Here is a 192,145-nt window from a genome sequence, read left to right as displayed (position 1 = left end):
CCGGGCCGTCGTGTCCGTAGGCCTTCCATTCGAAGGCGAGGCCGCGCCCGGTGAAGTACCGGATCTGTTCGGCGATGGCCGCGTCGGCGTCGAGGGCGCCGAGGCCTGACCAGAGGATCCCGTTCCAGGCGTGGGCGGGGCCCGTCTGCCGTACGACCGGACCGTCGCGTTCGACGCGGACTCCGGGGCCATCGGGCCGGGCGCCCTGCCGCATCTGCCGGTCGTACCGCGCGAGCACCGCTGCATGATCCATAACTCCCACTCCAGCACCGCCGCGCGCCGGATCGCAATCGGTTTTCGGCCCGGGAGATCTTGGGGAAATCAGCCCCCGCCTCTTGCCACCGCCCGCGCCTGACCGAATGATCGGTAGGGACGTGTCGGACGGACGGGAGAGCGGCGCATGACGGATCGAGCGGATCGGGCTGATGGCGCGGGGCTGCTGGACGACGGGGAGCGGCTCGACCGCGCGGAGCTGGAGGCCCTCCAGCTGGAGCGGCTGCGGGCGACCCTGCGCCACGCGTACGAGAACGTCGGCTTCTACCGCGCGTCGTTCGACGCGGCCGGACTCAAGCCCGACGACTGCCGTACGCTCGCCGATCTGGCCCGCTTCCCCTTCACGGCCAAGACGGACCTGCGGGACCACTACCCCTTCGGGATGTTCGCCGTGGACCAGTCGCGGGTGCGCCGCATCCACGCCTCCAGCGGGACGACCGGCCGCCCCACGGTGGTCGGCTACACCGAGCGCGACATCGAGACCTGGGCCGACGTGGTGGCCCGCTCGATCCGCGCGGCGGGCGGCCGGCCGGGGCACAAGGTGCATGTGGCGTACGGCTACGGCCTGTTCACCGGCGGGCTGGGCGCGCACTACGGGGCCGAGCGGCTCGGCTGCACGGTCATCCCCGCCTCCGGTGGCATGACGGCACGTCAGGTGCAGCTGATCCAGGACTTCCGGCCCGAGATCATCATGGTGACGCCGTCGTACATGCTGACGCTCCTTGACGAGTTCGAGCGCCAGGGTGTCGATCCCCGGTCCACCTCTCTGAAGGTGGGCATCTTCGGCGCCGAGCCGTGGACCGAGGAGATGCGCCGCGAGATCGAGGAGCGGTTCGCGATCGACGCGGTGGACATCTACGGGCTGTCGGAGGTGATGGGCCCCGGTGTCGCGCAGGAGTGTGTCGAGACCAAGGACGGTCTGCACATCTGGGAGGACCACTTCTACCCCGAGGTCGTCGACCCGTTCACCGGCGAGGTACTGCCCGACGGGGAGCAGGGGGAGCTGGTGTTCACCTCGCTGACCAAGGAGGCGATGCCGGTGATCCGCTACCGCACCCGGGACCTGACCCGGCTGCTGCCGGGCACGGCGCGGGTCTTCCGGCGGATGGAGAAGGTGACCGGCCGCAGTGACGACATGGTGATCGTGCGCGGCGTGAACCTCTTCCCCACGCAGATCGAGGAGATCGTGCTGCGGACCCCGTCGCTGGCCCCGCACTTCCAGCTGCGGCTGACCCGGGAGGGCCGGCTGGACGTGCTGACCGTACGTGCCGAGGCGCGGGCGGAGGCGACGCCCGGGCAGCGGGCGGAGGCGGCCCGGGCGGTCGCGGCGGCGGTCAAGGACGGCATCGGGGTGTCGGCCCTGGTCGAGGTGGTGGATCCGGAGACGCTGGAGCGGTCGGTCGGCAAGATCAGGCGGATCGTGGACCTCAGGAACCGCTAGCCGGGCCGGGGCCGGGGTGTGTCGGGGCGGCCTTCCACCCCGCGCCCCGGGCACCCGGCGCGTTGTCGGCCCGGCGGCTACGCGCCGCGGCGGTGGAGGGCGTCCAGAGTGGCCAGTTCGTCCGCGGAGAGGCGCAGCGCGCCCGCCGCCACGTTGGCCGCCAGGTGCTCCGGGTCGCCGGTGCCGGGGATGGCCAGTACGTGCGGGCCGCGGTGGAGGGTCCAGGCCAGCCGCACCTGCGCGGGGGTGGCGCCGTGGGCCCGGGCGACGGCGAGCAGTTCGTCGCTCTCGCCGCCCGTCGCGCCGGCCTCCCGGCCGGTGCCGGCGATGGAGTAGAACGGCACGAACGCGATGCCCTGCGCGCCGCAGTCCCGTACGAAGTCGTCGTGTTCGGGCCGGATGCCGATGCCGTACTGGTTCTGCACACAGACCACCGGCGCGATGGCCTGGGCCTCGGCCACGTGGTGCGGCTGGACGTTGGAGAGGCCGAGGTGGCGGATGAGCCCGGCGTCCCGCAGCTCGGCCAGGGCGCCGAACCGCTCGGCGATCGAATCGCTGCCGACGATCCGCAGGTTCACCACGTCGAGATGGTCGCGGCCGAGCTGACGGAGGTTCTCCTCGACCTGGCCGCGCAGCTGGCGTGCGGTGGCGTGAGGCAGCCACTCGCCGGAGGAGTCACGGCCCGGACCGACCTTGGTGGTGATGACCAGGTCGTCCTGGTAGGGGGCGACGGCCCGGTTGATGAGTTCGTTGGCGGAGCGTGTCGAGGAGAAGTAGAACGCGGCGGTGTCAAGGTGGTTCACACCGAGCTCCACCGCGCGGCGCAGTACGCGGATCGCCTGGTCGCGGTCGCGTGGCACGGCGTCCGGTATCAGCGCCTCCCCGGTCTGGGGCAGGCGCATCGCGCCGAAGCCGATCCGGTTGACCGTCAGGTCTCCGAGTTTCCAGGTACCGGAGTCCGCCGCGGTGATCGTCTGTGAGGTCATGTGGATCATGGTGCCTTCAACAGCGGGCCGACCGCCATCGATTCGGGCATCCGCGGATCAGGGGCTGAAGGAGAGGAAGACGAAGGCGGCGAAGATCGCGAGATGGACGCCGCCCTGGAGGAGTGTGGCCCGGCCGGGGACGACGGTCAGGGCGCTCACCGCGGCCGTGAGGACGAGCAGCACCATGTGGACGGGGCCGAGGCCCAGGACCAGGGGTCCGGAGAGCCAGACGGTGGCGAGCGCGATGGCCGGGATCGTCAGTCCGATGCTGGCGATCGCCGAGCCGTAGGCGAGGTTGAGGCTGGTCTGCATCCGGTCGCGGCGCGCGGCGCGGACCGCCGCGAGGGTTTCGGGCAGCAGCACCATCAGGGCGATGACGACACCGACGACCGCGTTGGGCAGGCCCGCCGACTCGACACCGTCCTCGATGGTCGGTGAGACCAGTTTGGCGTTGCCGACGACCGCGACGAGCGCCAGGAGGAGGAGTCCGACGCTCCACCAGGTCTGGGGGACGGTCGGCGGGGCGGCGTGCTCGTCCTCGGAGTCGTGTCCGTCGCGGGGCACGGGCAGGAAGTAGTCGCGGTGCCGCACGGTCTGTACGGCGACGAAGACCCCGTACAGGCAGAGCGAGGCGACGGCGGCGAAGGCGAGCTGCGCGGTGGAGAACTCAGGGCCGGGCCGGCTGGTGGTGAACGTCGGCAGGACCAGCGTCATGGTGGCGAGCGTGCAGACGGTGGCGAGGGCGCCGCCCGAGCCTTCGGCGTTGAAGACGGCGACCCGGTTGCGCACCGCGGCGACGAGGACGGACAGCCCGACGATGCCGTTGCAGGTGATCATCACGGCGGCGAAGACGGTGTCCCGGGCGTAGGTGGAGACCTTGTCCCCGCCGCCCGCCATCAGGGTGACGATGAGTCCGACCTCGATGACGGTGACGGCGACGGCGAGGACGAGGGAGCCGAAGGGTTCGCCGACCCGGTGGGCGACGACCTCGGCGTGGTGCACGGCGGACAGGACGGCGCCCAGCAGGCACAGCCCCACGACGGCGGCGGCGAATCCTGGCAGGTCGCGGCCCCAGGCGAGCGCGAGGGCGAGCGCCGCGACCACCGGGACCCAGGTGGTCCATCGCCGTGCCAGCCCTGCCGCGCTCGAACCCATGATCACGATAGTGCCATATGTCCGGTATGCAGCCCTCGTTGGAGCGGTGCGGCGCTACAGCGGGCGGGTGCGCCCTTCCCAGTACGGGTCGCGCAGCCGTCGCTTGTACAGCTTGCCGTTGGGGTCGCGGGGCATGGTGTCGATGAACTCGACCGACCTGGGGCGTTTGTAGCCGGCGAGCTGTCCGGCGACGTGGTCGAGGATCTCGGCGGCGAGGGTCCGGCTCGGGATGTGGCCGTCGGCGGGTTCGACGACGGCCTTGACCTCCTCGCCCCAGTCGGCGTGCGGGACACCGAAGGCGGCGGCGTCCGCGACGGCGGGGTGGCTGAGGAGCGCGGCCTCGATCTCGGCCGGGTAGATGTTGACCCCGCCCGAGATGATCATGTCGATCTTGCGGTCGCGGAGGAAGAGATAGCCGTCCTCGTCGAGGACGCCGAGGTCTCCGACGGTGAAGTAGTCGCCGATGCGGTTCTTCGCGGTCTTGGTCTCGTCCTTGTGGTACGAGAATCCGCCGGTGGACATCTTCATGTAGACGGTGCCGAGCTCACCGGGCGGCAGCCGGCGGCCGTCGTCGTCGAAGACGGCGAGTTCACTGATGGGCCAGGCCTTGCCGACCGTGCCGGGCTTCTTCAGCCAGTCCTCGGCGGTGGCGAAGGCCCCGCCGCCCTCGCTGGCCGCGTAGTACTCCTCGACGCACCGCCCCCACCAGTCGATCATGGCGCGTTTGACGTGGTCGGGGCAGGGGGCGGCGCCGTGGATGGCGTGACGCAGGGAGGAGACGTCGTAGCGGTCCTTGACGGCTTGCGGCAGGGCGAGCAGCCGGTGGAACTGCGTCGGAACCATGTGGGTGTGGGTGCAGGCGTGGGCATCGATGAGCCGCAGCATCTCCTCGGGCGCCCATTTGTCCATGAGGACGAGCGGATGGCCGATGTGCAGGGCTGCGGCCGCGAACTGGAGCACGGCGGTGTGGTAGAGCGGCGAGCAGACCAGATGGACGTTGTCGTCGAACGGCCTGATGCCGAAGATGCCGAGGAATCCGCCGAGGTGGGTCTCTTCCGGGAGTCTGCCGGGCAGGGGGCGGCGGATGCCGCGCGGCCTGCCGGTGGTACCCGAGGTGTAGTTCATGACCCAGCCGAGGGTCCGGTCGGCGGGCGGCGTCGGGGGCTGTCCGTCGAGCAGCGCGGCGTACGGGCGGAAGCCCTCGACGACGCCGACGGCGAAGCGGTGGGTGGCGGGCAGGCCGGCCTCGTCGGCCGCGGCGGTGGCGGCCTGGGCGAAGCGTTCGTGGGCGATGAGGACCTTGGCGCCGGAGTCGGAGACGATCCAGGCGATCTCGGGTCCTACGAGGTGGTGGTTGACGGGGACGAGGTAGAAGCCGGCCTGGGTGGCGGCGAGATGGGCGGTGAAGAACTCGGCGCCGTTGGGCAGGACGACCGCGAAGGCGTCGCCGCGGCGCAGGCCGGCGGCGCGCAGACCGTGCACGAGCTGGTTGGCGGCGGCGTGCAGACGGCCGGCCGTCCACTCCTCGCCGTCGGGCGCCGTGAGGACCGTACGGTCGGGGTCGGCGCCCGCCTGGGTCCAGAAGCCGCTGGGCGCGGGCCGCACGCCCTGCCCGCCCTCGACCCGCTCGCTCATGTCCCGGTCGTTCTTCTCCCGCTCGCTCATGTCCCGGTCGCCCCCGACCCGCTCGCTCATGTCCCGGTCGTTCTTCTCCCGCTCGCTCATGTCCCGGTCGCCCCCGACCCGCTCGCTCATGTCCCGGTCGTTCTTCTCCCGCTCGCTCATGTCCCGCTCCTTCCGGCGATGCGCTGGATGCGGCCGACGGCCCGTTCGAAACCGCGGGTGAGGTCGTCGAAGACCTCGCGCACGCTGCGTTCGGCGTTCATCCGGCCGACGATCTGCCCGACGGGGGTGCCGAGCAGCGGTTCCACCTCGTACTTCTGGATCCGGGAGACGGCCTCGGCGACCAGCAGCCCCTGGAGCGGCATGGGGAGCGGTCCGGGCCCGGCCGGGTCGTCCCACGCGTCGGTCCATTCGGTGCGCAGCTGGCGGGCGGGCTTGCCCGTCAGGGCGCGGGAGCGGACGGTGTCGCCGGAGCCCGCGGCGAGGAGCTTGGCGGTCAGGGCCCGGGAGTGGAGCTCGGCCTCGGTGGTGGTGAGCCAGAGGGAGCCGAGCCAGACGCCCTGGGCGCCGAGGGCGAGTCCGGCGGCGATCTGTTCGCCGCTGCCGATGCCGCCGGCGGCGAGGACGGGCAGCGGGCCGACGGCGTCGACGACTTCGGGGGTGAGGACCATGGAGGCGATCTCGCCGGTGTGGCCGCCCGCCTCGTAGCCCTGGGCGACGACGATGTCGATGCCGGCGTCGGCGTGGTGGCGGGCGTGGCGGGCGCTGCCCGCGAGCGCGGCGACGAGGACTCCGTGGTCGTGTGCGCGGCGTACGACGTCCGGGGGCGGGGAGCCGAGGGCGTTGGCGAGGAGTTTGATGGGGTAGTCGAAGGCGACGTCGAGCTGGCTGCGGGCGACCTGCTCCATCCAGCCGGTGATGCGCCAGCCGGAGGCCTCACCCTCGGCGAGTTCGGGTACGCCGTGCTTGGCGAGGGTGGCACGGACGAACTCCCGGTGCCCTTCGGGGATCATCGCCTCGACATCGGACTCGGTCACACCCTCGACCTTCTTGGCGGGCATGACGACGTCGAGTCCGTAGGGCAGCCCGTCGGTGTGCTCCTGCATCCAGTCGAGGTCGCGGGCGAGGTCGTCCGGGGCGGTGTAGCGCACCGCCCCGAGGACCCCGAAGCCGCCGGCGCGGGTGATGGCGGCGGCCACCGCGGGGAAGGGCGTGAAGCCGAAGATGGCGTGCTCGATGCCCAGTCTCTTGCTCAGCTCCGTCTCCATGGGGCGCAGGATGCCGCAGCGGGCGGGACGAGGGAAGAGATTTTCTGATGCGGTGTCAGATTTCTTGAGGGGCGGTCCGACGGCCCTTCGGAACGCCCGGGGGCCCGGCGCGCGGGCCCCTTGGCCCTTCGGCGTCCTTGACGGCAGGTCACCTCGGTAAGAAAGTTTCCTCTGTTGCGGACGTGACCGAAGGCATCTTTCAGCTGGGCTGGGACCGGGAGGCACGATGGCAGAGGGCTCCGCGCCCGGATCTTCGGGCAAGGCCATCAGCAGGCGACGACTTGGCGGCGGGGTCCTGGCCCTGGGAGGTTCCTTGGTGATCGGCCCGATGCCACCGGCGGCGGCCTGGGCGGCGGACGACCGCGACGGCGCGGCCGGGGGTACGCCCGTACTGCGGCGCGGCTCCGCCGAACGCGCCGGGCTGCTGCCGGAGCACCTGGACCGGCTGGTCGCCGACGCCGAGCGGTATCTCGGCCCCTCCCACAAGCACCCGTGGTACGCGGGCGCGGTCCTGCTCGCGGGGCGCGGCTCGACGGTGGCGCTGCACCGGCCGATCGGGCAGGCGCTGCGGTACGCGGCCTACGACGAGACCACCGACACCGGCGTCGAGCTGCCGGTGGAGCGGCAGATCCCGATGGCCGAGGACACCGTCTTCGACCTGGCGTCGGTGTCGAAGCTGTTCACCGCGATCCTTGCCGTGCAGCAGATCGAGCGGGGCGCGCTGGAGCTGGAGGGCAAGGTCACCGCGTATCTTCCGGAGTTCGGGGGCGGGGGCAAGCGGGAGGTGACGGTACGCCAGCTGCTCACCCACACCTCGGGGCTGCGGGCCTGGCTGCCGCTCTACAAGGAGCCCACGCGGGAGGGGAAGCTGCGGCTGCTGTGGAACGAGATGCCGGTGAGCCCACCCGGCTCCCGCTATCTCTACTCCGACCTCAACCTGATCACGCTTCAGCTGATCCTGGAGGAGATCACCGGTCGCCCTCTGGATGCACTGCTCCACGACGAGATCACCGCTCCGCTCGGCATGCGCCGCACACGTTTCAATCCCCCGCCCTCCTGGCGGCCGAAGATCGCCGCCACCGAGGACGCCCGGCTGCCGTGGTCGGGCCTGGAGCGGGGGCTGGTGTGGGGCGAGGTCCACGACGAGAACGCGTACAGCCTGGGCGGGGTCGCGGGCCACGCCGGGGTCTTCTCCTGCGCCTGGGACCTGGCGGTCCTCGCCCGTACGCTCCTCAACGGCGGCGCGTACGGCCAGGCCCGCATCCTGCGCCGCGACTCGGTCGCCCTGCTGTTCACCGACTTCAACACCGCTTTCCCCGGCGACGAGCACGGGCTCGGCTTCGAGCTCTACCAGCACTGGTACATGGGAGCGATGGCCACCCCGAGCAGCGCCGGGCACACCGGCTTCACCGGCACCAGTCTCGTGCTCGACCCGAGCACCGACACGTTCCTGATCCTGCTCGGCAACTCCGTCCATCCCGTACGCGGCTGGCGCTCCGGCTCGGCGCCCCGCGTGGCCGCCGCCACCCACCTCGCCCGCGCGGTCCCGGTGCGCCCGAGGCGGGGACGTACCGCCTGGTTCTCCGGCACGGCAGGCAGCACCACCGCCACCCTCACCCTCCCCGAGCTGACCCCCGGCGCGGGCCCCCTGCGCCTCGACTGCGCCCTGTGGTGGGACACGGAGCCCGGCTCGGACGCCGTCCACCTGGAGGCGTCGGGCGACGCGGGCGCCACCTGGCAGCCGGTGCCGTTCACCACCGTCCGGCCGGGCGAAGAGCCCCAAGCCCACCCGAGCGGATCGGCGACCGGCTGGTCGGGCCGCCGCTGGCACGACCTGGAGGCCGATCTGACGGCCTGGCACACGGCGCCGTTCCGGCTGCGCTGGCGCTACACCACCGACCAGCTGTACGTGGGACGCGGGGTGTACGTCGACGGGCTGCGGGTCCGCAGCGGGCGCCGCACCCTCTTCGACGAGACCCGGCCGTCCGACGCGGCCCGGATCGAGGCCCGGGGCTGGACACCGTCGGCGGACTGAACCCGGCCGCTCGTCAGGGGCTGGGGGCCGCCGCCGTCTCCAGCGCCTTCAGGACGGGCCGGATCAGGGGGTGCTCCTCCGCGCCGCGGCGGACCGCCGCGAAGACGCGGCGGGTGGGGGCCACCCCGTCGACGGGACGGATCACCACATCGGTGAGATCCATGCCGCGCAGCGCCGAGCGCGGCACGAGGGCGACGCCCGCCGCGGCGGAGGCCAGCGACACCACGGCCCGGAAGTCGTCGGACGAATGCTCCAGGCGGGGTTCGAATCCGGCGTACTCGCAGGCCAGGACGACCACGTCATGGCAGGGGTTGCCGGGGTAGGGGCCGATCCACGGGTCCTTGGCGAGGGCTCCGAGCGCGACCTGCTCGTGGCCCGCGAGGGGGTGGCCGACCGGCAGGACCGCGTCGAACGGCTCGGCGTACAGCGCCACCCTGGTCAGCCGGGCGTCGTCCTCGCCAGGGGCGCCGCGGTACTCGACGGCCACCGCCACGTCGACCTGCCGGTCCAGGACCATGAGGAGGCTCGCGTCGCCCTCGGCGTCCCGGACCCGGACTCGTATGCCGGGCGAGGAGCGGGCGAGCTCGGTGATGGCGGGGCCCACGACGAGGCCGATGCCGGTGGCGAAGGCCGCCACGGTGACCGTGCCGGCCTCGCCGGAGCCGTAGGCCGCGAGCTCCGACTCGGCCCGCTCCAGCTGGGCCAGGACCGCGTTGGCGTGGCTGAGCAGGATCTCGCCCGCCGGGGTCAGCCGGACGCCGCGGGCGCTGCGGTCGACGAGCCGGTGCCCGGTCTCCTGCTCCAGGGCGGCCAGCTGCTGGCTGACCGCGGAGGGCGTGAGATAGAGCGCGGCGGCAGCCGCGGTGACCGTACGGTGGTCGGCCACCGCTCGGAGGATGTGCAGCCGCCGCGCTTCGATCATGCCCCTAGTCTCGCAGGGCGGCCCTGGCATCGACGAACGCGTCCACCGCGCGGTTGACGTCATCGGGCGAGTGCGCCGCGGACAGCTGGACGCGGATCCGGGCCTGGCCCTGGGGGACGACCGGGTACGAGAAGCCGATCACGTACACGCCGCGCTCCAGGAGCAGGTCGGCCATGCGGGCCGCCTCCGCCGCGTCGCCGATCATCACCGGCGCGATGGCGTGGTCGCCGGGGAGGATGTCGAAGCCCTCCTCGGTCATGCGGGTGCGGAAGAGCTTGGTGTTCTCGTTCAGCCGCTCGCGCAGGTCACCGGCCGACTCCAGCAGGTCGAGGACCTTCAGCGAGGCGGCGGCGATGACCGGGGCGAGGGTATTGGAGAAGAGGTACGGACGGGAGCGCTGGCGCAGCAGGGCGACGATCTCGGCGCGGGCGGCGACATAGCCGCCGGAGGCGCCGCCGAGGGCCTTGCCGAGGGTGCCGGTGATGATGTCGACGCGGTCCATGACGCCGTGCAGCTCGGGGGTGCCGCGGCCGCCGGGGCCGACGAAGCCGACGGCGTGCGAGTCGTCGACCATGACCATCGCGCCGTGGCGCTCGGCCAGGTCGCAGATCTCGTCGAGCGGGGCGACGTAGCCGTCCATGGAGAACACACCGTCGGTGACGATCAGCGTGCGCCGCGCGCCTCCCTCGGTGGCCTCCTTGAGCTGCTGCTCCAGGTCGGCCATGTCGCGGTTGGCGTAGCGGAAGCGGCGGGCCTTGGAGAGGCGGATGCCGTCGATGATCGAGGCGTGGTTGAGGGCGTCGGAGATGACGGCGTCCTCGGCGCCGAGGAGGGTCTCGAAGACGCCTCCGTTGGCGTCGAAGCAGGAGGAGTAGAGGATCGTGTCCTCCTGCCCGAGGAAGGCGGAGAGCCGCTGCTCCAGCTCCTTGTGCACCTCCTGGGTGCCGCAGATGAAGCGGACGGAGGCCATGCCGTAGCCCCAGCGGTCCAGCGCGCTGTGCGCGGCGCCGATCACCGCGGGGTGGTCGGCGAGGCCGAGGTAGTTGTTGGCGCAGAAGTTGAGCACGTCACCGGGGCGGCCGCCGGCGGTGACGGCGACGGTGGCGGACTGGGGGGTGCCGATGACGCGCTCGGGCTTGTGCAGCCCGGCGGCGCGGATCTCGTCGAGGGTGGTGCGCAGCTCGTCGCGTACGGAGTCGAACATCAGTGATTCTCCAGAAGGGAAAGCTCAGGCGGTCCAGTCGAGGATGATCTTGCCGCCCTGGCCGCTCGCGGCGTCGTCGAAGGCGGTTTCGTACTCCTGATAGGAGTAGCGGCCGGTGATCACGGGGCCGAGGTCGAGGCCCGCTTCCAGCAGGACGGACATGGCGTACCAGGTCTCGAACATCTCGCGGCCGTAGATGCCCTTGATCGTGATCATGGAGGTGACGATCCGGGACCAGTCGACCGGGAACTCCTGCGCGGGCAGGCCCAGCATGGCGATCCGGCCGCCGTTGGTCATGTTGGCGATCATGTCGCGCATGGCCTCGGGGCGGCCGGACATCTCCAGGCCGATGTCGAAGCCCTCGCGCATGCCCATCTGGCGCTGGCCGTCCGCGATGGTGGTCTCGGCGACGTTGAGGGCCAGGCTGACGCCGACCTTGCGGGCGAGCGCGAGGCGGGCCTCGCTGACGTCGGTGATCACGACGTTGCGGGCGCCGGCGTGCTTGGCGACGGCCGCGGCCATGATGCCGATCGGTCCGGCGCCGGTGATGAGGACGTCCTCGCCGACCAGCGGGAACGACAGCGCGGTGTGCACGGCGTTGCCGAACGGGTCGAAGATGGCGGCGATGTCGAGGTCCACGGGGACGCGGTGCACCCACACGTTGGACGCGGGCAGGGCGACGTACTCGGCGAAGGCGCCATCGCGGCCGACGCCGAGGCCGACGGTGGCGCGGCACAGGTGGCGCCGGCCGGCGAGGCAGTTGCGGCACTTTCCGCAGACCAGGTGGCCTTCGCCGCTCACGAGGTCGCCGCTCTTGACGTCGGCCACGTCGCGGCCGACCTCGACGACCTCGCCGACGAACTCATGGCCGAGGGTCAGCGGGGTGGCGATGGTCTTCTGTGCCCAGCCGTCCCAGGAGCGGATGTGCAGATCCGTGCCGCAGATGCCGGTGCGGAGCACCTTGATCAGTACGTCTCCGGGGCCGATCTCCGGCTCGGGCACATCCGTGAGCCAGAGTCCGGGCTCAGCCTTCAGCTTGACCAGCGCCTTCAATGCAACGGCTCCTGACGTACGAATCCTGCGAGGGGAAGAGCGAGGGCCGGTTTTCCGGCCATGATCCCTGGCAGAAATCTCCCTTACGTCGGCGGTGCGGTCCATCGAGGTTTTCTTAACCGCGGCCACAGCTGGGCTTCACGCCGCAGGCGGGGGCCTGCTGCCGGTCAACGTCCGAGCACCGCCATCGCCGCATTGTGGCCGGGGATCCCGCTGACCCCGCCGCCGCGGACGGCGCCCGCTCCGCACAGCAGGACGTTGGCGTGCGCGGTCTCCACGCCCCAGCGGCCGGTCGAGTCGTCGGCGTAGGGGAAGGAGAGGTCGCGGTGGAAGATGTGGCCGCCGGGCATCCGTAGTTCGCGTTCCAGGTCGAGCGGGGTCTTCGCCTCGATGCAGGGGCGGCCGTCGGCGTCCACGGCCAGGCAGTCGGCGAGCGGCTCGGCGAGGTGGGTGTCGAGCTCGGCGAGGGTCGCCTTGAGGAGGGCGGCGCGGGCCGCGTCGTTGTCGTCGATGAAGAGCCGTGCGGGGGTGTGGAGCCCGAAGAGGGTGAGGGTCTGGTAGCCCTGGGCGGCGAGTTCGGGGCCGAGGATCGACCGGTCGGTGAGCGAGTGGCAGTAGATCTCGCTGGGCGGGGTGGTCGGCAGCCGGCCGGCGGCCGCCTCCCGGTGGGCGGCGCCCAACTGCCCGTACCCCTCGGCGATGTGGAAGGTGCCGGAGAACGCCTCGCGGGGGTCGACGGTGGTGTCCCGGAGCCTGGGGAGCCGGGTCAGCAGCATGTTGACCTTGAGCTGGGCGCCCTCGGCGGGAGGCGGCGAGCTCTCGCCGAGCAGGCCGGCGAGGGCCTGGGGTGAGGCGTTCACCAGGACGTGGCGGGCGGCGACGGTTCCGTTGCTGCCGGCCGAGCGGTAGGTGATCTCGGCGGCGCGGCCGTCGGTCTCGATCCGGGTGACGTCGTGTTCGGTGGCGATCTCGGCCCCGGCGCGGCGGGCGGCGTCCGCGAGGGCGTCGGTGAGGGCGCCCATGCCGCCGACGGGGACGTCCCAGTCGCCCGTACCGCCGCCGATGACGTGGTAGAGGAAGCAGCGGTTCTGGAGCAGGGAGGGGTCGTGCGCGTCGGCGAAGGTGCCGATCAGGGCGTCGGTGAGGACGACGCCGCGGACCAGGTCGTCGGTGAAGTGCTCCTCGATCGCGACGCCGATGGGTTCTTCGAAGAGCATCCGCCAGGTCGTCTCGTCGTCGACGCGGGCGCGCAGCTCCTCGCGGGTGGGGAGCGGGTCGGTGAGGGTGGGGAAGATGCGCTCGGCGGCGCGGCGGGTGCGCTCGTAGAAGCGCAGCCAGCTCTCGTAGGCGTCGTCGGAGCCGGTGAGCGCGGCGAAGGACGCACGGGTGCGGTCGGCGCCGCCGCCGACGAGGAGGCCGGTGGCGCGGCCGTCACGCTCGACCGGGGTGTAGGAGGAGACCGTGCGCTTGCGGACGGCGAAGACGAGGTCGAGATCGTTGACGATCTTCGCCGGGAGGAGGGACACCAGGTACGAGTAGCGGGAGAGGCGGGCGTCGATCCCGGCGAAGGGGCGGGTGGAGACCGCCGCGCCGCCGGTGGTCTCGAGCCGTTCGAGGAGGAGGACGGAGCGGCCTGCGCGGGCGAGGTAGGCGGCGGCGACGAGTCCGTTGTGGCCGCCGCCGACGATGACGGCGTCGTACGAGCGCTGTGCTGGCATGGCTCTTGGTAGCACGTGCGCGGCGGCGCCGGAACCCTGTCTCCGGCCACGTCCCGATCAGCTGGTCGGGCAGGTCCCGGCCGGTCGGCCGGGTCACGCGCGGGTGCCGGTGCGCAGGCGGAGGGTGGCGACCCGCCGGTAGAGCTCGACGGCCTCGGCGTGGTGGCCGAGCTGTTCGAGGCAGTGGGCCTCGTCGTTGCGGCTGGCGAGGGCGTCGGGGTGATCGGCGCCCAGGACCCGTTCGCGGGCGCCGGCGACCTCGCGGTAGACGGCAAGGGCTTCGCTCCAGCGGCCCAGCCAGCCCAGGGAGACGGCGACCTCCCGTCGGCTGACCAGGGTGTCGGGATGGTCCGGGCCGAGGACCCGTTCCCTGAGCGCGCAGACCTCGCGGGCCTCGGCGAGCGCCTCCTCCCAGCGGGCGAGCCGGCCGAGGTTGACGCCGAGGCCGTGACGGGCACGCAGGGTTTCGGGGTCGTCGGGGCCGTGCACGCGCGTACGGGTGGTGACGAGGTCCCGGTAGAGCTCCAGGGCTTCGGCGCTGCGGCCGAGTCGGCCGAGGCTGATGCCGATCTCGTAGCGGGCGGCGAGGGTGTCGGGGTGGTCGGCGCCGAGGACGCCCGCGCGGGCGGCGGCGACCTCGCGGTAGGCGGCGAGCGCGGCCGACCAGCGGCCCAACTGGCCAAGGGTGTAGGCGACTTCGTACCGGGTGACCAGGGTGTCGGGATGTTCGCGTCCGAGCAGCCGGGCGCGGGCCTCGGCCACCTCGTGCGCCATCCGGTGCGACTCCTCCAGTCGGCCGAGCCGGCTCAGGTTGAAGGCGAGGTTGTGGCGGCAGCGCAGGGTGTCGGGGTGGTCGGGGCCCGTGGTGCGCTCCCGGGAGGCGAGCACCGCCGCGTAGACCTGGTGGGCCTCGGCATGGCGGCCGAGCTGGCCGAGGACGTACGCCATCTCCTGGCGGGCGGCGAGGGTATCGGGGTGGTCGGGTCCCAGGGCGCGGGCGCGGCCCTCGGCGACGGCGCCGAACTCGCGCAGGGCGTCGGTGGCGCGGCCGGTGCGGCCGAGGGTGAAGCCGAGCTCGTAGCGGCTGGCGAGGGTGTCGGGGTGGTCGGGGCCGAGCAGCTCGGCGCGTTCGGCGGCGACGGCGCGGTGCACCTCACCGGCCTCCGCCCAGCGGCCGAGCCGGCCGAGGCTGAGTCCGGCGTCGTGGCGGCTGAGCAGGACGGCGACCTGCTCGGGCGACGGCGTGGGCCGTCCGTGGCCGCCGGATCCGGCGGGGCCGGTGGTTCCGGTGTTTCCGGTGTTTCCGGCGGGGCGCTGGTGCGCGGGGCGGGAGAGGTCCGGGGCGGGCCCGAAGGGGATGGCGGGGTCGGTGGGGACACCGGGCACGATGGGGCCGATCGGGGCGGGGGAGGTCCACTCCCCCGTCAGCCCGGCGGACGGATCGTGCGGTGTCGTACGGAGTGCGGCGGCGCCGGCCGCCTTGTGGCCCGTGGTCATGCCCCGGGTCCAGGACGGCAGCCGCGCCGGGCGGGTGGGCGGAGGGCCGGGGCGTACGGGCCGGGTGAGGGCGACCGGGCCCGTACGGGCGGACACGATCCGGCGCCGCAGATCGGCCGCGTCGTCCGGGCGGCCCTCGGGTGTCTTGGCGAGCAGGTCGAGGACGATCCGCTCGAAGGCGGCGGGCAGTTCCGAGCGGTGGGTGCGCAGCGGCGCGGGCGGGGTGTCGCGATGGCCGACGAGGACGGCCCAGGCGTCGTCGAGGTCGAACGGCGGGGCTCCGGTGGCGATCTCGTAGAGCACACAGCCCAGCGAGTACAGATCGCTGCGGTGGTCGACGTGCCCGCCGCTGATCTGCTCCGGACTCATGTAGTGCGGGGTGCCCATGGCGACCCCGGTGCCGGTGAGGCGGGAGGTGAAACCGATGTCGGCGCCGAGGCGGGCGATCCCGAAGTCGCAGATCTTCACGGCGCCGTCGACCAGACGCATGATGTTGGCCGGCTTGAGGTCGCGGTGCACGATCCCCTGGCGGTGGGTGTACGCGAGGGCGTCGGCGACCTGTTCGGCGATGTCGACGACGTCGTCGACGGGCAGCGGATGCTGCCGGTTCTCCTCCAGGAGCTGGCTGAGGTTGCGTCCGTCGAGCAGCTCCATCACCAGGAAGAGCACACCGTCGTCCTCCCCGAAGTCATGGACGACGGTGACACCACGGTGCTGGAGGGAGGCGGCGACGCGCGCCTCGCGGCGGAAGCGCTCGCGCAGGACTCGGATGAAGTGCTTGTCCTGCTGCGGTCCCAGCGGTTTGAGGCATTTGACCGCGACGCGGCGGCCGAGGGATTCGTCGGTGGCGCTCCACACCTCACCCATGCCCCCGCGCCCGATCTGTTCGAGCAGCCGGTACCGCCCCTGGATCAGCCTGCTGTCCCCCATCGCGTGCTGCCGCCCCCGTCGATTCGCTGCGCCCTCCCCGGCCCGTCCAGTATGGCCGCCTGTCTGTGGAGTTTGTACGGTGCGGGACGGGTGTCGAGTCCGAGTCGTGCCATGGCCGTCACGATGTGTTTGGGCAGGAGTCGCCGGCGGAGACGTGCGGGAACGCAGCGCAACGCGTTGCCTGCCGCGGTGAGCCGGGAGTCGACGGCCTGTGGTGACGGGGCGGGCGCCCGTAGAGCTGATGGGCGTAAGGGGGCAGGGAGTAGCAGGCGCGTGCGGCCATGCGCCGCCGGATCAGTTCGCGCGCCGGGACACGCAGGGCATGGACGGGAGGCCGGCGCCGTCACATTGGCGTGGCGCGCCGTCGACGCGGGCCGGTGCCGGCGGTCAGCGCGTTGTGCGGAAGGTGCGGCGGTAGGTGTCCGGGGGCACGCCGATGGTGCGGTTGAAGTGCCTGCGCAGTGTCGTTGCGGTGCCCATGCCGGTGGCCTCCGCGATGGCGTCGACGCTGTCGCCGGTGGTCTCGAGGAGCTCCTGGGCGCGCCGGATCCGCTGGGTCAGCAGCCATCGCAGGGGGGTGGTGCCGGTCACGGACCTGAAGTGGCGGGCGAGGTTGCGCGAGCTCATGTTCGCCCGGCGGGCCAGGTCCTCCACGGTCAGCGGCCGGTCGAGCCGCTCGATCGTCCAGGGCAGCAGCTCGCCGAGCGGGTGGTCGTCCTGGGCGGGTACCGGGGCGGTGACGAACTGGGCCTGTCCGCCCGCCCGGTGCGGGGGTACGACCAGGCGGCGGGCGATCGTGTTGGCGACGGCCGAGCCGTGGTCGAGGCGGACCAGATGGAGGCACAGGTCCATCGCGGCGGCCTTGCCCGCGGAGGTGAGGACGCTGCCGTTGTCCACGTAGAGCACGTCCGGGTCGACCTCCACCAGTGGGTGGCGGGCGGCCAGGTCGTCGGTGTGGGCCCAGTGGGTGGTCGCGCGCCGGCCGTCCAGCAGACCGGCGGCGGCCAGCACGAACGCGCCGGTGCACAGGGAAGCCACCCGCGCTCCCGCTTCGTGGGCGGCGCGTACCGCGTCGACCAGGTCGGCGGGCGGGTCCACGTCGACGTCGGCCCAGCCGGGGACGATCACCGTGTCGGCGTGACGAAGCTGGTCGAGCCCCTGGTCGGGCTCCAGCCGGAACCTGCCGAACCGCACCGCGTCCGGCCCGCAGACGGTGAGGCGGTACCAGGGGTCGGTCACGCCGGACAGGTCGGTGCCGAAGACCTCGTAGGCCACGGAGAGTTCGAAGTGCAGCATTCCGTCGGTGACGGCGAGCGCGACAGTACCCATGTCCGAAAGTGTACGGGCGACGTCGTTCCAGACACTCGTGTGAGGCCCACAACCACCGCCAGAATGTTCACTGTTGAACCTTCGAGCACGGGAGATGTCATGGAATCGGGTCAGACGGTGGCGGTGTTCGGCGCCTACGGGCACACCGGGCGCTTCGTGGTGGCGGAGTTGCTGGGCCGGGGGTTCGTCCCGCTGCTCTCCGGACGCGACCCGGAGAAGCTGCGAGCGCTGGCGGCCTCCCACCCCGGGCTCGAGGCACGGCCGGCCACGGTCGACGACCCGGCCTCGCTCGACCGTGCGCTGGCCGGCGCGGCCGCCGTGATCAACTGCGCCGGGCCGTTCGCCACGACGGCGGCGCCGGTGATCGAGGCGGCGCTGCGCGCCGGGATCCCGTACGTGGACGTGGCGGCCGAGATCGAGGCCAACGCCGACACGTTCGCGCACTTCGCGGAGCGGGCCCGCGCCGCGGGCACCCTGGTCGTCCCGGCGATGGCCTTCTTCGGCGGGCTCGGCGATCTGCTGGTGTCGGCGGCGATGGGCGACTGGACGGCGGCCGACGAGGCGCATGTCGCCTACGGGTTGGACAGCTGGCACCCCACGGCCGGAACCCGCGAGGCGGGCGCGGTGTCCGGACGCCGCAGGGAGGGCCGCCGCGCCCGCCACCGCCAGGGGCGGCTTGAGTACCACGACGACGCCCTGCCGACCCTGAAGTGGTCCTTCCCCGACCCGATGGGCGCCCGGGAGGTGATCGGCGAGTTCACCATGGCCGACGTCGTCACCGTCCCCAGCCACCTCGACGTGCCGGAGGTGCGCACCTACATGACGGTCGAGGCGGCCGGAGACCTGGCCGCCCCGGACACCCCGGCGCCGACCGCGGCCGACGAACACGGGCGGTCCGCGCAGACCTTCCTGGTGGACGCCGTCGCGCGCGCGGGCGGTACGGAGCGGCGCGCCGTGGCGAGCGGCCGGGACATCTACGCCGTCAGCGCGCCGCTGGCGGTGGAGGCGGTCCACCGGATCCTCACGGGACGGACCCGAACCACAGGTGTCGCCTCCGCCGGCGCGGCCTTCGACGCACCGGACTTCCTGCGGTCCCTGTCCGCGCACATGTCCTTCGAGCTGCGCCGGTGAGGCCGCGGGCCGGCGTCAACTCTCAGGACGGCACTCCATAGCGGGCGGCGATCGAGGCGGCGCGGTCGCTCAGGGAGGTACGCAGCCACTGCGGGGCGAGGGCTTCGGCGTCCGTGGCGAGCCGCCACAGCGCCCATTCGGCGTGCCGCGCATCCTGGAAGATCACGTCCATGCGCAGCCAGCCGTCCGCGTCGGGTTCTTCGGCGCGGACGGCCAGCACGGTGCCCACCAGGTACTCCCGCCGCGCCGGGTCCACCCGTACGAGGACGGCGACCTGGTCGCCGCCGGTCCGGAACCGCGTGTTGCGTTCCTGCCAGGCCCGGTCCAGATCGACCCGGTCCGGTCGCTGCGCGGGTTCGTCGAGCTCCTCGGCGGCCAGCACCCGGGACAGCCGGTAGGTGCGGTCCGCGCCGGCCTTCGTGGCCAGCAAGTAGGCCTGGTCCCGTACGGTGACCAGGCCGATCGGGTCCACCGTGCGCCACTTCGCGGTCTGGTTCACCGCCGCGTAGTGGATGCGCAGTTTGTGTCCGGCGAGCACCGCGCGCCGGACCTCGGCCACCACGGTGTCGGGCAGCTCCTCGGCGGCCACGCGGCGCGAGAGGAGGTCGGTCTCCGGGTCGATGAGCAATCGCTGCGCCGCGCCGGCCGCGGTGTCCCGCAGGCCTTCGGGCAGGGCGTCGACCACCTTGAGCATGGCCGAGGCGAGCGCCGAGCCGAGGCCGAACAGCTGCGCGCCGCGCCGCGATCCGGCGACCAGCAGGGCGAGCGCCTCGTCGTGGTTCAGTCCGGTGAGCGCCGTCTGGAAGCCGGGTAACAGCGAGAAACCGCCGTGCCGGCCGCGTTCGGCGTAGACCGGGACGCCGGCGGCGGAGAGCGCCTCTATGTCGCGCAGCACCGTACGGGTGGAGACCCCCAGCTCGCGGGCGAGCGTGTCCGCGGTCAACTGACCTCGCTGGCGCAGCAGTAGGACCAGGGAGACCAGCCGGTCGGCGCGCATACAAGAACTTTATCAAAAATACATGACTGAGGATGTCGTGTTTTGTTGGCAGGCTCGTCCCCACGACCTCGAAGCTTGGCGGTTGCCGAGCCGATGGACGTACGTACTGTCGGTGAATCGAATGGAGCTATTGCGGCAATGGAACGTAATGCGGTCAACCCGGTGTCGTGGTCGGTGGAGATGGGCTTCAACCAGGGCGAGGTTGTCTCCGGGCACTCGCGGACCCTGTACATCTCGGGGCAGACCGCGATGAGCAGCGAAGGCAAGCCCGAGCACGACGGTGACATGGCGGCGCAGCTGGCTCTGAGCATCGACAACATCGAGGCGGTGCTCGCCGAGGCGGGCATGTCCCTCTCGAACCTCGTCCGGCTCAACGTCTACACGACCGACGTCGACCTGCTCTTCCAGCACTACGGCGTGCTGGCGGGGCGGCTGGGCGCCGCCGGCGTCGCGCCGACCACCACGATGCTCGGTGTGACGCGTCTGGCGATCCCGGGCCAGATGGTCGAGCTCGAGGGCACCGCCGTCGCGTGATGTGAGCCCGTCTCCTCCGCTGCTCGTGCCCCTCGGACCGGCACGAGCAGCGGGCAGGCGGGTCGGCTCCTCGCCGCGGTGAACTACTCGCCGCGGACGGCACGGCGGAGCTTAGTGAGGCGCTCGTGCAGGATGCGTTCCCCGCCGTGCTGGGTGGGGCGGTAGTAGTCCTTCCCCACGAGTTCGTCCGGCGGGTACTGCTGTTCCAGGACTCCGTCGGCGGCTGCGTGCGGGTAGCGGTAGCCGATGGCGTTGCCCAGCTCCCTGGCGCCCGTGTAGCGGCCGTACCGCAGGTGTGCGGGGATCTCACCGACGGCACCCGCCCGGACGTCGGCCATGGCCTCGTCGATGCCGGTGATCACCGTGTTCGACTTCGGCGCCATGGCCAGATGCACGGTGGCCTGCGCCAGGGCGAGGCGGGCCTCGGGCATTCCGATCAACTGGACCGTCTGCGCCGCCGCGACGGCGGCCTGCAGCGCTGTGGGGTCGGCGAGACCGACGTCCTCGCTGGCGTGCACCACCAGCCGCCGCGCGACGAACCGCGGGTCCTCCCCGGCCACGAGCATGCGGGCCAGGTAGTGCAGCGCGGCGTCGGGGTCCGAGCCGCGGATCGACTTGATGAACGCGCTGATGACGTCGTAGTGCTGGTCGCCCTGCCGGTCGTAGCGCACGGTGGTCTCGGCGACGGCCCGCTCCACGGCCGGCACGTCGATCACCGTGCCGCCGGTGTCGGTCACCCCGTCGGCGCTCGCCTCCAGCGCGGTCAGCGCGCTACGGGCGTCGCCGGCCGCGAGGCGTACGAGAGCGTCCTCGGCCTCGGGGGACAGCGAGACCGAACCGTCGAGGCCGCGCTCGTCCTTCACGGCTCGCCGCAGCAGTTCGCGGACCTCGTCCTCGGTCAGGGACTGGAGCTGGAGCACCAGCAGCCGGGAGAGCAGCGGTGACACGACCGAGAACGACGGGTTCTCCGTGGTGGCGGCGACCAGCAGCACCAGCCGGTCCTCGACCGCCCCGAGCAAGGCGTCCTGCTGGGTCTTGGAGAAGCGGTGCACCTCGTCGATGAACAGCACCGTCTGCCGGTTCTGGCGGTCGTGGCGACGGCGTGCGTCGTTCATGACGTCGCGCAGTTCCTTGACTCCGCTGGTCAGCGCCGAGAGGGCGACGAAGTGCCGGGTGGCGACGGGGGCGAGCAGGCGCGCGAGCGTGGTCTTGCCGGTGCCGGGCGGACCGTAGAGCAGCACCGACGCCGCCTCCCCGCCCTCCGCCAGCCGACGCAGCGGCGCGCCGGGGCGCAGCAGGTGCGACTGGCCGACGACTTCGGCGAGCGTACGCGGCCGCATCCGCACCGCCAGCGGCGCGGTGGCCCGTACGGCCTGCGGCTCGGTGGCCCGTACGGGATCTGCGGGCGGAATGTCGTCCGGTGTCGGTAACTCGAACAGCCCGTCGTCCTCGGCAGCCATCACTCCACCCACCCCTCGGCACAGAGCCTGGTCACTCGTACCTTCTCGGCGACTACGCGTACAGCGTTCCCCGGGCGATGACCACGGCCGACCCCGCCACCTGGACCGAATCGATCCGTTCCGGCGTCCCCATGGCGCGAGCGCGCATCGTCGAAGGACGGCCGATCTCCACCCCCTGGCGGATCTCGATCCACTCTCCGAAGGGGATCAGACCGTGCCGGGCCAAGTGTACCGCCAGCGACCCGGCGGCCGAGCCGGTCGCCGCGTCCTCCACCACGCCGTACGCGGGCGAGAACATCCGCAGTCTCCATCGAGTGCCCGAGCCCGCGAAGCAGTTGGCGGCCATGTCGGGCAGCCTCGCGAGGATCCGCTGGTCCGGCTCCACGTCGGAGAGCGCGGCCACGCTGTCCAGGCCGACGAACACGTGCCGCGGCCCGTTGCGATAGACCTCGACCGGCAGGGTGCTGCCGCGGGCCACCAGGTCGAGACCGGCGAGCAGCTCGTCCGCACGGTCGTAGGGCTCCCACGTCGGGACGGGCTGCCACATGCCGGCCGCGTCGGCCCGGCCGTCGCCGTCACGTTCGAGTTCGAACGCCACGGTGCCCATGGCGGTCTCCATCCGGAGCTCCTTCGCGGAGTTCAACTCGCCGAGCACGACGGCCGTACCGAGGGTGGGATGTCCGGCGAACGGCAGCTCGTTCACCGGCGTGAAGATGCGGACCCGGACATCGCCGTCGTGTTCCGCGGGGAGGACGAAGACGGTCTCCGACAGGTGCATCTCCTGCGCGATCTGCTGCATGCGCTCGGCGGAAAGGCCGGAGGAATCCAGGAAGACCGCGGTCGGGTTTCCCTCCAGCGGGACGTCGGTGAAGACGTCGGCCACCACGTACTCGTACGTATCCATGGGTTCCGTTCTCGGCTCAGTGGGTGTCGAACAGGGCCTGGTACCGAGCGACCGCCTGTTCCGTGGCCGCGCGCTCGTCGGGGGTCGGGTTGAAGGGATCCGCGGCCGGGGGCAGGGCACCGAGTTTGAGCAGCGAGGCCATGAGGAGCATGCGCGCCTTGGTGGCCGTGAGGTTGTTGCCCGAGATGAACGTCGGGTCGGTCCGGTACGCCATGCCACCGGTGTTGCCGCGGCCCGTGCGGACCACCGGCATGCCGGCGAAGATGGCGACACTCAGCGCCGCGTTCCTCGTCGGGTCGGCCATCCCGAACGGCGACATGCCTTCACAGACGAAACCGGCCAGCGGCGCGCCCGCGAGGTTGGCGTTGATCCGGGCGAGGATCTCGACCTCTTCGTCGGCGAGGGGCGGACCGTCGGCGCCGGCGCCCGTCGCCGCGTACCGGCTGTACTTGGTGATCGAGACGTGCGGCATGGCGGCGGGTACGAGTCCGTCGGCGTCCTTCGTCGCGACATCGGCCACGGACACGCCCGTGTCCAGAGCCCCTGCGACGCCAGGCACCCGGTCGGGGAGCACGGTCAGGCGCAGCTCCGAGCCATGGGTGTGCCTGCGGGCGGGGAGGTAGGTGAGCTGAGGGGGGCCGTAGCCACCCAGGTCGGCGACGACTCCCCCGTGCCCGCCGGTGACTTCGTATCCTCCGGGCCGGGCGTCGACCTTGGTCACGTCCCGGGCGGAGTAGACGAGTTCGTCGACGATCACGCAGGCGCCGACGCGGTCCTCGCCCCGTTCGTCCAGGGCGACACCGGAGGCGATGAACTTCACGCCGTCCACCACGTTGCGGTCGCCGTCCGCGCTCAGGGACTGGTGGCGGCGCTGAGCCGCGTGTCCGACGAGTGGCACCGTCGTGTCCACCACCAGTCCGAGCCAGTACAGGGTCTCGTCGACGGTCGGGCTGCCCTCCAGCCATTGGACGCCGGCGTACTGTCCGGTGGCGAGGACGGCCTGGACCTGGTTGGTCGCCTGGGCGAGGTTGGCCAGGCCGGGCTCGCTCTGGAGGTGGTAGGGGTAGTAGACGAAGAAGTCCTGCCCGAGGCGCTCGGAGTCCGGACCTGAGGTGTACCCGCCCGACGGAGCGGCGCGGAAGAAGTCGAAGTCGGCGATCGACCCCAGCTCGACGGGGGTGCCGTGGTCGGCGAGGCCGAACCGCTCGATCTCCTCGTAGAGGCGGCGGGCGTCGGGGTAGAACGTCTGCCGGGCGTCTCCCGGCGGTGCGAACGGCGCCGTCGAGGTCTCCTCCCAGGCGGATCCGTCCGCCTGCCTGCCCATGTAAGGCAGGGGGTAGAGACCGTCGGCCGGGTCGAGCTCGACGACGTACACCGCTGTGGCGTCGTCGAAGGGCTGCTCCTCGTGGAAGGTCCCCTCCTTGTCGAGCCAGCCGTCCGGCGGCGCGTACAAGCCGGCCGCGTCCCGTTCGAGCGGGTGCGCGCTGTACGCCTCGACGTACAGCGTCGCGGGCGCCGCGAGCCGCTGAGGACGCAGGACGTCGAAATGGCAGGGGCGTAGCGGCAGACCGTGGCGTACGCGTGCCTTGTTCGACGTGACCAGGTCCGGTGTGTTCAGAATCGTCGCCGTCGGTCCGGCGAACACCGCTATTCGCGGTCGCGGCGCGCCGCCCGGGAGAATGTCACCCATCACAACGGCCGCAGGTGTTCGATCGTGATGTCGTACTTCTCGGCCAGCCGCTGGGCGACCAATGACCGGTGGCAGGCCTCGGGGTCGCGCTCGACGCAGAACAGCGCCGCGGTCCCGCTGCTCGGCAGCGCCGCCACGATCGGTTCGAGGTCGGCGGGGTCGAGGATCTCGGCGGTGTAGCGGCGGGTGTACTCGGCGGCGAGCTCGCGGCGGGAGCGCTTGCCTACCCCCTGGCGGTCGTCCTCGGCGTACTGGAGGTGACGCAGCTCGGTGGTCGGGGCGAGTTCGCGGTGGTGCTCGTAGGCGATCCCGGCCTCGGCGAGGGCCGCCTGGAGCCGGAGTGAGTTCGCCCAGGCGTAGTCCGGGCCGCGGACACCGCGGCGTTGACGTACGTCGATCACCAGGCGTACGTCCGCCTGTCGCAGTCGTTGCAGGTAGGAATCGCCGTCGAAGCCGTAGACGCCGATCGTGGCCAGCTTGAGCACCGGAGGTCTCCTGTTCGCGCTGTTGCTCCCGGTCGAATTCACGCGTACCCCTCAATCGTCCAAGGGGGTACGCGGCGCGGCGATCAGGGCGGTCGTCTCCATGGGGAGCTCCGCGGTCCCTGCGATGTCCAGGCCGGCCCGGTTCAGCAGCCGCGTGATCCTGTCGAGGGTGCGGTGTTCGCCACCGGTCGTCACCAGGAGGTGCAGATCCCACAGGGCGGGCAGCACGGTGGAGTTCGCGTCCTCGACGAACCGGTCGAGGATCAGCAGTCGCGACGAGGAGTCCGCCATGGCGCGGCGGCAGTTCTCGAAGACGCCGACGACGGCTTCGTCGTCCCAGCCGGCCAGCACACGGCAGAGGATGTAGACGTCGCCGCCCTCGGGGACGTCCTTGAACATGTCGCCGCCGACCAGCTCGGCGCGGTCCAGGCCGACGGTGGCGGAGAGGTGCTCACGCGCCTTCGGCATCATGTGCTCGCGGTCGAAGAGCGTGCCCCTGGCGTCCGGTGTGGCACCGAGGATCGTGGCGAGCAGGTGCCCGCCTCCTCCGCCCACGTCCACGACCTTCTTGCCGCCGGAGAAGTCGAAGATCTCGGGCACCTGGTGGAAGAACATGCTCGCGGCGTTCATGGTGTGCTGGAATCGCCTGGCGGTGGCCGCGTCCTGGCCGAGGTATTCGTAGAACGACTGGCCGTAGGCGACCTCGAATCCCGAGCTTTCCGTGCTGATGGCGTGGTGGGCGTGGCCCCACGCGGAGTAGAACTCCTCGCCGTACAGCAGGCACATGTCGCGCAGGGATTGCGGGCCGTCGAGCAGTGCCGCGCTCACCTGGGTACCGCGGTAGCCGGTGGACTCGTTGCCCTCGAACACTCCCATGGCCACCAGAAGGCGCATCAGGCGGTGAATGCCCTGTTCATTCGCGCCGGTTGCCTTGGCGAGTTCGGCGCCGGTGTCGCGGCCGGCCTCTATGTGGTCGGGCAGTCCGAGTTTGACCGCGGTGTAGAGCGCCTGCGCCCTCCATCCACCGGTGATTATGTCGACCACGTCTCGTGTGGCCTGCACGTCGACTGTCATTGAGCCCTCACCATCCCACCCTCGCAAGCGATACGTAGAAGCCGTGCCTCCCGGTGTGAGGCGGAGCCGTCGGGCAGCTCCGCCTCACACCGGGGGGTTCTTTACTGCCGCTGGGTGATGTTGAACATCCAGGTGATCCCGAACTTGTCGACGAGCGTGCCGGCCTCGTCGCCCCAGATCTGCTTCTTGAGGGGCATCACCACGGTGCCGCCGGCGGACAGCTTCTCGAAGTAGTCGCGGAGAGTGGGGTCGTCGCCGCCGAGGTAGAGCGCGACGTTGGTGCCCGGGTTGAAGGGAACCCGCTCCGGGACGTCCCACGCCATCACCGTGAAGCCGTCTGCGGTGGTGAGGGTGGCGTGCATGATCTTGCTGGCGTCGGGCGACTCGGGCGAGCCGAAGTCGCCGAAGGTGCCCAGCTCCAGCTTGCCGCCGAGGATTTCGTGGTAGAACTCCAGCGCCTGCCGGGCGTCTCCGTCGAAGGCGATGTACGGGTTGAGCTGAGATCCCACGTGATGCTCCTTGCTGTACGTACGGACAACTCGAACGGGCGGAACCGATTTCCTGCGTGGGGATTCCCTACGTGGGGATTCCGCCGCGATTGATCTTCGGAACGTCGATACCCAGCGCTCGCAGCTGCTGGAACGGGTTCATGAACTCGCGCTGCTGCTTGATCTTGCCGTTTTCGAGCAGGAACGAGTGGATGAAGTGGTTCTTGTAGTGGCCGGGCGGATAGGCCGGGTAGAGAATCTTGCCTTCTCCGTCACACTCGACCCAGAACCGGTTGGGGTCTTGTGTGTCGAAGATCTCCACGTTCTTCCATTCCCAGTCGGGGAACATCCGCAGCGACCACTCGCCGTGCGCCTTGAGCGTCTCGTGCCCCTGGGAGGCGATCGGTTCGCCGGTGTCGCTGGTCCACAGGCCGGCGCTGCCGTCCTCGGTGAAGAGCTGGTAGCGCGTCAGCCGGTTCTCGCCCTTGCGGCTCATGTAGTCCGCGACGACGGCGCGATGCCGGGCGCGCAGGTCGAGGTCGCCTCCGAGCCCCTCGGGCTGAGCGTTGTCCGTTCCCATCTCGAATCCCTCAATCCATGGTGTGGGTGTGGGCGTTGACGCTGTGGGTGGTGTCGGCTGCCGCCGCTGCGCGTCAGAGCCGGAGCTCGGGGCGGTAGATGTCCAGCCAGGTGCTCAGATCGAGCACTCGCTCCATGCCGTTGCGGACGTCGATCGGCATGGTGGCGGAGTCCTGCCGCGTGATGTTCTCCAGCCAGCCGCGGTCGACCAGGTCGAACACCGGGTCGTCGGTCGTGAGGAGTTCCTTGGACTGCTGCAGCAGCGCGCCCGTGTAGTGCGGGTCCACGGTGGCGGGGTAGGGCGCCTTCACGCGGGTCAGCACCGACTTGGGCAGCAGGTCGGCGGTCGCGGCGCGGAGCAGGCTCTTCTCCCGGCCGTCGAAGGTCTTCATCGACCACGGGGTGTTGTAGACGTACTCCACGAGTCGGTGGTCGCAGAAGGGGACCCGGACCTCCAGCCCGACGGCCATGCTGATCCGGTCCTTGCGCTCCAGGAGCATCCGGACGAAGCGCGTCAGGTGCAGGTAGCACATCACCCGCATCCGCATCTCGTGGTCGCTCTCGCCCTCGGCCCGCTCGACCTCGCCGACCGCGTCGGAGTAGCGGTCACGGATGTAGGTGGGCAGGTCGAGGGCGGCGGTGATGTCGGCGTTGAACCGGTCGGAGACCTGGGCGCGCGCACCGCTGACGAAGACCGCCATCCAGGGGAACGTCTCCGCCGCCTGGACCTCCGGCTGGTGGAACCACCGGTACCCGCCGAAGACCTCGTCGGCGGACTCCCCCGACAGGGCGACCGTGGACTGCTCCCGGATGGCCTTGAACAGCAGGTAGAGCGAGGCGTCCATGTCGCCGAGGCTGAGCAGGCTGTCCCGCGCGGTGATGACGGCTCGGCGCACCGCCGGATCGGCGATGGCGGCATGGTCGAGCACGATGGACTCGTGCCGCGAGCCGACGTGTGCGGCCACCTCACGGGCGTACGGGGCGTCGGTCGTGCCGCGCAGCTCGTCGGCGATGAAGTCGTCCTCCCGGCCGACGAAGTCGACCGCGAAGCTGCGCACCTTCTCGCCGGGCTCGCCGTGCTCCCCGGGCCGGCCGAGCTTGGCGGCGGCCAGTGCGGTGATCACGCTGGAGTCCAGACCGCCTGAGAGCAGGGTGCAGCGCGGCACGTCGGAGACCAGCTGCCGGCCCACGATGTCTTCGAGCAGTTCGCGCACGGTGGCGACGGTGGTCTTCTGGTCGTCGGTGTGCGGACGGGTGGGCAGCGTCCAGTAGCGGCGCTCCCGCAGGCCGGAACGGTCGACGGTGACCACGCCGCCCGGGACCACCTCGCGCATCCCGCACCACGCCGCGCTCCCCGGCGTCTGGGTGAAGCTGACCAGCTCCCGCAGCCCGTCGAGGTCGACCGCGCGGTCCGCCAGCGGGTTGGCCAGGATCGCCTTCGGCTCGGAGCCGAACAGCACCCCGTCGTCGGTGCTGGAGAAGTAAAGCGGTTTGACGCCCATCCGGTCGCGGATCATCACGAGCTTCTCGACCCGGGAGTCCCAGACGGCGAAGGCGAACATGCCGTTGAGCCGTTCGGCGACCGCCTCGCCCCACTCCAGGTAGCCGTGGAGCACCACCTCGGTGTCGCTGCGGGTCTGGAACCGATGCCCCTGGCGGAGCAACTCGCCCCGCAGCTCGGTGTAGTTGTAGACCTCACCGCTGTAGGTGATCGTCACCGGGCCGTCGTCGGTAGGCACCACCATGGGCTGGGTGCCGCCTTCGAGGTCGATGACCGCCAGCCTGCGGTGACCGAGCGCCGCGTGCCGGTCGAGCCAGGCGCCTCCCGCGTCCGGTCCCCGGCAGGCCATGGTCTGCGTCATCGCGTCCAGCTGCGTGCGCTGCTGAGTCAGATCCCGGTCGAACGAGACCCAGCCCGTAATTCCACACATCGACTTGCCCTTCTTCCTCTTGAGTCCACGGGTCCGGAGTACGGTCAGGGTTGGAGCCGGCCCGCACGCCGGCCGGAACCGTCGCGCTCGTAGCGCAGCCTCCGGTGCAAGCGGTCCTCCTGGTCGGCCTGCCAGAACTCCACCGACGCCGGCTCCGGCAGATGGCCGAGCCAGTGCGCGCCGGCCGGGCGGGCGGCCCACAGGGCGTCGGACTCCTCGCCGGGCAACGGACCGGTCCGGCCGCTCACGACGCCTTCCTGATCGGTTCGAAGGCCAGGCCGCGACCGGCCGGTCGGCCGGAGTGGGCGCCTTCGACGATGGCCTCGACGTCGGTCGCCATCCGGTCGGTGGGCGGGTATCCGATGAGCTCGGTGGCCCGGTTCGGCGGCATCGGTGCCTTCAGGTCGGCCGCGGAATCCCACAGCATCACCGCGCCCCAGCGGTTGGTCTCCCGGTCGGAGATCCAGAACTTCAGCCGCAGCCCCTGAACCTCCGCCCACGGCTCCACGCCCTCGGCACGCAGGTGGTCACGTAAGGAGTCGATGGTCTGTTCGGACCCGGAGAGGTCCCACCAGGAGATGGTCGCCTTCATACGTTCAGCACCTCCGCGGTCTCCATCAGCGGTACGAGCAGCTCGGCCAGGACACGCTCGCTGTCCTGGGTGAGGACGGATTCGAGGTGGAACTGCACCGAGCCGAAGTGCGGCCCCCGCAGGGCGTGCACCTCGCCCGTGGCGGCGTCGCGGCTGACGTTCACCTCGCCGACGCCGGGGCACTCCAGCCGCTCGGCTCGCGCGCGGGCCACGTAGGAGTTGTAGAAGCCGACCCGCTCCCGGGAGCCGAACAGGTCGATCTCGCGCTGGGTTCCTTGGTTCGGGACCTCCCGGCGCCTCAGCTCGAGCCCGAGGTGCCGGCACAGCAACTGATGGCTCAGGCAGACGGCCAGGAAGGGGGTGCGCCGGGCCAGCAACTGCTCGATCGCCGAGGTGAGCCGGGCCATCCGTGGGTCGTCGATCTCCCGCGGGTCGCCAGGTCCGGGGCCCATGACGACAAGATCGTGGTCGTCGAAACGGTGGGTCGCGTCGAAGCTGCTGAGCTCCACCGTCAGCCCGATGGCGCGCAGTTGGTGGGCCAGCATCGAGCTGAAGGTGTCCTCGGCATCGATGATCAGCGCCCGGCGGCCGTCCAGCACCGGATGCGGCTGTGCTCGCGATTCGGCGTCGTCGAGCCAGAAGCGGGCGATCGTCTCGTTCCGCCGCCCCAGGGCCTCCTGGATCTGCGGGTGCTCGTCGAGCCGTTCGCCGGCGCCCAGCGCCGAGAGCACGCCCGCGGCCTTGGTGCGGGTCTCGGCGACCTCGGCGTCGGGGTCGGAGTGCCGGACCAGGGTCGCGCCCACCCCCACCTCGACCCGGCCGCTGCCGTCGGCGTCCGAGGCGTGGATGTCGGCGGTACGGATGAGGATGGCCGAGTCCAGGGTGCGCTCGCCGGCGGCGTCGCGGCCGATGAGGGCCGCGACGCCCCCGTAGTATCCGCGGCCGCGTGGCTCGTAGCGGGCGATCACGCGGCAGGCGTTCTCGAGCGGGCTGCCGGTCACGGTGGGGGCGAACATCGTTTCCCGCAGGATGTCCCGGGGATCGAGGTCGCTGCGCCCCTCGATGGTGTACTCGGTGTGCGCGAGCCAGGCCATCTGCCGCAGGAAGGGGCCCGTCACGCGGCCGCCGCCCCTGCAGACCCGGGCCATCATCTTCAGTTCCTCGTCCAGGACCATGTACAGCTCGTCGGTCTCCTTGCCGTCGGTGAGGAACTCCATGACCTCCGACACGACCGGTCCTGTGGGCGGGTAGCGGTAGGTGCCGCTGATCGGCGTCATGGCCGCGACACCGTCCCGCAGGCTGACGTGGCGCTCCGGTGTGGCGCCGACGAAGGTCCGTGTGCCGGTGTGCACGATGAAGGTCCAGTAGGCGCCGCTCTCCCGGGTGAGCAGCCGGCGGAACAGGCTCAGTGCGCTGTGCGTCGAGTACCCGGTGATGGTGGTGACGAACGAGCGCTTGATGACGAAGTTCGAGCCCTCGCCGGTGCCTATCTCGTTGTCGAGCACGGCGCGGACCGTGTCGGCGTAGGTGTCGTCGTCGGTGTCGAAGCGCCCACCGGTCAGGGCGATCGGCTCGTCCGGCAGGGATTTCAGCGCCTCGGACGTGGTGATCTGCCCGTGGTCGGTCACGGACATCGCGAGCAGTGGTGAGCCGTCCGCGGCGGCGGCGAAGCCGCGTTCGGTGATCTGCTGGTGGGGCACCAGGACCAGCGTCTCGTGCCGGGCCTCGCCGGGCCGCCCGCTCCGGTCGGTGAGCGGGATGTCGGCGAGCCGGGCCGGGGTGCTGACCTGGCCCAGCAGGATCTCCACGCGGTCCGCGCCAAGGGTCTCGGGGCGGTGAAGCAGGGCGAAGGCTCCCGGGTTGGGGCCCAGCACGTGCTCCAGCAACTGCGTCGGGTTCATCGGAAGACCTCCTCGGTGGTGGTGACCACCGAGCAGCGGGCGGCCGCGTAGTCGAGGGCCAGCCGGTGGTACTCGGCGGAGAAGTCGCCGAGGGCGTCGGCGACGAGGAACGGCTGGATGTCGTTGGTGAACGCCTCGAGGGCCGTCGCCAGTACGCCGACGTGTGCGTACACCCCGCAGACGATCAGCTGATCGCGGCCCTGGGCGCGCAGACGTGCCAGCAGGTCCGAGCGGAAGAACGCGCTGTAGCGCCACTTGGTGAGCACGTGGTCCGCCGGCCGGGGTGCGAGTTCGGTGACGATCTGGCGGTCGGCGGGGTCCACCCTCATGCCCGGGCCCCAGAAGTCCTTGAGCAGGCCGCGTTCCTCGTCCGTCATGCCGCCGGGTTGCGCGGTGTAGAACACCGGGACCCCGAGCGCGGCACAGCGCTCCCGCAGCAGCGCGCAGTGGCGCACCAGCGGGTCGCGCACCGCCGGGGGAAACGGCGCGAGGAAGTATCGCTGCATGTCGTGTACGAGCAGGGCCGCACGGTCTGCGTCGGGTTTCCACTGGGCCGTGCTGATGGGCAGGTCAGCCGCCGTCGGCAGTGGGTAGGCGGAGATCGGGGCTATGCCCGGCACGGTTCTCCCTCGGCTCGGTCCGTCATCGTCTGCGTGTGCGGCTGCCAGGCCGAGACCACCGCCACCGCCTGGCGGGGGTTGAGTCTCGGGTCGCACAAGGTCGTGTACTTCTCGCCGATCCGGTCGGTGCCGTCCGGGGTGTCGGCGCATTCGGTCACCGCGTCGGGGGTGGTCTCCAGATGGATCCCGCCCGGTGTTCCGCCGGCTGTGCGCACGGCGGCCTGGAAGGCGGTGACCTCCCGGACGATCGTCTCCACGACTCGGGTCTTGCGTCCCTCGGCGGTGGTCACGGTGTTGCCGTGCATGGGGTCGACCAGCCAGATCACCGGGTGTCCCGCGGCGCGTACGGCCCGGACCAGCGGTGGCAGCAGGTCCATGGTCGCGTCCGCGCCCATCCGGGCGATGAGGGTGAGTCGGCCCGGTTCCTTCCCGGGGTCGAGCCGCTCGCACAGCCCGAGCAGCTCGGCGACGGTCATACGTGGCCCTACCTTGCACGCGACCGGGTTCACCACATCGGCCAGCAGCGCGACATGGGCCCCTTCGAGCTGGCGGGTCCGTTCGCCGATCCACGGCCAGTGCGTGGAGGTCAGCGCGGTCCGGCCATTCCGGTCCTGGCGCAGCATCGGGGTCTCGTAGTCGAGCAGCAGAGCCTCGTGGCTGGTCCATACGGCCGGGTCGAGGCGGGCCTGCGGCGTCGGGCAGAGGCCGGCCATGAGCCGGCTCGCCGCCTCGTAGCCCGCCAGCAGGCGCCGGGGATCGGGGCGTCGTGCTTCCGGGTCCGGCTCCGGGCCGTTCACCATGTGTCCTCGGTACACCGGGACTTCGACGCCGCCGGCCAGCTCGGTCTGCGCGGACCGGGGCTTGGCGTACTGGCCTGCGATCCGGCCCACCCGGACCACCGGCTGACGAGTGGTGGCGTTCATGACGGCGGCGAGGACGTCGAGGAGTTCTGCCTTCCGCTCCAGGTCACCCGCGGTGCATTCGGCGGGATCCTCCGCGCAGTCCCCGGCCTGCACCACCTGCGCCTGCCCGGCGGCGACTTCGGCGAGCAGACCGCGGAGTCTGGCCAGGGATTCGGTCTCCACGAGCGGAGGGAGGGTCGCCAGCACGTCGCGGACCTGCTCGACCTCCGCCGGGTCTCCCCACTGAGGCTGCTGCTGCGCGACCGGAGCTTGTAAGACTTCGAGCGAGGTGACGTTCAAATTTGCTCCAAACCTCCGACGTGTCGGCTCATCGCTGTCCGCGGTGAATTGACCGATGGCCTGCCACCCATGGCCGATGGTGAAATGCCATGGGTGGCAGAACTTCCTCGGAATGCTTGATTTTCGGCACGGCGGATGAAACGTCCGTTTGCCCGGCTAATTCGCCGACCGGCCGGCTGAGCAGAATGAAACCGATACCACCGAGGCGGTCGGATCAGTGGTGGGCGGCCGCCGGTCCCCCACGGCGGGCCGCCGGGGCCGCGCCACCGTGCGGCGGGTACGGGTTGTCCTGGACGTACAGCCACGTACCGTTCGGCTGCTCCTGCACGGTGTCGCAGAAATTCCCGGTGAAGCTCTCGCGGGTGCCGTCCGCCGCGTTCTGCTCCAGGGAGTAGTCGCCCATGATGGCGGCTGTGCGGTTACGCACCTTGCCGTCCCCGGTGCGCTTCCCTCCTGCCAGCACGGTCTGGCGAGGGTTGACGACGAGCACCGGATCCAAATTGAACCACTCGACGTAGAACGCCCGTATTTCCTTGTGGCCCCTGATGATCGATCCGTCGTAATTGACGATCGCCGCTTCGCGCTCATGCAGGGCGATGATCCCCTCGACATCCTTGGCCTTGATCCGCTCGCCCAGGAGCTTCAGCAACTCGTCGGGGGTCTTCGCGCCCGTACGCGCCGCCGTGGCCTCCGCCGGCGTCTCGGTGTCGCCCGGAGTCTCGGCGGTAGGCGAGGTGCTCGCGGCCGCCGACTCGGTCTTGATGAAGCTGGGTCCGGCGATGCTCCCGGCCGTCAGAACAATGGCCGCGGCAGCGATCGGCAGCGTGTGCTTGATTTTGCTCATAACATCTCCCCGAACCTGGAGATGGCAACAGGTAAATGCAGCGCGTCTGCGGCGTTGGACCCTCGGACTGGCCCCCCGTTTGCCATCCCGCCCCCTTGATGGCAGTCATACAACAGTCCGGAACGAGCCCCTGTCAACGCTTATATGAATACCGAGGGCGTCGGTGTGTTATTTCGTCCGGGCAGACCTTGAAGCGGAATATTGACCGCGCCGGGATGACCTGCGGCTTTCACCGTTCCTGGAACGCCGTCCAGCAATGATCAAATCGGCGAGCCGGGCGCCCGGTGGCCGGGAAGCTCCCATTCCGGCGATCCATGCCCCCATTTTCGCCCGATTTGACGCGGTATCTCCAGGCGGGATAAGCATCCACCGACCGGCGCCACGCCAGATGTCGCGTACATATAATTACTGTCAGTGAAATGATCAAGCAGCGCAGATCACCCCTGAGTAAAGGAAAGGGAAAGCAGCGTTCCGGCCACGGGGTGAGCGGCCCTGTAGGCGGCTCGTTCAATATCCACTTCCCCGACGCGACCTGCCCGAATAGACCTGTGATCGGATCCCTCAGCGGCGGACGCGCGGCATCCCCAGGCCGATCCAGGAGATGATCTCGCGCTGGATCTCGTTGTTGCCGCCGCCGAAGGTGAAGATGACGGCCGAGCGGTAGCCGCGTTCCAGTTCGCCGTGGACCGCGCCCGCCGAGCCCTCCTTGAGCGCGCCGGCCGCCCCGGCGATCTCCATCAGCCAGGCGTAGGCGTCGCGCCGGGCCTCGGAGCCGTACACCTTGACGGCGGAGGCGTCCTGTGGGGTGAGCGTGCCGGTCTGGACGGCGTTCACCATCTGCCAGTTGAGGAGCTTCATGGCGTCGAGCCGGGTGTGGGTCTGCGCGAGGCGCCGCCTGACCCAGGCCAGGTCGACGACGCGGCGGCCGTCGGCGAGTTTGGTGTCCACGGCCCAGCGCTGGACGTCATGGAGGGCGCGGATGGCCATGGTGCCGTGGGCGGCGAGGGTGACGCGCTCGTGGTTGAGCTGGTTGGTGATCAGCCGCCAGCCCTGGTTCTCCTCGCCGACCCGGCGGCTGACGGGGACGCGGATGTTCTCGTAGTAGCTGGCGGTGGTGTCGTGCGAGGCGAGGGTGTTGATGAGGGTGCAGGAGTAGCCGGGGTCGGACGTCGGCACCAGCAGCATCGTGATGCCCTTGTGGGACGGGGCGTCCGGGTCGGTGCGGACGGCGAGCCAGACCCAGTCGGCGGTGTCGCCGTTGGTGGTCCAGATCTTCTGGCCGTCGACGACGTACTCGTCGCCGTCCCGGACGGCCCGGGTCTTGAGCGCGGCGAGGTCCGTGCCCGCGTCGGGTTCGCTGTAGCCGATCGCGAAGTCGATCTCACCGGAGAGGATCTTCGGCAGGAAGTACGCCTTCTGCTCGGCCGTGCCGAACCGCATGAGCGTGGGGCCGACGGTGTTGAGCGCCATCAGCGGCAGGGGGACGCCGGCCTGGGCGGCCTCGTCGAAGAAGATGAACTGTTCCATCGGGGTCAGTCCGCGTCCGCCGTACTCCGTCGGCCAGCCGACCCCGAGCCAGCCGTCCGCGCCGAGACGGCGGATGGTCTCGCGGTAGAAGCGCTTCTGGGCGGCGGGGTCGGCGTAGCGGGCGTAGACGTTGTCGGGGACCAGCGCGTCGAAGTAGGCGCGCAGTTCGGTGCGCAACCGCTGCTGTTCAGGCGTGTATTCGAGGTGCACGGCCCCTCCAGGCGTCGTCTCGCGCTCATGTCCGCCGTCCGCGCCGGTTCACCGCGGCGGGCGCAAGAGTAGAACCTGTTACAACAATCCGGAAGGGGTGCGCGGGGGCCTGCCGGCGGGGCTGAGAGGATTGCCGTCATGGGAGATCAGCTGATGCGGACGGCGTTCGCGGACCCGGACGCGACGGAATCCGAACGAGCTGCGGCACGCTGGTAGTTGAGCGGGAGGACGGCGCTGCACGCGGCGTGGATCCTGGGGCTCGCCGTGAACGAGGCGGCCCCCGAGTCCGTCGCGCGGCGGGTCTTCACGGTGAACCCCCTGCCCAAGGAGGGGCGCTGGCTCAGCTGGAGCAGGCTGACGCCAGCGGCGGCCCGGGCCGCCGCGGCCCACCCCGACCCGAAGACGCGTCGGATGCTCGCCGAGAACCCGGACCCGGCGGTGCTGACGCTGCTGGCCGACGACCCGGAGACCCGGGTCCGGGCCACCGTCGTGTTCACGGCGGAGCACCACGGCGTGGAGCTGGGCCTCGACACCGTACGGAGACTCGCCCACGATCCGGAGCCGAGGGTGCGCCACTGGGCCGGGGCGCTCCCGGGGCTGCCCGACGACGAGACCCTGGCCCTGGCCGAGGATCCCGATCCGCGGGTACGGGCCGCCGCGCTCTCCGCCTGGAGCTGGCCCCGGCTGCGGCCCGAGGTGCGCGCCGCCGCCGAGGCCGACCCCGACCCGGAGATACGTAAGGCGGTCGAGCGGGCCACGCGGGTCGAGGCGCCGCTGCCGACGACGGTCGATGCCTTCCGGGTCGAGACGGACGAGCGGCGCCGACGGGACGCCGCGTACGAGGCCGCCGTCGACGAGGGCCTCGCCCGGCTGCTCGTGACGCACGAGGACGCCGGTATACGCGCCGGGGCCGCCCGCAATCCGCACCTGCCCACCGGCCTCGCCCTCTCGCTCGCCGCCGACGCCGACGACTGGGTCCGGCTGAGCCTCTCGCTCCGTGCCGATCTGACCGAGGAGCAGCGCGCCGCGATCGACTACACCGCGCCGGAGGGGTCGCGTCCCGTGCCGGACTGGATCAAGGAGCGGTACGGGGACCCGGACGCGCTGCGGGAGCTCGCCGCCTCCTCGCACGTACTGCTGCGGCGCGCCGTCGCCGTGGCGCCCGAACTCCCGGACGATGTCGTTGAGTTGCTGGCCTTCGACGAGGACTACTTCGTCCGGCTGACGCTGTGCGGGGGGAAGCAGGCTCCGCACGAGCTGCTGGTGGAGATGCTCAGGAGCTGGGACGGGCTGAGCAAGGGCACCCTCCTCCACCGCCCCCACTTCGCCCGGCCGGGCCTCGCGCGGTTCGCGGACGACCCGGACGACTGGCTGCGGCACGCGGCGCTCTTCGACCCGGAACGGAGCCCTGAGCTGGTCGAGCGCCTCTCGCGCGACCCGTCACGCCTGGTCCGCGACCATGCCGCGCGCGATCCGCGGCTGCCGTACGGGCGGCTGGTCGAGCTGCTCGACGAGGACGGGGAGCCGCAGGCGGCAGCGTTCAATCCCGCCCTGCCGGTGGAGCTGATGCACGGGCTGCTGGATCTGGCGGGGGTGGCCCCGGCCCCGTCCTGATCAGGAGCGCGGGAAGGTCTGGACAGAGGTGTGCGCCGCCGCGCGGGGCGGCGGCGCCCTGCGGATCGATCAGGGGTACAGCGGCGGGGCCGCTGTCAGGGCAACAGCTCGTCGAGGGATGCCCGGCCTCGTTCGGCCATACGCCGCTCGGCCCAGGCGAGGTTTTCGGGTGTGATGTCCCGGCCCGACGCCAGCACCAGATCCTCGGCGGCGAATTCGCCCTCCGAGCCGGTGTGCAGGATGCTGTCGGGGGTCGGGCCCTGCCGCTTCGAGGTCGAATCGGACTCAGCGTTCATGCCGCCTCCTCGTTCGTCCGGATGTGGTCATTCTCGTTTCCTGCCACCGGTCCCGCATCCGGGCGCGGCGGTGGCGCCTCCACCACGCGCCCGGTCCCGCATCCGGGCGCGGCGGTGGCGCCTCCACCACGCGCGCGATGCGGCGGCTGCGGCCCGATCCGGTGCCCGAGGAGCTCCTGAACCGGCTGATCCAGGGAGCGCGGCCGGCTTTCGGCCCGGTGGGCCACAAGCCCGTACGGAGCGTGGCGCACCGCGACGGTCGGTGACTCCCCGCGCGACCCGAGTCTCACACCAGGGCGGCCGCCTCCCGGATCCCTAGGGCGCGGCCCTCCTCGTAGGCGTGCGTGTAGCCCGTCGCGGGGAGCGCGGCGCGCACGGCGGATTCGGCGCGCGCGGATGGCCCGCTCGGTCGCCTCGCCGAAGGGGCGGAAGCCGGGCCCCCTGGCATGCCGCTGTGCCGGTCGTACGCGCCGAGGAGGCGGGCGCCGTCCTCCGCCGGGCCGACGGCCGCCTTGGCCCAGGCGGCCGCGGGGAACTGGCCGACGACGACGTACGGCGCGACGAGGTAGGCGAGCGGCTCCAGGGCGTGGACGGCGCGGGTGAGGCGGGCGGCGGCCCGCTCGCAGGCGCCGTCGAGGCAGTCCAGCCAGCCGTGCAGACTGAGGGCCATGCCGCGGAACAGGCCGGGGGTGTGGTCGCCGAACCGGTCCTCGATGCGGCGTAGTTGCTCACGGGCAGGGCCGTGGCGGTCCGTGCGGGCGTAGTGGTGCAGGAGCAGCAGCCGCGCCGTGGAGACGCCCTCCGTACCGAACTCGTCTGCCTCGTCGGCAGCTTCGACGAGCATCCGCTCGGCCCGCTCGCGTTCCTGGGTGTCGCTCGCCGTGGTGAGGCGCAGGCCGGCGAGGCGGGCCTTGAAGACGGGCACCTGCGTGCGGGCGCCGATGTCCGCGGCGGCGCGCATGGCCGCGGCGAAGTCCGCGGCCGCCTCCCGGTCGCGGCCGGCCCGTTCGTTGGCCTCGCCGCGCGCGCAGAGCGACTCGGCGATGCCCCACGCGTCCTGGGCGGCCTCGAAAATGGCCAGCGCCTCGTCGGCGTCGCCGGAGGCGTCGTGGAGGAGTTTGGCCCGCATGAGGAGGAGAAAACCGAGCTCCCAGTCGAGTTTCTCGGCGCGGCAGGCCGCGACGTGGGTCTCGCGGGCGCCGAGTGCGGTGAGGACGGCCTCCGGGACACTGTCGGCGTCGCGGACGGGGGCGAGTTCGGCGACGTACGGGCCGTCCTGCCAGATGTCGGGGCGGGCGGCGAGGGCGGCCTCCAGGGAGAGCCGGGTCTTGCCCACACCGCCCGCGCCCAGCAGGGTGATCAGGCGGTGGGTGGTCAACTCCTCGGTCAGATCCGCGAGTTCGGTGTCCCGGCCGACAAAGGAGGTGAGCCGGGCGGGCGGGGCGGGAGCGCGCCTCGGCTGTGCGGTGAGCAGCTCGGCGTGGAGGGTGCGCAGCTCGGGGCCGGGTCGGTGCTGAGCCGGTCGGCGAGGGCGGTGCGGACGTCCTCGTACGCCTGCAGTGCCTCGGCCTGCCGTCCGGCCGCGCGCAGGGCGCGGATCCGCAGGGCCTGGAGGGGTTCGTCCAGGGGATGCTCGGCGGTGAGGGCGGCGAGCGGTACGAGGGTGTGGGTGGCGCGGCCGAGCACCACGTCGGCGGCGAGGCGGTCGCGGCGGGCTTCGGTGTGGCGGCGTTCGGCGCGGACGACGAGCGGGTCGCCGGCGCGGCCGGGCAGGTCGGCGAGGACGGGGGGCCGCGCCACAGGGCGAGGGCGTCGTCGAGGAGCCGGGCGGCCGTGGCCGGGTCGCCCGCGGCGAGGGCGTCGGAGCCTTCGGCGGCGAGGCGTTCGAAGCGGAAGAGGTCGACGGCGTCCGGATCGGCGGCGAGCCGGTAGCCCCCGGCCGCCGAGACGACGGCGTCCCGCCCCAGTGCCCGCCGCAATCGTCCGACCAGAGCCTGGAGCGCCGCGTGCGCGTCGCCGGGTGGCTCCTCGTCCTCGCCCCAGACCTGCTCCGCCAGCGCACCTGCCCCGACCACACGCCCGCCGACGGCGGCCAGCGCGGCCAGCAACGCCCGCAGCCGTGCCCCGCCGACCGGCACCTCGCCCCCGTCCGGCCGAAGGGCCCGGGTGGCCCCCAGTACGCGGTAGTCCGTGATCACCGGCCCATTCTCCCCTGTCGTAACGGCAGCCCTTGGCCGGTGACCGGCCCTGCTCCCCGCCCCCGTGGGCGCCTGCGTATGCAGGGGCGCCGCAGACGGCACGCCGTCGGCGAGGCCGGACCACCATGGCCGCCGCGCCGCCCGGGCGGCGGCGCCGCACCCGCGCGTGGCCCCGTCCGGCCCACCGGCCCCGCCGTCAGGCTCGGCCGTACGGGCGGCTCCTGGGGTGGAAACAGCCTTTCGTGTCGATGGTTCGCCGTGTCGTCGCCATGGCATTCCGGGTCACCGGGTTCGACAATGGGGGGGATGACCGACGACGACCGGCGACAGCGCATCGGCTCGCCGCCGCGCCCGGCACCGGACGGGCAGCATGGCGGCGAGATCGGGCCCATGGAGCGGCTCGCCATGAACCGCACCGGCAGTTTCGACTGGGACCTGGACTCCGCGACCATCGATGTCGACGAGGCGGGTCTGCTGGTCTTCGGGCTGGACCCGGAGACGTTCGACTCCCGCCCGGCCTCGCTGGTGCACCGGCTCGAGCCGGACGAGCGTGCCCGGCTGGACGCGGTCATCCGCGAGGCGCTCTCCAGCGGCCGGTCCTCGTACACCGCGCATTTCCGCATTCCCCGCGAGGACGGCGGCGAGCAGTGGACCCATGTGCAGGCCCGCATCCTTCGGGACGCCACGGGCCAGGCGCACCGCATCGTCGGCATCGTGCGGGACACGACGGCCGAGGTCACCCATTCGGCCTTCGTCCTGGAGCTGGAAAAGCGGCGGCAGGTGCAGACCAGCATCGTCGAGCGCACCACCCACGCCCTCTCACGCGCGGTGACCGTGGACGACGTCACGGCGGCGCTGACCGGACCGGGCGGGCTGGCCCGGCTCGGTGCGGACGGTCTGGCGCTCGGCCTGGTCGAGAACGGTTCGGTGAACGTCATCGCGCTGAGCGGTGAGTCGCTGGAGGTCCTGGACGACTTCGGCACGCGGCGGCTGGAGCACGGGACGCCGCTGGCCGAGACGGTCCTCGGCGGGCGGCCGTTGTTCATCAGCAACTTCGCCAACCTCGGCCGGGACTATCCGGCGCTCGCGCCGTACGTGGGGCGGTTGAAGTTCCGGGCCGCCGCGTACCTGCCGCTGGTCGCGCAGGCCCGTTCGCTCGGCGGCATGGCACTGTTCTACCGGGGCCGTACGGCCTTCACCGCCGACGAACGCAATCTCTGCCTCGGCCTGGCCGCGATCGTCGCGCAGTCCCTCCAGCGGGCGATCCTCTTCGACGAGGAGCGGGAGCTGGCGACGGGGCTCCAGTCGACGATGCTGCCGCGCCGGATCCCGGAGATCGCCGGCGGGGAGATCGCGGTCCGCTACCACGCGGCGTGGAGCGGCCGTCAGGTCGGCGGGGACTGGTACGACGTCGTCTCCCTGCCGCGCGGCCGGGTCGGGATCGTCGTGGGCGACGTCCAGGGCCATGACACGCACGCCGCCGCGATCATGGGGCAGTTGCGGATCGCGCTCCGGGCGTACGCGGGCGAGGGGCACGCGCCGTCGACGGTGCTGGCGCGGGCCTCGCGCTTCCTCGCCGAGCTGGACACGGCCCGGTTCGCGACCTGCACGTACGCGCAGGTGGATCTGTCGACCGGGACGGTACGGGCGGTGCGGGCCGGGCATCTGGGCCCGCTGATCCGGCACACGGACGGCCGGGTGGGCATTCCGAAGCTGCGGGGCGGGCTGCCGCTCGGCGTGGCGTCGGTCTTCGGCGACGAGGAGTTCCCCGAGACACGGCTCGACCTGGTGCCCGGCGAGACGCTGGTGCTGTGCACGGACGGTCTGGTCGAGCAGCCGGGGTCCGACATCGACACCGGTCTCCAGGCCCTGTCGGACGCCGTGAGCAGCGGGCCGCCGCAGGCGGAGGCGCTCGCGGACCATCTCTCCGAACAGCTGTGGGAGCGCTGGGGTTCCGGCGACGACGTGGCGCTGCTGGTGCTGCGGCGCAGCCCCGACCCGGGGACGCCGCGCGCCCCCCGCATCCACCAGTACATCCACCAGGCCGATCCGCAGGGCCTGTCGGACGCCCGGGCGGCCGTCTCGCAGGCGCTGCGGGACTGGGACATGGGCGCGCTCGCCGACGACGCGGAGCTGATCACGGGCGAGCTGCTGGTGAACGTCCTGCTGCACACCGAGGGCGGTGCGGTGCTGACGCTGGAGGTGCTGCCGGAGCCGGTGCGGCGGGTGCGTCTGTCGGTGCAGGACCGCTCCAGCGCCTGGCCCCGGCGGCGTACGCCCGGCGAGGCGGCGACCTCCGGGCGCGGGCTGCTGCTCCTGGACGCGCTGGCCACCCGCTGGGGCGTGGAGCCGCGCGGCGAGGGCAAGGCGGTGTGGTGCGAGATCGGGCCGGAGCGGGGCGGCCGGGGCAACGGCACCGGGCACGGCGGGTCCGGCCACGGCGGCTTCCGCTGACGTAAGGAGGTCGGCGATGGACCCGGTGGCGGCGCTGGACCGGATCGCGTTCCTGCTGGAGCGGTCCCAGGAACCGACGTACCGCGTCCGCGCGTTCCGCGGCGCGGCGGAGGCGGTCGCGGCGATGGCGCCGGGTGAGGCCGAGCGCCGCGCCGCGGCCGGGACGCTGGAGGACGTCAAGGGCATCGGACCGAAGACGGCGAAGGTCGTACGGGAGGCGCTCGCCGGTGAAGTGCCCTCCTATCTGGTCCGGTTGGAGGAGGAGGCCCCGCTGCCCCGGACGGAGAGCGGTGAGCGGCTACGGGCCGCGCTGCGCGGGGACTGCCATCTGCACTCCGACTGGTCGGACGGCGGCTCGTCGATCGAGGCGATGGGGCGGGCGGCGGCGGCGCTCGGCCACGAGTGGGCGGTGCTGACCGACCACTCGCCGCGGCTGACCGTCGCCCGTGGTCTGTCGCCCGAGCGGCTGCGTGAACAGCTGGAGGTGGTGGCGGAGCTCAACGAACGGTGGGCGCCGTTCCGGCTGTTGACGGGCATCGAGTGCGACATCCTGCTGGACGGCTCCCTGGACCAGGAGCCGGAGCTCCTCGAACAGCTCGATCTCGTGGTGGCGTCGGTCCACTCGAAACTGCGGATGGACGCGCCCGCGATGACCCGGCGGATGGTGAAGGCCGTCCGCAATCCGCTGATGGACGTGCTCGGCCACTGCACGGGCCGGCTGATCACCGGCCGGGGCCGGCCGGAGTCCACCTTCGACGCGGACCGCGTGTTCGAGGCGTGCGCGGAGTCCGGCACGGCGGTCGAGATCAACAGCCGTCCGGAGCGCCTGGATCCGCCGCGCCGCCTGATCCACCGCGCCCTCGACGCGGGCACCCTTTTCGCCGTCGACACGGACGCCCACGCCCCGGGTCAGCTGGACTGGCAGATCTTCGGCTGTGCCCGGGCGGAGGAGTGCGGGGTCCCACCCGAGCGGGTGATCAACACCTGGTCGGCGGACCGGCTGGTGGAGTGGGCGGGCTCGGCGGACGACTCCTGACCGTTACGGCTACTCGGCTCCGTGCCACACGGTCGTGACGTTGCAGAACTCACGGATGCCGTGGCCCGACAGCTCGCGGCCGTAGCCGGAGCGTTTGACGCCGCCGAAGGGGAAGGCCGGGTGGGAGGCGGTCATGCCGTTGAAGAAGATGCCACCGGCCTGGAGGTCGCGCACGAAGCGGGCGATCTCGGTGTCGTCGCGGGTCCAGACGTTGGAACTGAGGCCGAAGGGGGTGTGGTTGGCCCGGTCGACGGCCTCGTCGAGGCTCGCGACCCGGTAGAGCGTGGCGACCGGCCCGAAGGCCTCCTCCTGGTCGATGCGCATCGCCGGGCCGACGTCGGTGAGGACCGTGGGCTCGTAGAACCAGCCGCGCGGCTGCTCGGGCGGGCGCCGGCCGCCGCACAGCACCGTGGCGCCCTTGCGGAGGGCGTCGTCGACGAGGGCCTCCACGTCGCCGCGGCCCTGCTCGGTGGCGAGGGGCCCGACGTCGGTGGAGGAGAGCAGCGGGTCGCCCACGGCGAGCCCGGCCATGCCCGCGGTGAACCGTTCGGCGAACTCGTCGTACACGTCGGTGTGGACGATGAAGCGCTTGGCGGCGATGCAGGACTGGCCGTTGTTCTGCACGCGCGCGGTGACGGCGGTCTTGGCGGCCTTGGGGATGTCGGCCGACGGCATCACCACGTACGGGTCGCTGCCGCCCAGTTCCAGGACCGTCTTCTTCACCTCGTCGCCGGCGACGGAGGCGACCGCGCGCCCGGCCGGTTCGCTGCCCGTGAGGGTGGCCGCGGCCACCCTGGGGTCGCGCAGAACGGTCTCGACGTCTCCGGAGCCGATCAGCAGGGTCTGGAAGCAGCCGCGGGGGTAGCCGGCGCGGTGGAAGAGTTCGCCGAGGTAGAGCGCGGTCTGCGGGACGTTGGAGGCGTGTTTGAGGAGACCGACGTTGCCGGCCATGAGGGCGGGGGCGGCGAACCGTACGACCTGCCAGAGCGGGAAGTTCCAGGGCATGACGGCGAGGATCACGCCCATGGGCCGGTAGTGGGCGCGAGCCTTGGAGGCGCCCGAGTCGCGGACGTCCGAGTCGGCCGGGTACTCGTCGGCGAGGAGGGACTCGGCGTTGGCGGCGTACCACCGCATGGCCTTGGCGCACTTGGCCGCCTCGGCGCGGGCGGCGACGAGGGGTTTGCCCATCTCGGTGGTCATGGTGCGCGCGATGTCCTCCTGGTCCTCCTCCAGGAGAGCGGCGGCGCGGTTGAGCAGCTCGGCGCGCTCGGCGAATCCGGTGGTGCGGTACGCCCGGAAGGCGGCCTCGGCGTCGGCGAGGCACCGTTCGACGGCTTCGGGGCCGAGGGCCTCGTACGTGCGCAGGGTCTCGCCGGTCGCGGGATTCACCGTGGCGATGGGCATGGGTCCTCCTCGTCGCTGGGACCTGTCGCCGGGCAGGGGGCCTCGTCGTGGGTCGGTCGCCTCTTCGACCCTGCCGCCTGGGGCGCCCGCCCGCAACGCGGGTCAGGCGCGGCCCGTCCCCGTCACCCAGCGCAGCGCGCCGGACAGGTGGGCGCGGAAGTCGGGGTGGGCGTAGGCCTCCGTGGCGTGGCCGAGGGCGGTGAACAGGGCGCGTCCGCGGCCGACCGGGTGGCACCAGGCGAGCGGATGGTCGGGGCCGAGGGTGCCCCCGCGGTACGTGGACTCGTCCACCCGGGCCAGTACGTGGACGCCGGCGTCGCGGGGGTGCGCGGTGAAGTTGTACCACTCGTCGGTCCAGCGCCAGCGGGCCGGGAGATGGGCGGTGGCGGGGTGGTGCGGATCGGCCACGCTGATCTCGGCGGGCTGGATCTCCGGGTGCCCGTCGAAGCGGGTGCCGAGCAGGGTGCGGTAGAAGGGCCAGTCCGGTTCGGCGTTGGCGGCGGCGTGGACGGCGAGGAAGCCGCCGCCCGCGTCTCGCACGTACGGTTCCAGGGCGGCGCGCCCGGTGTCGTCGAGGACCGGCCCGGTGGTGGAGAGGAACGCGACGGCGGCGCAGCGCGCGAGCCGGGCTGCGGTGAAGACCCCCGGCTCCTCGGTCACTTCCGCGCGCAGGCCCAGCTCGGCGGCGAGTTCGGCGAGCGCCTGGGCCCCGGCCGGGATGGAGTCGTGGCGGTAGCCGAGTGTGCGGGTGTAGACGATCAGTTCGGTGCGCGGCAACGCCGGCCTCCAGGCGGGGCGGGGAGAGCGCTTTCTACAGGCTCCGAACCTAGTGGGACCGATGGCCGAGGGACAAGGGACAACAAGGGCCGAGGCGATGGGTCCCTGTCAGGGGCTGTCGGGGAAATACGATTCGAGCGTCCCCCGGCGGCGGATGTCGAGGGTCGCGCAGTGGAACGATCCGCCGAACGGCGCGTAGTGCAGCAGGTCGCAGGGGATCGGCTCGAACCCCCAGCTCTCCAGTGCGCGCAGCATGTTCGTGTGGTGCCGCTCGGCGATGACCCGCCTGTCGTCGATCATGAGGACGTTCATGCTGAGCCACTTGCCGCAGATCGAGGTGAGCTTCAGCAGGCGCTCGTCGATGGGGTTGGGCTCGGGGGCGATCAGGATGTCCCACGAGTTCAGCATGGGCGGGAGACGGTCGATGTCGACGTATTCGGGGTTGACCAGGACCTTGCCGGGGGCGAGCGGCAGGAACGTCGTGTCGATGTGCATGGGCATCCGGCAGCGGCTCTCGATCTCGTGGATGCGGTAGCCCGGTCCCAGATGGCGGCGCAGCCAGTCGATGCCCATCCGGTTGGTGACGTTGCTTCGGGTGACGAACAGGTCGCGTCCCGCGCGTACGAAGTCCGCGGCGTCGAACACCGGCTCGAACTCGGTGAGGATGTAGCGCATGGGCTCGTCGCCCCGGGGGACGCGGAAGTCCGGGTCGAAGAGCTCGTCGGTCAACTGCGGCTTCGGGGCGGACGTCCAGCGCGCGCCGCGCCGGAAGTAGTCCTTGACGATCCCGCGATAGGCGTGGGTCTCGAAGTACCGGCAGGGCCAGGCCATCGGTGTCTCGATGATCTCGTCGCCGATGACGAGCATGCTGTCGCGGGGGCAGCTGTTGGCGAAGCCGCGCGACGACCAGTCGGGGGTGCGGAAGCGCTGCTTGTGATCCAAGGGGTCCGGGCGGGTGACCGTGATGCCGAGGGACCGCAGGAGGGCGACGAACTGGTCGAGCTCCTCCCGCGCCGGATCGGTGAGCCGGCGCGGATACCCGAAGCCGGCGGCCAGCCCCTGCAACCGCGCCGCCCAGGGGGGAATGTTGCAGGTCACGACCGGGTGGTCGGAGGGAATCGTGGCGCCTTCGAGGTGTCCGACGAGGACCTCCTCCAGCGGATCCCATTCGTTGTGCGAATTGACCGGGGAGACGAGGGCTTCCGCGTCCGTGCCGGTCCTGGCCGATGAGCCGTACGGCACACCGTCCACCGCCCCAGTCGTCGTCGAAGTGCCGGGCCTCTCCTCCACCGCCATGGTCAACCGCTTTCGATCAAGGACGTCGGGAACACACTCTCTCCCATGCTTACCCGGATCGGTGGAATGAGACCTGAACCGGGGCGAATGGCCGTGCCGCCGCTTCCGGCGCTCCTCCCAGGGCGCATTTGTGGACGAAAAGCTAAAATTTTCGGCATGGGAGAGCGTCCCGTCGTGCCCCCCGCACCGGAGTTGGTCCTCGACATCGACGGGGACTCCACCGTGATGAGCCCGAGCCGGGTCTACCGCATCGGGCGCGACCCCTTGAGCGACATCGTGCTGGCCGATGCCCGGATTTCCTGGCATCACGCCGTGCTGCGGGCGGAGGGCGACCACTGGACGCTGACGGACGAGGACAGCACCAACGGCACCTTCACCGAGGGCCACCGGATCCACGACTGGGGGGTGGGCCCCGGCAGCGTCATCCGGTTCGGCCACCCCGACGACGGCCCCCGCGCGGTCCTCACCGGTCATGTGCCCCCGCCACCCGAGCCTCCCCCGGCCCCTCCGCCACCCGAGGCCGAGGTCTCCGCGGAACCCGCGCCCGAATACGAGGCTCCGCCCGATTTCGCGGTGCCGCCCGTATCCGAGGCTCCGCCCGAATTCACAGCCCCGCCCGAATCCGAGTCCCCGCCCGAGTACGACGCCGGTCTCCGGTCGGCGCCCCTCGCCGCGCCGCCCCGCCCCTCGTCCGTCTCGCACCCGGACGCCACCGGCACCTTCCGGCAGCCGACCTCCGTCCGGCCCCTGCCCACGCGGACCGTACGGATCGGGCGTGGCGCCGACAACGACCTCGTCATCGACGATCTCGTCGTCTCCCGCCACCACGCCGAGCTGCGCGCCCATCCGGACGGCACGTACTGGATCGACGACCTCGGCAGCCACAACGGCACCTTCCTCAACGGAGCCCGGGTCACCCACGCCCGCGTCACCCCCCACGACATCGTGGGCATCGGCCACCGCGCGCTCTGCCTCATCGGCGACAACCTGGTCGAGTTCACGGACACCGGCGAGGTCTGTCTCGACGTCGAGGACCTGGCGGTCACCGTCGACCGGGGGCGTAGGACCCTCCTCGACCAGGTGTCGTTCCCGGTCGGGCAGAAGTGCCTGCTGGCCGTCGTCGGGCCGAGCGGCGCCGGCAAGTCCACCCTGCTCAACGCCCTGACCGGGCTGCGGCCCGCCGACCACGGCTCGGTGCTGTACGACGGCCGCGACCTGTACCGCGACTACGCCGAACTGCGCCAGCGCATCGGGCTCGTCCCGCAGGACGACATCCTGCATCTCCAGCTCAGCGTCCGGCGCGCCCTCGGATACGCCGCCGAGCTGCGCTTCCCCGAGGACACCGCGAAGGCGGAACGCCGGGCCCGGGTCGACGAGGTCATCCGCGAGCTCGGCCTGGAGCAGCGCGCGGACCAGCCGATCCACTCCCTCTCCGGCGGCCAGCGCAAACGGGTGAGCGTGGCGCTCGAACTGCTCACCAAGCCGTCGCTGCTCTTCCTGGACGAACCGACCTCCGGGCTCGACCCGGGCATGGACCGCTCCGTGATGCACATGCTGCGCGGGCTCGCCGACGACGGCCGTACGGTCGTGGTCGTCACCCACAGCGTGCTCAGCCTGGACGTCTGCGACCGGCTTCTCGTCCTCGCGCCGGGCGGCCGGATCGCCTTCTACGGTCCGCCGGAGGAAAGTCTCGCCTTCTTCGGCTACACGCAGTGGCCCGAGGCGTTCGAGGCGTTCGAGAACGACCGGGAGCGGGACTGGGCGGGGCAGTACCGCCACTCCCCCTTCCACCAGCAGTACATCGCGGGCGCCCTGCGGCGTCCGCCGCCGGCGGGCGCCGCCCGGCCGGACGTCTCCCCGCCCGCCCCGCCGCCGAAGGCGCAGAGCTGGGGCGCGCAGCTGCGTACGCTCGTACGGCGGTACGCGGCCGCGCTCGGCGCCGACCGGACCTTCCTGGCGATCATGATCGCGCTGCCGTTCGTGATGGGCGCGATGGCCCGCGCCCTGTCCGAAGGCTCGTTCGGCCCCGAGTCGACGATGAACGTGCTGCTCATCCTCTGTGTGGGCGGGGTGCTTACCGGCGCCGCCAACGCGGTGCGGGAGCTGGTGAAGGAGCGGACGATCTACCGCCGGGAGAGAGCCGTCGGCCTGTCCAGATCCGCGTATCTGATGTCCAAGATCGTCGTGCTCGGTACGGTCACGGTCGTCCAGGCCGTCGTGCTGACGCTGGTCGGCCTCATCGGCGTCCCCCTCAACGTCCCGGACGGCAAGGGTGTGCTGATGCCGCCGCTGGTGGAGCTGACGCTCGCGGTGGCGATGCTGTCGTTCACGGCGATGATGCTGGGCCTGTTCGTCTCCGCGCTGGTGCGCAAGGAGGAGGTCACGATGCCCCTCCTCGTACTGCTCGCCATCGTCCAGGTGGTGTTCTGCGGTGGACTGCTCACCGTCCAGGGCTCGCCGGTCATCGAGCAGCTGGCGTGGCTGGTGCCGTCCCGGTGGGCGTTCGGCGCGATGGGCGCCACCATCGACATCGGGAAGATCGCCCCCAACGAGAAGACCGGCGATCCGCTGTTCGAGCACACCCTGGGGGCGTGGCTGCTCGACATGGGGATGCTGGTGGTGCTGTCCGTGGTGCTCGGCTTCGTGGTGGCGAGGCTGCTGCGCCGGCACGAGCCCGTGATCATGCGTAAGTAGCGAAGGTAGCGAAAGTAGGCGCTGCTCATGGCGTTTCCCGTCAGCTCCGTCGGTCCTGTGGTGCCGGACTTCCGGCCGACCCATGTCGTACCGCGTGACGGCCTGCCCGCCTGGGAGGCTCCCGACCCCGCCCTGCCGACCGAGCCGCTCGACCCGTTCCTGCCGGTGCAGTTGGTGGACCGGGTGGGTGACTGGGGGCGGATCGTGTGCGCCAACGGCTGGTCCGCCTGGGTCGACGGGCGGCTCCTGATCCCCGTGCCGACGGAGCCGCCGGCCGCCGGGCAGCCGCTGGGCAGGACCGCCGACCCGCGGCCGCTGATCGGCCGCGCGGAGGAGTCGATCGGCCGCTTCCGGCGGGCCGCCGAGGACCTGGTCGCGGGGAAGGCGGACCGGGAGGCGTTCCGGCGGCGGACGCGGGGGCTGCGCGTGGGGATGGTCGTCGACGGCGAGGCGGTGTGGCTGTACGACGCCGAACACGAGCGCTGGGTCTACTGCGACGGCACCCATCTGACCACGTACGCGGCCTCGTCGGGACCGTCCGCCGCCGCTCCCCCGCCCCCCTCGGAGCCCGCGCCCGCCTCCGTGGCCTTCGATGCGCCGCCACGGCCCGACACGGCCCCCGCGGGGGTGGTGGGGCACGAGCCGACGCGGGTGGTCACCCAGATGCCCGACATCCCGGAGGCCGGGGGCGAGCCGCGGCCGACCCAGGAGGTGGACCCGGGGGAACGGGACGGGCGCGCCGGGGCGGGTGAGGGCTGATGGCGGAGCCGGGTACGACCGACCCCGATCTGCCCGCCGGGCGGCCGTCCGGGCTGCTGGGGAAGCAGATCGCGGGCTACCGCGTGGAGGGCGAGATCGGCCGCGGCGGCATGGCGGTGGTCTATCGGGCGCGGGACCTGCGGCTGGACCGGACGGTCGCGCTGAAGCTGCTCGCGCCGGAGCTCGCCCGCAACGACACCTTCCGCAAGCGGTTCGCCCACGAGTCCCGGGTGGCCGCCGCCATCGACCATCCGCACATCGTGCCGGTCTTCGAGGCCGGTGAGACGGAGGGGCTGCTGTACATCGCCATGCGGTACGTCGCCGGGCAGGACCTGCGGGCGCTGCTGGACCGGGAGGGGCCGCTGCCGCCCGACAAGGCGGCCCGGATCGCCCTGCAGGTGGCCTCGGCGCTGGACGCGGCGCACGCGCACGATCTGGTGCACCGCGATGTGAAGCCGGGCAACATCCTGATCGCCGCGGGGATCGACAGCGACCGTCCGGAGCACGCGTACCTCACCGACTTCGGGCTGACGAAGAAGTCGCTGTCGCTGACCGGGTTCACAAGCGTGGGCCAGTTCGTGGGGACCCTCGACTACGTGGCTCCGGAGCAGATCTCCGGCAAGCCGGTGGACGGGCGCTGCGATGTGTACAGCCTCGCGTGTGTCGTCTACGAGACCTTGGCGGGGGTGCCGCCGTTCCGCCGCGACGACGACATGGCGCTGCTCTGGGCGCATCAGTACGATCCGCCGCCGCCGCTGACCGGGGAGCGTCCGGGCCTGCCCGCCGGGCTCGACGACGTCCTGGCGAAGGCGCTGGCCAAGTCCCCGGAGGAGCGGTACGGCACCTGCCTGGAGTTCGTCTCCGAGGTGCGGGCGGCGGTACGGGACGCGGAGACGGGCCGGGACCGGGGGCGTGACCGGCGTCGCCGGTCCGTCCCGGGGACCCCGCCTCCGCCGCCGGGGCCGCCGCCGGAGCCGCCGAGGTGGGCGATGCCGGTGTTCCGCGGGCGGCTGTGAGGGCGACCGTCCCTGGCTGTGCGGGGGGGGCCGGACGGGTCAGTGGGAGGCGCCGTCCGTGGCTGTCCGTGGGCCGGAGGGGTCAGTCCTGGACCTCGCCGCGGCGGCGCACGCGCCAGGCGAGCAGGCCGCCGAGGAACCCGGCGACCAGGCCCCACAGAAGGGCCAGGCCCGCCGCGGCCCACGGATGCGGTCGCAGCAGGACCTCGCCGCCGAGGCCCTCGATGTCGCCGATGCCGAGGAGCGAGAGGCCGTAGCGGGCGGAGATCCGGGTGACCGGGCCGATGACGAGGAGGGTCAGCGCGAAGGCGACGCCGAGGTGGAGGGCGTGCTGCCACAAGCCGCATCCGCGCCGGGGAGCGTACGGCCATGACGAACGCGGCGGCGAGCAGGAGGACGGCGGCGATGGGCACCAGCCACCAGGCGCGCTGGTCGTAGGAGGTGAGCGCGTTCAGGTCGAGGGTGGTGTTCTCGCGGCCGCGGAGCACCTGGTCGAGGATGTGCGGCATGGGCAGCCCGAACGGGCCGTCGACCTTGCCCTCCCAGGAGGCGCCGATGCCGAGGCCGAGCGCGAGCCATGAGACGTTGGGCAGGCCGAGCAGGATCACGGCGAACGTCTCGGCCGGATGGCCGCGGGTGGCGGCCACGACGAGCCCGATGACCAGGCCCACGACGGTGCACGCGAGCAGCAGGAGGAGCATCGCGAAGGCGGCGGGGCGGACCGGCTCCTGGTAGCGGACGAACCGCGCCGGGAGGGGCGCCGTGCGGGAGACGAGCAGGGCCATGGCGAGGACGCCGAGGATCCACAGGAGCCCGAAGAGGACGGTCGGGCCCATGTCGGCCTCGAAACCGACGGTGATGGCGTCTTCGAGCAGCTCGCCGAAGAACTCGGACGCGGGGTCCTGGCCGAGGTCGGGGGTGATGCCGAAGGTGTGCCGGGCGAGGGCGGCGGCGCCGACGAGGGCGGCCAGCCAGAGCAGCGTCGTCCGGGCGATCCGGGCGAGGAGTTCGCCGGTCGAGGCGATGGCCCGGTGGCGCAGGGGGCGCAGGAAGGCGACGCCGGTGGCGAGGGCGCCGGCCAGCGTGACGGTGAGGGGCATGGCGGTCAGCTCCGCCTCGGTCCCGGCGAAGGGCCCCGCCCCGCCGGTCACGTCGACGGAGCCGCCCGCGGCCATCACGACGACGGCGGCGACCACGCTGGGGAATGAGCCGTCGGGCAGGTCCGCGGCGCCGGCGGCCCACAGACCCAGCGACGCGAAGACGATCATGGCAAGGAATCCGGCGACCACGGCGACGAGGGCGTCGCGCCAGTCGTACGCGGCGCGCTGAGCGCCGGTCATGGCGGCGGTGGGTCCCTGACGGCTCACCCTGCCCACGCTAGGCCGCCCCCCGCGCCCTCGCCCGCCGGAGCGGCCATGCGGGCGGCGCCCCCCGGGACCGCCGACGCACCCCCGGCCCGCCCCGCCCCGCCGTGCGGCGAGGGGCGTGCGACCACACAATGGCGCAGATCCGGAAGAAAGGGATGAAACGTGACTTCCGAGCCTCCCTCCGGCCGCCCGACCGGTCCTCCCTCGGGCCCTCTGTCCGGCCCCGCCGGCTCCTCCTCCGGGCCGGGGCAGGCCGGTCCGCCCCCGCCGCCCTCTCCCCCGGGGGGCCGGGGCGGGCCCTCGGGTCCCGGTGGCGAGGGCGGGCGCGAAGGTCCGTGGTGGCGGTCCGTGCCGAAGGTCGCCGCGCTCACCGCGGTGATCGTCGCGGCGGTCGCCCTGACCGTCGTGCTCACCCGTTCGGACGGAGGCGGCGGAGGCGGCGCGGCGGGAGGCGGCGGCGAGGTGTTCCTGGAGGCCGCGGCCGCGGAGGGCTCCGATCCGTACACGAAGTCGACCGTCGACGAGAACGCCGTGCCGCAGTCGCCCGCCCCGATCCCGAGCCCCACCCAGGGCGGGACGAACACGACGCGCGGGGTGACCGGATCGTCGCCCGGGTTGTACGGCGGCACCCGGAACGTCGCCAGCTGCGACGTCGAACGGCAGGTCGGGTATCTCGACGCCGAACCGGCCAAGAAGGCGTCGTTCGCGTCGGTTCTCGGCCTCCAGCCGGACGCCGTCGCCGGGTATCTGCGCGGGCTGACGCCTGTGCAGCTGCGGTACGACACCCGTGTCACCAACCACGGCTACCGGGACGGGCGCGCCAACGCCTACCAGGCCGTCCTGCAGGCCGGGACCGCGGTCCTCGTCGACAGCCGGGGCGTGCCGCGGGTCCGCTGCGCCTGCGGCAACCCGCTCAAGGAGCCGGTGGCCCAGGCCAACCCGCAGCCCAAGGGTGCCGCCTGGCCGGCCTACCGCCCGGCCGGGACGGTCTTCGTCCGGCCGTCGGCGACGGTCGTGAAGGTCTTCGTGATCTACGACCAGAAGAACCGCGAATGGGTGGCGCGGGAGCGCGGCGACCAGGGCAAGAAGGACAAGGAGACCCGCCCGCCGAAGCAGCCGCCGATTCCGGCGTCACCGATGCCTCCGAATACCGTCGGGCCGGCACCCTGCGTCACGGTGACGGGCAACGGCGAGTACACCGGCACCGCGATGCCCTGTCCGCCCACCACCCGCACCCCGGCCCCCAAGTCTCCGGACACCGCCTCGCCCGACACCCGCTCCCCCGAGCCCCGCTCGCCCGGGCCCCGGTCCCCGGAGCCGCCGTCGCCGGACACCGGGCCCCCGACCGAGCCGGACACCGTGTCACCTGAGCCGGACACACAGAACGGCTCCCCCGCCACCGAGACGGCGGACAGCCCGCCGCCGCCCGATTCGCCCGAGGAAGCCCCGCCCTCGCCCCTCTCACCCGCACCGCCGAACTGAATGGGGAGTCAGTAACCGGGCTCGTTGACACACCGCGCACACCGGGGCCTACCCTCGTCACCGTTCCCGAGGAGGCCCCCCGATGACCGTGACGACGAGCCCGCCCGCGCCCGCGGCGACGAGACCGACGGCACGATGGGCGGGGCCACGGCCCGGTTCCTGGCCGCCGCCGGACTGCGCGTCGTCGCCGTCGCCGACGTCAGGGGCACGATCGCCCACCCCGACGGCCTCGGCATCGAGGCGCTGCTCGCCGCGCGCGACCGCCACGGCACCGTGGACCGGGGCCCGCTCCGCCCCGGCGACCTGGAACTGCCCCGGGACGCCTGGCTGTCGGCCGACGCGGAGGTGCTCGTACCGGCCGCCGTCTCGTACGCCGTCGACACCGCCAACCAGGCGCGGGTCAGGGCGCGTTGGGTCGTCGAGGCCGCCAACATGCCAGTCCTGCCGGAGGCCGAGGAGCTCCTCGCGGCGCGCGGGATCACCGTCCTGCCGGACGTCGTCGTCAACTCCGCCACCAACGCCTGGTGGTGGTGGACCCTCTTCGGCGACATCGGCGCCGACGCGCAGCAGGCGTTCGCACACATCAGGCGGTCGATGCGGTCACTCGTCGACGACATGCTGACCCGCGCCGAGCACGGGGTCACCACCCCCCGGGCCGCAGCCCACGCCCTGGCCGAGGACCGGCTGCCCCTGATCGCGGAGCGGTTCGGCTGGTACGACTAGGTCGGCGCCCCGGGACGCCCGGGCCTCAGTGGGAGATGCAGAACTCGTTGCCCGCCGGGTCGGCCAGGGTGGTCCAGGTGTACGGGCCCTGGCTGCCGTGGTGGAGGAAGGTCGCGCCACGGGAGAGGAGCCGTTCGACGACGGCCTCGGGGTCGTCGCCGCCGGTGCGGACGTCCAGATGGATGCGGTTCTTGACCTGCTTGGGCTCCGGGACGAGCTGGAAGACGATACGGGGCGCTCGGTCCAACCCTTCCGGGTGGCGGATCCCCGCGCCCGCCTTCCACACCAGCGTGCCGCGGTGGGTGGTCGTGTCGTCCTCGGTGGCCGCGCCTTCGGCGACCATCCGGCGGATGAACGGCTCGTCGCTGGGCTCGACCTCCCAGCCGAGGGCGTCCGCCCACCAGTCGGCGAGCGCGTGGGGTTCGTTCGAGTCGACGGTCACCTGGAAGACATAGGCCATGGGCCGACCCTAGTCAGCCAGGCCCGGAAGAGGGGGCTGCGCCCGGGCCGGGGGTGTCGTGGCGCTGTGTACTGTGACGCCGTGGCCAGAGTTCGCTTGAGCGTGGAGGAACGGCGCGAGGAGATGCTGCGCGCCGCCGTCGAACAGATCGAGGCGCGCGGGGTGACGGCGGTCCGGATCGCCGATGTCGCCTCCGCCCTCGGGGTGAGCAACGCGCTGGTGCTGTACCACTTCTCCTCCAAGGAGAAGCTCGTCGCCGCGGCCTTCGCGTACGCCGCCCAGAGCGATCTGGCCCATCTGCGCAAACTGCTCGGCCGCCGCACCACCGCCGTACGCCGGCTGCACGCCGCGATGCGGTGGTACGCGCCGACCGGGCGGGCCAAGGGCTGGCGGCTGTGGATCGAAGGCTGGGGGGCCGCTCTGCGGGAGCCCGGGCTGCGCGCGGTCACCCGCGACCTGGACCAGCAGTGGAAGGCCGCGCTGACCGACGTGATCGCCGAGGGCGCGGCTTCGGGCGAGTTCCGCTGCGCGTCCCCGGCCGACGCGGCCTGGCGCCTGACCGCACTCCTGGACGGTCTCGCCGTCCAGATGACGTCGTACGCCGGCGGACCCGGCGGGCTCACCCGCGTCAGGATGCTGGACTGGGCGGACGACGCGCTCGCCCGTGAGCTGGGCATCGAGCGCGCGGCCCTGACGAGCCGCTGACCCGGCCCCAGGTCAGGGGCCGGGCCAGGTCGTGCCGTGCGATGTCGTGTCTAGTCCGGCGGTTCCGGCACGGGACGGTCGCCGGTCTCCGGGTCGGTAGGAGGTTCCTCCGGCGCGCGGGGCTCGTCCGTGTCGGGTTCGGGCGGCTGGGGGTCGTGCGGGACGGGATCGGGGCTGGTGGGCACCGGGCCCGGTCCGTCCGGCGGGGGCTGGGTCATGGTGGCACCTCCTACCGGCTGCTCAGGGCGGCGAACTCGGCCAGGAACGCCTTGTTGAACGCCTTCAGGTCGGCCGGTTTGCGGCTGGTGACCAGCGTGGCGGGGGCGGCGTGGCAGACCACGGCCTCCTCGTCCACCCAGGTCCCGCCGGCGTTGCGGATGTCGGTACGCACACTGGGCCAGGAGGTGAGGGTCCGGCCGCGTACGACGTCGGCCTCCACCAGCGTCCAGGGCCCGTGGCAGATCGCGGCGACGGGTTTGCCCGCCCCGAAGAAGTCCCGTACGAACCCCACTGCGGCCGCGTCCAGCCGCAGCGCGTCGGGGTTGGCGAGGCCGCCAGGCAGGACCAGGGCGTCGTAGTCCTCGACCGAGCTGTCGGCGACCGTCGCGTCCACGGGGAAGGTGTCGGCCTTGTCCAGGTGCTTGAAGGCCTGGACGCGGCCCGGTTTGGTGGACAGCAGGGACGGCTGTCCACCGGCGTCCAGGACGGCCTGCCAGGGCTCCGTCAGTTCGATCTGTTCGACTCCCTCGGGAGCCATCAGGAACGCGACGCGCATACGCTCACTTCCTTCGCGCTCGTCGTGGTGCGGTAGTCCTCCAGTCGCGCGTCTGCCCGTGTCCGGCCGCTTCACACGGCTTTGTACCCCCCGGGGCCGAGGGCCGCGAGGCCAGGTCTAGAGTCGGGACCAGGCTGGATGATCTTGGCGGGGGCGGGTGTGGAGCTACGACAGGTGCGGTACTTCGAGGCGGTCGTACAGGAGGGCAACCTCACCCGCGCCGCCGAGGCCCTCGGGCTGCGCTCGTCGTCGCTGAGCGAGCAGATCATCGCGCTGGAGCGGACGCTCGGCGCGCCGCTCTTCCACCGCACCCCCGCCGGGATGGAGCCCACCCCGGCGGGGCTGGCGCTGGTGCCGTACGCCCGCGCGCTGCTGGAGACGGCCCGGGCCGCCGCGCGGTCGGTGCGGGAGGCGTCGGCGGGGCAGGTGATCCGGATGGGGGTCACCCCGGGCAGCCCGCACACCGTCGTCGAACGGCTCTGGCGGTCCTTCAAGGACCGGGAGCGCACCCTCGAACTGCTGGACGTGCCGACGGCCGACCAGCTCTGTGCCGTACGGCACGGGGCGCTGGAGGCGGGCCTGGTCGTCCTGCCCGCCGACACCGGCGGCCTGCGGACCGCGCCGGTGAGCGAGGAGCGGCTGGGGGTGCTGGTCGCGCACGACCATCCGCTCGCCGCCAAATCCCGGCTCACCTGGGAGGATCTGGACGGCGAGGAACTGCTCTGGTTCCCGCGCGATCTGGCGCCCGGCTACCACGACGACGTACTGTCCGTGTGCCATGCGGCCGGCTGGTGGCCTCGGCTACGGGCCCGTCCGCCCCGCCGGAACCTCTTCGTCACCGAGCTGCGCAGCGAGCCCCGGCTGGTGGCGCTACGGCCGCGGTGGGCGCTGGCGGACGGAGAAGGGCTCGCCTGGCGCCCGCTGGAGGGCGCTCCCGCCCTGGTGCACGCGCTGATCTGGGCGGAGGGGACCGGCGCGGTGGTCGAGGAAGTGGCCGAGGGGCTACGGGTGGCCTGACCTGGGCGTACGGCGGGCGGGTCACATGACCTGGACCGTACGGCACGGACATGGGCCCGACCCGTACGGGGCGCGGGCCGGCTGACCTGGGCGTACCGCTTCCCACGTGCCTGATCTGGGCCGCATCGCGCGCGGGGGCTGACCTGCGCCGCACGGCGCGCGGATGGCCTGACCTGGGCCGTACGGCGTGGCCGAACGGACGTACGGCACTCCCGCGTGGACAGCCGAGACCATGATCGGCTTCTGTGGCGGTATGGCTACTTCTCTTCCCTCCCGCGCCGCGGACCTGGTGTTCCTCGACGGCACGGTGGTGACCGTGGACCGGGAGTTCACCGTCGCCACCTCCCTCGCCGTGACCGGTTCGGTGATCACCGCCGTGGGCGGACGCGCCGATGTCGAGCCGTACATCGGACCGGACACCCGGGTCGTCGACCTCAAGGGCGCCACCCTCCTGCCCGGCATCAACGACTCACACCTCCACGCCTGTCACTTCGGGCTCAGCACGCCGCCGATGGCACTCGACATCGCCTTCCCGTCGGTGCGGTCGATCGCCGACATCGCCGAGACGGTACGGGCCGCCGCCGCGTCGGCCCCCGCCGGGCAGTGGCTCACCGGCATCGGCTGGGACACCAGCACGCTCGACGAGTGCGTGGCCGAGCCCGAGCGCCTGCCCTGCCGCGCGGACCTGGACGAGGCCGCGCCGGACCACCCCGTCCTCCTCCAGGACCTCTCCGGTCACGCCTCCTGGGCCAACTCCGCCGCGCTCGCCCTCGCCGGCATCGGCCCGGACACCGTCGCCCCGCCCGGCGGCGAGATCCTCAGGGACGCCCAGGGCGAAGCGACCGGTCTGCTGCGCGAGGGCGCCCAGGCGCTGGTGCAGCAGGCCGTGCCCGCGCTGACGCCGCAGGTCCGGGCCGACGCGATCCGTTCGGCCCTCGCCCAGCTGCGGGCGCTCGGCATCACCAGCTTCACCGAGCCCGGACTCGGCCCGGGCGGCGAGGACATGTCCGGCGGCTCGATGGGCTCCGGGACGCTCGACGCGTACCGCATGCTGCTGGCCGCCGGTGAACTGACCGCGCGGGTGGCGGTGCTGCTCCTGCCGACCGGGCTGAGCAGCACCGCTGAGGAGTTCGCCCGGGTGACCGAGGCGCTGGTCCCGGCCGAGGACGGCGCCGACACGCGCTGGCTGAACGTCATCGGGCTGAAGATCTTCGCCGACGGTGTGCCGCCCAACAAGACGGCCTGGATGCACGAGCCGTACGCCTCCGGTGGCTGCGGCGCCCTCGCCGTGGAAGGCGCGGACGACCCGGAGCGGATCGCCGCGATACGGGAGATGGTGCTCACGGGGCACCGCCACGGTGTGCAGCTGGGCATCCACGTCACCGGCGACCGGGGCATCGACACGGTCGTCGACGCCCTCGCCGCGGCCGCCGAGTCGGACCCCCGGCCGGATGCCCGGCACTACCTCATCCACGGCGACTTCCTGCCGGCCGGGGCGATGAAGCGGCTGGCGGCCCTCGGCTACGGCGTCAACATGAACCCCACCCTCAAGTGGGCGGTGGCCGACATGGAGGAGGAGCTGGTCGGGGCCGAGCGGGCCGCGTACGCCTGGCCGTACCGCGACGCGCTGGACGCGGGCGTGACGGTGACCAGCAGTTCGGACGCGCCCGTCACCTTCCCCGACTGGCGCCAGGGAGTGTCCACGATGATGCTGCGCGAGTCCCGCAGCGGCCGGGTCAGCGGCGCCGGTCAGCGGATCTCGCTCGCCGAGGCCCTGCGGACGTACACCGCCGACGCGGCCTGGCAGGACTTCGCCGAGGAGTGGAAGGGCTCCCTGGAGGTGGGGAAGGTCGCGGATCTCTGTGTGCTCGGTGGCGAGTTGCTCGACGCCGACCCGCGGGAGATCCCCGGGATGCCGGTGCTGCTGACCGTCGTGGACGGGCGGGTCGTGCACGACCTGCTGGCGCAGGCCCCCGGCGACGCCGCCTGACACCTGCGGCAGGGCCCTCCGGTGGGAGGGCCCTGTACAGTCTGCGGAGTTACGTGTTCGAAAGTGTCGGGGGACCAGCACACGGCGGGGGGCGGGGCTGATGCGGCAGCGTGTACGCGGCCTCGTCGCGGGCGTACTGCCCACCGTCCTGCTCGGAGTCTGGGCCACCTTCCTCGTCCTCACGGGCGCCACCGCGCCGCCGGCCCCGGCCGCCCCCGCGGCCCCGGTGGCCGCCGCCGCGGCGTCCCAGCCCGTACGGGCCGACGCCCCCACCCGCCCCCGGGAGACCCGGCAGGCGCGGCAGGGCGAACAGGCGCCGGTGGTACGGGAAGCGGTGGCCACCGACGTCACGGCGCGGCCTCCGGTGCCCACGGGCGCGCTCGAAGGCCCGGCGCCGTACGGCGACGAACGGCCGCTCGTCGGCGGTGAGTCGGTGCTGCCCCGCCAGGAGCGGGCACCGCCGTCCCACGCGTACCACCCGCGCCATACCCGCGCACCACCCTCCACGCGGAGCAGCTGAGCCTTTCGCCCTGCCCGTATGACCCGTCGGCCCCATCGGCCGACGGGTATTCCTCCGTGGAGAGACCCATGTCTTCTCGTGCCACGGCCTGGCGTGCGCTGTTCGCGCTCGCCGTCGTCGCCGTGTCCCTCTTCTTCGCCTTCCATGCCCCTGCCCGCCTCGGACTCGACCTGCGCGGCGGCACCCGCATCGTCCTGGAGACCCAGGACTCCCCCACCGTGCGCGCCGACGCCGCGGCCACCGACCGTGCCTTGGAGGTGCTGCGGCAGCGGGTCGACGCGCTCGGTGTCGCCGAGCCGACGCTCGCCCGCTCCGGTGAGCGGCGGATCGTCGTCGAACTGCCCGGCGTACGCGACCCCCGGGAGGCGGCCGCGCTGATCGGCCGCACCGCCCAGCTGTCCTTCCATCCCGTGCTCGGCCAGGCCGCGGCGCCCGACGGCAAGAACGTCCTCGCCGACCCGGACACCCCGGGCCGCGCCCTGCGCCTCGCCCCGGCCGCGCTCACCGGCGACGGGGTCAACGGCGCCGACGCCGTCATCGACGAGCGGACGGGAGGCTGGCGGGTCGATCTCTCCTTCCGCGGCAAGGCCGGCGAGCAGTGGGCCCGGATCACCGGCGAGGCGGCGTGCGCCCCGCAGGGCGACCCGAAGCGGAGGGTCGCGATCGTGCTCGACGGGCGGATCGTGTCCGCGCCGGGCATGCAGACGGGAGTCCCGTGCGGCGCGGGGATCCCGGGCGGGTCGGGTCAGATCACCGGCGGATTCGACGCGGCGGCGGCCAAGGAGCTCGCCGCTCTGGTCGAGGGCGGCGCGCTGCCCGTGCCGGTGACGACGGTCGAACAGTCCACGGTCGGTCCGACGCTCGGCGCGGACGCGATCCGGGCCAGCGCGCAGGCGGCCCTGATCGGTCTGGTGTGCACCGCCGTCTTCGTGATGGTCGTGTACCGGCTGCTGGGCGCGCTCGCGACGGTGGCGCTCGCGCTGTACGGGCTGATCGCCTACGCGTGCGTGGTCGCGCTGGGCGCCACGTTGACGCTCCCGGGTCTCGCCGGGTTCGTCCTCGCGGTCGGTATGGCCGTGGACGCGAACGTGCTGGTCTTCGAACGGGCCCGGGAGGAGTACGCGAACGGGGGCGGGCGATCGAAGGGGGCGGGCGCGGTGCGGGATCTGCGGCGGCCGCTGCGCACCGGTTTCGCCAAGGCGTTCAGCGCCGTCGCCGACTCGAACGTGACCACGCTGCTCGCCGCCGGTCTGCTGTTCTTCTTCGCCACGGGCCCGGTCAAGGGGTTCGGGGTGACGCTGGCCATCGGCGTCGTCGCGTCGATGGTGTCGGCGCTGGTCATCACCAGGGTGCTGGCGGAGTGGGCGGTGCGCCGCCGGTTCGTCGCCCGGCGGCCGGGGCTCACCGGCATGGCGAGCACGGGCCGGGTGCGCGCCTGGCTGGCGCGCCGCAGGCCGCGGCTGATGCGGCGACGCAGGCTGTGGCTGGGGCTCTGCGCCGGGCTGGTGCTGTGCGCGCTGGCCGGGATCGGCGTGCGCGGCCTGGAACTCGGGGTCGAGTTCACCGGCGGGCGGGTCGTCGAGTACACCACCGCGCGGACGCTCGACGCGGACACGGCCCGGGCAGCGGTGTCGGAGGCCGGGTTCCCGCGGGCAGTGGTGCAGACGTCGGACGGCGACGGTGTCACCGTACGCACCGGGGACCTCTCCAACGACGAGCAGGAACGGATCCGGGCGGCGCTGGCGGCGGCCGGCAATTCGGCGAGCGTGGAGCGGGACGAGCTGATCGGGCCGAGCCTCGGAAGTGAGCTGCGCACGAAGGCGCTGATCGCGCTGGGGGTGGCGGTGGCGGCCCAACTTGTCTATCTCAGCGTCCGGTTCCGCTGGACGTTCGCGGCCGCGGCGGTCACGGCGATGGTCCAGGACGTCCTGCTGGTGGTGGGGCTCTTCGCCTGGCTCGGCAGGCCGGTCGACAGTGTGTTCCTGGCGGCGCTGCTGACGGTGATCGGCTACTCGGTCAACGACACCGTGGTCGTCTTCGACCGGCTGCGCGAACTGCGCCGGGCGGCCGGGCGCAGCCCGGTGTGGCCGGAGCTGGCCGATCGCGCGGTGGTGCAGACCATGCCGCGGACGGTGAACACCGGTATGGGCGCGCTGTTCGTGCTGCTGGCGCTCGCCGTGCTCGGCGGGGACTCGCTCACCGACTTCTCGATCGCGCTCCTCGCGGGTGTGGTCGCCGGGATCGCGTCGTCGGTGTTCACGGCGATGCCGCTGGCGGTCGTCCTGGAGACGCGTCATCCTGCGCCGGTACGTCCGGCTCGCGGCGCGGCCCGCAAGGGCACGGGCGCGGTGGTCTGATCCCCGGTGTGCCCGGACGGTTGGCCGCTCGGGTCATCCGTCCGGGCCGAAGGGGCTGTCGTCCAGGTGGGCCAGGAGGTCCGCCGGGTCGCGGAACACCGCCTTGGCGCCCGCCTCTTCGAGGTCGGAGCGGGGGATGCCGCCGCACAGCAGGCCGACGCAGGGGACGCCCGCGCGGGTGGCCGCCTTCATGTCCCAGACCGTGTCGCCGACGAAGACCGCGTCCGAGGGGGCGGCGCCGACGGACTCCAGGGCCTGTTCGACGGGTTCGGGCGCGGGTTTGCCCTGCTCCACGTCTTCCGCGCTCCCCGTGGCCGTGATGGCGTCCTCCGCGTCGATGGCCCGGCGCAGCGCGGCGAGTTCGGTGCCTTCGGCGGAGGTGACCAGGACGACCTGACGGCCTTGGCCGGCGAGGGTCCTCAGCAGCTCTCCGGCGGACGCGAAGGCGGTGAGCCGTTCGAAGTAGGTCCCGTAGAGGGTCTTGTGGGCGTCGGAGAGGGAGTCGTCCTCGTCCTTGTCGCGGTCCTCGCCGAGCACATGGGCGATCAGGTCCTCGGCGGGGCGTCCGACGGCCCGGTGGATGTCATGGGTGGGCACCCGGTGGCCGGCCTGGCGGAACGCCTCCCACCAGGAGACGACATGGAGATGGTTGGTGTCGACGAGCGTGCCGTCGACGTCGAAGAGTGCCGCGCGCGTCATGCCGCCACCTCGTCTCGGATCGGGTCCGGGCGGCCGTGGCCGCCCGGACAGGCTCGGCGGGGAGCCTTGTCGATGCCGCCCGCCGCTAGCGCGGGTACTCCTCGCGGATGTCTCCCCGCTCGGTCTCCGGTTCCTGCCGCAGGGCCTGCTCGCTCTGCTCCTTGAGCCGTTCTCCCTGGTCACGGAGGCGCTGGGCCTCCTCGGGGTCGTTGGACAGACGGGCCCGGCGCAGCAGGTTCTCGGCCTTGTCGCGCTGGTGTTCGGCCCGTGCGCGTGCGCCGTCACGCGCCTTGTATTCGTCACTCACCGTGGCCTCCTCGACCGTGTGGGGCGCCCCTGACCGTGCGTACGGTGCCGTGCCGGCGGTGGGCGCCTCGGCCACTGGGCGGCTTCCCGGACGGCAGGGCGGGAAACACGACATTCGGGCGGTCCGCACGTTTCGACGCGGCCGGACCGGCAAACCGCCCGACATGGTGCACATCGGATACACAATGATGACCGAGCAGGCCGGCCCCCAGGAGCTGGTCGAGCACGTCGTGCGGGCCGAGGAGGTGGGGTTCGACTTCTCCGTCACCTCCGACCACTACTTCCCGTGGCTGGACACCCAGGGGCACGCCCCGTACGCCTGGAGCCTGCTGGGCGCCGCCGCGCAGGCCACTTCGCGGATCCCGCTCATGACGTTCGTGACCTGCCCGACGGTCCGCTACCACCCGGCCGTCGTGGCCCAGAAGGCGGCGACGATGCAGCTGCTGTCCGGCGGAAGGTTCCGTCTCGGCCTCGGCTCGGGCGAGAACCTCAACGAGCACGTCGTCGGGGCCGGCTGGCCCGCCGCGCACGTCCGCCTGGAGATGCTGGAGGAGGCCATCGGCATCATCCGCGCGCTCTTCGAAGGCGGCGAGGTGAGCCATCACGGCACCCACTACGACGTCGAGAACGCGCGGCTGTGGGACCTGCCCGACACCCCGCCGCCGATCGGTGTGGCCGCCTCCGGCGACCGGTCCTGTGCGCTGGCCGGCCGGCTGGGGGATCTGCTGGTCGCCATCGAGCCGAAGAGTGAGCTGGTGGAGGCGTTCGACCGGCACGGCGGCGCGGGCAAGCCCCGGGTCGGGCAGCTGCCCGTCTGCTATGACACCGACCGGGAGGCGGCGCTGGCCCGGGCCCACGAGCAGTTCCGCTGGTCGGTGGGCGGCTGGGCGGTCAACGCCGAGCTGCCGGGCCCCGCCGGGTTCGCGGCGGCCACCCAGCACGTACGGCCCGAGGACGTCGCCGAGACCATCCCGTGCGGCGACGACGTGGACGCGGTCGTCAAGGCGGTGGGCCAGTTCGCCGAGGCCGGCTTCACCGAGGTCGCCCTCGTCCAGGTCGGCGGCGACCGGCAGGGACCGTTCCTGGACTGGGCCCACAAGGAGCTGCTCCCCGCGCTGCGGTCGTGAACTCACCCTCAAGGAGCCTGACATGAACAGCGACTCGGGTCTGCGGGTGGTCGTCATCGGCGCCACCGGCAATGTGGGCACAAGCGTCGTACGGGCGCTCGCCGCGGAGCCGCGGGTCGACTCCGTGGTGGGCCTCGCCCGTCGGCGGCCCTCGCTCGAACTGCCGAAGACGCGCTGGGAAGAGGTCGACCTGTCGAAGAACGAGGACGCGGGCACGCTCCTGACGTGCATCCGGGGAGCCGACGCGGTCGTCCATCTGGCCTGGCGGTTCCAGCCGACCCACAATCCGGGGACGACCTGGCGGACGAACGTGCTCGGCTCGATGCGGGTCTTCGAGGCGGTGGCGGCGGCTGGAGTGCCCTCGCTGGTGTACGCCTCCTCGGTCGGCGCGTACTCCCCCGGCCCCAAGACCGGGCCCGGGGTCGACGAGACGTGGCCGACGCACGGCTGGCCCGGCGCCGCCTACTGCCGGGAGAAGGCGTATCTGGAGCGGGTGCTCGACACCTACGAGCGCGACCATCCCAAGGTGCGGGTGGTGCGGATGCGGCCGGCGTTCCTGTTCAAGGAGCAGTCCGCGAGCGAGCAGCGCCGGATCTTCGCCGGGCGGTTCTTCCCCGGCCCGCTGCTGCGGCCCGGGCTGCTGCCGTTCGTCCCGGACATCGAGGGTCTTCGCTTCCAGGCCCTGCACACGGACGACGCGGCGCAGGCCTACCGGCTGGCGGTCATCGGCGACGCCCGGGGGCCGTTCAACCTGGCGGCGGACCCGGTGATCGACGCGCAGCGGCTCTCCGAACTCCTCGACGCCCGCATCGTCAAGCTGCCCCGGCGGGCCGCGCACGGCGCGATCGCCGCGGCCTGGCACCTGCGGGTGGCACCGGCCTCGCCGGACCTGTTCGACGCGGTGCTGAGGCTGCCGCTGATGTCCGCGGAGCGGGCCGGGCGGGAGCTCGGCTGGCGGCCCACGGAGAGCGGCCTGGACGCCGTGACCGCGTTCCTGCGCGGGGTGCGCGAGGGCAGCGGCGATCTGACGCGTCCGCTCGCGGGGCGCCGGATCGGCTGACCGGATCGGCCCAGGTGGGCGGGTGCCGGGAGGGGCGCGGTGGGGCGCGCCCCTCCCGGGGTTGCCGGGGCCCGCGGGCCCCGGCCGCTCAGAGGCCGATGTCGCGGGCCCGCATGTCCTCCAGGGACTCCCGGCGGACCAGCAGCCGGGCGTGGCCGTCGTGCACGGCGACGACCGGGGGTCGGCCGACGAGGTTGTAGCCGGAGGCCATGGAGAGGTGGTAGGCCCCGGCGACCGGCACGGCGAGCAGGTCGCCGGGGCGGACGTCTTGGGGCAGGCGCACGTCGGCGGCGAGGATGTCGCCGGCCTCGCAGTGGCGGCCGACGACGGTGGCGGTGGCGGCCGGGGCGTCGGTGGCCCGGCCGACGAGGCGGGGCGCGTACCGCACCCCGTACAGCGCGGGCCGGGGGTTGTCGCTCATCCCGCCGTCGACGGCGACGAAGGTGTGCTCGCCGGTGACTTTGACGGCGAGGACGCGGTAGAGCGCGACGCCCGCGGGTCCGGCGACGGCCCGGCCGGGCTCGACGGTGAGCCGGGGTACGGGCAGCTGGGCGGCGGCGCAGCTCTCGGCGAGGGCGGCGCGGACCCGGCGGCCGAGTACGGCGATGTCGAGGGCTTCCTCGCCGGGCCGGTAGGCGACGCCGTGGCCGCCGCCGAGGTCGAGCTCGGGCAGCCGGACCCCGTGCTGGTCGCGGATGCGGGCCAGCACACCGACCATGCGGCGCACGGCGGAAAGGAACGGTTTGACGGTGGTGATCTGGGAGCCCAGGTGGCAGTGGAGTCCGACGAGTTCGAGCTCGGGCCGGGCGAGGATGCGGGTGATGGTGTGGAGGGCGGAGCCGTCGGCGACGGAGAGGCCGAACTTCTGGTCGTCGGTGCCCGTGCGGACCTTGTCGTGGGCCCCGGCGCTGATCCCGGGAACCACTCGGACCAGCACCTTCTGCCGGCCGTTCGGGCCGAGGGCGGCGGCGAGGCGGGCTATCTCGGAGGCGCTGTCGATCACGATGCGGCCGACGCCGAGCCGCAGCGCGGTCTGCAGGTCCTGGGGACTCTTGGCGTTGCCGTGGAGCACGATCCGATCGGGCGGGAAGCCCGCGGTCACGGCGAGTTCGAGCTCACCGGCGGAGCAGACGTCGAGGCCGAGGCCCTCCTCGTCGACCCAGCGGGCCATGGCACGGCACAGGAACGCCTTGGCGGCATAGACGACATCGGCGTCCGGGAACGCCGCGCGGTAGGCGCGGCAACGGGCGCGTACCTCCGCCTCGTCGAGGAGATAGGCGGGGGTGCCGAACCGGGCGGCGGCCTCGGTGAGCGGGACGCCGCCGACGGCGAGGTCGCCGCCGTCGAGCCGGGTGGTGGACGCGGGCCAGACCGAGAGGTCGTCGCCGGCGTTCCGGGCCCGGGGCACGGACCGTACGAGCGGCATGGTGGTCATCGCGTTCCTTTCAGCCGGGGTCAGCCGGTCCACGGGGCGAGCGCGTCGGCGGGCGCCGCCGGACGGACGCCGGAGGGGCGTACGGCCTGCCCGGCCGCGGAGGGCAGAGGGGTGGCGGCGGGGGCGGCGAGCTGGGGGTCGACGGTGAGGACGCCGACGCCGAGCGGCGCGGTGAGCGCGCGCAGCGCGGGCTCCGCGAGTCTGATCCATGCCTGGTGTGCGCCGAGGACGGTGTGGAGCCGGCGCTCGGTGGTGAAGCCGACGGCGGTCCGGGCGCCCAGGGGCGTACGGAACAGACGGGCGGCGCACCCGGCGGGGCCCGGCCGGACCGGGACGTACAGGGGCCGGGCCGGGGGCCGTGGGGAGGGGTCGGGGTCGTCGCCGCAGGCGCGGCGGCGTGCCAACTCGGGCATGAGGCTCCCTTCATGACGGGGCGTGGGTCCGGGCGGGCTCCGTTCGCTCCGGCCGCGGAGAGGGGAACCGGAGCCCGCCCGGTGACGCTATGCCCGGTGGGCGGGTCCCCTCGCCACCTCTTGACGGGACGCTGACGATGCTTTGCGAGGTGTTGACGCGGCGACCGCGCGGGGGCGGCTCCGGAGCGGCCTGACGGGGTGTCAAAGCCGCGCGCAGGCGCGTCGGTGGCCGGTCGGGCAGCGCGTGCGCGGGCGGTCGGTGCCGGGCGTGGCCGCCGCCCGTAACTCAGTACGCACAGCACATCTCCGGCGTCACAATGCGATGGCGCGGGCGTCCGCGGCCTCTCTACCCTCGGCCCATGAATCATGTGGATCAGGGTGGCGATGTCCTCAATGTCGTCGACGTGGAGGCGACCTGCTGGGACGGCTCACCGCCGCCCGGAGCCGTGAGCGAGATCATCGAGATAGGGCTGACCGTGGTCGACCTGAGGGCGGGTGAGCGGTCGGCCCGCCACCGCATCCTGGTGCGGCCCGTGCGCTCGGCCGTGAGCGCCTTCTGCACCGAACTGACCGGGCTCACCCAGGCGGAGGTGGACACCGGTGTGTCCTTCGCCGAGGCGTGCCGGACGCTCGCCGCCGAGCACCGGGCCGGGACACGTCCGTGGGCCAGCTGGGGCGACTACGACCGCCGTCAGTTCGCCCGCCAGTGCCGGGCGACCGGCACCCCGTACCCCTTCGGCCGGCGCCACACGAACGCCAAGGCCGTCTTCACCGACGCGCACGGCCTCGGCAAACGCCCGGGCATGGCGCAGGCGCTGCGGATCGCGGGGCTGCCCCTGGAGGGGCGGCACCACCGGGGCGAGGACGACGCCTGGAACATCGCCGCCCTGGTGCTGTCACTGGCGAAGGCCGGCCGGTGGGAAGATCCGCAAGACCACGGGACGGGATGGTGAGCCCATTCCTCGGGCGGCTGTTCGCCCGGCCCCGGAGCGTGGAGCCGTCCGTGTCCGCGTCCGAACGGGAGCTGTGGGGCGGCCCGTTACGGTACGACCTCGGCTGGTCGACGCACGAGTACGCGCGGCTGGAGCTGACGCTGATGTCGGCGCTGCGGTCGGTGCCGCAGATGGTCCGGGGCACGCTCCGGCTCGCGTTGGGGGCCGACCGCCGCGCCATGATCACCGTCGCGGTCACCGAGGTCGGGCAGGGCGTCACCGCCGCCCTCGGCCTGATCGTGGTGAACACCGTGCTGGGGGCCCTGCTCGCCGGCGGCACGACGGCCGAGCGGCTGACGGCGGCGCTGCCCGCGCTGCTCGCCGGGTGCGCGATCGCGGTCGCGGGCGCGGTACTCGCCTCGCTCTCCACGGCGGCGGCCGGGCGGCTGGAACCGAAGGTGGAACGGGCCGCGAACGAACGGTTCCTGGCGGGGGCGGCCGGGGTGGAGCTGGAGGCGATCGAGGACGGTGAGTTCCGCCGCCTCATCGACATCGCCCAGTTCGGGGCCACCGCGGCGCGGTCCATGATCGGGGTGTGCGTCGCCGCGGTCAACGGCATCATCTCGCTGCTCGCCGCGGGCGGTGTGCTGACCGTGCTGCACCCGGCGCTGCTGCCCATGCTGCTGCTGATCGCGGCGCCGCGCGGCTGGGGTGCGATGCGGGTGGCGCAGCGCCGTTACGTGTCGACGATGCAGTGGGTGGAGCATGTCCGCGCGGGCCGTGTTCTCGGCAATCTCCTCACCTCGCGCAGCGCCGCGCAGGAGGTACGGGTCCATGGCGTGGGCGGCTTCTTCCTGGGGCACTACCGCGCGATGGCGCAGAGCGCCGAGGCGGAGCAGTCCCGGCTCGCCAAGGACAAGGCGGCCACCGAGCTGCTCGCGGCCGGTCTTTCCGGGCTCGCGGCGGTGGCGACGTACGCGGCGCTCGCCTGGCTGATCCTGACCGGGCACATGGATCTCGCGGTGGCGGGGACGGCGGTGGTCGCCGTGCGCGCGGGTTCGGCGGCGCTGGGCGCGCTGGTGATGAACCTCAACACCCTGCACGAGGAGTCCCTTTACGTCCGGGACCTGGAGCGGTTTGTCGAGGAGGCGGCCCGGCGGGCGATCCCGGCCACCGGCCTGCCGCTCGGTGAGCGGGTGCGGGCGGTCTCCTTCGAGAAGGTGTCGTACGGCTATCCCGACCGGGAACGGCCCGCCGTCGACGGGGTGACCCTGACCTTTCCGGTCGGCCGGGTCACCGCGCTGGTCGGGGAGAACGGCGCGGGCAAGTCCACGCTGATCAAGATGCTGGCGGGGCTGCTGCTGCCGGACGACGGGCGGATCCTGTGGGACGGTGTGGAGCTGCGGGAGGCGGACCGGACGCAGGTGTTCGCCCAGGTCGGGCTGCTCACCCAGGACTTCGAGCGGTGGCCGATGACGGCGGGCACGAACATCCGGATCAGTGACACCGCCCGGCCGGCGGACGAGACGGCGATGGCGGCGTCCGCGCGGTACGCGGGCGCGGAGCGGATGATCGCCGAGCTGCCGCACGGCATGGACACGCTGCTGGCGCGGATGTTCCGGGGGGCGAGCGAGCTGTCCGGCGGGCAGTGGCAGAAGCTGGGTCTCGCGCGCGCCCACTACCGGGACGCGCGGGTCCTGATCGTCGACGAGCCGACCTCCGCGCTCGATCCGGCGGCGGAGGTCGCGGCCTTCGCCAAGATCCGGGCCCTGGCGGGTCCGGAGCGGGCGGTGGTGCTGGTGACCCATCGGATGGCCGCCGTGCAGCAGGCCGACCACATCTATGTCCTGCACGAGGGCCGGCTCGCGGAGCAGGGCACCCATGACGCCCTGCTCGCCCGCGGCGGACGCTACGCCTCGATGTACCGGCTCCAGGCGGACCAGTACGCCGCCGGGCAGCCCCCCGCCGTCCCCCGGCCGGCGCGGGGGGCGGCGGAGGGGACCGCCCGGTGACCGGGGCCGGAGCCGTCAGGCGAAGGACCCCGTCTCCATGTACACGGCCTCGCCGCTGCGGCGGGCCCGGTCGACCTGGGCGAGGCGGGCGAAGTTGCCCGGTGTCATGGTCCGCTCCCACTCGTCGAGAGAGCAGACGCGGTATTCGGTGTGCTCCTCGGGGTCCAGGACGACCCGGTCGAGCTGGGCGTCGGTGAGCGTGCCGCCGTCGAAGATGAACCCGACGTGGGTGGCGGGCCAGTCGTCGCCGGCGGGCGCGTTGAAGTGGGCGCCGAGCAGACGTGGTTCGCCGTCGAAGACGATGCCGGTCTCCTCCCGGCATTCACGGACGGCGGTCTGCCACAGCGTCTCGCCGGGGTCCATGTTGCCGCCTGGCCACTGCCACCGTTCCGTGCCGTATCGGGCCTTGAGCTGGAAGGGGCGGCCGTGGGTGTCGGTGAAGTAGAGGCAGGCGTACGCCGTGACCTTCGGCAGGGTCGCGATGTACTCGGCGGGTGGCAGCCAGGTGTTCGTCATCAGGTCAGCTCCCTCGTCGGCCCGTCACGGCCCGGAGCGGCGTGTCCGGGCCGTCTGCGTCACCCGCTCATCCTCCCGGCTCGGCGGGCCGGGCCCCGCGCCCGGCGGCGGCGTCACCGGATCGTGTGATGTGCTCGTCCCGACGGGGAGTACGTACGTGGACGAGGAGCGGTGCGAGTGTCGCCGAGGACGCAGGACCTGGCTGGGTGGCTGGAGCGCCGGCAGGTGCCGGTCTATCTGGGTGCGCTGGCGGCCGGGGCGCTGCTCGGGTGGACGGCGCCCGGTGCGGGGCCGGGGTTCGAGCACACCATCAACCCCGTGCTGGGGGCGCTGCTGTATGTGACGTTCCTTCAGGTCCCGGCCGCCGAGCTGGTGCGGGCGCTGCGGGACGGGCGGTTCCTGGCGGCGGCGCTGGGCGTCAACTTCGTCGTCGTACCGCTCGTCGTCGCCGCGCTGTATCCGTTTCTCCCCGCCGACCAGGCGGTGCGGCTCGGGGTCCTGCTGGTGCTGCTGTGCCCGTGCGTGGACTACGTGATCGTCTTCAGTGGTCTGGCGGGCGGCAGCAGCCGACGGCTGCTGGCCGTGACACCGGTGCTGCTGCTCGCGCAGATGGCGGCGCTGGCGCCACTGCTCCTGCTGTTCATGGGCCCGGGACTGGCGGACACCGTGGCGGTGGGCCCGTTCCTCGAGGCGTTCGGCTTCCTCATCGTGCTGCCGCTTGCGCTGGCCTGGGGCACCCAGGCGTGGGCCGCGCGCGGTGCCGCGGGACGCCGGGTGTCGGACGCGGCGGCCACGACGATGGTGCCGCTGATGGCCGCGGTCCTGCTGGTCGTCGTGGCTTCCCAGGTCCCGAGGGTCGGCGGCCGCCTGGGTGACGTGGCGGCCGTCGTCCCCTTCTACGTGCTGTTCCTGGTGGTGATGGCGTTCGCGGGGCGGGCCGTGGCCCGGCTGCTGCGGCTGGACGCCCCGGCGGCGAGGGCGGTCGTCTTCTCGGGTGCGACGCGCAACTCCCTGGTGGTGCTGCCGCTGGCGCTGGCCCTGCCGGGCGAGCTGGCGGTCGCGGCGGTCGTGGTGGTGACCCAGACGCTGGTGGAGGTGGTCGGCATGGTCGCGTACGTACGGCTGGTGCCGCGCCTGGTGCCGGCGGACCGGGCCCTCGGGAACTGAGCCGGGTGAAGGCCCGACCAACTCCGCGTGAGGCCGCGGAGGTTCGCGGCGCGGACGTGCTGGGCGGAGGCCGGGTCATGGTGGGGATCGATCGTCGGAGCGCGCTGATCTCGGCGGCGGGTGCGGGAGCCGCGGCGTGGGGCGTGGCGGCGGGGACCGCGGCGGCAGCGCCGCCGGTGCGGAGCGCGCGGCAGCCGCTGCGGGTGCACATCGTCGCGTTCGACGGCGCGGAGGAGCTCGATGTGTTCGGCCCGCTCGAGGTGTTCGGCGCGGCGGCCTCCATGGGGCTTCCGGTGCGGCCGCTGCTCGTGACCAGCGGCGGGCCCGGCCGGGTCACGGCGAGCTTCGGCACCGACATCGCGGTGCCGGGCGCCTGGGATCCGCGGGCGGCGGACGTGATCGTCGTGCCCGGCGGCGGTTTCCGGAACCGTCAGGCGCCGGGCGTCTGGGCCGAGATCGCCAAGGGCGTCCTCACCCGCGAGCTGCGGCGCGCGGAGCGGCCGTCGCTGACCCTGCTCGGGGTGTGCACCGGGGTGATCGTGCTCCACGCGGCCGGTGTGGTCGGGGACCGCCCCTGCACCACCCACCACCGCGCCCAGCAGTACCTGAAGGACCAGGGCGCCGACGTGCGTACCGTCCGTGTGGTGGACGACGGCAACCTCGTGTGCGCCGGTGGGGTCAGCTCCGGCGTCGACGGGTCGCTGTGGCTCCTGGAACGGGAGCTCGGCTCCCAGGCGGCGACGGCCGTCGAGGCCCTGATGGAGTACGAGCGCCGGGGCACGGTGCTGCGCACGGCGGCCGCCCCCGTGGCCGGGCAACGGCGTGGCTGAGCGGTTCGGCCCGCGCGCGGGGTGAATATCCGTCGCGACGCGTGTGAAGGATGGGATGGACGACCGACGTCCCGTCGATCGTGCGGCCGATCCGCGAGGAGACTTCCGTTGAGAATGCTGATCAACGTTCCCGAGACCGTCGTCGCCGACGCGTTGCGCGGCATGGCCGCCGCGCATCCGGAGCTCACCGTCGACGTGGAGAACCGGGTCGTGGTGCGGCGGGACGCGCCGATGGCCGGGAAGGTGGCGCTCGTCTCCGGTGGCGGGTCCGGGCATGAGCCGCTGCACGCGGGATTCGTGGGTCCCGGGATGCTGACGGCGGCCTGTCCCGGGGAGGTGTTCACCTCCCCGGTGCCCGATCAGATGGTGCGGGCCGCGGCCGCCGTGGACAGCGGCGCCGGGGTGCTGTTCGTGGTCAAGAACTACACAGGGGACGTCCTCAACTTCGACATGGCCGCCGAGCTCGCCGAGGACGAGGGCATCCAGATCGCGAAGGTGCTCGTCGACGACGACGTGGCGGTGACCGACAGCCTCTACACCGCCGGACGGCGCGGCACCGGCGCCACCCTTTTCGTGGAGAAGATCGCGGGCGCGGCGGCCGAGGAGGGCCGGCCTCTGGAGCGGGTGGAGAGCATCGCGCGGCGGGTGAACGAACGGTCGCGGAGTTTCGGGGTGGCGCTGAGCGCCTGCACCACTCCGGCGAAGGGCAGCCCGACGTTCGAGCTCGCCCCGGGCGAGCTGGAGTTGGGGATCGGGATCCATGGCGAGCCGGGGCGCGAGCGGCGCGCCATGATGACGTCGCGGGAGATCGCGGACCTCGCCGTCGACGCCGTCCTGGACGATCTGCGGCCCGACGGCCCGGTGCTGGTGCTGGTCAACGGCATGGGGGCGACACCGCTCCTTGAGCTGTACGGGTTCAACGCCGAGGTGCAGCGGGTGCTCGGCGAGCGGGGGGTGCCGGTCGCCCGGACGCTCGTCGGGAACTATGTGACCTCGCTGGACATGGCCGGCTGCTCCGTGACGCTGTGCCAGGCCGACGAGGAGCTGCTGCGGCTGTGGGACGCGCCGGTGAAGACGCCCGCCCTGCGCTGGGGACGGTGAGCGGCCGCCATGTCCGAACCGACCACTCTGGACGCCGCCTTCTTCCGGCGCTGGCTCACCACCGCCGCGGCCGCCGTCGACCGTGAGGCAGACCGGCTCACCGACCTGGACTCCGCCATCGGCGACGCCGATCACGGCACCAACATGCGGCGCGGCTTCACCGCCGTCGCCGCCGCTCTCGACAAGGAGGAGCCCGCCACACCCGGGGCCGTACTGGCCCTGGCCGGACGGCAGTTGATCTCGACCGTGGGCGGGGCGTCCGGGCCGTTGTACGGGACGCTGCTGCGGCGCACCGGCAAGGCGCTCGGCGACACCCCCGAGGTCACCCGCGACCAGCTGGCCCAGGCGCTGCGTACGGGCGTGGCCGCCGTCGCCCAGCTCGGCGGTGCCGTCGCCGGGGACAAGACGATGCTGGACGCGCTGGAGCCGGCGGCCGCGGCGCTCGGCGAGTCGTTCACGGCGGCGAGGTCGGCCGCCGAGGAGGGCGCGCTGGCGACCGTACCGCTGCGGGCGCGCAAGGGCCGGGCCAGCTATCTCGGCGAGCGCAGTGTGGGGCATCAGGACCCGGGGGCGACCTCGTCCGCGCTGCTCGTCGCCGCCCTGGAAGAGGTCGCCCGGTGAGCGCCGCGGGACCGGTCGGCATCGTGCTCGTCTCGCACAGCGCGCAGGTCGCGGCCGCCGTCGCCGAGCTCGCCCGGGGGCTGGCGGCGGGCGGCGCCACGGCGCCGGTCGCTCCGGCCGGCGGGGCGCCGGACGGCGGGCTCGGCACCAGCGCGGAGCTGATCGCCGAGGCCGCGCGGGCGGTGGACCGGGGCGCGGGCGTGGCGGTCCTGGCGGACCTGGGCAGTGCCGTGCTGACGGTGAAGGCGCTGCTCGCCGAGGGGGACGAACTGCCCGAAAGGACCAGGCTGGTGGACGCGCCGTTCTTGGAGGGCGCGGTCGCGGCGGTGGTGACGGCGTCGGCCGGCGGGGACCTGGACGCGGTGGAGGCGGCGGCCGGGGAGGCGTACGCGTACCGCAGGTCATGATGCGTACGCATCCGTGCGCGGCTTGTGATGCAGCAGGTCAACGCACTAATGTCACACCGCCTTGGTGAACGGGAAACCGGTGGAGTACCGGTGCGGCCCTCGCCACTGTGATCGGGAAGTCCGGCTCCCTCCGCAAGGAAGCCACTGGACCGCCGCGGGAGACCGCGGCGTCCGGGAAGGCGGAGTCCGGGCGGCAGGACCCGTCAGCCAGGAGACCGGCCGGGGCGCGTCAGTCCATCCACGAGGTGCTGGAGAGGGTCTCCCAACCATGCATATAGCCGAGGGGTATCTGCCCCCGTTGCACGCGGCCGCCTGGGGCGTCGCGTCCGCCCCCTTCGTCGTTCACGGCGTACGGGCCCTGACCCGCGAGGTCAAGGCCAATCCCGAGTCCACCCTGCTGCTCGGCGCGTCGGGCGCCTTCACCTTCGTCCTCTCCGCCCTGAAGATTCCGTCGGTGACGGGCAGCTGCTCCCATCCGACCGGGACGGGTCTGGGCGCGATCCTCTTCCGGCCGCCGATCATGGCGGTGCTCGGCACGATCACTCTCCTCTTCCAGGCGCTGCTGCTCGCACACGGCGGCCTCACCACCCTGGGCGCCAACGTCTTCTCGATGGCGATCGCCGGGCCATGGGCCGGTTTCGGGGTGTACTGGCTGCTGCGCCGCTTCGACGTGCCGCTGATGGTGAGCGTGTTCTTCGGCGCGTTCGTCGCCGACCTGGTGACGTACTGCGTCACCAGCGTCCAGCTCGCCCTTGCCTTCCCCGACCCGAGCAGCGGCTTCCTCGGCGCGCTGGGCAAGTTCGGCTCCATCTTCGCCGTCACCCAGATCCCGCTGGCGGTCAGCGAGGGCCTGCTCACCGTCCTGGTGATGCGGCTGCTGGTCAAGTCCAGCAAGGGTGAACTGACCCGGCTCGGAGTACTGCTCCAGGGCGGGCGCAAGAGCGACACGACGACGGAGGCCGCGGTCCGATGAGCCGTAACGCGAAGATCAACACTCTGCTGCTGCTCGTCGTGGCGGCGCTCGCCGTGCTGCCGCTGGTGCTGGGGCTCGGCGACCACAAGGAGGAGCCGTTCACCGGCGCCGACGCCGAGGCGGAGGTCGCGATCACCGAGATCCAGCCGGACTACGAGCCGTGGTTCAGCCCGCTGTACGAGCCGCCGTCCGGTGAGGTCGAGTCGGCGCTGTTCGCACTGCAGGCCGCGATCGGCGCCGGAGTCCTCGCGTACTACTTCGGGCTGCGCAAGGGCCGCCGTCAGGGCGAGGCGCGGGCGAAGACCGCCGAGCACCACGAGGTGGCCGAGGCACAGGGCACCGGTGACGGAGCGCACGAGGGGGCCGCCGCCGGCCATCCGCTCCCCTAGCCGCCGGTGCTGCCCATCGACGCGGCGGCGCACAGCAATCGCTGGCGCCGCCGCCATCCGAGCGAGAAGGCCGCGCTCGGCTTCGGACTGACCCTGTGCGCGGTCTGTCTGCCTCCGTGGCCGGGGGCCGTGCTGGTCGCGGCCGCCACACTGACGGTGCTGCTCGGCCCGGCCGGGGTCGCGCCGCGGCACCTGTGGCGGGCGTTCCGGATCCCCCTGGGGTTCTGTGTCACCGGGGCTATTCCGCTGCTCTTCCAGGTCGGCGGGCCGGAGGGGTTCGTCACCTTTGCCCCCGGCGGGCCGGTGCGGGCCGGCGAGCTGCTGCTGCGGACCTCCTCCGCGTCGCTGGGGGTGCTGCTGTTCGCCTTCACGACACCGGTCTCCGACGTGCTGCCGCGGCTGGTGCGGGCCGGGGTTCCGGCTCCCGTGGTGGATGTCGCCCTGGTCATGTACCGGATCAGCTTTCTGCTCCTCGACGCCATGTCCCGGATCCGGCAGGCGCAGGCGGCGCGGCTGGGGCTGACGACCCGGGCGGCGGCCTGGCGCTCGCTGGCCGGGCTCGGCGCGACCGCGTTCGTCCGCGCCTTCGACCGGGCCCAGCGGCTGCAGGCCGGTCTCGCCGGGCGCGGCTACGACGGCACGCTGCGGGTCCTGGTGCCCGAGGCCGTGGTCTCCCGCCGTTTCCTCGCCGCGACCGGGGCGCTCCTCACGGGTCTGGTCGCCGTCACCCTCGTACTGGAAAGGTCCCTGCCGTGAGCCCTGAGTCGCCTGTCGTGGAGCTGGTCGGGGCGGGTTTCGCCTATGAGGACGGCCCGCCCGTCCTGGACGGGGTCTCCTTCGCCGTGCCGCGGGGCCGGGCGATGGCGCTGCTCGGGCGCAACGGCAGCGGCAAGACGACGCTCCTGCGGCTGCTCAGCGGCGGGCTGCGGGTGGGCCGGGGCCGGCTGCTGCTCGACGGTGAGCAGGTGTCGTACGACCGCAAGGGGCTCACCCGGCTGCGGACGACCGTGCAGCTGGTGGTGCAGGACCCCGACGACCAGCTGTTCGCGGCCTCGGTCGAGCAGGACGTGTCGTTCGGGCCGATGAACCTGGGGCTGCCGCGGGAGGAGGTACGGGCCCGGGTGGCCGAGGCGCTGGAGGCGCTGGACATCGTGGCGCTGGCGGACCGGCCGACGCATCTGCTGTCGTACGGGCAGCGCAAGCGGGCCGCCATCGCGGGCGCCGTGGCGATGCGGCCCCGAGTGCTGATCATGGACGAGCCGACGGCGGGGCTCGACCCGCACGGACAGGAGCGGCTGCTGGAGGCCCTGGCCCGGCTGCGGGCGGCCGGGACGACGGTGGTGATGGCGACGCACGACGTGGATCTGGCGCTGCGGTGGGCGGACGACGCGGCGGTGCTCTCGCCCCAGGGGCTGCGCACGGGCCCGATCGCCGAGCTCCTGGCGGACGACGCGCTGCTGGACGCGGCGCGGCTGCGGCGGCCGTGGGGGATGGCGGTGGCGGCGGTGCTGCGCGCGCAGGGGCTGCTCGACGAGGGCGCGGCGGGGCCCCGGACGCCGGAGGAGCTGGACGCCTGGGTGGCGGCCCGGTAGCCGGGCGCCTCTTTGCTACTGAGTAGTAGAGCTCACACTCGCACCCTTCTGCAACTAGTTGCATAAACGGGTGGGGTCCCTTAGAACGGAGGTCGACGAAGACTGCGCGAGGAGGCGCCCCGATGACCCCGTACCCGCACCTGCTGAGCCCGCTCGACCTCGGGTTCACCACCCTGCCCAACCGGGTGCTCATGGGATCGATGCACGTCGGGCTCGAAGAGGCCGAGAACGGCTTCGAGCGGATGGCCGCCTTCTACGCCGAGCGGGCGCGCGGCGGCGTCGGCCTGATCGTCACCGGCGGCATCGCCCCGAACGAGGCCGGGCGCCCCTGGGACGGCGGCGCCAAGCTCACCACCGAGGAGGAGGCGGCCGAGCACCGCCTCATCACGGACGCGGTGCACGCCGAGGGCGGCCGGATCGCCCTGCAGATCCTGCACTTCGGCCGGTACGCCTACCACCCGGCCCTCGTCGCGCCGAGCGCGATCCAGGCCCCCATCAGCCCCTTCGTCCCCAACGAGCTCACCGACGCCGAGGTCGAGCAGACGGTCGAGGACTACGCCCGCTGCGCCGAGCTGGCCCGCGCCGCCGGTTACGACGGCGTCGAGGTGATGGGCTCCGAGGGCTATCTGATCAACGAGTTCATCGCCTCGGCCACCAACCGGCGTACGGACCGCTGGGGCGGCAGCTACGAGAACCGGACCCGCTTCCCGCTGGAGATCGTCCGCCGTATCCGTGAGCGGGTCGGCGAGGACTTCATCGTCGTCTACCGGCTCTCCATGCTCGACCTGGTGCCCGGCGGCTCGACCCTGGAGGAGGTCGTCGCGCTCGCCAAGGAGATCGAGGCGGCCGGGGCCACGATCATCAACACCGGCATCGGCTGGCACGAGGCCCGTATCCCCACCATCGCCACCTCGGTGCCGCGCGGCGCCTACACGTGGGTCACCAAGAAGCTGATGGGCGCGGTCTCCGTGCCGCTGGTGACCAGCAACCGCATCAACACGCCCGAGGTCGCCGAGCAGATCCTCGCCGAGGGCCGCGCGGACATGATCTCGATGGCCCGGCCGTTCCTCGCCGACCCCGACTTCGTCGCCAAGGCCGCCGAGAACCGCGCCGACACCATCAACACCTGCATCGGCTGCAACCAGGCCTGCCTGGACCACACCTTCAGCCTCAAGATCACCTCCTGTCTGGTGAACCCGCGCGCCTGCCACGAGACCGAACTGGTCCTCTCCCCCACCCGGCTGGCCAAGCGGATCGCGGTCGTCGGCGCGGGCCCGGCCGGTCTCGCCTGCGCGGTCTCGGCCGCCGAACGCGGCCACCAGGTCACGCTGTTCGACGCCGCGCAGGAGATCGGCGGCCAGCTCAACATCGCCAAGCGGGTGCCGGGCAAGGAGGAGTTCAACGAGACGCTGCGCTACTTCCGTACGCAGCTCGACCTGCGCGGTGTCGACGTCCGCCTGGACACCCCGGTCGCGGCGGGCGACCTGGACGGCTTCGACGAGATCGTCGTCGCCACCGGCGTCACCCCGCGCACCCCGAACATCGACGGCATCGACCACCCGAGCGTCGTCAGCTACCTCGACGTCCTGCGCGACGGGGCGCCCGTCGGCGAACGCGTGGCCGTCATCGGCGCCGGCGGAATCGGCTTCGACGTCGCCGAGTTCCTCACCGACGGCGGCGAGGGCGCGAGCCAGGACGCGGAGACCTACTTCCGCCAGTGGGGCGTGGACACCTCCTACGAGACGCGCGGCGGGCTGCGCGCCCCCGAGCGGCCCGCCCCGCCGCGTCAGGTCCACCTCCTCCAGCGCAAGACCTCCAAGGTCGGCGCCGGGCTCGGCAAGACCACCGGCTGGATCCACCGCACCGAACTCAAGCACCGGGGCGTGACGATGGTCGCCGGCGCGACCTACGAGCGGATCGACGACGCGGGCCTGCACATCACCGTCGACGGGCAGGCGCAGACCCTCCCCGTGGACACGGTCGTCCTCTGCACCGGCCAGGAGCCGCGCCGGGACCTGTACGAGGAGCTGTCGGCGGCGGGCCGCCCGGTGCACCTGATCGGCGGCGCCGACGTCGCGGCCGAGCTGGACGCCAAGCGCGCCATCGACCAGGGCACCCGGCTCGCCGCCACCCTGTGATCCCTGTGATCACCCCGGCCTAGGATGCGGACATGTCCCTGCCGCACGCGATTCTCACCGCACTGCTGGAGAAGCCGTCCTCCGGTCTCGAACTGACCCGGCGCTTCGACCGGTCGATCGGCTACTTCTGGTCGTCCACCCACCAGCAGATCTATCGCGAACTGGGCAGGCTGGAGCAGTCCGGACACATCCGCGCCCTTCCCAGCGAGGTGCCGGCCCGCGGGCAGAAGAAGGAGTACGAGGTCCTGCCCGCGGGCCGCGCCGAACTGACCGAGTGGGTCGCCGCCCGCGAGGACCCGAAGCCGGTACGGGACGCGCTGCTGCTGCGCATGCGCGCGGCGGCGGTGGTCGGCACCGCGGGCCTGCGCGCCGAGCTGGAACGCCATCTGGCCCTGCACCGCCGCCAGCTGGAGGAATACCGGTCGATCGAGGAACGGCACTTCCCGCCGGAACGGGACGCCGAGGAGGACCGGCTGCGGCATCTGGTGCTGCGAGGCGGGATCGACATGGAGCGCTTCTGGATCGAGTGGCTGACCCAGGCGCTGAAGGAACTTGCGGAGCTGGAGGCACGGCCGGCGGGCGCGTGAGGGCGCGAACCTCCTGAGAGCCACCGGCCCCAGGAGGCCTACGGGAGGCCAGGAGGCCTCGTCACGGCGAGGCGGGCCCCGGAGCATTCCGGGGCCCGCCTCGCCGTCGGACCGCCGCTTACTCAGGCCGTCCTTGACGAGGCGGTCCACCACATCGAGCGTCTGCGGCTCGGCGCACGCGAGGTGCCTCGCGGGACCGTGGATACTGGTCAGTCGTAGATCGGCAACCTCGCGACAGCTGAAGGGGCGGGCATGGAGGACCAGTTGACGGCAGGCACGGGGGTCCGGACGCGGCACGCGGTGGTCGTCGGCGGCAGCGTCGCGGGGCTGCTCGTGGCCCGGGTGCTCGCCGACCACGCCGAGCAGGTGACCGTCGTCGAGCGCGACCGGTTCCCCGACGGCGCCGAGCCCCGGCCGGGCGTGCCGCAGGGCCGCCACATCCATGTCCTGCTGGAGGGCGGCCAGCGGGCGCTGGAGGAGCTTCTGCCGGGCCTGGTCGGCGAGTTGGGAGAGCAGGGCGCGCCCCGGGTGGGCATGCCCGAGGACCTGGTGCAGTGGCAGAACGGCCGGTGGTTCCGCCGCCTGCCGGCGACCTCGCACCTCTTCACCGGCTCACGCCCGCAGTTGGAGGCGCTGGTGCGCCGCCGGGTGCTCGCCGATCCCCGGATCCGGACGGTCGAGGGCACCGAGGTCGTCGGACTGCTCGGTGACTCCCGGCGGGTGCGCGGCGTGCTGGTGCGGGAACGGGGCGCGGGCGCGGCGAAGGAGGCCCGCCGGCTGGAGGCGGACCTGGTGGTGGACGCCTCGGGCCGGGGCACGCGCGCCGCCGACTGGCTGGCCGCCGTCGGGGCCGAGGCGCCGCACGAGGAGACCCTCGACACGGGTCTGGCCTATGCCACGCGGGTCTACAAGGACACCGGGGGCCGCATCGGCCGGGACCATCTCGGCTACTACATCATGCCCAACCCCCGGCAGGTGTACGGAGGTGTGGCGCTGCCGGTCGAGGACGGGCGGGTGCTCGTGACGCTCTCCGGGCTGCGCGGCTCCGAACCGCCCACGGACGAGGCGGGGTTCGAGGAGTTCGCGGGCCGGCTGCCGCATCCGGTGCTGCGGGACTGGATCGCGGGGGCCGAGCCGGACTCGCCGGTGCACGGCTTCCGGCAGACCGCCAACATCCGTCGCCGCTACGACCGTCCGGGCCGCCGCCCGGCCGGGTTCCTGGCCGCCGGTGACGCACTGTGCTCCTTCAACCCGGTCTACGGCCAGGGCATGGCGGTGGCGGCGATCGGCGCGGTGGCGCTGCGCCGGGCGCTGTCCGATCCGCGGCGTACGCCGACCACGTTCCGGGTGCAGCGGGCGCTGTTCGACGCCTCGCGGCAGGCGTGGGACATCTCCTCGGGGTCGGACAAGAAGATGCCGGGGGCGCGCGGTGACGGGCTGCGGTCGAAGCCGGGCGACAAGGTGGCGGGGTGGTATCTGGAGCGGGCCCTGGCGCGCTACACCGGGGATCCGGTGGTGGGGGCGGCGCTGCGGTCCGTGCTGACGCTGAGCGCGCCACTGGGCGTGCTGTTCGCGCCTAAGGTGGTGCGGGCGGTGCTGTTCACGCCGCAGGCGGCGACGCCGCTGGAGCCGCCGTTGCTGCGGGAGGGCGGCTGAGCGGGCGCGGGCGGACGCGGGGGCGCGCTCAGACGTCCGGGGCCGCACTGACCGATCCGGCGGCGATGGCGGCGGTCAGGGCGGCGTGGTCGTCGGCGTTCTGGGCGGCGTAGCGGATGGCGAATTCGGCGACGGCGCGGTCGAAGGCGTCCGAGCCGCCGAGGTAGGCGGCGACGGCGATCCGGTCGCCGGAGCGGGCGTGGGCCCGGGCGAGGGCGCGGCCGCACAGCCGGGCGTACTCACGCAGCATGGACGGGGGCATTTCCTCGACCTCGGCGGTGGCCTTCATGTCGCGCAACTGCCGCCAGTAGAAGTGGCGTTCCTGAGGTCCGGTCATCCAGCCGAGGAATATGTCGCTCGCGGCCTGGAGCAGGCGCTGTCCGGCGACGACCCGGTGGCCGTGGTGGGTGTGGGGGCCGGGGCCCAGGTGTTCTTCGAGGACGGACGGTCCCGCCTCCTTGATCTGGAGGAAGAGGGGGTCGCCCGCGTCGCGTCCTTCGAGGAGCAGGACGAAGCAGCGGGTGCCGACGCTGCCGACTCCGACGGCCTTGGCCGCGGCGTCGACGAAGCGGTAGCGGTCGAGCAGGACGCGGCGTTCCTCGGAGAGGGAGCTGCGGTAGTCGCTGAAGATCTTGCCGAGGCCGGTGCGGTCGACGCTGTCGACCCGCTCCAGGAGGGGCGGGTCGTCGACGATGCGCCGGCCCTCGCCGGTCTCCTCGGTGAGCTTGCCGAGGGCGTGCAGGCTGGTGCGGCGGCGGGCGCGGGCGAGGGCGTCCTCGACCTGGCGTCTGCGCGAGCGGCGTACCAGCGGAAGCAGGTCCGCCGCGTCGATGCGCTCGTACCAGACGTCCAGTTCGCCGCGTGCGGCGAGGCGGCGGACGGAGAGGCGGTACGACTCGACGGCGGCGCGGGCGGCGGTCTGCGCCTTGGCCCGGCTGCCGCCGTTCTGCAGGGCGGCGACGGCGACGCTGGCGGCGAGGCGTTTGACGTCCCATTCGAAGGGGCCGGGGTGGGTCTCGTCGAAGTCGTCGAGGTCGAAGAGCAGGGCTCGTTCGGGCGAGGCGTAGAGGCCGAAGTTGAGGAGGTGGGCGTCGCCGCTGAGCTGGACGGTGAGGCCGGTGTGGGGCTGGGCGGCGAGGTCGCCGGCCATGAGGGCGGCGGCGCCGCGCAGGAAGGCGAACGGCGAGGCGGCCATGCGGCCGTAGCGGATGGGCAGCAGGTCCGGAAGCCGGCCGGCGGCCTGCTTCTCCAGGACGGCGACGGGGTCGGGGCGGTGCGGGGCCGGTATCCAGCGTCCGTGGGAGGAGCGGGAGACGGTCTTGCGGGCGGCTCGTCCGCGCGCGGCCCGCTCGGAGGGCGTCACCATCGGCCTCACCCACCTCTCACACCCCACTGGGAACTTCCCTCACTTGGATGCGTCCCTGGGTGCTCGTCTGGACCCAGTAAATGGCCATGACGAGGCGTTCGCATCCGGAGCGGCGGGGTAGCAGGCCGGTGTTCACGGGGCCGTCGGGCCCGTACCCGGCCGCCTTTCGGCCAGAGTCCCGGGCACCCCTTCCAAACAGGTTTAGACCAATGATAGAGATTGGTCACCCATACGGGCCAAGCGGTTACGCTGAGCGAAGAACTGCGCACGGACCGAAGAGCCGAAGAGAGGTTGATCATGGCTGAGCCCGATCACGACCGTACGGAGCTTCCGCTGTACCTCCGGGTCGCCACCGCCCTGCGGGACGATCTCACCCACCGCCGCATCCCGCCGGGCAGCAGGCTGCCCTCGGAGCGCTCGATGGCGCACCGCTTCCGCGTCAACCGCCAGACCGTCCGCAGCGCCCTCCAGCTCCTGCGGGACCAGCGGCTGGTCGTCACCGACCGGCGCGGCACCTTCGCCGCGAGCGGCGAACACGAGGCGCGCGGACCCGTTCTGACGCCGGGGCAGCAGTACTTCCCGGGCGGTACGGAGGCCACCGGCGCGCTCATCAGGGCGGGGCTCACGTGGGAGGCCCCGGCCGTGGACCTCGCCGCGCAGCTGTCCCTCGCGCCGGGCGAGCCCACGCTCGTCCACCACCACCGCGTCCTGACCCCGGGCGGCACTCCGCTGCAGCGGTCGGTCTCCCGGTTCTCGGCCCACGCCCTCGCCGAGATCCCGGAGCTGCGCCGCTACCGGCGCGGAAAGGACTGCGACCAGCAGCCCGATCTGCGGCTGCTGTACCACTGGATGCACCAGGCGGGGCTGCGGCTGACGCGGCGGGAGACGATCGGGGTGCAGCAGCCGGACACCATCGGCCGGGCGGGCGGGCTGGTGCGCGGGCCTGAGACGGGCGGTGCCCGGCTGGCCGTCCACCGGGTGGTGAGCGACCAGCACGGGCACGCGCTGGAGATCACGGACATCGACTTCGCCGCGCACGCGGCGGACTGGACCTACGAGTTCTCCGGCTGACGGGCCCGGGGCGGGAGCCCCTGCGACGGGCCCGGTCCGAAGAGTTGGTCAGACGATGCCCTCGGCGATCTCGGCCTGCTCGCGGGCGTTGCCGTACGCCGACGGGGTGCCGTACGAGCGCCGGGCGACGTACCACCAGACGCTGGCCAGGACCAGCACGACGGCCAGGGCGATCACGGCGTAGTTCATGGAGTCGACGGTGACGGGGGACTTCTGCGGCAGGCAGAACAGGACGGTGACGACTGCCACCCAGACCACGGCGGTCCAGCCGATGGGCTTGCTCCAGCGGCCCAGGCTCCAGGGCCCGGGCTGGAAGCGGTCGCCGGCGCGCAGCCGCAGGTAGATGGGGATGGCGTAGGCGGGGGTGATGCCGATGACGTTGATGGCGGTGACCGCGCCGTAGGCGGTGGCGGAGTAGAGCGAGGGCAGGGCGAGCACAGCGGCGACGGCGACCGAGAGCCAGACGGCCGGGACGGGCGTCTGGGTTCGGGCGCTGACCTTGCGCCACAGCGCGGAGCCGGGCAGGGCGTTGTCGCGGCTGAAGGCGAAGACCATCCGGCTGGCGGCGGCGACCTCGGCGTTGCCGCAGAAGAGCTGGGCGACGATCACGACGAGCAGCAGGGCGGTGGCGCCGCCGGAGCCGAGTGCGTCGAGGAAGATCTGGGCGGGCGGGACGCCGGTCGCGCTGCCCTGGGTGGCGGCGTAGTCCTGGATGGCGAAGGTCAGCCCGGCGAGCAGTGCGAAGCCGGCGATCCAGGAGACCCAGATGGCGCGGACGATGCCCTTGGCTGCGGAGACGGAGGCGTTGGAGGTCTCCTCCGAGAGGTGGGCGGAGGCGTCGTAGCCGGAGAAGGTGTACTGGGCGAGGAGCAGACCGATCGCGGCGACGTAGAACGGGTTGGCCCAGCCGGTGTCGTTGACGAACTCGGTGAAGACGAACTCGGGCGACTGGTGGCGGTCGGGGATCAGGGCCAGGGCGCCGACGATGACGGCGACACCGGTCAGGTGCCACCAGACGCTGATCGAGTTGAGGACGCTGACGAGGCGGACGCCGAAGAGGTTGAGCGTGGCGTGCAGGAGCAGGATGCACAGGAAGATCAGGAAGGTGGAGCCGGGGGTGGGTTCGAACCCCCATTGGAGGTTGAGGAAGGCTCCGGTGAACAGCGCCGCGCCGTAGTCGATGCCGGCGATCGCGCCGAGCAGGCCGAGCAGGTTGAGCCAGCCGGTGTACCAACCCCAGCGGCGGCCGCCGAGCCGGTCGGCCATGTAGTAGAGCGCGCCGGAGGTGGGGTAGGCGCTGGTCACCTCGGCGAGGGCGAGGCCGACGCAGAGGACGAAGAGCCCGACGCCCACCCAGCCCCACATCATCACGGCGGGACCGCCGGTGCCGAGGCCGAAGCCGTAGAGGGTCATGCAGCCGGAGAGGACGGATATGACGGAGAAGCTGATGGCGAAGTTGCCGAAGCCTCCCATCCGGCGGGCGAGGACGGGCTGGTAGCCAAGCTCTCTGAGCCGCTCCTCCTCGTCCTGCTGGGCGGTGCCCTGGGACGGCTGGCGGGCGGCCCATGCGGTGCGGGACACGGTGGTACCTCCGGGGGTGGTGAGCACGGGGACGGTGGTGCACGGGGGGTGCGGGGGTTTCAGTCGCGACCGGCGAGGCTTCGGGCACGGGCCCGTACGAACACCTCCTCGGCGAGGGCCTGGTCGGCGGGGTCGCGGGTGCGGAAGGCCCACGGGTGGGTGGTCCAGTACGGCCCCAGGGCCTCGAAGACGCGGGCCGCGTCGCCGAAGTGGAGCGCGCCCCACAGCGCGTGGGCGAGGTGGTTGAGGTCGAGCGGGGAGGCCAGGTCCGTCGCCGTGAGGAGGAACCACGTGTGCAGCGCATGCTGGGCGTCGCGTACGGCGTCCTCGGCGACCCAGTGCAGGTCGAGCGCCCGCTCCTGGCCGCGCTCGCGGCGGTAGCGCTCCACCCGGACGTAGAGCGGCATGACGTGCAGGGCCGAGCCCGGCGGGGCGGAACCGGCCGCCCACTGAACGAAGTTGAAGGCCTCGGAGAGCGGGCCGCGGCTGCGTGCGTACATGAACTGGAGCATCCGGTGGTACGCCTCGCGGTTGTGCGGGTCGCGCTTGTCGGCCTCGGCCAGCAGGCCCCAGGGGCCGGGCGGCAGCATCGGGCCGGGCGGCGCGAGGCGGTGCTCCTCCATCTGGGCGTGTTCGTCGAGGAGGGACAGGGCCAGCAGGCAGACCCAGGGCACGGGGTCGGCGGGGGATGCGTGGGCGGTGAGCCGGCAGGCCTCCCACGCCTCCTGCCACAGTTCGCGGGTGCGTGGATGGCCGCCGCGGTGGGCGCGTACGGCCCGTTCGACGGCGACACGGGTGTGCATCACGGCCGCGGCGAGACTGTCGGGTTCCTCGGCCCGCCAGGCCTGGACGACGTCGGATCCGGCGGCGACGGCGGCCAGGACCTGGGTGCGCTGGGTCCACAGCGCCCAGTCGGGGGTCCGGGCCAGCAGTTGCGCCATCGACACCCAGCGGCCGGTGCGCAGGTCCTGGACGGCGACCCGCAGGTCGTTGTCATGGCCCGCGGGGTGGTAGACGGGGCGGAACTGGCTGCCGCCCATCACCCCGCCCCGGTCGGCGGACGGTGGCGGTGCGGCGGTCGTGCGGCGGTCGCGGGCATCGGTCCTCGGATCACATGGGGGGTGGGTCGGTACGGCGTGCGGCTGCCGCGCTGCGGCCGCGCCGGCGCCAGGTGATCCCTAACTACCTCTCGGGAAACTGGCGTTGACCCCCGGCGACGTCACACGCCGTTGATCGGCGATCACTATAGAGGCCGGTGGCGGCTGTGCGTCCGGATTCTCGTTCGAACGTAACTATCAAGCCATCGGCTGAATTTGACTTTACGTCGGCTCAGGTCTTGACATCGCGGATCCTTGACGCCGTCCGTCCGGCTGATGAAGGCTTTCCGCCGACGATCAAGCGTTCTCCCCCACGTACGCCGACACCAGGAACGGAGTGGTGATGACGGGCCCCGTGCTCGCTGTCGACCAGGGCACATCGGGCACCAAGGCACTGGTCATCTGTCCCCGGCGCGGTGTCATCGGCTCCGGGTCCGCGCCCGTACGGCCCCGATACCTGCCCGGTGGCCGGGTCGAGGTCGATCCGCGTGAGCTGCTGACCTCGGTCGTCACCGCGGGCCGTCAGGCGCTGGCGGGGGCGGGTGAGCCGGTCGTGGCAGTGGGTCTCGCCAACCAGGGCGAGACCGTCCTGGCCTGGGACCCCGCCACCGGCGAGCCGCTCACCGACGCGATCGTCTGGCAGGACCGGCGGGCCGAGCCCCTGTGCGCCGAACTGGAACCGCACGCCAAGGCGTTGCGCGACCGGACGGGCCTGCCGCTCGATCCGTACTTCGCCGCTCCCAAGATGGCCTGGATACGCCGCCACCTGACCGCGGACGGGGTCGTGACGACCAGCGACGTGTGGCTCGTACACCGGCTCACCGGCGCGTTCGTCACCGACGCCGCCACCGCCGGGCGGACCCAGCTGCTCGACCTCGACACGGTCGCCTGGTCGGACGAGGCCCTGGCTGTCTTCGGCCTGGCGGACGAACGGCTTCCGGAAGTCGTCGACGCGGACACCCTGACCGGCACCACCTCCGCCTTCGGCCCCGAACTCCCCCTCACCGGACTGCTGGTGGACCAGCAGGCCGCGCTGCTCGCGCAGAGCGTCACCGAGCCGGGCGTCGCCAAGTGCACGTACGGCACAGGGGCGTTCCTGCTCGCCCAGACCGGTCCGCTCCCCCGCCGCAGCGGCTCGGGACTGGTCGGCTGTGTGGCCTGGCGGCTCGCCGGGCGGACCAGCTACTGCCTGGACGGGCAGGTGTACACGGCCGCCTCCGCCGTCCGCTGGCTGACCGACCTCGGGGTGCTCTCCGGCGCCGAGGACATCGACCCCGTCGGCGCGAGCGTGCCGGACGCGGGCGGTGTCACGTTCGTCCCGGCGCTCGCCGGACTGGCCGCGCCGTGGTGGCGGGGCGATCTGCGGGGGTCGGTCACCGGCCTCGGCCTCGACACCACCGCCGGCCATCTGGTGCGCGCGCTGTGCGACGGCATCGCCGCACAGGTGGTGGAGCTCGCCGACGCGGCCGCCGCCGATCTCGGCGCGCCGCTGAGCGCCCTGCGCGTCGACGGTGGGCTGACCCGCTCGGCGCTGCTCATGCAGACGCAGGCCGACCTCCTCCAGATCCCCGTGGAGGTGTCGGCGCTGCCGGACGCCACGGCGCTCGGTGTGGGCGTGGTGGCCCGGCTCGGGCACGACAGCGGTCTGGCCCTCGGGGAGGCCGTGCCGCCGTGGCGGCCGTCGGCGGTCTACGAGCCACGGATCGGCCCCGAGCGGGCGGCGGAGCGGCTCGGGCGGTTCCGGGCGGCGGTGTCGGCGCTGCTCGACGGTCCGGCATGACGGTCACCACGGCCGGGCCCCTCCCGGAGGGGGAGTACGACGTCACGGTGGTCGGCGCCGGTGTCGTCGGCTCGGCGATCGCCCGCGAGCTGGCCCGGCTGCCGCTGCGGACAGCCCTGGTGGAGGCCGCCGACGACGTCGGCGAGGGCACCTCCAAGGCGAACACCGCGATCCTGCACACCGGTTTCGACGCGGTGCCGGGCTCGCTGGAGGCCCGGCTCGTCCGGGAGGGGCAGCGGATGCTCGCCGCGTACGCCGCCGACAGCGGCATCCCCGTCGAGCCGCTCGGCGCGCTGCTCGTGGCCTGGGACCAGGAGCAGCTGGCGGCCCTGCCCGGACTCGCGCGGAAGGCGGTGAGCAACGGCTACGACGCGGCCCGGATCCTGGACGCCGGGGAGGTACGGGCCCGTGAACCGGGTCTCGGCCCGGGGGCGCTGGGGGCGCTGCACGTACCCGGCGAGTCGATCATCTGCCCCTGGACGACGACCTTGGCGTACGCGACGCAGGCCGTCTGCGGCGGAGTCGACCTCCATCTCAACTGCCGGGTGAATACGGTCACTTCAGGTGAGCCGTACACGCTCGGAACGTCGCGGGGGGTGCTGCGCACCCGTCATCTCGTCAACGCGGCCGGGCTGTACGCGGACGAGCTGGACCGGCTGCTCGGGCACACGGACTTCACGGTGACGCCCCGGCGCGGCCAGCTGATCGTCTTCGACAAGTTCGCCCGTCCGCTGGTCCGGCACATCCTGCTGCCCGTGCCGGGCGCGCTGGGCAAGGGGGTGCTGGTCTCGCCGACGGTGTACGGGAACGTGATGCTCGGGCCGACCGCCGAGGACCTGGACGACAAGACCGCCACCGGCTCGACCGCCGAAGGTCTCGCGCAGCTGCGGGAGAAGGGCCGCAGGATCCTGCCCGCGCTCCTGGCGGAGGAGGTCACGGCCGTCTACGCGGGGCTGCGGGCCGCCACCGAGCACGACGACTACCGGATCGTCGCCCGGCCGGAGCGGCGGTGCGTGACGGTGGGCGGGATCCGCTCGACGGGGCTGACCGCGTCGATGGCGATCGCCGCGCACGTGGTGGAGCTGCTGGGTGAGGGCGGGCTGCCGCTCGGCGGGGCGCGCGAACTCGCGCCGGTGCGGATGCCGAATCTGGGCGAGGCCTTCCCCCGCCCGTACCGCAGCGCGGAGATGATCGCGGCGGATCCCGACTACGGCAGGATCGTCTGCCACTGCGAGCGGGTGACCCGCGGCGAGATCCGCGACGCGCTGGCCGGGGCGATCCCGCCCGGCTCGCTCGACGGGCTGCGGCGACGCACCCGCGCCCGGGGCGGACGCTGCCAGGGCTTCTTCTGCGGACCCGCGGTGCGGGCGCTGTTCGAGCAGGCGGGAGCGGGGCGGTGAACCGTACGGTCGACGCGCTGGTGGTCGGCGCCGGGCCCGCGGGGCTGGCCGTGGCGGCGCGGCTGGCGGCGCTGGGCGCGGGCCGGGTGGAGGTCCTGGAGCGGGAGCCGGAGGCGGGCGGGGTGCCCCGGCACTGCCACCACGGCGGTTTCGGCGGCCGGCTCCAGGGGCCGGTGTACGCACGCGGGCTCACCGAGGCGGCCGTGTGGTGCGGGGCGGTGGTGCGGACCGGCGTGTCGGCCATCGGCTGGGCCGGGCCGCTGACGGTGGAGGTCACCGGTCCGGGCGGGCTGGAGCGGATCACGGCGCGGGCCGTGGTCCTCGCCACCGGAGCGCGGGAACGGCCGCGCAGCGCCCGGCTGGTGCCTGGTTCCCGGCCCGCGGGGGTGCTGACCACGGGCGAGTTGCAGCAGGCGGTCCATCTGTACGGGCAGCCGGTGGGCCGCCGCGCGGTGGTGGTCGGCGCGGAGCCGGTCGCGTACCACGCGGTGCGCACGCTGCGGCGGGCGGGCGCGCGCGTCGTGGCGTTGGTCACCGAGCAGCCGCGCGGGGCCTGGGCGGGAACCGCGGGACGGGCCGGGGGCGGAGTGCTCGCTGCGCCACCTCCGGTGCTGACGGGCACGGCGGTGACCGAACTGCTGGGCCGTGGCCGGCTGTCGGGGGTCCGCATCCGCCACGCCGACGGCCGCACGGGGGTCGTCGGGTGCGACACCGTCGTCTTCACCGGCGACTGGATCCCGGACCACGAGCTGGCCCGGTACGGCGGCCTCGCCCTGGACCCGGGCACCCGCGGACCGGCCGTGGACGCGTCGTTCCGTACGTCCGAGCCGGGTGTCTTCGCGGTGGGCAACGTGCTCCGGGGCGTCGAACGCGCCGCCGTCGCGGCCGCGGAGGGCGCCGCCGCGGCCGATCAGGTCCTCGCCCATCTGTCGGGCGCGCCATGGCCGGTGCTGGGGCCGCCGCTGGTGGTGCGCGCGCCGCTGGTGTGGGTGTCGCCGAACCGAGTCACGGGGGCGGGCGCGGGGCGGATGCTGCTGCGGTCCGGCGCGCCGCTCGTGAATCCGGTGGTGACGGTCGATCAGGACGGTGCGCGGCTGCACCGCGCGCGGGTCCTGGGCCCGGTCTCGCCGTGGCGGTCGATGCGGCTGCCGCTGCGCTGGACGGCGCGGGTCGGCCTGGACGGCGGGCCGGTCGTGATCGGCGTGGCGTAGGCCCGGTCGTCATCAGGGACGGGTCCGTGCGCGGCGCTCGCCGTCCGGCAGCCGGGTGGCGAGGAACGCGCCGAGCAGGGCGATCCCAGCAAGGGCGGCGAGGGTGGGGCCGGGCGCGGTGAGGCCGGTGAGCATCGTGGCCGTGGCGACGCCGAGGGCGGGGCCGGTGTTCATCGCGGTCTGCTGGAGTCCGCCGGTGACGCCGGCCGCGTCCCGGGGTGCCCGCTGGACGACGACGGTGGTGGCGGTGACCATCACCGTCCCGAAACCCGCGCCGAGCAGGGCGCAGCAGACACCGGTCGCCCACGCGCCGGAGCCTTGGTCGAGCCGGGACATCGCGAGGGCGCCCAGCGCGAGCAGGGTCATGCCCGCGGCGGTGGTGCGGCGCGGCCCCTGTCGCCGCGCGAGCGCGGCGGAGGCGGGTGCGGCGAGGACCATCGTCACCGCGAGGGGGAGCATCCACAGTCCGGTGGTGAGCGGGTCCAGGGCGAGGACGTCCTGGAGGAGGTACGTGGCGAGGAAGAGGGCGCCGAACAGGGCGGCCGACGCGCACAGCAGCACGCCGAGGCCGTGGGTGACGGCCGGCGTGCGCAGCACGCTCGGCGGGATCAGCGGGCTGGTGGTGCGGCGTTGGCGGTGGACGAAGGCCGCGGCGGCGACGGCCGTGGCGGCGAACCCGGCGGCGGTGGCCGCGGGCCGGCCGGGCTGCGGGAGGGTGACGAGGGTGTGCACCAGGCACATCAGGGCCGCCGCGAGGAGCGCCGCGCCGGGCAGGTCGAGCCCGGCGGCGGTGGCGGGGCGGGGCTCGGGTATCCGTACGGCAAGGGCCAGGACGCCCGCGGCGAGGGCGGGCACGACGCCGATGAGGGAAGACGGACCGCCAGCCGGCGTGGGTGACGAGCGCCCCGCCGATGAGGGGGCCGGCGGCGGCCGCCAGGCCGATGGCGCCGGTCCGCAGGGCCAGCGGGCCGCCGAGCCGGTCGCGGGGGTAGACGGCGCGGAGCATGCCGAGGGTGGCGGGTTGCAGCAGCGCGCCGAAGACTCCTTGGGCGGCGCGCAGGGCGATGACCCACCCGATGCCGGGTGCCAGGCCGAGGGCGGCGGAGGTGGCGGCGAAGCCGAGGATACCGACGGCGAAGAGACGGCGGTGGCCGTAGCGGTCGCCGAGGCGGCCGGCGAGGACGAGCAGTCCGGCGACGGCGATGAGGTAGGCGGTGCTGGTCCACTGCACCTGGGCGAGCGAGGCGTCCAGGTCCCGTTGGAGGGTGGGCTGGGCCATGGTGAGGACGGTGCCGTCGACGGCGACGATCACCGCGCCGGTGATGCTTCCGGCGAGGACGAGACGCTGGTGGCGCCTGGAGCGCGGGGCGTCTTCGGTGACGGTTTCCGGGGCGGAGGTGGCGGCGGGGGTCATCGGGCGGCCGGTCCCAGGTGGGCGTCGAGCGTGGCGCGCAGCAGTGGTTCGACGTCGTCGGTGCCGGTGGCCAGGCGCAGGCTTCCCCATCCCCAGAGCTGGGCGACGCCGTGCAGACCGGCCCAGAGGGCCCCGGCGAGGATGCGCGGGTCCTGGTCGTCCGGGCGGAGCGCCGCCACCAGTTCGGTCAGGGTGGCGAAGAGCGGCAGGCTGGTGTCGCGCAGGCCCAGGCGGCCGCTCTCCAGCAGGTCGTGGCGGAACATCAGCTCGAACATGCCGCGGCGGGTGCGGGCGAAGTCGAGGTAGACCCGGGCCAGGGCGGTGAGCCGCTCCCGGGGGTCGGTCCGCCCCTCGGTCGCCTCGGCGGCCCTGGCGGCGAGGTCCTCGAAGCCGCGGCGGGCGATGGCGGACAGCAGGTCGAGGTGGGTCGGGAAGTGGCGGCGGGGCGCGCCGTGGGACACGCCCGCCCTGCGGGCGATCTCGCGCAGGGTCAGGGGCTGGGTGCCCTCCTCCGTCACGAGGTCGACGCCGACCTGTACGAGACGGGCCTTCAGATCCATGTCCTGATCGTTCATGGACACTGTCTACCAGGATTGAGTAGACAGTGTCTACGCGCTGAACCGGCCGTCAGTGGTCAGGTCCTGTGACGCTCTCCGCGCGCCGTTGACCGCCGGACCTCAGCAGCGCCATGCTCATGCCACATCCGGAGACGGGGCCTCCACCCGCCGGCTCCGGGCCCGCTCACGACACGGAGGTGTCATGGTCCGGCGTACGACACGAATCCTGCTCGGCATGGTCATGGTGATCGCGGCGGCCCTCACGGGCACCGTCGCCACCGCGGGCACCGCCCACGCCGACGAGTGCTACACCTGGGGACGCACCCTCTCCTCGGGCATGTCCGGCGCGGACGTCACCCAGTTGCAGATCCGGGTCGCGGGCCACCCCGGATACGGCGCGGTCCTCGCCGTCGACGGCTCCTACGGCCCCGCCACCAAGGCGGCCGTCACCCGCTTCCAGCAGGCGTACGGGCTGACCGCGGACGGCGTCGCGGGCCCGGCCACGTACGCCAAGATCTACGCCCTCCAGGACGCCGACTGCACTCCCGTCCACTTCACCTACGCCGAGCTCAACAAGTGCAACTCCGACTTCTCCGGCGGGGCGGTGAGCGCGGCCACCGCGAGGTCCAACGCGCTGCGCGCCATGTGGAAGCTGGAGGCGATGCGGCACGCCCTCGGTGACGTGCCGATCACCGTCACCAGCGGCTTCCGCTCACGGGCCTGCAACGCCGCGGTCGGCGGCGCCTCCGACAGCCGCCACCTCTACGGCGACGGCATCGACCTGACCGGCTCGCCCTCGCTGTGCCGGCTGGCCCAGCAGGCCCGCAACCACGGCTTCAACGGCATCCTCGGGCCGGGCTACCCCGGCCACGGCGACCACACCCATGTCGACACCCGCGCGAGCCGGTTCTGGTCGGCGAGCAGCTGCGGCATCTGACACACCGGTACGCAGGCGTCCGACACACTGGCACGAAGGCCCGCGCTCGCCCAGACTTGACGGCATGCCGGTCAAGCGCAGCGCGGGTCTTCTTCTCTACCGCACGACGGACGACGGCCTGGAAGTGCTCATCGGCCATATGGGCGGGCCCTTCTGGGAGAGGCGCGACGTGTCCGCCTGGTCGATCCCCAAGGGCGAGTACGGGCCCGACGAGACCGCGGAGGCCGCCGCCCGCCGTGAGTTCGAGGAGGAGCTGGGTCTGCCCGCGCCGGACGGCGAGCCGGTGCCCCTGGGCGAGGCCCGTCAGAGCGGCGGAAAGATCGTCACGGTGTGGGCCGTGGAGGCCGACCTCGACCCCACCATGGTCGTACCCGGCACCTTCTCCATGGAATGGCCCCGCGGCTCGGGCACCCTCCAGGACTTCCCCGAGATCGACAAGGTGGGCTGGTTCACCCCGGAGGCGGCCGCTCCGCTCCTTGTGGCGGGGCAACGCGTCTTCCTGGACCGGCTGGTCAGCCACCTCGGAGGGCAGGGCGACGGAGCGGGCCCCGGGCCGGACGAAGGCTGATTGTCAGACCCGTACGACATGGTGGGAGGTGCCAACCTGTCGAGAAGGAGCCCGACATGACCACCATGACGATCACCGCCTCCGAGCGCGCCGCCGCCCAGGCCTACCTCCGCCTCATGGAGACCGCCCAGGCGGTGCTCTCCGATCCCGGCCTCGCCCCCATGGCGGGGCTGGTGTTGTCCCACCCCATGGCCGAGGCCGACGAGGCGCTCCGGGCAGCCGGTCTCAGCGGGAACGAGGCGCATCTGCTGCGCCTCGTGTCGCATCTTCGCGTGGCCGGCCCGGCCACGCGTGCGTAGCCCGCCGAGGCCTTCTCCCCGCCCCGCCGCCGAAGGCCGGTTATTCGGCCGGTGCCGCTATGTTCCTTCGCATTCATCCGCCCCATACTGGCCGCGTGTCGGTCGTACGGGGGAGGCACCAGGTGGCGGAGCTGATTCGTACTCAGGACGGCCGGGAGCTCGCCGTGGAGCACCGCGGCGATCCCGGCGGCAGACCGGTCTTCCTGCTGCACGGCACACCGGGCAGCAGGCTCGGGCCCGCCCCCCGCACGGCGGTGCTCTACCGGCTCGGCGTGCGCCTGATCACGTACGACCGGGCCGGCTACGGCGATTCGGACCGGCTGCCGGGGCGGCGGGTCGCGCACGCCGCGGCCGATGTGGCGACGATCGCCGACGCCCTGGGCATCGACGAGTTCGCGGTGGTCGGCCGCTCCGGCGGCGCGCCGCACGCGCTGGCCTGCGCGGCCCTCCTGCCGGACCGGACGGTGAAGGCGGCCGGGCTGGTGGGCCTCGCCCCCCGGGACGCCCAGGGTCTGGACTGGTTCGAGGGCATGACCGAGTCGAACGTCCGCGAGTACCTCAACGCGGCGGCGGGGCGGCGCCAGCTCACCGGCTCGCTGGAGTTCCGGACGCTGACGATCCGGGCCGATCCGGCCGCCTCCATCGCGGACATGCGCAGCGCGTTGCCGGAGCCGGACCGGGTGATCGTGGCGGACAGCGGAATCCGCGCGATGCTGGTACGGAACTTCGCCGAGGGCCTGCGCAGTTCGGCGGACGGCTGGGTGGACGACGTGATGTCGTTCTCCACGGACTGGGAGTTCCGGCCCGAGGACATCCGGACACCCGTGCTGCTGTGGCACGGCGAGAAGGACGTGTTCGCGCCGGTCCAGCACACCCGCTGGCTCGCCGAGCGGATCCCGCGCGCCGAGATGGTGGTGGAGCGCGGGGCGGCCCACTTCGGGGCGCTGCGCGTGCTCACCCGGGTCCTGAGCTGGACCACGTGGTGAGCACGGAGCGCTGACGGCGCGCCGCGGCCTTGAGGGCCCCGGGCGCTCGGCCCGGGGCCCTGCTGTCGTCACACGGGCTGCGGCTCCAGGTCGCGGTTGAGCCGGCGCCAGGACCGCGCGCCCTCGGTGATCGGATGGTCGGCGCCGAGCTGTTTCGCGGCCAGCTCAAGGGCGCGCGAGCGCAGCTTCTGCGCCTCTTCCTCCCGGCCGATGGAGCGCAGCGTCACCGCCAGGTTGGACTGGCAGACCAGCACGTCCGGGTGGGCCGAGCCGTACCGCTCCAGGAGCCCGTCCAGGGCGGCCCGCTCCCACCGCTCGGCGAGGTCCACCCGCCCGGTGTCCCCGTAGGCGTTGGCCAGGTTCACCGCCGCACACAGCGTGTGCGGGTGGCGGGGCCCGAGCGCCTCCTCCAGGGCGGCCCGCACCGCCTCACCCTCCTGCGCCGCCTCCGCCGCGGCCCCCACCCCGCGCAGGTAGATGACCAGGTTGTTGCGGCAGGCCAGGGTGAAGGGATGGCTCGCGCCGAGCTGTTCGCGGTAGCCGTCCAGGATCTGCAGGGCGAGGTCGAGCGCGGCCTGCTTGTCCCCGGCGGCCGAGTAGTCGGCGGCGAGGTTGAGGCCGCAGGCGAGGGCGTCCGGCACCTTCACCCCGTACCGCTCGCGGTAGCGGCTGTAGGTGTCCTCGGTGATCCGTTTCGCCTCGTGCGGGTAGCCGGCCTTGCGCAGTGAGACGGCGAGGCTCTTGGCGGTGCGCAGCACCTCCGGCATGTCGGCGTTGAGGACCCGTTCGAAGGAGGCGGTGACCTCCCGCAGCACCTTCACGGACTCGCGGTAGTCGCCCGAGTCGCGCAGATCGCGGGCGAGGTGGCCCTTGGTGGTGAGGGTGTAGGGGTGGTCGTCGCCGAGCAGGGCGCTGCGGCGTTCGAGGGTCTCGTCGTCGAGCCGGCGCGCCTCCTCGCTGTCGCCGGTGAGGCGGTGGTCGATGGCGAGGTTGTTGGCGGCGATCAGGGTCCTGGGGTGGTTCTCGCCGAAGATCTGCCGCAGCCCGTGGTAGATCCGCAGGTCGCGTTCGAGCGCCTCCTCGAAGCGGCCGAGTCCGCGCAGGTCGGCGGCGAGGCTGCCGGAGGTGATCAGGATGCTGGGGTGGTCCTCGTGCAGGACCTGCATCTGGCGGTTGAGGGTGTCCTCGTCCATGTCGCGGGCGTCGGCGTACTTCCCCTGCGAGCGCAGCGCGTTGGCGAGTTCGAAGCGCAGGTTGAGGGTCTGCAGGTCGTTCTCGCCCAGTTCGCGGGTCCAGGTCTTGTTGAGCTGGTTGCCCAGCACCCGGGCGCTCTCCAGCTCGCCGCGCTTGAGGAGGTAGCGGACGCGGTCCACGAGGAGCTGGCGGCCCTTCTCCTCGTCGCAGTCGACGATGCCGGAGGGGCCGAGGTGCGGCCAGATCAGCTCGAACGAGGGCCAGCTCTTGGGGTCGTTGACGGGATTGTCGGTGTCGACGACCTCGGCCGGGCGGGCGGCGGCGAGGATGCGGTGGACCTCGTGCTTGGCCGCGTCCTGCTCCTCCGGGGTGAGCCCGGCGCGGACGGCGGCCTGGACGAGGCGGTGGACCTGGATGCTGCTGTCCGCCGGGTCGACCTTGGCCAGCGCGAACCGGTTGAGGGCCTGGATGACCTTGCCGAGCATGAAGCGTTCCCGCAGGTCGGGGTCGTACGGGCGGAGGGCCTCCAGCATCGTTCCGCTGCCGATCAGCCGCATGGAGATCGGCTCGGCGGAGAAGAACGCGCACAGTTCGAGGAGCCGGACGGCCGCCTTCGATTCGCCGCGCAGCCGGGCGATGGAGATGTTCCAGGTGGCGCCGATCTGCTGGGCGTAGTCCTCCGGCTTGCCGCCGAGGGCGAGGACCTTGGTGGTCTGCTCCCGCAGCTGTTCGACGTAGGAGTCGACGGGGGTGGCGGTCTCGGCCAGCCAGGCGGCGGCGACCTCGACGGCCAGCGGGAGGTCGCCGACGGCGTCGGCGACCCGGTCGGCGTCCTGGGCGGGGAGTTTGTGGACGCGGCGGCGCAGGTGCTCGACGCTCTCGGGCCGGGTGAAGACGTCGACCTCGATGGTCTCCACCCTGGTGGAGACGGGTTTGTTGCGGCAGGTGGCCAGAATGTGCCCGTAGAGGGAGTCGGAGATGGGGCCGGTCTCGTCGGGCAGCATCTCCAGGGTGCGGTCGAGGTCCTCGACGTTGTCGAAGATGAGCAGCCAGCGGGCGTACGGGACCCCGGACCTCAGGGCCTTCAGGGCGGCGGTGGCGGCCTCGGCGACGCTGTCGCCGGAGGAGATGTCCAGCTCCACGGCGAGTTCGGCGAGCGAGGAGACGACCCGGTCGGGCTGTTCGGCCTCGATCCACCACACCAGGTCGTAGTCGGCGCGGAACCGGTGCGCGTACTCCCGGGCGACCTGCGTCTTGCCGACACCGCCGAGGCCGTAGAGGACCTGCGGGAAGCGCTGGCCCGCGCGGGTGTCGCCGCGCAGCTGGTCGCGCAGCCGCTCCAGCATGGAGCTGCGGCCGGTGAACCACGCGTGCCGGGGCCGTACGTTCCACACCTGCGGTACGGCTCCGGGGAAGCGGGGCCCGCCGGCCGGGACGGGCGTGGTGGTGACGGCCTCGTCCCGGTCCAGGGCGGTCAGCAGGGCCGCGGCCGCGTCGGGGGCGTCGAGCCGGACGAGGTCGACCACGCCGCGGCTGCTGAGCGGCAGCCCGAGGCGTACGTCACCGACCCGGACGGGCACGAGCTGGCGGCGCCCGGCGGCCGGGTCGAGGTGGGCACCGGTCTCCCACAGGGCGCGGGCGCGGCGGGAGTTGAGGTACCCCTGGGAGACGACGGAGACGATGCGGTAGCCGCCGACCGTGGAGAACTCGGACTCGATCCCGGCGAGCGGGGTGGTGTGGACGTCGACGGGGACCACGTGGAATCCGGCCTGGGTGAGCACCGCGCCGATCCAGTCGGCCCACATCTGGTCCTCGGCGACGTACGACACGACGACGTTGGACGGCGGCACGGGCCGGCGGCGGGTGTAGGCGGCCACGTACGTGAGCCGTTCCGCCTCGTCGAGCGGGGGCATGGCGTTGACGGTGCCCTCGGTGAGGACGGAGGTGAGCCGTTCGCAGGCGGTGAGCAGCGACGACGACACGTTCGGGGCGTCGCCGAAGGTGGCGAGGATCTCCTCGTAGGCGTAGAAGGGCCGGTAGGGGATCTCCACGGAGCCCCAGTAGTGGGCGAGTTCCTCGCTGTTCATGCCGGAGGGCAGCCCGGGGAAGCTCTTGCGGGCCAGCGCCCGCCCGGCGTCGGCCTTCTCCTTCTCGCCGTCGTCGATCCGCATGGGGACGGGCAGGATGCGGATGTTGCGGTCGCCGAACCGTTCCTCGATGTCCCGGGCGACGGCGGACGCGCCGTCGATGCTCTGGTCGCTGAGGGTGAAGCAGACCACCAGGACCTGCGGCATCTGCACGGTGCAGATGTCGGCGATGTCGCTGAGGCCGGTACGGCTGTCGATGAGGGTGTAGTCGTAGTGGCGGCGCATGTCGGAACGCATCGCGTCGAAGAACTGGCCGCCGCCGAACCGCTCGTAGAAGTCGTCCCAGTCCATCCGGCCGACCGTCGAGGAGTAGTCGCGGTTGCGGCGGCCCGCGGAAAGGAAGTCGAGGCTTCCGCCGTAGGGAAAGGACCAGTTGAGAGAGGTGGCATGGGGGCGGACCCGGGCATAGTCACGGTGCCAGTCCGGTTCCCGGTCGGCGGGCCGGCGGGCCTCCTCCTGGTATTCGGTGATCAGGTTGATCAGACCCGGGGTGGCCTCCAGGTCGGCGAGATCGAGGAAAGGGTGGAAGAAGCGGTGCAGGCCTGGCGCCTCCAGGTCCCAGTCGACGGCCAGGACCCGGTAACCGTTGGCCGCCAGGATCCAGGCGGTGTTGGCGAGGGCCATGGTGCGGCCCGTGCCGCCCTTGTACGAGTAGAACGTGACGACGGTTCCTTCACGGTTCTCGGTCATGTCATGACCCCTCAGGCTTCTCGGCGTCGATCGATGGGTGGTCCGTGCCATGAACGGGGCGTGCGGGGACACCGGAGCCGTAGCCGATGCCGGTGGGAAGTACGTGCGGGATGGGCTCGCTCGGCCCCTCCGGAGGGTAGGTGCGGGCGTGGGCCGTGTAGTGCTTCTCGGCGGCCTTCACGGCCCCCGGGAGTTCCTGGCTGAAAGCCTTCAGGCTCGCCGGCCCGCCTCCGGGTGAGCGGTGGCCGCTGCTCTCCTGGACGCGTGGCGCGAGGGCGTCGTCGACGGCGGCCCGCAGTTCGTCGTCGCGGGGGCCGGCTTCCGGGTCGTCCCGGTTCCAGGGGACCATCACGCTGATCCAGGGCCGGTCCTCGGCGCTGAGGCGGCGGACCAGCTCCCGGCCGTGCGGGGTGGCGAGCGCCCAGCGGTCGAGCAGCAGCAGCCCGGGTGCCTTGGGCGGGCCGGGGGCGAGCAGCCGGGCGGCGTCCGCGTCGAACTCCCCCACCCTGACCCGGTAGTCGAGGTTGCGTACGAGGTCGGCGGCGTGCTCCACGAGAGGCCGGGAGGACTCCTGGAGGTAGGGGTTCCAGTCCCTGGCGTGGGTGCCGTAGCAGTCGGGGCCGCGGTCACCGGGCAGGTCCGAGCGGGAGCAGGCGAGGACGGAGAGGTCCAGCTCGCGGGCGGGCCCCGGCGGACCGAACGCGCTCGGCACGGCGAGGTAGTCCTGGTGCGGGTCACCATCCTCTATCTCGGTCTCCTCCGCGACGGAGACAATCCGTTTGGCGAGGAGGTAGACGGCCCGTTCGTACTGCTCCCGCAGATATCTGAGCTTGATCAGTCCGTAGAAGCCCTCGTCGGCGTAGTCGCTGCCGAAGCTGGCGTGGTTGAACTGGAGCCTTTCGGCCGGCTGCGGAAGCTGTTTGAGCGGTACGGGCACCCACAGCGCGGGCACGATCTCACTGACGGACTGGCTGTTGCTGCGCGACTGGTGGTGCACGGCGCGCTTGGAGAAGGCGAACCATTCGCGGCCGCACTGCTCGCTGAGGAAATAGCGCGGCGAGTACAGCGGGACGAAGACCCGGCAGTAGGCGAGCGCTTCGGAGAGCCGCTCCTGCCAGCCTTCGCCGGGCTGCATCTCCTGGTCCATGAACCCGGCCGGAACTCCTTCGGGCAGGGAGGTCATCTGCAGTACGTGATCGCAGAGATCCCGGTAGAAACGCTCCACCCAGAGATTCGGGTCCCGGTCCTTGGGGTGGTTCTTGGGCGTATGTGCGTAGCTGAGAAAGAAGTAGGGTCTTGGCACGGACTTGCCCGACCCGTTGCTGCCAGACACGAACGACTCCCCCCGTCCATGCAGATGGGAGGTCAGTGTAGGAAAGGCCAATTCATCGACGGAATAGCGTGAACGGACTGAATGGGCGGGCCAGTTGGCCGGTTCAGCTGTATCGGGCGGCGAGTGTCTCGTGCATACGGGCCACGAACCGCGCTCCGATCAGGGTCAGTTCGGGCGCGTCGTCAAGGCGCTGTACGGCCGCGGTGGCGCGGGCACGCCAGCTGGCGAACTCGGACTCGGCGACCTGCCCGGCCCCCGACCGGAGCCGGGCGTGCCAGAAGTCGGCGACGGCGAGGGCGGCGTAGGCGGGGGCGAGGGGGCCGTAGGTGGTGGGATCGGTGGCCCTGGGGTGGTAGAGGGCGTAGCGGTCGAGCAGGGCGCCGAGGGTGAGGAGGCGGCAGGAGCGCAGGAGGAGCAGGGCGAGCAGATCGGGCGAGGCGGGCAGGGCCGTGCCGACGGCGCCGGTGACCTGGCGGGAGGTGGTGGCGACCAGCCCGCCGTCGGGTCCGTCGAGGCCGTCCGGGGCGCGCAGGGGCACCACGGACCGCACACTCTCGGCCAACAGGTCCGCGTGATCAGGCAGTTGGGTGGTGAGGAGGGTCCATGCGACGGTGAGGTCCTCGGCCCAGATCTTGGTGGCGCCCCCGGTGGTACGGGCGGTGACGGGCCAGCCGTCGTGCTCGCGCAGCGGGTCGGTGTCCTCCAGCGCCGGGGACCAGCCGGGCAGTTCGACGACGCGTACGGGGTGCCAGTACGGGGAGCAGCCGTCGACGCCTTCGCTCCAGGCGATACGGAGGGTGTGCCGCCCGGCCCGTACGGTGAAGTCGTCGTCCTCGGCGGTGACCTGGGCGTGCGGGGCGCCGTCGGCGTCATCGGGGAGGATCACGACGCCGAGGCCGGGCAGGCGCAGGCGCCGGCCGCGCAGGGGGACGGTGACGGTGTCGCCGCGCCGGGCCCGTAGGGCGGCGGCCGCGGCGAGTTCGGCCAGGCCGCCGGTGGGGCCGGTGCCGTGCTGGAGGGTCCGGGTGGCCCAGGGGCGGGTCCAGGGGTGGGCGAGGACGGAGTCGAGCGCGTCGGGTGCGTCGGTGTCGAGGGCGGTGAGCAGCTCCCAGGCAGCCTTGGAGGTGCGGTCGTCGGAGGTGGCGGTGGCGCGTACGGCGGCGAGGAGGTCCCAGTTGGCGACGGTCTGGGCGTCGCGGAGGGCGGCGACCGTGGCGGCGTCGCCGTGGCCGGCGGCGAGTGCGTCGAAGCCGTCGAGGTCGTCGGCGGTGGCCGGCCAGGCGCGGGGGGCGGGGGCGGCGGCTTCCTCGCGGTCCCTGACGGCGGTGATCAGGGCGAGCAGGTCGGGGCAGTAGACGGAGGGGTGGTCGAAGCTGCCACCGCGGGGGCCGGTGCGGTAGCGGTGGGCGTACAGGCCGCCGCCGCAGGAGGTGACGACGGGGCAGTCGCGGCACTGGGCGGAGAGTTCGTCGGCGCTCTGCCTGCGGGCGGCCATGCCGGGGTGGGCGAGGACGTCGTCGAGGGTGTGACTGAAGACGTCCATGCCGGTGGCGGGTGCGCCGTCGTAGGCGGTCTTGAGGCTGTCGGCCTGTTCGAAGGCGCCGTCGGTCTCGATCACGACGAGGTCGGCGGGGGTGAGGCCGAGCGATTCGATGAGGCTGCTCTCGCCGCGCAGGGTCCGCCGGATCGATTCGAACATGCGGACAGGGACGGGGCGGCCGGCGGCGTCCCAGCGGTCGTGGACGGCCATGAGCCAGTCCGCGTACGGGGCCGGGGCGGCGCCGGGCCGGGGCGGGGGCTCGTCCCAGGTGGCGTGCGGGAGCAGGAAGTCGATGCGGGGCGGGTCGAGGGCGACGAGGGCGTCGTACACGGCGACGGGGTCGTTCTCGATGTCGATGGTGCACAGCAGCCCGGCGAACAGATGCCGGTATGCGGGCCGGTTGAGGAGTTCGACGGCCTTGAGGACCTGGGCGTGGCTGCTGCGGCCGTCGCGGAAGCGGCGGTGGCGGTCGTTCGCCTCGCGGTCGCCGTCGAGGGAGACCCCGACCTTGATGCCGTAGGTGTCGAAGAGGTCGAGGAAGCGTTCGTTCAGCAGCACCCCGTTGGTGTGGATGCGCAGATCGAGGGTGGTGACGCCGTCGGTGGCGCGGTGGAACTCCTCGGCGGCCATGCGGAGTCCGGCGGGTCCCGCGAGGAGGGGTTCGCCGCCGTGCAGCACGACGTGGACGGTGGTCAGGCCGTGGGCGCGGGCGTGTTCGGCGATACGGTCGGCGCTACGGGCCAGGATCGCCCGGCTGATGGTCTTGGGCCGCCCCCGCCAGCTCGTGTCCGCGTGTTCGTAGACGTAGCAGTGGTCGCAGGCGAGATCGCAGCGACTGTGCACCTTGACGACGAACTGGGAGAGAGAGGGCGGGGGGCGGTCCATGGGGTGACGGTGTCCCGGTGACTCAGAGCGATGACTGGAACGCTGCGTCCACCTGGGGGGCCGGGGCGCCGGTGGCCGGCACAAGATGGCTCAGGGAAGCGGCGGACCGGTCCCCTCCACCCCGGACCGCGGTCCGGTTCGTCAGCTGCGTCCGGGGAGCGGACGCACGGCGGGAGACGGTCCCTGGCCTGCTGGCCGCGGAGACGAGAGTGGTAGCCATGGAGTGCCTTTCGAGTATGAGTGATATGTGACAGGCACGGGCCTGCCATCACTGTGCTCCCCGCCCATCCCCATAGTGCAGCACTTCGGGCGAATTGGGCGGTTTGCGCACGCGCGGCCGACTCGCGCCCGAGGTAGGGAGCACCCTCGAGGCGGGTTCGCCGCACGCCGTAACTTCCCCCGGTGCCTCCAACGCCGGTGGGGGAAGGTGGTACCGGCCGGCGCCGGCGTGCCACTCGTTCGGGCGTAGAACCCACCATCGTTCAGGCTACTACGCCCGGGCGCGGTCGAACGTCGTCCTCCTGAACGTCGGCCGAACCTCAGGATCCTACGGCCAATGTTCTTGGGGGGACGGTGAGTTGCTCAAGTGGTCTCGCGACCCCGGCGGCGGTGGGCGGCGACCCGGGCGCGGGTGGCGCAGGTGGTGGAGCAGTAGCGGCGGGGGCTGCCGGGGCCGGTGCCGAGGAAGAGGGTGGCGCAGCCTGGGGCGGCGCACGCGCCCCAGGTGGCGCGACCGTACTCGGTGAGGATCCGGGCCAGGGCGAGGGCGCTGGAGGCGAGGAACCATGAGCCCCAGCCCGCGTCGTCGCCGCGGTCCGTGTGCAGATGCCAGGGGTGGCCGTCGTGGCGGGAGAGGCGGGGCGGGGCGGCGTGCGCGGCGAGCAGGGCGTTGAGGGCTTCGGCGGCGCGGTCGGTGTCGCTCTCCGTGAGGACGTCGGCGATCTCGCGGACGGCGGCGCGCAGTTCCTGGGCGTCGAGTTCGGAGAAGCTCCGCTCGGTGAGGTCGTCGGGTCGTTCGCCGTGCGCGGCGAGGAGGGCGGCGAGGGCCGCGCGGGGCAGGTCGGGTGTCGCGCGGACCGCGTTGGCCAGGTCGATGAGCCGAAGTTCGGGGGTGAAGCCGTGCCCGGTCCCGGTGTCGCCGCCCATCGGCCTGCCCTTCGGTTCTGCGGTGCGCTTACGTGGATGCCCACTGTAACGTCTTTGAAAATCAAGGCGTTACGGGAGGGGTGGAAGGATGCCGGGTTCCCTGCGGCTGTACCTGGCGGTGGCGTTCCTCGCACGGTGCGCGGACGAGGGCATGGCGGTGGCGATGGCGCTGCTGACCCTGGAACGTACGGGCAGCGCCGCCGAGGGGGCGTTCGTCCTGACCGCGTGGATGGCTCCGCATGTGCTCGCCGCACCCCTGGCGGGCGCCCTCGCCGGACGTGTGCGGCGGCCCGCGCTCTTCCACGTACCGGCGCTGGCCGGATTCGCCGTGGCCGTCGTGGCGCTGGCGGCCCTGGCAGGACGGGCGCCCCTGCCGGTCGTCCTCGCCGTCGCGGTCGTCGGGGGCTGCTGCGGGCCGGTGGTCTCGGGGGGACTTTCCGGCCTGCTGGCCGCGCTGGTACCCGACGGCTCGTCACGTGACAGGGCGTACGCGCTTGATGCCACCGTCTACAACGCCGCGTCGGTCGCCGGGCCCGCGTTCGCCGGTCTGACGGCGGGGGCGGTCACACCGGCGGCATCGGCCGCGCTGCTGGGCGCCGGGGCCGCGGGGTCGGCGGTACTGGCGGCCGTGATGCTCCGGGGACAGGGTCACCCCGCGGCGACCGGCGCGCCCACGCTCGGCGCCGATCTCGCGGCCGGGCTCGCCGCCGTGTGGCGGGTCCGGGAGCTGCGGGCGATCACCGCCGCGACCACGCTCGCCTTCTTCGGTCTGGGCGGGCTCACCACCGTGGCGGTGCTGCTGAGCGCCGAGCGGGGGCGGCCGGGCGACGGCGGGTTCCTAATGACCGCGTTCGCCGTCGGGGCGCTGGTCGGTTCGGCCGCCGTCGCCCGCTGGTGGCCGGGCGCCCCGGCCCCGCGGCTGGCCGGTATCGGCCTGCTGGGCACCGGGTGCGCGCTGGGCGCGGCAGCGCTCGTGCCCGTACCGGCCCTGACCTGGGCGCTGTTCGCACTGGCGGGGCTGTGCGACGGGCCGCTGCTCGGCGCGACCCTGCGTATCCGGGCGGATCACGCGCCGGCGCGGCTACGGCCCCAGGTGTTCACGATAGGGGCCGGACTGAAGATCTCGGCCGCGGCGTGCGGGGCGGCGGCGGTGGGGCTGGCGGCCACGGCACCGCCGGCGCCACTGCTGTTCGCCGCCGCGGCGGTGCAGCTCGCCGCGGCGGTGCTGCACTTCCTGCTGCGGACGCCGCGCGGGCTCAGAGGCGTTCGAGCGGGTTGGCGGCGATACGCTCCGCGACTCCGCCGCGCACCAGCCCGGCGGCCGCGCAGTCGGGCTTGCGGGTGCCCTGGTCCCGAACGAGGTCGAGGAAGACGGCGCCGAAGCCGGCCCGGGGCAGGGCGCGCATCAGCTCGGCGGTGAACTCCGGGGCGAAGGCGTCGAGTCCGCCGCCCGAGACGTCGGCGGTGGTGCCGATCTGGAGGAGGTGGCTCTCCACGTCCTGCTCGGCCGGCACGTCGTCGCGCATGTGCAGCACGATCACCTCGGCCGCCCGGTCGCGCCGCTCCATCGGCCAGCCGAGCCCGGCGGTGAGCAGGCGCGCGGCGTGCCCGCCCGCCTCCTCGAAGGGCAGGGTGTGACTGTCGAACGGCGCGGTGAGCCCCAGGTCGTGCAGGAGCGCGGAGACGTAGAGCAGTTCCTCGTCGAAGTCGAGGCCGCGGTCCTGGGCGTAGGCGGCGCCGAAGAGGTAGGAGCGCAGGGAGTGGTGGAACAGCGCCTTGTCGGTGTACTCGGCGCACACCAGACGCGCCGCCTCGACGGCGGCACCCCCGGGCAGTCGTATGCCGGCGATGTCGGCGGCGCTGTGGGCGGCGGTCGTGTTCATGGTCCCTCCCCGGGGCCGCCGGATGTGGTCCTCGGAGTACGGGAGGCGGCCTCATGATCACCCTAGACGAGCGCGGGCGACGGCGGCGGCCCAGGCGTCTGCCGTGTGGCCGGCGCGCTGGCGGCGGAATGTCCTAGGCCGGTCGGCTCACTCCTGCCTGCGCATGACTCCGCTCTCTTCCTACGGTGACTGAATGTTCGTCATGTCTGCCGTCCGTCATACCGCCGGGGCCGCGGTGGCGCTGCTGCTTCTCCTCTCGCCTTCCCCCGCCGCCGCCGCCACCGTCGACGAGCCGACTCCGCCGAGCAGGGCGCGTTACGATCCGGCGCGGCTGTATGGCTCCGGGACGCAGGTGAACGCGCTGCCCGACGGGCCGGGTGAGCCGCCGGAGGTGTCGGCGCGGTCCTGGCTGGTGGCGGACGCGGGTAGCGGTGATGTGCTGGCCGCGCACGACGCGCACCGGCGGCTGCCGCCCGCGAGCACGCTGAAGGCGCTGTTCGCGGTGACGGCGCTGCCCGGGCTCGCCCCGTCGAAGCAGCACCGCGTCAGCGAGAAGGAGCTGGAGGACATCGGGCCCGGCTCCAGCCTGGTGGGCGTGCGGGCCGGGTACACATACCGCGTGTCGGACCTGTGGAACGGGGTCTTCCTCAGCTCCGGCAACGACGCCGTGCGTGTCCTGGCCGCGATGAGCGGTGGCTGGGAGGCGACGGTCCGGCGCATGCAGGAGAAGGCGAAGGCGCTGGGCGCCCATGACACCCGGGTGGTCTCGCCGGACGGGTACGACGCTCCGGGGCAGGTGTCCTCGGCGTACGACCTGGCGCTGTTCGGGCGGGAGGGCCTGCGCAACCCCGACTTCGTACGGTACGCGGGGACGGCGTACGCGAGGTTCCCGTCGGGCGGCTGGTCGTACGGCATCAAGAACACCAACCGGCTGCTGACCGGCGCCGACGGGGTCGACCGCTATCCGGGTCTGATCGGAGTCAAGAACGGCTACACCAGCGGGGCGGGCAGCACCCTGATCGCGGCGGCGCGGCGCAAGGGGCGCACGCTGGTGGTGACGGTGATGAATCCGCGCTGGGGCGGCTACCGCACGGTGTACGAGGAGGCCCGGGAGCTGCTCGACTGGGGTTTCGAGGCGGCGGGCCGGATCCGGCCGGTCGGCACCCTCGCCCCGGCCCCGCCACGGCCGGCGAAGGCCACCGAAGCCGCCAAGGCCGCCAAGGCGGTGAACGCGTCGGCCGCGCCCACGCCGCCCGTCACGGCCACGGCCGGGCGGGCCGAAGCGCTCGCGCCCTCGCCCACCACGCTGTCAGGGACGCAGGTCGTCGCCGGGCCGGATTCCTCGCCGGACGCGGGGCCTTCCGTGTCGCTCGTGTCGGCCGCGTGCGCGGGCGGCGCCCTGCTGTGGCTGGCCCGGCGGCGCGGTACGCGGGGCGGGTGGGGCGGCTGAGTCCGGCGCGCGGTCCGGTGGGCAGGGGTGTGCCCCGAGGCCGGGCCCCGGGGCACAGGGAATCAGGCACTGGTCAGGAGCCCAGCGAACGCTTGAGCTCTTCCTTGTTCATGGAGGAGCGGCCGTGGATGTTGCGGCGCTGGGCCTCGGCGTACAGCTGGTCGTACGTAGGGCCCTGACTGCCCTTGTGGGAGCGCTGTCCGCCGCGCTTGGAGGAGGACATGTCCTGCGTCGAGCTCTTGCTCGCCGTCTTGGACTCACCCGAGCGGGCTCGTTCCTTGTTCACCGTCCGCGCGGCGATCTCCTCGGCCCGCTTCTTGCTCTCCCCCCTGTCCAGGGCGCTTTCCTTGATGTGCTCGTACTGCCGTTCCCTCTTGGGGCTCGAACCGCGAGGCATGATCCCTCCTGGTGGTGCTTGGGTCTCCCCCCTTGTCCGGTCCCCCCAGCGTGCGGGTACCCGGCTCGCTCCCAGGTATGTGGAGGGAGCCGCGAGTAGAATCCAGAACGTGATCGCGTCTGCGTCGGGGCCCGCCGGGGCCGACGCCACGCGGACGGACCCGACGGTCGCGGGCCTGACCGCCGAGATCGGCCGTCTGCGCGGAGAGCTCACCCGGCGGCATCTGCTGGACCTGGCCACCGGGATCCTGGCGGCCCAGTTGGGCGCGTCTCCGGCGGAGGCCGGTCAGCATCTGGAGAGCCTGGTACGGGTGACCGGCCTGAGCCCCGAGGATCTCGCCGCGGACATCGTGAACGGTGTCGCCGGCACCCCCGACGCCGCTCCACCGGTCGACGGAGGCTCCCAGGGCCCGGTGGACGCGCGGCGGGCGCGGCGGGTGGCGACGGCCGCCGAGGCGCAGTCCACCGTCGACGAGGCGGCGGTGACGCTGCTGGAGGGCGGCCTGACGCCGCTGGGCGTACAGGGCCTGTGGCTGTGGCAACTCGCCGACAACGGATGCCTGCGGCTGGCCGGACGGGCCGGGGTGAGCGCCGCCGAGGCCGCGGTGTGGCAGTGGATTCCGCCGGTGGGCCCGACGCTTCTGCACGCGGTGGTGGCGGACGCCATGCCGCGCTGGCTGCCGTCGGGGCCGGGTCCGGATCAGGTGCTGCCGGGGCCAGGACCGCGCGCCGCGCGGGCCCTGCTGCCGCTGCGGGTCAAGGGCGCGCCGGTGGGCGTGGCGCTCGCCGTGTGGCCGGGGCCGGCCGAGCTGGACGAGGCGGTACGGCGGTCGCTGTCCGGTCTGGTCGAGGTGGCGGGCACGGTCCTGGACGCGGACGCCTCCGAGCCGCCCGCCGCCCCGGCGCTGGTGGACGTGCTGGACGCGCTGGCGCAGCCGGCGATGGTGCTGCGCGGGGACCCGGCGGCCACGGCCCTGACGGTGGAGCACGTGAACGAGGCGGCGCTCGGCGCGCTGGGCACGTCCCCGCCGGCCGGTCAGCCCCTCACGCTCGCGCTGCCCTTCGCCCACGCCGAACTGGCGCGGCTGGCGCGCCGGGCCCACGCGGCGCACCGGGTGCAGGACGCGGCCCGGCTGCCGAGGGTGCGGGAGGCCGGGGCGCCCGCGCCGCTGCTGGACGTACGGATCCTGCCGGCCGGGCCCGAGCGCACGGTGGTGCTGTGGCACGTCAGCAGCGACCGCGGTCTTTCCGCCGCGCGGGCCATGGGCCATCTGCAGGGTGTGGCCACCTTCCAGGACAACCTCTCCGGCGGCGGGACGGTGTGGTCGGCGTCGGCGTACCGCATCTTCGGCATCGATCCGCAGTCGCCGCCACTGCCGCTGCTCGCGCTGCGGCCCTGGGTCCATCCGGACGACGGCCAGGCGCTGACGGAGCTGCTGGAGTCGCTCACCGAGCGGCAGACGGGTGGCGTTTCGGTACTGAGGATCGTGCGCGACGACGGCACGACGCGGCATGTCCGGGTCGCCGCCGAGCCGCTGGTCGACAGGGGCGTGGTCACGGGCGTGACGGGCGTCTTCCAGGACGTGTCGGAGAACCGCCGTACGGAGGCGGCGCTGACGGCGACGTTCGACCAGCTCACGGCGGTGCAGAAGCAGGCGGCGGTCCGCCACCAGCTGGCCCTGCGGCTCCAGCAGGCGATCGTGCCGGAGACACCGGACCTGCGCAGGCTCCCCGGGCTGCTGGCGGCCGCCCGTTACCGGCCGGCGGTGCAGGAGTACCGGGTGGGCGGCGACTGGTACGACGTCCTGCCCGTCCCGGGCGACCGGGTCCTGATGGCGGTGGGTGACATCGCGGGACACGGCATCGAGTCGGCGACCGGCATGGTCGCGCTGCGCAACGCGCTGCGCGGCCTCGCCGTCACGGGGAGCGCCCCGGGGCGGCTCATGGAGTGGCTCAACGAGGTGACTCTGCACACCAGCGGCCATCCGACGGCGACGGCGGTGTGCGCGCTGTACGACCCGCGCGACCGGAGTCTGACCTGGTCCAGCGCGGGCCATCTCCCGCTGTTGCTGCTACGGGAGGGCCGGGCGCGGCTGCTGGAGACGCCGGGGGACGTTCTCCTGGGTGCCGTGCCGTCGGTGACGTACCGGGAGGTACGCACGCCGCTGCGGCCGGGCGACACGCTGCTGCTGTACACGGACGGGCTGATCGAGCGCCGGCAGGACGGGTTGGACGAGGGGCTGTCCCATCTGGTGGAGGTGGCCGAGAAGTTGAGCGGGTGCGCGATGCGCGAGCAGGTGGAGGGGCTGCTCACGGGGGCGGCCGGGGACACCGACGACGACACGAGCGTGGTCGCGATCCGCGTCCAGGACTGAGCCGTCCCGGCGGGAGGGCAGGCGCCGTTCAGTGGGGGCGGGGCGGGGCGCGGTGGGTGAGCCAGTGGTGGATCAGGCCCAGGAGGTGGTCGGCGTCGACGGGTTTGGCGACGTAGTCGCTGGCTCCGGCGGCGAGTGCCTTGGCGCGGTCGCCGGGCATCGCCTTCGCCGTGACGGTGATGATGGGGAGGTCGGCGAAGCGGGGCATGGCGCGGATCTCGGCGGTGGTGGCGTAGCCGTCCATGCCGGCCATCATCACGTCCATGACGACGAGGTCGACCTCGTCGTGGCGGGCGAGCAGGTCGATGCCGGCGCGGCCGCTGTCGGCGCGCAGGACGCGTAGGCCTTCCCGCTCCAGGACCTGGGTGAGGGCGAAGACGTTGCGGGGGTCGTCGTCGACGACGAGGACGGTCCGGCCCTCCGCCGTGGGGGCGCGGGCGCCGGGCGCGGCCGGGGCGAGCAGGTCGGCGGGGGCGGCGGGCGTGGACTCCTCGGCGCGTTCCCGCATCGGCAGGTAGAGGGTGAAGCGGCTGCCGTGTCCGACGGTGGACTCGGCGGTGATGACTCCGCCGAGGAGCCGGGCCACCTCGCGGCTGATGGAGAGGCCGAGACCGGTGCCGCCGTACTGCCTCGCGGTGGTGCCGTCGCCCTGCTGGAAGGCGCCGAAGACGCTCTCCAGCCGGTCCGGCGGGATGCCGACGCCGGTGTCGGTGACGTGGAAGGCGAGCACCGGCCCGGCATCGCGCAGGGCGGCGGGCAGTTCGTCGTCGGTGGCGCGGTGGACGGCGAGCTCGACCTGCCCCTGCTCGGTGAACTTGAGCGCGTTGGAGAGGAGGTTGCGCAGGACCTGGCGGAGCCGGGACTCGTCGGTGGTGAGTTCGCCGGGCAGGTCGGGCGCGGCCACCACCCGGAACTCCAGGTCGCGTTCGCCGGCGACGGGCCGGAACGTCGCCTCCAGGTAGTCCAGAAGCTGGTACAGCGGGAACGGTTCGGGCCGGATGTCCATCTTTCCGGCCTCGACCTTCGACAGGTCCAGGATGTCGTTGATCAGCTGGAGGAGGTCGGAGCCGGCGGAGTGGATGACCTCGGCGTAGTCGACCTGTTTGTCGGTCAGGTTGCCGTCCGGGTTCTGGGCGAGGAGCCGGGCGAGGATCAGCAGGCTGTTGAGCGGGGTGCGCAGTTCGTGGCTCATGTTGGCCAGGAACTCCGACTTGTACATGGAGGTGCGGGAGAGCTGCTGGGCGCGGGCCTCCAGCTCCTGGCGGGCCTGTTCGATCTCCAGGTTCTTGGACTCGATGTCGCGGTTGCGCTCGGCGAGCAGGGCCGCCTTCTCCTTCAGTTCGGCGTTGGAGCGGCGCAGTTCCTGCTGCTGCTCCTGCAGCTCCTGGGAGCGGGTGCGCAGTTCGGCGGTGAGGCGCTGGGAGCGGCCGAGGAGTTCGTCGGTGCGGACGTTGGCGATCAGGGAGCTGACGTTGACGCCGACGGTCTCGATGAAGCGGTCGAGGAAGTCGCGGTGGATGTCGGAGAAGGGGTGCAGGGCGGCGAGTTCCACGGCGCCGAGGACCTGGTCCTCGACGACGACGGGCAGCACGATCAGCTGGACCGGTTCGGCGGAGCCGGTGGCGGAGGCGATGGTGGCGTAGCCGGCCGGGACGTGGTCGACGACGATGGTGCGCCGGCTCCGCGCGGCCTGGCCGACCAGGGACTGGCCGAGGCGGAAGCGGCGGGGCGGGGTGCCCGGGTCGTCGGGTGAGCCGTAGGCGGCGGTCATGACGAGGACGGTGCCGTCGTCGTCCTCCTGGGCGAGGAAGAACGCGCCGTACTGGGCCGAGACCAGCGGCGGGACCTCGGTCATGATCAGCTCGGCGAGGGCGGGGAGGTTGCCGGTGCCCTGCATGAGGCCGGACACGCGCGCGAGGTTGGTCTTGAGCCAGTCCTGGGCCTCGTTGGCGCGGATGGTGGCCCGCAGGGACTCCACCATCGCGTTGATGTTGTCCTTGAGGTCGCCGACCTCGCCGGGCGCGTCGACGGTGATGGAGCGGGTGAGGTCGCCCTCGGCGACGGCGCTGGTCACCTCGGCGATCGCCCGGACCTGTCGGGTCAGGTTCCCGGCCAGTTCGTTGACGTTCTCGGTGAGCCGTTTCCACGTACCGGAGACGCCTTCGACCTCGGCCTGTCCCCCGAGCCGTCCTTCGCTGCCGACCTCGCGGGCGACTCTGGTGACCTCGGCGGCGAAGGACGACAACTGGTCGACCATGGTGTTGATCGTGGTCTTGAGTTCCAGGATCTCCCCGCGCGCGTCCACGTCGATCTTGCGGGTGAGGTCGCCGCGCGCGACGGAGGTGGTGACCTGGGCGATGTTGCGGACCTGGTTGGTGAGGTTGGTCGCCATGGAGTTGACGTTGTCGGTGAGGTCCTTCCAGGTGCCGGAGACGCCGCGTACGGTCGCCTGGCCGCCGAGCTTTCCCTCCGTGCCGACCTCGCGGGCGACGCGGGTGACCTCCTCGGCGAAGGAGGAGAGCCGGTCGACCATGGTGTTGATGGTCTCCTTGAGCTCCTGGATCTCGCCGCGCGCGTCGACCCTGATCTTCTGGGTGAGGTCGCCGCGGGCCACGGCGGTGGCGACCTGGGCGATGGAGCGGACCTGGGAAGTCAGGTTGTCGGCCATGGTGTTGACGCCGGAGGTCAGCTCCAGCCATACGCCCCGGACGCGCGGTTCCCTGGCGTGGCCGCCGAGCAGGCCCTGGCCGCCCACCTCGCGGGCGACCCGGGTCACCTCGGAGGTGACCAGGGACAGCTGGTCGACCATGCCGTTGTAGATGGTCGCGATCTCGCCGAGCAGCCCGCCGGCGTCGTCGGGAAGCCGGGCCGAGAGGTCTCCGTCACGTACCGCGGTCAGACCTGCCAGCAGCTTGCGCAGTCCTTCCTCGCCCAGTTCGGCGGAGGGGCCGCGGGCCGGCTGCCCGGGGTCGGGCGGGCGGGGATGCACGTCCATACGTCGCCTCGCGCTGTTATGACGCACGGTGTCGGTGCCGTCGCGGCGCGCCCCGAGGACGTGCTCGTACGGCTTCTCCACTCTGGCACGGCGGCTGCCGGTCGACATCCGGAGCCCCGGCGGGGTGCGCGAGCGCCCGCTCAGCGGGGCGCGGGCATCTCGAACCAGACGGCCTTTCCGGTGGCGCGGGGAGCCCATCCCCACCGGGTGGAGAGCCGTTGCAGCAGGTACAGGCCGTGCCCGGACGGAGCGGCGGCCCGGTGCCGGTGGGGCTGGGGCCGTACGGCGCTGGTGTCGCTGACCTGGATCCACAGCCGGCCGTCGGCGCGGTCGATCCGCAGCTCGTACGGGGAGCCACCGTGCGTACACGCGTTGGTGACGACCTCGGAGACCAGCAGCAGGACGTCCTCGGCGAGCGCCCGGTCCTCGGGCTCGGGCAGGACGCACCACTCCTCGATGACCTGGCGGGTCAGGTCCCGGCACGTCCCCACCACGCCGCGCCCGCCGTCCACCGGAAAGCGCCGGCTGTCGGTTCGGAAGCCCACCAGTTGTCCGCGATTCATACGGTGCCGCTTCCCAGGAACCGAGTTTCGAAGCACAAGAAAAAGCGTCAAAGCTCATCAAAAGGGAATCCTTGTGTCAGGACGCTCGGACGACGGACCCGCCCGCCGCGAGGCGGCGCAGGGCCCCCGACCCGTCGAAGGAGCATGATGTCCACACCCCGCCGCAACGCCGTCCCCGCACGCTCCCCCGCCGCGACCGACGCGCAGAAGGTGCGGCGCACCGCCCTGGACGGCCTGCCGGAGATCTCCCGACCCCGTGAGGTCGGTACGGACGACGCGCAGACGCTCTCCCTGGCGCTGTTCCGGCGGCTCGCCGAGCTGGAGGAGGGCGGCGCCGAGCACGCGTACGTGCGCAACACCCTGGTCGAGCTCAATCTCAGCCTGGTGAAGTTCGCCGCACGGCGGTTCAAGAGCCGGACCGAACCGATGGAGGACATCGTCCAGGTCGGCACGATCGGCCTGATCAAGGCGATCAACCGGTTCGACGTGGAGCGCGAGGTGGAGTTCGCGTCGTTCGCGCTGCCGACGATCGTCGGCGAGATGAAGAGGTTCTTCCGCGACACCAGCTGGGCCGTGCAAGTGCCGCGGCGCCTCCAGGAGCTGCGGATATCGCTGGCCAAGGCGCTGGACGTGCTGGAGCAGGAGCTGGGCCGACGCCCCACCACGGCCGAGCTCGCCGCGTATCTCCACGTCAGTGAGGAGGAGGTCGCGGAGGGTGAGCAGGCGGCCAACGGCTATGCGGCGCGGTCCCTGGACTCCCCGCTCGACGAGGACGAGCCCGCCACCAACACGGTCGTACGCCGCCTCGGCATGGAGGAGCGCGCCTTCGATCTGGTGGAGTCGCTGGAGTCCCTCAAGCCCCTCATCGCCCGGCTGGACGAGCGGGAGCGGACGATTCTGCGGCTGCGGTTCGGCGAGGAGCTGACCCAGTCGGAGATCGGGGCCCGGCTCGGCCTGTCCCAGATGCACATCTCCCGGCTGCTGGCCGGAATCCTGGAGCGGCTGCGGACCGGCCTGCTGGAGGATCCGCCGGACGACGGGGCTACCGGCCCGCCGGACGGTGCCCCGGCGCGCGCGAAGGCAGCGTGATCTCCAGCCAGACGACCTTGCCGCCGCCCTGCACCACCGACCCCCAGTCCTCGGCGAGCCGCTGGAGCACCATCAGACCGTGACCGCCCGGCAGGGAGGCGTCCCGTGGGGCGCGCGGCAGGGGCGGGGCGGGGTTGGCGTCCGCGACCTCCACCCGCAGCCGCCCGTCCCGGTGGCGCAGGACCATCTCCCTGGGCCCGCCCGCGTGCAGACAGGCGTTGGTCACCACCTCCGAGACCAGCAGCAGCACGTCCTCGACGCACTCCCGGTCCTCCTCGTCCACGGGCGGGGTCCACCCCCAGTCCGCGAGCGCCCGTGTGGTGAAGTCACGGCAGCGGGTCACCACTCCCTTGGTGCCGTACAGCGCCAGGCGGCGCGTCTGGCCCGCCTCGGGCTGCCTCTCCGTCATCGCCACCACGGCCTCTCTCACCGCTCATGGGGCGGCTGAGCCAACGCCTCGTCCAGGTCGGAGTGCACCCGGAAGACCGCGTGCGCGCCGGTGATCTCGAACATCCGCACCACCGGGGGCCGGAGCCCCGCCAGTTCCAGCGAGCCGCCCGCGTCCAGGGCGGCCAGCCGGGCCCGGAGCAGGACGTTCAGCCCGGTGGAGTCGCAGAACCGCAAAGAAGAGCAGTCCACGACGAGCCGGCCCGAGCCCGCGGAGATCTCCTCGTCCAGGGCGGCCCGCAGCGGCCCGGCGGTGTCGTGGTCCAGCTCGCCGTCCAGGGCGAGGACGACGGCGCCCGGGGCCTGGCGCACCGCGACGCGGAAGCGTCCCGGCCCTGCCGTGTCTCCGTCCCCCGGGTTCCCGGGCGTGCCCGGTGCGGCATCTGGTGCGCTCTCCGGTGCCATCGGTCCACCGCCTTCTTCGGATGGTCCTCGCGTAAGGATCCTGCCCCGGATCGGGCCCCCCTGCCCATCCGGTCTGCCCGACCGGTCTTCCCCTCCGGCCGCGGGGCGGTCACCGTCCTTTGCGGCCGGTGAGCGGGGTCGGGGGCGTCGGCGGCGGGCCGCCGGTCGTGGCCTGGGGCGCGTTCGGGGCGAGGCGGCCGACGGGGCGGCCCTTGCCGAGGTAGCGCTCGGCGGCGTACACCGCCTCGCGCGCGGTGCGCTCCCCCATGAGGACACACAGGGTGTAGGCCGTGTCCTCGAAGCGCCTGCGTACGGCGAGGTCGTGCGGTTTCGACAGCACCACACGTTCCTGCACCCGGTAGTGGTGCAGGAGCCGCTCGATGGTGGTCTTGTCGGGCAGCAGCATCAATGACCTCCTGACACGGGCCCGGAGCTTCCATCCTGCACGCGGGCACTCGCCTACGCGACCGGCGCGGTGACACGCGGTGACGGGCCGGACCGGGAGGGGGAGGCGGCTGGGCAGGGGCCGGGGCTACGCCGGGCGGGTGAGGGGCGGGAGCACGCCGGGAGCGGGGTGCACCGGTGGCCCCCCACGCGCGAGGCGTGGGAGGCCACCGACTGTGCCTGGTACGGCCGTCGCCGCGAGCGCGACGGCCGTGGCGCTACATCGACCTGGTCCCGCCGATGTCGCCCTGCTCGCTCTGCTCCTGCAGCTTGCGGGCCTTCTCCTGCAGCCTCTCCCGCTCACGCGGGTCGGTCGCACGCTCGGCCTGCTCGGTCAGCTGCTGGGCCTTCTGGCGCATCTGCTGGGCACGGTTCCGGGACTCGTCTGCAACGCTCATGGTCACTCCTTGTGACTAGGGGGAGCTGGTGCCCCTTCAGGCAACCAGCGCCCCGCCCCTCGCGCATCTTGAAGAGTCACGCTCCGCTACCGGCCCGCCAAAGAGGCCGATTCTTACAGGACCGGCAGGCCCGTGCGGCATGCCCCGAAGCTCACAGGGCCACGATCGTCGTCTCGGTCGCCTTGACACTGGTCCATACCTCGGTGCCGTCGGCGAGGCCGAGCTCGGCGGCGGCCTGCGGGGTGATCTCGGCGACCAGGTCGGGCGCCCGCTCCGAGGTGATCAGGACGCGCAGCCGGCTGCCGCTGGCCGTGATCTCCCGTACGGTGCCGGGCCAGACGTTGCGAGGGCTGCCGCCGGGCCGGTCGCGGTGGACCGAGACGGCCTCGGGGGCGATGATCGCGAGCGCGTCGGTACCGGCGGGCAGCGGGTCGGCGACGACCAGCACTCCCCCGCCCGGGAGGCTGAGGCCGTCCGCGGTGGCGGTGCCGGGCCAGGCGTTGCGGCCGAGCATCCGGGCCACCCACGGCGAACGGGGGTGGCGGGTCACCTCGGCGGGCGGCGCGTCCTGCAGGGCGCGGCCGTCGTCGAGGACGAGGACGCGGTCGGCGAGAGAGACCGCCTCGACCGGGTCGTGGGTGACGATCAGGCACACCCCGCCGAAACCGTCGAGGTGGGTGCGCAGGGTGTGGCGGACATGGGCGCGGGTGGTCTGGTCGAGGGCGGCAAGGGGTTCGTCGAGCAGCAGCAGCCGGGGCCGGGCGGCGAGCGCGCGGGCGAGGGCGACGCGCTGGGCCTGGCCGCCGGAGAGCTGGCCGGGGCGGCGGTCGGCGAGATGGCCGACGCCGAGCCTCTCCAGCCACTGCCGCGCGGTCCGCCGGGCCTCGGCGCGGGACACGCCGTGGGCGCGCAGCCCGTACGCGGTGTTGGCGAGGGCGCTCATGTGAGGGAACAGGGCGCCGTCCTGTGGGACCCAGGCGACCTGGCGGCGGTGCGGGGGCAGGTCGGTGACGTCGGTGCCGCCGAGCCGCAGCGCGGCGTGGGCGCGCGGGGTGAGGCCGAGCAGGGCGCGCAGCAGGGTGGTCTTTCCGGCGCCGTTGGGGCCGACGACGGCGATGGTGGTGCCTGGTTCGGCGTCCAGTGTGAGCTGGTTGAAGCCGGTGACCTCGGCGTGCAGGGGCCAGGACTGGCGCGGCGCCGGTACGGCGACGGGGGCGGCGGTTCCGGCCGGGGCGGGGGTTTCGGCGGGGGCCGGTTCGCCGTCGGGCGGCGTGGGCCTGGCGGCGTACGTACGGCCGGCGGGCGTGCCGGTCCAGCGGCCGCGCAGGGCGATGAGGACCAGCATCGCGATGGCGAGCAGCAGCAGGGAGACGGAGGTCGCGGCCTCCGGCTCCTCCTGGAGCAGCAGATACACCTGGAGCGGCAGGGTCTGGGTGGTGCCGGGGAGGTTGCCGGCGAAGGTGATGGTGGCGCCGAACTCGCCGAGCGCCCGGGCCCAGGTGAGGGCGGCTCCGGCGACCAGACCGGGGGCGACCATGGGCAGGGTGACGGTGAAGAAGACCCGTACCGGCGAGGCGCCGAGCGACGCGGCGGTCTCCTCGTAGCCCGGGCGCAGTCCGCCGAGCGCCCCTTCGAGGCTGATGACGAGGAACGGCATGGCGACGAAGGTCGCGGCGACGACGGCGCCGGAGGCGTGGAACGGCAGGGTCAGGCCGAAGGTGTCCTCAAGCCAGGGGCCGAGCAGTCCGCGCCGGCCGAAGGCGAGCAGCAGGGCGACGCCGCCGACGGTGGGCGGCAGGACCATGGGCAGCAGGACCAGGGAGCGAACGAACGCCTTGCCGGGGAAGTCGACCCGGGCCAGGAGCCAGGCCAGCGGCACGCCGAGCAGCAGGGAGAGCCCGAGGGCCCACACGGAGACGACCAGCGACAGCTTGAGGGCCTCGGTGGTGCCGGGGCTGCCGAGGTGGTCGGCGAGCTCGCTCCAGCGGGTACGGGCCAGGATGCCGATCAGCGGCAGCAGCAGGAAGGCGACGGCGAGCGCGGCGGGCACGGCGAGCATGACCGGGGTGCGGGGGCCGCGGGTGCGGCGGGCGGGGAGGCGGCTCATCGGTGGGTCCTGGGGTGGAGAGGGGCGGGGCTGCCCGGTCCCCCCGGGGCGGGCAGCCCAGTGACGGGGGCGTACGGGTGCGGGCTACGGCTTCTGGAAACCTGCGTCCTGGAGAATCTTCTGGGCGGCCGGCGTGCTGAGCCAGGCCACGAAGGCGGCAGCGGCGTCGGCGTTCTTGGAGGCCTTGAGCGTGGCCGCCGGGTAGGAGGCGATCTGGTTCTGGGCGTCGGGGATCTCCACCGCGTCGACCTTGTCGGCCGCGCCGGCGGCGTCGGTCTGGTAGACGAGACCGGCGTCGGCCTCGCCGAGCTCGACCTTGCTGAGGACCCCGCGGACGTTGGGCTCCTGGGAGACCGGCTTGACCGTGATCTTCTGCGCGTCCAGGACCTTCTTGCTGTAGCGCCCCGCGGGGACCTCGGGGGCGGCGAGGACGACCTTGAGCTTGGTGTCGCCGAGGTCCTTCAGCTCGTCGATCTTCTTGGGGTTGCCCTCGACGGTGGCGATGACCATGCGGTTCTTGGCGATGACGGTCGGGGTGCCGGTGTCGGCCCTCAGGCCGTCCATCGTCTTGGTGTCGGCGGTGACCAGGGCGTCGGCGGGGGCGCCCTGCCTCACCTGGGCGGCGAGCTCCTGGGAGCCGGCGAAGGAGAAGGTGATTCTGGTGCCGGGGTGGGACTTCTCGTAGACAGCGCCGGCGGCCTTGAAGACATCCGTGAGCGAGGCCGCGGCGAGAACGGTCAGCTGCGCGCCGGGGGCGGTGGACCCCTTGGCCCCAGAGTCCTTGGTGTCCTTGGAGGCGCCGTCGCCGCAGGCGGCGAGGGGGACGAGGAGGGCTGCGGTGAGGACGGCGGCGGCTGCGCGGCGACGGTTGAAGGTCATGGGGGTGGAGCTCCTGGGGGTGCGGACGGCGGGCACGAGCCGTCCGAGCGGATGGTGAAGAGCCACGCCGGGAACGGGCGGCGCCGCTGGTGTCACTGATGTCGCGGGAGCGGGAGAGAGCGGGGCGGTGGCCGGGCGGCTCAGGTGCGGTCGATGTGCACGCTGGTGGACTTCACGCGGGCGGTGGCCCGCATGCCGACCTCGAGTCCGAGCTCCTCCACCGCCTCCCGGGTGAGCAGGGAGACCAGGCGGTGCGGACCGGCCTGGATCTCGATCTGCGCGGCGACGTCGCCGAGTTTGACGGCGGTGACGATGCCGGGGAAGGCGTTACGGGCCGAGGTGTAGGGGGCCTCGTCCTCACCCTGGCCGCTCTGGGCGACCTCGATGGAGAACGCGGCCAGATCCCGGCCGTCGATGAGGCGCCGGCCGGCTTCGTCGCGATGGGTCGCGACCCGCCCGGCGTCCGCCCAGCGGCGCGCGGTGTCGGGTGAGACACCGAGCAGACGGGCCGCCTGCCCGATCGTGTAGGACTGCATATGCGCCACGTTAGGCCGCCTGACCTCTCATATGCAATTGATCGACGCGATTTCTGTAGCAGATGCCAAACCCCTTGGAGAAAGCGACAAGTTCCACGATGCGGTTGAGTCCAGGGCAGGCACCGGGCCGGGGCGGGCACGGGTCCGGGCGGTCGGAGCCGGGCGGTCAGGGCCTGCGGCGCAGGGCTCGGCGGCGGTCCTCCTCGGCGTGGACGAGGTCCGCGAGGCGCTGGGTCTCCGGGCTGAGGACGACGGGCCGCTGCTCGTCCTCGTCGGTGAGGACGCCCTGCTCGCGCAGCTGCTGGTCGTAGACCATCACCGGCGGGTACGGATCGGGATCGGAGGGGCGCGGGCCCTCCGGTCCCTCGGGGCCGACCCGGACCAGCCGCTCGACCCGTACGATCCTGAACCGGCGCCCCTCGACGGTCAGTTCGTCGGTGCGCCGGGCGTCGAAGCGGTCGGCCGCGGCCATGTAGGGGGCGTGCAGGGCAGGGTCGGGCCCCAGCTCCCAGGGGATCATCACCCGGAGTTTCATGGCGAGCCCGTCGCGGGCGGCCTGCGGGGTGACACAGGCGCCACCGGACTCTGGCCGCCAGCGGCCCCGTACGTGCTCGGCCGTCATGAAGGTGGCGGGCAGCAGCACACCACCCGGGTGGGTCTCGGCCGCGCGCCGCGAGTCCTCGCGGACGTCGTCGGGGACGGTGCCGGCCTTGCGGACCAGGGAGAGCAGCTCCACCTTGAGAATGCCCTCGGACATGCCGGTGGCCGTCAGCGGGTCGATGACGAACCCCTCGGTGGGGCAGCGCGCGCTGTGCGACTCGCCGGGAGGCGCCGGGTCCGGGTCGGAGGGGCGCGGCGGCTCGGGTCCGTCGGGCCCGGAGCGGACGAAGACCTCGGCGCGCACGACCCGGTGGCGTACGCCGAGGACGGTCAGCTCGTCCAGGGGCTCCCAGTCCATGAGCTCGACCGCGCGGGCGCACGCCTCCTGCGCTGCCGGGTCGCCGTCCTGTTCGGCCCGCTGGAGGAGTCTGCGGAACTGCGACCCCATGGCGTCCCGGCCGTCCTGCGGGGTGTCGCCGGAGACGGAGTCGAGCAGCTCCCAGCCTCCGCGCTCGCGCTCCCGCGCGACGCCGAAGACCGGGCCGCCGGCGGAGAGGAGATCGGGATACTTCTCGCGTGCCTCCCACGCCTCCACGTCCGCGACCGCGGCGACCGGCTGGTCGAGGGCGGTCATACGGATCGTGCGGTACGCGGGCACGCTGTCACCCAGGTCTGTCATGGGGCCCAGCGTGCCCACGCCGGGCTCCCCGCAGGGGTGAATCGACCCAACAGTCACAACGGTTGGATCGGGCGCGGGCGGGACGGCGGCGAACGGACGGATCAGCGTTCGACCGGCAGGCCGCGCGGTTCCTTGATGCGCTTCATGATGATCTGGGAGTTGACCTCGGTGACTCCGGCGAGGGTGGTGAGGCGTTCGATCCACAGCCGTTCGTACGCGGCGAGGTCGGCGACGGCGATCCGCAGCAGACAGCCGGGGCTGCCGAAGAGGCGGTACGCCTCGATGACGTCGGGGATCGTCTTGAGTGCCTCCTCGAACGCCTCCACGGTCTCCCGGTCGCGGCGCACCTCGATCGAGACGAGGACCTCGAAGCCGCGGCCGACCGCCTCCGGGTCGACGATCGCGCGGTAGCCCTGGATGACTCCGTCCTGCTCCAGCTGGCGCACGCGGCGCATGCAGGGTGAGGGGCTCAGGCCCACGCGCTGGGCGAGCTCCTGGTTGGTGAGCCGCCCGTCGTTCTGGAGCTCACGCAAGATACTGAGATCGATCGCGTCCATCACGCAATTATCCCCCACGATCCAGGGTCGACCGTGCGGATCTTGGCAAGCACATTGCGCGCCCTTCCATCTATCGTTGCGCCAGTCATACAAGCATTCGGAAGGGCGCGGCGTGGAGCGGGTACAGACACCGGAGCAGCAGCGGCGGATCGTCGTGATCAGCACGGGCGGCACCATCGCCAGCCGCTGGCAGGGCACCGGTTTCGCCGCCGACGCCAGCGGCCGGGACGTCATGTCCACCGCGGCACTCCCCGAGGGGATATCCGTCGAGGTCGTCGACCTCTTCAGCGTGAACAGCCCCCGGCTGACCTCCGCCCAGCAGCTCACCCTGCTGCGCACGGTCCACGACGTGCTGGCCGACCCTGATGTGGCCGGTGTCGTCGTCGCCCACGGCACGGACACCCTGGAGGAGTCCGCCTTCCTGCTCGACCTGTACCACCACGACCCGCGCCCCGTGGTCCTCACCGGCGCACAGCGGCCCATGGGCACGGAGGACGGCGACGGGCCCAACAATCTCTACGACGCACTGCTCACCGCCGCCTCGGTGCGCGGACTCGGCGTCCTGGTCGTCTTCGACGGCAAGGTCCACGCCGCCCGTGGCACGGTCAAGACGCAGACGCTGGCCCTCGACGCGTTCGCCGACCCGTCCGGGCCGCGCCTGGGCAACGTCGGCTTCGGCAAGGTGACCGTCCTGCGCCACGCCGAGCGCCCGGAGCCCCTCGGGCTCCCGGACGTCACGCCCGGCGCGCTGCCCCGGGTGGACATGGTCATGCACCACGTGGACGCCGACCCGCTGCTGCTGAACGCCGCCGTGCAGGCCGGCGCCCAGGGCATCGTGCTGATCGCCACCGGCGCCGGGAACGCCACCCCGGAGTTCGTCGACGCGGTCGCCGCCGCCGTGGAGCGGGGCGTCCTGGTGGCGCTCACCACGCGGGTGGCGGCGGGGCCGGTCACCGAGATCTACACCCATGGCGGCGCCGTGGACCTGGTCGCGGCGGGCGCCGTGCCGACCGGCACGCTCCGCGCGGGCCAGGCCCGGATCGCCGTCCTCGCGGCGCTGCTCGACACCGAGGCCGACTCCCGGAACGAGGTCCTGCGCCGCCTGCTCGAGCAGCCGGCCGGTGAGCCCGCGGGCGCCGTCCTGGCCGGCCTCTCCGCCTGATCCCCCCTGCCTTCCCTCCCCACTCTCTCCCCTCGTACCACTGAAGGACTCATGACCGCCGTCGCCGCCGTCCGCCGCGAACACGATCTGCTCGGGGACCGTGACGTCCCCGCCGAGGCGTACTGGGGCATCCACTCCCTGCGCGCCATGGAGAACTTCCCCGTCACGGGCACCCCGATCTCGGTCTACCCGCAGCTGGTCGAGGCACTCGCCGCGGTCAAGGAGGCCGCGGCGCTGGCCAACGAGGAGCTCGGGCTGCTGCCGGCCGAGAAGGCCGCGGCGATCGTCGCCGCCTGCCGGGAGATCCGCGCGGGCGCCCTGCACGACCAGTTCGTCGTGGACGTCATTCAGGGCGGCGCCGGGACCTCGACCAACATGAACGCCAACGAGGTCGTCGCCAACCGGGCGCTGGAACTCCTCGGCCACGGCAAGGGGCAGTACCAGCACCTGCACCCCAACGAGGACGTCAACCTCAGCCAGTCCACCAACGACGTCTACCCGACCGCCGTGAAGCTGGCGACGATCACCGCCGCGCACGGGCTGCTGCGCGCGATGGCCGTCCTCCAGGACGCGTTCGCCGGCAAGGCCGTCGAGTTCCGCGACATCCTGAAGATGGGCCGCACCCAGCTCCAGGACGCGGTGCCGATGACCCTGGGCCAGGAATTCTCCGCGTACGCCGTGATGCTGGACGAGGACCGCAGCCGGCTCGCCGAGGCCGTCGAGCTGATCCACGAGATCAATCTGGGCGCCACCGCGATCGGCACCGGGCTCAACGCCCCGCCCGGATACGCCGAGACGGCCCGCCGTCACCTCGCCGCGATCACCGGCCTGCCGCTGGTGACCGCCGCGAACCTGGTCGAGGCCACCCAGGACTGCGGCGCGTTCGTGCACCTGTCCGGGGTGCTCAAGCGGATCGCGGTCAAGCTCTCCAAGAGCTGCAACGACCTGCGGCTGCTCTCCTCCGGCCCGCGCGCGGGCTTGGGCGAGATCAACCTGCCGCCCGTACAGGCCGGTTCCAGCATCATGCCGGGCAAGGTCAACCCGGTCATCCCCGAGGTCGTCAACCAGGTCGCGTTCACCGTCATCGGCAACGACGTGACCATCACGATGGCCGCCGAGGCCGGACAGCTCCAGCTCAACGCCTTCGAACCGGTCATCCTGCACTCCCTGGCGACCTCCCTCACCTCGCTCCGCGCGGCCTGTGTGACCCTCGCCGAGCGGTGCGTGACCGGCATCACCGCCAACACCGAGGTGCTGCGCGCCACCGTGGAGAACTCCATCGGCCTGGTCACCGCCCTCAACCCGCACATCGGCTACACGGCCGCCACCTCCATCGCGCAGGAGGCGCTGACCACCGGCCGCGGGGTGGCCGAACTGGTCCTGGAGAAGGGCCTCCTGCCCGCCGACCGGCTCGCCACGCTGCTCACCCCCGAGCGTCTGGCCGGCGCCGGTCAGGGCTGATCCCGGCGCAGGGCCCCGCGGCATGGGCCCGCAGCAAGGCCCGCGGTAGGGTCTCCCGCATGAGCGAACAGGAGCTGCTGGACAGCGTGCGGGGGTCGTACGACGTGCTGGCCCGGGACCTGCACGAGCAGTGGGACGACGAGCTCGCGGCCCGGCCGCTGGAGCGGGCGCTGATCGGCGCCTTCGCCGAGGAGGTCCGGGCCACGGGCCTGCCGGTCCTGGACGCGGGCTGTGGGACGGGCCGGGTGACGCCCTTTCTGCACGGGCTCGGCGTACCGGTGTCCGGTGTGGACCTCTCCCCCGGGATGGTGGAGGTGGCGCGCGAGAAGCACCCCGGCATCCGCTTCGACGTGGGCTCGATCCTCGCCCTGGACGTGCCGGACGGCTCGCTCTGCGGCGTCCTCGCCTGGTACTCCATCATCCACCTGACCGACGAACAACTCCCCCGGGCCTTCGCGGAGTTCGCGCGGGTCCTGGCCCCCGGCGGGCAGCTGCTGCTCGCCTTCCAGTGCGACGGGGAGCCGCTGGTGATGACCGAGGCGCTCGGCCACCCGGTCCGCCTCACCTTCCACCGGCGCGACCCGGACCAGGTCGTCGCGCTGCTGGCCGAGGCGGGGTTCGCCCCGCGCGCCCGGACGGTCCGGGAGCGGCTGGAGCACGAGCGGACCCGGCAGGCGTTCGTCCTGGCCGCCCGGGAGTGACCCCCCGGCCGCCCCGCGCCCCGGGCCGCACAGTCCGGGGCGGGGCGGCCGTGCTGAATGATGCGGGGCATGCGCATCGGCCACTGTCTCAACGGCAACCAGCCGCGCCTGACCGCACGGACCTGAGGAGCCACGGACTACTTGGTCTCCTCGGCCTGGCCGACATGTTCGCCGGGGGTGGCCAGTTCCTCCACGGCGTCGACGCCGACGACCGCGCCGGTGGACTTCTTGCCGCGCCGCAGCCGGCCTTCGAGCCATCCGGCGAAGGTGGTGAGGGCGAAGTTGAGCGCGACGAAGATGACGGCGACGACCGTGAAGCCGGCGATCGTGTTGGCGCCGTAGTTGGCGCTCATCGGGCGGACCGAGGCGAGCAGTTCGGAGAAGCCGAGCATCGCGCCGCCGAGCGCGGTGTCCTTGACGATGACGACCAGCTGGCTGACGAGCGCGGGCAGCATCGCGGTCACCGACTGCGGCAGCAGCACGTACGTCATGGTCTGGCCCTTGCGCATGCCGATCGCCTTGGCCGCGTCGGTCTGCCCGGCGGGCAGCGCCAGGATGCCGGCCCGTACCACCTCGGCGAGGACCGAGGCGTTGTAGAGGACGAGGCCGGTGACGACCGCGTACAGCGGCCGGCTGCTCGGGCTGATGTCGGTGAACTGGGAGTAGGCGGCGTTGGCGAAGAGCATCAGGATCAGCACGGGGATGGCGCGGAAGAACTCCACGACCGTGCCGGCGGCGCCGAGCACCCACCAGTGGTCGGAGAGGCGGGCGATGCCGAACAGCGCGCCCAGCGGCAGCGCGATGACCATGGCGAGCGCGGCGCCGAGGAGGGTGTTCTCCAAGGCCGGCAGGAGGTACGTGCTCCAGGTGCGGGAGTCCGTGAAGAACGGCGCCCACTTGGACCATTCGAGCTGGCCCTTGTCGGCGAGGCTGAGGACCACCCACCAGATCAGCACGCCCAGGGCGGCGAGGAAGACCACGGTGTAGAGGAGGTTGCGGCGCTTGGCGCGCGGCCCCGGGACGTCGTACAGCACGTTGGTCATCGCTTCACCGCCACCTTCTTGGCCACCCAGCCGAGGAAGAGGCCGGTGGGGAGGGTGAGGCAGATGAATCCGACGGCGAAGATGGCCGAGATGAGGATGAGCTGGGCCTCGTTCTCGATCATCTCGCGCATCAGCAGCGCCGCCTCGGCGACTCCGATCGCGGCGGCCACGGTGGTGTTCTTGGTGAGCGCGATCAGGACGTTGGCGAGCGGGCCGACCACGGAGCGGAAGGCCTGCGGCAGCACGATGAGCCTCAGGACCTGCGGGAAGCTCAGCCCGATGGCGCGGGCCGCCTCCACCTGACCGACCGGGACCGTGTTGATGCCCGAGCGCAGCGCCTCGCAGACGAACGCGGCGGTGTAGGCGATCAGCCCGAGGACGGCGAGACGGAAGTTGATCGTGGTGAAGTCGTCCGCGCCCAGTGAGACGTTGAGCGTCTGGAAGAGGCCGAGCGAGGTGAAGACGATGATCACCGTGAGTGGGATGTTACGGACGATGTTGACGTAGGCGGTGCCGAAGCCACGCATCAGGGGGACGGGGCTGACGCGCATGGCCGCCAGCAGCGTCCCCCAGATCAGGGAGCCGATCGCGGAGTAGACGGTGAGCTGGACCGTTACCCAGAACGCTCCCAGCAGGTCGTAGCCTTCGAGGAAGTCGAACACGGCTGCCCGCTCAGTCGACGACCACGCCGATCTTCGGCGCCGGCTCGTTCTTGTAGTTGGCCGGACCGAAGTTCTTCTGGACGTACGACTCCCAGGAGCCGTCCTGGACCATCTTCTCCAGGGCCGTGTTGATCTTCTCCGTGAGGTCGCTTCCCTTCTGGACGCCGATTCCGTAGTTCTCGTTGCTCAGCTTGAAGCCGCCGAGCTTGAACTTGCCCTTGAACTGCTCCTGCGCCGCGTATCCGGCGAGGATCGAGTCATCGGTGGTGAGCGCGTCGATGACCCTGTTCTCCAGGCCGGTCAGGCACTCCGAGTAGCCGCCGTACTCCTGGAGCTGGGCCTCGGGGGCGATCTCCGCCTTGACGTTCTGGGCGGAGGTGGAGCCGGTGACCGAGCAGAGCCGCTTGTCGCTCAGGTCCTCCGGCTTGGTGATGGTGGTGTCGTCGGCGCGGATCAGGACGTCCTGGTGGGCCAGGAGGTAGGGCCCGGCGAAGTCGACCTTCTTCGCGCGTTCGTCGTTGATCGAGTAGGAAGCCGCGATGAAGTCGACGTCGCCGCGCTGGAGCAGCGTCTCGCGGTCGGCGCTCTTGGCCTCCTTCCATTCGATGTCGCCGGGTTCGTACCCCAGTTCCTTGGCGATGTACGTCGCCACGTCGACGTCGAAGCCGGTGTACTTGCCGTCCGGCGTCTTCAGGCCGAGGCCGGGCTGGTCGTACTTGATCCCGATGGTGATCTTGCTGCCGGCGTCGCCGTCCCCGCCTTCGCCGCAGGCCGCGACGGACAGGGCGAGCGCGAGCGCGGCGGCCGCCGCGACGGAGGCCTTGAGTGTCTTCATGGTCATCACCCCTGGGAGTGCGTGGTGCGGGCTCAGTGGTGGAGGATCTTCGAGAGGAAGTCCTTGGCACGGTCACTGCGCGGGTTGCTGAAGAACTGGTCCGGGGTGGTCTCCTCGACGATCCGGCCGTCCGACATGAAGACCACGCGGTTGGCGGCGGACCGGGCGAAGCCCATCTCGTGGGTGACGACGACCATGGTCATGCCGTCGCGGGCGAGCTGCTGCATGACCTCGAGCACCTCGTTGATCATCTCCGGGTCGAGGGCGGAGGTCGGCTCGTCGAAGAGCATGACCTTCGGGTCCATGGCCAGGGCGCGGGCGATCGCCACCCGCTGCTGCTGGCCGCCGGAGAGCTGGGCGGGGTACTTGTCGGCCTGGGAGGCGACACCGACCCGGTCCAGAAGTGCCCGGGCCCGCTGCTCGGCCGTCTTCTTGTCCTTCTTACGGACCCGGATCTGGCCGAGGGTGACGTTCTCCAGGACGGTCTTGTGGGCGAAGAGGTTGAACGACTGGAAGACCATGCCGACGTCGGCCCGGAGGGTCGCCAGCTCCCGCCCTTCGGCGGGCAGGGGCTTGCCGTCGATGACGATCTCGCCGTTGTCGATGGTCTCCAGGCGGTTGATGGCACGGCACAGCGTCGACTTTCCGGAGCCGGACGGGCCGATGACGACCACGACCTCACCACGGCCGATGGTGAGATCGATGTTCTGGAGCACATGGAGCGCGCCGAAGTGCTTGTCGACGTTCTTCAGGACGACGAGCGCGTCGCTGTCCCGCGCGCCGGGGGGTGGTGCGCCGTCGGCGTGCGCGGCCTTGTCGTGTGCGTCGTCCGGACCGGGCATGGCACCCTCCAGGGTCACCCTCTTCCCGCTCTGCCGTCCCTTCTCACGTTCATGCTCCGCCGTCCGGGATCCGGTCGCACGCCGGACCCCGGACGGCGGACCGCCGGTTGCCACCCGTAGGCGGACACCGCTCCGGGGCCGCGTCCCGTACGTCCGCCAGCGCGTGGGTGCGCAAGGGCCGCAGCAGCTCCCGCCAGGGCGCTGGTCCACGCGGCGCGGTTCCCGCCCGCGGCGGTGAGGGCGACGGCGATCAGCCCGTCGGCGGCGGCCCCGCTTCCGGCCGGCCGCCGGGCGACGGCCAGCAGTGACGCCAGGTCGCCCTCCTGCCGCATGCCGGCAAGAAAGGGGGCGGGGCGGCTGGATTCGAACCAGCGTGTTCCGGTTTTGGAGACCGGGTGCGCCTGCCTCTGCGCTACGGCCCCGCCCTTGCGGACGATCCTAGATCACCGAAACGGGTGAGCGCCTCACCATGCCGCTTCCTGATAGTCCTTGAGGAACACGCCCGCCACCGGCGCGCCCGCCTCTCCTCGCACGATCGGGTCGTAGACGCGTGCCGCTCCGTCCACGACGTCCAGCGGCGTACGGAAGCCGGCCGCGGCGATCCGGAGCTTCGCCGGCAGGGGGTTCTCGTCGGTGATCCAGCCGGTGTCGACGCTGCACATATGGACGCCCTGCTCGGCCAGTTCGGGTCCGCTGGTGCGGGTGAGCATGTTGAGCGCGGCCTTGGCCATGTTGGTGTGCGGGTGCCCGGAGGTCTTGCGGCGTACGGTGAACCGGCCCTCCACCGCCGTCACGTTGACGATGTAGCGGTGCGGCCGGGGCGAGGCCAGCAGCAGCGGCAGCAGGCGGTCCACGAGCAGGGCCGGGGCGAGCGCGTTGACGAGCTGGGTCTCCAGGAGTTCGGCCGGGTCGAGCTCGCCCATGCGGGCGGACCAGGAGTTGGCGGGTGCGCGGTCGGGCAGCAGACCGGCCTCGTCGGCCTCGGCCAGGACCAGGGCGAGTGCGCCATGGGCGGAGGGGGCTTCGAGGGCGCGCATGGGTGTGTAGCCGGGGGCCTGCCAGACACCTTCGGGGAGCGCGGCGCTCTCCCCGGCGGCGAGCGCCGCGTACGACTCGGGTGGGCGGCGGATGGTCTGGGCGGCGTTGTTGACGAGGATGTCGAGGGGTTCGCCGTCCTCCCGCAGCCGCTCGCACAGGCCCAGGACCTGGCGGGGGTCGCGCAGGTCGACGGCGACGACGGTGAGCCGGTGGAGCCATCTCTCGCTGCCGGGCGCGGCCCGGAAGCGGCTGAGGGTGTCGGCCGGGAAACGGCTGGTGACGAGGAGTTCGGCGCCGTCGCGGAGCATCATCAGGGCCAGCTGGAAGCCGATCTTGACCCGGCCGCCGGTGAGCAGGGCCCGGCGGCCGGTCAGGTCGGTGCTCAGTGAGCGGCGGGCGGTGTTGTCGGCGGCGCAGTCCGGGCAGAGCAGGTGGTAGAAGGCGTCGGCCCGCCGGTAGAGCCCCTTGCAGACGTAGCAGCGGCGGGGGCGCAGGTAGTGCCCTGCGGCGCGGCCGCTCTCGGCCGTGTCGAGGGGGGCGTCCTCGCGGCGGGTGAGCGCGCCGGTGGCGGTGGCGGCCATGACGGCGGCGTCGGCCTCGGCGCGGGCGTCGTTGCGGTCCTTGCGGCGGCGCTGTCGTCCGTCGCGGGCGAAGGAGGCGGCGACATGTTCGGCGCGCAGGCGTACCGGGTCGTCGACGGGGAGGTCGCGCAGCTTGCGCACCGTACGGTCGAAGGCGGCGAGTTCCTCGTCGCTGATGTGCTCGGCCACCCCTGCCCCCCGTTCGAATGGTCCGTGGCCCCGACCGGATTCGAACCGGCGTGTCCGTCCTTGCGAGGACGGCGCGCCTGCCTCTGGGCTACGGAGCCACGGTGTGCACTGCCCGACGGCCGGATTCGAACCGGCGTGCCCGGCCTGCGAGACCGGTGCGCCTGCCTCTGCGCTACATCCGGACAGCGCCGGAAATCCTACCGTCCGATTTCATGGGTGATCACCGAGGCAGGGGCGGGCCGATGCGGCCCTCCGCCTTGGTGGAGCGTCAGGAGTCGACCGGTTCGAGCTCGGACTCGAAGGCCGCGACGACCTTCTCGCACAGCTCGACGAACATGGCGCGCTCGCCCGCGCTGAGGGCGGCGGTGGCGATGCGAGCGTTGTCCCGGCGCTGCTGGGCAACCCGGGCGAGGAACGCCCAGCCGGTCGGGGTGAGGGAGGTGGTCAGCTCGCGGCGGTCCTCGCCGATGGCCTCCTGGACGACCAGGTCGAGGTCCTTCAGGACACGCAGCGCCTTGGAGGTCGTCTGCCGGGACACACCGAGGGAGGCGCTCAGGACCGAGGGGGTCATCGCCCCCCGGATGCGGAGCAGTTCGAGCACGTCGTACTGCTGCCAGGTGACGCCCTCCGGGTTCGAGCGGGTCCGGCGGGCGACCAGGACGCACTGCAGGTGCGACAGCGCGTTCTCCAGCTCACTGGGCTCGCCCGGCAGGTCCGGCGAGGCATCGGATCTCGTCATGAGGGCACTTTCGCTGGTCGGAGCGGGCAGATGGGTGTCGCGATTCAGACCCCCCATCCTAAGTGGGTGCGGGCCCGTCCCGGCGGTAGATCACCACGACCGAACAGTTGCCCAGAAGAAACAACGCTTCCACTCACTCCCAGGCCGCCACAAACCAGACCTCTCACCCAAACCGAACATACGCGCGGCTGAGCCTGGAGAATCGTTTCCGATCGGAAACCAATGCTATCGTGAGCCGCTCCTGAAAGCGTTTGCCGCTCGGCAACCACACCCCTCCTTCCCGCTGGTGGAGCATCATGCCCTTAGCCATCGCCGTCCTCGCCGTCGGCGTCTTCTGTGTCAACACCACCGAGATCATGGTCGCCGGACTGCTGCCCAGCATCTCCGAGGCCTTCGGCGTCTCCGTGTCGTCCGTCGGATATCTGGTCTCCGCCTTCGCCCTGACGATGGTCGTCGGCGGACCGCTGCTCACGGTCGCGCTGCTGCGCGCGTCCCGCAAGAAGGCCCTCATCGGCCTGCTTCTGGTGTTCGTGGCCGGCCAGTTGCTGGGCGCCGTCGCCCAGGACTACTGGGTGCTGGTCGTCTCCCGTGTCGTCACCGCGCTCGCCGCGTCCGCCTTCTACGGCATCGCCGTCGCCGTCAGCGCCCGCCTGGTCGGCCCGGACATGCGGGCCCGCGCCCTGTCCGTGCTGATGAGCGGCATGATGGTGGCGCAGGTCGTCGGGCTTCCCGTCGCGGCCTTCGTCGACCAGCACTTCGGCTGGCGCGCCAGCTTCTACGGCCTGGCCGCGCTCGCGGCGCTCTGCGCACTGCTGGTGTGGGCGCGCGTGCCCGACTCGCCCGTACCGCAGAAGGTGAACCTGCGCGGCGAGCTCGACTCGTTCCGCAACCGCGCCCTGTGGGCGGCGTACGGCACCAACGCCCTGGTCATCGGCTCGGTGGTGGCGGCCTTCAGCTACTTCGCCCCCATCTTCGAGGAGCTGACCGGCTTCCCGTCCGGGGCGACCCCGCTGCTGTTCGCGCTGTTCGGCATCGGCACCATCGCCGGCAACATGGTCACCGGCCGGCTCGCCGACCGGTACATGATGCCCGTGCTGCTGTACGGACTTGCGGGACTCACCGCCGTACTCGCCGCCTTCGCACTGGTGGCGGAGAACAAGCCCGCGACCGTCGTGGCCGTGGCGGTGCTCGGAGTCATCGGCCTCCCCCTCAACCCCGCCCTCGGGGTACGGGTCATGCGGCTGGCCGACGACGGGCCGATGGTGTCGACGGTGAACGCCTCGGCGGTCAACGTCGGTGTGGCGCTGGGGCCTTGGGTGGCCGGGCTGGCGATCAGCGCCGAGATGGGGCTGCGCGCACCGCTGTGGGTGGGCGCGGCGATGGCGCTGGCCGGGCTGCTGTCCCTGCTGCCCGCGCTCGGCCGGGGCGGCCGCGCCGCCACGGGCGACCGGCATGAGCCGGCCGGGCGGGAGCCTGCCGCCGACCGCGAGCCGGTCCGCTAGGGTCCGGTCCGACCGAACAGGCCCGTTCACCGCCGCCGTCGCGGAAGTGAACGGGCCTCGTCATCCACGGTTCACCGGCGGGCATCCGGGGGGCGGTCGCCTGCCGGCCGGGTGCCTCAGTCCTTCACGTCCGGCGATCCCGCGGTGCCCTCATGGGCGACCGTACGGGCCAGCGACCGCAGCGCCATGGGCAGCCCGGCCTCGATGGACGGGGCGAGCACCGGAACGAGCCCGGCGGCGCCCAGGCCCTCGATCGCCGCCTGATGGGTGATGCGGGTCCCGCCGCCGGGCAGGTCCGTCAGCCGGTGGGCGAAGCGCAGCTCCGCACCGGGGACCGGGGTGCGGGTGGTGAAGCACACCCCCTCCTCCACATCGGTGAGCCGGAAGGGCACCGGCTCCTGCCCCTTCAGCGTGAGCCGGCCCGCCACCCCTTCGGCGAACGGTCCGTCGAGCTCCACCTCGTGCACCTCGTCGTCCCACCGCGCCCAGAGCCCGACCTGGCTGTACCACGGCCAGACGACCGCCCTGGAGACCTCCACATCCTCGGTGCGCTCGTACTCCCACATACCGACCCCTCTCCAAATGATTGCCGAATGGCAACCATATAAGGGAAGGAGGCTCGTGATCAAGTCAAACTACTTTCTGTTCGACAACTATCTCGTTTGAATTGACACACCGTCACCGGCCTATTCCAAACAGGGTTGACACTCCAACTACCTCATGCCTAGGGTAATTTCTGTACGACAACCATCCCGATCGGAACCGCTTCTGACGTCGCAGAATCCGCGCTGAATCGACCCAGAGGGACCTTGCGCATGGAGAAGGATTCAAGTCCGTTAGCCGACGCCTTACCCGGCCGCTCACCCGGACCCTTACTCGAACCGATAGCCGTCGACGATTCCTTGACATTACCCGCTCAGTTCGAGCGGATCGTCCGCGCCCATGGAAACAGAACGGCCCTCGCCTTCGGCGACGAGGCACTCACCTACGCCCAGTTGAACCAGCGGGCGAACCGCATGGCCCGCCGGCTGCGCGCGGCAGGAGTGGGCGACGGCACCCCCGTCGGGGTCCACCTGACCCGGTCCCTGGACCTGTACGCCGTCGCCCTCGCCGTACTGAAGGCCGGCGGCTGTGTCGTACCGCTCAACCCCGAGCATCCGGCCCCGTTCCTCGCCCGTATCGCCGAAGAATCGTCGCTGCACACGGTGGTCCATGACGACACCGACCAGCTGCCCGATACCGTCCGTGGCTCGCGCCTCGCCGTGGGCGCGCTCGCCGAGGCGAGCGCGGACCGCGACGACACCGACCCGCCCACGGCGCCGGGGCCGCTGAGCACGGCGTTCCTCCTGTTCACCTCCGGCTCCACCGGCGAGCCGAAGGGCGTACGGATCGCGCACCGCGGACTCGCCCGGCTCGGACCGCACAGCGGAGCGCTCGACATCCGCGCCGACGATTGCCTCGTACAGTCCGCCGCGTTCTCCTTCGCCGCCTCCACCATCGAGATCTGGCTGGCGCTGCTGCACGGCGCGAAGCTGGTCGTCATGCCGCCCGGGCTGCCGTCCCTGCCGGTGCTGCGCGACGCCGTCGTACGCCACGGCGTGAGCGTGCTCTGCCTGCCCTGCGGGCTCTTCAACGTCCTCGTGGACAACGAACCCGAGAGCCTCGCCGGACTCAGGATCATCCTGCTCAGCGGCGACTTCCCCTCCCCCGAGCACCTGGAGAGGGCCGCGGAGCTCACCCCCGCCACGGTCTACAACGGCTACGGCTGCACCGAGAACTCCTCGATCACGGCCGTGTACCCGATCCGATCCGCCGACGACGTACGCGCGGCGGACCGGGTGCCCATCGGGCGGCCGCTGCCCACCGTAACGCTCGACGTGCTCGACGACGAGCTGCGGCCCTGCGGCCCCGGCACGACCGGCCAGCTTGCCGTCGGCGGCACCGGGCTCGCCCTGGGCTACCTGGACCGGCCGGAGCTGACGGCGGAGAAGTTCGTCACCGCGCCGGACGGCCTGCCGCGCTATCTCACCGGCGACCTGGCCCGCGCCACCCCCGAAGGTGACATCGTCGTCGTCGGCCGGTCCGACAGCATGGTCAAGATCCGCGGCTACCGCGTGGAGACCACCGCCGTGGCCCTCGCCCTGCGCTCCCTGGACAGCGTCCGGGACGTGGTCGTCAAGGCCTTCCCCGACGGCCTGGGCGGCAAGGCCCTCACCGCCTTCTACACGACGGCGGACGGCCGGGCCGCCGACCCGGAGGACCTCGCCGCACGCCTGGGCGCCCAGCTCCCCTCGTACATGGTCCCCTCGGCCTTCCGGCACCTCGACGCAATGCCGACCAATGTGAACGGCAAGGTCGACCGCACCGCCCTCACCGACCCGGCCACCCCGGCCGGCCCCTCAGCGAAAGGTGACACCGTCATGCAGAATCCGCTCGAGTCGGTGGTCCTCCAGGCGTGGAAGGACATCTCCGGAGTCGACGAATTCAGCACCACCGACTCCTTCCTGGGACACGGCGGAAACTCTCTGCACTTCGTCCAGCTCGCCTCCCGACTGCAGAAGATATTCGGGGTGGACGTGGCCACCGAGGACGTCTTCCGGCACGGCACCGTGGAGAAACTGACCCGTTTCGTCGAGGAATCGCGCGGCGCCGGCCGGGATTCCACCGCACAGGCGCAGTAAACCGCCTCCCACGGCTGGTGAAACCCTTTCGGAGGACAGAGGAACCGGTGAACAATCCGCTGGAAGCCGCCCTGCTCGATCTGACCCGCCAGACCATGGGAATCGCCGGACTGCGCCCCGACGAATCCTTTGTCGAGAAATGCCCCGAGCCCGACCCTACGGACCGGCTCGACCGGCTCGACCGGCTCGCCACGGTGCTCGAAGCCGTTTTCGCAGTGGACCTCACCGGTGCGCTGCTGCGCACGTCGGACACGGTCGCCAAGGTCATGGAGCACATCGACCGCCGCCGCACCGGCACCGGAACGCCGGAGCTGAGGGCCGGATCCGCGCCGCGCGCCGACGGCGCCACCGAGGCGTCGTACGGTCAGCACGGCATCTGGCTCATCGACCAATATCTGCCCAACCCCGCCGCGTACAACGGACCCTTTTCCGTACGGCTGCCCTTTTCCCTCGACCCTGAGCGATTACGCGGAGCGGTTTCCGGGACGCTGCGGCGCCAGGAGGCCCTGCGGACCCGGTATTCGTTGGTGGAAGGAAAGCTTCTCGCGGTCGTCTCGGAGGACGACTCCCTCTTCCACTTCGCGGTCGGGCACTACGCCGACGACAAGGAACGAGACGCGCTCCTGCACCAGGTGGCCAACCTCCGGCTCGACCTGGAGCACGGACCGCTGACCGCCGTGGTCTGCGCACTCGGCCCGGACGGCGAGTCCACCCTCATCTGCAACATCCACCACATAGCCTCCGACGCCGCCTCGGCAGGTGTCTTCGTGCGGGAACTCCTCGACGCCTACGAGCGGATCGGTCAGGGCCTGCCCGTGGAGGCCGCCCCGGAGCGGCCCACGTACGCGGACTTCGCGCACTGGTACCGCGAGCGGCTGCCCGAGCCCGCCCTGGCGAAGCTGCTCGACCACTGGGCCGACAAGCTCTCCGGTGAACTGCCCGTCCTCGACCTGCCGACGGACCGGCCGCGGCCCGCCGTCCAGCGCCACGAGGGCTCCACCGTCACCTTCAGCCTCCCGGCCGGTCTCGCCGACGCGTTCGAGGAGCTCGCCGCCGAGGAGGACGTCACCCTCTTCATGGCGCTGTTCGCCGCGTACGCTGTCTTCCTCGCCCGCCACACCGGACGGCGCCGCGTCCTGATCGGCAGCCCGGTCTCCCTGCGGGACGACCCGCAGACCCAGGACCTCGTCGGCTACTTCGTCAACCTGGTCGTCCTCCAGCAGGAGATCGACGACCGGATGACGGTCCGGGACGTGCTGCGCCTGGCGCGCGAGGAGGTCACCGACGCCCTGCGCCACAAGTGGGCCCCCTTCGACAAGGTCGTCGAGCGCCTCCAGCCCCGGCGCAGCAGCAGCTACACCCCGCTCGTGCAGACCATGCTGGTACTGACGCAGACCGGTTCGGGCCGGCTGCGGCACGAGGGGACGGAGCTGCGGATCGAGCGCGGCGGCGGCCATGGCGCCAAGTACGACCTGTCGCTGGTCTTCGACCGGGACCCGGACGGGCTGCACGGCATGCTGGAGTACGACTCCCACCTCTTCGACGAGTCGACCGTACGGGCCATGGGCGAGCGCTTCCGGCACGTCGTGGAGGGGTTCGTCGCCCGGCCCGACGCGCCGCTGCGGGAGCTGACCCTGCTCGGCCCGGACGAGGAGCGCGTGCTGCTGGCCCGGGGCGACCGGGTGGCCCGGGCCGCCGAGGCGGTGCCGGTGACGGAGCTGTTCGAGGCGCGGGCGGCCGCCACCCCCGACGCGGTCGCCCTCACCCACGGCGCCGAACGACTGACCTACCGCGAGCTCGACGAGCGCGCCAATCAACTCGCGTACGTCCTGAGGGAGTCGGGGATCGGGGCGGGCAGCCGGGTGGGCCTCTTCCTGCCCCGGTCGCCCGGCATGATCACCGCGCTGCTCGGAATCCTGAAGTCCGGCGCCGCCTACGTCCCGGTCGACCCGTCCTATCCGCGCGAGAGGGTTTCGTACGTCCTCGCCGACGCAGGCGTCTCCCTCGTCGTCACCGACAGCTCGGTCGCGGATCAACTCCCCGACGGACTGGACCTGTTCACGCTCGACCGGCACACGGAGCGGATCGCCCGCGCCGAGCGGACCAGCCCGGGACGGGTCAAGACGCCCGACGACGAGATCTACGTCGTCCACACCTCGGGTTCGACCGGCACGCCCAAGGGCGTGGTGATCGACGACCGTACGGTCTCCAACCTGGTCGCCGCACAGCACCGCTGCTCCCCCGAGGGCGCCCAGGGTGTCACCTTGCAGTACATGACGCTGTCGTTCGACGTGTCGGTGATGGAGATCCTCGGCACGCTCTGCGTCGGCGGGCAGCTCGCGCTGATCCCGGAGGAGCTCCAGAAGGACCTGCACGCGCTGGCCGGGTTCGTCGCCGAGCGGCGGATCACCCGGATGTATCTGCCGTACATCGCGCTCCAGCAGTTCGCGTCCCTCGCGGTCGCCTCGGACTTGCGCTTCGACGCCCTGCGCGAGATCACCTCGGTGGGCGAGGCGCTGGTGGTGTCGCCGCAGATAAGGGAGTTCTTCACCCGCCATCCGCGGGCCCGGCTGGTCAACATGTACGGCCCGTCGGAGACCCATCTCGCCAGCTGGCACCCGCTGCCGGGGCCGCCGTCGTCCTGGCCGGAGGCACCCGCCATCGGCAAGCCGGTCGACGGGGTGCGGCTGGTCGTACTGGGACCGCACCGGGAGCTGGTGCCCTCGGGCGTGCCCGGAGAGCTCTACATCGGCGGCCCGGTCCTCTCCCCCGGCTACCACGGACGGCCCGAGGAGACCGAACGGCGTTTCGTCCCCGACCCGTTCGGCGAAGCGAGCGACCTGATGTACCGCACCGGCGACCTGGTGCGGTGGAATGCCGCCGGGGACCTGGAGTACCTCGGACGCATCGACCACCAGATCAAGATCCGCGGGTACCGCGTGGAGCCCACCGAGATCGAGGCGGCGCTCGACCGGCTCGACGGGATCGAGGCCTCGGCCGTCGCCGCCGTCGACTTCGGCCCCGGCGACCGGCGGCTGGTCGCCGTCGTCGAAGGCGCGCGCGGCGAGGACGACTCCGGCGCGCTGCGGCGGGAACTCTCCGCGTTCCTGCCGGACTACATGGTGCCCGCGCTGCTCGTACCGGTCGACCGGATCCCGACCGCCCCCAGCGGCAAGATCGACCGCAAGGCGCTGCCCGGCCTCATCGAGGCCCGGATCGGCGAGGCCCGGACCCGGACGCCGGTGGTGGCGCAGCCGCCCCGGCCCGGGGTGGAGCAGCGGATCGCCGCCGAGTGGGCCGACGTCCTCAAGGCTCCGGCCGTCGGGCGCGCCGACGACTTCTTCGCGCTCGGGGGCAATTCGATCATCGCCACCGAGCTGGTCTACCGGCTGCGCCGGGTCTTCGACACGGACATTCCGCTGCGGGCGCTGTTCGACAACCCGACCGTGGCCGGCATGGCCGCCCGGCTCCGGGACGGCGGCGCATCGGGCCCGGATCTGCGGCCGGATCTGCGGGCCGACGTCACGCTGCCCGAGGAAGTGCGGGCCGCCGCCGGGACACCGGTTCCCGCCGCCGAGGCCCGCGAGATCCTGCTCACCGGCGCCACCGGATTCCTCGGGGTTTATCTGCTAAGGGAGTTGACGGCGCTGCCAGGGCGTACGGTCCACTGCCTGGTCCGCGCCGGGGACGAGGCCGCCGCACTGGAGCGGCTGCGGTCCACGGCCGCGCGGTACGGCCTGGTGGAGTCGGTGGCCTGGGAGCGGGTCCGGGCGGTGGGGGGCGATCTGTCCCGGGAGCGCTGGGGTCTGCCCGAGCCGGTGTACACCGCGCTGAGCGGCACGGTCGAGGTGGTGTACCACGCCGCTGCGCACATCAACTTCGTGCTGCCGTACGCCTCGGTGAAGCCGACGAACGTCGACGGGATGCGGCGGGTCGTGGAGTTCGTGGCCACGACGCGGCCGAAGCAGCTGCACTACATGTCGACGATCGCCGTCTTCGCCCCGGGCGAGGCCCGTGAGGGCGCGGTGCTCACCGAGGACGTGGTGCCGGACGCGCCGGAGAAGCTGGGGATCGGCTACACACAGAGCAAGTGGGTGGCCGAGCGGATCGCCGGGGAGGCGAGACGCCGGGGCGTGCCGGTGACGGTGTACCGCATCGGCCGTATCTCCGGTGACAGCGTCACCGGCGCCTGTCAGGCCGACGACTTCCTGTGGCGGCAGATCAAGAGCTTCGTCGAACTGGGCTCGGCGCCTCCGGCGGCCGAACTGTCGACGGATCTGCTGCCGGTGGACTTCGTGGGCCGGGCGGTCGTCGCGCTCTCCCAGGATCCCGCCGCCGAGAACCGCACCCTGCACCTCTTCCACCCCGAAGGCTCCGACTTCACCCCCGTCCACGACGCGATCCGCGCCGAGGGCCATCCCCTGACCGTCGTACCGGCCGAGGAGTGGCTGGCCCGGCTGGAGGAGTCGGCGAGCCGGCCCGGCGGCAACGCCCTGGCCGCGGCCGTCCCGCTGTTCCGGGAGGGCGCGCTCGAACTCGGCGACGACCGGTACGGCAACGACGCCACCACGCGTCTGCTGGCGGGCCTGGGCCTGACGTACCCGGCCATCGACGAGCAGGCGATCTCCCGGATGATCCGCTACTTCCGCTCCACGGGCGAGCTCGACCGGTGAGCCACACCGGTGAGCTCGACGGCAACGACGCCGCGGACGGCCCGGCATGGCCGGGCCCGCCCCCCCACCTCCATCGCCAGTCATCCGCCGACGGGCCGCCCGGTCCGCCGCGGGACAGTGAAGGCTCCCACATGCCCCGAAGCTCTTTCCCCCGCACGGAACACGACACCCTGATCGCCTCCGCCGTGGCCGGCCTGTCGGCCCGGCAGCAACCCGAGTGGCCGGACGTGAGCCGGCTGACCGCCGTCCAGACCGAGCTGGCCTCGGCGCCCCCGCTGGTGACCTACGAAAGTGTGCGCGCCCTGCGCGGGCTGCTCGCGCGGGCCGCCGCGGGCGAGTTCTGCGTCCTGCAGGCCGGCGACTGCGCCGAGGACCCGGCGGAGTGCGTGGCGGAGGCCGTCGCCAGGAAGGCCGAGATGCTCGACGTCCTCAGCGACATCGTGCGCACCGGCGCGGGCCGGCCGGTCATCCGGGTCGGCCGGATCGCCGGTCAGTTCGTCAAACCCCGCTCGCAGAACGAGGAGATGTACGAGGGCACCGCGCTGCCCGTCTTCCGCGGCCCGATGGTCAACGGCCCTGAGCCGACGCCGGAGGCGAGGCGGCCCGACCCGTCCCGTGTCCTCGCCGGCTACCGCGCCGCCCGCCGGGCGGTTCGGGCGATCGACACCCTGGGGCGCGGCGAGGGCGCGGCCGACGCGACCCGGGTGTGGACCAGCCATGAGGCGCTGCTGCTGGACTACGAGGTGCCGATGGTGCGCCGGCGTCCGGGCGGTGGCAGCTATCTCGCCACCACGCACTGGCCGTGGATCGGTGAGCGGACCCGGCAGGTGGACGGCGCGCACGTCCGGCTGCTCGCGGAGGTGGAGAACCCGGTCGCGTGCAAGGTGGGTCCGGCCACCACCGTCGAGGAGATACGGGCGTTGTGCGCGACGCTGGACCCGCTGCGTACTCCGGGCCGTCTCACGCTCGTCGCCCGCTTCGGGGCCGGACGGGTCGGTGCTCTCGCGCCACTGGTACGGGAGGTACGGCGGGCCGGGTACCCGGTGCTGTGGCTGTGCGACCCGATGCACGGCAACGGTGAGCGGACGGCGGACGGGCTCAAGACCCGCAGGCTGGACGCGATCATGTCGGAGATCCGGCAGTTCGTGGAGATCGTGTCGGAGGGCGGCGGGGTGTGCGCGGGGCTCCACCTGGAGTCCTCGCCGTACGACATCGCCGAGTGCGACGGCGCCGGCTACACCCCCGTACCAGGTCCTGGCTACACGACCCTGTGCGATCCGCGGCTCAACCTGCTCCAGGCGGTGGCCGCCACGGCCTACTGGCGGCTTCCGGCGCTGGAGGCCGCGGCGTGAGCGCCTGGGCGGCCGGAGCCCCGCTGCCCCCGGAGGGGGAGCCGTTCGCGGTGCTGCACCGGCCGGGCGCGGGCCGGCCGGACGTGGTGGAGATCCTGTCCGGCCCGGTGCGTGGGGCGGGGACCCTGGCGGGTCTCGATCTGGACGGGACCGGCGGCCAGGACACCCGCGCCACGCTGCTGCTCGCCCCCTACCGGCAGATCCTTGAGCGCGGCTTCGACGCCCCGGACGACGGCGAACGCCTGCTGGCCATGGACGTTCGCGAGCGGCGCCGGATGCCGCTCATGGACTTCCTCGGGCTGCTGCCGGAGCGCGCGGTGAACGTCGAGGGTGCCCGCTTCGACATGGACGACGAGGCGTATGCCGCGGCGGCCGGCGATCTGGTGCGGCGGGAGATCCACGGCGGCGCGGGCTCCAACTTCGTGCTCGCCCGCAGCCTGCGCGGCCGGATCCGGGGATTCGACCGGACGGCGGCGCTGGCGGTGCTGCGGCGGCTGCTGACCGCGGAGAGCGGCGCGTACTGGACGTTCCTGGTGTACACCGGCGAGCGGTATCTGATCGGCAGCCCGCCGGAGCAGCATGTGCGGGTCCGAGGTGCCGAGGTGTCGATGAACCCGATCAGCGGGACCTACCGCTATCCCGTCCAGGGCGCCGAACTCCCGGGTCTGCTGCGGTTCCTGCGTGATGCGAAGGAGACCCACGAGCTGTACATGGTGGTCGACGAGGAACTGAAGATGATGACAGCGCTGTGCGGGCCGGGGGTCACCGTCTCGGGGCCGTCGCTGAAGTGGATGTCGCGGCTCGCGCACACCGAGTACTTCCTGCACGGCCGTTCTGGCCGGCCGATGACCGAGATCCTGCGCACGACCATGCCTGCGCCGACGGTGACGGGCAGCCCGCTGGAGAACGCCTGCCGGGTCATCGCCCGCTACGAGCCGGGCGGCCGGGGCTACTACAGCGGCGTGATCGCCCTGGTGGAGCGTGCGCGGGGCGAGCGGTCCCTGGACTCGGCGATCGTGCTGCGGACGGCCGACATCGCCGAGGACGGGTCGGTGCAGCTGGCGGCGGGCGCGACGGTCGTACGGGACTCGGTGCCCCGTGAAGAGGCGATGGAGACGTCCGCGAAGGTGGCCGGCTTCCTGGGCGCCCTGTCCCGGCCGGGCGGGGTGCCTTCCGGGGTGCCGGCCGCTCCTTCGCTCGCCGCGGCGCCCGCGGTGCGGGCGGCCCTTGAGGCCCGTAACGCCGGTGTCGCAGGCTTCTGGCTGGACGGCCCGGCGGCGGTACGAGGCGGCGGAGGCGGACCGGTCCCGGCGGGCGTTCCGGTCACGATCGTGGACGCCGAGGACCGGTTCACGTGGATGCTCGCCCATCAGCTCAGGTCGCTCGGGTGCGCGGTGGAGGTGGTGCCCTGGCGGGAGGCGGCCGGGGCGGGCGGTGTGGCCGGGGCGGAGGGTGTGGTGCTGCTCGGACCTGGTCCGGGCGATCCGCGGGACGGGGCGGACGCGCGGGTGGCCGCGCTGCGCTCCCTCGCCGGGCACCGCCTCGCGCACCGGCTGCCGCTGGCGGCGGTCTGCCTGGGGCATCAGGTGGTCTGCGGGGTGCTCGGGCTGCCCCTGGTGCGGCTGGCCGAGCCCCGCCAGGGGCACCGGATGCGGGTGCCCCTGTGGGGCGAGGAGCGGCTGGTGGGCTTCTACAACAGCTTCACCGCACGGGCCGACGACGACTGGACCGGGCGGCTGGGGCACGGCCGCGACGTCCAGGTGCAGCGGGGCGAGGGGGGCGAGGTGATCGCGCTGCGCGGGCCGGGGCTCTCCACGATCCAGTTCCATGCCGAGTCGTTCCTCACCGAGGACGGTCCTCGGATACTCCAGGGCCTGGTCAACGGAGCGCTTTGGACGGCGAGTTGGGGTCGCGCACTGGCGCACGGGCGGGGAGAGGACACCTATGAGCACGCCTGAGACGGTGGCGGAGGCACCCCCGCGCGCGGTGGACCCGGCCGCGCTGCGCGGTCTGATGGGGCTCTTCGGCACCGGCGTCACCGTCATCACCTTCCGCCGGGGTTCGGTCGTGCACGGCGCGACCGTGAACGCCTTCACGTCGGTGTCGCTCGATCCGCCGCTGGTGCTCGTCGCGCTCGACCGACGCAGCCGGACGGCCGCCCTCCTGGACGACGGCGGCTATGTCATCAACATCCTGGGCGAGCGGCAGCGGGAGGTGGCCCTGCACTTCGCGGGGCGGCCGATGGCCCGCGAGGTGCCGTGGCGGGACGAGGCCGGTGCGTACCCGCGCCTGGAGGGCACGGTGGGCCATCTGGTCTGCCGGCCGTGGCGCACGTACGAAGGCGGCGACCACACGCTGCACGTCGCCCGGGTCGAGGACGTCGCGGCGCCGGGCGGCCGGCCGCTGCTGTTCTTCCGCGGCGCGTTCCCCCGCCTGGCCGCCGACCATTCCCCCTCCGCGTGGTCCTTGAGCCTGGACGGTCCGGGCCCCGCGGAGCAGTTCGTCATGCGTCATGAGACACGGAAGTAGGGACATGACCCGTCATATCGAGGAGCCCGGTCCGGCCGGCGCCGCCGGCGAGGCGAAGGCCCCGCGCGTCACCCGTCCGCTGACCGGGGACGAGTACATCGAGTCCATCCGCGACGGCCGGGAGATCTGGGCGTACGGCGAGAAGGTCGACGACGTCACCAAGCATCCGGCGTTCCGCAACACCGTACGGATGACGGCCCGGCTGTACGACGCGCTGCACGACCCCGAGCACCAGGCCACCCTGACCGCGCCGACCGACACCGGCAGCGACGGTTTCACGCACAAGTTCTACCGCGCGCCGCGCAGCGTCGAGGATCTCGTCGGGGACCGGGACGCGATCGCCGCCTGGGCGCGGCTGACGTACGGCTGGATGGGCCGCAGCCCCGACTACAAGGCGAGCTTCCTGGTGACGCTGGGGGTGAACCCCGGCTACTACGGCGAGTTCGCGGACAACGCCCGCCGCTGGTACGCGGAGGCGCAGGAGAAGGTGCTGTTCTGGAACCACGCGGTGATCAATCCGCCTGTGGACCGGCACCGGCCGCCGGACGAGGTCGACGACGTCTTCGTCCATGTGGACAAGGAGACCGACGACGGTCTGATCGTGAGCGGCGCCAAGGTGGTGGCCACCGGGTCGGCGCTGACCCACTTCAATTTCGTGGCGCACTACGGACTGCCGGTGAAGAAGAAGGAGTTCGCCCTGGTGGCGACGTTGCCGATGGGCGCGCCGGGGGTGAAGCTGATCTGCCGTCAGTCCTACGAGCTGGCGGCGAGCCGGATGGGCAGCCCGTTCGACTACCCGCTGTCGAGCCGGCTGGACGAGAACGACACCATCTTCATCCTCGACAAGGTGAAGATCCCCTGGGAGAACGTCTTCATCTACGGCGACACGGCGAAGGCCGGCACGTTCCTCACCTCGTCCGGTTTCACCCACCGCCTGACCTTCCACGGTGTGACCAGGCTCGCGGTGAAGCTGGACTTCTTGGCGGGTCTGCTCCTGAAGGGTCTGGACGTCACCGGCACGAAGGACTTCCGGGGAATTCAGACCCGGGTCGGCGAGGTGCTCGCCTGGCGCAACATGTTCTGGGCGCTGAGCGACGCCATGGCGCACAACCCGAACGAGTGGCACGACGGCGCGCTGCTGCCGAACCTCGACTACGGGATGGCGTACCGCTGGTTCATGACGATCGGCTATCCGCGGATCCGGGAGATCATCCTGCAGGACCTCAGCAGCGGTCTCATCTATCTCAATTCCCATGCCAAGGACTTCGCCGAGCCGGAACTTCGGCCGTATCTGGACCGGTTCATGCGGGGTTCGAACGGCTACGACTCGGTCGAGCGGGTCAAGCTGATGAAGCTGATCTGGGACTCGGTCGGCACCGAATTCGCGGGGCGCCACGAGCTGTACGAGCGCAATTACTCGGGCAACCACGAGAGCGTGCGGATCGAGCTGCTGCTCGCGCAGACCGCCTCGGGTCTGGTCGACCAGTACCGCGGCTTCGCCGAGGAGTGCATGGCGGAGTACGACCTGGACGGCTGGACCGCGCCCGATCTGATCCGCCCGGACCTGGACTGACCTTGTGGGGTGGCGGCCGGCGGCCGCCACCCCGCCCCGGTCAGGAGGAGATCAGTGCCAGCGTGAAGCCGTCGTACCCCTTGGCCCCCACGGTCTGGATCGAGGTGGCGGTCACCCTCGGCTCCTCGGCGAGCATGTCGTGGAACCGGCGGACGCCCTGGACGCCCCGGTCCTGGTGGTCCGGGTCGGCGACCGCCCCGCCGAGGACGACGTTGTCGACGACGACGACCCCGCCGGGCCGCGAGAGCTTCAGCGCCCAGCTGAAGTACTCGGGGATGTCGGGCTTGTTGGCGTCGATGAAGACGAGGTCGAAGGGGTCGGCCCCGCTGCCGGCGAGGGCGGGCAGGATGTCCAGGGCCTTGCCGACGTGCTGCTCGACCATCCCGGCGACGCCGGCCCGCTCGATGTGGGCCGCGGCCGCCTCGGCGAAGGAGGCCTCCCATTCGATCGTCACCAGCCGGCCGCCTTCGGGCAGCGCCCGGGCGAGCCAGATGGTGCTGTACCCGCCGAACGTGCCGATCTCCAGGACGCGCCGGGCGCCATGGATCCGGGCGAGCAGATGCAGCAGCTTCCCCTGGTTCCGGGCGACGGCCAGATCAGGGAGTTCGAAGTCGATGTGCGCCCGGGCGGCGGCCGCGAGCGCGTCGTCCTCCTCGATGAGAAGGGAGTTGAAGTATCCGTCGACAGCATTCCACTGCTCTTGTGTCATGAGATTCATGTTTCATGATGCAACCGGTAATGGCAAGAAGAGAATCGAGACTTCATCAGAATTCCCGCCCAGCCAATTCACCATCAATTCCCACGGCCCGTTGACCGAACTTCTCGCGGCTGATTAGTCTGTCAATCGCGGAGGTATCCCAACTCCCCGTCGGATTGGAGCACACAGCCAATGTCCGGAAACTTACTCATACCCAAACTCCACCACATGGGCATCCAGACCCGCGATCTGGACAACTGCCTCGCCTGGTACAAGGAATTCTTCGGCTGCACGCAGGCGTGGTCCCTGGACACATTCTCCGACCTCACCCTCAGCCGGCTGCCGGGCATCACCCGGCTCACCGAGATCGCCGTCGGCGACGTCCGCTTCCACCTCTTCGAGCGGGACGGCCACACCCCGGAGCTGCCCGGGGGCAACAAGACGCAGTTCCAGCACCTGTGCCTGTCCACCGGCTCACCGGCCGAGCTGGGGGCCTGGCGGGAGCGCTGGCTGCGGCTGTACGAGTCCGGGCGCTACGCCTTCGCCACAGACGAACCGCCGACCGACATCGTCGTCGACGCCGACGGGGTGCACAGCTGCTACCTCTTCGACGTCAACGGCCTGGAGTTCGAGTTCACCTACGTCCCGGAGGCGACGGCATGAGCGTCGGCGCGGCACGCACGGTCAGCGAACTGCCCGCCCCCGACGGCTGGGACTTCGGGGACTTCCCCTACGGCCTGGAACCGCTCACCCTCCCCGAGCCTCCGGTGCCGGGCACGGACGACGGGGTGCCGGACGTCCTTCCCGGCGGCGCGGCGGTGGCCGCCGCGCAGCCCGCCTGCGCGCGCACCGGGCCGGGCCCCGCCTCCGCCGAACTGGCCCACCAGCTCTACTGGTTCCGCTGGATCACCGGCCATCAGGTGACCTTCGCCGTCTGGCAGCTCCTCGCGCACGCACTGCACCAGGCACGCTCCCGCCCGGACCCGGCCGACTCGCTGACCGCCATGGCCGAGCTCACCCGCTCGTACACGGCGATGCTGCTGTACACCAGCTCCTGCCCCAAGGACGTGTACGCGGCGGTGATCCGGCCGAGCATGTACCTCCAGCACCGGGGTTTCAGCGGCACCTGGGCACCCGACTTCGCACCGGTACGGGGCCTGTTGCGCGGCAAGAAGTTCGCCTGGAACGACACCCCTGAGGGCCAGGCGCTCGGCCGCGAGGTCCGGATGTACCACGCGGTGCACTCCGGCGTCGCCGCCAAGCTCGTGCCCGACGGCCGCTCGCTGCTCCAGGAGACGGCGGCCCACCCCTCCCGGCCGCAGCATCCGGGGATGCAGGCGCTCGTCTACGACAACTACTTCCTCACCCTGCGCGGGCCCGTCACCACCGCGGACCTGGTCGACCAGCTGCGGCGCAGGCTGCGGGCCGTACGGCTGGACGTGGCGGCCAACGGCCTGTACCCCGGCCTGACGCCGGAGGAGGACGCGGAGCTGCCCGAGGAGCTGCGCACCGACGACGTGCGGACCTGCGAGCGGGAGTTCCACGGCATCCTGCGGCGGACCGACGTCTCGGCCGCCGGTCTGACACCCCGGCTGCTGGACGGAACCGCACGCTGAAGCGCGCGGCCGCCCCCGACGAACGAGTGGAGAGACAGTGCGGCATGGAGTCGTGATTCTGCCGGAGCGCCGCTGGCGCGAGGCCCGCGATCAGTGGGTCCGCGCCGAGGAGTTCGGCTTCGATCACGCCTGGACCTACGACCAGCTGATGTGGCGATGGCTGCGGAACGACCCCTGGTTCGGCGCGGTGCCGACCCTGGCCGCCGCGGCGGCCGTCACCTCACGGATCACCCTCGGCACGATGGTTGCCACCCCGACCTACCGGCACCCGGTCACGCTCGCCAAGGAGCTGATGACCCTGGAGGACGTCGCGGAGGGCCGGTTCGTGTGCGGTCTGGGCGCCGGGGCGGGTGGCCTCGACGACCGGGTCGTCGACCCCACCGAGCGCACGCCGCGCCAACGCGCGGAGCGTTTCGGCGAGTTCGTCGACCTGCTCGATTCGCTGCTGCGTGAGCGCGTCACCACGTACACGGGCACGCACTACACGGTCGAGGACGTGCCCATGAACCCGGGCTGTCTGACCGCCCCCCGGGTGCCGTTCGCCGTCGCGGCGACCGGCCCCCGGGGCATGCGGCTGGCGGCCCGGCATGCCGCCACCTGGATCACGGCCGGGCCCCCCGGCCGGTTCGACGCCCTGCCGTACGAGGAGACCCTGGCCACGGTCAAGGAGCAACTGTCCCGGCTGGACGAGGCGTGCGAGCGGACCGGGCGCGATCCGGCGACCCTGGACCGGCTGCTGCTGACCGGCGCGATGGTCGGCGGGACGCTCGACTCGGTGGAGGCGTACCGCGACGCGGCCGGGCGCTTCGGCGACCTCGGCATCACGGACTTCGTGGTGCACTGGCCGCGTGAGTCGTTCCCCTACCAGGGCAGCCTCAAGGTGCTGGAGCAGGTCGCGGCGGAGGTACTGACGGCGGGCGGAGGATCCCGGTGATCGATTACGAGATCGTGGACATGTTCACCGACACCCCGTTCGCGGGCTGCGCCCTCGGCGTCGTACCGGACGCGTCGGGGCTCGGCTACGGCGACATGCGGGCCGTGGCCGGGGAGATCGCGCTCACCGAGACCGCGTTCGTGCTGCCGCCCCTGTCCCCGGAAGCCACCTACCGCGTACGGGTCTTCACGCCCGACGGCGAGTCGCCGTACGGCGGGCACTCGTCGGTGGGCACGGCCGCCACCCTTGTGCGCACCGGGCGGGTGCCGGCCGGAGCGGTGGTGCAGGAGTGCGGCGGGAAGCTGCTCAGCCTCGACGCGTCGCCGGAGGGCGCGGTCCTCACCGTCCGCGGAGAGCCGCCGGCGCCGCGGACCTGGGACCATGCCGCGCCGCTCGCCGCCTGCGGGCTGACCGACGACGACCTCGTCGGCCGGCCCCGCGTCGCCGGGTTCGGGCCCGCCTTCCACATCCTGCCCGTACGGGCCGAGGCGGTGGCCCGCGCCGTGCGCGACGCGTCCGCGCCGGTCTGGGACACCTGCCCGGACGCGGTCGTCGTCGCCTACGACCGGGCCACCCGCTGTGCCCGGGTCCGGGTCTTCGCGCCCGGCTACGGCATGCCGGAGGACCCGGCGTGCGCGTCCGCCGCGCTCGGCCTCGGCCCCTGGCTCGCCCATGCCGGTCTGCTGCCCGGCGCCGACGGCACGTTCGACTACCGCGTCCTGCAGGGCGCCGAGATGGGCCGGCCCGCCACGCTCCGCTGCACGGTGACCGTGCGCGGCGCACGGGCCGTGGCCGCCGGGGTCTTCGGGCAGGTCGCGGCGGTCGCCCAGGGCCGCATGCGGGTGCCCTCCGACGTGACGGCCGCGCGCGTGTGACCGACGGCCCCTCCGGCGCGCCGCCCGCGCACCGGGCTGTGCACCGGACTGTGTCGTCGAACGAACCGAGAGAAGAGGAACTGGCTGTGTTATTCCGTCCGGAGCTGCACGGGACCCGGGGCGCCGTCGCGTCGACCCACTGGCTGGCGTCCGCCGCCGGCATGCGTATGTACGACAAGGGCGGCAACGCCTTCGACGCGGCGGTCGCCGCCGCCTTCGTCATCCAGGTCGTCGAGCCCCACCTCAACGGCCCCGGCGGGGACGTCCCGATCCTCGCGCACCGCGCCGGCTCGGGCGCGGTCGACGTGGTCTGCGGGCAGGGGCCGATGCCGCGGGCCGCGACCGTCGAGGCGTTCCAGGACCGGGGGCTGAGCACGGTCCCGGGGTCGGGGCTGCTCCCGGCCGTCGTACCGGGCGCGTTCGGCGCCTGGCTGCGGCTGCTCAAGGAGTTCGGCACGCTGCGCCTGGAGGACGTCCTCGAACCGGCGATCGGCTACGCGGAGCGCGGGTATCCGCTGCTGCCGAAGGCGGCCGCGATGATCGACGCGCTCGCCGAGGTCTTCCGCGACCACTGGCAGGAGTCGGGGCGCACCTATCTGCGCGGCGGGGTCGCGCCCAAGGCCGGTGAGCGGGTGACCAACCCGGCCCTCGCGGCGACGTACAAGCGGCTGCTCGCCGAGGCGAAGGCGGCCGGAGCCGACCGCGAGCGGCAGATCGACGCGGCCGTGAAGGCCTTCTACGAAGGCTTCGTGGCCGAGGCCGTGGACCGGTATCTGGCGACGGCCGAGGAGATCGACTCCACCGGGCGGCGCCACGGCGGGCTGCTCACCGGCGCGGACATGGCCGCCTGGCGGCCAGGCCTGGAGCAGCCGCTCACGCTCGAACACCGGGGCCTGACGGTGCACAAGGCGGGGCCGTGGTCGCAGGGCCCGGTCTTCCTCCAGCAGCTGTCGCTGCTCCAGGGGTTCGACCTGGCCGGGATGGGTCCGGGCAGCGAGGAGTACGTCCACACCGTCGTCGAGGCCGCGAAGCTCGCCTTCGCGGACCGGGAGGCGTGGTACGGCGACCCGGCGCACGCGGACGTCCCCGTCAAGGAACTCCTCGACCCGGCCTACGCGGCGGCGCGCCGGGCGCTGGTCGGCGCCGAGGCGTCGGAGGTGCTGCGGCCGGGCGCGCCGGGGGGCCGGGAGCCGCTGCTGCCACCCCTGTGGGACGCCTCCACCGCGCCGGCCGAGCCCGAGTGGCTGGCCGAGCTGGAGCAGGGCATCCCCGCGATCGTGAAGCTGACCGCGGCCAAGGGGGACACGTGCTGTGTCACCGCCACCGACGCGGACGGCAACATGGTGGTGGCGACGCCGAGCGGCGGATGGCTCAAGAGCTCTCCGGTGGTGCCCGGTCTCGGCTTCCCGCTCGGGACGCGCGGTCAGATGGCGACGCTGACCCCGGGGCACCCCAACACCCTCGCACCGGGCAAGCGTCCGCGCACCACGCTCAGCCCCTCGCTCGTGCTGCGCTACGGGCAGCCGTACCTGGCGTTCGGTACGCCGGGCGGCGACCAGCAGGACCAGTGGACGCTGCAGTTCTTCCTCAACCACGCCGAGCACGGCATGAGTCCGCAGGCCGCCATCGAGGCCCGCACGTTCCACACCGAGCACGTACCGACGTCGTTCACGCCCCGGGAGTACCGTCCCCGGTCCGTGGTGATGGAGCGCGGCTTCTCCCCGGAAACGGTGGAGGGTCTGCGCCGGCGCGGCCACGAGGTGCGGCTGGTCGAGGACTACTCGCTGAGCAAGGTCTGCGCGACCGGTCTGACCAGCGACGGAATGGTGTTGGGGGCGGCGAGTCCGCGTGGCGGGCAGGCGTACGCGGTCGCCGGGTGAGGGGCGCACTGCTAGCATAGGTTTCCAATTGGAAACCACTTTGGTGTGCATCACAATGCGCAGGGGAGAGGCTCGTCATGACGGCTGACCCGGAGGCGGACCGGGACGACTACATGGTTCTCGGGGACGCGCGGCAGAACAACCTCAAGGGGGTGAATCTGCGGATCCCCAAACGGAAACTGACCGTCTTCACCGGCATGTCCGGCTCCGGGAAGTCCTCGGTCGTGTTCGGGACGATTGCCGTGGAGTCGCAGCGGCAGCTCAACGAAACCTTCCCGGCCTTCATCCGCAACCGGCTGCCCAAGTACGAGCGGCCCGCCGCCGAGGTGATGGAGAACCTCTCCACGGCCATCGTGGTCGACCAGCGGCCGGTCGGCGGCAACGCCCGCTCCACGGTCGGCACGATGACCGAGATCCACCCCATGCTGAGGGTGCTCTTCTCCCGCCACGGCACCCCCAGCGCCGGCCCCTCGCACATGTACTCCTTCAACGATCCGCGGGGCATGTGCGCGGAGTGCGAGGGGCTCGGCTCCACGGTCCGGCTGGACCTCGACCGGCTCCTGGACGAGGACAAGAGCCTGAACGAAGGCGCCATCGGCTTCCCCGCCTTCGCGGTGGGCACCTTCCAATGGCAGCTGTACGGGGAGTCCGGCCTCTTCGACCCGGACCTCCCGCTGCGCGAGTTCAGCGCGAAGGACCGTGAACTCCTGCTGCACGGCAGCGGGTTCAAGGTCGACCGGGCGGGCCGCAACGGCGTCTACAAGAACGAGTACGAAGGCATCGTCACCCGCTTCACGCGCCGGTACCTCAAGTCCGGCCTGAACTCCCTGAAGGCGGGCGAACGCGCCGCCGTGGAGCGGGTGGTGATCCAGGGCCCGTGCGCGGTGTGCGGCGGCGCGCGGCTCAACAAGGCCGCCCTGGACTCCCGGATCGACGGCGAGAACATCGCCGACCACGCCGCGCTGGAGGTCAGCGATCTGATCGGGCGGCTGGACCGGATCGATGCTCCCTCGGTCAAACCCGTGGTGGATGCGGCTCTCGCCGCGCTGCGACGGGTGGAGGCGGTCGGCCTCGGCTATCTGAGCCTGGACCGGCAGACCACCACCCTCTCCGGCGGTGAGGCGCAGCGCCTGAAGATGGTGCGGCACCTAGGCAGCAGCCTGACCGGACTCACGTACATCTTCGACGAACCCAGCGTCGGCCTGCACCCGCGCGATGTGCGGCGGATGAACGAGATCCTGCTCGCCCTGCGCGACAAGGGGAACACCGTCCTGGTGGTGGAGCACGACCGGGACGTGATCGAGATCGCCGACCATGTCGTCGACATGGGGCCGGGCGCCGGGAGCGACGGCGGGGAGGTGATCTACGAAGGCGGCCTCGCGGGGCTGCGCGCGTCCGGCACGCCGACCGGCCGCAGCCTGATGACCGTTCCGGGGCTCAAGCCGGCCGTGCGGACCCGGACGGGCGCGCTCACCGTCCGCGACGCCGCCCTGCACAACCTGCGGGACGTCACGGTCGACATCCCGACGGGGGTGCTGACCGCGGTGACCGGGGTCGCCGGCTCGGGCAAGAGCACGCTCGTCTCGAAGGTCTTCACCGCCCAGTATCCGCAAGCCGTGGTCGTCGACCAGTCGTCGGTCGGGGTGTCGATGCGGTCCAACCCGGCCACGTACACGGATGTGATGGACACCGTACGGCGGCTGATCGCGCGGGCGTCCGGGGCCGATCCGGGGCTGTTCAGCTTCAACTCGGCCGGGGCCTGCCCGGAATGCCAGGGCAAGGGCGTGATCGAGACGGATCTCGCCTTCATGGAACCGGTCACGACGGTGTGCGAGCGGTGCGAGGGCCGGCGCTTCAACGACGAGGCGCTCGCCCACACGCTGAACGGCCGGACCGTCGTCGACGTGCTGGCCATGACCGCCGACGAGGCGGCGCGGTTCTTCACCGACCCCGGCATCCGCCGCAAGCTGGCGCTGCTCACCGAGGTGGGCCTCGGCTACCTGACCCTGGGGCAGCCGCTGTCGACGCTGTCCGGCGGCGAGCGGCAGCGGCTGAAGCTGGCCCACCGCCTCAAGGAGACCGGCAGTGTCTACGTCTTCGACGAACCCTCCACCGGACTGCACATGGAGGACGTCAAGCGGCTCCTGACCCTCTTCGACCGGCTCGTGGACGGCGGCAACACGGTCGTCGTGATCGAGCACGACCTCGATGTGGTCAAGCACGCGGACTGGGTCATCGACCTGGGGCCCGAGGCCGGCCGGGGCGGCGGGCGGGTCGTCTTCGAAGGCACCCCGGCCCAGCTGCTGCACGCGGACGGATCCCACACCGCGCGCTCCCTCGCCGAGGACCTCACCCACTACGCCCCGTCCACCACCCCGTAGGCCGACCACACCCAGGGTCCCGCGTGAGGGCGGACGCCGGATCCCCTGAACGGCCTGCCAAGGCGTGACAGGCGCCAGGGGAGGGACTTGCATGGGAGACATGTTCTTGGTTGACCGTGTAGGTGCCCGCTCTCTTCGCGCCACCGTGGCACTGGGCTCAGTGGGCCTGGTGGCGGCGCTGGCCGTCGGCTGCACCAGGGCCGATGCCGACGCCGCCGCCGTCGGGCGTGCGGGGGTCGGGGCGTCACCGCTGCCCACCGCCCCTCCCGCCCAGCCAGCACCACAGATCACTCGGGCCGAGGTCGAGACCGCGGTGAGCCGGCTCGACGACGTCGTACAGGACTTCATGCGCCGCACCGGTGTGCCCGGAGTCGCCGTGGGCGTGGTGCACAACGACGAGGTCGTCCATCTCAAGGGGTTCGGCCTGCGGAAGGCAGGCACGCAGGACCGGATCGATGCGGACACCGTCTTCCAGCTCGCCTCGGTCTCCAAGCCCATCGCGTCCACCGTGGTGGCCGCGGCCGTGGGCCAGAAGATCGTCGGTTGGGACGACCCGGTCGTCGACCACGACTCCGGCTTCGCCCTCAAGGACCCATGGGTCACCCGCCATGTCACGCTGGCCGACCTGTTCTCGCATCGCAGCGGACTGCCCGACCACGCCGGAGACCTCCTCGAAGACCTCGGCTACGACCGCTCGTACATCCTGGATCACCTCCGCTACCAGCCGTTGACCCCCTTCCGGGCCGAGTACGCGTACACCAACTTCGGGCTGACCGAAGCCGGCGTCGCCGCCGCGCGAGCGGCGGGGACCAGCTGGGAGAAGCTGTCCGCCGATAAGCTGTACCGGCCGCTCGGCATGGATTCCACCAGCTCCTCCTTCGCCGACTACGACAGGGCGCGGAACAAGGCCGTCACGCATGTGCAGTCCGGGGGCGCCTGGCGCGCCGAGTACGTGCGCAACGCGGACGCCCAGAGCCCGGCGGGCGGGGCCAGCTCCACGGCCCGGGACATGACGAAGTGGCTGCGCCTGCAACTGGGCAACGGCAAGTTCGAAGGGCGGCAGATCGTCGCCGCCGAGGCGCTGGCGCAGACCCACCTGCCGCACATCGTCTCCGTGCCGCCGCCCTCGCCCGCGGGCCGGGCCGGGTTCTACGGGCTCGGCTGGAACGTCAGCTACGACGACCAGGGCAGACTGAAGCTCGGCCACTCCGGCGGCTTCGCGCTGGGGGCGGCCACCAACGTCGGGCTGCTGCCCTCGGAGAAGCTCGGCATCGTCGTCCTGACCAACGGCGAGCCCATCGGCGTGCCAGAGGCGGTCACCGCCGCCTTCTTGGACATCGCGCAGACGGGCGGGCCGACCGTCGACTGGCTGACGTTCCTGGGGCCGATCATCAAGCAAACCCTGGCGGGGGAACGCTCGCCGGTCGACTACGGCAAGCCTCCGGCCTCGCCCGCACCCGCCAAGGCGAACAGCGCCTACACGGGAACGTACGCCAATGAGTACTACGGCCCGATGACCGTCAGCACCCAGGGGAACGAACTCACCATGCAACTCGGGCCCAAGAGGCAACGGTTCACCTTGAGCCACTACGACGGTGACACCTTCAGCTACCGCACCACCGGCGAGAACGCCGTCGGCCTGTCCGGCGTCACCTTCACCGTCGGGTCCGGCGGACGCGCCGACAAGGTTCGGGTCGAGAACCTCGACACGACCGGTCTCGGCACCTTCACGAGGAACGAATAGGCGGGAGGCCGGAGCAGGGCGCGGCGGGAGAGCCGCGCCTGACCTCGTCTCAGGCCCCGGCCCGCCCCGCGTGCAGCGCCTCGGCGACCTTCTCGCACAGCTCCGTGAACAGGCTCCGCTCCCCCGGGGTCAGGGCGCCGGTGGCGAGCGCGGCGATCTGCCGGCGGTCGTCGGCCGCGCGCAGCAGCAGCGCGGACCCCTCCTCGGTGAGGGTGGTGGTCAGCTCCCGCCGGTCGCCGTGGGCGACGGTCTGGGCCACGAGCCCGCGGTCCTTCAGGAAGCGCAGCGTCTTGGACATGCTGGGACGCGACACCCCGAGGGATGCGCTGAGCTGCGAGGGCGCCATGCCGCCGCGTCGGTCGAGGGTGTCCAGTACGTCGTACTGCGCCCAGCTGATCGCCTGCGGATCGGCCCGGCTGCGCCGGGCCACCAGCACGCACTGCAGATGGCAGAGGGCGTCGGCCAGGGAGCCTGGGCCGCTCTCGGGCGGCCCGGCCGTCGGCCCGCTCATCCGCCCCGCCTCACCGCGCGGCGGGGACGGCGGACCGGCCGGCGTCGGCGTCCGCGAACCGGCTGCGGATCAGGGCGATACGGTCCGGGTCGTGCGGCGGCAGGTCCCGGTGGGTGAGCCGCCCGCTGCGGGTGAGCAGATGGGCGTTGAAGACCTCCGGGTCGAGCCCGACGCAGCGGTCGATGTCCTCGAACCATTCGAGGCTGGTCAGGGCGGTGCGCTGCATCGCCGCCACCGCCGGCTCGCGCTCGGCCTGGTAGGCGGCGAGCGCCTCGGGGACCGTGGTGTGGTCCCGCAGTGCCATGGTGAGGGCGAGGGCGTCCTCCATGGCGAGCTTGGTGCCGGAGCCGATGGAGAAGTGGGTGGTGTGCGCGCTGTCGCCGAGCAGGGCGATGTTGCGGTGGCTCCAGTGGCGGTTGCTGACGACGGTGAACCGGCCCCAGCGCGATTTGTTGCCCTCCAGGCCGTGCCCCTGGAGGACGTCGGAGAAGAGCTCGGCGACCCTCGCGAGGGAGCGCTCGTCGCTGCTGCCGTCCTCGGGTTCGGTCCGGTGGCCGGTGAACCCGGCGGCGCGCCAGACGGCTTCGTTGACCTCGACGATGAAGGTGCTGCGCCCGGGGGCGTAGGGGTAGGCGTGGGCCTGCATCGGGCCGTACGGCGTCTCGGTGACGGCGAAGGTCAGCGCGTCGAAGGGCCGGTCGGTGCCGAGCCACATGTAGCGGGCGCCGCGTTCGCCGCGCTCGGTGCCGAAATTCCCGGCGTAGCGGGTACGAGTCGTGGAGTTGACCCCGTCCGCCGCGACGACCAGGTCGTAGGCGCCGGCGAGCTCGTCCGGGCCGGGTGCCCGGGTGCTGAAGCGCAGGCGTACACCGAGGGCGGCACACCGTTCGTGGAGCAGCCGGAGCAGGGTGCGGCGGCTGATCGCCGAGAAGCCGTAGCCCTCGTTGCGTACGGTCCCGCCGCGGTAGTGGACGTCGATCCGGTCCCAGCGGGCGAAGTGGCTGGTGATGCCGGAGAAGAGGACGGGGTCGGCGGCCTCGATGCCGCCGAGGGCCCCGTCTGAGAACACCACCCCGAAGCCGAAGGTCTCGTCGGCGGCCTGGGCCTCCCAGACGTCGACCTCGTACCGGGGCAGGAGGCGCTTGACGAGAGAGGCCGTATAGAGCCCGCCGGGGCCGGCGCCGATCACCGCGATCCGCATGACACCTCGCTTCCGGGGCCACGGCGAAGATCGGCGGCCCCCTGGTCCCTGCTTCATGGTCAAGCTAACATCTTATCCGACAGGAAACTATCTTCCGCGTGAATCTTGCACGCGGCGGCCATGTCCCCCGCTGTTTAAGGATGACTGAGCCATCTTGATTTCCGACTACTTCACACATGGCAAGTTCTCCGTCCCTACGGCCGCGCTCGTCGAGCGGTTGCTGAGCCCCGATCCACCGCCGTTCGCACTGCTGCGCCGCCACCGCCCGGGAGACGGTGGACGGCCGCCCGTGGAGGTGCTGATCGGGGAGATGGGCAGCGTCGGCACGGTCGGGGAGATCCCGCAGTCACCGCCCGCACCGGGCGGCGGACCGTACGCGCTGGCGCTGCTGCCGTACCACCGCCTCGCCGAGCGGGGACTGGAGTGCCACCAGGACGGCACTCCCCTGCGGGTCCTGCGGATCACCGAACATCACTCGCTGCCCACCGCCGAACTGGCGGCCGCCCTGCCCCCCACCACGCTCACCCTCGACGACGCCGGCTTCGAGACGGACGACGGTCAGTACGCCGCACTCGTCCGGGACGTCGTCTCCACCGAGGTCGCCCGCGAGGGGCTCAGCGTGCTGATCCGCCGCGACTACACCGCCCGGCTGCGCAGCCACCGGCCCGCGCTGGCGCTGGAGTTGTTCCGCCGGCTGCTGACCGCAGAGGCGGGCGCGCACTGGACCTTCGCCGTGCACACCGGCGGCCGGCGGGGCCGGGCCCTGGTCGGTGCCACCCCGCAGGGACATGTACGGATCGAGCGCGGCCGGGTCGTGATGAACCCGATGTGCGGGACGTACCGCTACCCGCCCGGCGGGGCGGAACTCGCCGGGCTCCTCTCCTTCCTGCAGGACCCCAAGGAGTCCGAGGAGCTGGCGACCACCGTCGACGCGGAACTGGCCCTGCTCTGCCGGGTCACCGGCCAGGGTGTCCTGGTGGACGGCCCGCGGCTGCGGCCGATGGCGCACCTGCTGCACAGCGAGTGCAGGATCAGCGGACCCGCGGCGCTCTCCGCGCGGCAGACCCTGGCGCGGACGATGTTCGCCTCGACCGCGGTCGGCCGCCCGTTCGCCGAGGCGTGCCGGGTCGTCCGGCGCCGGGAGCCGACGGGCCGCGGCTACTACGGCGGCGCCATCGCGCTCCTCGGCCATGACGCCCAGGGCTGGGAGGAGCTGGACTCGGCCGCCGTGATCCGTACGTTCGACATCGACGGGGACGGTCTGCTGCGGCTGTCGGTGGGCGCCACGCTCGGTCCCGGCTCCAGCCCGGAGGCGGAGACGGCGGAGACCCGCGCGAAGGCGGCCGCCCTGCTGTCCACCCTGCGGCCTGACGCGCCCCGCCCGGCCGGCCCCAGCAGGACTCCACCCGACCGGGACACCGCCGCCGCGCTCGCCCTGGACGACCGGGTGGCGAAGGAGCTGGATCTGCGCCGCAGACAACTCTCCACGTTCTGGAGCGGTTTCGCCCGGCCGCCGGCCAGGAGGCGGGCGGCGGACGCGGTGCTGCTGGTCGACTCCGGCGAGGAGGAGACGGAGGTCCTGGCCCATATGGTGCGCGGTCTCGGCCGGACCGTGGAGGTGCGGCGGTACGACGAGGTCGAGGCGGCCGCTCTGCCCGGTCCCCGGGGCCGGGTCGTGCTCGCCCCGGGGCCCGGCCGGCCCGGCGCCCCGGACACGGCCCTGCGCGCACTGGCCCGCACGCTCCTGGCCGGCGCGGCGGCGGGCGGGCCCGCGGTGAGCGGCATCGGCACCGGCTTTCAGGTGCTCGCCCGCGAACTGGGCCTGGCGGGCGCCCCGGTCGCCCGCCCCAGCCAGGTCGTGCGCCGCACGGTCGACGTGCACGGGCTGCGGGTGACGGCCGCCTTCAGCGACGCCTGCGCCGTGGAGCCGGCCGACCACTGTGACAAGGCGGCCGGCCGGCTCGGTATCCGGCTCTGGCACTCCGCGGACCGGCGCGAGCTCGTGGCGTTCACGGGCCCGCGGGCGGCCGGCTACCAGTTCCGTCCGGAGTCGGTCATCACGACGAACGGGGCGGATCTCCTACGGCTGCTGCTCGCCTGAGCCCCGGCCCAGTTCGAGGACGGTGCGCGCGGCCGACTCCAGGGCGAAGGTCATCGAGCCGCCGTTGGGTTCGAACGCCGCGTGGTCGCCGGCGAAGTGGATACGGCCCTCGGGGCGGCGGATGACCGGCATCAGGGCGCTGTGGCCGAGCTCGGGGAGGATGTAGGCGCCCTCGATGTAGGGCTGCTGGTCCCAGACGACCGAGGTGCCCGTCTCGTAGTGGTCCCGCGCACCGGGCAGCACGGTCTCGACCTGGTCGAGGACGAAGCGCAGCCGTTCCTCCGCGGACATGACGGCGACCGCGCGGGCCCGCCAGCCGGTCATCAGGCATTCGAGGATCTTGCGGGGGCCGGGGAGCTGGGGCGTGGCGTCGCGGATCCAGCGGACGGGCAGATCGGTGGAGAAGCTGGCGTTGCGCTGCGGCCAGAACTGGCTGCTCATCTGGAGGTAGACGCGGACGATCGAGGAGTACTTCACCCGGCGCATGACGTCGTGCTTGGCGTCCGAGAGCGCGGCGTCGGTGAAGTCGATGTGGCGTACGGCGCTGAAGGGGACGGTGACCACGACCCGTTCGGCCTCCATCGTCTGCAGCCGACCCTGGTCGAGGAAGGTCAACCGGGCCCGCTCGGCGTCCTGTGCGACGCGGACCACCGGCTTGCGGTAGCGGATCCGGTCCTTCAGCCGCTCGGCGAACGCCTGCGGGAAGCGGTCGGTGCCGCCCTTCACCTTCGACCAGCGCGGGTCGGCGTTGGTCAGCGAGTGCGGGCTCGCCTCGTGGCGCAGCCAGGACAGCGCGGACGCGGTCTTGAGGTCGCCGCCGCGCATCTCCAGGAAGTGCGGCTCCATCAGGTCGACGGCGACGGGAGACGCTCCCCGGTCGGTGAGGACCTCGTACACGGACCGCTGGTCGTAGCGGCCAAGCAGCGGGGTGACGGTCCAGTCCGGCGCGGTGATGTCGGGCTGGAGCGCCTGGTAGGTGTCGCGCACATAGCGGTCGATCATGCCTTCGACACCGAGGGTCTTCTCGTGCGGGGCGAGCGGGAGCCCGGCCTGCTCCAGCGACTCCCGGTCGGGGGTGAACAGCCGGGAGCCCATGAAGTAGGAGAACGTGGTCCCGACCAGGTCTGCGGTCTCCAGGCCCACGCCCAGCTCCCGCAGGTAGTGCATGGCGTAGTGGCAGTGCGGGGTCAGGGTCATGGCGCCGGCCTCGGCGTGGAGCCCGTCGGCGAAGGGCTCGCGCAGGGTGTAGGCCCGTCCGCCCGCCCGGCCCGAGGCTTCCAGGACGGTCACGTCGCAGCCGCGGTTGGCCAGTTCGTACGCCACCGCGAGCCCCGATAACCCGGCGCCGATGACGACGACGGACCTGGGGAGCCGCAGGTCCGGCATGCCGCTGTCGAAGTCGCGGCGTACTTCCGTCGGTGTGGCCTCTCGCATACCCGTCTCCTCGCTCACACACACTCGCGCATCGTTAACGGCTGGAAACTATATACGTGAGAACTGGCCATGCGGAAGCTAAATCATTTTCCGAACGGAAAGTGATTGTCAGTGGGGTTCCGTGTGCGGGGGATACGTCCGTACGTCGTCGGTGTACATCCGGGCCCGGTCCCGCACCAGTTCGGGCAGGGCGCCGGAGGCCAGGTCCGCCAGCGTGGTGCCCTCCAGGACCTGGCGCAGGCTGGTGCGCACGGCACGCCAGACGTCCGGCATCGGAGCGGCCGCGCCCTGGTAGGAGAGCCCGGTCAGTTTCAGGTCACGCACGCTGACGAGGGGCCCGTCCATGGCGCGGATGACATCGGCGAGGGTGATCTCGGCCGGCGGTCTGGTCAGGGCGTAGCCGCCGTCGGGGCCTCGTACGCTCCGCACGAGGCGCGCCTGGCGCAGCTCGCTCAGGACGACGAAGAGGAAGCGGACAGGGATGTCCTGACGGCCCGCGACGTCCTCCGCCTTCAGCGGCCGGTCGGGTGAACCGGCCAACTCCGCCATGGCTCGTACGGCGTAGTCCGTTCGCGCTGAGATCCTCACCGGCTCAATGTCTCATGACTCGTCGCCGGCCCACGAGATGCCCAAGTGGCGGGAAATCACCGCCACGCCGGGAGGGGGTTGTCTCTTCACATTGTTCATCTACATAGTGAACTTCATGTGCGCCACCCGCCTTGAGTCGGAGGTATCCGTGGTTCCCGCTCCTCCCCGCCCCACCGTTGCCGTCGTCGGAGCCGGCGCGGCCGGTGCTCTGGTCGCCGTACAGCTCTGCGAGACGGCGGCACGCCGACGTACGCCGCTCGAACTGGTCCTGATCGACCCGGCCGCGGAGGCGGGCCGCGGCACGGCGTACGCCACCGAGGCGCCCGAACACCGGCTCAACGTCCCGGTGGGCGGCATGAGCGCCTACCCGGACGACCCCGGCCACTTCCGGCGCTGGCTCTGCCGCCACGGCGAACCCACCGTCACGGCCGCCGACTTCGCCGCCCGCTACCGCTTCGGCTCCTATATCGCCGACACGCTCGGCCGGGCCATCATCACGGCCCACGGCACGGTCGCCGTGCGCCGTCTGCGGGCCACGGTCACCCGGTGCGCCGACGCGGGGGACGGGGACGGCGCGGGGCGGTTCGAACTCGCGCTGTCCGACGGGTCGGTGCTGCGGGCCGACAGCGTGGTGCTGGCGACCGGCCCGGCCCCCGCCACGGCCGCCTGGGCACCGCCCGGGCTGCGCGACTCCGACCGGTTCGTGGCCCGGCCCTGGGCGCCCGGAGCCCTCGGCGCGGTCCCGGACTCGGACGACGTCCTGCTGGTCGGCAGCGGTCTGACCGCCGTCGACCTGGCCCTCGTCCTCGACCGGGCGGGCCGTACGGTGCACGCCCTGTCCCGCAGCGGCCTGCTCCCCCAGCCGCACGCCGTGGCTCCCCTGCCGCCGCTGCCCGCCCCGCCCGGCCTCGCGGGGCTGCCACTCGGCCGGCTGCGGACCGCCTTACGCCGCCACCTCGCCGCCGCGCTGCGCGACCACGGCGACTGGCGCCCGGCCCTCGACGGGCTCCGCCCCCACCTCGTGAGCCTGTGGCAGGGGCTCAGCGACGACGAGCGGGCCGAGTTCCTCGGCCGCGACGCCACACTCTGGAACACCCACCGGCACCGCATGGCGCCCACCACCGCCGAGGCGGTGGCCCGGGCGCGGGCCGCGCGCCGGCTGCGGATCCACGCCGGACGGGTCGCCTCGGCCCACACCCTCGACGACGGCCGGCTCGCCGTCGTCCTCGACGACGGCCGCGAACTGCGCGTGGGCCGGGTGGTGGACTGCACCGGCCCCGGCCTGCGGGCGGACGCGGCCGGCGATCCGATGTGGGCGGGGCTGCTCGCCGACGGTCTCGCCGTGCCCGGCCCGCTGGGCATCGGCGTCGCCACCGACGACGGGCGGCTGCTCGACGCCGGCCGGCGCGCCGACCGGCCGCTGTTCACGCTGGGCTCGCCCCGCCGCGGCGAACTGTGGGAGACGACCGCGATCCCGGAGATCCGTACCCAGGCCAAGGCGGTCGCCGAGGCGGTCCTCGCGCCGCTGGCCACGCCCGTACGCCCCAGTCGGCGCCGCCCCACCGACCAGTTCGGGCTCCCCCTGTCGACCCACGCCGCCGCCGCGGCCTCCTACCGCACCGGCCTGGCCCGGGTCGTCACCGTCCGCGGCAAGGCCGCCGAGGCCTTCACCCGGGCCACCGAGCTCGACCCGGGCTTCGCGCTGGGCCACGCCACGCTCGCGCTGCTCGGCCACGAGTGCGGCGCGGAGGTCGACGTGCCCCGGGCGCTCGCCGACGCCCAGCGCAGCGCCGCCGAGCGCGGCGACGAGCGGGAGCGCTCCTTCGTCGACGTCGTCTCCCGCCGGATCGGCGGCCAGGGCGGCGACCAGGCCCTTATCGACCATCTCGAACGCTTCCCCGCCGACGCCCTCGCGCTCAGCGCGGCGGTGCCCACCATCGCCTTCTCCGGCATCGGCGACCTCGACGGAAGCCTGGCGCAGCGGCTGGTGGCGCGGACCGCGCCCGCCTTCGAGGGCCACTGGTTCCACACCTCGCTGCTGTCCTTCCTCCGGCAGGAGGAGGGCCGTTTTGACGAGGCGGGAGCGCTCGCCCGGCAGGCGCTGGCGGCGGAGCCGGCCTCCGGTCACGCCGTGCACGCCCTCGCGCACGTCCACTACGAGTCCGGCGACCACCACGCGGGCCGTGACTGGCTCGACGGCTGGATCGCGGACCAGGGGCGCGGCGCGGTGCACCGCGCCCACTTCTCCTGGCACGTGGCCCTGCACGAGCTGGCGCTCGACGATCCGGCCGCGGTCCGCAGGCGCTGGTTCGCACAGCTCGCGCCCCGCCAGGTGAACGGCGTGCGGGCGCTGGTCGACTCCGGTTCGCTGCTGTGGCGGGCCCGGATGTGCCACCACTGGACCGGCCGGATGCCGGTGGACGGGGTGCTGGACGCGGTCGCCCGGGACGTGCTGGAGCAGCCCGCGACGGCGTTCACGGCGCTGCACAGCGCCGTCGCGCTCACCGCGGCCGGGGATCTGCCGGCGCTGCGGCGGCTGCGGGACCACGCGGCCCGGGCCGACACGGTCCAGCGGGAGGTCGTGGCGCCGCTGTGCCGGGCGCTGGAGGCCGTCCTGGAGGAGCGGTGGACCGCCGCGGTGCAGGGGCTGCGGGAGCTGCTGCCGTCCCTGCGGCGGGTCGGCGGCAGCGCGGCGCAGCGCGAGATCGTGGAGGAGACGCTGCTGTACGCCCTGGTGGAGGCGGGGCAGAGCGACGCGGCCCGGCATCTGCTGGAGGAGCGCCTCGACCGCCGCTCCTCGCCCCTGGACAGCCGGCGGCTGGCGGCGCTCCGCCCCTGACCCCGTTACTCCTTTCGGGTGAGGGCCCGGGTGGTCCGGCCGTCGGCGCACGGCCGGGCCGCCCGCTCCCCCTTTCGGGTGAGTAGGTCCTCGATTACGGTGGATGTGAGTCCCCTATTCGGCCGCCGGCACTCTCCGCCGGACGGTCGCCCCCGGCCACCCAACCGGAGCACCATGCGCAGAGCCCGTCTCCTGCCCGCCGCGGCCGTCGCCGCGCTCGTCGGCTGCACCGCCCTGGACACGGGCGCGGCGGCCGACCCGAGGGCCTCGCTGACCACCGCGTCGGCGACCGCCACGGTGGCCGCCGCGCCGCCCATGCCGGCCCCCGACGCCAAGCCGGCCGCGCCCGATCCGAAGACCGCCACGGCGCTGCTGTCGATGCCGACGATCGGCGTCAAGGACCTGAAGGTGGTTCCGTACGAGGGCACGACCGACGACCGGGCGGGCACGGTGATCCAGGACCGGGGCGTCGCGGCGAGCCCGTACGGCAAGCGGGGCGGGGTCGGACCGGGCGAGGTCGGCAACTATCTGGTGACCGCCCACCGGCTCTCCGCCGGAGGCCCGATGCGCGATCTGCCCGCCCTGAAGAAGGGCGACTCCGTCTTCGTCCAGCTGGGCGGCACGGTGTACGAGTACCGGATCACCGACACGCGTAAGACCTCCTTCCGGTCCGAGCGCTCGCTGGCCGAGCAGCGGGCCGCGGTCCCGGGCAAGCCGGGCGAGCGGCCCACCCGGGCGATGATCACGCTCTCCACCTGTGCGACTCCCGAGGACCACGCGGCGGGCAACTTCTGGAGCGACGCCCAGGGCAACCCCGAGCACCGCATCGACAAGATCGGCGTCCTGGTCAGCCGCTGATCATGCGGTGCAGCAGGTCCGCGGCCGCACGGCCGAAGGCCGGGTCGTTGATGTGCGTGTCGGTCTCGACCAGCTCCACGGCGCTGCCGCGCAGCCCCTCGCGCAGCGCCGTGAAGAGTGCCTCGTCGGCGGCCGGGTCGTGGTACGGGCCGCCCGGCGCGCCCAGAGTGGACAGGCCGCGCAGCGGCAGGACCAGCGCGGTCGGCCCGGTGGCGGCCCGCAGCTTCGCCGCGACACGCCTGCCGAGCTCGGCGCATTCGCCGGGGGTGGTGCGTACGACCGTGACGGAGGGGTTGTGCACCCTGATACGGCGCTCGCTCATCCGGTCGGGGACGGTGTCCGCGGGGCCGAACTTCACCATGTCGAGCGCGCCGAGGCTCACCACCTGCGGCACTCCCCGGCTCCCGGCGGCGGTGAGCCGGCCGGGACCGGCCGTGAGGAGGCCCCCGCAGAGGTCGTCGGCGAGTTCGCTCAGCGTCAGGTCCAGGACGCCCGCGAACTGTCCCTCTCCGGCGAGCGTCTCCAGGGTGCGTCCGCCGGCCCCGCTGGTGTGGAACACCAGCACCTCGTAGCCGTGCTCGGTCATCCGCTCGCGCGCGGCGTCCACGCAACCGGTGGTCACCCCCGCCATGCTGGCCGCGACGAGCGGCCGCCCGCCCGCACCGCCCAGGGGGCCGGCGGCGTCCGCGCGCGAGGTGGCGGCGAAGCCCTGGGCCATCCCGACGACGGCGTCGACGGCGTTGGCGAGGATCGGGGCGGAGACCCGGTTGACACCGGCGATGTCGACCACGCTGTACATCATGGTGATGTCCGTGGAGCCGACATAGGCGGAGACGTCGCCCGAGGCCATCGAGGAGACCATCAGCTTCGGTACGCCGAGGGGCAGTTCGCGCATGGCCCGGGTCGCGATCGACGTACCGCCGCTGCCGCCGAGCGCCAGCACGCCGTGCAGCCTGCCCTCGCCGTGCAGGCGCCGTACGGTCTCGGCCGCGCCCCGCGCCATCACGGTCACCGCGGCGCCCCGGTCCCCGTCGCGCCGTAACCGCTCCAGGTCGGCGCCGCCCGCCCGGGCCACCTCCGCGCGCGGCACGTCCGCCGCTATCCGCGGGTCGCCGATCACCCCGGCGTCGACGACCGTGACGTCGACGCCGCGCCGCAGCAGCCGCTCCCGCAGCCATCCGTACTCGAGCCCTTTGGTGTCGAGGGTGCCCACCAGCACAACGGTCGCCATGAACGTACTGTCCGGCGGAACTCCCGTCACCCACAAGGGAGCTGGCGTCGGGACGCCACACGTGCGGCAGCAGGTCTGACGGACCATCACAGATGACAAATGTCATGCCGTTCCATGAGAAAGATCGTTCCGAGGGTGGACGGCCGGGCGTCCGGGGGGCGTTGAGGATGGTTCCACAGTGCACGAGCCGATCAGACAGGACCTTCTCATGCGCCTTGCCTCTCCGGGCCGCCGGCCTGCCCGCCTCGCCGCGGTGGCCTCGGTCACGCTGCTGTCCCTGGCCGTCGGTGTCCTCCCGGCCCAGGCCTCCCCCGCCGCACCGGCGCCCGCGGCCGCCGTCTCGGCCTACGCGGGGCTCGACCGGGCCGCGCTGCGCCAGTCGCTGGACGCTTTCCACAAGGCCGGGATGTACGGCGCCTATTCGTCCGTGCGGGACGGCTCGGACCGGTGGCGCGGCGCCACCGGGATCGCCGACCGCGACACCGAGCGCCCCACCCGGCCCGACTTCGAGCACCGGATCGGCAGCATCACCAAGACCTTCACCGCCGTCGCCGTCCTCCAGCAGGTCGACAAGGGCCGGATCGACCTCGACGCGCCCGTCGGCCGCTACCTGCCGGAGCTGGTGAAGGGCGAGCGCGGCCGGAAGGTGACCGTGCGGATGCTGCTCAACCACACCAGCGGCATCGGCGACTACATAGTCCCCGCCTTCCCCGGCTTGCTGGAGGATCCCGGCAAGTCCCTGGACGCGCACCGGCTGCGCCGTATCGCCCCCGAGGAGCTGGCCCGCCTGGGTCTGGCCGCGCCGTCCCCGGCGAAGCGCGGCACGCACTCCTACTCGAACACCAACTACATCCTCGCCGGGCTGCTGCTCAAGAAGGTCACGGGCCAGAACCCGGAGACGTACATCACCCGCCATGTCATCCGCAAGGCGGGCCTCAAGCACACGTACTTCCCGCGTACGCCGCGCATCAACGGCCCGCACTCCAAGATGTACGAGTCGTTCTACGGCTACATCGACCCCGCCCGCGACTACAGCGTCTACGACATGTCGTGGGCCGGTACGGCCGGTGCGATGGTGTCGACGGTCGACGACCTCAACGACTTCTACCGCAAGCTCCTCGGCGGCAAGCTCCTCGGCGCGGACGAGCTGCGGGAGATGAAGACGACCGTGCCCGCCCACGAGACCGAGCCGGGCGAAGAGGCCGGCATGCGTTACGGCCTCGGCATCTACACACTCAAGATGCCGAGCGGCTGGTACTGGGGCCACGACGGCGGTGTCTTCGGCGCCGGCACGTGGTCGCTGTCGACCGGGAACGGCCGCCGCCAGGTCTCGATCGGCTGGAACCTGATGAAGTACGAGCGCTTCGACGAGCAGGGCAAGCCCAAGCCGGACCCGATCGGCACCGCCCTGTTCCAGTACATCGACGGCGCCCTGGCCGGGGCCAAGAAGCCCGCGCCGCGCAGCTCGGCGGCCGCCCCCGGCACCCCCGCGCCGCTCATGCAGCAGCGGCTGGTCGGCCCGGAGCAGCTGCGCCGCTGACCCGGGCCGGGATCCGCCACCGGCCAGGTGGCGGATCCCGGGCGCACGGCTCATCGTGGAAAGAGGGACGGCGAAAGCTTCGATCTGGAGAACGCCGATGGAGCCGTACCTGATCCCGGTCGTACTCGCGGCGGTGTTCGCGGCCTTCACGGTGTCCGCCGCGGCGGGATTCGGCGGAAGCCTGATTCTCGTCCCCACCCTGGCCCTGGTCCTCGGCACCAAGTCCGGGGTGGCGCTCGCGGCGCTGCTGCTGGCCGCCAACAACGTGGTCAAGGTCGCCGCGTACCGCAGGACACTGCCGTACCGGAAGGCCGCACCGATCATCGTGCTGGTGACCCTCGGCGTGTTCCTGGGCGCCAAGTTGCTGATCGCCGCGCCCGAACGGGCCGTCACCATCGCCGTGATGGTCAGTTTCGTGGTCGCGTTCCTCGCCGAGTCGCTGGACCTCACCCGCTGGCGGCGGATCGGCTCCCCCGTCCTCGCCTTCGCCTCGGGCGCGACGTCCGGCTTCAGCGGCACCTCAGGGCCCCTGAAGGGGCTCGCCCTGCGCGGGCTGGGCCTCGACCGGCTGCATCTCGTCGGGGCGCTGTCCCTGACCTCCCTCGTCGGGGACGTGACCAAGACCGCGATCTGGACCGACGCCTCACTCCTGGTCGGCCGGGACTACCTGGTCGCCCTGGTCTGCGTCCCGCTGATGTTCTCCGCCACCTTCCTCGGGCGCCGCTTCAACACCCGGATCGGGGAACGGGGCTACACCGGTCTGTTCTGGGCCGTGATGGTGGGCTACACGGGGCGGCTGCTGGCCACGCTCTGACCCCGTCGCCATCCTTGATCCACGGGCGGTCGCCCGGCAGCGGTCCATGGGGTGAGCGATGGTCGAGATGTCGGTGGTGGTTCCGTGCTTCGACGAGAGCGAGGTGATCGACGCGTTCCACCGCACGCTGGTCGGTGCTCTGCGGCCGACCGGGGTCGCCTTCGAGGTCTGCTACGTCGACGACGGCAGCGGCGACGCCACCGGGGAGCGGCTGCGGCGGCTCGCCGAGCAGGACCCCTGGGTGCGCTATACCTCCTTCAGCCGCAACTTCGGCAAGGAGTCGGCAATGCTCGCCGGGCTGCGGATGGCCCGCGGAGAGGTGGTGGTCCTCATGGACGCCGACCTCCAGCATCCGCCGGAACTCGTGCCGCGCATGATGGAGCTGCACCGCCTCGGCTACGACCAGGTCGTCGCCCGGCGCGACCGTACCGGCGAAGGGCCGGTGCGCACCGCGCTGAGCCGGGGGTACTACCGGCTCGTGCGCCGCTTCATGGACGTGGAGGTCGTCGACGGCTCGGGCGACTTCAGACTGCTGTCGCGCCGCGCCGTGGACGCCCTGCTCACCCTCCCGGAGAGCAACCGGTTCTCCAAGGGGCTCTTCTCCTGGATCGGGTTCGACACCGTCAGTTTCAGCTACGGCAACGTCCGGCGGGCCGCCGGCGCGTCCAAGTGGGGCGGGCGGCGGCTGCTGAACTACGGCATCGACGGCCTGCTCTCCTTCAACACCCGTCCGCTGCGCCTCGCGATCCACACCGGCCTGTGGCTCTTCCTCTCCGCCCTCGCCTACGCCCTGTGGATCCTCACGCGGGTGGTCCTGCACGGGGTCGACACCCCGGGTTACGCCACCCTGATCACCGCCGTCGTGGCGCTGGCCGGCGTCCAGCTCGCCACGCTCGGGGTGATCGGCGAGTACGTCGGGCGGATCTACCACGAGGCGAAGCGCCGGCCGCACTACGTGGTCCGGGAGACCAGCGACACAACGGCCGCACGCCCACCAGCGCCACGGGTCACGGAGTCCGTGTCCCGCGAGTGACCCGCTCCAGGCGGTAGTGGTCGGCGACGCACTGGGCCGGCCAGGTCCGGCGGCCGTTGTCGCCGAACGGCTCCAGCATCCGCGAGACCTTCACCGGTGTGTACGGCAGCACCGTCGCGCCCCGCGCCGCCCCGGCGCGCAGCGCGGCGTCCTGGCGGTCCCAGCGCTGCGCCCGCACCTTCATGTCCTGCCCCAGGTCGTACAGCGGGGTGGCCAGGCCGAGTACGGAGACCATGCACACGGCGGCAGCCAGGGCGGTCGGGACCCCGGTCTCCGTCACGCCCCCGCGCAGCGCCCGCCCGAGGAGCGCGCCGGCGGCCGTCAGCAGCAGGACGTACAGGAGGAGGTAGTCGTTCCAGGTCCGTTCTGTGGTCACCACCCGTGCCCCGAAGACGGGGTAGGTGATGACGGTGCAGAGGTAGCCCGAGACGAGGAAGGCGGCCGCCCCGAGGCCGGTCCACAGCCAGGGCCGGGGCCGCAGCAGGGTGGCCCCGGCGCTCCGGGCCGGGCGGGCGAGCAGTCCGAGGAGGACTCCGGCCGCCACGGCGCCGGTGTACTGCCAGGTCGTCAGGACGGTCTCCAGGATCTGCCCGTAGGCGCGCAGCGAGGCGGACAGGCTCTCCGGCGCGAGCATGGAGACGGTCTCGGCGCCGTAGCGCTCGCGGCGGTGGCGTGAGCCGGGGGAGGTCACCAGCAGGAGCGTGCCGATGCCGATACCGGCCATGCCCAGCAGCGCCCAGAGCCGGGCGAATCGCCGGATCCGCTCGGCCAGGAGGTGGTGGGCGAACACGACGATGCCGCTGAGGACGACGAGGCAGACGACGGACGCCTCTTCGGAGAGCGTGCCGAGGAACACCCCTGCCGCCAGGACCGTGAGAGCCGCGACCGCCTTGCCGCGGCGGCTCCTGGCCCGCAGCAGCGGCAGGGCCGCGGCGCAGGCGAGGACGGGAGCGAGGGTGTGGGAGACGGAGGCGGCGGGCCAGTAGAACGTCTTGTAGGTGTTGGGGGTCGCGAAGAGGAAGACGGCCGTGACCATGGCGGCGACGAGCAGCGGCACTCCGCGCGGCACCCGCTGCCCGGCCCGGCGCAGGAGGTGAGCGAGGAGGGTCCAGAGCACACCGAGCGTCAGCAGCCCGCTGACGGGGGCGTACCACTGGTGCCCGGCGACGGGGTGCTGGGCGTACAGCCCGACGAGGAGGCCGTTGGCGATGCGGCCGTTGTCGGTGACGTAGAACTGCTCGACGAGGCCGAGGATTCCGTGGTCCCGTACGACCGGCAGGAAGCACCACTCGTCGGCGCTCGGGCGTACGTGGCGGCCGAGCCAGGAGGCCGCCGCGAGCAGCCCGAGCGGCAGCAGCGCCAGGGCCGGGACCCAGGCGCTCGTCGCGGGCGGCCGTCGCCGTGGGCCGGGGCTCCCCTGCTGCTCCTGGGCGGGAGCGCCACTGCTGACGTCGACGGCCATGCTCTGCGTCACTTCCTCTCGGGGTCGCGCGTGGCGGTCCGCATCCGGCGGAGCGTCGACCGGCCTCTGCCGTTCTACCGCCTGGAGGCCTGGTGAGCCGCGTCGGCCCCGCCGGTGGCCGTCGAATGCGCGCGCCGGACCGCGCTGCGGCATTGCTCGCAGCGCGGCCCGGGACCGACAGGAGGGATTCGTTGATGGGGCGTCAGGGCGAGGGTGAGGCCGGCGGAGTCGTGGGCGAGGGCGCCGCGGGTGACTCAGGGGACGCCGGGGATGTCGGCGAGGGTGCCGTGGGTGACGCCGGGGACGCGGGGGACGCCGTGTTCCTGGGCATGGTGGGCACCGGGAGGTTGTAGATGTGGTCCGGGGTCACGATGCGGGTGATCGCCTGGCCGACGAGGGTGCTGGGCTCTGTCTGGCCCTGCAGGATGTCCGTGTTGAGCATCACCGTCAGGGTCGCCTGCTCCTGCGGCAGGTACATGGCGATCGCCTCGTACCCGGGCAGGGAGCCGTTGTGACCGATCCAGCCCTGCACGTTGAAGAGGCCCAGGCCGTAACTGGCGCCGGAGATCCCCGTCGGGAGGGTCTCAAGGCGCTCCGCCTGTGTCTTGGGCTCCAGCAGGGTGCCGGTCGCGAGCGTACGGGCCCAGCTGTGCAGATCGCCGAGCTGGGAGATCATCGCCCCGGCCGCCCAGCCCCAGGAGGGGTTCCAGTCGGTCGAGTCCTCGACGTTCCCGGACGCGGTCTGGTTGGTGTAGCCCTGGGCGTGCGGCTCGGGGAACGCGGCGTCCAGCGGGAAGACCGTGTGTCGCAGCCCGGCCGGCTTCACGACGTTCTTGTCGATGAACTCGTTCAGCGGCATGCCGCCGGCCTTCTCGACGACCAGCCCCAGCAGGATGAGGTTAGTGTTGCAGTAGTCGAACCGCTCACCGGGCTGGAACTGGACCGGGTGCTTGAAGGCGAAGTCCAGCAACTCCTGGGGCGTGAAGGGCCGATCCGGATCCGACGTCAGGGCCTTGTAGAAGCCTTCGTCCGCCGAGTAGCTGAACAGCCCGCTGCGCATGCCTGCCAGGTTGCGCAGGGTGATCCTGTCCCCGTTGGGGACCCCGTCGATGTACTTCGAGATCGGATCGTCGAGACCCAGCTCGCCTTGGTCCACCAGTTCGAGCATGGCGGTCACGGTGAACGTCTTGGTCAGGCTGCCGATCCGCATGTACATGTTCGGCTCGATCGGCTCGCCGCTCGCCTTGTCGGCGACTCCGAAGGACTTGATGTACTGGCCCTTGCCAGGGGCGGACAGGCTCACCATCACGCCAGGTATGTCGGCCTCGCGCATGACCTCGCGGATCGCCGCGTCCAACCTCGCGGCCACGGCGGGGGTGAGTTCGGGGAAGTCGCCGCCCGGGGAGGGGGAGGCCGGGCTGGTCACGTCCGGGCTCGGCTGTTGGCCGTAGGCGGTGCTCGCCGTGGCCGGCAGCATCAGCATTCCGGCCGCCGCCACCACCGCGCATGCCCTGCGCAAACGTATCTGTGAGCACTTCACGGCAGCCTCCTGCCTGAAGAGGACAAACACTCTCACCAGGCTAGGCCCGCCCCGTCACTCCCGCACCACGGGCGGCCGCGCCGAAACTCCGTCGCCCGGTAGGGAACGGCCCGCATACCCTGTGCCGCATGGGCCATGCGAAGACCTCCGACACCACCGGCACCACCGGCACAACGACTCTCTGGCGCCCGACCGGGCCCGAGGAGCTCGCCCTGGTCGAGGAGCTCCAGTGGCGGGCATGGCCGCCCCGGCTGCCGGACCAGCCGATCTTCTATCCGGTCCTCAACGAGGACTACGCGATCCGGATCGCCAGGGACTGGAACGTCCCCCACAGCGGCGTCGGCCACGTCACCCGCTTCGAGGTCGACACCGCCTTCCTGGCCCGCTATCCGGTTCAGCAGGCCGGTGGCCGCACCATTCTGGAGCTGTGGGTCCCGGCGGAGGAGCTCGACGAGTTCAACGCGCACATCGTCGGGCGGATCGAGGTCGTGCACACCTTCCGATGAAGGGGAGGGTGACGGGGTGTCGGCCCGGGCGGCGGCCTCATGCGCCGTCGTCCGGCCCTTCCTCCGTCTCCGACTCGGCGCTGAGGGAGAGCAGTTCCAGTGCGCGGCGGGCCGTGTCCGCCGTCCGCCGGGCGGCCTTCGCCTCGGCCCGCGCCTCGCGCAGCTCCCGGGTGGCCAGGTCCGCGGCCGTACGGGCCGTCCGGTGTTCCTGCCTGGCCTCCCGCAACCGCCCCTCCAGATCGGCGACTCGCTCGCCGCTCTCCTCGGCCCTGCCGGTTGCCTCGGCCTGCGCCTGCTCGGCCTCCTCGACGGCGCCGTCGGCTCGTTCGGCCTGCCGGGTGGCCTCCCGCGCCTGCGCCCGGGCCCGCTCCAGCTGGGCGGCGCGCCGCTTGTCCGCCGCGCGGGTGGAGCGCTTCGTCCCCGCCGCGCCCGGTGCGGGAGCGGCAGGTGCTGCGGGCGGGGCGGGCGCCGGTTGGCCGCCCGGGGCCTTGGGGGGCGTACGGGCCGGTGTCACGCCGGGGGCGGGTTCGAGGCCGGTGAAGCCGACCGGTGCCGAGGGGGCCTTCTCCAGGCTCCCTGCTGCCCACTGCCGCGCCACGTCCTCGTCGGTGAGCACCGCGCGCAGGATCTGCTCGACCTCCTGCACGACGCTGTCGCTCACGCTCTGTCCCGCCTCACCGGCCAGATCCCGGGCCTGGTGGGCGAGCGCGGCCATGACCTGATGCTGCTGGTGGCCGAGGTCCCTCAACTGAGCGGCGTCCAGGGACCGGTGGGCCTCCCGCAGCGCGCGGCCCAGTTGCAGGAACTGCTCGGCCTCCGCCGGGCGCCGCCGTGCGAGCAGGTTCGACGCCCAGACGGCGAGCGTCGGCCTGCGCAGTCCGGCGATCCGCTGCGCCGCCGCCGCGTCCCCGGCCGAGCGGGCCCGGGCGGCGTAGGTGTCACGGGCCGCGATGAACTCCGAGGGCCGCAGCCCGTACAGCTCCCCGACGACTTCGTCGATGTCCATGTCCACGGCCCCACTGTCGGCCATGGTGGGGCGAGCGGCGCGGACCGCCGGGGGTCTCCGCGCGCCGCGTGGGCCGCACGGGTCAGCCGCGCAGGAAGCTGTCGCCGTGGGCGGCGATGTGGGCTTCGAGGGCGGTCAGCGCCTGCTGGGTGGCGTCCGCGCTGCCGCTGCCGCGCCGCTCCGCGTAGTAGGCGGCGCCGAGCTTCTTCAGCAGGTCGTTGCCCGCGCGCTGCTGCTGGACCTCGTCGATCTTCTCCTTGCCCTGCTGGAGTGCGCTGGAGGCCTGTTCCTTGGCTCGGTCGAGGAAGCCGGGCATGTCTTCTCCCTGGGGTGCGAAGCGTGTGGGACGTATCGAGGGTGCGGGGGCGCGGGCCCGCGGGGCGGGCGAACTGCCGCGTACCACACCCGGCACCCCTCCAACGGACCAACGAATCTCCGAGTTCCCCCGGGCGGCCGGTCAGCGCAGGGTGATCTCCTCCCCCACGCCCCGCTCGCGGGCCGCGGCGATCACCAGCGCCGCCGCGGCGGCGTCCTGCACGGCAACGCCGACGGACTTGTAGAGCGTGATCTGCTCGGCGGAGGTACGGCCCGGTCTGGTGCCCGCGACGAGTTCACCGAGCTCGGCGTGGATGTGCTCGGGGGTGATGAGGCCGTCCCGGATCGGCTGGAGGAGGTCGTTGCTGCCGGCGGGGAAGGGCGCGAGGGCCACCTGCCGGGATTCGACGCAGACCAGCGCGTCGGCGACGGTCTCGTCGTCGATCTCGCGGCCCGCCGGGTTGAAGCCGACGGAGGTGATGTGCGCGCCGGGGGCCAGCCACCCGCGCCGGACGACGGGCTCGATGGTGTGCGTGGCGGCGGCGACGAGGTCGGCGCCGTCGAGGGCCTGCTTGTAGGAGACGGCGGGGCGGACCTCCATGCCGAGTCCGGCCGACAGCTCCTCGGCGAGGGTGACCGCCTTGGCCGGGTCGCGGCCGGCGAGTCTGATCTCGCGTACGGGCCGCACCCGGCTCAGGGCGCGGACGTGCGAGCGGGCCTGCACTCCCGTCCCCAGGACGGCGAGGACGGACGCGTCCTCACGGGCGAGGAGCTTCGTGGAGAGCGCCGAACCGGCCGCCGTGCGAACGGTGGTGATGACGGTGCCGTCCAGGAGCGCCGCCGGTTCGCCGGTCTCCTCGTCGAAGGCGACGATCAGGGCCTGGTGGGTGGGCAGAGCGGTGCGCGCGTTCCGTGGGAAGAGGGAGACCAGCTTGGTCATCAGCGTGCCGGTGGACGGGACGTGGGCGGGCATGGTGGCCAGCAGCCCGTCCTGCTGCGGTACGAGCACGGCGATCCGGTCCGGGGCGTGCGCCCGGCCCGCGCTGAGGTCGGCCATGGCCGTGGCCAGGGCATCGATCAGCTCGTCCGGGTCGAGCAGCTCCTCCACCTGCGAAGGACCGAGAACCAGCACCGTCCCACCTCCACCTCTGCCACGGCTGTCACCACCTGATGGTCCGAGCATTGCCCCGCGAGCCCGCCGACGCGACGGCGACTCGCGGGGCGGCGCCGCGGAGTGCCGAATCGGGCCCGGCGGGCGGTGCCGGGCGCCGCGCCGGCTACCCGACGAGCCGCTTGCGCCACTCCAGTGGGGTGACCGTGATGGCCTGCTCCGGGGCGCCGTTCCAGTCCACGCTCAGCCCGGTCTCCTCCAGCGCCGCGACGACCTCGCGCCCGACGGCCGTCGTCGTGCCGGCGGAGCCGTCGAATCCGCCGTACAGCAGGGTCAGGCCATGACCGGTCGCGGCGCCGTCCGTGCACTGGGAGTGGAAGTAGACGAACCCGCGGGCGTCCGGTGCGGCCTCCGCGCCGATCTCCTCGTGACCACAGGTGCGGCAGCAGGTGAAGTTCTCCCGGGCGGTGATGCCCGCCTTCTCCAGTGCCGTGAACGCCCGGGTCAGTCGCTCCGGGTCGGTCTCGCCCTCCCAGGCGGCCTGTTCGGCGACCCGCTCCAGCCACATCCGGTCGACCAACTCGCGCGCCTGCGCAGGCGAGACGGGCCGGTGGTCGCCGGAGACCAGATAGTCCTCGGCGATCTCGGCCAGCTGTGCCCGGCCCGTGTAACCGCCGACGAGGACCTCCTGGATCCGCTCCTCGAGCAGTTCCCGGTCCTCCTCGTCGAGGGTGAGCGGGGGCGCGGGTTCGGCGTCGGCGCCGAAGTCGAGTCGCTCCCAGTCGAGCCCGTCGTCCCAGCCGTCCTGCTGCCGTGCCCATCCGGTCATGGCCGCGATCACGGGCTCCGGACCGTCGAGGGTCACCCTGAAGTGCCGGTCGGGCCCGCCGTCGCGATGCTCCAGGGTGTGATCGCCGCCCGTCTCGTGCCAGACCTGGACGAAGACGCCGGGGAGCTCCGGTATCCGCTCGACGACGAGGAACTTGTCATCCGTACCGCCGAGTCGCCGGATCAGTGTGGCGAAGTCGTCGGCGGAAGGCCGGACATGGCGCTGTCCGGCCACGGTCTGCACTGTGATCGCAAGCATGTGCACACTCTGGCACGTGGCACTGACAGCCGGGCTGTCACGGTCCCTGCTCCGGCTGTCCGGCCATGATGCCCGCGCGGGCGGCGAAGTCGAGGGCCACGTCGAGGCGGGGAGCGGGGCGGTCCTCGACGTGGGCGGGCGCCAGCAGTTCGGCCACCGCGTCCGCGTCGACCGTACGCGCCTCGGCGAGGGCCAGGAACCGGACGAGGGCCGCTTCGAGGAGCTCCTCCGCCTCGCAGCGGAGGTCGTGCCATTCGGCGGTGCGGGTGGCGAACTTCTCCTCGGAGCCGGCCCAGGGCGCGGCTCCGTCCAGTCCGTCCTCGCGCAGTTCGGCCGGGTAGGCGATGCGGTGCCAGGCGCCGTCCTCCCACCAGTAGACGAACCCGAGGAGGTTGCCCTTGGCGTCGTCCCGCAGCAGCTCCCAGGGCAGCCACTCCGGGCCGCCCGCGAGGAAGTCGATCTGCTCGCCGCCGACGTGGGTGTGGCTGCCGTCGGGGTCCTGCCCGCAGAACACGGCGCGCCCCTCCCCTACGAGGGTCAGGCGCCACCAGCCGCCGGCGCCGGTGGTGTGGCACCACACTCCGTCGTCGTCCAGCGCGAACTCGGTGTGGTCCGAGCAGGCCGTGTCGACCAGCGCCATGGTCACGGCCCTGGCCCACAGGCGCTCGGGCCGGTCGAGGTCTTCGGGCAGGCTGGGCTTGTGCATCGGGCGATCCCCCTTGTCGGTGCGTCGCCCCAGATTCACACATCGGCGCGGCCGGTGGACTACCCGCCCAAAGAACCCGAACGCGCCGCCCATCAGGTGTTTTAGAGTGGCTCTCTCATATTCCCTCCGGGTGCCCTCAGTTCGGATCGCACCAGGCTGTCCGAGACGACGTCGACGGGACCGAGCCATGTCTCCAAAGCAGCAACGCGGTGAGGCCACCGTCGACCGCCTCCTGACCAGCGCGCTCCAGGTCTACGCCACCGCCGGACAGGAGGGGTTCACGGTGAGCGCGGTCACCAAGGCCAGCGGGGTCAGCCTGGGCAGTCTGTACCACCACTTCGGAAGCTTCGACGGCCTCGCCGCCAGTCTCTACTGTCGTTGCCTTGAGCAGCTGTGCGACACGATGAACGCCGCGCTGTACCGCAGCCGCACGCCACGCACCGCCATCCGCGCCCTGGTCAAGGCGTACTTGGGCTTCACCGTCGAACACCGCGACGCCGCCCTCTTCCTGCACGCCTCCGCCTACTCCGGCTATCTCGCCTCGCACGCCGAGGAGATCAAAGCCCTCAAGGAGGTCAAGTTCGCGGGCATCACGGACTGGCTGCGCCCCAGGATCGAGGCCGGTGAGATCCTGCCCACACCGGAGCACCTGGTCGAATCCCTGGTGATCGGTCCCCTCGCGGAAACCGCGCGGCGCTGGCTGTCCACCACGTACGACGAGGTCGACCTCGCCGAGGCCGAGCGCATCCTGCCGGACCGCATCTGGCGGACGCTTCGACCGGACTGAGAACGGGCCGGCAGCAGCGGCCCACCCCGCACTGTCGCGAAATTGACAGTGCCCTGGCGCGGAGAGACCCTGGAATCAGAGCACGCCCCGATGGCCCATCAGAAGTTTGCCATTCACTCAATCGGTGATCGTCGTGCCGAATTTCCTGCTCGTCCGTTCCGCGGATCACGTGCTGCTCGGCGTGAGCTGGTCGGGGCTGAGCATCACCGAGACCCGCGCCGACGGTATGCCCGTACTGGAGGCGGTCGGCGACGACGCCCGGCTGGTGCTCACCTTTCCCCCACAGCATCTGGCCGAGGAGACCTCCCGGCGCGAGCAGGCGGCGCCGCAGTTCCTGCCGTCGGGCTCCGGCACTCTCGTGCCGGTATGGCGGGCCGCTCTGTCCGGACCGAGCCGACTGGTCTTCAGGCTGCCGCGCGGCACCACACTCGTCCCGACGGTGGACGGGATCCTCCAAGCCGTGGGGCGGGGTAGACCGATCCCGCCGGTCTCCCCGCCAGGAGCCACCGACACGGCTCTTGAACTGCCGTGGAGCATGATCTTCTCCGTGGAGGACCGCCTCGGCGGCCACGCGTGGACCTCCGTCCATCCGGTACTGCCCGTGACGGTCGCCGGAGTCTCCGGCCTGTGGCGGGCCCGGCTCGTCGCCGACCTGCCGGACCCTACGGCCCCCGCACAGGACGCCTCCCTCGCGCTGCGTGCCATCGACCGGGCGACCGCGCAGTCGGCCGATCCCGGCTTCTCCCTCCCGCTGGGCATGGTGGAGAGGACACGCCTCGCCGACAACGCCCGCTCGCGTCCCGCACCGGCCACCAGGCTCGAACTGACCTCCCTCGGCGGCACCCTGTCGGCCGCCGGGAGATGGGACGCCTTCGAGTGGGAGCACGAGGCGGTACTCGGCCGGGACGTCCGTGTCCGTACGGTGACCTCGGGGGTGCTCTATCCCCTGGGCCACCGGGCCAAGTACGTGGAGCTCAGTGAACGGATATTCGACCAGACAGCCGGTCATGCGGCAGTGCTGCGGAGCAAGTACGTACTCACCGTCATCGAGCCGGTGCGCCACCCGCCCCCCGAAGGACCCGCCACTCGCGCCTTCCCCTTCGGGGACGTCGAGATCACCACCCTCGGATACCCGAACATCGAGGAGGCGGCCTGGCAGGACTTCACGCACCCGGTCACAGGGCGGGTGCACCGCGGCGTCTATTTCCAACCCCACACGCCCGCACCGAACCGCCGACCGGTCCTGTTTCCCGTCCGGTGCGAAGCCTCCCCGGGCGACGTGCACTTCCAGCTTCCGCTGTGGTTCGTCGCCGATGTGTCCGAGCCCGGCTTCACATCACTCACGGACCCCGCCCTGGCCAAGCATCTGGCGGACACGGTCTACACCCCGCATACGGTCACCCTTCCCGGCCTTTCCCTCGATCTGGTACGGGCGGCACAGCGCGGCGGCGGAGACGTCCACGAGGTGCACGGCATCACCGTCAAAGGCAGCCTGCAACCCACCGGGTACCGCCCGGTGCTGAGCGCTCTGGCGGTGCGACTGCCCGCACTGCGCACCCTGCTCGGCGACGACGAGCTGCACAAAGTCAGCTTCACGCAGGACTATCTGAACCAGGGCGCCACCCAGGACGTCCTGCTGAACCTGGTCACCCCGTTCGACATCTGCTTCGTCGGCCGGTCCGACCGGTCCGGCGGTCTCGTGGCGCCCCGCTATCGGGTGAACGCCCTCTCCCGTACCGAGGGGCCCGTAAATCTGGACGTACGGCCCGCTTCGGGAGCGGGTTCCATTGATCCGGCTCGCCTCTTCCCCGCCGACGCCACCCTGCTGGGATTCGCCCTCAAAGATCTGATCACCGACCTCAAGGCACCGCCCGCGATCACCTCTGAACTCCACCCCGGCCGGCCCCCGGAAACGACGATGGAATGGAAAGGGGTCAAGCTCAAGGAGAACGGTCCATTCAAGCCGGCCGACGGGAGCACCCTCGACCTGAAAGTGACGGCCTCGGCCGCCGGCTCGGACACCTCCTGCACCGTGCACGACTTCGCTCTGGTGCTGCCTTCTCCGTCCAAGCGCTTGCTGCAACTCCGGTTCGCGTCACTGTCCTTCACCCACCACAGCGGAGGCCCGCCCAGGGTTCAGGTCGGCGAGGTGGACGTGACGTTCCTCGGCGAGCTGGAACTGCTGCAGAAACTGGGCGAGGCAGTCGACCTCAGCGACACAGGTCCACGGATCGAGGTGACGCCGGCGGGTCTCGTCGCCGGCTACACGTTGCCGCTGCCCGTGGTCCCGGCGGGTGTGTTCGTGATGCGCGACTTCGCGCTGAACACCGAGATCTCCGTGCCGTTCGACGGGCGGCCGGTTTCGGTGAGCTTCGGCTTCGCGAGCCGGGAGAACCCGTTCACCCTGACCGTCCTGATGTTCGGCGGCGGCGGATATCTGGAACTGGAACTCGACCACACCGGGCTGCGGCGGCTGGAGGGAGCCCTGGAGTTCGGCGCGATGGTCGCCGTCGACTTCGTGGTCGCCCGCGGTGAGGTCCACGCCTTCGGCGGTGTCAGGTACGAGATGGCCGGCAGCAAGGTCACGCTCACCGGCTACCTGCGGATCGGCGGGTGCGTGGAGGTTCTCGGGCTCGTCACGGTCTCGGTGGAGCTGTGCATCACGCTGGCCTATCAGTCCACCACCATGGCTCTCGTCGGCCGGGCGACCCTGGTCATCGAGATCGACCTCACCTTGTGGTCCGACAGCATCGAACTCGACAGCGGGACATGGGTGCTGGCGGGCGGCGGAGACCGCGAACGAGGGTTCGCCGCCCCACGCGCCGTCCCCCGCGAAGCCGCACCGGGGCTGGAACGCTGGCGGGACTACCAGGCCGCCTTCGCCCCCGTCATCTAGGAGCCGGAGATGAGCAAGATCGGTGAGGTCCTGGCCACGGCGACGCTTTCCTTCGCGCCGAGTCAGGTCATGTGGAGTCGCGACGGGCAGAGCCTGGCCGCGTTGGGCCCCCATCCCATGTCCGTCGGCTTCGGCTCCCAGATGCTGGGCGTACTCGACGCCGCGACGGGCGAGAGGCGCTGGTCGAAGGACACGGTGGACACCAGGTCCGTGGCGATCAGCTCCGACGCGGGACAGGTGGCCGTCGCGGGCGGGCTGGGGCGCGTCGAGCCCATCTACGTACCGTTCCTGGACTGCAGTGACCTGCCTCCACAGGACTTGGAGGAATGTGAGCGGTTCAACAGGGAGGAGGCCGGCACCATCTCGGGCTACGAGGTGCCTCCCGATCGTGTCAGTGTGCTGGCCGCCCCGTCCGGGTCGGTCCGCTGGTGGCGGGAGGACCCGGATGCGGCGGCACGGCACGTCGGCTTCAGCCCCGACGAGAAGCTGCTGGCAGTCACGGGGCAGGGGACGCTCCTGCTCGACGCGGACAACGGTGACGTACGGCTCGAACTCGGTTCCGTGTCCTCGCCCTTGCTCCCGGCGGCCTTCAGCCGGGACTCCCGATCGCTGGCGGTGGCCGACTCCATACGCATGGTCCTCGTCGATGTCACGGCCGGCGCGACACGGTGGGTCATCTCGCTCCCGGAAGCCGTCTCGCAGTTCGCGTTCACCGAGAACGACACCGCGCTGGTCGTCGTGACCGAGCGGCAGGTGCTGACGCTCAGCGCCGACACCGGCGACACCTGGGCGTCGGTACCACTCGAAGTCCCGATCCTCGGCAGTCACCCGACCGTGCTGAGTGCCGACGGCCGGCGACTGGTCAGGGTCGGGCCGGAGTCGATGGCGTTGTGGAACGTGGCGGACGGCGGCCGACGTTTCGAGACTCCCGTACAAAGCCCCGCCACGGTCCGGTTCAACCCCGTGCTCCCGGAGATCGCGATCGTGTCGGCGGGTGGGGTGAGGGTGCTGAACTCCAAGCTCGGCGCAACGGTGTGGGAACACGGCACAGATCCCGTGAAGAGTCTCGCGTTCTCCCCGGACGGGCGGCGGCTCGCGCTCTGCGGAGCGGCACGCCACGGCTCCGGTTTCGTCCACGTACACGACATGAACCCCACCAGCGTCTCGCATTACGTCTGCGAGGGTCCGGTGGCGAAGATCGCCCTCACCTCCTCCCTCGGCCGGCTCGCCGTCGCGGCGAGCCATGACCCGGACGCGAAGTCGACGGTGTTCCACTCCGACACCGGCGACCTGGTGCTGGAGAAGGTCCAGCCCGGGTCGATCATCTGTCTGTCGTTCAGCCCCGACGGTCGTCACTTCGCCACCGGTGGCACGGACGGTGGCGTCCGGCTGTACACCGCCCTCACCGGGAACCGAGAGTGGATGGTCGCCCACACCGCCAAGGTGAACGGCGTCGCGTTCCTCTCCGGCGACGGGGAGGACGGTGTCGTCACCGTCGGCCAGGACAAGACCGTACGTCGCCTCGCCCGTGCGACGGGCGACGCGGACTGGCAGGTCAGCCACCCCCAGCCGGTGACTCTGGTGGCCGTGAGCCCCGACGGCCGTTGGATCGCCACGGCCTGCATGGACCGTTCGACCCGGATCCTGAACCCGGCCACAGGCGCGGAGCTGTTCAGCTTCTCCCACGACGGAAGAATCAGGGCGATCGCCTTCGACCCCCAGGGCTCGAGGCTGGCCACCGGCGGCGACGACGGGGCCGTGCTGATCATCGACACCGCCACCGGACGAGAGCTCGGCCGCTCCCTCCACACCCGTGAGGTGACCGCCATCGCCTTCAGCCACGACGGAGCCCTGCTGGCGACCGCGGGCAAGGACCACGCGGTCAACCTGTTCGATCTCACGGTCGCCCCACCGGGACTGGTCCGAGGTCTGGCCTTTCCGCAGACGATCACCAAGCTCGTCTTCCACCCGACCGAGGCGGAACTGGCGCTCGTCAACGACGAACCGACTCCCACGGTGACGATCATCGACACGACGAAGGAAGGCACCGAACTCACCCGGCTCACCCATCCCGCGACGGTGAACGACCTGGCCTACAGCCCCGACGGGAAGCTGCTGGCAACCGCCTGCGCGGACTCGTTGGCCCGTGTCTACCCAGGACGGCGAGAATCGTGAGCACCCTTGTGTGGGTGGCGGTACCCGCCGGGTTGTTCTCGCCGTCGATGCTGCGTATCCGCGTCATGGTCGTCCCCCGGCTGGGCGCGGGCTCTCTCGACGTCTTCGACCTGCGGGACTGGCCGGCCGCGCTGGCCGATGCGTCGTTCTCCCTGGAGGTCAAGACCGCCGACGGCGTCCATGAGGTGGACCGTGCTCCGGGGTACGAGCACGTCGCCGACAGCGACGCCTGGCACGCGTTCTTCGACGGGGGCGCGGGAGTGATCGACGAGTGGACTCCGAAGGAGCAACCCACTCCCCAGGTCCGCCCGACCTATTCCGATGCCCGGGCCGTCCTCACCGCGTACCGGGAGTGCACGAGCATCCTGGCCGACCCCGCCGCCGACGGCGAGGCGGCCGTCCGCCGGCGGATCGAGCGCTGGAACAGCCCCCTTTCGCCGACCGTCCCGGCGGAGGAGCCGCTGCCGCCGCTACCACCGGCCATCGACTTCCACCACGCTGTGGCGATGTTGCGCGAACACCCCGCCGTGCTACGGGCTCTGGGCCTGATATTCGAACTGTCGGCCCGCGTGGATGACCTCGACATCGGTACGGCTCCCCGGTTCGTGCGCGTCCGCGGCGCGGACCTGCCGGTGGGCGTCACCTCCCCCTGGACCAAGTACGACCTTGCCGAAGGCGCGTTCTGGCCCGCCCCGGCCGACGGATCCAGCGGGATCCAGCGGGGATTTCTGGATCTGCGGGGTGTCGGCCTGCTCGACTGGGCGGGCGCCACGACCCCTCGGTGGGCGCTCAGCGCGGTCGACGTGGACGGAGCCGTACGCGCGCTGCGCACAGAGGCCAGAGCGCTGGACGCCGACGGCGAGCGCCGCCCCGCGCTGCCGGGCCTGCGGACACCCGGTCTGATGCTGATCCGACCCGACCGCCAGTCCGACTTCACCGCCCGGGCGGGAATAGCCGCCGGCCGGGCCGGAGCCTCCCTGGCCAACGCCGAGTTCACGGCCGAGGACCTGGTGCTCGGCTACCGGGTGGACATCCGGATCGGGGATCCCCTCGTCTTCCATCCTCTGTGCGCGCGCGAGGCCACCTACACCGTCGAGGACTCGGACGGCCGGCCGATCACCTTGGGCACAGCCGCTCAGTGGGAGGAGGGGCACATCGCGCCCTACGCGGCGGTCAAGACCCCCGACGGGCGGCTGCACGCCGACGAGGTCGTGGTCCGCTGGGACGGGTGGGGTACGGCGACACCCGTCGTCGACCTGCTCGGCGACGCCCCCGGGCCCGTACCCGGCCCCGCGCCGGCGCTTCCGTACGTCTTCCGGTGGGAGTTCACTCCGCCGGACCGCACTCTGCCGCGGCTGCGGTTCGGGACCCGCTACCAGATGCGGATCCGGATCGCCGATCTCACCGGCGGCGGGCCAAGCCTCGACGACACCCGGGACGACACCACGTACGCGACGAAGACGGTCCTGTACACCCGGAGCGAGCCCATCCAGCCGCCGCGGCTGAGCCCCGACGGCCCGTTCCTCGCCGGGTCGGCCCTCGACCGGATGGTCATCCGCAGCGACACCGCTATGAACGCCCAGCAGTTCCATCTCGCCAATCCGCAGTACCCGCCGGTCGAACGGCGCACGCTCCACCCGCCGGCCGCGACCTTCGCCCTCGCCGAACAGCACGGCGTGTTCGATCCGCCGCGCAACCAGGACCCCGACCCGCAGTTCATGGAGCACACGTGGGCATGGGCGCAGCGCGCCCTGCGCGCCGATGCCGAAAGCGATCCGGCCGACGCGCTCCCCGATCCCGCGACCAGCGGTATCAGCGCCCACATTCCCGCCGAGGCCGGCGGACTCACCACGCCGATCACCGAGCGGACCGCCTGGGAGTCCTGGCCCTCCGGAGCCCCCAGACACATCGAACTCTCCGACCAGCTCTCCGCGAGCCCTCCCATCTGGCTCGACTGGAACGGCGACAAGCTGGAGATCCGGCTGGCCAAGGGCGAAGAGACGGTCCTCGAACTGTCCTCCACCGTCGCCGACAAATTCATCGCCCACTTCGCCGTCAACTCCTGGCTGAAGCAGCCGGAGGGCGTCCCCCTGCCGGTCGACGAGTGGCAGGTCGCCGTGCTCAACGGGCGGCACCCGCTGCTCTCACCCGTCCGCAGGGTTCACCTGGTCCATGCGGTGAGGCGACCGCTTGCGCCGCTGGTCTGGCAGCTTCCACGGGAGAACGTCGATCGTGCCGTGAACGACACCAACGCCGTCCTGCGGCCGGTTTTCGCGTCCACCGGCCTGAACACCGACAGCACCGGAAGGCTGGAGATCTCCGCGGCCTGGCGTGAATGGTCGAACGACGGCACCGCCGATCGGACCGTCCCCTACCTCTTCGGGGAGACGATCGCACGCGGTGATCCGCCCCGCCTGACGATCCGCCACGAGTTCGGCGACACCAAGCACCGCAGAGTGACCTACACGCTCAAGGCGATCAGCCGCTTCCGCGCGTACTTCGACGAGGACGACCCGGACGAGGCCTTTCAGCTGATTACCCCTCAGCCGGCCGTGAACATCCCCTCCAGCGCCCCTCCCCCCGCCCTCACGCTGCTGTCGACGACACCCTCCTTCCGTGTGCAGCACCAGACCACGTCCAACCGGATCGAGCGGTCCCGGGCGTCGCGCCGACTGCGGGTGGAATTCGCGAGCCCCTGGTACGAGACCGGTGAAGGTGAACGGCTCGCGGTCCTTGTCGCGGCCGACGGAGCCACGCCGGGTATCCCCGTGACCCGGCTCGGCAGAGACCCCCTCTTCGCGTCCCCGCCGCTCGCGCCGACAGCCGCCAAGAGCTGGTTCACCGGCTTCAGCGAGGCTCCTCTCACCTCTCCGGATCTGGGGCCGTCGGTCTGGATCGTCCCCTACGCCGTCACGCGCGAAGGCGACCGATGGTATGCGGACATCGAGATCGATCCGCCGTCGACGGCACCCTCCTACGGGCCGTTCGTCCGGCTCGCCCTGGCCCGCTTCCAGCCCGAGACCGTACGGACCCTGTCCCCGCTCTCCCCCGTCGTGGTGTCGGACCCGGTACGCCTTCTCCCCGACCGCCGCCTGGTCGTCGAGCGGACCGGCCCGGACCTGCGCCTGTCCTTGCACGGACCAGGGCCCCATCCGCCCAATCGTCTGGAAGCCGTCCTGGAGGAAGCGCACACGCCTTCCGGTACCCCGCTGTCCGGCGCGATCGACCTGGTCGACCTCTCCGTCCCGCCCGCCGCCGACATTCCATCCTGGCGGCCTCTGCCGTCCGCCGCCCTCGCGAGCGATCAGCCGGAGACGCCGGCCACACTGCGCATGCCGGCCGGCAGCCGCCCGCTCCGGCTCCGTGTCCGGGAGGTGGAGCGGCTCGGCGCGCCCCCGACCTCGACCGCACCCGCGGAGCTCCGGGACCGGACGGTGTTCGTCGACGTCGTTCCGCTCCCCGCCGACTGGCGGCCGGGCTGATCCGCGTCGGCCCACCGGCTAGGAGCGGCGGCGGGGCTTGCCCCGCTTGGCGCCCTTCGGGGCGCCGGAGCCGCCGCGCGACGGCTTGCCGCCCGACCTGGCGGACGTCTTGCCGGAGGCGGGCTTGCGCTGGGCGCCGCCCGTGGTGGGGCGCTTGGTTTTGGGCTGGGGCGGGGTCTGGGAGCGGCCCCGGGTGCTGTTCACGGTCCGGCCGCGGACGATGCCGATGAACGTCTCCACCAGGTCGGTGGTCTCCTCCTGCGGCCAGGACAGCGCGACCCGGGATTCCGGGACTCCGGTGACCGGGCGGTAGGTGAGGTCCTTGCGGTGGTGCAGGCGGGCCAGGGACTGGGGTACGACGAGGAGGCCGATCCCGGCCGCCACCAGCTCGATCGCGTCCGCCGTCGTGGCGGGCCGCTCGTAGGCGGGGCGGCCCGGCGGGGTCTCCCAGTCGAAGACGTCGTCGAGGGGGTGCAGCACGATCTCGTCGGCGAGGTCCTCGGCGGAGACCTCTTCGACCGCCGCCATGACGTGGTCCTTGGGGATCACGACGACCGTGGTCTCGGTGTACAGGGGGATGGCGCTGAGGTCGTCGCGGTCGACCGGCAGCCGGACGAAGCCGGCGTCGGCGTCCGGCCCGCGCAGCGCCTCGTACGCCTCGGCGGCGGACACGGCGACGAGGGTGAGGGGGACGTCGGGCAGCCGCTCGTTCCAAATCCGCACCCACTTCGTGGGCGTCACTCCCGGGACGTAAGCGAGCCGGAACGAAGGGGGTACTTCCGAGCCTGTCACCCCGCCAGGTTACCCGCCGTGGTCGGAGGTCGCGCACATGCTCGATACCCTGGAACCATGACGTCGCACCAGACCGCCCAGACGATGAAGCCCGCGACCGCGGCGAAGAAGCTGGGTGTGTACCTCGAGGCCACCCCCGCAGAGTTCCAGGAGGGTGTCGTCTCACGCACCGAGCTGAACGCGCTCCAGGCCGATCCGCCCCAGTGGCTCCAGGACCTGCGGCGCAACGGCCCGCACCCTCGCCCGGTGGTCGCGGCGAAGCTGGGTGTCTCCATCGCGGGCCTGGCCCGGGGTGGCCTCACCGAGCCGCTGACCACGGAGCAGATCGAGGAGCTCAAGCGCGAGCTTCCCGAGTGGCTCCAGAAGGAGCGCGCCACCCAGGCCGAGGTCCGCAAGGAAGCGGTCCGGATCAAGGAGAAGCAGCAGGAGAAGGCGGCGCGCGCCGAGAACGGTCCCCGCGACTGACCCGCGCCCGCGCCCGCACCTCACGCACAGCGGAAAGGGGCCGGACAGGCATCAGCCTGTCCGGCCCCTTCTGTGTGCCGGGGCTACTTCGGGACGACCCAGACCTGGGCCTTGGCCGTGGTCGCCGTGTAGAGCTGGATCTTGGTGCCGTTGGCGGTCCGGCCGCCTGTGACGTCCAGGACCTTGCCGGACGCGATGTGCACGATCTGGCCCTTGGCGTTGACCGACCAGCGCTGCGCCGGCTGACCGTGGCAGTCGTAGAGCGAGATGGTGTTGCCGTTGGTGCTGGCGTTACGGGCGTTGTCCAGGCACTTGCCCAGGGCGCGGATCGTTCCGTCCTTCTGGAGGATCCAGGACTGGGCCACGCCGCCGTTGCAGGTGTAGAGCTGGATCTGCGTGCCGTTGGCCGCCTTGCCACCCTTCACGTCCAGGCACTTCCCGCCCAGTCCGCTGATCCTGCCCTGCGGGGGCAGGGCGGCGCCGGCGTTCTTGGCGAGATACCGCAGGCCCTGGAGATCGAACTGCTGGACGTAGTTGCCGGCCCGCTTGTCCATGTACGCGGTGGTGGGCGTGCACATGACCGGGAACTGGCCCGAGTCGGTGCCCTTGACGCAGTCACCGCGCGTCAGGGAGCGATTGGCGTGGGTCAGCCCGAGGGTGTGCCCGATCTCGTGGCTGATGTGGTTGCGCATGTACGGCTCGCCCATGGCGGCCGTCGGCTTGCCGTCCGCGGTGAAGAACGAGTCGTCGATGTACGCGTGTCCGCTGGTGACCGTGGCGGGCACGGACGAGCTGGTGAAGCCGCAGCTCAGATTGGCGGTGCCGGACCCGTCGCGGACCACCTTCCAGCCGGTGTTGCCCATGGTGCCGCTGTCCGGCGGGGGTACGCAGGGGCGGTGCAGCAGGCCGATGATCACCTCGCCCTTGGGCCGGACGTACTCCCAGCCGACCGGCCGGGTGTCGACCGTGACCGGAAGGTTGGTGATCCGCTGGAGGTCGGCGGCCGAGGCCTTCACGTAGCGGGAGAGCCAGTCCACGGACTTCTGGTCGTAGAACTTGATCGTGTAGCCGGTCGGGAGCCACTGGGTCGCGCCGCTCAGCTTCCACCCCACGCCCTCCGGCGGCGCGGCCGCGGCGGCGGCCGCCGCCCTGGGCGCGGGTGCCGCGCCGAGGGACATGACGCCGTCCTTGAAGGCGGTGTGGTCGGTGCGGGAGGCACCGAAGTCCTCCGCGTGGGCGTCGGGCACCTCGGTGGGTGCGGGCGCCTGCGCCGCGCTCGCCGGCTTCGGCTCCTCCTCGGTGCCGAACGCGACGGGCGACAGCTGGAGCCCTCCGACGATCGCCGCCGCCGCGCACGCGGCGACGACGGATATTCGGCGCTTACCTGTAAGACGCCTGTGTGTGGTTCGCAAGTCCCCGTTGGCCTTTCGTTCGAAAGCGCACATGCCGTCCCGGGCCGTCACCAAGTGACGCCCGGGGCCGGTGTGATGATAGATGTCACCGTCGGCCGGGCTGCGACGGGACCCCGGTCCGGACGTGCGGGACAAAGCCCGGCAGGGGCCGCAACACCCCGCTCTGACGGGCCAGTTCGTCCGCGTAGAGGCGGGTCCGGTTCGTCCATGCGGAAGGTGGTCTCGGTGACGGGCTCAACGAGCCGGGCGTCGACCAGTTCGTCGAGGGCGCCGGCGGCCCCGCGTGGGTCGGTGCCCACCGGCCGGGCCACGTCGGTGAGGTCGAACTCGTCGTGGTCGAGGAGTCCGAGGAGCTGGAAGACGCGGGCGGCGCGGGTGCGGCCGGCGAGGGGCGAGGCGAGGAGGCGGCGGTAGCTGCGGTCGACGCAGTCCCGTACGGAGAGGCCTTCGGCCTGGAGTTCGTCAAGCCGGTGTGCCCGCCGGCCGAGCCGGTCGGCGAAGCCCCGCAGGGACCATTCGGGCCGCGCCACCAGCCGGGCGCCCGCGATGCGCAGGGCAGCCTGCTGCTGGCCTGTTCCGGGTGCCAGAGGGCGGATCAACATCCGCTGGAGCGAGACGAGGCCAACCCGCCTCGCCCCAACCCGCGCCCGCGCCCGCGCCCGCGCCGAGCAGCAGGCCGCCGGCTGGGCGCTGAGCGGTGCGGAACCATCTGACCCTCAGTTCTCCAGGAATCACCAGCGCCAATACCCCCAAGCACTGAACGGCGTGGCCTGCACGAGGTGAGAGCTGTTGGAGACAGCGGCCCTGCGGTCGAACTCGGCGTCCAACATTGATGAGTACACCGACACCCGGGTCGGATCCGTCGGGGGCGCTGCTCTGGGAAGGGGGTGGGGTGGGCGAGCCGGGCGCGTGGGGCGAGGTCACGGCGGGGCTGAGGGTGTCCAGGCCGGTGCTGGTGGCGCGGCGGGCCTTGACCCCGAATCCTGGACACGGGTTATGCGGCTGGTGTCAGCGTAGTTGATGTTGCTCTGGACGCTGTCTCGTAGGCGATCGG

General features: G+C 72.4%; 154 protein-coding genes, 3 tRNA genes, 7 pseudogenes and 1 riboswitch. Of the genes and pseudogenes, 74 read left to right on the top strand and 90 right to left on the bottom strand.

Features of this window, described 5'->3' with window-relative positions; translation table 11 throughout:
• A pseudogene (locus tag IEZ01_RS34835) lies at positions 1-253 on the bottom strand (GNAT family N-acetyltransferase); the annotation flags it as partial.
• Positions 254-400: 147 nt separating this feature from the next.
• Here IEZ01_RS34835 and paaK point away from each other — a divergent pair.
• Complete coding sequence (gene paaK / locus IEZ01_RS12165; protein ID WP_189201619.1) at positions 401-1,714, top strand: phenylacetate--CoA ligase PaaK; 1,314 nt, start codon at positions 401-403, stop codon at positions 1,712-1,714.
• A gap of 77 nt (positions 1,715-1,791) precedes the next feature.
• Here the strand turns inward: paaK and IEZ01_RS12160 are convergent, their stop codons facing one another.
• The 4 genes from IEZ01_RS12160 to IEZ01_RS12145 form a co-directional block, all read right to left on the bottom strand.
• Entirely contained in the window at positions 1,792-2,700 is a 909-nt protein-coding gene (locus tag IEZ01_RS12160) for an oxidoreductase (protein WP_189201617.1), read from the bottom strand.
• Positions 2,701-2,757: 57 nt separating this feature from the next.
• Positions 2,758-3,855, bottom strand: a complete 1,098-nt coding sequence (locus IEZ01_RS12155; RefSeq protein WP_189201615.1) for a calcium:cation antiporter — start codon at positions 3,853-3,855, stop codon at positions 2,758-2,760.
• A gap of 54 nt (positions 3,856-3,909) precedes the next feature.
• A complete protein-coding gene (locus IEZ01_RS12150; protein ID WP_189201673.1) occupies positions 3,910-5,490 on the bottom strand; it encodes an acyl-CoA synthetase in 1,581 nt (526 codons plus the stop codon).
• A gap of 146 nt (positions 5,491-5,636) precedes the next feature.
• Complete coding sequence (locus IEZ01_RS12145; protein WP_189201613.1) at positions 5,637-6,746, bottom strand: NAD(P)H-dependent flavin oxidoreductase; 1,110 nt, start codon at positions 6,744-6,746, stop codon at positions 5,637-5,639.
• Positions 6,747-6,972: 226 nt separating this feature from the next.
• On the opposite strand from IEZ01_RS12145, the gene IEZ01_RS12140 reads away from it, so the two are divergent.
• Positions 6,973-8,781, top strand: coding sequence for a serine hydrolase domain-containing protein (locus IEZ01_RS12140; protein ID WP_189201611.1), 1,809 nt, complete (start codon positions 6,973-6,975; stop codon positions 8,779-8,781).
• A gap of 13 nt (positions 8,782-8,794) precedes the next feature.
• Here the strand turns inward: IEZ01_RS12140 and IEZ01_RS12135 are convergent, their stop codons facing one another.
• The 7 genes and pseudogenes from IEZ01_RS12135 to IEZ01_RS12110 form a co-directional block, all read right to left on the bottom strand.
• Positions 8,795-9,703: a LysR family transcriptional regulator gene (locus tag IEZ01_RS12135; protein WP_189201609.1), complete on the bottom strand. Its 909-nt coding sequence runs from the start codon at positions 9,701-9,703 to the stop codon at positions 8,795-8,797.
• A gap of 4 nt (positions 9,704-9,707) precedes the next feature.
• Positions 9,708-10,907 (bottom strand): glycine C-acetyltransferase, encoded by a 1,200-nt coding sequence (locus IEZ01_RS12130; protein ID WP_189201607.1) that lies wholly within the window; start codon positions 10,905-10,907, stop codon positions 9,708-9,710.
• Positions 10,908-10,931: 24 nt separating this feature from the next.
• The gene (tdh, locus tag IEZ01_RS12125; RefSeq protein WP_019884017.1) at positions 10,932-11,960 is read right to left on the bottom strand and encodes an L-threonine 3-dehydrogenase; all 1,029 of its coding nucleotides are present in this window, start codon (positions 11,958-11,960) and stop codon (positions 10,932-10,934) included.
• Between the two features lie 167 nt (positions 11,961-12,127).
• Positions 12,128-13,678 carry a phytoene desaturase family protein gene (locus IEZ01_RS12120; protein ID WP_189201605.1) on the bottom strand — a complete coding sequence of 517 codons (1,551 nt, stop codon included), beginning with the start codon at positions 13,676-13,678 and terminating at the stop codon, positions 12,128-12,130.
• A gap of 93 nt (positions 13,679-13,771) precedes the next feature.
• On the bottom strand, positions 13,772-16,105 hold the full coding sequence (locus IEZ01_RS12115; protein ID WP_189201603.1) for a serine/threonine-protein kinase: 2,334 nt from the start codon (positions 16,103-16,105) through the stop codon (positions 13,772-13,774).
• Positions 16,087-16,445 (bottom strand): annotated as a pseudogene (locus tag IEZ01_RS34830) (oxygenase MpaB family protein); the annotation flags it as partial. The pseudogene IEZ01_RS34830 and the gene IEZ01_RS12115, both read right to left, overlap by 19 nt.
• 47 nt (positions 16,446-16,492) lie before the next feature.
• Positions 16,493-17,434: a helix-turn-helix domain-containing protein gene (locus IEZ01_RS12110; protein WP_189201601.1), complete on the bottom strand. Its 942-nt coding sequence runs from the start codon at positions 17,432-17,434 to the stop codon at positions 16,493-16,495.
• 99 nt (positions 17,435-17,533) lie between these two features.
• On the opposite strand from IEZ01_RS12110, the gene IEZ01_RS12105 reads away from it, so the two are divergent.
• Positions 17,534-18,565, top strand: coding sequence for a saccharopine dehydrogenase family protein (locus tag IEZ01_RS12105; RefSeq protein WP_189201599.1), 1,032 nt, complete (start codon positions 17,534-17,536; stop codon positions 18,563-18,565).
• A 22-nt stretch (positions 18,566-18,587) separates the two neighbouring features.
• Here IEZ01_RS12105 and IEZ01_RS12100 read toward each other — a convergent pair whose 3' ends face one another.
• Positions 18,588-19,562 (bottom strand): helix-turn-helix transcriptional regulator, encoded by a 975-nt coding sequence (locus IEZ01_RS12100; protein ID WP_189201597.1) that lies wholly within the window; start codon positions 19,560-19,562, stop codon positions 18,588-18,590.
• 138 nt (positions 19,563-19,700) lie between these two features.
• Between IEZ01_RS12100 and IEZ01_RS12095 the strand changes: the two genes are divergently transcribed.
• Positions 19,701-20,096, top strand: coding sequence for a RidA family protein (locus tag IEZ01_RS12095; RefSeq protein WP_019884025.1), 396 nt, complete (start codon positions 19,701-19,703; stop codon positions 20,094-20,096).
• Positions 20,097-20,179: 83 nt separating this feature from the next.
• Here the strand turns inward: IEZ01_RS12095 and IEZ01_RS12090 are convergent, their stop codons facing one another.
• The 15 genes from IEZ01_RS12090 to IEZ01_RS12025 form a co-directional block, all read right to left on the bottom strand.
• Positions 20,180-21,556: a replication-associated recombination protein A gene (locus IEZ01_RS12090; protein ID WP_189201595.1), complete on the bottom strand. Its 1,377-nt coding sequence runs from the start codon at positions 21,554-21,556 to the stop codon at positions 20,180-20,182.
• A 52-nt stretch (positions 21,557-21,608) separates the two neighbouring features.
• Positions 21,609-22,460, bottom strand: coding sequence for a PhzF family phenazine biosynthesis protein (locus IEZ01_RS12085; RefSeq protein ID WP_019884027.1), 852 nt, complete (start codon positions 22,458-22,460; stop codon positions 21,609-21,611).
• 16 nt (positions 22,461-22,476) lie between these two features.
• On the bottom strand, positions 22,477-24,150 hold the full coding sequence (locus IEZ01_RS12080) for an asparaginase domain-containing protein (RefSeq protein ID WP_063828499.1): 1,674 nt from the start codon (positions 24,148-24,150) through the stop codon (positions 22,477-22,479).
• Positions 24,150-24,635: a DUF488 domain-containing protein gene (locus IEZ01_RS12075; RefSeq protein WP_019884030.1), complete on the bottom strand. Its 486-nt coding sequence runs from the start codon at positions 24,633-24,635 to the stop codon at positions 24,150-24,152. The genes IEZ01_RS12080 and IEZ01_RS12075 overlap by 1 nt, the downstream gene beginning before the upstream one ends.
• 51 nt (positions 24,636-24,686) lie before the next feature.
• On the bottom strand, positions 24,687-25,709 hold the full coding sequence (locus IEZ01_RS12070) for a methyltransferase (protein WP_019884031.1): 1,023 nt from the start codon (positions 25,707-25,709) through the stop codon (positions 24,687-24,689).
• A 101-nt stretch (positions 25,710-25,810) separates the two neighbouring features.
• Positions 25,811-26,218, bottom strand: coding sequence for a VOC family protein (locus IEZ01_RS12065; RefSeq protein ID WP_019884032.1), 408 nt, complete (start codon positions 26,216-26,218; stop codon positions 25,811-25,813).
• A 67-nt stretch (positions 26,219-26,285) separates the two neighbouring features.
• Complete coding sequence (locus IEZ01_RS12060) at positions 26,286-26,777, bottom strand: PhzA/PhzB family protein (protein ID WP_019884033.1); 492 nt, start codon at positions 26,775-26,777, stop codon at positions 26,286-26,288.
• Between the two features lie 73 nt (positions 26,778-26,850).
• A complete protein-coding gene (gene asnB / locus IEZ01_RS12055) occupies positions 26,851-28,707 on the bottom strand; it encodes an asparagine synthase (glutamine-hydrolyzing) (RefSeq protein ID WP_189201593.1) in 1,857 nt (618 codons plus the stop codon).
• A gap of 44 nt (positions 28,708-28,751) precedes the next feature.
• Positions 28,752-28,955, bottom strand: coding sequence for a pyridoxine 5'-phosphate oxidase C-terminal domain-containing protein (locus IEZ01_RS34825; RefSeq protein WP_019884035.1), 204 nt, complete (start codon positions 28,953-28,955; stop codon positions 28,752-28,754).
• Entirely contained in the window at positions 28,952-29,299 is a 348-nt protein-coding gene (locus tag IEZ01_RS34820; RefSeq protein ID WP_019884036.1) for a hypothetical protein, read from the bottom strand. Before IEZ01_RS34820 ends, IEZ01_RS34825 begins: the two co-directional genes overlap by 4 nt.
• Positions 29,296-31,200, bottom strand: a complete 1,905-nt coding sequence (locus IEZ01_RS12045; RefSeq protein WP_189201591.1) for an anthranilate synthase family protein — start codon at positions 31,198-31,200, stop codon at positions 29,296-29,298. The genes IEZ01_RS34820 and IEZ01_RS12045 overlap by 4 nt, the downstream gene beginning before the upstream one ends.
• On the bottom strand, positions 31,197-31,820 hold the full coding sequence (locus tag IEZ01_RS12040; RefSeq protein WP_019884039.1) for an isochorismatase family protein: 624 nt from the start codon (positions 31,818-31,820) through the stop codon (positions 31,197-31,199). The genes IEZ01_RS12045 and IEZ01_RS12040 overlap by 4 nt, the downstream gene beginning before the upstream one ends.
• Complete coding sequence (locus IEZ01_RS12035; protein ID WP_189201589.1) at positions 31,808-33,022, bottom strand: 3-deoxy-7-phosphoheptulonate synthase; 1,215 nt, start codon at positions 33,020-33,022, stop codon at positions 31,808-31,810. The genes IEZ01_RS12040 and IEZ01_RS12035 overlap by 13 nt, the downstream gene beginning before the upstream one ends.
• 214 nt (positions 33,023-33,236) lie before the next feature.
• On the bottom strand, positions 33,237-33,866 hold the full coding sequence (locus IEZ01_RS12030) for a YybH family protein (protein ID WP_019884041.1): 630 nt from the start codon (positions 33,864-33,866) through the stop codon (positions 33,237-33,239).
• A 561-nt stretch (positions 33,867-34,427) separates the two neighbouring features.
• The gene (locus IEZ01_RS12025) at positions 34,428-35,603 is read right to left on the bottom strand and encodes an acyl-CoA dehydrogenase family protein (protein ID WP_019884042.1); all 1,176 of its coding nucleotides are present in this window, start codon (positions 35,601-35,603) and stop codon (positions 34,428-34,430) included.
• 216 nt (positions 35,604-35,819) lie between these two features.
• Here IEZ01_RS12025 and IEZ01_RS12020 point away from each other — a divergent pair, with 216 nt between their 5' ends.
• Positions 35,820-37,217: a HEAT repeat domain-containing protein gene (locus tag IEZ01_RS12020; RefSeq protein ID WP_189201586.1), complete on the top strand. Its 1,398-nt coding sequence runs from the start codon at positions 35,820-35,822 to the stop codon at positions 37,215-37,217.
• Positions 37,218-37,312: 95 nt separating this feature from the next.
• Here the strand turns inward: IEZ01_RS12020 and IEZ01_RS12015 are convergent, their stop codons facing one another.
• The gene (locus IEZ01_RS12015) at positions 37,313-37,513 is read right to left on the bottom strand and encodes a hypothetical protein (RefSeq protein ID WP_019884044.1); all 201 of its coding nucleotides are present in this window, start codon (positions 37,511-37,513) and stop codon (positions 37,313-37,315) included.
• 1,156 nt (positions 37,514-38,669) lie between these two features.
• Positions 38,670-39,711 (bottom strand): annotated as a pseudogene (locus IEZ01_RS34810) (AfsR/SARP family transcriptional regulator); the annotation flags it as partial.
• 306 nt (positions 39,712-40,017) lie between these two features.
• Here IEZ01_RS34810 and IEZ01_RS12005 point away from each other — a divergent pair.
• Both IEZ01_RS12005 and IEZ01_RS12000 read left to right on the top strand, forming a co-directional pair.
• Positions 40,018-42,165, top strand: coding sequence for a SpoIIE family protein phosphatase (locus IEZ01_RS12005; protein WP_019884046.1), 2,148 nt, complete (start codon positions 40,018-40,020; stop codon positions 42,163-42,165).
• A gap of 16 nt (positions 42,166-42,181) precedes the next feature.
• On the top strand, positions 42,182-43,201 hold the full coding sequence (locus tag IEZ01_RS12000; protein ID WP_189201584.1) for a PHP domain-containing protein: 1,020 nt from the start codon (positions 42,182-42,184) through the stop codon (positions 43,199-43,201).
• Between the two features lie 9 nt (positions 43,202-43,210).
• Here IEZ01_RS12000 and IEZ01_RS11995 read toward each other — a convergent pair whose 3' ends face one another.
• The 3 genes from IEZ01_RS11995 to IEZ01_RS11985 all read right to left on the bottom strand — a co-directional run bounded on the left by IEZ01_RS11995 (position 43,211) and on the right by IEZ01_RS11985 (position 46,678).
• The gene (locus IEZ01_RS11995; RefSeq protein WP_019884048.1) at positions 43,211-44,605 is read right to left on the bottom strand and encodes an NADP-dependent succinic semialdehyde dehydrogenase; all 1,395 of its coding nucleotides are present in this window, start codon (positions 44,603-44,605) and stop codon (positions 43,211-43,213) included.
• A 102-nt stretch (positions 44,606-44,707) separates the two neighbouring features.
• Entirely contained in the window at positions 44,708-45,382 is a 675-nt protein-coding gene (locus IEZ01_RS11990; RefSeq protein WP_019884049.1) for a ThuA domain-containing protein, read from the bottom strand.
• Positions 45,383-45,490: 108 nt separating this feature from the next.
• On the bottom strand, positions 45,491-46,678 hold the full coding sequence (locus tag IEZ01_RS11985) for an amidinotransferase (protein WP_229832895.1): 1,188 nt from the start codon (positions 46,676-46,678) through the stop codon (positions 45,491-45,493).
• Positions 46,679-46,834: 156 nt separating this feature from the next.
• On the opposite strand from IEZ01_RS11985, the gene IEZ01_RS11980 reads away from it, so the two are divergent.
• From IEZ01_RS11980 to IEZ01_RS11970, 3 genes are read left to right on the top strand one after another with little or no spacing between them, the layout of a single operon-like run.
• Positions 46,835-49,372 carry an FHA domain-containing protein gene (locus tag IEZ01_RS11980; RefSeq protein WP_189201582.1) on the top strand — a complete coding sequence of 846 codons (2,538 nt, stop codon included), beginning with the start codon at positions 46,835-46,837 and terminating at the stop codon, positions 49,370-49,372.
• 27 nt (positions 49,373-49,399) lie between these two features.
• A complete protein-coding gene (locus IEZ01_RS11975) occupies positions 49,400-50,131 on the top strand; it encodes a hypothetical protein (RefSeq protein WP_189201580.1) in 732 nt (243 codons plus the stop codon).
• Entirely contained in the window at positions 50,131-51,147 is a 1,017-nt protein-coding gene (locus IEZ01_RS11970) for a serine/threonine-protein kinase (protein WP_189201578.1), read from the top strand. Before IEZ01_RS11975 ends, IEZ01_RS11970 begins: the two co-directional genes overlap by 1 nt.
• 82 nt (positions 51,148-51,229) lie before the next feature.
• Here IEZ01_RS11970 and IEZ01_RS11965 read toward each other — a convergent pair.
• Positions 51,230-52,487, bottom strand: a pseudogene (locus IEZ01_RS11965) (streptophobe family protein).
• A 189-nt stretch (positions 52,488-52,676) separates the two neighbouring features.
• On the opposite strand from IEZ01_RS11965, the gene IEZ01_RS11960 reads away from it, so the two are divergent.
• Positions 52,677-53,996 carry a DUF6777 domain-containing protein gene (locus IEZ01_RS11960; protein WP_106959761.1) on the top strand — a complete coding sequence of 440 codons (1,320 nt, stop codon included), beginning with the start codon at positions 52,677-52,679 and terminating at the stop codon, positions 53,994-53,996.
• Between the two features lie 129 nt (positions 53,997-54,125).
• Positions 54,126-54,719 (top strand): annotated as a pseudogene (locus IEZ01_RS11955) (Rossmann-fold NAD(P)-binding domain-containing protein); the annotation flags it as partial.
• A 25-nt stretch (positions 54,720-54,744) separates the two neighbouring features.
• Here IEZ01_RS11955 and IEZ01_RS11950 read toward each other — a convergent pair.
• A complete protein-coding gene (locus IEZ01_RS11950) occupies positions 54,745-55,179 on the bottom strand; it encodes a VOC family protein (RefSeq protein ID WP_019884057.1) in 435 nt (144 codons plus the stop codon).
• 81 nt (positions 55,180-55,260) lie between these two features.
• Between IEZ01_RS11950 and IEZ01_RS11945 the strand changes: the two genes are divergently transcribed.
• Complete coding sequence (locus tag IEZ01_RS11945; RefSeq protein ID WP_028797202.1) at positions 55,261-55,884, top strand: TetR/AcrR family transcriptional regulator; 624 nt, start codon at positions 55,261-55,263, stop codon at positions 55,882-55,884.
• Positions 55,885-55,934: 50 nt separating this feature from the next.
• Here the strand turns inward: IEZ01_RS11945 and IEZ01_RS11940 are convergent, their stop codons facing one another.
• The gene (locus IEZ01_RS11940) at positions 55,935-56,102 is read right to left on the bottom strand and encodes a hypothetical protein (RefSeq protein WP_019884059.1); all 168 of its coding nucleotides are present in this window, start codon (positions 56,100-56,102) and stop codon (positions 55,935-55,937) included.
• Between the two features lie 11 nt (positions 56,103-56,113).
• Positions 56,114-56,659: a type 1 glutamine amidotransferase domain-containing protein gene (locus IEZ01_RS11935; protein ID WP_019884060.1), complete on the bottom strand. Its 546-nt coding sequence runs from the start codon at positions 56,657-56,659 to the stop codon at positions 56,114-56,116.
• A 138-nt stretch (positions 56,660-56,797) separates the two neighbouring features.
• Between IEZ01_RS11935 and IEZ01_RS11930 the strand changes: the two genes are divergently transcribed.
• The 4 genes from IEZ01_RS11930 to secD all read left to right on the top strand — a co-directional run bounded on the left by IEZ01_RS11930 (position 56,798) and on the right by secD (position 62,543).
• Entirely contained in the window at positions 56,798-57,676 is an 879-nt protein-coding gene (locus tag IEZ01_RS11930; protein WP_052185608.1) for a LysR family transcriptional regulator, read from the top strand.
• Positions 57,677-57,929: 253 nt separating this feature from the next.
• Positions 57,930-59,666, top strand: a complete 1,737-nt coding sequence (locus IEZ01_RS11925; protein ID WP_189201576.1) for an amidohydrolase — start codon at positions 57,930-57,932, stop codon at positions 59,664-59,666.
• A 100-nt stretch (positions 59,667-59,766) separates the two neighbouring features.
• Entirely contained in the window at positions 59,767-60,186 is a 420-nt protein-coding gene (locus tag IEZ01_RS11920) for a hypothetical protein (protein ID WP_189201574.1), read from the top strand.
• Between the two features lie 68 nt (positions 60,187-60,254).
• Positions 60,255-62,543: a protein translocase subunit SecD gene (gene secD / locus IEZ01_RS11915; protein ID WP_189201572.1), complete on the top strand. Its 2,289-nt coding sequence runs from the start codon at positions 60,255-60,257 to the stop codon at positions 62,541-62,543.
• 33 nt (positions 62,544-62,576) lie between these two features.
• Here secD and IEZ01_RS11910 read toward each other — a convergent pair whose 3' ends face one another.
• Together IEZ01_RS11910 and IEZ01_RS11905 are read right to left on the bottom strand one after the other, a co-directional pair.
• Positions 62,577-63,242: an HAD family hydrolase gene (locus IEZ01_RS11910; protein ID WP_019884066.1), complete on the bottom strand. Its 666-nt coding sequence runs from the start codon at positions 63,240-63,242 to the stop codon at positions 62,577-62,579.
• Positions 63,243-63,327: 85 nt separating this feature from the next.
• Complete coding sequence (locus IEZ01_RS11905; RefSeq protein ID WP_189201570.1) at positions 63,328-63,549, bottom strand: DUF6381 family protein; 222 nt, start codon at positions 63,547-63,549, stop codon at positions 63,328-63,330.
• Between the two features lie 163 nt (positions 63,550-63,712).
• Between IEZ01_RS11905 and IEZ01_RS11900 the strand changes: the two genes are divergently transcribed.
• The gene (locus IEZ01_RS11900) at positions 63,713-64,675 is read left to right on the top strand and encodes an LLM class F420-dependent oxidoreductase (protein ID WP_019884069.1); all 963 of its coding nucleotides are present in this window, start codon (positions 63,713-63,715) and stop codon (positions 64,673-64,675) included.
• Between the two features lie 22 nt (positions 64,676-64,697).
• Entirely contained in the window at positions 64,698-65,735 is a 1,038-nt protein-coding gene (locus IEZ01_RS11895) for an NAD-dependent epimerase/dehydratase family protein (protein ID WP_189201568.1), read from the top strand.
• 88 nt (positions 65,736-65,823) lie between these two features.
• On the opposite strand, the gene lysA is transcribed toward IEZ01_RS11895, so the two are convergent.
• Both lysA and IEZ01_RS11885 read right to left on the bottom strand, forming a co-directional pair.
• Positions 65,824-67,170, bottom strand: coding sequence for a diaminopimelate decarboxylase (gene lysA, locus IEZ01_RS11890; RefSeq protein WP_019884072.1), 1,347 nt, complete (start codon positions 67,168-67,170; stop codon positions 65,824-65,826).
• 20 nt (positions 67,171-67,190) lie between these two features.
• Positions 67,191-67,583 (bottom strand): SAV_915 family protein, encoded by a 393-nt coding sequence (locus IEZ01_RS11885; protein ID WP_019884073.1) that lies wholly within the window; start codon positions 67,581-67,583, stop codon positions 67,191-67,193.
• Between the two features lie 359 nt (positions 67,584-67,942).
• On the opposite strand from IEZ01_RS11885, the gene IEZ01_RS11880 reads away from it, so the two are divergent.
• Positions 67,943-68,536, top strand: coding sequence for a 3'-5' exonuclease (locus IEZ01_RS11880; RefSeq protein WP_040875085.1), 594 nt, complete (start codon positions 67,943-67,945; stop codon positions 68,534-68,536).
• A gap of 50 nt (positions 68,537-68,586) precedes the next feature.
• On the top strand, positions 68,587-70,527 hold the full coding sequence (locus IEZ01_RS11875) for an ABC transporter ATP-binding protein (RefSeq protein ID WP_373287599.1): 1,941 nt from the start codon (positions 68,587-68,589) through the stop codon (positions 70,525-70,527).
• A 15-nt stretch (positions 70,528-70,542) separates the two neighbouring features.
• Here the strand turns inward: IEZ01_RS11875 and IEZ01_RS11870 are convergent, their stop codons facing one another.
• Positions 70,543-71,043 (bottom strand): NUDIX domain-containing protein, encoded by a 501-nt coding sequence (locus IEZ01_RS11870; RefSeq protein ID WP_019884076.1) that lies wholly within the window; start codon positions 71,041-71,043, stop codon positions 70,543-70,545.
• Between the two features lie 177 nt (positions 71,044-71,220).
• Between IEZ01_RS11870 and IEZ01_RS11865 the strand changes: the two genes are divergently transcribed.
• The 12 genes from IEZ01_RS11865 to IEZ01_RS11810 all read left to right on the top strand — a co-directional run bounded on the left by IEZ01_RS11865 (position 71,221) and on the right by IEZ01_RS11810 (position 82,504).
• Positions 71,221-72,210, top strand: coding sequence for a bile acid:sodium symporter (locus IEZ01_RS11865; RefSeq protein WP_019884077.1), 990 nt, complete (start codon positions 71,221-71,223; stop codon positions 72,208-72,210).
• A 77-nt stretch (positions 72,211-72,287) separates the two neighbouring features.
• Positions 72,288-73,040 (top strand): DJ-1/PfpI family protein, encoded by a 753-nt coding sequence (locus tag IEZ01_RS11860; RefSeq protein ID WP_189201563.1) that lies wholly within the window; start codon positions 72,288-72,290, stop codon positions 73,038-73,040.
• A 108-nt stretch (positions 73,041-73,148) separates the two neighbouring features.
• Complete coding sequence (dhaK, locus tag IEZ01_RS11855; RefSeq protein ID WP_189201561.1) at positions 73,149-74,141, top strand: dihydroxyacetone kinase subunit DhaK; 993 nt, start codon at positions 73,149-73,151, stop codon at positions 74,139-74,141.
• Positions 74,142-74,150: 9 nt separating this feature from the next.
• Positions 74,151-74,762, top strand: coding sequence for a dihydroxyacetone kinase subunit DhaL (gene dhaL / locus IEZ01_RS11850; RefSeq protein WP_019884080.1), 612 nt, complete (start codon positions 74,151-74,153; stop codon positions 74,760-74,762).
• Positions 74,759-75,169 carry a PTS-dependent dihydroxyacetone kinase phosphotransferase subunit DhaM gene (locus tag IEZ01_RS11845; protein ID WP_019884081.1) on the top strand — a complete coding sequence of 137 codons (411 nt, stop codon included), beginning with the start codon at positions 74,759-74,761 and terminating at the stop codon, positions 75,167-75,169. Before dhaL ends, IEZ01_RS11845 begins: the two co-directional genes overlap by 4 nt.
• Before the next feature lie 45 nt (positions 75,170-75,214).
• Positions 75,215-75,407, top strand: a riboswitch (cobalamin riboswitch).
• A gap of 30 nt (positions 75,408-75,437) precedes the next feature.
• Positions 75,438-76,142, top strand: a complete 705-nt coding sequence (locus IEZ01_RS11840; RefSeq protein ID WP_028797205.1) for an energy-coupling factor ABC transporter permease — start codon at positions 75,438-75,440, stop codon at positions 76,140-76,142.
• Entirely contained in the window at positions 76,139-76,531 is a 393-nt protein-coding gene (locus IEZ01_RS11835) for an energy-coupling factor ABC transporter substrate-binding protein (protein WP_019884084.1), read from the top strand. Before IEZ01_RS11840 ends, IEZ01_RS11835 begins: the two co-directional genes overlap by 4 nt.
• Positions 76,532-76,537: 6 nt before the next feature.
• On the top strand, positions 76,538-77,287 hold the full coding sequence (gene cbiQ, locus IEZ01_RS11830; RefSeq protein WP_019884085.1) for a cobalt ECF transporter T component CbiQ: 750 nt from the start codon (positions 76,538-76,540) through the stop codon (positions 77,285-77,287).
• Positions 77,284-78,123 (top strand): energy-coupling factor ABC transporter ATP-binding protein, encoded by an 840-nt coding sequence (locus IEZ01_RS11825; RefSeq protein WP_028797206.1) that lies wholly within the window; start codon positions 77,284-77,286, stop codon positions 78,121-78,123. Before cbiQ ends, IEZ01_RS11825 begins: the two co-directional genes overlap by 4 nt.
• A gap of 122 nt (positions 78,124-78,245) precedes the next feature.
• Entirely contained in the window at positions 78,246-80,261 is a 2,016-nt protein-coding gene (locus tag IEZ01_RS11820) for an NADPH-dependent 2,4-dienoyl-CoA reductase (protein ID WP_019884088.1), read from the top strand.
• A gap of 32 nt (positions 80,262-80,293) precedes the next feature.
• Positions 80,294-80,848, top strand: a complete 555-nt coding sequence (locus IEZ01_RS11815; RefSeq protein ID WP_019884089.1) for a PadR family transcriptional regulator — start codon at positions 80,294-80,296, stop codon at positions 80,846-80,848.
• A gap of 252 nt (positions 80,849-81,100) precedes the next feature.
• Positions 81,101-82,504, top strand: a complete 1,404-nt coding sequence (locus IEZ01_RS11810) for an NAD(P)/FAD-dependent oxidoreductase (protein WP_019884090.1) — start codon at positions 81,101-81,103, stop codon at positions 82,502-82,504.
• A gap of 28 nt (positions 82,505-82,532) precedes the next feature.
• Here the strand turns inward: IEZ01_RS11810 and IEZ01_RS11805 are convergent, their stop codons facing one another.
• Positions 82,533-83,870, bottom strand: coding sequence for a DUF2252 domain-containing protein (locus IEZ01_RS11805; protein WP_019884091.1), 1,338 nt, complete (start codon positions 83,868-83,870; stop codon positions 82,533-82,535).
• A gap of 297 nt (positions 83,871-84,167) precedes the next feature.
• On the opposite strand from IEZ01_RS11805, the gene IEZ01_RS11800 reads away from it, so the two are divergent.
• Positions 84,168-84,941 (top strand): GntR family transcriptional regulator, encoded by a 774-nt coding sequence (locus IEZ01_RS11800; protein ID WP_019884092.1) that lies wholly within the window; start codon positions 84,168-84,170, stop codon positions 84,939-84,941.
• A 48-nt stretch (positions 84,942-84,989) separates the two neighbouring features.
• Here the strand turns inward: IEZ01_RS11800 and IEZ01_RS11795 are convergent, their stop codons facing one another.
• Both IEZ01_RS11795 and IEZ01_RS11790 read right to left on the bottom strand, forming a co-directional pair.
• The gene (locus IEZ01_RS11795) at positions 84,990-86,414 is read right to left on the bottom strand and encodes an amino acid permease (protein WP_308427166.1); all 1,425 of its coding nucleotides are present in this window, start codon (positions 86,412-86,414) and stop codon (positions 84,990-84,992) included.
• Between the two features lie 167 nt (positions 86,415-86,581).
• Positions 86,582-87,562, bottom strand: a complete 981-nt coding sequence (locus IEZ01_RS11790) for a hypothetical protein (protein WP_019884094.1) — start codon at positions 87,560-87,562, stop codon at positions 86,582-86,584.
• A 400-nt stretch (positions 87,563-87,962) separates the two neighbouring features.
• Here IEZ01_RS11790 and IEZ01_RS11785 point away from each other — a divergent pair, with 400 nt between their 5' ends.
• The 3 genes from IEZ01_RS11785 to IEZ01_RS11775 are packed head-to-tail and all read left to right on the top strand — an operon-like array spanning position 87,963 to position 92,010.
• Positions 87,963-89,399: an FGGY family carbohydrate kinase gene (locus tag IEZ01_RS11785; RefSeq protein ID WP_019884095.1), complete on the top strand. Its 1,437-nt coding sequence runs from the start codon at positions 87,963-87,965 to the stop codon at positions 89,397-89,399.
• The gene (locus IEZ01_RS11780; RefSeq protein WP_019884096.1) at positions 89,396-90,799 is read left to right on the top strand and encodes an FAD-dependent oxidoreductase; all 1,404 of its coding nucleotides are present in this window, start codon (positions 89,396-89,398) and stop codon (positions 90,797-90,799) included. The genes IEZ01_RS11785 and IEZ01_RS11780 overlap by 4 nt, the downstream gene beginning before the upstream one ends.
• Positions 90,796-92,010, top strand: coding sequence for an NAD(P)/FAD-dependent oxidoreductase (locus IEZ01_RS11775; RefSeq protein WP_189201559.1), 1,215 nt, complete (start codon positions 90,796-90,798; stop codon positions 92,008-92,010). Before IEZ01_RS11780 ends, IEZ01_RS11775 begins: the two co-directional genes overlap by 4 nt.
• A gap of 12 nt (positions 92,011-92,022) precedes the next feature.
• Here IEZ01_RS11775 and IEZ01_RS11770 read toward each other — a convergent pair.
• Both IEZ01_RS11770 and IEZ01_RS11765 read right to left on the bottom strand, forming a co-directional pair.
• Positions 92,023-93,424, bottom strand: a pseudogene (locus IEZ01_RS11770) (MFS transporter).
• On the bottom strand, positions 93,421-93,999 hold the full coding sequence (locus tag IEZ01_RS11765) for a TetR/AcrR family transcriptional regulator (RefSeq protein ID WP_028797209.1): 579 nt from the start codon (positions 93,997-93,999) through the stop codon (positions 93,421-93,423). Before IEZ01_RS11765 ends, IEZ01_RS11770 begins: the two are co-directional and overlap by 4 nt.
• Before the next feature lie 184 nt (positions 94,000-94,183).
• Between IEZ01_RS11765 and IEZ01_RS11760 the strand changes: the two genes are divergently transcribed.
• The 4 genes from IEZ01_RS11760 (at position 94,184) to IEZ01_RS11745 (ending at position 96,771) form a co-directional block, all read left to right on the top strand.
• Positions 94,184-94,918 (top strand): D-Ala-D-Ala carboxypeptidase family metallohydrolase, encoded by a 735-nt coding sequence (locus IEZ01_RS11760; RefSeq protein WP_189201557.1) that lies wholly within the window; start codon positions 94,184-94,186, stop codon positions 94,916-94,918.
• Positions 94,919-94,982: 64 nt separating this feature from the next.
• Positions 94,983-95,486: an NUDIX hydrolase gene (locus tag IEZ01_RS11755; RefSeq protein ID WP_019884102.1), complete on the top strand. Its 504-nt coding sequence runs from the start codon at positions 94,983-94,985 to the stop codon at positions 95,484-95,486.
• Between the two features lie 56 nt (positions 95,487-95,542).
• Positions 95,543-95,785 carry a hypothetical protein gene (locus IEZ01_RS11750; RefSeq protein WP_019884103.1) on the top strand — a complete coding sequence of 81 codons (243 nt, stop codon included), beginning with the start codon at positions 95,543-95,545 and terminating at the stop codon, positions 95,783-95,785.
• Between the two features lie 122 nt (positions 95,786-95,907).
• Entirely contained in the window at positions 95,908-96,771 is an 864-nt protein-coding gene (locus IEZ01_RS11745; protein WP_189201555.1) for an alpha/beta fold hydrolase, read from the top strand.
• Between the two features lie 68 nt (positions 96,772-96,839).
• Here IEZ01_RS11745 and fxsT read toward each other — a convergent pair whose 3' ends face one another.
• The 4 genes from fxsT to IEZ01_RS11725 form a co-directional block, all read right to left on the bottom strand.
• Complete coding sequence (fxsT, locus tag IEZ01_RS11740) at positions 96,840-100,802, bottom strand: FxSxx-COOH system tetratricopeptide repeat protein (RefSeq protein WP_189201553.1); 3,963 nt, start codon at positions 100,800-100,802, stop codon at positions 96,840-96,842.
• A 1-nt stretch (position 100,803) separates the two neighbouring features.
• On the bottom strand, positions 100,804-102,135 hold the full coding sequence (locus IEZ01_RS11735) for a TIR-like protein FxsC (RefSeq protein ID WP_063828500.1): 1,332 nt from the start codon (positions 102,133-102,135) through the stop codon (positions 100,804-100,806).
• A 103-nt stretch (positions 102,136-102,238) separates the two neighbouring features.
• Positions 102,239-104,560 carry an FxsB family cyclophane-forming radical SAM/SPASM peptide maturase gene (locus IEZ01_RS11730; protein ID WP_189201551.1) on the bottom strand — a complete coding sequence of 774 codons (2,322 nt, stop codon included), beginning with the start codon at positions 104,558-104,560 and terminating at the stop codon, positions 102,239-102,241.
• A 582-nt stretch (positions 104,561-105,142) separates the two neighbouring features.
• A complete protein-coding gene (locus IEZ01_RS11725; protein ID WP_189201549.1) occupies positions 105,143-105,706 on the bottom strand; it encodes a CGNR zinc finger domain-containing protein in 564 nt (187 codons plus the stop codon).
• Positions 105,707-105,794: 88 nt separating this feature from the next.
• Between IEZ01_RS11725 and IEZ01_RS11720 the strand changes: the two genes are divergently transcribed.
• Positions 105,795-107,126: an MFS transporter gene (locus tag IEZ01_RS11720; protein WP_229832893.1), complete on the top strand. Its 1,332-nt coding sequence runs from the start codon at positions 105,795-105,797 to the stop codon at positions 107,124-107,126.
• 67 nt (positions 107,127-107,193) lie between these two features.
• Here IEZ01_RS11720 and IEZ01_RS34805 read toward each other — a convergent pair.
• Positions 107,194-107,589, bottom strand: a pseudogene (locus tag IEZ01_RS34805) (HD domain-containing protein); the annotation flags it as partial.
• A gap of 193 nt (positions 107,590-107,782) precedes the next feature.
• Between IEZ01_RS34805 and IEZ01_RS11710 the strand changes: the two are divergent.
• Positions 107,783-109,039 carry a D-alanyl-D-alanine carboxypeptidase family protein gene (locus IEZ01_RS11710; RefSeq protein WP_189201545.1) on the top strand — a complete coding sequence of 419 codons (1,257 nt, stop codon included), beginning with the start codon at positions 107,783-107,785 and terminating at the stop codon, positions 109,037-109,039.
• A 73-nt stretch (positions 109,040-109,112) separates the two neighbouring features.
• On the opposite strand, the gene IEZ01_RS11705 is transcribed toward IEZ01_RS11710, so the two are convergent.
• Positions 109,113-109,436 (bottom strand): plasmid stabilization protein, encoded by a 324-nt coding sequence (locus IEZ01_RS11705; protein ID WP_019884111.1) that lies wholly within the window; start codon positions 109,434-109,436, stop codon positions 109,113-109,115.
• Positions 109,437-109,545: 109 nt separating this feature from the next.
• Here IEZ01_RS11705 and IEZ01_RS11700 point away from each other — a divergent pair, with 109 nt between their 5' ends.
• Positions 109,546-111,810, top strand: a complete 2,265-nt coding sequence (locus IEZ01_RS11700; protein ID WP_019884112.1) for a SpoIIE family protein phosphatase — start codon at positions 109,546-109,548, stop codon at positions 111,808-111,810.
• Positions 111,811-111,838: 28 nt separating this feature from the next.
• Here IEZ01_RS11700 and IEZ01_RS11695 read toward each other — a convergent pair whose 3' ends face one another.
• Together IEZ01_RS11695 and IEZ01_RS34800 are read right to left on the bottom strand one after the other, a co-directional pair.
• The gene (locus IEZ01_RS11695) at positions 111,839-114,805 is read right to left on the bottom strand and encodes a hybrid sensor histidine kinase/response regulator (RefSeq protein ID WP_019884113.1); all 2,967 of its coding nucleotides are present in this window, start codon (positions 114,803-114,805) and stop codon (positions 111,839-111,841) included.
• A gap of 140 nt (positions 114,806-114,945) precedes the next feature.
• Entirely contained in the window at positions 114,946-115,368 is a 423-nt protein-coding gene (locus IEZ01_RS34800; RefSeq protein WP_052185609.1) for an ATP-binding protein, read from the bottom strand.
• A gap of 147 nt (positions 115,369-115,515) precedes the next feature.
• On the opposite strand from IEZ01_RS34800, the gene IEZ01_RS11690 reads away from it, so the two are divergent.
• Complete coding sequence (locus tag IEZ01_RS11690) at positions 115,516-116,457, top strand: SigB/SigF/SigG family RNA polymerase sigma factor (protein WP_019884116.1); 942 nt, start codon at positions 115,516-115,518, stop codon at positions 116,455-116,457.
• Here the strand turns inward: IEZ01_RS11690 and IEZ01_RS11685 are convergent.
• The 9 genes from IEZ01_RS11685 to IEZ01_RS11645 all read right to left on the bottom strand — a co-directional run bounded on the left by IEZ01_RS11685 (position 116,411) and on the right by IEZ01_RS11645 (position 123,509).
• The gene (locus IEZ01_RS11685) at positions 116,411-116,866 is read right to left on the bottom strand and encodes an ATP-binding protein (RefSeq protein ID WP_189201535.1); all 456 of its coding nucleotides are present in this window, start codon (positions 116,864-116,866) and stop codon (positions 116,411-116,413) included. The two genes, IEZ01_RS11690 and IEZ01_RS11685, sit on opposite strands and share 47 nt — an antisense overlap.
• Positions 116,867-116,883: 17 nt before the next feature.
• On the bottom strand, positions 116,884-117,309 hold the full coding sequence (locus IEZ01_RS11680) for an STAS domain-containing protein (RefSeq protein WP_373287597.1): 426 nt from the start codon (positions 117,307-117,309) through the stop codon (positions 116,884-116,886).
• Between the two features lie 109 nt (positions 117,310-117,418).
• Complete coding sequence (locus IEZ01_RS11675) at positions 117,419-117,715, bottom strand: DUF5133 domain-containing protein (RefSeq protein WP_019884120.1); 297 nt, start codon at positions 117,713-117,715, stop codon at positions 117,419-117,421.
• Positions 117,716-117,971: 256 nt separating this feature from the next.
• Positions 117,972-118,151, bottom strand: a complete 180-nt coding sequence (locus tag IEZ01_RS11670; RefSeq protein ID WP_019884121.1) for a DUF6381 family protein — start codon at positions 118,149-118,151, stop codon at positions 117,972-117,974.
• 151 nt (positions 118,152-118,302) lie between these two features.
• On the bottom strand, positions 118,303-120,258 hold the full coding sequence (locus tag IEZ01_RS11665) for an ABC transporter permease (protein ID WP_189201533.1): 1,956 nt from the start codon (positions 120,256-120,258) through the stop codon (positions 118,303-118,305).
• Positions 120,259-120,342: 84 nt separating this feature from the next.
• Positions 120,343-121,137 (bottom strand): molybdate ABC transporter substrate-binding protein, encoded by a 795-nt coding sequence (gene modA / locus IEZ01_RS11660; RefSeq protein WP_189201531.1) that lies wholly within the window; start codon positions 121,135-121,137, stop codon positions 120,343-120,345.
• 140 nt (positions 121,138-121,277) lie between these two features.
• A complete protein-coding gene (locus IEZ01_RS11655; RefSeq protein WP_019884124.1) occupies positions 121,278-121,673 on the bottom strand; it encodes a TOBE domain-containing protein in 396 nt (131 codons plus the stop codon).
• A 166-nt stretch (positions 121,674-121,839) separates the two neighbouring features.
• Positions 121,840-122,952, bottom strand: a complete 1,113-nt coding sequence (locus IEZ01_RS11650; RefSeq protein WP_229832892.1) for a DUF5954 family protein — start codon at positions 122,950-122,952, stop codon at positions 121,840-121,842.
• Between the two features lie 101 nt (positions 122,953-123,053).
• Positions 123,054-123,509, bottom strand: coding sequence for an Lrp/AsnC family transcriptional regulator (locus IEZ01_RS11645; RefSeq protein WP_019884126.1), 456 nt, complete (start codon positions 123,507-123,509; stop codon positions 123,054-123,056).
• Between the two features lie 112 nt (positions 123,510-123,621).
• Between IEZ01_RS11645 and IEZ01_RS11640 the strand changes: the two genes are divergently transcribed.
• Genes IEZ01_RS11640 through IEZ01_RS11630 form a run of 3 tightly spaced genes read left to right on the top strand, consistent with a single transcriptional unit; the run spans position 123,622 to position 126,833 of the window.
• Positions 123,622-124,671 carry an asparaginase gene (locus IEZ01_RS11640; protein ID WP_189201527.1) on the top strand — a complete coding sequence of 350 codons (1,050 nt, stop codon included), beginning with the start codon at positions 123,622-123,624 and terminating at the stop codon, positions 124,669-124,671.
• A gap of 51 nt (positions 124,672-124,722) precedes the next feature.
• A complete protein-coding gene (gene aspA / locus IEZ01_RS11635) occupies positions 124,723-126,132 on the top strand; it encodes an aspartate ammonia-lyase (protein WP_189201525.1) in 1,410 nt (469 codons plus the stop codon).
• Positions 126,133-126,191: 59 nt separating this feature from the next.
• Positions 126,192-126,833, top strand: a complete 642-nt coding sequence (locus IEZ01_RS11630; RefSeq protein ID WP_189201523.1) for a class I SAM-dependent methyltransferase — start codon at positions 126,192-126,194, stop codon at positions 126,831-126,833.
• A 137-nt stretch (positions 126,834-126,970) separates the two neighbouring features.
• On the opposite strand, the gene IEZ01_RS11625 is transcribed toward IEZ01_RS11630, so the two are convergent.
• The 9 genes from IEZ01_RS11625 to IEZ01_RS11585 form a co-directional block, all read right to left on the bottom strand.
• Positions 126,971-127,876 carry an amino acid ABC transporter permease gene (locus IEZ01_RS11625; protein WP_189201520.1) on the bottom strand — a complete coding sequence of 302 codons (906 nt, stop codon included), beginning with the start codon at positions 127,874-127,876 and terminating at the stop codon, positions 126,971-126,973.
• Positions 127,873-128,538 carry an amino acid ABC transporter permease gene (locus IEZ01_RS11620; RefSeq protein WP_019884131.1) on the bottom strand — a complete coding sequence of 222 codons (666 nt, stop codon included), beginning with the start codon at positions 128,536-128,538 and terminating at the stop codon, positions 127,873-127,875. The genes IEZ01_RS11625 and IEZ01_RS11620 overlap by 4 nt, the downstream gene beginning before the upstream one ends.
• A gap of 10 nt (positions 128,539-128,548) precedes the next feature.
• On the bottom strand, positions 128,549-129,373 hold the full coding sequence (locus IEZ01_RS11615) for a glutamate ABC transporter substrate-binding protein (protein ID WP_189201518.1): 825 nt from the start codon (positions 129,371-129,373) through the stop codon (positions 128,549-128,551).
• 32 nt (positions 129,374-129,405) lie between these two features.
• Positions 129,406-130,215 carry an amino acid ABC transporter ATP-binding protein gene (locus IEZ01_RS11610; protein ID WP_229832891.1) on the bottom strand — a complete coding sequence of 270 codons (810 nt, stop codon included), beginning with the start codon at positions 130,213-130,215 and terminating at the stop codon, positions 129,406-129,408.
• Between the two features lie 347 nt (positions 130,216-130,562).
• Positions 130,563-130,639 (bottom strand) — tRNA-Trp (locus IEZ01_RS11605).
• 40 nt (positions 130,640-130,679) lie between these two features.
• Positions 130,680-132,023 carry an SDR family NAD(P)-dependent oxidoreductase gene (locus IEZ01_RS11600; RefSeq protein ID WP_189201516.1) on the bottom strand — a complete coding sequence of 448 codons (1,344 nt, stop codon included), beginning with the start codon at positions 132,021-132,023 and terminating at the stop codon, positions 130,680-130,682.
• A gap of 25 nt (positions 132,024-132,048) precedes the next feature.
• Positions 132,049-132,121: transfer RNA gene (locus tag IEZ01_RS11595), tRNA-Ala, on the bottom strand.
• A 13-nt stretch (positions 132,122-132,134) separates the two neighbouring features.
• Positions 132,135-132,205: transfer RNA gene (locus tag IEZ01_RS11590), tRNA-Ala, on the bottom strand.
• Positions 132,206-132,291: 86 nt separating this feature from the next.
• Positions 132,292-132,762, bottom strand: a complete 471-nt coding sequence (locus IEZ01_RS11585) for a MarR family winged helix-turn-helix transcriptional regulator (protein ID WP_019884136.1) — start codon at positions 132,760-132,762, stop codon at positions 132,292-132,294.
• A 296-nt stretch (positions 132,763-133,058) separates the two neighbouring features.
• Between IEZ01_RS11585 and IEZ01_RS11580 the strand changes: the two genes are divergently transcribed.
• The gene (locus IEZ01_RS11580) at positions 133,059-134,264 is read left to right on the top strand and encodes an MFS transporter (RefSeq protein WP_229832889.1); all 1,206 of its coding nucleotides are present in this window, start codon (positions 133,059-133,061) and stop codon (positions 134,262-134,264) included.
• Positions 134,265-134,380: 116 nt separating this feature from the next.
• Here the strand turns inward: IEZ01_RS11580 and IEZ01_RS11575 are convergent, their stop codons facing one another.
• The gene (locus tag IEZ01_RS11575) at positions 134,381-134,830 is read right to left on the bottom strand and encodes an SRPBCC family protein (protein ID WP_189201512.1); all 450 of its coding nucleotides are present in this window, start codon (positions 134,828-134,830) and stop codon (positions 134,381-134,383) included.
• 336 nt (positions 134,831-135,166) lie between these two features.
• Here IEZ01_RS11575 and IEZ01_RS11570 point away from each other — a divergent pair, with 336 nt between their 5' ends.
• The 6 genes from IEZ01_RS11570 to IEZ01_RS11545 all read left to right on the top strand — a co-directional run bounded on the left by IEZ01_RS11570 (position 135,167) and on the right by IEZ01_RS11545 (position 147,072).
• Positions 135,167-136,945 (top strand): non-ribosomal peptide synthetase, encoded by a 1,779-nt coding sequence (locus tag IEZ01_RS11570; RefSeq protein ID WP_158685638.1) that lies wholly within the window; start codon positions 135,167-135,169, stop codon positions 136,943-136,945.
• 47 nt (positions 136,946-136,992) lie between these two features.
• Positions 136,993-141,618 (top strand): non-ribosomal peptide synthetase, encoded by a 4,626-nt coding sequence (locus IEZ01_RS11565; RefSeq protein ID WP_189201510.1) that lies wholly within the window; start codon positions 136,993-136,995, stop codon positions 141,616-141,618.
• Between the two features lie 131 nt (positions 141,619-141,749).
• Positions 141,750-142,970, top strand: a complete 1,221-nt coding sequence (locus IEZ01_RS11560; protein WP_189201508.1) for a 3-deoxy-7-phosphoheptulonate synthase — start codon at positions 141,750-141,752, stop codon at positions 142,968-142,970.
• The gene (locus tag IEZ01_RS11555) at positions 142,967-144,928 is read left to right on the top strand and encodes an anthranilate synthase family protein (protein ID WP_189201506.1); all 1,962 of its coding nucleotides are present in this window, start codon (positions 142,967-142,969) and stop codon (positions 144,926-144,928) included. The genes IEZ01_RS11560 and IEZ01_RS11555 overlap by 4 nt, the downstream gene beginning before the upstream one ends.
• Complete coding sequence (locus IEZ01_RS11550; RefSeq protein WP_019884144.1) at positions 144,915-145,499, top strand: flavin reductase family protein; 585 nt, start codon at positions 144,915-144,917, stop codon at positions 145,497-145,499. Before IEZ01_RS11555 ends, IEZ01_RS11550 begins: the two co-directional genes overlap by 14 nt.
• A 4-nt stretch (positions 145,500-145,503) precedes the next feature.
• Positions 145,504-147,072, top strand: coding sequence for a 4-hydroxyphenylacetate 3-hydroxylase family protein (locus IEZ01_RS11545; RefSeq protein ID WP_019884145.1), 1,569 nt, complete (start codon positions 145,504-145,506; stop codon positions 147,070-147,072).
• A 40-nt stretch (positions 147,073-147,112) separates the two neighbouring features.
• Here IEZ01_RS11545 and IEZ01_RS11540 read toward each other — a convergent pair whose 3' ends face one another.
• On the bottom strand, positions 147,113-147,781 hold the full coding sequence (locus tag IEZ01_RS11540) for an O-methyltransferase (protein ID WP_028797216.1): 669 nt from the start codon (positions 147,779-147,781) through the stop codon (positions 147,113-147,115).
• A 216-nt stretch (positions 147,782-147,997) separates the two neighbouring features.
• On the opposite strand from IEZ01_RS11540, the gene IEZ01_RS11535 reads away from it, so the two are divergent.
• The 7 genes from IEZ01_RS11535 to IEZ01_RS11505 all read left to right on the top strand — a co-directional run bounded on the left by IEZ01_RS11535 (position 147,998) and on the right by IEZ01_RS11505 (position 157,199).
• A complete protein-coding gene (locus tag IEZ01_RS11535; protein WP_189201504.1) occupies positions 147,998-148,432 on the top strand; it encodes a VOC family protein in 435 nt (144 codons plus the stop codon).
• The gene (locus IEZ01_RS11530) at positions 148,429-149,385 is read left to right on the top strand and encodes a 3-methyl-L-tyrosine peroxygenase-related protein (RefSeq protein ID WP_019884149.1); all 957 of its coding nucleotides are present in this window, start codon (positions 148,429-148,431) and stop codon (positions 149,383-149,385) included. The genes IEZ01_RS11535 and IEZ01_RS11530 overlap by 4 nt, the downstream gene beginning before the upstream one ends.
• Positions 149,386-149,437: 52 nt before the next feature.
• On the top strand, positions 149,438-150,319 hold the full coding sequence (locus tag IEZ01_RS11525) for an LLM class flavin-dependent oxidoreductase (RefSeq protein WP_308427164.1): 882 nt from the start codon (positions 149,438-149,440) through the stop codon (positions 150,317-150,319).
• A complete protein-coding gene (locus IEZ01_RS11520; RefSeq protein ID WP_229832887.1) occupies positions 150,316-151,194 on the top strand; it encodes a PhzF family phenazine biosynthesis protein in 879 nt (292 codons plus the stop codon). Before IEZ01_RS11525 ends, IEZ01_RS11520 begins: the two co-directional genes overlap by 4 nt.
• A gap of 86 nt (positions 151,195-151,280) precedes the next feature.
• Positions 151,281-153,074, top strand: a complete 1,794-nt coding sequence (locus IEZ01_RS11515) for a gamma-glutamyltransferase family protein (protein ID WP_019884153.1) — start codon at positions 151,281-151,283, stop codon at positions 153,072-153,074.
• A gap of 77 nt (positions 153,075-153,151) precedes the next feature.
• A complete protein-coding gene (locus tag IEZ01_RS11510) occupies positions 153,152-155,455 on the top strand; it encodes an excinuclease ABC subunit UvrA (protein WP_189201500.1) in 2,304 nt (767 codons plus the stop codon).
• 106 nt (positions 155,456-155,561) lie between these two features.
• Positions 155,562-157,199: a serine hydrolase gene (locus tag IEZ01_RS11505; protein WP_229832885.1), complete on the top strand. Its 1,638-nt coding sequence runs from the start codon at positions 155,562-155,564 to the stop codon at positions 157,197-157,199.
• A gap of 49 nt (positions 157,200-157,248) precedes the next feature.
• Here IEZ01_RS11505 and IEZ01_RS11500 read toward each other — a convergent pair whose 3' ends face one another.
• Together IEZ01_RS11500 and IEZ01_RS11495 are read right to left on the bottom strand one after the other, a co-directional pair.
• A complete protein-coding gene (locus tag IEZ01_RS11500; RefSeq protein WP_189201496.1) occupies positions 157,249-157,710 on the bottom strand; it encodes a MarR family winged helix-turn-helix transcriptional regulator in 462 nt (153 codons plus the stop codon).
• A 10-nt stretch (positions 157,711-157,720) separates the two neighbouring features.
• The gene (locus IEZ01_RS11495; RefSeq protein WP_189201494.1) at positions 157,721-158,911 is read right to left on the bottom strand and encodes an FAD-dependent monooxygenase; all 1,191 of its coding nucleotides are present in this window, start codon (positions 158,909-158,911) and stop codon (positions 157,721-157,723) included.
• A 154-nt stretch (positions 158,912-159,065) separates the two neighbouring features.
• Between IEZ01_RS11495 and IEZ01_RS11490 the strand changes: the two genes are divergently transcribed.
• On the top strand, positions 159,066-161,012 hold the full coding sequence (locus tag IEZ01_RS11490; RefSeq protein WP_189201492.1) for a chorismate-binding protein: 1,947 nt from the start codon (positions 159,066-159,068) through the stop codon (positions 161,010-161,012).
• Here the strand turns inward: IEZ01_RS11490 and IEZ01_RS11485 are convergent.
• Complete coding sequence (locus IEZ01_RS11485; RefSeq protein WP_189201490.1) at positions 160,992-162,446, bottom strand: flavin monoamine oxidase family protein; 1,455 nt, start codon at positions 162,444-162,446, stop codon at positions 160,992-160,994. The two genes, IEZ01_RS11490 and IEZ01_RS11485, sit on opposite strands and share 21 nt — an antisense overlap.
• 108 nt (positions 162,447-162,554) lie before the next feature.
• Complete coding sequence (locus IEZ01_RS11480; RefSeq protein WP_028797220.1) at positions 162,555-163,034, bottom strand: RrF2 family transcriptional regulator; 480 nt, start codon at positions 163,032-163,034, stop codon at positions 162,555-162,557.
• Between the two features lie 115 nt (positions 163,035-163,149).
• Here IEZ01_RS11480 and IEZ01_RS11475 point away from each other — a divergent pair, with 115 nt between their 5' ends.
• Both IEZ01_RS11475 and IEZ01_RS11470 read left to right on the top strand, forming a co-directional pair.
• Complete coding sequence (locus IEZ01_RS11475; RefSeq protein ID WP_189201488.1) at positions 163,150-165,873, top strand: FAD/NAD(P)-binding protein; 2,724 nt, start codon at positions 163,150-163,152, stop codon at positions 165,871-165,873.
• A gap of 174 nt (positions 165,874-166,047) precedes the next feature.
• Positions 166,048-166,731 (top strand): class E sortase, encoded by a 684-nt coding sequence (locus IEZ01_RS11470; protein ID WP_189201486.1) that lies wholly within the window; start codon positions 166,048-166,050, stop codon positions 166,729-166,731.
• Here IEZ01_RS11470 and IEZ01_RS11465 read toward each other — a convergent pair.
• A complete protein-coding gene (locus IEZ01_RS11465) occupies positions 166,721-167,962 on the bottom strand; it encodes a Tm-1-like ATP-binding domain-containing protein (protein WP_189201484.1) in 1,242 nt (413 codons plus the stop codon). The genes IEZ01_RS11470 and IEZ01_RS11465 overlap by 11 nt on opposite strands.
• 208 nt (positions 167,963-168,170) lie before the next feature.
• Here IEZ01_RS11465 and IEZ01_RS11460 point away from each other — a divergent pair, with 208 nt between their 5' ends.
• The 3 genes from IEZ01_RS11460 to IEZ01_RS11450 all read left to right on the top strand — a co-directional run bounded on the left by IEZ01_RS11460 (position 168,171) and on the right by IEZ01_RS11450 (position 171,349).
• Entirely contained in the window at positions 168,171-169,502 is a 1,332-nt protein-coding gene (locus IEZ01_RS11460; protein WP_189201482.1) for a serine hydrolase domain-containing protein, read from the top strand.
• A 97-nt stretch (positions 169,503-169,599) separates the two neighbouring features.
• Complete coding sequence (locus IEZ01_RS11455) at positions 169,600-170,316, top strand: sulfite exporter TauE/SafE family protein (RefSeq protein WP_019884166.1); 717 nt, start codon at positions 169,600-169,602, stop codon at positions 170,314-170,316.
• Positions 170,317-170,374: 58 nt separating this feature from the next.
• Positions 170,375-171,349 (top strand): glycosyltransferase family 2 protein, encoded by a 975-nt coding sequence (locus IEZ01_RS11450; protein ID WP_189201480.1) that lies wholly within the window; start codon positions 170,375-170,377, stop codon positions 171,347-171,349.
• On the opposite strand, the gene IEZ01_RS11445 is transcribed toward IEZ01_RS11450, so the two are convergent.
• Both IEZ01_RS11445 and IEZ01_RS11440 read right to left on the bottom strand, forming a co-directional pair.
• The gene (locus IEZ01_RS11445; protein WP_189201478.1) at positions 171,324-172,811 is read right to left on the bottom strand and encodes a DUF6056 family protein; all 1,488 of its coding nucleotides are present in this window, start codon (positions 172,809-172,811) and stop codon (positions 171,324-171,326) included. The genes IEZ01_RS11450 and IEZ01_RS11445 overlap by 26 nt on opposite strands.
• Positions 172,812-173,013: 202 nt before the next feature.
• The gene (locus IEZ01_RS11440; protein WP_229832883.1) at positions 173,014-174,351 is read right to left on the bottom strand and encodes a serine hydrolase domain-containing protein; all 1,338 of its coding nucleotides are present in this window, start codon (positions 174,349-174,351) and stop codon (positions 173,014-173,016) included.
• A gap of 128 nt (positions 174,352-174,479) precedes the next feature.
• On the opposite strand from IEZ01_RS11440, the gene IEZ01_RS11435 reads away from it, so the two are divergent.
• The gene (locus IEZ01_RS11435; RefSeq protein WP_019884170.1) at positions 174,480-174,857 is read left to right on the top strand and encodes a hypothetical protein; all 378 of its coding nucleotides are present in this window, start codon (positions 174,480-174,482) and stop codon (positions 174,855-174,857) included.
• Between the two features lie 37 nt (positions 174,858-174,894).
• Here IEZ01_RS11435 and IEZ01_RS11430 read toward each other — a convergent pair whose 3' ends face one another.
• The 5 genes from IEZ01_RS11430 to IEZ01_RS11410 all read right to left on the bottom strand — a co-directional run bounded on the left by IEZ01_RS11430 (position 174,895) and on the right by IEZ01_RS11410 (position 179,082).
• On the bottom strand, positions 174,895-175,863 hold the full coding sequence (locus IEZ01_RS11430) for a hypothetical protein (protein ID WP_189201476.1): 969 nt from the start codon (positions 175,861-175,863) through the stop codon (positions 174,895-174,897).
• 82 nt (positions 175,864-175,945) lie between these two features.
• Entirely contained in the window at positions 175,946-176,179 is a 234-nt protein-coding gene (locus IEZ01_RS11425; protein ID WP_019884173.1) for a hypothetical protein, read from the bottom strand.
• A gap of 141 nt (positions 176,180-176,320) precedes the next feature.
• Positions 176,321-177,310, bottom strand: coding sequence for an ornithine cyclodeaminase family protein (locus IEZ01_RS11420; RefSeq protein ID WP_189201474.1), 990 nt, complete (start codon positions 177,308-177,310; stop codon positions 176,321-176,323).
• Positions 177,311-177,455: 145 nt separating this feature from the next.
• Positions 177,456-178,376 (bottom strand): DUF6891 domain-containing protein, encoded by a 921-nt coding sequence (locus IEZ01_RS11415; protein WP_189201472.1) that lies wholly within the window; start codon positions 178,374-178,376, stop codon positions 177,456-177,458.
• A gap of 37 nt (positions 178,377-178,413) precedes the next feature.
• Positions 178,414-179,082 carry a hypothetical protein gene (locus IEZ01_RS11410; protein WP_019884176.1) on the bottom strand — a complete coding sequence of 223 codons (669 nt, stop codon included), beginning with the start codon at positions 179,080-179,082 and terminating at the stop codon, positions 178,414-178,416.
• Between the two features lie 187 nt (positions 179,083-179,269).
• On the opposite strand from IEZ01_RS11410, the gene IEZ01_RS11405 reads away from it, so the two are divergent.
• The 4 genes from IEZ01_RS11405 to IEZ01_RS11390 all read left to right on the top strand — a co-directional run bounded on the left by IEZ01_RS11405 (position 179,270) and on the right by IEZ01_RS11390 (position 188,422).
• Positions 179,270-179,869, top strand: coding sequence for a TetR/AcrR family transcriptional regulator (locus tag IEZ01_RS11405; RefSeq protein ID WP_189201470.1), 600 nt, complete (start codon positions 179,270-179,272; stop codon positions 179,867-179,869).
• Positions 179,870-179,993: 124 nt separating this feature from the next.
• Positions 179,994-182,765, top strand: a complete 2,772-nt coding sequence (locus tag IEZ01_RS11400; protein ID WP_189201468.1) for a hypothetical protein — start codon at positions 179,994-179,996, stop codon at positions 182,763-182,765.
• A 9-nt stretch (positions 182,766-182,774) separates the two neighbouring features.
• Complete coding sequence (locus IEZ01_RS11395) at positions 182,775-184,940, top strand: WD40 repeat domain-containing protein (RefSeq protein WP_189201466.1); 2,166 nt, start codon at positions 182,775-182,777, stop codon at positions 184,938-184,940.
• Positions 184,937-188,422: a hypothetical protein gene (locus IEZ01_RS11390; RefSeq protein WP_189201464.1), complete on the top strand. Its 3,486-nt coding sequence runs from the start codon at positions 184,937-184,939 to the stop codon at positions 188,420-188,422. The genes IEZ01_RS11395 and IEZ01_RS11390 overlap by 4 nt, the downstream gene beginning before the upstream one ends.
• Before the next feature lie 18 nt (positions 188,423-188,440).
• Here IEZ01_RS11390 and IEZ01_RS11385 read toward each other — a convergent pair whose 3' ends face one another.
• Entirely contained in the window at positions 188,441-189,214 is a 774-nt protein-coding gene (locus IEZ01_RS11385) for a LysR family substrate-binding domain-containing protein (protein WP_189201462.1), read from the bottom strand.
• Positions 189,215-189,271: 57 nt separating this feature from the next.
• On the opposite strand from IEZ01_RS11385, the gene IEZ01_RS11380 reads away from it, so the two are divergent.
• Complete coding sequence (locus tag IEZ01_RS11380; RefSeq protein ID WP_019884182.1) at positions 189,272-189,679, top strand: DUF5997 family protein; 408 nt, start codon at positions 189,272-189,274, stop codon at positions 189,677-189,679.
• Between the two features lie 83 nt (positions 189,680-189,762).
• Here the strand turns inward: IEZ01_RS11380 and IEZ01_RS11375 are convergent, their stop codons facing one another.
• Entirely contained in the window at positions 189,763-191,091 is a 1,329-nt protein-coding gene (locus tag IEZ01_RS11375) for a ricin-type beta-trefoil lectin domain protein (protein WP_019884183.1), read from the bottom strand.
• Between the two features lie 47 nt (positions 191,092-191,138).
• Complete coding sequence (locus IEZ01_RS11370; protein ID WP_189201460.1) at positions 191,139-191,693, bottom strand: hypothetical protein; 555 nt, start codon at positions 191,691-191,693, stop codon at positions 191,139-191,141.
• Positions 191,694-192,145: the final 452 nt, after the last annotated feature.

Origin of the sequence: Streptomyces purpureus (assembly GCF_014648195.1) — a bacterium.
Lineage (GTDB): Bacteria > Actinomycetota > Actinomycetes > Streptomycetales > Streptomycetaceae > Streptomyces > Streptomyces purpureus.
The sequence above is the reverse complement of the archived record's forward strand: the minus strand, read 5'-3'. Positions and strand labels throughout refer to the sequence as shown.

Coding starts and splice junctions, on each gene's coding strand:
- paaK (WP_189201619.1), top strand. CDS start 401: ATGACGGATCGAGCGGATCGGGCTGATGGCGCGGGGCTGCTGGACGAC.
- IEZ01_RS12160 (WP_189201617.1), bottom strand. CDS start 2,700: ATGACCTCACAGACGATCACCGCGGCGGACTCCGGTACCTGGAAACTC.
- IEZ01_RS12155 (WP_189201615.1), bottom strand. CDS start 3,855: ATGGGTTCGAGCGCGGCAGGGCTGGCACGGCGATGGACCACCTGGGTC.
- IEZ01_RS12150 (WP_189201673.1), bottom strand. CDS start 5,490: ATGAGCGAGCGGGTCGAGGGCGGGCAGGGCGTGCGGCCCGCGCCCAGC.
- IEZ01_RS12145 (WP_189201613.1), bottom strand. CDS start 6,746: ATGGAGACGGAGCTGAGCAAGAGACTGGGCATCGAGCACGCCATCTTC.
- IEZ01_RS12140 (WP_189201611.1), top strand. CDS start 6,973: ATGGCAGAGGGCTCCGCGCCCGGATCTTCGGGCAAGGCCATCAGCAGG.
- IEZ01_RS12135 (WP_189201609.1), bottom strand. CDS start 9,703: ATGATCGAAGCGCGGCGGCTGCACATCCTCCGAGCGGTGGCCGACCAC.
- IEZ01_RS12130 (WP_189201607.1), bottom strand. CDS start 10,907: ATGTTCGACTCCGTACGCGACGAGCTGCGCACCACCCTCGACGAGATC.
- IEZ01_RS12120 (WP_189201605.1), bottom strand. CDS start 13,678: ATGCCAGCACAGCGCTCGTACGACGCCGTCATCGTCGGCGGCGGCCAC.
- IEZ01_RS12115 (WP_189201603.1), bottom strand. CDS start 16,105: ATGGGGGACAGCAGGCTGATCCAGGGGCGGTACCGGCTGCTCGAACAG.
- IEZ01_RS12110 (WP_189201601.1), bottom strand. CDS start 17,434: ATGGGTACTGTCGCGCTCGCCGTCACCGACGGAATGCTGCACTTCGAA.
- IEZ01_RS12105 (WP_189201599.1), top strand. CDS start 17,534: ATGGAATCGGGTCAGACGGTGGCGGTGTTCGGCGCCTACGGGCACACC.
- IEZ01_RS12100 (WP_189201597.1), bottom strand. CDS start 19,562: ATGCGCGCCGACCGGCTGGTCTCCCTGGTCCTACTGCTGCGCCAGCGA.
- IEZ01_RS12095 (WP_019884025.1), top strand. CDS start 19,701: ATGGAACGTAATGCGGTCAACCCGGTGTCGTGGTCGGTGGAGATGGGC.
- IEZ01_RS12090 (WP_189201595.1), bottom strand. CDS start 21,556: ATGGCTGCCGAGGACGACGGGCTGTTCGAGTTACCGACACCGGACGAC.
- IEZ01_RS12085 (WP_019884027.1), bottom strand. CDS start 22,460: ATGGATACGTACGAGTACGTGGTGGCCGACGTCTTCACCGACGTCCCG.
- IEZ01_RS12080 (WP_063828499.1), bottom strand. CDS start 24,150: ATGGGTGACATTCTCCCGGGCGGCGCGCCGCGACCGCGAATAGCGGTG.
- IEZ01_RS12070 (WP_019884031.1), bottom strand. CDS start 25,709: ATGACAGTCGACGTGCAGGCCACACGAGACGTGGTCGACATAATCACC.
- IEZ01_RS12060 (WP_019884033.1), bottom strand. CDS start 26,777: ATGGGAACGGACAACGCTCAGCCCGAGGGGCTCGGAGGCGACCTCGAC.
- asnB (WP_189201593.1), bottom strand. CDS start 28,707: ATGTGTGGAATTACGGGCTGGGTCTCGTTCGACCGGGATCTGACTCAG.
- IEZ01_RS34820 (WP_019884036.1), bottom strand. CDS start 29,299: ATGAAGGCGACCATCTCCTGGTGGGACCTCTCCGGGTCCGAACAGACC.
- IEZ01_RS12045 (WP_189201591.1), bottom strand. CDS start 31,200: ATGAACCCGACGCAGTTGCTGGAGCACGTGCTGGGCCCCAACCCGGGA.
- IEZ01_RS12030 (WP_019884041.1), bottom strand. CDS start 33,866: ATGAGCAAAATCAAGCACACGCTGCCGATCGCTGCCGCGGCCATTGTT.
- IEZ01_RS12015 (WP_019884044.1), bottom strand. CDS start 37,513: ATGAACGCTGAGTCCGATTCGACCTCGAAGCGGCAGGGCCCGACCCCC.
- IEZ01_RS12005 (WP_019884046.1), top strand. CDS start 40,018: ATGACCGACGACGACCGGCGACAGCGCATCGGCTCGCCGCCGCGCCCG.
- IEZ01_RS12000 (WP_189201584.1), top strand. CDS start 42,182: ATGGACCCGGTGGCGGCGCTGGACCGGATCGCGTTCCTGCTGGAGCGG.
- IEZ01_RS11995 (WP_019884048.1), bottom strand. CDS start 44,605: ATGCCCATCGCCACGGTGAATCCCGCGACCGGCGAGACCCTGCGCACG.
- IEZ01_RS11985 (WP_229832895.1), bottom strand. CDS start 46,678: ATGGCGGTGGAGGAGAGGCCCGGCACTTCGACGACGACTGGGGCGGTG.
- IEZ01_RS11980 (WP_189201582.1), top strand. CDS start 46,835: ATGGGAGAGCGTCCCGTCGTGCCCCCCGCACCGGAGTTGGTCCTCGAC.
- IEZ01_RS11975 (WP_189201580.1), top strand. CDS start 49,400: ATGGCGTTTCCCGTCAGCTCCGTCGGTCCTGTGGTGCCGGACTTCCGG.
- IEZ01_RS11970 (WP_189201578.1), top strand. CDS start 50,131: ATGGCGGAGCCGGGTACGACCGACCCCGATCTGCCCGCCGGGCGGCCG.
- IEZ01_RS11950 (WP_019884057.1), bottom strand. CDS start 55,179: ATGGCCTATGTCTTCCAGGTGACCGTCGACTCGAACGAACCCCACGCG.
- IEZ01_RS11940 (WP_019884059.1), bottom strand. CDS start 56,102: ATGACCCAGCCCCCGCCGGACGGACCGGGCCCGGTGCCCACCAGCCCC.
- IEZ01_RS11935 (WP_019884060.1), bottom strand. CDS start 56,659: ATGCGCGTCGCGTTCCTGATGGCTCCCGAGGGAGTCGAACAGATCGAA.
- IEZ01_RS11930 (WP_052185608.1), top strand. CDS start 56,798: ATGATCTTGGCGGGGGCGGGTGTGGAGCTACGACAGGTGCGGTACTTC.
- IEZ01_RS11925 (WP_189201576.1), top strand. CDS start 57,930: ATGGCTACTTCTCTTCCCTCCCGCGCCGCGGACCTGGTGTTCCTCGAC.
- IEZ01_RS11920 (WP_189201574.1), top strand. CDS start 59,767: ATGCGGCAGCGTGTACGCGGCCTCGTCGCGGGCGTACTGCCCACCGTC.
- secD (WP_189201572.1), top strand. CDS start 60,255: ATGTCTTCTCGTGCCACGGCCTGGCGTGCGCTGTTCGCGCTCGCCGTC.
- IEZ01_RS11910 (WP_019884066.1), bottom strand. CDS start 63,242: ATGACGCGCGCGGCACTCTTCGACGTCGACGGCACGCTCGTCGACACC.
- IEZ01_RS11900 (WP_019884069.1), top strand. CDS start 63,713: ATGGTGCACATCGGATACACAATGATGACCGAGCAGGCCGGCCCCCAG.
- IEZ01_RS11895 (WP_189201568.1), top strand. CDS start 64,698: ATGAACAGCGACTCGGGTCTGCGGGTGGTCGTCATCGGCGCCACCGGC.
- lysA (WP_019884072.1), bottom strand. CDS start 67,170: ATGACCACCATGCCGCTCGTACGGTCCGTGCCCCGGGCCCGGAACGCC.
- IEZ01_RS11885 (WP_019884073.1), bottom strand. CDS start 67,583: ATGCCCGAGTTGGCACGCCGCCGCGCCTGCGGCGACGACCCCGACCCC.
- IEZ01_RS11880 (WP_040875085.1), top strand. CDS start 67,943: ATGAATCATGTGGATCAGGGTGGCGATGTCCTCAATGTCGTCGACGTG.
- IEZ01_RS11870 (WP_019884076.1), bottom strand. CDS start 71,043: ATGACGAACACCTGGCTGCCACCCGCCGAGTACATCGCGACCCTGCCG.
- IEZ01_RS11860 (WP_189201563.1), top strand. CDS start 72,288: ATGGTGGGGATCGATCGTCGGAGCGCGCTGATCTCGGCGGCGGGTGCG.
- dhaL (WP_019884080.1), top strand. CDS start 74,151: ATGTCCGAACCGACCACTCTGGACGCCGCCTTCTTCCGGCGCTGGCTC.
- IEZ01_RS11840 (WP_028797205.1), top strand. CDS start 75,438: ATGCATATAGCCGAGGGGTATCTGCCCCCGTTGCACGCGGCCGCCTGG.
- IEZ01_RS11835 (WP_019884084.1), top strand. CDS start 76,139: ATGAGCCGTAACGCGAAGATCAACACTCTGCTGCTGCTCGTCGTGGCG.
- IEZ01_RS11820 (WP_019884088.1), top strand. CDS start 78,246: ATGACCCCGTACCCGCACCTGCTGAGCCCGCTCGACCTCGGGTTCACC.
- IEZ01_RS11815 (WP_019884089.1), top strand. CDS start 80,294: ATGTCCCTGCCGCACGCGATTCTCACCGCACTGCTGGAGAAGCCGTCC.
- IEZ01_RS11810 (WP_019884090.1), top strand. CDS start 81,101: ATGGAGGACCAGTTGACGGCAGGCACGGGGGTCCGGACGCGGCACGCG.
- IEZ01_RS11805 (WP_019884091.1), bottom strand. CDS start 83,870: ATGGTGACGCCCTCCGAGCGGGCCGCGCGCGGACGAGCCGCCCGCAAG.
- IEZ01_RS11800 (WP_019884092.1), top strand. CDS start 84,168: ATGGCTGAGCCCGATCACGACCGTACGGAGCTTCCGCTGTACCTCCGG.
- IEZ01_RS11795 (WP_308427166.1), bottom strand. CDS start 86,414: ATGGGAGGCTTCGGCAACTTCGCCATCAGCTTCTCCGTCATATCCGTC.
- IEZ01_RS11790 (WP_019884094.1), bottom strand. CDS start 87,562: ATGGGCGGCAGCCAGTTCCGCCCCGTCTACCACCCCGCGGGCCATGAC.
- IEZ01_RS11785 (WP_019884095.1), top strand. CDS start 87,963: ATGACGGGCCCCGTGCTCGCTGTCGACCAGGGCACATCGGGCACCAAG.
- IEZ01_RS11780 (WP_019884096.1), top strand. CDS start 89,396: ATGACGGTCACCACGGCCGGGCCCCTCCCGGAGGGGGAGTACGACGTC.
- IEZ01_RS11765 (WP_028797209.1), bottom strand. CDS start 93,999: ATGAACGATCAGGACATGGATCTGAAGGCCCGTCTCGTACAGGTCGGC.
- IEZ01_RS11760 (WP_189201557.1), top strand. CDS start 94,184: ATGGTCCGGCGTACGACACGAATCCTGCTCGGCATGGTCATGGTGATC.
- IEZ01_RS11755 (WP_019884102.1), top strand. CDS start 94,983: ATGCCGGTCAAGCGCAGCGCGGGTCTTCTTCTCTACCGCACGACGGAC.
- IEZ01_RS11750 (WP_019884103.1), top strand. CDS start 95,543: ATGACCACCATGACGATCACCGCCTCCGAGCGCGCCGCCGCCCAGGCC.
- fxsT (WP_189201553.1), bottom strand. CDS start 100,802: ATGACCGAGAACCGTGAAGGAACCGTCGTCACGTTCTACTCGTACAAG.
- IEZ01_RS11730 (WP_189201551.1), bottom strand. CDS start 104,560: ATGGACCGCCCCCCGCCCTCTCTCTCCCAGTTCGTCGTCAAGGTGCAC.
- IEZ01_RS11725 (WP_189201549.1), bottom strand. CDS start 105,706: ATGGGCGGCGACACCGGGACCGGGCACGGCTTCACCCCCGAACTTCGG.
- IEZ01_RS11720 (WP_229832893.1), top strand. CDS start 105,795: ATGCCGGGTTCCCTGCGGCTGTACCTGGCGGTGGCGTTCCTCGCACGG.
- IEZ01_RS11710 (WP_189201545.1), top strand. CDS start 107,783: ATGTTCGTCATGTCTGCCGTCCGTCATACCGCCGGGGCCGCGGTGGCG.
- IEZ01_RS11705 (WP_019884111.1), bottom strand. CDS start 109,436: ATGCCTCGCGGTTCGAGCCCCAAGAGGGAACGGCAGTACGAGCACATC.
- IEZ01_RS11695 (WP_019884113.1), bottom strand. CDS start 114,805: ATGGACGTGCATCCCCGCCCGCCCGACCCCGGGCAGCCGGCCCGCGGC.
- IEZ01_RS34800 (WP_052185609.1), bottom strand. CDS start 115,368: ATGAATCGCGGACAACTGGTGGGCTTCCGAACCGACAGCCGGCGCTTT.
- IEZ01_RS11690 (WP_019884116.1), top strand. CDS start 115,516: ATGTCCACACCCCGCCGCAACGCCGTCCCCGCACGCTCCCCCGCCGCG.
- IEZ01_RS11685 (WP_189201535.1), bottom strand. CDS start 116,866: ATGACGGAGAGGCAGCCCGAGGCGGGCCAGACGCGCCGCCTGGCGCTG.
- IEZ01_RS11680 (WP_373287597.1), bottom strand. CDS start 117,309: ATGGCACCGGAGAGCGCACCAGATGCCGCACCGGGCACGCCCGGGAAC.
- IEZ01_RS11675 (WP_019884120.1), bottom strand. CDS start 117,715: ATGCTGCTGCCCGACAAGACCACCATCGAGCGGCTCCTGCACCACTAC.
- IEZ01_RS11670 (WP_019884121.1), bottom strand. CDS start 118,151: ATGAGCGTTGCAGACGAGTCCCGGAACCGTGCCCAGCAGATGCGCCAG.
- IEZ01_RS11665 (WP_189201533.1), bottom strand. CDS start 120,258: ATGAGCCGCCTCCCCGCCCGCCGCACCCGCGGCCCCCGCACCCCGGTC.
- modA (WP_189201531.1), bottom strand. CDS start 121,137: ATGACCTTCAACCGTCGCCGCGCAGCCGCCGCCGTCCTCACCGCAGCC.
- IEZ01_RS11655 (WP_019884124.1), bottom strand. CDS start 121,673: ATGCAGTCCTACACGATCGGGCAGGCGGCCCGTCTGCTCGGTGTCTCA.
- IEZ01_RS11650 (WP_229832892.1), bottom strand. CDS start 122,952: ATGACAGACCTGGGTGACAGCGTGCCCGCGTACCGCACGATCCGTATG.
- IEZ01_RS11645 (WP_019884126.1), bottom strand. CDS start 123,509: ATGGACGCGATCGATCTCAGTATCTTGCGTGAGCTCCAGAACGACGGG.
- aspA (WP_189201525.1), top strand. CDS start 124,723: ATGACCGCCGTCGCCGCCGTCCGCCGCGAACACGATCTGCTCGGGGAC.
- IEZ01_RS11630 (WP_189201523.1), top strand. CDS start 126,192: ATGAGCGAACAGGAGCTGCTGGACAGCGTGCGGGGGTCGTACGACGTG.
- IEZ01_RS11625 (WP_189201520.1), bottom strand. CDS start 127,876: ATGACCAACGTGCTGTACGACGTCCCGGGGCCGCGCGCCAAGCGCCGC.
- IEZ01_RS11615 (WP_189201518.1), bottom strand. CDS start 129,373: ATGAAGACACTCAAGGCCTCCGTCGCGGCGGCCGCCGCGCTCGCGCTC.
- IEZ01_RS11610 (WP_229832891.1), bottom strand. CDS start 130,215: ATGCCCGGTCCGGACGACGCACACGACAAGGCCGCGCACGCCGACGGC.
- IEZ01_RS11585 (WP_019884136.1), bottom strand. CDS start 132,762: ATGACGAGATCCGATGCCTCGCCGGACCTGCCGGGCGAGCCCAGTGAG.
- IEZ01_RS11580 (WP_229832889.1), top strand. CDS start 133,059: ATGCCCTTAGCCATCGCCGTCCTCGCCGTCGGCGTCTTCTGTGTCAAC.
- IEZ01_RS11575 (WP_189201512.1), bottom strand. CDS start 134,830: ATGTGGGAGTACGAGCGCACCGAGGATGTGGAGGTCTCCAGGGCGGTC.
- IEZ01_RS11560 (WP_189201508.1), top strand. CDS start 141,750: ATGCCCCGAAGCTCTTTCCCCCGCACGGAACACGACACCCTGATCGCC.
- IEZ01_RS11550 (WP_019884144.1), top strand. CDS start 144,915: ATGAGCACGCCTGAGACGGTGGCGGAGGCACCCCCGCGCGCGGTGGAC.
- IEZ01_RS11545 (WP_019884145.1), top strand. CDS start 145,504: ATGACCCGTCATATCGAGGAGCCCGGTCCGGCCGGCGCCGCCGGCGAG.
- IEZ01_RS11540 (WP_028797216.1), bottom strand. CDS start 147,781: ATGACACAAGAGCAGTGGAATGCTGTCGACGGATACTTCAACTCCCTT.
- IEZ01_RS11535 (WP_189201504.1), top strand. CDS start 147,998: ATGGGCATCCAGACCCGCGATCTGGACAACTGCCTCGCCTGGTACAAG.
- IEZ01_RS11530 (WP_019884149.1), top strand. CDS start 148,429: ATGAGCGTCGGCGCGGCACGCACGGTCAGCGAACTGCCCGCCCCCGAC.
- IEZ01_RS11510 (WP_189201500.1), top strand. CDS start 153,152: ATGACGGCTGACCCGGAGGCGGACCGGGACGACTACATGGTTCTCGGG.
- IEZ01_RS11500 (WP_189201496.1), bottom strand. CDS start 157,710: ATGAGCGGGCCGACGGCCGGGCCGCCCGAGAGCGGCCCAGGCTCCCTG.
- IEZ01_RS11495 (WP_189201494.1), bottom strand. CDS start 158,911: ATGCGGATCGCGGTGATCGGCGCCGGCCCCGGCGGGCTCTATACGGCC.
- IEZ01_RS11485 (WP_189201490.1), bottom strand. CDS start 162,446: ATGCGAGAGGCCACACCGACGGAAGTACGCCGCGACTTCGACAGCGGC.
- IEZ01_RS11475 (WP_189201488.1), top strand. CDS start 163,150: ATGTGCGCCACCCGCCTTGAGTCGGAGGTATCCGTGGTTCCCGCTCCT.
- IEZ01_RS11470 (WP_189201486.1), top strand. CDS start 166,048: ATGCGCAGAGCCCGTCTCCTGCCCGCCGCGGCCGTCGCCGCGCTCGTC.
- IEZ01_RS11465 (WP_189201484.1), bottom strand. CDS start 167,962: ATGGCGACCGTTGTGCTGGTGGGCACCCTCGACACCAAAGGGCTCGAG.
- IEZ01_RS11460 (WP_189201482.1), top strand. CDS start 168,171: ATGCGCCTTGCCTCTCCGGGCCGCCGGCCTGCCCGCCTCGCCGCGGTG.
- IEZ01_RS11455 (WP_019884166.1), top strand. CDS start 169,600: ATGGAGCCGTACCTGATCCCGGTCGTACTCGCGGCGGTGTTCGCGGCC.
- IEZ01_RS11450 (WP_189201480.1), top strand. CDS start 170,375: ATGGTCGAGATGTCGGTGGTGGTTCCGTGCTTCGACGAGAGCGAGGTG.
- IEZ01_RS11445 (WP_189201478.1), bottom strand. CDS start 172,811: ATGGCCGTCGACGTCAGCAGTGGCGCTCCCGCCCAGGAGCAGCAGGGG.
- IEZ01_RS11435 (WP_019884170.1), top strand. CDS start 174,480: ATGGGCCATGCGAAGACCTCCGACACCACCGGCACCACCGGCACAACG.
- IEZ01_RS11430 (WP_189201476.1), bottom strand. CDS start 175,863: ATGGACATCGACGAAGTCGTCGGGGAGCTGTACGGGCTGCGGCCCTCG.
- IEZ01_RS11425 (WP_019884173.1), bottom strand. CDS start 176,179: ATGCCCGGCTTCCTCGACCGAGCCAAGGAACAGGCCTCCAGCGCACTC.
- IEZ01_RS11415 (WP_189201472.1), bottom strand. CDS start 178,376: ATGCTTGCGATCACAGTGCAGACCGTGGCCGGACAGCGCCATGTCCGG.
- IEZ01_RS11410 (WP_019884176.1), bottom strand. CDS start 179,082: ATGCACAAGCCCAGCCTGCCCGAAGACCTCGACCGGCCCGAGCGCCTG.
- IEZ01_RS11405 (WP_189201470.1), top strand. CDS start 179,270: ATGTCTCCAAAGCAGCAACGCGGTGAGGCCACCGTCGACCGCCTCCTG.
- IEZ01_RS11395 (WP_189201466.1), top strand. CDS start 182,775: ATGAGCAAGATCGGTGAGGTCCTGGCCACGGCGACGCTTTCCTTCGCG.
- IEZ01_RS11380 (WP_019884182.1), top strand. CDS start 189,272: ATGACGTCGCACCAGACCGCCCAGACGATGAAGCCCGCGACCGCGGCG.
- IEZ01_RS11370 (WP_189201460.1), bottom strand. CDS start 191,693: ATGTTGATCCGCCCTCTGGCACCCGGAACAGGCCAGCAGCAGGCTGCC.